Below are 230,686 nucleotides of genomic sequence, written 5' to 3' on the forward strand. Positions count from 1 at the left end.
TGTAATTTCAACTAAAAAAAGGAAGGGAGAGTGAGAAAATGGATATTAGAGTAGCAACTGCATTAGACTACCCTAATTTAAGAAGGATATATTTAGAGTCACGGCGTGAAAGTTTTCATTGGCTAGATAGAAATGAAATGACTGTAGAAGATTTTGATAAACATACTGAAGGAGAACATATAATACTAGCAGAGGAAGATAATCATATCCTCGGATTTGCTTCTTTATATTTACCTGAAAACTTTATACACAATTTATTTGTACATCCTGAGTTCTTTGGTAAGGGGGCTGGAAGACAGTTGCTTCATGCCTCCATAGAAAAGATGAATACACCATTAAGATTAAAGTGTGTTTCTAAAAATCAAAAAGCACTAAAATTTTATGAGAATATGGGCTGGAAAAAAGTTATTGAAGAAGGTGAGATAGAAGAAAAATATTGGGTAATGATATATGAATAAAATATATTTTTTAAAAGGACTCTTGTGTACATCAGGAGTCCTTTTTATTAATCTTATTATATATTACTTATAAAGGTAACATATAAATTAATCTAATACTTTCCACTCTAACAAAACACAGCAAAGACCGTGCGAGCTTCGTCGATGAATTATTAAAGGTATCGGCCCAGGAAGAAAAAGCAGCACCAAAATAGGAATCTTGGTGGGGATTTTGTTTTATTAGCTTGATAGCGATGGGGTACCGCCACATCACTATCAACTTAAGAAATTGATTGTCCCCAGAACGAAAAAATGAGTCGATTTTCATAAATAACTGTAAAAAGATAGATTTCTCGTAATGGAGATGTCTCAAAATATTAGCTTGATGAGCATGTGATGTTGCCACAATATGAGCAATTGAGGAATATTACTTGCATCATGCAAGTAATATAAAATATAATACGTATTGTACAAAATTCAAATTGTTCACTTGTTAATTTGTAAGGGGTGAAGGATGAAATGGGCAAAAAAGAGAAAGATAGCATTGAGATTATTGAGCATGAAATCGTCACGCTTATGCGTAGAGCTGATTTTAAAAGAACTTTGGATGGACATCAAGACAGCTTGGATCGTTCTGGTTATTTAATATTAAAACTTTTGGCGGCTGAGGGTCCGCTTTCAATAAGAGTGATCGCTGAGATTTTCCATTTAAATATGTCTACTGTAAGCCGACAGGTACGAACACTGGAATCAGGCGGACTAGTAAATCGAAAGCCTGAAGAATCTGATGCAAGAGTTAGTATCATCAGTATAACTGATGTTGGAAAAAATAAATTAGAAGCATCGAGTAAGTACAGATGGGAAAGTTATATGGAAGTATTGGCAGATTGGTCAGAGGATGAAAAAAATATTTTCGCAAGCTTATTAACTCGTTTAAATCGATCAATTGAAAAAAGAAGGAAATTACAATAGTGATTAAACAGGAGGGCTAAATATGACATCATCATTAAATATTAACTTCGATAAAACAGCTTTAGTATTAATTGATTTACAAAAAGGAATTGTAGCTATGCCTGGAGGAGATGAAGTAGTAGAAAAATCGGTAAAGCTTGTTGAACGTTTTCGCAAAAAAGGTGGATTTATCACTTTTGTTAAGGTTGATTTTCATGATGGAAAAGATTCGCTAAAGCCTGTAATAGATAACCAAACAAGTGGTAGTACGATGGAAAAACCTAAAGACTGGGCAGTGTTGGATCCAAGATTAAATGTCATGGACAATGATTATGTGGTGACGAAGCGTCAGTGGGGAGCATTTTTTGGAACAGATTTAGATATTCAGCTTAGACGACGTGGGATAGATGCCATTGTACTTTGTGGTATCGCAACAAATATCGGTGTGGAAAGTACGGCACGTGAGGCCTTTCAACATGGATACAACCAAATCTTTATTACAGATGCAATGACAACCTTTAGTCCGGAAGAGCATGATATGTCGGTGCGCTATATTTTTCCTAGGATAGGTCAGCTTCGTACAACAGAGCAATTTTTAGATCAGGTGAATGAATGAAAAATTGGCAAAACAAGCGGGGCCTGTTTTTAACTGCTATAGCAACTGGTACGATGCTAAACCCGTTGAATTCTTCTATGATATCACTTGCTCTCCATAGTATACAAAAGGATTTTCAGCTTTCTTTTACAACTGTTTCATGGCTTATTTCTTCCTTTTACTTAGCTAGTGCAATCGGGCAGCCAGTTACAGGAAAGCTAGGAGACCTTATCGGAAGAAAACGAATGTTTCTAATTGGTTTGGTCTTAGTAGCTGTGTCAGCATTTGGTGCACCACTAGCTCCTACTTTTTCAATATTATTGATTATGCGACTAATTCAATCAGTTGGAAGTAGTGCAGTTTATCCATCTGGTATTGGTCTAGTTCGAACGCATATTCAAGAAAAACAAGCATCTGCTCTGGCTGTTCTTTCAATCTTTTCATCTGCAATGGCTGCACTTGGACCGACAGTCGGTGGTTTTTTAATCGTTTGGGGAGGCTGGCCATCCATCTTCTTAGTGAATTTTCCATTTATTTTTCTGAGCTTCGTACTTGGATGGTATGTCTTACCGAAGGATTCTAAAGAAAGTAAAATGAAGCTGAAAGTACTAATTAAACAAATGGATGTTATGGGAATCTTGCTGTTTGCTGTAGGAATGATATTATTGTTATGGTTTTTATTGTCTTTTAAAACCACCCCTCATTATGTATCAGGTATTTTCGGATTGTTATTCTTCGGTGCTTTTGTATGGAGAGAGCTAAAGGCGAGTACACCGTTTATTGATATACGACTTTTTAAATCACATCCGAATTTAACATGGGTGTATTTGCAATTTATCCTGCTTAATTTATTTAATTATTGCTTGTTCTTTGGCTTGCCAACCTATTTTCAGGATGAAATGCACTTTAGTGTAAAAGAAACCGGAATAATTATGCTATTTATGTCAGGCATCAGCATTGTTTTTTCTCCGATTTCAGCGAAATGGGTGGATAAATTTGGAACAAGACAGCCGATTGTATTTGGATCTTTTCTTATGCTTATTGGAGCTGTTTTGTTAACGATTTTCTTTATTCACGTTTCGCTAATCATTATGTGCCTAATTCTTATGCTAATTGGTATTAGCTATGGAATTGGAAATGTCGCCTTACAGGTAGCCATGCTTGATGCATCTCCAACTAATATAGTTGGAACGTCATCCGGACTTTTTCAAACATGCCGTTACCTCGGCTCTATATTATCTTCTGTCGTCCTTGGATTAGTTTTTGGGAAAGAAATTACCCCAGGACATTTTGAAATCCTTGGTTCAGTCATGATTGCTGTAAGTATCATAAGTGTCCTCATGAATATGAAATTCTCAAAAGCGGCTTCACTTAAAGAGTAGACCTATAAAGGTCACTCAACTTTTGGAGAAAGGTATACTTTTTTCTTCACAAGCTTTTTTATTTAGTCTTATTTCTTTTTTCACGATTAGAATTTCTTAATAAAAAATTGAATAAAACAGATCGCTTTCCTTTATCCTAGCCTCGCTAGGTGGGGTGCGATCTTTTTTCATATTTTGACATGCTGCAGTGAGTAGCACTTACTCACTCGCATTGTGTAATCCCCGTAACCTGCAATAGCGAAGCTCATCTGCGAAGCTTCGCTCGAATTTTTCTTTTCTAAATTTATAGAGCATTTTTTCCAGAAACGGATAGTCTGTTAATATGCACATTAAGTATGTAAATACCCCTTCACTATCAAGCTAACAAGAACAAGTTATCCCAAAACAATAAATAATAGCAACCTGCACAAAATTTTCGTTCTGGGGTAATTCTGAATTCTTAAGTTGATAGGCATGGGGTACGGCCAGCATTTTTGAAAAAACACGCTAAGAGTATACAAAGTTTTATGCAAAAAATAGGGGGACATCGGGAACCATAGGGAAGCCAAAAGGCGCTCTAGAAAAGAAATGTATAAAAAGATGCATAGAGTCATAGAAAAAGGCGAATCCCTTCTGAGATTAAGGGGGCACTTTTTTCTTCGCTACCGATAATTTTATGTTATGTTAATTAGCTTTGTATACAATATACATTACATGACAATGTAAACTAATGCTGCAATAAGATTTGGAATAGCCATTATTAAAAAACCTTTTGATTGATCGATACGACCAATTTTACGTGTTTCCTTTTTTGAAAATAGAGTTCCTTTATTACCTAAAATTAAGCTATCAATGAAGTAAGCTAAAGCTAACCCAATACTAATTAATCCGAAAGTACCACATATATAATAAATGTAGCTCCAATCCCGACTAAAATAAGCTATTACAAATACGATAAGTAATAGGAGTATTCCCGAAATGAGTCCTCTCTTTATCATTATAATCCCTCTTTCAAAAGATTTAATATCCATATTATACCATATTGTTGAGTGTATATTTTTTAAACAAATTCCGATAATAGGACATTATGTTAACCTGACATGAATAGAATATGCAACAAATATTACACAACATATCACTTCTTTCAAATGGTACAATTAGGAAAAAGGGGGAGAAGTAATGCAAAATCTAGAAATAAAAGAGATTGAACTACTTGATAAAGATATTGAAGAGCTTTCTGAACTTTTGAAAACCGTAGTAGATGATGGAGCGTCAATAGGTTTTTTACCTCCACTGGAACAAGAAGAATCGACAAAGTATTGGCAAACTGTCTTAGCACCAGAGGTGATATTGTTTATTGCCAAAATAAACAATAAAGTGGCAGGTAGTGTTCAATTGCATTTAATTACAAAGCCAAATGGAATCCACAGAGCTGAAATTTGCAAGTTAATGACTCATCCAAACTTTAGACGTAACGGTATTGGACGTTCACTTATGCAAAAAGCAGAAGAAAGAGCAAAACAAGAAAGTAGGTCTCTTTTAGTATTAGATACTAGAGAAGGAGATCCTTCCAATAGATTGTACAAGTCATTAGACTATCAAGAATCCGGCAAAATACCGGGGTATGCAATTTCTCCGAATGGTGAATTAGATGCAACGGTTATTTATTATAAATTTATTTAGTTTTTTATTTAAAAAGAGAGATAGTTTTTAAACAACATTATTAATATTTATTTCTGTGATGAATATTTGTAAGTAAGTTCCGTAAATAAATATTTAATATAGGAGATGAGAAAATGTTATTTTTCGAAGGGGAAAACGTAAAAAATATTTTACTTCAATCTTGGTCGATACAATCAAGTTCTAAGTGGTCTTTAAACAATCCTGCAATGGGACAATGTGGTGTAACAGCACTAGTGATAAATGATTTGTATGGAGGGAAAATATTAAAGACAGAACTTGAAGAAGGATGGCATTTTTATAATGAAATCAATGAAAAACGTTATGATTTTACAGAAAGTCAATTTCCTAGTTCTATCGAATATATGGATGTTCCTTCTAATAGAGAAGAAGCTTTTGCAGATACAAATGACAAACAATATAATTATTTAAAGCAAAGAGTAAACGAAAAAATAACAAATGAATAGTAATTACCTTCCTTCGAATATTTTTATTCGTATTCCAATTCTTTTTTTAGTTTAGCTGTTTTTTCTTTCAAAACATTGAGTTAAATATTTAACTTCCGCTTTCGATAATTATGTAAATACGAAACCCCTTCAACAAGTAAACTGAAGGGGTTTTTTCAGTGATGTTATGGTAACTAAGTCTTTGTAAGTATTGTTACTATGGTATAATATGGTTAATTATGTTTGTAAAAAGGAGAAATGTTTAATGGGAGTTTTTACAGCATTGTTAGCAACTAGCTCAATTTTATTAGTAGCTTGGGTTGTAGGTGAAAGAGAAAAACAAAATCAATAATATTTTATATTTATGGATGAATTAATTATAAAATTAAGAGGGGTTTGGGTATGGGAGACGTATATAGGGGACTAAAATATTTTGGTTTTTTACTTGTATTAGTATTTAGTGTGGGATTTATTATACGTTGGATTTTTCGTGATGTAATTTCGTTAGATCAATTACTTGGTTTAGGTATAGGAATTATTACGTTAATAATGGCGTTTTTTATAAAGAAATACAGTAAAGAGCTAAATACTAATAGTTAATTTATGTTTTCTTTGGATGAGTATCTCGATAGTGAGGAGATACTCATCTTTTCTTATGAGGGATTTAACTTCTTTGTTTATAATACTTCAAATGTATACTTTTATTTTATATTTTGTGAGTATCAGAAGATTTGGTGTGAACTCAATGTTTAAGGTAATTTGAAAGTAAACTAATAATAAAACGTTTACTTTCAAAAAATGATAATAACAGTTTGATTATTTAAGGTAAATTTAAGATTGTTTTTGTAGATATTCTTAATTTACATATTATAATTACGATATTGATTTGTATTTATGGAGGATGTTATAGAATGAACTACAAAAAGGGTATTATGATAGGTCTATTATGTGTATTTGTGTTTTCATTAGGTGGCTGTGATTTTTGGGACGGATTTAAAAGTGGATTCAATACTAAAATTGAAAAAGTAGAAAATCAGGAGAAAAAATAAAATTTTTATAGATGTTTTAAAGAAAAAAGACGACTTATTTAATGTCGTCTTTTGTTTTTATTGAAAGTAAACTTCTATTCAAAAGTTTACATTTGAGAATAAGAAAAAGGTTTGAGTATCTAAAATTGTGATTAAGTAGGAATTTAATAAAGAAGACAGCGATCAGATAGTGTTGAGCCGTCCGATTGCTGTCTTCTTTATTTTTAAGGTTTAATTGAAAAATTTCTTCTTGTTATTTTTGATGTAGTTAACGACAATTACAAAGTAAATAACAGCTATGAGATTAATTATGGTTAATGTTAGACCTGATGGATTAGACCAAGGAAGTACAAAAAGCCAAAATACTACTAAAATTGAACTTAATACATATAACCATTTGAATGGATCTGTCATTCTTAATTCCCCCAATTTTCCTTCTTTGATGATTTTATCTTTCAAAAAATCATCTCCTTTAATTAATTCATCAATGCTAATGTTGAATAATTCACTTAATGTAATAAGTGTTTCAATATTTGGATAGCCTTTTTCAAGCTCCCATTTAGAAATCGATTGTCTGCTTATGTTTAATTTAAGTGCTAATTCTTCTTGTGATAAGTTATGCTTTAATCGTTCTTCTTTTAGCTTTTTATAAAACTCCATGATTTCAACTCCTATAATTTTATTATTATTACAGCTTATACAAATTGGTAAGAATCGCAAAGTAGAATGATGTAACTTAAGAGTAGCAAAGGTTTGGAACAGGTGGTTGCATGATTGATTTAGAGGGCTTTTGATAATTATTCATTGAAAGTAAACTTAATATATATATTAAGTTTACTTTCATTTTTTCTTGAAAATATTTTAATCAAAAAACTGAAAATTTAAATATTAAAATGTATAATAAAGGAAATAAGATATTGAAGACATAAATAGAGAAGAGGGGATATCGTATGACTATGACTAGTTTAAAAAATGTTCTTGAGCTTGATTTTGCATATCTTGAAACCTTTACTAGCCGAATAGAGAAATCATGGGGGGCTATATTTTGTAATGAAAGCAACCCACATTATTATGATGCAAATCATGCACATGTAAGTGTAGTAAGTTTAAATCCACAAATAATAGTAGATGAAGTAGTGGATTTCTATAAAACTAAAAATATTGTACCTAGATTTTATATATACAACTTAGATATGCAAGAAAAACTGATTTCTGAATTACAAATAAAGAATTTTGGATTTGAAGAATTAATAAGTCCAGTCCAATTATGGAACAAGAAATTAACTAAAAAAGATAAAAATGAAAAAGTTACTATTGAAAAGGTATCTGGGTTAAATTTTGAAGAAGCTTTAGATATTGAATGTAGTATAAAAGAAATAGGGGGCGAAGTTAGAAAAAAAGTTTTTCAAGATGAATTCAAACATCCAGCATTCACTCACTATCTACTTAGATACAATGGAGTAGCATGTGCCATCGCTTGTATTTTTGAACATGAAAAACAAGCCCGAATGGAAAGTGTAGCTACAATTGAAAAGTTTAGAGGTAAAGGGTTAATAGGTGAACTTATTCACTTTATTCAAAGTGAAGTAATGAATAGAGGACTAGATAATCTCTGGGTGATCCCTATTAACGAAAAAGTAGAAAAAGTGTATGAAAAGTATGGATTTGAAACAGTAGAAAAAATTAAAACGGGACATGCGTTTTTAGAAGGAAAAAGTATTAAAGAAATTCATGAGGGGTAGAAAAAATCAATTTATTTTGCTAAAAAATATTTAGTTAACAAGTGTATTGGAAATAAACTAATATTTAAAAGTTTACATTCGAAGATACATAATAAAAAACAGTAGTGATTTTATACACTACTGTTTTTTTATTGTTTCTTGCAAGTGAATCATTTATATTCCTGTCTATATAATTTAAACGAATAAATAGCTCCAATGAAGAATACAAAGGCTTCAAATAATATAAAGATTTGACGGGAATTCTCAATATCTTTACCAACTAAAGAAATAAATATAGCATTCATTAGAATTTGAGTAGTAAACATACGAGAAGTAATTTTTAAATAAATAGCATTTGTTCTTTCATCTGGTTTACCAATTTTTTTGTAAATAATAATAAGTGCAATTACTGAACCTAAAAATAGAAGTGCTGTAAGTCCTACAACGATATTGAAATTGCCTGTACTTTCTAACTTCCATTTATTTAATAGATCAATCATTATTATCTTCCTTTCCTACATAAGAGAATATTTCGTCCTTCTTTTTCACTATAATAAAAAAAGAAAAAGGAAAACATCGAACTTTCTTACAAACATTCGTGTATTCTTACAGTTTTGTCATTTTGTAAATGTATTCATCGCCTTGCCTTTCACTATTTTCTTTGGAAAACATAGTAAATTACGAGAAAGAGCGCTACAAGATCAACTTCCAAGAAGTAGTGCACTAAAACTCTTAATTAATGCAATTAGTTTGTTTTAAAGTAGTAAGTGGACAATACTTCTTAGTTGTAGAAAGTATCGAGATCCCTGTGCCAATTCCAGCGTTTGCTGCAGCTCTATTAATTAGTTTAGGAATAATCCCGCTTTGTTCTTAATTTAAGGAACTCCAAACAGCCCTACCTTTCAATTGATAAACCCTCAAGTGTATGAATGCTTGGAGGTTTCTTATAAAAAAAAGACGCCATAAGGCGCCCCCACAATTGGGTAGATAAGACTTTAGTTTTCCAATCTAAAGAAGTTTTGTATCAGCTTTTTGAGAGTATATCATAATATTCGGCTCATTTATTATGTATTTTTACATACCTATTAAAAACCCTTTATTTTCCATTCGATAAAATAAATTAACAATATTAATAAGATTCAAATAAAAATTTCTACAAATTCAAAATATTTACAAAAGATACAAAAGTGATACATTTAAGGTGCAAGTTATAAAAAATATTAAGGGGGATTTATTATGTTCAAGAAATTAGTAGTAGGAGCATTAGCAACTGGTATTATGTTATCTGGGGGAATTGGAGCTTCAGCAGCAAGTATGGACAATACGGAAAGCTCAGTAAGGTCTTTGCAAACGGCCGCATGTGAACTACCTTCTGGCGTCAAAAAGCTTTCTAATGGTAAGTATGAAAGATACAATCCACCGTATAATGGGAATTTTTCAAATTATTATACTGAAAAGATTTGTGGTGGTACAATGCACTGGTACTTTAAAGGTACTACTCCCGATAAATCATTGGGACGATATGAAGGACATCTATTTCTCTAGAAGGGGCAACACCCATATTTTAACGAAAATATACTCTAAACAAAAAACTATAATAAGCTGTCCATATGGGCAGCTTATTTACATAAAAAAGACACTCAAAGGTGCCTTTCTCCAACTTGAATCACTTTAATTCTAAGAATATGTATTGGACTTCCATTCAAGTATCATTTTTCTCAATTAATAATTGGTATATTTTAGGGTGTTTTTTACTGTTTCTATGTTAAGATATTTTGGTTGATATTCATCTTATTTTAGGAGGTTGGAAGATCTGTTACATGCTTTTCATATGGATTTTAGTTTCTATACAGAAAATATAAAAGTTTTAGGGTTATTAGGGAATTCTACTCGATTATCAATTGTTTGTAAATTGATTACATATGGATCGTTGTCAGTTTCTGATTTAAGTAAGCAAACAAGAATTACAGAGGATTTGATTGTACAACATTTGCGTAAATTAGCCTTTGGAAATATTGTAATTAGTGAACGTATAGGGAAAAGGCTTTATTTTAAAATAAAAGATAATAGAACAATTGAAATTATTAAGGTATTAGGATTACAAAGTTAAATTTAATTACTTTCTCTACAATTAATTTTGCTATAACTTAATTGTGCAAGATCATTTGTAGCTCAACTACGGAAATGGGTGTCCCTTTTGGAGATACACCAAAATCCCTGTATCAACTTTCACTTAAAAACACAGGAATACGCTTTCAATTTTCTTGCAATTCTGTATAAATATTTATAATAATGGAAATAGTTTGAAAAACATGGATTGATATGTAAAGATTAGAGAGGTAATTTACAAAATCGAAAGGGGATTTGATATGAATACAAAGTATGTTATTAATCCAAAATGTTTTCGGTTTAAAGTATTAAGTTTAGTTGCAGTTTTAATGATTACTATTTGTACATTTTTTGTAAGTGGAAATACAACCACTTTAGCTGCTACATCTGTACCTGTATATTTAAGTGACACGTTGACTCCAATTTCTGTTGTAGGAGATATAGAGAAAATAAATCCTAATTATTCTTCGTATAATAAAAACCAATCATTTTATAAAACGAAGTTATCTATTAATGGTGTGCAATATGACAAAGGAATTGGCTCACATTCAAATAGTACAATTAAGTACAATTTGAATGGACAGTATTCTAAATTTACAGTAGATGTAGGAATAGATGATCAAGTAGCAGCTGGTCATGGTTCTGTGAATTTTGTGATAATCGCTGATGGTAAAATTCTGTATATAAGTCCGGTTAAAAAATCTCACGATCCAGCTGAACATGTAGAAGTAACTATTGCAGGAAAAAATACACTTGAGTTAGTTTCGTATAATGCTAATGATAATATTGACAATGATCATGCTGACTGGGCGGATGCAAAATTGTTTACTCAATGAGTACAATATATTACTAAACTATAATTTAATAAAACCCCCCCTTAGTTATTTGAGGGAATTTCAATTGGAATATATCAATCTAAAAAAGCCGAGTTCCTAGCGTACAGGAAATCGGCTTTTTCTTTATGAAATTTTGCTTAGCGTACAAAATTCGCGAAATGTTGTTGCTAACCCTAATAAAGCAAATCCTCCAACAAAACCACAGCCTTCGCCACAACTACCACCAAAGCCCATAATAATTCCTCTTTTAAATAATAGGAGAAAAATAAGGAGTCACTCATGTATTTTAATGGATTCAAATTACTTTATGTTTTTATGGATTAAATGAGCAGGTCCTTTTGAAAATAAGGGAAAGATGATCTAAGGCGCTTCACCTGAAGAGGGGTACCGCCACATGTCCATCAACCTAATCAGAATAGCTTTCCCCAAAACGAAAAAAATGTGCTGATTTCTCATAAATAACCGTAGAGATATCAAATTTTTCGTTTTGGGTTATTTCAAAATCTTAGGTTGATGGGATATACGTTGAGACCCCTTGAAAGGATTTTGAGGGCATTTATTAATTTGGTATCGCGAACCCGAGTAAGAAATCTGCATATATTATCTAGGTAATTTATCTATTTCAAAAAACAATGGAGGAATACCATGTTAACTTATTACCATCGTCAAATGGCTGCTCACCCGATACTTCTTGAGGCTAGACAAGTTTCTTCTAATCAAATTTTAATGACTTATGATAAACCAACTGATTTGGCATCTGCAACAAATGTCTCGAATTATTGGATTAGAAGTAATATGGGTCCCGTTGGTATTGCTAGTGTAGGAATGAAAGAGGCACTTACGGCAGAAAACGCTATACGTCCAGATATGGGAATGATAGCACCTGTTGATAATTCAAAAATGAGATTTGTTATAGCTTTTAGAGCTAATGCAATGCAGGGGGTAATGTATACTGTGCTTCCGTGTTTCGTTAACTTAGAGGGAATGTCAGGTTTTATGGGAGAAAATTGGGGTCCTAATAGTAAAAATATGTTTATTGGTATGTAGATGAGAAAAAAATTGGTGCTACTCTTAGACCAAAAAGTAAAATCATAAAAAAATGATGAATAGATATTCATGTAAGGTTAACATAACACCATATTATCAATAGCAAAATAAATCTCAATTTTTATCTATGACTCCTAAACAAAAGTAATCGTTTCCGTACCCGATAAACGAAATTATAGGTAGTTACAACATGCTTACTCGTTGCATACAATATGTATTGGTTAGATGACTACTCTTTTATAAAAGGAGGTGTAGCAAATGATGCCTTATTCTGGTATGCCATCTCAAATGTATTCAGGGCAAATGATGCCTTATTCTGGTATGCCATCTCAAATGTATTCAGGGCAAATGATGCCTTATTCTGGTATGCCATCTCAAATGTATTCAGGGCAAATGATGCCTTATTCTGGTATGCCATCTCAAATGTATTCAGGACATATGATGCCTTATTCTGGTATGCCATCTCAAATGTATTCAGGACATATGATGCCTTATTCTGGTATGCCATCTCAAATGTATTCAGGACATATGATGCCTTATTCTGGTATGCCGTATTAGGTGTATTCGGGACAGATTATACTACAGACAGTCAAACACCTCAAATGATACCTCACCCAGTTCTTGTTGTTGCAAGGTAAGCAGCACGTAATCAAATTAAAATAACTTAACAACCTACATTAGCAACAAAACATCAAGAAAAGGCATTCCAAATATGGAACGCCTTCTTTTATTTTATAAAATCATCAACTTAAACCTATTTTTCAAATATATTCTTCAACAATCTGAAATGTTCTAATTAACATAATCTATCATTATCTGTAGCAAGAAAAAGGAGGTTCCCTTACACTAACAAGGGAACCTCCTTTTTTGTTCTATGGATCTATGCATTTTTTTATACACTCCTATCCTGACGTGGTTTTAGGGTTCTTGTTTGTTACTGGATTAGCCAAAAAACTGTATAAAATCTTGGATGCTCTTAGCGTGTTTTTTTCCGAAATGCTGACGGTACCCCCTCAAGTGTATGAATGCTTGGGGGTTTTTATAATAAAAAAAGACACCCTAAGGTGCCTTTTTCTTACTTTATTAGGGGCTTATTAGTCAATGAGCCCTTCAACCTTCATAGCTTCTTCTACATCAAGTTTACGATGTGAAATCACATCTTCTGATCCTTCATGGGAAACTATTTCAAACACATCGCCTTTGGCTATATAACTGTATTCTTTATTATCCCAAAAGAGTTCATCTGAGGTATCAAATTCAAGGTCGTGTTTTCCATTATGTTCGATGCATTTAGCATAAACGTAGTTACGTCCTACCTCTGTTACTTTATAATTTTCTGTTGTTGGTTCTTCTGATTTACACCCTGTTAATAGTATTGTAAATAATCCTGCTGTTAAAATGACTCTCTTCAATATGCTGCCTCCTAGTAATTGTATTATTGTAAAAAATTTCTTTAGATGTCTAAGGAGGTTACTCCAAGTCTATATGTTAATAAAAATTTTCTTTTTATGTATGCTAGGCCTTGTATTTGTCAGTAAGTTCCTTTACTTTTTCAATTTGCTTTTCTAACGTTTTTCTTTGTGTTTCCCTCGTTTGGCTACTAAAAGAATCGTTAGTATATACACTTTGTAAAGTATCAGCTGAAGAATAAACCCAGAAAATAGCATCCTCATACTCTCTCGGCAACTTCAATTGTTTTACTTCCAAAAAGGCATTTTTTATCTCCATTAGAATGATATCCGCCGTCATTTCATCATAAAGAGGATTTTTAGCCTCGTTTACCATTTTTTCCGCATGATATAAGAACTTATTAATATTCTTACTGTCCCATTTAGTAGCGGCCGTACCGCCTTCTGTTCTATTTAACTTGTTGTACTCGTCTACTAAATTGTTATAGTCATTTGCTACCTTATCCCAGGTATAAACCATAAATCCGGAGAATAGCAGAGAAGCCGCCAATGTTCCATATAGTGCTTTTTGTTTGATTTTTTTCTTGTTGCTTGTCATGTTGTTATTTCCTCCCTAACATATCCATTTTTTTTTTGAACCTTTCCGTTTCGTGCGATTCTTCCACTTCGTTACAGATTCACTCGAATACTCAAGAATACATGTCCTCCTAATTTGAAATAATAAAAGCACTCTTTCGAGTGCCTAATTACGACTAACACCTAATTTTGATTCTACTTCAGTTAAGTTGGCTACAGCATTGATTAACTTTTTATCAGAAAGTTGGATTGATTTTTGAGCTTCTTCCATTCTTCCTTTAAATGGAGCGACTCCTTTAATCCCTTGAGTTACAGCTCTTCCAGCATTACTTCTATAGTTAGTTGCTAGTCCAAACTCCACTCTAAATTTCTCAATCTTTTCTTTTAATGCAGGATCAGTTAACTTTGAGCTGCTTTTAAATTCTGTATTTTTCTTGGAAAGTGCATCATATCGATTTGTAATTGATTCCATTTTCTCTTTTAAAGCGTTCTTGTCAAGAGATTCAGGGTCTTTGCTTGCTTCTCCCCAAATAGGTCTCCAATCTTGATTCCAAATTTCATCATATTCCTTTATCATTTCATCAATAGTAGGCTTAACTTCATTTTCGTATGTAGATTTATCAGTATTTACAACTGATTTTGGTTCTTCTTTTTTCTTAGATTCCTCTTGTTGTTTCGTTTGTTCTTCTTTCTGTTTTTGTTCCTCTTCTTTTTTACGATTTTCTTCTATTTTTTTTTGCTCATCAGCTTTCTGTTGTTCTTCTTTTTTCATTTCTGTGTTAGCGGTTTTAGCTTCATTTTTACTAATTTCTTCTTTTGGAGAAAGCGAGTAAAAAATCATCATTAGTACAAAGCATGCTACTCCTGAAATGAAATACTTCTTTTTACTTTGGTTTTTCTTAGAAGCTTTAGCCATTAATACAAAAGAAACGACTGTAGCTATAAAGAACAGGGCCATTAATATTTGCATGTAATTACCTCTTTCGATTATTAAAATGTAAGATTTCTCTTCTCATATTAGCAAACAGATTATTTGTATATTGTCATATTTTGTCGAAAGAAAGTAAAAAAGCACTCATAAGAGTGCTTTTTCATAAATCTAAGGTTTTTTACTAGATTTTTAATCTCCTTTATTTCGTTCACAAGCTACACCAGCGCCATCACGATCTAAATGCGAAGCATAAGCTGGGCTATCTAGAGTTAGAGCATAGTAACCTGCAGTATTTGCATCTGTGTAGTTTGCAAAGTGAACCTTCTCTTGTTTAGGTGCAGCTTGTTGCTGAGATGCTGTGTTAGCTGCAGCTTTTTAGGAAGAGATGATGGGCTTCCCAATCAGATGGACAGAATTAGAAGCTTAGGTAATGCAGTTGTACCTCAGCAAATTTATCCGATATTTGCAGCAATAGCAAAGATAGAAAGGGGAAATTGAAATGTGCGTATGTGAAGGAACGGGAGTAAATAAGAACGATATGGGGAATGGCTGCTATCAATTTGCACCATGTATTTGCGAAACAGGGAGCCGCAGCCCTGAAGAAGTGGATAGAAGACGTCATGCCCTTATGGCGGAGTTAAGAGAAATTCATCAATTACAACTGGAGGGGAAATGGGATGCCACGACTTGGAACGGATTTGGAAAAGGAGATTTACACAATGGCGTTGCAGCAAGGAAAGTACATGAAGAAGTCGCGTCGTAACTTATATATTGCTTTAGAAGAGTTGGACTTAGTGTTTGATGAAAGCGAAGTGATTCGATTAAGAGAAATGTGGGATGAGGATAAAGATATTCTTGAAATAGCAAAAGAGTTAGGAAGGCATCAACTAGAAATTGCTGCATTAATTATGGATCAGGCAGATAAGAACAAAATCAAATCGCGTCCAATGGGGTAAGGGGCATGAAACAACTAACACTGGAGGATGTAGTCGGAAGTTTTGATTATACTGCAACAAGTACCGTGGATAAATTCTTGAAGCGTAATAGCGTTATGACGTACTCAGTAGAGTTTTACGATAAAGATGAGAAGTGGAAGCTTCGTTGGTTGAGGCAAAGTCCGAAGGCGAAGCGATAGAAATGGCTAAAAAGAAATACGGAAAGATACAGATTATAACCACGTATATTTCCGATAGAACCTTAGAAGAGATAATGAATTTGGATTAGGAGACATAGCGTTATGACGTATCTAAAGGTCAGAAACTCATTTGATTGAACGAGGCAACTGTAGGCGTCATAGCGTCAGTAGAAACATTGGGACTTTCGGAATCAGAAAGGAGAAATATGGGATTCGGATTTACTGGCTATGGGTACTAAATAAAAAAGCTAGGGTTTCCCCTAGCAAAGAGTTATGTCGTACAGAAAGGTACAAACTTAATGTTTGCAATTTCATTATATAACGTTTCTGGGGTGGAAGGATTGACTCATAGCAATCTTTACGTAACTTTTACATGCGCTTGAAGTATTTGATAACACAGACATGGATTTATTAGAAATTGAAATTATTAAAGGAATTTATGGATATGTAAATTTTAAAAAATACTTATTGGAATAAAAAAATAGTCCTTACTATTACGTAAGAACCCCATAACCGAAGAAAAAAAGTCGTATGTGAAACCAAGTGGGAATCACAATAATATTTTAAAATCTAAATATATAGTTGTCTATACATCAAAACAAACAACATAGTTATTTAAACGAAGGAGCCCTAGATTTAGGGATCTAGGGCTTCTTGTGTTGGTATAACTCACACAATGTTATGAAAAGAAAAGAACTTACTGAAGATAACATATGAATGTTTCGTAAATGTATCAAAAAAGTGAACAAAATAGTTATTTTAATCGGAAATAGCAGGTAATTGACCAAATCACCTGCCATGTGTCTAAACAGTCCGGAGGGGTAAAGCTCCGATTTAAAAGAGTGTAGTCATGGGAAGTTGACTTGAGGATAGTATGTGTAATGTAAAAAAGGTTATTCGTAAAGAGGCATGAAAAAAAGGGGACCCCTATAAGCGATGAAACATAATACTAAAACATATGCTTGCCTCATTTAAGGGTGTGAGGAATATAACAAAATAGTTATTTTATGATGGATAAATAAAAGAATCCGTTTGTTATAAACGGATTCTTCCCACAAGGTTTGCAAAAAATTCAAGGTAACTAGACCGGAGCACTTATTGAATTTCTTGTGATAATACTGTATGCAAAGGAATCAATAAGGTTAAAGAAATTTAAACAAAATCCTTATTTAACAACAAATAAAAAGAGCGCTAATCGAGAGCGCTCCTTATACCTAATTATAACGAAAGTGACGAACTCACATTATACAGAAAGGCACTATTATTGTATGTCAAAGTATGAGATAAGTGAATGGATTTAGATAAAATCGTTATCTAAATAAAAGAAACCCCGATTATCCACAGGGCTTCTAAGGGTATGTGTCAAGTAATGACGTACTCGACTAATTAACCATATCATGAATTTTTTGGTAAAAATACTGGTAAATGTGTCCAAATAAGCAGGGCATCAATTTGAATAAAAAACGCTATTTTAGTAGAAAACGTTGAAAAAGGACCCGGAAAAGGGGTAGGGGTCCTTTTTAATGGAACAATAGAATTTTATAGGATTACCAATATGTTACCATAAGAGGAAAATTATTTCCAGGATGTAGATATTGAGAAAACTTTATATAAAAACTTCATTTTAATAGAAAACGGGGGTGATTAATTGAGAGTTGATAAAACTTTTTCAGAACTATGGCATTTACATTTGAGAGGAAATTTAAACACCGAATTAATGACCACAGAAGAATATGAAGAAAACGAAAAAGAAGTTAAAGATATATCTTTGATGGCTATAAACACAATTAAAAAGCTACAAAGAAGAATAAGTGAACTTGAATTAGAAAACAATCAACTAAAAGGTATAAATAAGTTTTCTTAATAAAAATTTCATTTTGTTTTATTTTAAAACCAAAAAAGAGCACTTAGTAAAGTGCTCTCGTGACGAACCTCATTTTATAACGACTATTTTATAAAGAAAGGAACTCAGAATATTATATGTGAGTCCAGTTAATTGAGTGCTTCTTACAAATAAAGAGCAGCTAGCAAAAGCTAACTGCTAGGTTCTCCAAGGGGGAACAAGGAGAAAATCTGATGTCATATACAGTATTGACGGAATATTGAATTTTATTCACGAGAGATTATATTCTGAAATTTGAATTATGATAGTTGATATTCTCCATATTGACCAGAAAAGAACTAAAAGTTCTAGTGAAATTCCAAGGGTTCTTTTCTTAGTTTTTTGAGATTCTTTTATCAAATAGCCAACAGCACTAATTGCTATAAGAATGAAAAGAATAAGTTCGAGTGTAACTGGCATTCTATCTACTCCTTAAAATAAGTTTGTATATAACGATTATAAGATATTTTTGATGATTGGTAGTAGAAAATTCAACAAAATAATTCTTTTAAGAGAAAGTGAAGAATAACATTGGGACAAGGTAACCGTGGAAGGGCATTTGAAATGCTTATCAATTTAGCGAATGAAATGTATCAAAGAGGGGGAGTGGCGCTTATTAACAAACGTCCGACTCCTGTGAAGGTGTTAAAGAGCAAAGGCGGCCGTGTACTAAATGGATTCTATGAAGCAAAGAGCACAGTAGACTATGACGGTGTATATAAGGGGAGAGCTGTAGCATTTGAAGCGAAGTCTACAGAGAAAGATACACGTTTTGATTTAAAGAACATTGCGCAGCATCAATTGGATTACCTGGAGAAAGCGGAGAAGATGGGAGCGATATGTTTTTTTCTTATTGAGTTTAGTAAGGATAAGTCAGTATTCGCAGTGCCACTATCAGTTATTCAATCTTATGTAAAGATGTCTCATCAACCAAAGGGCAAGAAGTCTATACCGAGAGCAGACTTTGATATTTATTATCATTTTAGCCAAGAAGACTCCTTCCTCAAGGAATGCGAAGTGAGTAGGTGGGAGATGAATTGGCTTCGGACAAGAGATGGCAGGAAGCCATCTTAATTGTTCGATATACATAAAGTGTTACTTCACTATCTATCGAATGTATGTTTGTTGTATAATAGACACATGCCGAAATGGAGGTGAAATGAATGATGATTAATAAAGCATATAAATTTCGTATCTATCCAAATAAAACACAAGCAACCCTAATTAATAAAACAATTGGCTGTTCTCGTTTTGTATTCAATCATTTCCTATCTCTATGGGATAACGCATACAAAGAGACGGGGAAAGGTTTGACATATGGTACATGCTCTGCCAAACTCCCTGCCATAAAAAAAGAATTTGTTTGGCTCAAAGAAGTGGATAGTATTGCGATTCAGTCGTCTGTTCGCAACCTTGCGGATGCTTATACACGCTTTTTCAAAAAACAAACTAGTGCCCCGCGTTTCAAATCTAAGAAAAACAACGTACAATCTTACACCACAAAACAAACAAATGAAAACATTGCTGTCGTAGGAAACAAAATAAAATTGCCAAAACTAGGTCTTGTTCGATTTGCCAAAAGTCGTGAAGTACAAGGACGTATTTTAAATGCTACGGTTAGACGCAACCCTTCTGGTAGATACTTTGTGTCATTGTTAGTTGAAACAGAAGTGCAAGAACTTCCGAAAACACATTCTTACATTGGGATAGATGTAGGACTAAAAGATTTCGCCATTTTGTCAGATGGAACACCCTATGAAAATCCGAAGTTTTTCCGATCATTAGAAGATAAGTTGGCGAAAGCACAGCGTGTTCTTTCTAGAAGAATGAAAGGATCTTCTCGCTGGAATAAACAACGAGTAAAAGTAGCTAGAATTCATGAATACATATCAAATGCTAGAAAAGATTACTTAGACAAAATCTCAACTGAAATCATCAAAAGCCACGATGTTATCGGTATAGAGGATTTGCAAGTATCGAATATGTTAAAGAATCATAAGTTAGCAAAAGCAATTAGTGAAGTATCTTGGTCACAGTTTCGAACCATGTTGGAATATAAAGCAAAATGGTATGGCAAACAAGTCATTGTCGTATCGAAAACATTTGCTTCTAGCCAATTATGTTCTTGTTGTGGATATCAAAACAAAGACGTTAAAAATCTGAACCTACGTAAATGGGATTGCCCTTCTTGCCGTACACACCATGATAGGGATATTAACGCAAGTATCAATCTAAAGAATGAAGCGATAAGGCTTCTAACCGCAAGGACTGCGGGGTTAGCCTAATCAATTAGAGTTCGATAGAACTCTTTACTTAGGAATCCCTCACTTCTAAACGAAGTGAAAGTGGGGGTAGTTCAAAAGTTTTGTGAGAGTTGAAAAATAGTATAATATCTCTTTCAATGTACATATTAAGAAAAGTTTTTAATATCATACATAAAAGGCGGGATAATATGAGTGAAAATAAGAAAAATGAAGAGTTGAATAAGATAAAGAAGTATTACTTTAATGAGGACAATCAACCAGTAGCTGGTATAGAGTTAATTTTGCCACCGGATATAGGAATCATGTTAGACCCGAAATCAGTTAATGATGAAAGTAGAGATATTGATAATGAATAAGTTTAATTTAAGCATCCATTCGGGTGCTTTTTTCTTTGTTGTATAGAAATTACACATTAAGTCCCTTTAATACATGACTTAGGCATAGTCGGGAATGAGTATCATATTATATAATGACACTGAACGGTTTCCAACATGTTCCCCTATATTTTTTCAAGAGAGAGCACTTATTGGGGGAGTGCTCTCTTTCGTTTGCACATAAGGAGGCTTTCATCATACAATATCGAATCAATGCCAACCAACTTATTCCTTTTCCGAGAGCTATATATATTCCGCTATAAAGCTCTTTTAGGTTGCGCCATTAGAAATGGCAAGGCATTGTCGTATATTTTATACTCAGAAGCTTAGGACACTTTATAGTGTTCTTTTTTTATTGAACAAAATGTACATTTGGATTAAAGGATTCTATATAAATAGGTAGAATCTAATTATTTGGTTTACATTTTAATCTGAGGGGTACAAATTCGATGCGACGTGAAAAGGATTTGTTGAAGCAATGGAAGGCGGATTTGCAAGCTGTTCAAGAAGAGAAAAGGCTGAAGAAGAAGGCTAAGAAAAAGAAAAAGAATAAGAAATATAACATTCCGGGTAAGACAGCTGACTTCATGGATGGCAAGAATATTTATCGTAAAGAGAATGGGGTATGGAAGCAAAGAAATAAATAATGTGAGGATAAATGATTTTGATTAAGTGTATAGCAATTATCGTAGGCGCTGCTGTGATCTGGGTGGCGTCTTGTTTGCTGTTAAGGAAAGATAAGGCGTGAGATAGACTTGCAAATTGAAATATTATCAGTTTGAAACATAGGCTAGTAAACAAACTATTTCTACCTTTTAATCATAGAATATGATGAATTCTATTTTTAGAGGAGGGAATCATATCTATGGGATGGGATAATAATTTTGGACATTCTCGAGATTGTAATAGATTTTGGGATGATTTAGTCTTTTGCGGTTGCGGCCGTAGACGAAGAAGAAACGATTTTAACGACTGTCATTGTAGACGTGACTGCGATTGTGATGAGTGTCGTCGTAGACGTAATCATGAACGCGATCGTGATCATGATGATCATCGAGATTGGTAAAGTCTTTTGAAAGAGTGCATGTCTTAATCGCACTCTTTTTTTATTATGTTTTTATTAGGACTTATTAAACCTAAGGATACAGTTTCAATTTGATTGAACATCTACCAAAACAAACGAAAAGGTGCATCAATTTTGTGAAAGAGAACCTGCAAACCTGCAGATTCTCTTGATAATGATTTATGAAGTAAGACCCGAAAATATAATACAATAATTCAAAAATGAGTTCAAGAGTATTTGGTGATTTAAGCCGCTTTATAATCTTTGTTTTTAAGCTTTTTTCTAATATCCATAAATCCTATAATCATTATCGCCATGCATATTAACTTAAGCCAACGAACCTCCTGGTGGTACATTAGCCCAGAAAAAAATTCATAGGCATATAACAAACCGACAATTGGAAATAGCCAAGTCATAAATTTCAAATCTTTTAGATGAAACTTATAATTATTAATCTTTTTCCACATATGTATCAACTCCTATTATTATGAGGTCCTGTAGTTTTTCTTGATGATATCTTTTATGTTGATAATTAAGGATATAAGGAATCCAACAGCTAGGATACCGTTTAACCAATAATATGTATTTCCTGATGAAAACTTATTATAAAAGGAGATGACATTATAATATACTAGGAGCACTGAAAAGACAGTAGAGAGTACTAACATACCAAAACTTTTCATGATGTTCATCTCGATTCAAAATTTTAGAACTTATTTACAATTTTACATTCAAATAATCGGATTTACAAGAAGAGGAATAAAAAAACCCGTTGGAGTACGGGTTCTTTCAGAAGTGATGATGTATTCTCGGCTAGGGAACTGAGAAAAACACAAAAATATAATACATCGAGATTTAGAGAATTTCAATATTAAATTCAATATTATCGAGGAGGGAATTATATCATTTGATGAAGAAACCAAGGTAGCGTTAAAGCGTATGAATTTTTTAAAAAAAGAGCTGGATATTTTAAGGACACATAAAATTATTGAAATTTTTGTATGAATTCATTAATATGGAATTATATTTATTGTTTATTTGATTCCGTTTATTCCCACACTTTATGTGTTGTGGTTGAGTTGTAGAAGCAAGTTGCGTCTTGTTTCAATTGTGAAAGGGCTTCTTTGAGCCGATTAGTGTATATATAGCTTATTTTGCTATGTACATTTTTAATCGACTTGAAGAAGCCCTTTTTGTGTTGTTTTCAAGTCAGTTTGATTGGTAGAACCCATTATTACACGGGGCAAAAATTATTATTTAGGGGGATTTTTTTATGAATATCAGTTATGAAGTATCTTTATTTTGTTCTGCGCATCCAGATGAACTTATTCCAAGTTTACGTGCATTACGAATGAGAGTTACAAAAGAAGGAGCATTTTGGGAACGAGATTGTTATCAGTTTTCCGTTAAACCATCAAACTTGTCACAGCGAAAAGCAAAACAAGCAGGGGAAATCTATTTGTATCATGTTCATTTTAATGGATGTGTACGGGATTTCCTTTTTTTATTGGAAAGATGTTTTAGAGGGACGAGTTTTCGCTTTACTGCTATCCGTGGCTTTTTAGATGTAGAAGGTTATTCACTTAAGAAATGGAAACCAATTCTACGTAACCAACATATAAACTCTGCAGATGTAGATTGTATTTTCAAGAAAGATGATCTTGTAATGATTGTGCATCACCATGGAGGTTTAGAAGTGGCTAAGCGTGCGGAGAAAGGTGAACAATTAAAAAAAGTAAACTTTCTAGAGGTAGATAGCTGGTTACAAGCACTAAATCCGACAAAAGAGGATCTATTCTCTTTAACAGGTGTGAGTGTATCGTAATGAGTGATTTACATAACTATATGGAAGTGTACAAACAGAGGGAATGACAGAAATCCGTAGTGCAAAATGACTATGAATTTCTGTCTTTTATTTTATTCAGGAGGATTTTAGTATGAATTTATTTGAACTTTTTGGTTTAGAGGTAGGAGAAGACATAATGGTACAAGATGTGAGAACAGATAAACAAGTTCGTAATCGATACAGTTATGATGTAGGTGAGAAATTAGTGGGAGCAAAGAAAGAGATACGAGCTTTAAAAGAATCATTTTTAGTATCATTTTCTTTAGAAATTTTAGCTGAAATTGAAAAAGAATCTCCAGTAGAGGCGCTAAATGCATTGGATCGAAATACATTGATTCCATTCTCTTTTGAACATGAAAAAGAAAATGATGTCCCGCCACATGTTGCAAAGTTAAAGCAGTTGCTAGTGGGCAGAATTAATAAGAAGCCAATTGTAGATACACCGACTGCAAGGAAACTATATGTTCAAGCATGTAGAAGAATATGGCATGATATCCAGTCGGTACATACCTCAGAACAATGGGTAGATCTTGTGGTCTCTTATGGAATGGAAATGAACAATGGTTGGTCTGCATTTAGAAAAAATAAGAATGTAACATTCACATTTAAAAGAATGGTAGAGGAATATTTTGATGAGTTTGTTGATGCAGATGGTATGGAATTATTAATATTAGGTAAGAAATTCATATCACTTTGCACAAATTCAAAAAGTATTAATTCTACGTACCTTCGTGTATCACATGAACTAACATGGAATGATTTACTTACGAAAAAGGTTACGACTCGTAAGAAATCCGCAGCTGCTTGGAGTAGGAAACTGCCGGATACCCTGCAAAGAAAAGGGCCAGAAGTAGAAATTGCTACCAAACCTGAAGACGTAGTTGCTATGTTTGGGTTGAAGGGGATGCAATTTGGTCATTATTGCACAGAACAATATGCAAAAGAGCATATTGGGCATGTATCTGAAGCATTGCATGATTTAGCTCGCATATTAGGGATTCCACCTGAGTATATAGGGTTAAGAGGACGCTTAGGACTTGCGATCGGTGCGAGAGGAAGCGGCAATGCATTAGCACATTATGAACCTTCTACCAAAGTCATTAATTTAACTCGCGATAATGGAGTCGGGGCATTGTGTCATGAATGGGGACATGCATTGGATCATTTCTTATATGATTGTAGTCATGATTTTCAAAATGGCAGTCTTGCTTTCTTATCAAGTGGGAAGAGTATTGGGAATATCTTGCCTGCTATTATCAAGGAAAAGATGCAAGCTGTGTTAGATACTTGTAAACAAGGGAAAGTGGCCAGAGTAATCAACGTGGAAAATGCCTACAGTAGAAAGTGGTATTTCTTTGGTGGTGTTATCGATAGTTATGATGTGTTTAAAGGAAATATTTCAAATATTTTAGAATCACATCATGCTAGTTTGTGTAGGAAGCTTGATATTTTATCAGGAGCACCAAAGGCGCGTATGGAGCGTAAAATTGAAAAAGAATTTGAGAAAACCGCACAAATGTTAGCTGCATATCATTATAAAAAAACAGGCGAAAAACTTAGTGAAATACCCTATCAAGTGAAAGGGTCTGTATACTTTGATACAGCCATTAAGTTAGATAAGAAGAGAACTAAAAAGTATTGGTCTACAAATCATGAGATGTTTGCTAGAGCATTTGAAGCATATGTAGAATCAGCTTTGCTAAATCAAGAACATAGAAACGATTATTTAGTTTGTGATACATATTCTTTTGTATATCCGTTAGGAGAACAAAGAGAACATCTAAATAGAGGTATAAAGAGTTTAATGGAAGTAGCTGTTCCATATATAATAAATAGTATATAAGGAGTGGGAAATGATGAATTATAACATACAAAAAGGACAATTTCGTTTAACAACTGCACATCCAAGAGGAAGTTGGTGGGAATTTTATCGTGTTCCATGCCCAATCTGTAATGGTATTGGAAACTGTATGCTGCATGTTTCACAGGAGAAAGTAGCATGTACCCGTGTGGAAAGTAAGTGGGTATACGGTAAAAATTCAAGTAATCCAAGTTACATCCATTATCTAAATGGTAAGAAGCAATACAAATTACCAGCTGTAGATGTGGTAAAGGGACATAGTAAGCGTAGTAATGAAGAATTAGATGTATTTAATCGTAATTTAATCGAATTTTTGCCGTTAGAGGAGAATCACCATATACATTTACTGCAAGAGAGAAAAATGACTGAAGAAGAAGTACAGGTACGTCAATATCGTTCTTTTTTAAAGCAACAAATTGTTTTGGAAGATGATAATACGTACACAACCATTTGGGAAAAGTTATTTAAACAAATTGGCAAAAAAGATTGTTGGAAGGGGATACCTGGCTTTTATGAAATGCAGAAAGGACAACTTTCTCTTCGTTTAATGGCAGGTTTTCCAGGAGTTATGATTCCGTTCCGAAACCAATATAATCAAATTGTTGGTTGGCAAGTACGTGTAGATGAAGTAAAGAACTCTGTTCATGTGAAATCTGGACCTACAGGTATACAAGCTGAACTAGTCCAACAGCCTAATGTTGTGAAAATAACGAAAAATGGTGATTGTATCTATGAAGGAAAACTAGAAATAGGGAAAAATAAAGAGTTATTAATCGGCGGGGAAAAAGTTGTTGTAAAGATACATAAAGGTCAAAAATACTTATGGATCTCTTCAGCAAACAAAAATGAAGGAACCGGTGCGGGAGGTAGTGAAAATCCACTCCCTGTACATGTAGCGGTACCAAGCTCACATTTGAAACATTGGAAGTCTGGTACGCTGCACAAAACAAAATCAGTAATGATTACAGAAGGGCCGATGAAGGCAGATTTGATTGCCGATTTACTTCCTCAAAGACTAAATAGAGAAGAACTAGCTAAAGTAGGGTCATCAGTTCTTGCGATTCCAGGTGTAAATGCATGGAGAATCGTTATGCCAGTATTAAAAGATATGGGCGTAGAAAATGTATATTTAGCATTTGATGCCGACTTAGTAGAGAATGAAAAAGTAAGAGCTGCTTTAATTGCTTTTGCAACAGAGTTAAAGAAAGTGGGCTATAACGTAATTATTGCAGCATGGAACCCAGCACAAGGGAAAGGTCTGGATGATGCGATGCAAGCTTCTTTCAAACCAGTTTTCCGCACAATATAATAAATCGTAACAATTTAACTAGGGGATTTTATATAAAAGAAAGGTGTGTGTTAAGTATATGGATATTATGCAACAATTAATGGACGTAGATAAAAAAGCTAGGGAACAAGAAAGACTGGAACTCATTCAACGATTTTACAATGAAGGAGTTTCTATCACGACAATTGCAAATGCGACAAATATGTGTGAAGAGGATATTTCTTATATAGTAAGTAACTAGTATCCATATTTGATGAGATGAATAGAGGAGAAAAAGATAGAATATAATTCTATCTTTTTTTATGCTCTTAAATACAATTTTAAAACGAGAAAGGTAGAGGGAGAATATGAGTGTATATGTAAAAAAGAATCTAGTAAATTTACGAGTTGATTATGCTTTTAAACGTTTGTTTGGAGTAGAAGGAAATGAAGATATATTAATTGGGTTTCTTAACGCGGTACTACAATCATCTATTGATGAAGAAATTACATCTTTGCACTTAGATGATCCGCATCTTCCAAGAGAGCAGAAGGATGATAAACTGTCTATTTTAGATTTGCGAGCTACGCTAAATAGTGGTATAAAAATTAATATAGAGATTCAAGTTCGAGACAAAAAAGATATGATAGAGCGTTCTTTGTTCTATTGGTCAGGTATGTATTATTCTCAAATGACTCAAGGGATGAAATATACAGAATTAAGACCAACCATTTGTATTAATATAGTGGATTTCATTCTATTTCCAGAGGAGCAGGAGTTTCATAATGTTAATACAGTGATGAATAAAAAATCTAAACGTATCATTACCGAAAATATGCAGTTGCATTTTCTTGAAATCCCAAAAGTGATTCAAGAATGGCAGGGAAAACGAATGGATCCGTGGGAAGATTCTTTAGCGCGTTGGTTACTATTATTTCCTGCGCATGAGGATGAGAGATTAACAACAATCCTGGAGGCGATAGCAATGGAAAAAGATCCAGTTTTTAAAAAAGCGATAGAGGATTGGGAGCGTTTAAGTAGCGATAAGGATTTTTTACGCTTATATTGGGCTAGAGAAAAAGAAATAAAAGATAGAATATCTGAAATAGAAACAGCAGAAGAAAAAGGTGCAAAAGAAGCCAAAATACAACTAATTCAAAACATGATTAAAGTAGGTGTACCTTTAGAGAAAGTTGCAGAGGCTGCTGAATTAAGTGTCGAAGAGGTTAATGAGATTTTAAGAAATAAAAAATAGATATAAATGAAAAAAACAGGTAATTGTGATTAAACATGATTACCTGTTTTTTGATTTAATGAAAGTAAGTGAATATATGTTAAGGTAGGGGGAATAGTTATGAAAGTGACAAGAGAGAATATTAAATGAAGTGTGTAATTTTTACACACTTATTTATAATGTTATTAAAAAAATATAAAGAATATAAGGGGAAGTTATTTGTATTATGAAAAAGAAAAAAGAAGCATATTATGTACATGTGTATACGCTTAGAGACAAAAGTACAAAATCGATAAAAATAGAACCATGGCGCTCATTGAAAGAAGAAATGCAAGTTTATCAAGACCTAAATCCAAAAAATACTTAAAATATCACGATCCTAACATATTGTATATGACTAATATGTTAGGATCATTTATTTTGGGTAATGAGTTTTGAAACTAAATTTGAATAGTATTTTTCTCAATCTGGATAGAAATAAGTAAAATACCATAAACGGTCGTTTTTGGTACTATTATTTATGCATCCGGCGAGAAAATTCGTATCATACAATTAATTCAGAATTTAAATAAAATATAATAAAATGTTAAACTGAAAAGGTAGAATAATTATTAGAGAGGTGTTTATTTTGAAGCTAAAAGAAATAGCAAATCTATTTTTGGTTAAAAAGACCGTTGGGGACATGGATACAGAAATTACAGGTTTACAAATGGATTCTAGAAAGATAGAAAAAGGAAATTTATTTATATGTGTATCAAGTATTAAAGGGTTTCTTGAGGATAGGCATCATTTTGCGGAAGATGCAGTGAAAAACGGAGCGGTAGCATTAATTGTAGAAAGAGACGTAAACATCGATGTTCCTAAAATATTTGTTAAGAATGCACGATATGCTATGGCTGTTGTTGCCTCGCACTTTTATGGATACCCATCTGATGAAATGAAACTAATTGGAATTACAGGAACAAACGGTAAGACAACAACTTCGTATTTGCTTGAGAAAATTTTGACTGACTATGGACTTCAAACAGGTCTCATGGGGAATAACGGAATAAAAATTGGTACAGAATTGTATCCCACTGATATAAACACTCAAGAGCCGCCAATTCTTCAGCGAAATTTACGAGCAATGAAAGATCATCAGACAGAGTATTGTGTTATGGAAGTTACATCACAAGGTTTAGATATGGGTAGAGTTATGGGGTGCAATTTTAAAACTGCTGTTTTTACAAACTTAACTCAAGATCATTTAGATTATCACGGAACATTTGAAGAGTATAAGTATACAAAAGGTCTTTTTTTCTCAAGACTTGGGAATGAATTTTCTCCCATAGATAAAAAATTTGCTGTTCTTAATGCAGATGATCAGTCAGTAGATTATTTTCAAAAGTTAACTTCCGCTGAAGTTATTACATACGGAATAAATAATGTAGCTGATGTTAAAGCAAAGAATATAGCTTTAAGTCCAAAAGGTATTCGATTTTTAGTTTCTTCTTTTAATGGGGAATTAGAAATTAATCTCAACTTAGTTGGACGATTTAATGTTTATAATGCGTTGGCAGCAATAACAACTTCATTGATTGAAGGCATTCCACTTGAGGATATTAGCAATAGCCTATCTAGTATAAAAAGCGTCGAAGGTAGAATGGAGATCGTGGATGAGGGCCAGGATTTTCTCTTATTAGTTGATTATGCTCATACACCTGATGCATTAGAAAATGTACTTTCTACAATAAGTGAATTTTCAAAAGGAAAAATTATCACTGTTTTTGGCTGTGGAGGAGATAGAGACTCAAAAAAACGACCTGTAATGGGGGAAATTGCTTGTAGATACAGTGATTTTGTATTTGTAACCTCTGATAATCCGCGTTCTGAAGATCCTTTGACAATTATTAAAGATATTGAAAAAGGTATGTTGAAATTTAACAATTCAAAGTATAAATTAGAGGTTAATCGTGAAGAGGCTATAAATAAAGCTATACAAATGGCTTCATCCAATGACATTGTTCTCATTGCAGGTAAAGGTCATGAAACTTATCAAATTTTAAAGGATAAAACAATACATTTTGATGATAAAGAAAAAGCCCAAAAAGCTATTTTAAATAACAAATAATTCATGAACATAATTTAACTAACAATATATAAAGTTTAATATATACTATAACAAAGCTGATTATTCCTTTGATACAGGAAAACAGCTTTTTTCCTGTGAAAAATCGCTTAGCGTACGAAATTCGCGTTTTGTTGGTGCTACCCCATCGCTATCAAGCTAAAATTTTATAGTACCCCCAGAACGAAATTTTGTACTAACTTGCAACAAAAAAGCTTATTTTTTTGTTTTGGGTTATTTGCTTTTCTCAGCTTGATGGTGATGTATGGTGACCCCTAGTATGGTGATTTTTATTAACGCTAAAATAACTTTTAAAATACGTAAATATGTTTATGTGAGTCAATAAATTTAATAAAATCTTAAAAAATTTTTTAGATAAAATTTCTTTTTTCTTTCTATATTTATTCTATAATTTATGCATAAATATGAAAAATGCTTTTAAAAGATCCACAATTTTCTGTAGTGTTTATATCGGAAGTTTAAAGAAAAGTAAACAAAATATATTTACTTCACTCACTACACTAGTATAGTCATCTATATTAATAACAAAAGCTATAATTTACAAGGAAAACACCTTATGAGTAAGAGAATAAACGAATTAGAATCATATGAGGACTAGCGGCTATAACAGTTGTATTTGGACATTTTTGTTTAATGGTACCATAATTTGGAGATGCAAATTTTCTTGTTTTGGGTATTTGCTTTTCTTGGCTTGATTGTGATGGGGTCTTACCCCTTTTTAGTAGACAAAAAGAAAAAGACTAAGTTATCAGTGTGTTTTGATATTCAATTGAGGCACACTGGTTTAATTTTTTTGTAACTATGGAACAAATTTATTACTTAGATTGTCTATTAATTGTAATCCTAAAAATATAGTCGAACAGTAATAATGGGGTGATTTCTGCTAAAAGTAATGTGATAAGAACAATATTTAAAGTTAGATTACCTAAAAAAAAAGAGTTCAAAAATTTAAAGTTTACCCTACTTTTTATTTTAATAGTTCCTTCTACCCTATGCGTATATATGTACAATTCTCCCACTACACTAGTATAGTGGCCTTTATTAACAGTAAAATCTACAATTTACAAGGAGAAGACTTTATGAGTAAGAGAATAAAAGAGTTAGATTCTATACGGGGATTAGCAGCTATTACAGTGGTAATCGGACATTTTTGTTTGATGCTACCATCATTGCCTAATTCTATAAAACTATCGCCTCTTAGGTTTTTATGGGCTGGTGGAGAAGCTGTAATCATTTTTTATGTACTCAGTGGTTTTGTGCTATCTATGGCACTCTATCATTCAAAAACAAATTATTGGGGATATTTAATTAAGAGATTTGTACGAATCTATATCCCTTATTATTTCTGGATATTTATCACCTTTGCTTTATTTATTTTATTTTCATCATATGAAGTTACAGGACTTCGAGATTGGTTCTATGATAAGTGGCAAGGGCCAATAACAAAATTAGATATTATCAATCACTTTGTACTTCTTAATAACTTTTTTACGGATAATTATAATCCGGTTATCTGGTCATTAGCTCAAGAAATGCGTATATCTATCGTGTTTCCCTTGTTATTCCTTCTATTTTATAAACAGAGTTGGAAGAAAACGATACTGTTTGCTATGAGCTTTTCTTTAATTGGTATTTTCCTTAATATGTTGCATATTGGGAAAGCTGAGGGATTTTATAATGGTTATGCCGATACACTGCATTTCACATCTATGTTTATGGTCGGAATGTTACTTTTTAAGCATCAGGAAAAACTTACCCACTTATATAGAAATATGAAAAATTTAAAAAGAAATCTTCTTATCACACTAGGAAGCTTTTTATATGTATACTCTACTGGAATTTTGCTGATTTCTCGTAGTGATACTGCTTTCCTATTAAAGGATTGGGGTGTCGTAATTGGTGTTAGTATACTGATTATAATGGCCATGAATAATCTAAAGGTAAAAGAAATTTTAAATAAGAGTGTATTTGTATACTTAGGAGAAATTTCATATAGTATCTATTTATGTCATTTTCCAATCATGATGGTACTATTTAAACTTTTGTATACAAAAATACCTATCCTTTTCCTTCTTATCTTATGTATTACAATGACAATACTTTGTTCTATAGTATCGTATCATTTAATTGAAAAGAAATGTATCAATTGGGCAAAACAAAGAACAAAAAATTTCAAAAAAAAAGTGTAATACTTGTAGGAGGAAGGAAACGATTCAAAAAATAAGCCGCCTTGAAAAATCCACAATTCAGGCGGTTGTTTTTTCTTTAAATTCCTATATTAAACTTTACACCTAAAAAAATAATTTTGAGTCCAAAAAGGTACGGATTTTTTATAGGAGGAGGAGTAATGTATGAAGCATACGATTAAAACACGATTTATTATATTATTCTTTATTAGTATTTTAGGTTTAGGAACCATGTCTGTAATATTTTATGTTAAGCATAAAACCAATATTCAAAGAAATAAAGCGATTGCTACCGAACAACGTTTATTGCAATATGAGCTAACCGTGAAAAGAGAATTAGAAAAATATAATTTAGAAGGTAAAACAGCAGTTTTATTAGGAATTATGTACCAAGAGAGTAGAGGTGAGGGAAACGACCCTATGCAGTCTTCTGAATCACTGGGATTAAAGCCAAATGAAATTCAAGAGACAAGCTTGAGCATTAGACAAGGGGTCAAACACTTTGCTCAAATGTACAAATATGGAACGGAAAAAGATGTTAGCATGGAGACAATTATTCAAAGCTATAATATGGGACCAGGGTATATTGATTTTATTGCGAGTCAAGAAGTTAAACAACACTCGGAAGATTCGGCCAAAAATTTTTCTAAGATGAAAGTTGATCAAAATCCAGAGATGTACACTTGTGGTGGAAATAAAAAAAATTTTAGGTATCCATATTGTTATGGTGATTTCACATATGCAACAAGGGTGAATGAAAAAGCAAAGCTTATTGAAGAACTTCTCCGAAAAAATCCAAAGAGTAATTCAGAAAAATTATAATGTAAGAATTTTAAGATTCGTGTGAGGTATTTATTAAACCAGGTCATAGTGATACCCGTATTCTAAAAATGGTCTGACTACATGCCTGGTTCAGATGAGTTTGGAGTGACTCATGCAAAGTAGGCAAGACTTAAAAAGCACTCCACCAAGTCACGAGAATTTAGGTTTTACCGTAGGTACCATTTCACGTTCAACAAAATAATATTAGGCTCATAATGTCTCCATTTAAATAAACTTTCCTTATCCACACTAATCAGTCACCTTTTAAAGTAGCCTCATAAGTATGGATAATTTTGAGAATGTTCAATATCTCCTTATTATTGTAAAATTATATTAATAAATGTTAATGTACACATAAAAAACAGGATAGTTCCTATAAAAAGTGAATACCACAATGTCTAGGGGGTTGAAATGGTGGGGAAAATAGTTTTTTTAAAAAAATTAGATAAGAAACTAATATTCATTTTATTCATATTATGTATCACCAGTATTGTTGCAATATACAGCAGTCAGCAAACCGGGCAATATGGTAACCAAAATTTTGCTATGAAACAAATGGTAAATTACGCCATAGGTTTTGTTCTATTATTAATTGTTGCCAATATCGATTTAGATCAATTACAAAAATTAGCTTGGCCGATTTATATTGTGGGGTTCATCTCAATTATCATTTTAAAGGTATTACCAGTGTCAAGTTTTACACCTGAAATATTAGGGGCAAAAAGATGGTTTAGATTTCCAATTATTGGTGCTATTCAACCAGCTGAATTTTTTAAGCTTGCCTTAATTCTTCTGGCCGCAAGTTTAGTCGTAAAACATAATGCACAATATATGGCACGGACATTTCAAACTGATTTACTTTTGATTGGTAAAATATGTTTGATAACTATTCCACCTGCGTTACTTGTATATAGTCAACCCGATACGGGAATGGTGTTCCTATATATAGCAGCCATTGCATGTATTATATTTATGTCAGGAATTCAAAAAAAGTTAATCATACTATGTGCAGGAATTCCGATGACTGTATTGTCTGCTTTAATATTTATATACGTAAAATATCCAGATATTTTCTTCAATAACCTAGTTACTTTATTAAAGCCTCACCAACAATCGCGAATTTTAGGCTGGTTAGATCCATTTCAGCATACAGATCAGGGATATCAAACTCAACAATCACTTTTAGCTGTTGGTAGTGGAGGGGTAGAAGGAAAAGGCTTCGGTTCTGGAAATGTTTATATTCCAGAAAAACATACTGATTTCATTTTTGCCACAATTGCTGAAGAGGGCGGTTTTATAGTTGCCACTTTTATAATATGCATATTCTTCTTACTACTTTCCCGAATACTTATAATTGGTAATTCCGCAGGTAATTTATTCGGCACCTTACTATGTGCAGGAATTGTAGGCGTTCTAATGTTACAATTTTTTCAAAATATCGGTATGATTGTGGGATTAATGCCTGTCAAAGGTATTGCACTTCCATTTTTATCATATGGCGGAAGCTCTTTATTTTCGAACATGCTAATGATGGGGCTTATTCTATCCACACGAAAAACATACAAAGAATATATGTTTTCAGTGAATCAGCACTAAATATCAAATAAGAAGTATTTATATCTTAAACTATTCGTAGAATAACACGAGATGAATAAAAAAGTTTACAGAGCTATAATCAAGTATTGTTAATAGACAGAGGGAGGAGAATAATAAACATTCTTCTCCCTTTGTCTATAATTAGGGTTTGCGTTATCAATATATATACATTGTAAGGAATTACTGGAGTGAGTTTTAAGATTATAAAAGGGGGAACATGCACATTTTAACGTTTTTATACGTTAAGAGATTCTCAAAATGTGAATTTTATTTGTCTTAAATACCCTCGTTTTTGAAAATGAATAAGTTGCTTAGAGTAGTAAAATCATCGCTTTTTTATGTCAAAATTTGCTTAGCGTATATTTTCGTTAAAATGTTGGTGGTACGCCAAGTGATATTCTAGTCATTCTAATTTTGCAGAATTACAATGGTGAATACGAAAAAATGATTTCCAAATTTTAAAGATAAGTTCAACTTGCCATCGTAAGGAATAAAAATCGTATATTTGTTCTTTTGGTAGATATTCCAAAGGAATATTTGTAATGTAAAAGTTAATTGCACTAATCGCTTACTGCGTTCTTTATATGTAATTTGCTTCTTATGTTCTTTAGATGTTAAATCCTTTTGTCTACATTGCATTTGCGTTTGTTCAGCTACTTTTTGTTGTAACAGTAAAGAGAAAATATGTTGTAAAAACAAAACTTCTTTAGCATTTGAACGTTTATTTAAGCCTTCGAGGCTAAGCAAAGTACCAGTAGCTGCATGAAGCCTACTACATAATCGGACTATGGGCTCACTTGCCACCTGTGGACCGACCCAAATACACACAGTAGCTAAGTCCGACTCAGAAAACTTACGTTTGCGTTTTATAAATTCTATTTCTCTTGCAAGCTCTTCCAAGAATACAGGTGTAACATATCGTTGTAATTCTTCCGCAAATAATTGTAATTCATCTTGAAACGAGAGAATCATAAAAAAACGTTATTCTTTCTCATCTAGCTTGTTTAGAAAGAATAACGTTTTTTTGTACTTGGGATTATTGAAAATTCTTAAGTTGATGGATGTGTGGTGCTACCCCATGTCCATCAACTTAAGATTTTGAAATTCCCCCAAAACGAAAATTTTGTGCATTATGCTCGTTTTTATTGTTTTGAAGTAACCTGTTCTTGATAGCGATGTGGGCGGTACCCAATAAAGTGAAAGTCAATATTATAAAAACAGTACCTCATTTTTCCAATCAAGGTATAATAGATGTAGGAATTTTCACTCAACTAAAGAATAAAAATGAGAGGAAGTGAATTTAGTGTTTGTACCATCTAAATTAAAAAAAGGTGATGAAATACGAATTATTGCACCGAGTAGAAATGTAAAAATCTTATCTGAAGAAGGTATTCTACAAGCCGAAGTTAAGGTAATTGGGAAATGTTGGTGAGCCCCCTTTAAGGAAATAAAGTCTTAGACTGACCGGGAGGCATTAAGCTAACGGACAGGTATGTGCGATCTAGAAAGGAAGCTTTCCTTTTGTCAAAATGATAGCAAGCATCTAATTATTACGCTCTTCTCCGCAGAAAGTGAGGTTCTGACCATGACGAGACGTTCAGAAGTTGAACATTGGAACGAGGTGTTTGCCGATGTGAATCTCGGCAAGCCGCAAGTAGATTTTTGGCTGGAAAAATACGAGCCGATGCTAGAATTGGCCCAAGATGGACCGGTCATTGATCTTGGCTGCGGATATGGCAGCGACTCTTTGTTTTTAACAGAACGAGGTTATCGGGTCATCGCCTGCGACTTCTCCTCTGAGTCGTTGGCGATTATACGCAAATATGTGCCAGACGTTGAAACAAATCTATTCGATATGACAGGAGGATTGCCGTTTCCGGATGGTAGCGCGAGGGCGGTTGTCGCGGATTTGTCCCTGCATTATTTTCACTGGGACGATACTGTTTCTATCGTTAGCGAAATTGCGAGAGTTGTCGGCACTGGCGGAATGCTGCTAGCCCGCTTGAATTCCACGCACGATGTTCATTACGGTGCCGGCCAGGGCATCGAATTGGAACCCCGTTATTACGAGCATGAGGGGCGGCGGAAACGTTTTTTTGACGAAGCAGATATGCGTCGGTTGTTTGACGGATGGGCGATCAACGTGTTGACGGAAACGGACATGCACCGCTACCGGAAGCCGAAAATTTGCTGGGAGATGGCAGCTTGCGTCCGCTGATGGCAGCCTCGGGAGGGGGCTGTGTGTGCCGACGAACTTGCCGATGTGAATCCGACCGTCGGGACAGCTGGTCGAAAGCAGCCGGACAAAGAGACTCAAACCTTTTTGTTCCGCTCACGGGGATCGATAATGCAATAAACCAAAAACTAGTCAATAACACTTTATTTTCGTGTTATTGACTAGTTTTTGGTTTATAAAGCCGGATTAGTATAAATTTTCCTCGAACAGAGTTAATTAAACAACTTAAAACTACATTGAATACATGTAAACAAAGTGACAACCATTGATTTAACAATGATTGTCACTTTGGAGTTAAGATAATTAACGAATGCTGGCGGTACCCCATGCCCATCAACTTAAGAAATTGGTAGTTCCCCAAAACGAAGAAATTTTCGTTCTGGGGATATTATAAAATTTAGCTTGATGGCGATGTGGCGGTACCCCTAAATACAACACTATAATTTATTTGAGCTTGTTATTAAACGGTTCTTCTTCGTTAACCGAAGAAAGAAAGGAACATGGTTCCCTCAAATCTTTCTATAAACTTCTGCATAAGCAACCTTCAATTGCTCACGCAGTTGTTTTTTCTCTTCTTCTAACCTCTTAATCTTACGTTTCAAAGAGGCGATAACTGCATCTTTATTGTTTTCATCTATTTCACGCTTGATTTGTTTTGGTGTAGGAGCTTCCGCTTGTTGCTGGCGCAGGCTCTCAATTCGTTCACGCAGCTCACGGTTGTTGTATAGCGTCGCTTTTGCTACGCTAGCCTCGCTTGCCACACTATTAAAATTGATAGGACCATTGGCTCGCACGAGCCTTTGGATGGCTTTATCCACCTTTTGCGAAGTAGTCGCTTTTCTTGATGCATGAATTGCTTTTAAATGTTCTTTACGATCGTAGTTAGCCATTTTCTACACCCTGCTTTCGCTTTATTCGTTCTATTCTGCCGAAGATAACATTCCCTTCCTGGAGCTTGCTTAAAATCTCTTCATAACGCTTCAAATTTCTAGAACCTTTCTCCACAATGTCTTCACGTCCATGCTGTTTTGCTAATTCCATATTTCTAGAGGTTCTTTTGATATGATCCTCATATTTTCCGATATCGAAATCGGAAAAGCCAATTGCTAGGTCCTTACAAGGGGTACCTCCCTTACCACACGTTAAACAAGGCGCCTCCTCCATATAAGGACAATCGCCACTTAAACGAGCGTGACACGTTCCATAGTTATTTTCCATCGCGTTTAATTTGTGATTTTGCCAAAGAGCTTGCAGGATGTCCTCTGGGATATCTTCGCCTGCCTTAATTTCTTGCACCTTACCATTTGAATTGAAACGGTGTAGACTTTTATTTCTAAAGGCTGCTTCAAATGACTTTCTCTTTGTGTCATCCAACAGTTTGGCATACCGCAAGGTCATTTCAGGCGAGGCATGCGCCATTAGTTCCTGTACAGTTAGTATATCTGCGCCGCCATTTAACATTTTGACAGCATAGGTGTGGCGAAATTGATGAGTTTTGAAGTGAAAGAGTTTTCCATTCTCATCTACAATATTCTTTTGTTTTGCTAGTGTATTTAATTGTTCTCGAATCCATCGTTGATAATAAGGCCTACCTTTCCGTACACCTCGGTAACGAACAAAAATAAACCCTTCGGGGTTATTCTCTTGGTTGCTATTCTCTTGGGATTGTTGAATAAGAACCGCGAGGATATTTGCTAAATCTTCGTCAATTGGGATTCTATGTCCTTGCACATATGTCTTCTCAATATCCGTGACAATAGAGTAGTTACTGTTAATTCGCTCCAAACAATTCGAGGTTAACCTAATACATCCGAAATGCGAAGCCCTGTTTTAAAAGCCACCCATACCACTGGAATGACCTCTTTGTGTAAGTCATCGATGTGCGCGAAAAGTTGCTCCAATACAAATTCAGGAATGTAATCAATTTGATCAATCGATTTCTTTTTTAACTTTGGCTTGTCCTCTGGAAAGAGTAACAATCGTACAGGAGTTTCAGGAGCAATATCGTATTCATATCGCTGGATGTCTTCCAAGCATTTTCCCGTGTAGGTCAGTGCATGTGATATATAGCGTTCAGGGTTCGCATTTTTTTGGGTCAAATTATTTCTTGCGTATTCATGTAACCATTGAATATACAGTCCCATATGCGATCGTTTCAATCCTTTTAAACTTGTCCATGTAGGTTCTAAGGAAAATATAAATGACAAGAACCTTGGTAAATATATTAAATATATTGAAGCTGTATCCCATGAAAAATGATTCTTACTAAGTAAGCGTTGTTTGAAATACTTTTTAAAATACTGGCGCATTTCCACTTGTTCAATTTTGGTGAAATCAAGATAATAATTAGTCTGGGTCTTGTTATAGTTAATTCCATATTTGCCATGTAACACCCGCACATCCCATCGATCTTTCTCCCATTCTTCACGCGTATCAGTCAGCGTGAGAAATTTGGAATGGATAACTCGTAAAAAGGTTGCGGTGGGTGTTTTATTAATAAGTTCACCATACGTCATGTGCTGTATTGTCTGTTGTGTTAGAACACCTTGCTGTTCTAACCAAAACAACCACTCCCGTTCCACTTGATCGATGTTCAAATCAAGGAGAGAAGGGAGGTTAGAGTATTTTTCATTGAGAAATGCTGTTAACCTTCGTAAGCTCGTTGCTTGCCCGCCAAACACGGTGCCAATTGCCCATTCGTCTTTAAATAATTTCTGATACCAAACATATTTCACTTCCAAGTTGACAGTCGCGCTATTGATTTCAAAACGCATATTCCGTCTTCTTCTTTTACTATGATTCTTCGCCATCTCTTGAAATTGTGGAATGTTTTTCAAAAAGTCGACATTCCAAATGTCGTTAACCAAGAAGTAGGGATCTTTGACGTGATGGATGGCAACGGAGCCATCTTTCTCTATGGCCTTCACAGAATAACTCGACAGCTCGCGCTGCAATCGTTCATGAAATCCAAGTTGCTCTGTATCACTCTGATAAGTTTGCTTCATTCTTTCCCGCCATTCTGTTGTTTGATTTGAAATGCTCCCTGTGCCTTTTCCCAAACCTTACGGGTATCTTCGTCCGAAGGATGAAGGTACAGGTTCATGGTCGTTTGGATTTGTGAATGGCCCAGTCGCTCTTGCACCTGTTTAATATCCTTCGTTTCTTGATAGTACATCGTCGCGTGCGTATGACGGAACAGGTGAGGGTGGATGTTCAGCCCTATTTTCTGACGTAACCGCTTGAATAGAGCTTCCACGTCACCATAGGTCATCGGTTTACCCCTGTTCTTACCGCGCAGTTTGACGAACACAAAATTGGTTTCGAAGTCCAATTCGTCAACGACATCATACATGTAGTCATCATATAAGTCCATGAGCTCCTGTGAAACAAAGATTTCGCGTTCCCCTGTTTTTAGTTTCGCACTGTTCTCTAATTCCCCGCGATCCGTCAGACGAATACGATGTCCTTTTTGATGACTAAACTTGAAATCCTCCAAAAATAAAGAAAGAGCCTCTCCAATTCTTAACCCCGTCTCAAACAAGAGTCGGATGAGGAAGGTATCCCGTATATTCGTTGTTGCCGCTAAGACTTGCTCCACCTGTTCTATTGTAAGTGTCTGCACCCTCTTGCGAGGTTCTTTTATCTTCAACACATTCCGCATGGATGGCTTGTCCTTGTTGACATGATGAAGGAAACTCTTATACCGCGTTCTCCCGCCTGTAAAGACCTGACGTATCAATTTCTCTTCCATATCACGTGGCAACTCCTCATTTCGGTATAAATAGTCATAGAAGTTTGTGATAGCAGTGACCGTAAGGTTCACTGTCCTTTCTGTTTTCTTTGTCTGCACAGGTCGAAGGGACATTACCTTGGTGCTCTCATACGGATTCCGAAGCCATCCCACAAACTCCACCAAGTCCTCTAATCTTATATGCTTGTAATCTTTCTCTGTTTCCTGTAAGTACAGGAAATACTGTTTGAGTGCATAACAATAAGTCTTCTGTGTGTTGCTGCTTTTCCCTGTAACATCCAAATACTTGAGGTACTTCACCACAGGAATCACAGGAACCCCATCTGAATCTACTAATATGTATCTCTTTCCATTCTCTAGGATCACCTCTTGTACACGCATAGTTCTTCACCTCTTAACTCCTTTGTACGGTCGGTCTCTCGACTTTGCTACGCCTCACGTTGTGGGATATATTCCCTAATACAAAATCGAACGTAAGTTCCTGTATTATTGTATACATAATAGACCATACTTTTAATCTCTAATTATGGAATATATCATGTAAGAAAAAAGCGGATTTATGCCCTAATATTGGACATAGTATCCGCTTCTAATTATAGTCTGTTTAAGAATGTTTTGGGTCTTAAGGACAGTGATATTTTTCAAATTCAAATGGTATGGTACGATCCAAACAATGAGGATAAAAAGAAATGAAGTAAAACGGAACACGAAAAGTCCAATTTTAATTTTTAGATGTAAATAAGGGCTTGTATTTTAAAAATCGTATTGCTATAATATAAATGTAATAAGATTTAACAATGAAATATAAAATTAATCAGTTCGCATATAAGAGAAGACCTCAATATGCGCCATGTCCTAAGGGGACGTGTGCGTGTATTGGGGTCTTTTTGCGTTTTGCGAGCAAAAACACCCGGAGGTGCAGGAATTATGTTGAATTGGTTGTCTGCAAAACTTATGACAACATCGGTAGGAGATTTTCTACTAGCAAAAAATAGTTTTTCGAAGGGTATTCAAGGGCACACCAGTGGGGCAGATGCTAACACTGTACAAAAAAGCATGAATACCCTTGTAACAACACTAATTGGTTTTGGGGGGATTTGGGTAGCAGCTTGCGTTGTATTTGCGGCTATTAAACTATCTGGTGCACAAGGTAAAAACCCTGAAAACCGTACACAAGCCATGATTGGTTTAGCTTGTGCGGCAATTGGAGGCTTTGTCATGATCAAAGCATACGACATCGCTTCTTGGGTTACAAAAATTTAACATAAGAGTTTGTAAAAGCTCTCCTCTATTTGGGGAGAGCTTCTCTTATATAAGGGAGGAAACAAAATGAGAAAAGTAACCGTTCCTGTTGATATGACTTCGGAACAAAAAACACTATTAGGTGTGCTGAGCAAACGCCAATTGATTTATCTATTGGGTGGCGGAGCATCCCTTTATTTATATGTACCATTCTTATGGCGGCTATTTGCACCTTTTAATGCGGCGGTAGCATTTTTTATTTGCTTAATTTTAGCAATACCAACAGTTGTAGTTGTAATAACGTTTGCCTTTATTTATAAAGAAAAACAACACATGTATTTAGATAAATATTTACTTATCAAGATGCGTAGCCGTTCTGAAAAAGGCAAGTGGAGAAAAGGATACGAGCCAATTACATGGGTAAAGGAGAATTTATAGATGTTAGAAATGATATATTTTGCGGTGGTAGCCATTGTAGGTTTTTTCTTTTATCGGAAAATGAATGGAAAACCAATGTTTGGTTCTAAGAAAAAGGGGAAAAGTCAGGGCGGCGTAGAGAAACGTACTGCTGAAAAAAATGGAAAGAAAAATAAAAAGAATACGCCTGCTACAGAGGAAATTGATGAAGATAATGTGGATTTCTTTAGTGCCTTTGTAGAAGACATTAAGGAAGTTGAAAATCATATGATTCGTTATCATGATGATACGTTTGTCCTAATCGCTGAGGCACACCCAGTAAACTATTACCTGCTTTCTAATGCGGAACAAGAAGCGATTGATATCAAAATTGAATCATGGCTAACCACATTAGAGTTTAATACGAAGGTATATATCCAAAGTAAGTTTGTAGATTTAACAGATCCTGTACGAAAAATGACAGAAACAATGAAAGGTGCGAAGGACCTTACACCAGAGACAGTACTTTATGGGCAAGAAGTTATCGATAACTTAGAGTACTGGCAACGTTCGCAGCCTCGATATGAACAAAAGCGATATTTAATTTATCCATACAAAGTGGATATTAGTACGATTACAGCTGATACAGAGGAAGAATTGGAAGAAAAGATTGTAGATAAAGCGTTTAACGAATTATATCGTCGCTATAATGCTTCCCGAAATCTACTATCGAAAGCAAAGATTAGTGTAGAAATATTAACGAAAGATAAATTAATAGAACTCTTATACGTAGCATTTAACCGTCGTAAAGCGGTGAAAGCACGTTTCCAAGATTTAATTGAAAATGAGAACTTCTCTCTGTATTCAACAGGTGAAACAAATGAGAGAAAACTAGAGTTAATGAAGAAAGTTCTAGCGGAAGAAAAAGCTGAAAAATCAAATAATGGGGTGGCATAAGTATGAAATTGTTCGGAAAGAAGAAAAAAGAAAAAAAGAAATTAGAAGCTGAAAAGAATGATGAATTGGAACTAGAGGAGGAAGAGTACGAACAAGAAGAAGTTCCGCCTCAATTAGACAATCAAACAACTGTATTTGATGTCATTGCCCCAGAAGGAATGAAAATTGATGCAGAAGACTATGGGGTAATTAAGCAGTCATTAGGAAGTAATACTTTCTTCCGTCCATTTTATATTCCACGTGATGGATACCCTCGTATGATGCAGACCAATTGGCTGAACATGTTAACTTCAGCTGGAGAGGTTGATGTCATGATAGATATTCATAAAGAGCCAAAAGCAAAAGCGATGCGATCGTTAGATATGCAGCTGACGATGTTACGATCGAACCTTTCTTTCCAACGTACACGCGGAAATATTGACCAAGAAAAAGACTTAGATGCAAAAATTCAGGATACTAACAATTTAATGGATGAAATTCAATTTAATGAGAATGACTCCTATATGGTAAGTACGATGGCGGTTGCGTATGCTGACTCAAAGAAAGAATTAGATGTTTTATGTGAGTATATCGAAGATGAAATGCAAGCATCTCACTTTAAGATAGCGAGTACTTGGAATCGTGTGAAGAGTGGCTTGAAAGCGGTTATGCCACTAGGTGCACCAAATACTCTGCAAGATACCTATCGAAATATCGATAGACGTGCTCTATGTACATTTGCCCCCTTTGTATCAGGATCCGGAAGATTTAACGGTGGTATACCAATAGGAAAGAACAAAATTACTGGACAAGTAGAATTTTTAAATTCATTTGGTAACGCAGATTATCGTCCACCAAACTATAACATTGGTGTGACAGGGATTTCAGGTTCCGGGAAAAGTTTACTTTTAAAAATGAAGCTAGCTCGTGAAACATCACTTGCAGATACACATGCAATGATCATAGATCCAGAGGGGGAATTCGTAAAAATCACCAAACGATTAGGTGGTATTAACTTAAATATTTCACCTGAAAGTAATATCATTATTAATCCTTGTGCAATTGCAGTAACAGAACTTCAGATTACGGATAAAGATGAAGAGCTAGAAGCGCTTGAACAATATGATAAGAAAGAACTCGTAGAGCGTGATGGCGTGAAGTATGTAAGATTTGTACCTATTTTAGAGAAAATCAATGAAATACTAGGATTCTTTGACATTATTATTCGCGGACAAGATTTTGATCAACCAGGATTAAATGTATTCCAGCGCACAATGTTAGAAGATGCGATTCGTGAAGTATTCGATAAACATGGTATTACCTCCCACCCTTCATCTTTATATACAGATGAAGTGAAAAAGGTAGATGGACAATTAATTCAGTCTCAAGTGAGAAAGCCGGAGCCAGAGTTAAAAGAAATTTATGATGTGATAGTGGAAAACCATGGAGACGATGTGAAAGCAGAAGAGTTAATTGCTGCGATTCGTCCGTTTTTACGTGATGGCTCAAAACCATTATTTGATGGACAAAGTAATTTTGGACGCGGTGTAGAAACACAGTTAAATGAATCACGTGTTGTTAACTTTAATATTAGTCATTTAGAAGAGGGTTTCTTAAAGCCAATCGCCTTCCACGTTATCCTGAACTATATTTGGGAGCATTGGATTAAGAGCCCAGAACACGCTATCAAACGAAAAGTGTTATATGTGGATGAGATGTGGCAGTTTATCGACTATGAACAAACTGTTAACTTCTTAGAAAAAGTAGCACGTCGTTCACGTAAAAGAAATGCCGGTATGTGTTGGGCAAGTCAGGACTTTGTTCGTATTTTAGAAAATGTGAAAGCACGTGGTATCTTGCAATCTACTTTCTCTTATTTCTTCTTAGAGCAAAATAAGATTGATAAGAAAAAAATCCAAGAGAACTTTAACTTAACTGCTGGAGAGCTTGACATTATTCTCAACAATCCAGGGAAAGGTGAAGGGATTTTCCGCATAGGAGATAGTTCGGTTTGGATTCAAACAGATCCATCAGATAAAGAAATGATGTTCATTGAATCGAATGAAGCGGTACTACAAGAGCTTTTAAATAACATGAAGAAAGTACAAGGGTACGCAGGATAATAGCGTACCTTTGAAAAGGAAGGTGAAATTATGCTTGATAAGATAATAGGATGGGTTGGTGGTTTAATTGTTTCTATGGTCAAGACTTTTCTTTCTCCAATCTATAAATTAATTGATACTATCCCCGATTTAATTTTTGGTGGGGATAGTGCAAAATTAAATTTTTTATTTAAAGATGACACAGCTGGGAATGTTTTAAATACGGGATTACCAGTCATGTTTAAATTTGCAGCTTTTTTAGTCTTAGTCAGTGCTGTAATTGCTGGTGCAAAGTATTCAGCTGCTGCCATTAATCCAACAAATCGAACATATATCATTGAATATGCGAAGGATTTAATGATCGTTTCTATTTGTATATGGCATTTAGATTTCTTCTATAACATTATATTTGATATGAATACTTGGGTAGCATCGGAGTTTAAAAGAGCAATAGGAGAACAATCGCTAGATGTTTTTAAACCAGGTCAGACAATTGCCCAATTGTCTATGGATAAAAATAAGGATGATTATTTATTTCAAATTTTTGCGATGTTGATTGAAGTAGGATTATCACTTTGGGCCAACTTCTTCTATTTAATGCGAGCGGTATCTCTTTATATTTTGATGTTAATGGGACCGGTTATGGTTGGTATGTGGCTATTTCCGCAAAAAAAACAACAAACTCTATATTGGATGCGTGAATTTGTTGGTACAGTACTCATCCAAGGTATCCATGCGATTACTATATGGTTGATTTTTGTACTAGTAGGCAAATCAGATAATACCATTATTAAATTAATCTTATTTGCTATGTTTATTCCTATAGGCGAAATTGTAAAAGGATTCATTGGTTTAAGTACAAATACGGTGGGAGCAGTAAATAGAGCAGGTACGATGCTTGGAATGGGTGCCTTAGCAAGTATGGCGGGCATCATTAAAGGAATACGTGATGACCATCGTAGTAATAAAGAGAAGACAAAAGCTAGAAAAGAAGGCGAGGAAGATAAAAAAGAAGATGCTGATAATCCTAAAAATGCGTTAGGAGCCAATTTAGGAACAGATATAGGTACAACATCTCGTGCAGCTCGTATGTTAAAAGCAGGTCAAATTGGAAGCATGGTTGGAAAAGCAACGGGTGGACTCGCAGGATTAGCAATGGGCGCAGGACTTGGACCAGAAGGAATGGCAGTAGGAACATTTGCTGGAAGTAAAGCAGGTGGAGTTCCTGGTGCAGTAACAGGAAGAACATTGGCAGCCGGACTTGAAGGAGTTACTAGTGCTGGGAAGCATATTGGTTCTAGTGTGAAGAAAGGTCTAGATACGTATAAAGGGTTAAATGGAGAACAATACCCAGAGTTAACAGATGAAGATATTGCACAAGACTTAGCTACGAAAGATTTTGAAAATTGGAAAGCGGATAATCCTGATTCTGCAGTTGCGAGTCGTTTAAAACAAGCATTCCCTGGTGCATCCGATGCAGAGATTGCAAAAAAAGTAGCAAAAACAAATAGTGATCAAATGTCTCATTTCAAAAATCAGCGAAAACAAGATTTACAAAATATGAAGAAAAATGCTACACCATATGGAAACGCTAGAGATTTAGTTAACGCTGCAACTAACGCATTCCAAAAAGGATATGAGGCAGACCATAAAGATGCGTTTATGAGTCAATTACCAGAAAACATGTCAGCGGAAGAGAAAGAGAAAAAATGGAATGACCATATAAACTCAAAAGTTCAAGGATTTAGAAATCATGCAGAACAAGCGGCAATAAAAGCTGGAGCAATGCTAGTTGATACGAAAGATAAGCAAGGCAACAACCTGTTTGATAAGTCCTATGTAAATAAAGATGCCTTTGCTTCTCAACTTGCACTTGGAAAAGTTGGGAAAGCAGTTGAAGGAGTAAAAGGAGAAACACTAGAGAATGGCCATCAAAATATGGGACAAGTAGACTCACTTGTGGGGGCATCCACTGCTGCATTTAAAAAGGCATATACAGCAGATCATAAGGCTGGATTCATGAAGCAATTACCTGCAGATGTACCACAACAAGAAAAAGAGGCTGCATGGAACAAACACTTGAGTCAAAAAGTGCAAGGATTTAAAAATCATGCACAGAAAGCTGCCGAACAAGCAGGGATTGTGCAACAAAAAGATGGGACTAGCTATGCTAATAAGGAAGCTTTTGCTTCTCAGCTATCGCAACAATTACAAAACAATCCAAATATAAATGCAATGGGTGTATCTAGTGTATCTGGCATTCAAAAAGCGGTAAATGGTGTAAAAACACATAGTTTAGCAAATGGATATGGAAACCAGAAACAAAAAGGTGTAAGTAATGTCGGGAATTTAGTACAAGCATCTACAGAATCCTTTAAACAAGGATATGCAGCAGAGAACAAAGCAAACTTTATGAAGAACTTGTCTCCAACTATGTCTCAAACGCAAAAAGTAGAAGCTTGGCAATCTCATTTAAATGATAAAGGTAATGAATTTAAAGCAGTCGCTCAGCAAGCAGCGGTACAAGCGGGTGCGATGCCCATACAGGCAAAAGATACGAGTGGTAAGAGTCTACATAATCAATCGTATATTAATAAAGATGCCTTTGCTACGCAATTGACGAAAGGTTTACAAAGTCATGCTAGTCTTGGAACAGTGAGTCAACAAGTAGGTTCTGGAATTACTAGTGCGATTCAAGGTGTTCGTTCACACGGTGTTGCGACAGGTGGTGCAATCAACAAAGCTGTGTTTGCAGCTACGCAAACGCAAGCGAGTATGGCACGTGCAGGAAATCTGTCTGTTTCTGAAATTGAGCGCTCGTATGCGGATGCATCAGCTAGTGTAGCAAATATTTCGCAAAGTGCTGGGAAAATGGCGATTCCAACTTCAGCAGTGGGACGTATGACACAGCAAAGTAAGATGGTTGGTGTAAGTATGATGGAAGGTGCCAAACATCTCGTGCATACAAAAGGTATGGAAAATGTATCACAAGCATACTTTAATGCGTCTAGTGCTGTTCAGCAGGCTGGTGGAAATGCAGTACAAAGAGTGATGAGTGGAACTGTAGCTGCCGTTCATACTTCATTAGGAGGTAATGCAGCAGAACGCCATTACAATGTGACAAAAGGATTAAGCTATGCAGCAGGTGTAATTGGTGGTGCAGGTGCTTACCAAGCTACTGCACGTATGGTAAGTAAACATAATCCTTATAATAAAGCAGTTCAAACAGAAGCAAAAGAAATTCAAGAAATTCAGGGAATGGTACCAACAACAGATGCTACTGGAAGACAATCAGTTGCTCAAGGTGCAGTACGTCTTGTTACGACAAATAATAAATCATGGATTGAAGCGAAAGATTCCAGTGGAATGACACAAGTTGTATCTCGTTATGGTAGCGGAGATAGTAGCATTCGTTCAGGACAAGTGGTATATCAAGATTTAAATATTTCAGACGGTCAATTAACGCAGTACCGTAATGGTATGAAAGCAACGCCAGCATATATTCAAGATTCTAGTGGTGGGAAAATTAGTATCAATCGTTCTATCAATATTAATCCAAACCAATTAGTAGGAAATCAAAATCAAAGACCTTTACAACAGAAACCAGTATTTAGTGAACCGCCACTTACAGTAAGTCATAAGGTAGACAATGGTCATTTCTATATGTCTGATTTAGACCAAGGGGGATACCAAAATGTGCAAATGGTGGTAGAAAGAGATCGTAGTTATATGGTTGCTACCACAACAGATGGTACAGTATCGCGTATTTCTCCGTTCGGCAAAGGAGATACGAGATTACAAGCAAACCAAAGGATTGAAAGAGTTTGTGAAGTGCAAGATAGCAGTATTAAACCGAGAGAAGAAATCCTAGTAACTCATACACAGGACGAAGTTGTACGTACAGAGACACATTTGAATTTATCAGAACATGACCCACAAAACCTGATTCCATTTGCGCCAAACCCACGCTTAGCACAGCGAAGAAGCAGAAATAATGAAAATGGAAAGTATGGAGTGACAAGTCTATGAGTCAAAATCCTAACGATCCAAATAACCAGAAGAAAAGTAACCCTTTAAAAGATGCGACATCTCACTTTATTAAGAAAAAGGGGATGCAGGCAAGTGGGAAAATGGCAAAAATGGCAGGAAAAGCAGGAAGAGCGGCAGCGAAAGCTGCTGCCAAACTGCTAAGAGCTGGTGTAGTAAAAATTGTCGGAGCTATTGTGGGAGCAGTGGGATTACCTGTTGCCCTCATTATGGCTCTTATTATTACTGTATGTGTTATTTTAGCGTCTTTTGTACCATTTACCGATGATGAAAGTAAAACAGAAGAACAAGTGAAAAAGTATATGGAAATTTCAATGGCGCTAAACGTAGACTGGAAAGAGGTTGTCGCTTTTGATATGGCGCGGTATGATAACGATTTGACTGGAAAAGATCCGCATGATGCTATATCATATTTCTTGGATATCCATTATGAAGAATATACGGAAAAAGAGGTATGCGAGGCTGGGCCAAATGGTCCCTGTGAAAAAAAGAAAAAGGAGATGCAAAAAACTAAATCAGAAAGTTATTCCGGACCAGATGTAAAGAAGATATTGGGAGATACAGATTTTAAGAAAAAAATAGATGAAATTAATGCAAGCGGAAGTAAAAAGGTAACAGTATTTTCTCACGGTATAGAGAAAGCGATGGAACTCGCAAAATTTAGTGAGAGTCAAAAAGATCGTGCTCGTGAGATATTAGCCGCAGGGATGTTAGAAGGGCTATATGGACATCTTGCTCCTACTACTGGTGGATTTATTGGTGGTATGTGTGTAGGTAATGTGAGTCCTGGTGGAGAGCCTGTTAACCTTAATGCAAAAGTTACAGGATACCTTCCTAAAATTAAAGAAATGGCAGAAAAGCATGGTGTTGCTCAATATGTTGGTATTTTGGCTGCCCAAATGATGCAGGAATCAGGTGGAGCAGGAAATGACCCGATGCAGGCTTCAGAGGGGCATTATGGAGACATGAGCCCATCTTGTATAGGTGTAAAAGGGAATGCACGTGTAGGGTGTATTAAAGATCCAAATATTTCTATTGAAGCAGGCGTACAAGAATTTAAAGATGTTTTAGGGCAGTCGAATGGAGATATAGCCCTAGCCTTGCAATCGTATAACTTCGGGTCAGGATTCATTAGCTATGCATTAGCGAAGGGTGGTTATTCAGAAGAAACAGCCATTGAGTTCTCAAGAAGTAAGAATCATTTAAACCCAGCTGGTTGCTCCGATCCGAATAACTTCAGGACAAAGGTTAATGCGTGCTACGGGGATTTTACATATGTTTCCAAAGTTTTAAAATATTACAAAGACTTAGGGTGTGTGGCAGATGCATCTGGCGAATGGATTTCTGATAAAGGTTGGAAATGGCCAACGAAATCAGGTCGTATTACAGATACGTTTGATGCAGTTCGTAAGGGAATACAACATAATGCTGTAGATATTGGGGCCATGACCACCGGAAAAGCTGGAGACCATGTATGGTCAATGGAAGCAGGTATTGTAACAGCCCAAACAGGAAATGTAAATGGTGGTGGTCTAGGTGTTTATGTAGACCATGGAAATGGTATTGTATCTCGTTACTTACACTTAAGTAAAATATTAGTTGCACCAGGAACCATGGTAACAAAAGGACAAATAATCGGGGAGATGGGCGGTTCTAACTTTGATAGAGATACAGGTTTCCTTAATATGAATGGATACGCCGTCCATTTAGATTTCCAAATTCGTATTAATGACCAACCAACCGATCCAATGAAATTCTTTAAGAAAAATGATGATCCAGGTCTATCATCTGGTGGTGCTCCTACAATGGCAAATGCTAAACGACAAAAGGTATTGGAAGAAGCAAAAAAGTGGGTTGGACAAGGGAAAGTGAGCTATGTATCCGGTGCTAGAAATCCAGCTACAGGTAGTGCCGATTGTTCTGGATTCACACAATATGTGTTTAAAACCAGTATAGGTGTCCAGCTAGGAGATTGGACAGGTGCTCAAATAGGACAAGGAAAACAGGTGCCAGATATCGGTCGGGCACAACCAGGAGATTTAATTTTCTATGAAAATCCTAACCATGTATCTATTTATTTAGGGAATCAGAAAATGATTCATATTGGTGATAATAAGGGTGTACAAATTACAGGTCTAAACTATACGGCAAGAGGGCAACATATGTCGCAAATCCGTAATGTAATAGACTGATAAAGGATGCGAGTAGATGAAGAAAATAATCAACATTTTATCCAATATGCCTCGTAAGTACTTGGTCATATTTGGGATTATCGTACTAGTGGCAGCTGTTGCCGCCTATAATACCATTCATGATTATATGCTGAAACCACAATCGCAAGAGGAAGAACAAGTAAATCAAGATGAAATCGAGATATTAGGAGATAAACCAAAGGGGTTTGAGACAAAAGAAGAAGAATATATCGCGAAAACAAAAACAGTTGAGGATTTACTACGAAAGATTTCTAATGGTAGTTATGATGTACCGTATTTATTTACAAAGGCTGGATTTGGTATTGAGCCAATGAAAATGACAAGTAATGAACGTATGCTGGCTGCAGAAGCTGTACAACGATATTTCTTAAATGGGGATCAGTTTTACAATGCGCGAATTACCAAAATTGACCGTGGAAAAAAAGTAGATACATTTCATATTGAGGTTTTAATACAGCAAGTAAATTTCTTGGAACCACGGCAATTTAAAGTGCAAGTAAATCAGTATGCACAAATTGTAACACCAATTGAACAAATTCCACATGGACAAGAAGAAGTACCCGTGGATTAAGAAGAAAGTGAGGGTTGTGTAGAAAAACACAACCCTTTTAAAAAAAATAAAGAGTACCTAAAATTATTAATTGAATATTCATAATTTTCTGATATAATAAAACCATGGTTAAAAGAAATTTGCATATATCGCTAAAATGAGATAGATATGGAGGAATACAAATGAGAATGTTAATTGGAACGGCAGCAAACTATTTTGCAGGATATTCTTCAGGAAGAGGTTCAGGATTATTAGGGACATGATTTGGATGGGCTTTATTAGTAGGTAGTGGATACCTGCTGATTACAAATTGGGATAGCATCACAGCATGGATGCATAGTTTGAATATTGTACAAGGGCTAGATGGTTACGAAGACATGAGCAATGGCTTCATTTTCATCTGTTTGGTAGTAAGTGGCTTTATTTTTATCTTGTTGTCCCCGATTTTCATTATTTTAATAATAGTTTGTTTCGTTTTAATGAATATTGTAGCTTGTACACTTGTGTTATTAACATCACCAAGTACATACATAAAGAAGAAAGATAAGGAGAGTGAATGGGAATGAGTACAATTCTAGTTTTAGGTGGATCAAATGGAAGAACGTTAGAGAAGTTGGCCAAAAAAAGAGACTGCCAGGTTATTTTCCATGATGGGAAAAATCACGGAGGCGTAAAGAAAACCTTTCGAAGTGTTATAAAAAAATGCGATGTTATTGTCATTCAAAAAGGTGCATGTGGCCATGTATCTATTGATGTAGCAAAAGAGTACGCAAAGAAGTATGATGTCCCACTATTATTTAATCAGGGGTTTGGTGGAACTGGTGCACTTGAAATGGGATTAAAGCATTTGCAGGCTGCATGAGGTTTGATACATATGAATGGAATTATAATTGTTAAATCAATATATAACATTTAAAAGGGAGTAGAGAAAGATAGTGTTTAAAGATATATATGTGTTATTTCCACCAGAAGGGAAAGAAAGCATCGAATTTCAATTCTTTTTAGATATAGAGGGAGAGAAGTTTTACGAATTTTATAAGAGAAAATATAAAGACCCTATGTCCGATGTATCTGTTTATTTTCCAATGTTTCAAGATACGTATGAATCCTATTTAGAAGGATTTTTGTACCCGTATGTAAGCAGCTTTAAAGAAATTCGATTAAGACGGGATACATGGAACAATGAAGGGGTTTGGTTTGGTATTCATCAAGACGGAAGGGAACTGGGGGTTCTTTTGCCCAGAGTTGACTTTACGTATTATAAAGGAGCTTTATCCTACAAAAATTGGCGAACAAAATAACTGAATAAAGTCTTTATTTACATACATAAAAGGAGAAATGAGAATGACACAAGCTGCAGTATATCGTTATACAGTTCCGTCAGTAGATGGAGAAGGCTGGGGGGTATTTTTATACGATGAATCCGGAGTATTTACAGCCGTTACAGACTTCGGTAACTTTGCTCATTGGTTTTCATTAGGAAGAAACGAAAGCATAGAAGAATGCTTAATTAGCCGAAGACCGGATCAGATACTTTGCAAAATCGCAAAAGAAGATGTAGTTGATATTGAAGGAACCATTACTTATATCAAAAAGAATTTGCTATATGATCGTAGAGAAGGGCGCTTTACAGAAGATGATGCAAGGACAGAATGGACACTTATTGAGGAATTACGGGTAGATTTGGAAGAGTACTCAAATGAAGTAGCATTTCAATATTGGTACGACAAAACAAAGATACAATTTGACGACGATTTTTTTCAGTACAACTATCCAAGTGCAGCTGTTCGATTTTCAAATGAAACATTTGTGAGATTTCAAGAGAAATTGAAGATGGAATCAAAAGAGACACAAGCATAAGACGGGGGTGAGCTTATGAAAGAAGGTCTTTATTACGAAGATATCAGAAACGGTGAGATTTTAAAATGTAAGACGTTTACAAGATCTTGTTATCTATTTGAAACGTGTAATGGTGAACTAATTGAACGTGTAAAAACAAACCACTATAAGAGAATAACAAGTAAGAAGAAAATTGCTATATTTGAAGGTGAAAACAGTGAAAAGAAATTAAAAAAGCCGAGAAATAGGAAGGAAAGGGTAGAGTTTCTTATCAAAAAAATGGGTTTTGATGTCATCGGTAGCTCATTGGTATCTATGACAGACAGGGATGTTAAATATCTATTTGAAGGAGCATATCTAACATACAAAGATAAGAAAGACTATCAAACCCCTGAATATAGACTTCCTAAATGCCTTGTTTGCGGATGTGAAACGGTCATTCATTGGGATTGTAGTTGTGGCCATGCAATTATTGATGAAAACGATACATCATTACAAGCATTAAAAGATAGTGGAGAGTATGTTGAAATACGAAATAGTCTCTGCACTAAATAAAAAAAGTAAAATATAAACACTAGATTTTTAACAAAAGCGTTATTGGGATACAAAAGGAGGAGCCAGAAATGAATAGTTACAAATTGTGGTTAGATAGTGACGAGGAATTTAAACATACAGAATTAGCAGAAACGCCAGGTAAAGCAAAGTATCAATTTTATAAGTACCTACAAGATGGGGTTTGGGAAACGGATTTTAAAACATTTGTGAAATATGTGAGATGTAGAAAAGTAAGAACTGCTGATATTACATGTATGTTTGGTGATAAAAAGCAATTTGAACGTATGTGTGAGTTAAGAGGGATCAAGTTTGCTTATCAAGGCATGAAAGTTGAAGTATGTGGACAAGCGGGAATTATTGTTGGAAGTACATCGGGATTAAATTTACAGGTCGCTTATTATAGTGATCCGTGGGCTTCATATAATTGTCATCCGTATTATGAAACAGTTTATTACGACAAAAATGGAAATATAGTAGCTGATAATCGCAAAGAAATAGCAACAGTTTAATCAAAAAGAGGAATAAGATGGAAGAAGAGCGCTATTGAAGAACGCTCTTTCTTGGAGTATGTAGAGTTGACCGAATAATGTAGGTTTTATGTGTATATTATGATCCCGCCCAGTATAGATTATGAAATTTTAAAAAAAGTTATAAAAAACACAAAAACCCTTATAAAAGTAATTTTTTACTTATTGATACTGCAATCAGCATTATCAATAACATAATGAAAGTGAAGGATGGAAATAAGAATATGAGTAGTAGTATTAGATATAAATCGGGTTTCGTCATTTTGATTTATTTTGTTATGACACAATTTGTGGGGATAATAGGTGTACTATTGCTAGCGAAGACAGGTTGGTATGATATTCAGGGAAACCAACAGCAAGCAATTCAACAACTTCTTGTGCATTGGGAACTAATTGGGTTTTCACTTATGTTGATAATCATTTTTCTTATATATAGTAAAGAATTAATAAATGATCCAAAGTTATCGATTAAATTATCAAGAAATTCATTCATATGGATTTTAGTTGGGATCATATTCGTATTTCTTGCGCAGATGGTTGGTAGTGTGTTAGATAAGAGTGTATTCCAGCTAACTACGCAATCAGCAAATACGTCTAGTACAGTCGCTGCAGCAGCAATATCTCCTGTGGCACATATTTCAATTGTTCTTCTTGCACCGTTAGTAGAAGAGTTTGTTTTTCGTTATGCGACCATAAACATTTTAATATCTAAGTTTAAGCACACTTGGAGCATACTAATCAGTTCATTGTTTTTTTCTATCATGCATTTTGATTTTCCATTTATATTTGGATATTTTTTAATTGGAGTTATACTGGCTTTAGTATATGTGCGTACCAATAGGTTACTAGTATCATTTGTTGTTCATGCTAGTATGAACTTAATTGTTGTTATACTCCAGATTTATTGATGAAAAAGCAGCGGATTCGCGCATCTTACTAGTGATTTAGTTTTTGTATGTTTATGGATTTAAAATTATGGTAAGATTAATAAGACTACATTTGAAAATGTGGGTTCAAGTTGCTGTATTGACTGAATTGCACCAAAAAAACCAATTCCATTACACGGGAATTGGTTTTTTGGTGTGTGTTGTTAGCATAATTATTGACGGCCTAAAGGGGATTTGTTTCTTTGTAGTTTAGTATAACTTAAATAAAAAGAAAATTCAAAAACAAAATGATGAATCTTTACATATTTTTAAATTACAACACAAAAATGTAAAGATATGGTTTATGATAGATGGTGAAACACTCTCCTATGTTTCTAGTGATTGTATCTTTTATCTGTTTTTGGTGCGAAATCTGTTGATAGATTTTGCACTTTTTTATTTAATGTTTAATAGGATCAGAATGATATAGTGCCCCTATTGGGGTCACACGACCAAAAAAAGAAAATTGTACGTTAAGGAATATTTTTAAATTAACAAACGTTAGATGAACCAAAATACGGATTATATCCACTGATTGTTTTTACAAACCTTATAGTTATTGCTATTAAAATTGACTAACCAGAACCAATTGGTCCTCTGTCTTTTCCTCTGTTTTTCTTTTTTAATTTTTAATTTTGATAAGTTTTATTGATAGTCTACAAACGCTTAATTACCAAGGAGACAAAAAATTATCAATAGAGTGTACTCTATTGATAATTTACAACTAATAAAAATGAAAAATATCAAGCTATTCATATAACCCAAAACTTAATTAATTAGAAAACGAGTATTTCTACCCATCCTCTCGAAAATTAAAAGTTTGATTCACTTGAAAATAAGTTTAAATAAAAGTATTACAGGTATTGAAATGAAATACAGAATTACGATAACTAAAAGAATCTTTTTTTTGTAAGTCTTATCAGTAGAATCTATCGTGAAAATAGCTCCTAAAATCGAAAATAACATAACAGCTAATAGAACAATTGGTTGAAGCTTAACCAGACTATTTAGAAGGTATAAAATAAAACAAGAAAAAGAAATGACCACTAAAAATAAAGAAACATTATTTGATTTAAACATGCTATTAAACCCCTTTCTCAAAAAAATAATTGTGTTTTTTTCTGATAATTGTTATTATTTGTATTGTTATAAAAATTACAATTATTGGAGGATGCACTATGAAAATTAGAAAAAATAAAATTATTGTTTCAGCTATTACTTTAGGTTTATTAACATCTATTACCCCAACAGGTGCTTTTGCAGAAACAAATGATTCGGTTATTTCAGCTTCGTCTAGTAAAAATATACAACAAGTAGAACAACCTATTATAAAAATTTTAAAAGAAGATGACAATGAAAAGATAGTAGAGTCTAAAGACAGTAATATAGTTGTCACGTCTACATATGATAAAAAAAATAAGGTATTAAATATAACAACAAAAAAGATCGCAGATAATTCTGTAACAACAGAAACTATCAATATACCAAATGCTAATGAATTTTATGCAAACGCAAATAAAAAAGCTAATTATGCAATGGAAGTTATAGACCGTGCTGTTTCTTTAGATGGAGCTTTTGAATATACCTATTATAAAGGAAATGTATGGGTAATTAAAATTCCATCTGTAGATTATGCTAAAAATCCACTTCAAACTAGTGAAAACAAAGCTGATTTAAACGGATTTAGAACCGCAGTTAATAACTTAATGACAAATGAAGTTTCGTTTTTATCTAAAGTTGGTGGAGAAATAGGGATAGCTTGTTTAACTTTATTAAGAACTCCAAATCCATGGACTGTAATTGCAGGAGCAGCAGGTGCAATAGGTCTTGCCGCTTGGGCTGTTCCTGACCTATACAAAGTATTTGTAGAAGCTGATAACGCTACTTATTACTTCCATCAAGTTAATTAAAATAAAAGACAGCTGTTTTTAGGCGCAACCAATCAAAGAAACCTGTAAAAACACAGAGTTGACAAATCTCTGTGTTTTTACTTTCCGATCCATGACAACAATCCTGTTATTACCTTAATTTGGAACATTTATCTTAATCCTTCTTTTCGAGGGATGAGCAAAAAACATCCAAAAAACATCCAAAAAACTCCTTAACGTACAATTTTCTTTTTTCGGTCGTGTGACCCCCTATTTCTTGTAAACTCCTTTTCTCCATACCCACTCAATAGGACCATAACGGAAATATTTACTCCAAATCTTGCTGAATATAATTTGTACAAAAATAATTAAAAGCCCAAAGATACATAGTTGCCAGTAATATACGTGTGAGACATCTTTAAAGCACCACGAAAGAATGACAAGCGTAAGTATGCTTTGAGTGATGTAATTCGTTAAAGCATACTGGCCAACGTTCATAAAGGGGTGCAGGCATTCTATATATTTTTTATTCTCACAAACTCTCAGTAGAGTACAAATATAGAATATAGCTAGCATTTTCCCTCCAAATAGAATCCATAGTTGTACATCCTGAGAGTAATAGACATCTGTTTTTATAAAGTAGTAGATAATAGGATAAGAGAAAAGGCATGAGATACATAACGAACTCCACTGTAAAAATCTAATTTTCTTTATTAATTCCGGTACCCTTTTAAAAATATTTTTCTTACCAGCCCATAACCCTATTAAAAATAAGCCTATATATTCCGGAATTCCTATTAGTAGTTGCTGGAATTCCTGAGTCATTAGAAAGAAAAGACGTGCTTTTACTTGATGAGAATAATGTATAAATAGATTTACAGTGTGATTGGTAGTGTTACCTGTGAACATATATTGATAGTAATTTGGTACTTCAGGAATAGAAGAATTTGCTCGTAAAAATACAATAATATGTAATACATAACTAACCGTTAGGAAACTACTACTAGCTATAAAAATAAGCTTAGTAGATCGCTTATAAAAGAACAATAGAATAAATCCAGCTATAGCATACGCATGTAGAATATCTCCATACCATAGAAAGGTGAAGTGGAGTAAACCGAAGACTAGTAAAATACATAGTCTCCGGGTAAATAGCTTATACATATGATATCCTTTTGCTTCTGTATTTTTCATAAAGATATAAAATCCTACTCCAAATAAGAACGCAAAAATAGTATAGAATTTTGCCTGTATAAACAAATCTATTAAAAAGCGAATCACTTTATCTGTACCGGAGTAACCCGCTTGATTAAAGGGATCTAGTCCCGTCATAGTAGGTAGATTAGCAAATAGGATACATAGTATGGCAATCCCCCTTATTATGTCTAAAGAATAAATACGGGCGTTTTGTTGCATGTAAATTCCCCTTTCTTACAAAGAAAAACGAGCACTATATTAACTAGCGCTCGAATTACGTCTCGCAAAGAATCCGTCATATGTAGCAGCTGACACTGCACCTTCTAGTCGTTCAATTTCTTCGCCTCTGTTATAAGCTACAACAACTGGAGTACCAGGAATGTCGAACTCTTGAAAGGTACTTTGATTTTCTGGCGTAGAGATATCAATACGATAGATGGTTCTATCATGCTTTTTTGACATACTATTGATATCTGGTGCTGCCTTTTTACAATAATGACAAGTTGGTTGATAGTAATACGCAATAAACTCTTCATGGGATTGTATTTTTTGCTTTAATTCTTCTTTTGAAATATCTTTAATATTTTCGGGTGATCCTTTTGTTTCTGCAGCTGACACAATTGTTTTGTTTGGTGTTACAGTCTCTGGGTTAACAGATTCATTTTTAGTTAAAGTAAAGATAGCGATACAAGCAACGCATAATGTAGTAACAATTGCTCCAATTTTGTAGATTTTATTCATAGTAAATTCCTCCTTAAAGTAAAAAAAAGGACAAACCTCGCCCGAGTTAACTGGGCGTAAGGTTTGTCCTTCACGCTACGTACAATAGAGTATAAACAATGGAAACAAATTTTCTATTTATATAATAACACAAAATTTATATAGAATGCTATAAGAATTTTCAAAAGAAAAACAAAGAAACACCTTAGTGCATATAATTTCACGTACCAAAATATATTTAAAAATTAATAAAAATTTCAACAAGGGCATTCTTTGTGTTACCTACAACTGTTAGATACAATGTACCTCTCCATAAAACATTAAACTATGCAACAATCTACGTCTTAAAAGACTAAATGATATAATAGGGGTCCCGCCACATGCCCATCAACTTAAGATTTTTAGGTACCCCCAAAACGAAAATTCCACATGAATATCCATAATTGCATCTCTTTTTTCATCTAATTTGAAAATAAGCTTTCTATTTTTAAAAACCATCAACTCCAGTTCAAATTATATGAATGAAATTCGTACATCCTACTTTATATCACACTTTTTCAATCAAATTAAATTTCCCTTTAATTACTTGGGAAAGCCATATCAATCCGCAGAGCATGGATATTACGCCACCAATTGCTCCCACAACAGGGATACTGTATTTTTCGAAGGCATATCCACTTCCAAAATAAGAGACTTGCATGACACCCATATAGGTTGAGTTGTACAATGCAAAAACTCTCCCACGAATCTCATCAGCCGTACCTAATTGCACAAAATAATTACTTAAAGGAATAATGATTCCACCACAAACTCTCATTAAAAATAAGAACAAACCTCCAAAATAAAACACTGTGGATTGCGTTAACAATACAAATAACAATGATTGAACAACATAACTTATTCCAAACATAATTAATGAACGCCTGAAATTGTTTTTTATAAATGCTTTTACAAAGTAAGTCCCTAACAAGATACCCAATCCATCTATGGCATATAATGCCCCAATGCCTACAGCACCTAAATGGTAAACATTATTACCAAAAAAAGGAATTAAAATATAATATCCGCCACCAACTAACCCCCATGTCAATCCGATTAAGATAACATAGCGAATTAGGGTGTTCTGATTTGTTTCTACTAGCCCTTCTTTCAGTAACTGAATATAAGATTGTTTTTGTGTATCAAGCTTTTTATTTTCCTTATACTTTATCTTATACACGTAAAAGGCTGACCAAAGAAATGATAAGGAGTTTACAAGAAAACAAGTTATCGGACTAAACACTGTGGATACAATTCCACCTAAAACCGCTCCAATAATATTGACTATCGCATCTGTACTGGACATAAAAGCGTTTGCCTCAGGTAAATCCTTACGATTAACAATTAGAGGCAACAATGCTTGTTTTGTCGGATTAAATAAAACACTTATCACACCAAATATAAAAGAGTTAACATACAAAATATGTACATTATTATAAACAATAGCTAATATAAAACTTAAAACAAGTAAGGCTCTAATGATATCAGTAGCCATCAAAATTACCTTTTTGGGCCACTTATCAACTAGGGGACTTAAGATTGGTCCTAAAAATACATAGGGTAACGAGCGACAAAGTAACAAGGTACCTACTGCTGTAAGAGAATTGGTCAACATTAATACTGTTTGTGTTATAGCTACCTGATTGAACCAATCCCCTAAAGTACTTCCCGATTGAGCAAACCAAATATAACGGAAATTTAGATTTTTTTTCAATAATCCCTGATTCATAATTTTTTACCCACACCCTTACTTTCTCTTAGATATATAACTTGTAACTTTCCCACTGGATTTAGAGTTCTCTCTTCAATATAATCATGTGATATGATTTCAAGTATATTCCCATCACCATCTTTAAAATATAACGATTTACTTTGTTTAGTATTATGAATGATATAATCTCCATTTCTATTTTTTAAAATTTGTATAACGATTGAAGTAACCAAGGAACAATATTTTGAAAAAGAGACATTGGAACTTGTAAAACAAAATGGCTGGTGTGATTGGTTCTAACACCTCTCGAAAACTAATTGTTGTATAAGGGGTTATTCGGAATTGAACAAATGATTTAGTCTCACTTTTTATTGGAAAACATAGTATACCTCGATAGACCTGCTGTACCCTCTCTAAAGAAAGTGTCTATAATTCTAAATCTAAAATATGTGTAATCATTGTAATGTACCTCCATGTTCTTTATATCTATTTACCATTATATAGAATTCCAAATATAACAAATCAAACTGAGGTAGCAAATTCAAATGAAAATTCTACTACTTTTGTAGGGGGTTCTCGATGGTTCTGGTGTAAAAATGTTAGTTAGGGGTACCGTCTCCTCACCATCAAGTTAAGATAAATTTGTATCCATATAGCGAAAGAATCGCTATTCTTTTTGTAGAAATATGCAGAAAGGATGGCATTTTTTATGAATCTTTCGATTCAAGATGAACTCCAATTATTTGTTGAGGAATTATATCAATATTTTACTCCTTCATTTTTAGAAGAGCTTGCTAGAGAGTTAGATCTTGTTCAACGAAATCGCAAATTTTCAGGACATGACTTAGCCACTATCTGTATTTGGATGAGTCAACGGATAGCGAGTGATTCTTTAGTTAGACTGTGTAGTCAACTACATGCAGCTACAGGGACTCTTATTAGTCCAGAAGGACTAAATAAACGGTTCAATAAAAAAGCTGTTTGTTTTTTAAAACATGTTTTCTCTGCATTATTAAAAAATAAAGTTTATGAAACTTCAGTGATTCCAAGTTCTTCACTAACCCATTTTCAACGAATTCGCATTTTAGATGCAACGATTTTTCAAGTACCAAAACACTTAGCTAGTGTGTATCCCGGTTCGGGTGGTTGTGCACAAACAGCAGGTATAAAGATTCAATTGGAATATGATTTACATAGTGGGCAGTTTTAAACTTTCAAGTTGAACCAGGGAAGAATAATGATAAAACCTTTGGAACAGAATGTTTAGCGACATTACGACCTGGAGACCTCTGTATTCGAGATTTGGGTTATTATTCACTGGACGATTTAGATCAAATGGATCAACGCGGGGTATATTATATATCGCGGCTGAAATTAAATAATATGGTGTATATCAAAAATGATTTTCCTGAATACTTTCGAAATGGGACAGTAAAAAAACAGTCTCAGTACATCAAAGTTGATTTAGAACACATTATGAATACCTTAAAACCAGGACAGGTCTATGAAATAACAGGTGCTTATATTGGAAAGGATAAAAAACTATTTACACGCGTTATTATATATCGATTAACTGAAAAACAACTTCGAGAACGTAAGAAAAAACAAGTGTATACCGAAAGTAAAAAGGGTATTACGTACTCAGAGAAAAGCAAACGATTAGCTGGTATGAACATTTATGTTACCAATACACCTTTGGAATGGGTTCCGATGGAACAAATACATGATTTTTATTCCCTCCGCTGGCAGATTGAAATTATCTTTAAAACTTGGAAATCCTTATTTCAAATTCATGATTGGCACAATGTCAAACGAGAGCGATTAGAATGCCACATTTATGGAAAACTCATCGCTATTTTTCTATGTTCTTCTACTATGTTTAAGATGCGACAATTAATTTTACAAAAGAAGAAAAGAGAATTAAGCGAATATAAAGCCATTGGAATGATTCAAGACCATCTATACATTCTTTATCAAGCTATACAGCAAAACACCCGAGAAATAACAAAGATTTTAATCCGCCTGTTCCATCTTCTACAGAAGAATGGACGAAAATCTCACAGATATGAGAAGAAGACTGTCTTTGATATTATGGGTGTTGTCTATGAATATAATGGATTGAGAAAACAAAAGAAAATTGCATAATTAAAAAAGTGAAACCCGTTAGGGTTTATTTGGTATGCGCATTTTTAAGAATATACTGCTATTTTAAGAATGTTTTAACCCGGCTGAACAAAAGTTCAGTCTGGTTACACTCTTAAGTTGATGGGCATGTATAGTGCCTCCTAATACATAAAAATATATTTCACTTTACTCACCTCTTTATATTTTTGTTGCAAACACAACAATTAGGAAGAAAGTATGTTTAAGGTGAAGGATATACCTTCTGGATAGTGGATATGCGATTAAGCATATCCACTTTTTAATATTATATTAAAATACTTAAGCTGCTGTATATATCATGTTTATTATGATTTGAGCATGGATACCGCAAACATGTTACAAGTTAGAGGGAATAGGGAAAGGATAACGTAAACGTGTTGCAAGCCAGATGGAATGGAGTAAGGACTATAAACAAAAAATGTTACTGTTTGGTTGAAATAAAGTTTGATTATCAATGCTTTGAAAATCCTTAGTGAATGAGCACTAAAAAGAATCCAATTTGAAAAAGATTAATCAAAATGAAATGTTATTAAAATAAAAAATAATCAATTATAAAAGTGATTTTGAACGTAAGGAATTTGTAAGGAAGAGGTAAGAAAAAAGAGATTTTCATTGTGTATGATTAAAATGTAAAGAAGATTGAGAGGAGGAACAAATACCATATATTTATATAAAAAAACAAATCAATTAATAAGACTTGTTTGGAAGAAAAGAGACATTACAAAAGTTAACATACAACTGAAAAAAGGATAGGTTATTTTTTAGGTCAGAAAGTCGTTTGTGAAATAGTGGGTATAAGAATGATTACAAATTCAATATCGCCCTTTTGTCTTTAGTCAATATGAAAGCTGTATGATTGATTAGTTTAAAAACAGTAAAAAACCATATATACAATATGAATAGGGGAGAGAAATATTTTGATGAAAAAGCACTGTCGAATTACATGTACAGGTTTAGCCCTTTTGATAACTGGAGGTTCTCTGTTATATACAACTCCAACCTCAATTGTAAAAGCGGAGTCCACTCAAAATGTATCTAAATCGTTAGAAACAAGCACTCAAAGAGACCGTACTTCCGTCAAAGAGGCAATGCGGGGTACATTGCAACTTGGATATCCAGGGATACTTGCTAAAGTTTCTAAGAGCGGAAAAACATGGAGTTATGCTGCTGGTGTAGCTGATCTGAGTACCAAGCAACCAATGAAAACAGATTTTCGTTTCCGTATTGGCAGTGTGACAAAGACGTTCACTGCAACAGTTGTACTTCAATTAGCAGGAGAAAATCGCTTGAATTTAGACGATTCTATTGAAAAATGGTTGCCTGATGTCATTCAAGGAAATGGATATGATGATAAACAGATTACTATCAGGCAATTATTGAATCACACAAGTGGTATCGCTAATTACACAAGGTCAAAGGATTTTAATATGATGGATACAAAAAAATCCTATACTGCTGAAGAATTAGTAAAGATGGGAATATCCATGCCTCCAGATTTTGCTCCAGGAAAGAGCTGGTCGTATTCAAATACAGGATATGTATTACTAGGAATTCTTATTGAAAAAGTAACTGGGAACAGCTATGCGGAAGAGATTGAAAGTCGAATTATTGAACCACTTGAATTAACGAATACATTCTTACCTGGAAATTCAAGCGTCATTCCAGGAACCAAGCATGCCCGTGGATATATCCAATTAGACGGAGCAAGTGAGCCGAAAGATGTTACTTATTATAACCCAAGTATGGGGAGCTCGGCCGGAGATATGATTTCTACAGCTGATGATTTAAACAAATTCTTTTCTTATTTACTTGGGGGCAAATTATTGAAAGAACAGCAACTAAAGCAAATGCTTACAACAGTCCCTACAGGAATAGATGAACTTGGCGATTACGGGCTTGGAATTTCCAAAATAAAGCTTTCAAACGGTGTATCCATATGGGGGCATGGAGGAACCATTCCTGGTTTTTTAACTTTTGCTGGGGGCACACTTGGAGGCAAGCATACATTGGCCGTCAATTTAAACAGTATTAAAGCTGATAGTCCTGATCCTTTTAAAAATATTTTACTTGCTGAATTTAGCAAGTAGGTCAAAGGGGAGAACGGATAAATTTTATCATATTTTCATAGTGGAACAAACAAATGATGAAAACGGTCACTTATCTAAGGAGGTAATTCCGTGATGAAAAATAAGCTAACTGGTGTGTTAGCCACTGCATTAGCGGTAACTATGATTCTACCAACAGGAGCGAAAGCATTTTCTGAAAGTGAGACTACAGTTGTAACTGGTGAAGAAGTAGCTAGTCAGGAACTGAAGAAGATTGCAGCAGAGAAGGCTGAGCTACTTACAAAGTCTTATGAAGCGAATAGCGTGCAGTATGCGCTAATTGATAATGGAAAACTTATTTTGTCGGGTCAGGCTGGCAGGAATGATATGGAGGGGGAAAAGCTGCTAACCAAAGATACTCAATATGGGATTGGTTCAGTCAGTAAAATGTATGCAACAGCGGCTGTAATGAAATTGATCGATGAAGGGAAAGTCGATTTGGATGCTCCTGTTGTCCGCTATGTTCCTGATTTTAAGATGAAAGACGGTCGATATAAACGTATTACACCGCGTATGTTATTGAATCACTCCTCTGGATTGCAAGGTTCTACGTTAGGTAATGCATTTTTATTTGACGATAATGATACCTATGCCCATGATACCTTGTTACAGCAACTGTCAAATCAAAACTTGAAGGCGGACCCTGGCGCTTTCTCGGTATACTGTAACGATGGTTTTACGCTGGCCGAAATTTTGGTGGAAAGAGTTAGTGGTATGAGTTTTACTGAATTTTTACATCAAAGCTTTACAGGGCCTTTAAAGATGAATCATACGAAAACGCCGCGGGACAAATGGAGGGATGAAAATCGGGCTGGACTATATTTCCCGGCGTACCAAGGACAACTTCCAAATGAATCGGTGAATGTAATTGGTACGGGAGGCATATCTTCTACGGCAGAAGATATGGTGCAATTCTCACAATTATTTATGGGACAGGGAAAAGGGATCCTCTCTGATAAAGTGGTCAAGGCAATGGAGCAAGCGGAATATAAAAAAGGAATATGGCCAGGGGATGGAGATAATATTTTTAACTATGGCCTTGGCTGGGATAGTGTGAAACTATACCCATTTAGTGAATATGGGATCAAAGCTTTGGCTAAGGGCGGCGATACGGCACTGCAACATGCTATATTAGTCGTGCTACCAGAACAGAAAATAGCAGCGGCTGTATTGTCATCTGGTGGACGGAGCTCTACAAATCAACTAATGGCAACTGAATTGTTACTCGCCAGACTTAAAGAAAAAGGTACTATTAAGGACATCAAGCCAAACAAATCCTTTGGCAAGCCGGTAAAAGTCAAAATGCCTCAAGGTGTAGCAAAAAAAGCAGGATTTTATGGCAATAGCGAAACCCATTTTAAAATTGAAATTACGAACAACGGAGAACTGCTCTTACCATCTAATCGAGAAGAAAAATATGTATATACTGCTGATGGAAGTTTTATTAATGAGGAGGGTACCTCCAAGCTCAACTTTGTAACCGAGAAGAATGGAAGAACTTATTTGAAGGAGAGCGCATATAAATCGCATCCAGGTTTAGGGCAAAGTGTGATGACCCACTATTTAGCTGAGAAACTAGAAGATAACGTGCTATCGAAGAAAACCGCTGCTGCATGGGCAAAGAGGGAAGGTGTCAAGTTCTATCTTGTAAACGAGAAATTTAGTTCTATTCAATATCTCGTTCAACCGAAACTTCTTAGTACACAAATTACTCGCAAGGAAGGCCCAGCAGGCTATTGGGATGGCAGAAAAATTACAGGTCCGAACACCGCGGTGCATCAGATCCAAATTCCCGTAATGAATGGTCGTGATACGACGGAAACGCGTTTCTATACAGAAGGCGGAAATGAATATATGGAGATGGCTGGGTTGTTATACGTAAGTGAATCTAATGTAAAACCAATTGATGTAGGCCAATCATCCAAAGTTACGTTGGATACAAATGGGCATGCGAAATGGTTTACAATTCCACAAGCGGCAACAGACAAAAGGATGACCGTGACGTTGCCATCAAATGGTTCATTTGCGGTGTATGATGAGAAGGGAGTTTGCATCAACTTTAGCATCGTGAGTGGCAATAACAAGGTGAAACTGCCGAAGAACGGAACAATCGTATTCGCTGGGGCACCGAAATCGGAATTTGCAATCTCGGTGAACTAGCTACAATTTAAGATGATCTTAAACAAAACCAGTACGGCACAGAAAAAATGTATTACTGGTTTTGTTTGTATTTACGCATTCTCTACGAAAAAACTTGAATAATATCACGCTCAAGCACTATAAAACATCTATAATACATTATAAAGTTGTATAAAGAAAAGGCACCAAAGGTGCCTTCTTGCGATTTGAATCTTCTTAATATAGAATTGGATGCCAATCCAATTATTATTTTACTGCATTAAGTAGTTTCAGTTATTGAGAAATTATAAAAGCCCTCTTTCAAGTGCTTTTTTTTATGTGTTTACATCCTTAATTGATTGTAAATTGATTTGAATACGTGAATTCACCACGATATTTAATTGCAGCGACATAAGTACCGCTTGTATAGCTATCTGTGATAGGGGTTTGCCAAATTTCTGTTCCAGGAATAAACTCTGGTTCTATTGTTTGGAATCGTTCTAGGGTACCATTTGTGTGCACTTTAAAAATTTTCATTTGTGCACCAAAATGTTCCCTACCAAAGTGCTGTGTTAAGTAAAATGTATCACCAGTAATTAAATTCCTAATCTTCCAATCAGGTTGATATGTACTTTCATCTGAATTTTGTAAATCCATAATGGTTTTAAATCCCCAATCATCATTAAGTGAATCTGAGTAAGCTGCAGCTGCATGTAAGGTAGGCTTACTCATTTCTATTGCAGTAAAACCGCTGAAAGTTAACACACCAATTAATGCTAATTTTCCTAACTTCATTATTGTTTCCCCCTATTAATTTCAAAATTTTCAAAACTAGAAATCTTACACACATAATAATATAATCAACTGTATTATATTTCAAATATTTTCTAAAAAAATCCATAAAAGAAAATGGTAAGTATGTAAGAGAAGTGAGAAATCCTAACAAGGTTTTTGCTAATACTTTTACTGAAAAAACTTGTGGCGGGAGTTCAACACTCGTTTTCATGTTCTGTTTTGATAAAATGAAATATGATTAGGGCATTATAAATAAATAGAAAAATCATGAATACCAGCATAGGGAGTTTCATTATTAATTTTTGTTTCTAGATTTTGCATGGTGTACTCTTGCCATGCTTCTAAATGATACGTATCCCATGATTGTTTAAATAGTTGATATAAATAAATCTCTCTTAATTTCAAGAAGATTGGGATTTGCTTGATTGTAACCTTATGTAGACTATTTTCCATTTTATATCCCTTAAAGAAATTACGCATAAAACTATCACAAAAATTATGTGTATTGCCATTGTAGGAGTCGTGCTGCCAATAAGCATGATAGAAAGCTACTGCAAGATCCTGTGCGAACCAATTGTAAGAACAATCATCAAAATCAATAATGGTTATAAATCCTTTCTTGTTCATAATTAAGTTTCCCTGATGATAGTCATTATGGATAAGGCCGAAATTGTCAGGCGTTATGTTATAGGCTTTGAGACTGTTAAGTAACTTATCATATTTTTCGCCAATCCACGGAATTAGATTTTCTCTAATATTAAAGACATCAGGGTTATCATTACGCCAAGCAGGACGGTGTATGCTTTCAAATTTGTGAATTTTTGATATTGCATGCATTCTCCCTAAACTTTTACCAAATTGTTTAAAAGTTACTTCATTCCAGTGTGATTTATTTGTAACATCAATTGAATCGCCTGGAATATATTCGAAATTTGTCTTAACTCGTTCTCCTTCATACGCTAATGGGAGTATAGTCTTTGGAACAGGTACACCTTTATCATGTAGAAAACCCATCCACTCTATTTCTTGCATTACCATTTCTTTCGTTTTACCTTTTTTGGAAATCCTGACTACGCTGTTGTGCTCTTTGTCATGAAAAATATCGTTATGAAAACCTCCATTTAATCTAATCCAATTTTCATTCATTTTGTATTCCCCTTTAACTCTCAATTTACAAAGTTACATTTCTAAAATAGTTGGATTGTAAACATATTTAGGTCCTATTGATTAATTCATATTAGTCTTTCTTTCACTTTTTAGAAAAGGAAGATACTCTCACTGTATTTATTTTGCTACTACGAATATGTCGTTCTCCCTAAATAATAAAATTTTTGAGTTCTTTATGAAAATTCTGTTGTTTTTCTATCTTATAATATATATAATAAATGAGTTTGCTTCATAAGGTGTAATAAATGAAAAGAATCTACTTTTCCTAACTGTAACAGAAGTACATAATAGATGGTGCTATATAAGTACCAAATGGTTAGTTAAGCTGATTGGCAGAGTAAATTTACAATGATATACCTTATATATCAAAATATGATTATATATCCATATGAGGAATAACGATAACGCCAATACAGAAAACGGAGGAATTTATGAGTACATTACAGGCATCATGCCAACATATGCAGGAAATAGTTTACCTAGTACATAAATATTACAATGAACTGTATCAATATCAATCCATACTGGAGGCATTTCCTGATGTATCCATTCAGCGTATTTCTGATGAAGAACCAGTAGTATTAGACGGTGTATCGTTTTCTCATTATGTACAAACAACAGACCGTCTTGTTATTTTTGTATCAGATAAAGGAGAGCAACCAGCTTGTGCCGTGTATCATTTAGTTGGTGAGGATGAACTACTTCCTTGTTTAGTGGATAGTTCATATATAACGGATGAAACAAGAGAAGAATTCTATCTGTGGGCGAATATCTGGAATGATACATATTACCAGCTCCAAAAAATTGCGCAGGTTATGCAGCATAAAGTTTATCAGAAATTAGAAGAAAAACAAGTTGACCTTGATAAATTACAATCTGAATTAGAGAAAATGGAGAAAAGAAATCTCTCTCTCAATGCACAAAGTTATCGCGGAATGATACCAAGAAATTATAAGCAATCGCTAATCAATAAAGAATTGGTAACACATGAATAAGTGACTGGATATCAACAACGAGCAACAAGATATTGTTGTCTATGATGTAATGAAATATCTTTTATTTAAAAAGGGTATTTTTTTCGATCCATCATAGCTCAAATATTGAATCCGATATTCCGAGGAAATTGAAAGTACCACTCTCTAATTAAAAGTAGAAAATGGTAATAACATAAAAGTGGTTAGTAAAGATATGAGTATCCTTCAATATAAAAAAATCTTTATTTATAGTATACAGTGTCCTAGTGGAAGTTTTCTGAATGTGTAAGTTTAAATACATCACGCTCTGGAATGGGTTTGTATAGCATGTTTTCTTCTTTGACTAGAATATCAGAAGAATGATAGCCGTGTTCAATCGAACCGCCAAAATCTCTAATGTCAATGGTTCCAATGAGCATCTTATTTCCGAATTTAAACGATATTTTTTCGCCTAATTGAAATTTCATTGGTGGAGAAGCTCTATCTTTTTCCAAATTCATGTGGTTCACTCCTATCATTTTTTAAAAACCAAGATACCCAAATCAAATCAGCTGGTGGGACCCCGTAAAGAAATAATAAGGTTGTTATTTTCGATAAGCGAATCGTTAAACATAATCCAGCGATACTATCCCATATTATATTTCATATGCTTTTCAGTTCACTAGGACATCTGATTAACTGTAAAATAATTATACTCTTTTTCAAACCCCGTAAAAAGCATCACTTTTTACGGGGTTTTCTTTTTTAGATTACATCTGAAATAACCAAGTAAATATGTATAGCTAATAAAATTATCGATATGATCGGGACTTTTTCATGTAATTAATAATGTACCGCTATCATTTCTACTAAAAAAATTTCGTTCTGAGGGCACTATAAAGTGTTAGGTTGATTGGAATACGGTCAGACCTCATTAAGTTAGAAACACGCTGTAGTCATTAAACAGTGGCGAAATACGTGAATTGTATCTTTACATTAAAAGCTGAAATAAAAAAATGACTAATTTACTAGGGTAGTCAACTGGACATCTGATGTCTAGTCATGTAAAATTTCACATGTAACTAAATCATTATAAATAGATAATCGAGTAACTAGAGGGAGAGATTACAAATTATGAAATCAGAGAAATCTACAATTGCTGAGAAAGTACAATCTATTAAAGGAAAGACTGTTGCAAAGTATGGGGCAGTAGTTTTCCTATTCTTCGGTCTGACATCTTGTTATAACCAAAAAAACGATAGATTATCGTCACAAGTAGAGCTTTATCAAGAGGAGTCAGTAAAATTAGCCGAAAAGTATGATGACCTAGTAAGGGATTACGATAAGCTGCAGGCTAAGCTGTATGCGGTAGAGAATCCACCTGAGGAGGAACCTGTAGAAGTTGATCACGCTGAAGAAAATCCTGTTGAGAAAGAGGAAGAGACGCCGATTCAAGATACGGAGCCAGAGAAATCTGAAGAAGAAACACTCAAAGAGGAGCAATATGCAGCGCGAGAAAAGAAAGCATATGCGAATCTCAATTCTTTAGGAAGTTCAGAAGCGCAGGAGACATACAAAGAACTAATTAAGCCGAAACTTTCAAGATGGGCTAGTAAGGATATGTTACAAGTAGCTAAGGAAGGTGTAAACTTTCGTGAGATAGATGATAGTAACCTACCTTGGACAGATGTTACCGAGCCGAATGGAACGAGTACGAAGCATATCTATAAGAGTGGTTATAACCAATTAGAGATTACATACAACTTTGACGGGACCATTACAAAATCTGAATGGAAAACAGGAGTGAACAAATAAAGTGAAAAACTTACTGTCTACACTTACATCGTTAAATCTTGATAAAACTGTTATTGCATACTCGAACGGGGTTCAGGTCTTTAAAGGATCATTACAGGATTACTTATTTATGCCTCATCAAGAGAAGCAGGCACTGAAGGTAACAACATTCCGTATCTGTACCAATGATGGAACTAATATTTCTACATTTGAAAGATTACAAGAAGCGTAAAATCATAGCAGTAAGCGACATTGTGAATGTCGCTTGCATGATGAATACGAATAAGGCACGGAAAATAATACTAATGTATTATTTTTACGAATGAAATAGTGACTACAACAACGGAAGGCTGATAAACACTTATGAAAAAGATAGATGAGTTAAAAGATGAAGAGAAAGAAAATCACTTTAACTGGAAAATTGCACTTGTTACAGTAGGTATCTTTTTTATTTGGCGTTTTGAGGGTATAAAAAGAAGAAATTGATACATTTCTACAGCAATAACAATTTTACTTATTTTGGATTATTCTCTATTGGGGAACGGTCCTTTTTTATTTGAGGGGACCTTTCTCCTTAACATAATACTATAGAACAATTATTGACAATTTTTCATTGGAATATCATTCAATATTTAACATAGTAGGGGTACCACTACATCGCTATTAAGCTTAGATTATAAAACGACAAGTTTTTCTATGATTCTAAAGAAAGAATAACGTATTTTTTATTTTAGAGAAGATTTTATTACCTGTATAGTGATAGTTCTGTACCATAGAACAAGAGCATTGCTTCTTAATTAGGCAATGCTCTTGTTCTACTATGTTATTCATGTACTTTTGTTGTTTAAGTCGCATATCAACAGGTTACGGAAGCTCAAATTATACCATAGGTACCAAACTTACTATTAATTGGATTAATTCAGGCTGATAATATCTCCATTTAAACAAATTTTCCTTTTTTATACTAATTACGCACCTTTTTTAGAGTCATACATACCAGTGTTCAAGATTAGGATATTATTTGAAAGAGTCTTGTGATTTTTGCACCAGAATCGTTTTATACATTATAAATTATTCATGTTATTTAATTATATTTTTGCAATCGTGCTGTGTTATAATTCTGAAATACTGATATATCTAGTAGGACATAAAGATTTCGGTTTATTATACGAGGTGGAAAATTAATCCATTATCTTTGAGGGTCAGGCTATGATTATTTAAACTATTATTCACACTATTATTTAGACTAAAAGAAGTACAAGGAGGAAGGTATATCTATTAAAGTAGTGAGATATACCAAATTCAAAATGAATATTAAATTTAATAAAAAAGTAGTAGCATTCACGGCAGGATTAACGGTATTATCTTCACCATTGGTATCGTTTGCAGAGGAACAACAATCAGTAAACAATAAGCAATCTACAAGCCTTCAAGTGCAAGGTAACACAGACCAACTTCAAACAACAGATGAACAGGCTTTAAAAAGTATTGAAGCTAGTTTTGAAGAGGTAGACGGACGTGGTGGAGGTACTGTCGACAATAAGAAAGTAGATAGTCTTCAACGTTCAGAAGGTATTCATGAAGAAACAGGTACATTAACTGTTCCTAACAATTCAAACAGAACAAAACGTAGTCTGTCTCCCATATCACCTAGCACCTCTAGTACAATAAACGGTGTTCCATTCACTGAATGGATTGTTCCAGCAGGTAACGATAATATTCGTCCTCAAAACTACATGAGTCCAAAGTATATTACAATTCATGAGACTGATAATACTAGTATAGGAGCAGGTGCTAGAAACCACGCTCAATACCTATATAACCAAGCAGTAGGGAACACAGACCGAGCTGCATCGTGGCATTTTACAGTAGACGATAAAGAGATTTATCAACATCTACCATTAAACGAGAACGGATGGCACGCAGGAGACGGTGATGGTCCAGGTAATAGAGAATCTATTGCAATTGAAATCGCAGTTAATAGTGACGGAAACTACAGTAAAGCGGTAGATAACGCTAAGAAACTTGTAGCTTATTTAATGAAAGAAACTGGTGTACCGTTAAATAACATTGTAAAACATCAAAAATGGAGCGGTAAAATCTGCCCTGCTAACATGATTAATAATGGGCAATGGGATGTATTCGTAAATAGCGTTGAGGGGTATTATAATAATCTTTATCAACCAAAAGATGACATTACAGGAGGTTGGTATGAAGAAGCTATTCGAGAGTTAAATAGAAGGGGTATTATGATAGGGGAAGGAAACGGAGTTTTCGCACCCAATAGAGCGATAACAAGAGCCGAATTTGCTCAATTAATCTCTAAGTCTCTAAAACTGCCACCTGGAGATGCTTCATTTAAAGACCTAAACGATGCAAATTCAACTTTACGAGATGGTATTAAACGTACTGCAAGTGCAGGTATCATTCAAGGTAGAGGAGATGGTTATTTTGACCCAAACACACCTATTACAAGAGAAGAATCAGCAATTATTGTAAACAAGGCTTTACAGTATAAAGGTATATGGGGACCAGTTGTAAACCTACCATTCTCAGACAAAGACCAAATTATTTATAAAGAAGACGTACAAAGACTGTATGGCCTAGGTATTGTAAGAGGTAAGGGGGACAATCAATACGACCCTAAAGGAACAACAACTCGTGGTGAGACAGCAACATTCATTCTAAATATGCTACAAGTAATTGAAAATGGTAGTGTTCAAAAGGTAATTGGAACGGCTCAAATTAATGGTATTGGGGTAAATGTTCGAAGCGGATCAGGTACAAACTATTCTATTGTTAGAAAGACAAGTAAAGGCGAAAAAGTTACCGTATATGAAGAAAAGAACGGCTGGCTCAGAATTGGAACAGGTCAGTGGATTTACTATGACTCTAGTTATATCGACTATAACAGATTATAAAAGACTGAATAGTTAAAAGAACAGGTCATATTTGGATATATAACTTACTCTCAGGTTGTGAAGAAGACTTTCTCCACAACCTGTTTTTGTGACTAGCTTCCTCTTTACCTACCAATACTGATAAAAAGAGGAAATTCATTATGATGGGGTCATCAGAAAATCAACATAATTAGCGTGTATACAATTAAAAACTAATGTTTTTCTAATAATTAAGTAGAGGTCACCGTACATGACCATCCAGCTCATATTTTGAAATACCCCAAAACGAAAAAATGAGCTTTATTGTTACAAGTTAACATAAGATTTCGTTCTGGGGTTACTATAAAATTTTAGCATAATAGCGATGTGTTAGTTCTAAAAACTCAATAAAAGCTTTAAAATACTCTTATAGTTGGTCAAGCACATGAACTAGACATCTAATTATTTCAGAAGATTTCTCGATTTGATCTGCATTAAAATCTGAAAGGTTCGCACTAAGAATATGTTTTAGTTTTTTCTCTCTTTCTAAGTGACAATTTAAACCACTAGGCGTAAGTCGGATATTGACAACTCTCCGGTCGTTAATTGAACGAACACGCTCAACGTAACCGACCTGTTGTAATCCGTTGATTAATTGAGTAATACCAGCGGCGGTAGTTTCTGCTCGATCAGCTAATTCTTTGACTGACAATTCGCCTTCTTCAGCTAATACTTTAAGAGTTCGAGCGTGGACCATTGAAACGGCCCCTAATGTACGAGTAGCTCGCCCTCTTAAACGTCCATCGGCTGCAGTCAGACTATATATAGCCTGGCTAAGTTCGTCTATCGCAGTTAACTTGTTTGAAGAATTTGTCATAACATCACCATTTCCTCATTAACTAAGTACTTAATTATATGAAGTTAACATTAACATATGAATAAGAGTAGAGTCAAATTAAGTAGAGTCTGGCTATTCATTTTCTAAGCAATATTATATATGCTCACTTTAAATCATCAATAAAATAATAAAACGCCTTTATTTATAGTCTTGACAAAAGTACATCTTATACTTCAATATTTTAATTAAGTACTTAATTATTAAGTGCTTAATTAAAATGTAAAGGATGATTATTATGACTCAACGTTCACAATCACAAGGATGGGCTTTAGATATAGCCCTCGCACTTGGTGGGTTTGATGCTTTGCATCCTGAAGCAAAGGCAACAATGGAACAGTTAGGGCACGACCACACTGATTTTGATAAAGTTTTTTCTCAAGTAAAAAGTGGAGCAATGATACCAAAAGCCTGGGCCACAGTTGCTTCTCAGGCTCAAGAACGTGCAAAACATTATGAACAAAAGGGATTCACTGTTACTGCTCGTGATCTATATCAGCGAGCGGCTGTTATGTGGGGACGTGCACAATACTCATATTTTAATGACGATCCACGAAAATTGGCATTTCGAGAACGTTGTAACGAATGTGTGGCAGCTATTTCATCACTTGGAGGAGGAACAGTACAACGCATAGTACTAGAATTTGAAGGCAAACAGATATATGCACTACTTCATTTGCCCTCAGGTGAAGTTCAGAATGCACCAGCAGTAATATTAGGTCCAGGTATGGATATGATTAAGGAAGACTATATACAGATTGCACAACGTTATTATACGTCTCGTGGTATCGTAGCTCTATCAATTGAAGGACCGGGTCAAGGTGAATCTGTATCTGAAGGTCTAAAAGTTGATTTGACTAATTACGAACGCGCCGTTAGTTGTTATATCGATTTCCTATCAAAACGGCCTGAGGTGGATTCAAAGCGGATTGGATTTTTTGGTATCAGTATGAGCGGGTATTGGGGGATGCGAGCTGCTGCGAGTGATAATCGTATAAACGCTATAGCGACTTTTGAAGGTGTATATGGTGAATTTGATACCATCTTTAACAGAGCGCAGCCGAGTTTCAAAGCAAATTTTATGTACATGTCTGGTTACACTGATGAAGTTGCTTTTGAAAACGAATTGAGTAGCCAGATGAATTTGTGGAAATTAGCGCCAAAGATTACTTGTCCAGTCTTCATGGGAATAGGAGAATTTGATGAACTTACCCGTTTGGAAGAAGCATTAAGTCTTTATGAGTTTGTAGAGGCACCAAAGGAGATACGCGTCTATGAGAATGAATTTCACCCACTTGGTGGAGTAGCTGCAGAAATTTTTCGTTTTGGTGCAGAGTGGGTGGAACTTGCACTTGAAGGAAACTTTAAAGCTAACCATGATGAGCGTTATTACATGCATCGTGATGGGGGTGTTACTGAAGGGACTGCTTTTCCAACATATTGGCTTGGTGCCCAGCCGGCGGAAATTAAAGGACGAAAAAAGTGTAATACATTAAATGCTTGTAATAATTAACGAATTTTTACTGATTAAAAAAGAAAACAACAAAAATAGTATGTAGCTTTTAATTACACTATTTTTGTTGTTTTCTTCAAAATTTAGACTCCTCATCATTATGGTCATTGGTGAGGATATTCAAAGAGCGGAAGACTTCGAGTTGATGAAGAACATGGAAGAAAATGAAGGGAATGTTAAATGATTTATAAAGTAGGGACGACATACTATGTTTTTTCTTGAGCACAACTAGCATACATATATTCTCTAGGAATTAAGTCCAGAATTGTGGAGACAGACAATGAGATATCTACGTTTTGAGGAACATGACTTTCATAAAAGGTTAGGTATCATTGGATGGGATTGCAAGACAAATCAAAGTTCCTAATTTGAATTTTAGAGCTGATGGATGTGGGGTGCTACCCAAAAAAGGCGAATTAGGGATCTGCCTTTTTCTTTCTATCGATAATAATGCGTTATGTTGACGGGACATGTATAGGATATTCATTGCTATTCCTTCAAAATGTTGATTTTACATCATATTAAAATAACTCCTAAATTAAGTATTGAAATTCTCTAAATCTCAATGTATTATATTCTTGTATTTTCTCACTTTGCAAAGCTGAGGAAACATCATCACTGTTGAAAGAACCCGAACTCCAGCGGGTTCTTTTGATTTACTTGAACTTATTTTTGAATCATTGTATTATATTTTCAAGTCTTACTTATATAAATCATTATCAGGAGAACCTGCAGATTTGCAGGTTCTTTTTTTATTTTATCGAAAGTAAACTTTTAGCCAGTAGTTTATTTTCATACTATTGATTTTTATACTTGTTTAGTAAAAAATTAATGAGTTGCAAAAAAATCTCTATTTTTTAATTCAATTGCAAACTACAAAACTTCTCTTAATAGGGGTAGTACCACATTGCTATCAAGTTAAAAAATCTTTTGTTCCCCAAAACGATAAAAATAAACTTCGGTGCTATAAAAACACAAAATTTCCATTTAGGGGGTACTTTAAAATCTTAAGTTGATGGGCATGAGGTCACCTTATCAAAAAAAGAGAATTGTACGTTACGATACAATTTGGACAGATTTCAGCCGGTTCCCTATACGTTAAGGAACCGGCTACTTACTTTACTACCTTTTATGATTATGAAATTAAAAAAGATATAGTAGAAATCATGTATGAAATAAATGCAAGTAACACAAGGAAGAATATAAGCATGGTATTGGAAACACATCGTTCTATTCTTTTTTTCATTTGAACTTACTTTATTTTTTTAATTTGGTAGGGTCAATTTTAAGTTGTGTTTTCCAAGACCCAGATACTTTTCCAATTCTGTTTATGTGTACATCTAACGTGAGCGGTTGTTTGAAAGAATCTTTTCCTTTAAGACCTTCGATAAATGTGATGACGCCTTCAGGTCTATCCTTAAAACGAATACCAATCTCCTTTAATGCTACACCTGATGCCTTTAGTTCGAATGGCCCATCATTTGCTCCTTCAATAAATGCTAATTGTCCGAAGTACCCATTTTTCTTATACTCGGGGTTATTTTCTTGTTGACCGTTTACTTTTCCGTCATCTTCAAGTTCTAAACCTGTTGTATCAAATTCAAACGGTACTACATTTCCATCTTCTTTTTCAATTTTGTAATGAACGGATATACGTGCATCCGCTATATATAATTCTTTCAGATGTACTGTAACACCTTGATCTGTAATCTTTTCATCAATAGGAATAAATTGACCTTTTGTAACGTCTCTTCCTTCTTCAATAATCCTATCATTTGAAATTGCATTGGAAAAATAAGAGGCTACATCTGTAGCTGCAACTCGAACTTGTGGAATCATGGCTGTAGCAAAAAGCCCTGCTACCGCTACTGCAGTATACATGAAACGTTTTGATTTTTTATTCATATTTGTAAACAATCCCTTCTTCGGTTCCATTTTTTCATTGATATAAGAAACATTTTCTGATTTTGCGTGACTTTCAAATACTTTCCACGCTTGGTCAACATCAATCTCGATTTCTTTTGATGAATGTACTGTTGCTTCCTCTAACTTGACATCTTCCCATTGATTTAATTTGGTGATTTCCAGTAATAATTCTTGACATGCGCTACAAGTATCTATGTGTTTTGTGAATTCTTTTCTTGTCCTATCAGATAATTCACCGTCTATATATGCTTGAATAAATCCCATATCATAGCAATTCATTTATTACGCCTCCTCTAATTGTTGATAAATCTTACGGAATTTTTGCTTGGCTCGGACTAATAATGTTCCAATAGAAGATATGTCGATTTGAAGAATTTCGCCAATTTCTTTATATTGAAAACCAGAAAATTTCATTAATAAAATGGTTTGATCTTTCTCATTCATTTCACTAAGCGCCAATTGTACTTTTGTAATTTCTTCTTTTCTAATCCAGTCATCATCTAGGGAAGAAATATGCTGTACTTCATGATATTGTATGGTTTTATCTACTCTCGCCTGATGTCGTTTTTCAGATCGTAAATACTTATAAGCTACAAAAGTAGAAGATTTTAGTAGCCATCCAGATAGGTTATCAATCTCCTTCCAATTGTTGCGGTATAACTGTAAAAATACCTCTTGTGCCAATTCTTCAGCAATCGTCTGGTTTTTGACAATCCAAACAATCTGTTTCACCACGTACACATAGTTTTGTTTAAACAAATCTTCAAATGTCACATCCGAAACAGGCCTTTCTTCCTTTTTAATCTTAAACATATCGGTTAAACCCTCACTCTCATTTTGATGCCTGTATTATATAGAACCCGAATTAATGATTTTTGTGACAAAAATTCTTATTTTTTTTTATATGTACAAAAAAACATTCATCTTTCAATCAGATGAATGCAAAAATTAAAATCATTTTGGTTTCTTAGATTATTTGTATAGTTTAAACCAAAAAACAAATTTTAGTAATCTAAGACCATTACGAGAGAAAAATTATATAAAAAAGTAAGTAGCCGGTTTCTTAGCGTACATAGAGGAAACTCATTCAAAATGGAAGAATGGAGAAATAACTGCTGTTATATTTAAGGAAATGTTAGAACTAAAGAAAAACACCTTTTATAAAATTATAAAGGAATATGAAGTAGTAAATTAGGGATTTTCCTATAAAGCGTACTATCAACACTTTAACGAAACTCTAGCAAACCATCCGAATTTAAAATCTGTACGTATTTTGATTGGTAACAGAGAAACATCAAGACGTTTAAATTACAAATTAACTGGATTTGATAAAGACGGTAAAGAAAAAGAATTAGAATTCAATACTCAAAAACACCTTCGTAAAGAAGTATTCCTACGCGTCTACTACTCTGATAAAAAAGTTGAAGAAGATGTATCAGGGTGGGAAGAAGTGAAAGAAAAACTAGCTGCGAAATAATAAAAATAAAAATAAAAATAAAAATAAAAAGGGTTTGGCCTTAAAGGGCAAATCCTTTTCTGTTTTCAAAATCTTCTTCTGAAATGGCTATGAATCTATGTCTTTTAAATAGAGCTGTTGTTACGCCATAATCAGTTTGTTTATTTCCATTCATTACATAATTCTTATCGTTTTTTGCACTAGAACAGATATCCCTACATTTATTTGCCTCTTTGGTAAGGCATCGAATAATCCTTACTTATACCATCGCGATTTCTGATAACTTATATGTAGAGGTATCACTCAATATAACAAAAATGTAATGTTAATGAAATGTAATTCCATCGATACTATAAATGAAATTATTTAAAATTAGTTACATAAATGAATGAGAGTTAAAGAATTTTTATAATGAAAAAGGAGAATTATTAATGCGAAATATATTAAGTGTAGAAAAAATTGAAAAATATTATGGTAATAAAGATAATGTAACAAAGGCTATAGATAATATTAGTTTTAAGGTAGATGAGGGAGAATTTGTTGGGATAATGGGGCCTTCAGGAAGTGGTAAAACGACATTACTTAACTGTATATCAACTATAGATAATGTTACTACGGGAAAAATAATGATAAATAATAGTGACATTACTCGGTTAAAATCAAAGTCACTAGATAAGTTTAGACAAAATGAATTAGGGTTTATATTTCAGGACTTTAATTTATTAGATACCCTTACTGCTTATGAAAATATTGCCCTAGCGTTAACAATAAAAGGTGAGAAAAGTTCAAAAATCGATGGAAAAATACAAGCGGTTGCAAAGTATTTAGACATTGAACAAGTATTAAGCAAATACCCTTATCAAATGTCAGGCGGACAAAAACAAAGGGTTGGTTCGGCAAGAGCTATCGTAACAGATCCATCTTTAGTACTTGCAGATGAACCAACAGGATCGTTAGATTCTAAATCAGCTAGATTATTACTCGAAAGGTTTGAAAGTCTAAATAAGGATTTAAAAGCTACAATACTTATGGTTACTCATGATGCATTTACAGCAAGCTATGCTCGTAGAATTCTTTTTATTAAAGATGGAAAAATATTTATCGAGTTGGTAAGAGGGAATGATTCCAGAAAAGAATTCTTTACTAAAATTATCGAAGTTATAACTCTTCTTGGAGGTGACGATAATAATGTACTCTAAGATTGCTATTGGGAATGTAAAGAAAAGTTTTAAAGATTATGCAATATATTTCTTAACACTAACACTGGCTGTTTGTATATTTTATAGCTTTAACTCAATAGAATCACAAAAGGCACTTATGGAAATTAACGCTTCAGATAGAAAGTATGTGCCTACAGTAATGAACGCTATCTCAAATGTGTCAGTATTTGTATCTGTAATATTAGGTGGTTTAATATTGTATGCAAATAATTTTTTAATTAAAAAACGTAAAAAAGAATTAGGAATATACATGACTTTAGGTATGGGAAGAAGAAACATATCCAGAATATTAGTAACAGAGACATTTCTAGTTGGCGTTATATCTTTAGTGACTGGACTTATAATAGGTATTGGAGTATCGCAGGGGTTATCTACATTTGCATTAAAGCTATTTGACTTGCCCATCAATAAATATAAATTTGCAATTTCAACAGGTGCTATAGGTAAAAGTGTATTATACTTTGGAATCATGTTTTTACTTGTTATGTTATTTAATGTATATGTTGTTTCTAAATACAAAATAATTGATTTGTTAACAGCAGGTAGAAAAAACGAAGATGTAAAATTTAGAAATCCTCTTATCTATGTAATCACATTTATTATGTGTGTAGCATCACTTGGATATGCATATGTGACTGTACTAAAAATCGGATTGAATTTTACTAATCCTATGCTCATGGTATCAATCATTCTTGGCATATTAGGTACATTGCTGTTTTTCTTTAGTTTATCTGGATTTATATTATATGTTGTAAAGAAGAATAAAAAAGTCTATTTTAAAGGTTTAAATATATTTATCATCAAACAAATAAATAGTAAGGTTAATACAAATTTTATATCCATGTCTGTAATCTGTTTAATGTTATTCCTTACAATGGTGGCTTTATCTACAGGAATCAGCTTTAACAGAATGATGGACGTAACAACGAAAGAAATAACACCATTTGATGCCAGTATAACATTGGAGAATAAGGATGAAAGTTACACGATAGAAGATGTATTAAATAAAGCTAATTTTAAAATAAGTAATAACGAAAAATATGTATCTTATAATGTATATCGAACAGGAATGGAAGTGGTGGACTTTGTACCAGAACTTAAAGATTATAATAACAGTATAGATTTCATTAAAGTATCTGATTATAATAAAATTTTAAATCTTAAAGGTGAAAAGGAAATCACTTTAAATAACAATGAAATCTTACTTTTATCAAATGAAAGCCGGTTGATTAATTCGACAAATGAAAGATTAAAAAATAGCGATAAGATGAATATTAAAGAAAAAGAATATTCGGTAAAAAACGCTAAAGTTATACAAGAGAATCTTTACACTTATGATGTGCGAACTAATTACTTCACAATCGTTATAAATGATGAGTTTTTATCAGGCTACAAAATTACTGATTCCATACTTAATGTAAATTATTTAGATGGAAATAGAGAAGCATATAATAAAAAATATGATAACGTTGCACGGGGCTTTTATGACGAAAACGGCCCAAAATTAAATATTAATCGTATAGCAGGCAAATCAAAAGATGAAGTTTATGCAGGAAGTAAGGGATTGAAAACTATCGTACTGTTTATTGGGATATATATAGGTATTGTATTTTTAATAACGAGTATGGCTGTATTAGCTCTTCAACAATTATCAGAAGCCAGTGATAGCATAGATCGATATAAATCTTTGAAGAGAATTGGCTCAAACGGAACAATGATCGATAAAACGATTTTCATTCAAACTTTCGTATACTTTAGTCTTCCAGTTTTTCTTGCCCTAATTCATTCTATAGTTGGAATTTATGTAGTCAATTATTATATTAACACATTTCAACAAACAGACATTATTTTACCAGCATTGATGACGGGCTTAGTATTTCTTGTAGTTTATGTAGTATATTTCTACACGACATATGTCGGGTATAAAAATATTGTAAAAAGTAATACTTGATTTTATAATGCTTATTAGGGCTATTACACCTTGTTTCTCAAGATGTAATAGCCTTATATTCTGTATAGGGAGGGAAAAGTCATGAAAAAAATCATTCTGATTGAAGATGACGAAATCATCAGAGAAGAATTACAACATTTTTTTATAAAGTATGGATATGAAGTAAAGGCTCCCACAGATTTTAATCATATTATCAAATATATAGAAAGTGAGAATGCAGACCTTATATTACTAGACATAAATCTTCCTGTGTTCGATGGCTATTATATATGCAGAGAAATACGTAAAACTTCAGATGTTCCAATCTTTATGGTTACAAGTAGAGATAGTGATGTAGATGAACTGATAAGTATGAATTTAGGAGCAGATGATTTTATAACAAAGCCTTATAATACAGAAATACTATTAGCAAGAGTAACAAATATTTTAAGAAGAACATCTGGAGATTTCAAGATGAATCATATCTTAATGTATAGAGATTTTACTTTAAATCTTTCAAATGCAACAGTTACTTATCAAGACAAGTCTGTAGAGTTAACTAAAAATGAAGTTAAAATACTCTCATGCTTAATAAATAATCGCGGAAATATTGTAAAAAGAGATTCACTCATAGAAACTTTATGGAAATCTGATTATTTTGTGGATGATAGCACCTTAACTGTTAATATAAATAGATTAAGAAAAAAGCTTGAAGAGATAGGTATAGAAAATCCAATTGCAACAAGAAGAAGCTTAGGGTATATAATGCCATGAATATAGGTGAATTTATTAAAGATAAAATAGTAGTAATACTATCAAATGTACTAGTATATATCATACTAGCAGGTATATTGCTGACTGCGCACATTCCGTTCATTATCATATTTTTTGTCTTTTGTATTTGGTTTTTTCCATTAATTTCATATATGGCTATAGAATTTATAAGATGTAAAAATTATTATAATGAGATTAACAGCATATTAGAAAACTTGGAGAAAAAATACTTACTTCCAGAGGTAGTAAAGGAAGCAAACTTTATACATGGGGAAAAGCTTAATGCTATACTGAAAGAAGTAAGCAGAGATATGCATGAAAATGTAAAGTATTATAGAGATATGCAATTGGATTACAGAGAATATATAGAGACATGGGTGCATGAAATTAAGACACCAATAGCTTCTACAAAGCTTATAATTGAAAATAATCAAAATGAAGTAACGAATAAAATTGACTCTCAAATGAATCGGATTGAGGGGTTTGTTGAACAGGCTCTGTATTATTCTCGAAGCTCTAACGTGAATAAAGACTATATGATAAAGCCAATCAATCTTGATAATATAGTAAGGAATGTAATTAAAAGAAACTATAGGGATTTTATTCATAAGAGAATAAAATTAGATATACAGGATATTGATGAGATTGTATATAGTGATGGAAAATGGATTGAATTTATTATTAACCAAATATTAGGGAATTCTATAAAGTACTCAAATAACAAAGAACAAACGATACGTATATACACAATTAAGAAAGCTAACTCAGTAATACTAACCATAGAGGACAATGGAGTAGGGATAATACCTAAAGATATAAATAGAGTTTTTGAGAAAGGATTTACTGGAGAGAATGGCAGGAGATTTAGCAAAAGTACAGGCATGGGTTTGTATCTATGCGAAAAGCTGTGCTCAAAATTAGGGATGAAAATTAGCATTGAATCTGAAGTGAATAAAGGAACTAGAGTTACATTAATATTTCCGTTGTCAGGTATGGCAACTTTTGATCCTTGTTTATAAAAGAGATGCTGCCATCTTTCCACGAATTTGGTATGAACTTATAAACAAATTTAAAACGGTATGAAAAGAGTAGAAATTCTATTCATACCGTTTGTATTATTTAGCTATTTAACATAGTGGTATATGTAATTGTAAATTGGATGGATGTTAATCTGGATTAGTCATTACTATTTTTGATGTCCACTAATACTTAACGTAAGATTTGGTTCGGTTGCTACACAGACCTCGTAAGGGAGAAATTGCCCACTATATAAAACAGTAAAATAAATATCCGATCCTTTATCGTACAAGGAATCGGATATTTTGTGTCTAAATCGTGTCCAAACGTACAATTTTCTTTTTTGATATGGTGACCCATGCCCATCAACAAAAAAATATATAACCCCCAAAAAAGAAAAAAAGAGCTGAATTCTCAAAATAACTAATTATAGAGAAAGAAAATCTTCATTTAGGGGTTACATTAAAATCTTAGATTGGTGGATACGGGATGGTACTCAGTATTGTAAAAAATGCTCTAATAAGTTAGTATAAATTGGTCGGTTGACCAAATAAAAAATAAGATGGTGAAATACAATGTCTAGTCCAAAAAAAACAGCTACTCGAGATCAAATACTAATGGCTACGTTTGAATGCTTGGCTGAAAAGGGTACAACCGCTATTACATTACGGGATATTGCTACAAAAGCGGGAATTACTTTAAGTTTAATTCACTATTATTTTCCAACAAAGGAGGGTTTATTAGTTAACGCTACCTCTTATGTCATGCAAAAACAAATTAAAGAAATTCAGAAGGAACTCTCAAATGTACAAGATTTTTCAGAGAAATTGAAAAATCTTATATTTGTAGTACATCACCAATTCAAAAGTTCTGAATGGAGAAAGGTGTATTTTACTTTATTAGCAGCAGCGGCTTGGTCACCGAAAATTATGGAAGAAATTCGAGTTCTACAGAACCAATTGATAGACATAATTCAAGAATATATTCAAACTTCCAATGTAGAAATTATTGACTTAGAAGCATTTTCAAGGGCTTTATTGACTTCAGTGAATGGATTAGCGTTGCAAGTTATGCATGGGGCGTCAGAGGAACAAATTGCTCCGGCATATGCGATTATAGAAAAAACATTTATATCAGCATTTGCCCTCCCAAAAGACGCAATGAGTGATTACTAAACTCTATAATCCGAGATAATTCATGTGCCAATCCATTACTCCATTAGACAAAATGGAGTAATGGATTGTAGAACATTATAAAGTGAGGTTACAGCATTGACCGCATATGGATCATTTTATTTTTTCGCTATAGTGGGGATTTTTTTGATACCTACTATCGTAGCTGGATTAAGGGGCAAAATGTTGCGCAAATATAATGCTGTCCTAACGCTAATTATGCTTGCTATTATCTTCTCGGATAAACCAAATCAAGCATTAATGTTAGCAGTATTTATTATTTGGCAATATGTCCTTATTAAAGGTTATTTATTACTAAGAAAACAAAATAATAATACGTTCATGTTTTACATGGCTGTTATTTTGTCGATATTACCGTTGATTTTGGCAAAAATTGCACCATTTGTACCGGAATTAAAATTCATTGTTTTTACTGGTATATCTTATGTAACATTCAGGGCAGTACAAATGGTATTTGAAATTCGCGATGGCTTAATTAAAGAATGCTCATTCTTTAATTTCTGGGAATTCATCCTGTTCTTCCCTGCTATTTCGACCGGACCTATCGATCGGTATCGCAGGTTCCAAAAAGATATTCAAAAACCACCAAGTGCTGAAGAATACCTAAATCTACTATACATGGGTATTAACCGTATTTTTCAAGGTTTTCTGTATAAATTTATACTTGCTTACTTAATAAAAGAAAATATTATGGATGCAACAATAGCTCACCAAAACACAATTTTATCAAATATGATTTATATGTATAGCTATAGTTTATATCTATTTTTTGACTTCGCAGGTTATAGCTCATTCGTAATCGGTGTCAGTTATATGATGGGTATTAAAACACCGGAAAACTTTAATAAACCGTTTATCAGTCGTAATATTAAAGATTTCTGGAATCGTTGGCATATGAGCTTATCATTCTGGCTCCGTGATTTTATTTACATGCGATTTGTCTTTTTTGCCACAAAGAAAAAGCTCATAAAAAATCGCTATATGATTTCATATATTGGCGTCTTTTTGAACTTTTTTGTCATGGGAATTTGGCATATTACAGGTCATCATATTGCTCAATATATGATTTATGCTCTATATCATATTGCTCTGTTTATTTTATTTGATATTTTCGAACGAAAAAACAAGAAGTATAAATTTTGGCCCAACAATACGTTCATGCATGTCCTTGCAATTGTGATTACATTCCATTTCGTATGTTTCGGTTTCCTAATTTTCTCTGGTCACCTAAATCATTATTTTTAATAAGTAATTCTTTTTATTGTTTATATTTTGTTATCTCCTGTTGCAGAATCCTTAAGCTATTAAGGATTCCTTTTTTGTATCTAAAATTCAAAAATAAAAAGATAAGATCCGGGAACACGATCTTATCTTTAGTGCAAGGAGTAAACAAAAGAATGACCATCAAATTTTTATTATAATTTACTTTTTAAAATTTCGAATATTATAACCATATTTAACAAGTAAATCTATATTGAGAATTTCTTTACAAAATTAGTTATAAATGATTCAAAACTCCAAAGTAAACTTTTACCCAAAAGTTTACTTTGGTTTTATTTTAATCTCGAGATTAACAGAGCTACATTTAAATTAATAGGTGAGTTAATAATGAGGTCTCGCTAACTAAACGCGAACTTTGTACAAAATTCGTGAAATGTTGGTGTTAACCCATGCCCATCAACTTAAGCATTTGGGTTTAACCCATCGCTATCAAGCTAAGAAAATACAACTACCCCCAGAACGAGATTTTGTGCTAATTTGTAATAAAAAAGCTCATTTTCTCGTTTTGGGGCTGACTTGTTTTCTTAAGTTGATGGGCATAATAGACAAATTTTTTTAATAAAAATAAAATATGGAAATAAAAGTAAGGTTGTGACCTATTTTTACACGTATCTCGTCTGTACCTCTTTATTGCTACGCATGTCTGGACATTCAAACAAGGGAAAGGTATAAAGCTATAATTGATGGTAGGTCTGCTGAATAAGCAGACCTTTTCATTCATGGCACGTTTGATATCTTATTAGAAACTCCAAATGGTGATATATATTATGAATATTTATCGTCAGGTTTTAAATCTTGTTTATTTATCATACAAGGGTTAATAAAGGAAATAGAATTTCGCTTTAAAAATGAAAGTAAGATTTCCGTTGAAGATTTTTAGGGAATTGTATTAATCGATGAGTTGGATCTTCACTTACATCCTCATTGGCAAGCGAAATTAATCCGAACTTTAAAAAAGATTTTACCTAAAGCACAAATAATTACTACAACACATAATCCGCACATGATACAGAATGTCGCAATTGAAGAAATAATACCTTTAGCATTGGACCAAAATGAAAAGGTGATTTTACGGAATCTTCCAAGTAGTAAATATGGATATCAAGGATGGTCAGTAGAAGAAATTATGGTAGATGTAATGGGATTAGATAGTACACATTCATCTATCTATAAAGAAAATTTAAAAGCATTTGAGGAGGCAATAGAAAGTGAAAATATAGAGGAAGCGCAATTAAGATATAGGGAATTAGAGTCAATGTTGCATCCAAAGAATCCGTTACCTAAAATTTTGAGGTTGCAAATAGCAGATATCGGTGGTGCGATAGAGTGATACATATACAGCGTCCGGCTTGTCCGAAAAAGTTGACAGAAGAAGTGAAAAATAACCTAACTCATCAATTTATTATTTTAGCCAATTCATCTCCCACCTACTCACTGGGCTTGTGACTCTTCACGGCTCCTTGAGGAAGGAGTCTTCTTGGCTAAAATGATAAATTGATAAATATGTGTACCTTTACGTTCACTAATGATAACCTTGGTTTTGTACGTGTTGTAAAAGTTTATATTCTAAAATTTCAGCACTTCTTTCGTAATAACTATAGTCCATATTGAAATTACTAGTCATAATACGTAGCCTCCTAAGATTCTTATAAATATTAGTTAAAACATCTTAACAGAAATAAAAGAGGTATATTCCTAAAAATTTCTACAAAAACAAAATAAATTAAAAATATAAGAACAAACTTAACGTATATTTACTTTTCATCAATACCACTTATGTATGAATATGTTAAAATGGTATATGAAAGATTGAAGATATATTTGTGATTTTTAAAAGAGATGTTATTAAAAGTATGGTGGTTCAAGTCGGAGGAAGGCACCCTGGGGTGTCTTTTCTTTATACAAGAAGCATGAAGAGGAATATTTCACAATATATATTTGCTCGTGTGAATTTGATATAAAGTTACGATGTTTATAAAAAATATCCCTTTAGATGTGATCCTCTAAAGGGATATTTTTTATGTTTAAATTTGCAACTGATTGGTTTAAATGTAAGCACTTAGAGTGCTTCTAAAAATATTTGCGATTTGAAACTATTCAAAGCGAACATTTTCCGAGATTTCTTAAATCTTGTCCATATTTAAAATTTGAATTCCATTCTCTTCAAGTTTGATGATCCCGTTTTCCTTCCAGTCCTTTAGTATTCGATTTAGATGTCTTTTTGTAGTACCAATCAATGAGGCAACCTCATCTAAAGAATTTGTTTTTATATATTGATTTAAAAGTGATGGAGATTCAACCGTACATAAATAAGCAGCTAAACGGATACTAACTGGTGAGAGTGCATTTACTCTTGAGGAAATGGTGCAGGTTCGTAGCTTATAGGCTAGCTCTTTCAATAATAGTTGATTAAATTTACTATCAAATTTCAAATGTGCTTCGTACACTTCTAAGGGGATAAATAATACTTCACATGGCTCTACTGCAATACAGTTTGATTCAACTAAGCAATTTGTAAAGATTTCGATATCCCCCATAATCGCTGGTTGTTGACAATAGCGTAGAAGTAACTCTTTGCCGGTCACTTCTAGGTTAGAAACGATATACCTTCCTGAAAGTAAAAAATAGGGCCACCTATCTTGTCTCCTGCTTTTAAAATAAATTCATTAGGTTGAAAAGTGCTTACAGAAAGAAATGATATTAGATCTTTTGTAAAAGTATAGTGATAAATAGATCGAAATAGATTTTGATTCATTTTTTCCTCCGAGACATCTGTCCTTTATTAGTCTTGTTTATTTTAATATAGTTATAGCTAATTAATAAAGAGGAAGGGGATTTAAATGAACTTTGTATTCGATTTAGATGGAACACTTTGTTTTGATGGCAAGAGTATTGATACGGAAATAATTGAGGCACTTCAAAAATTAAAAGTAGAAGGGCATCAAGTGGTTTTTGCCTCAGCTAGGCCAATTCGTGATTTAGTACCTGTCATACCAAAAAGCTTTCATGAAGGTCTATTGGTTGGAGGAAACGGTACATTTACTTATAATTATGGGCAAATTCAAGTAACACATTTTGAACAACAAATTTCAGATAAACTCAATGCAGTTATTCATCAACATCAATTAAAATATTTAGCAGATGGTCAGTGGGATTACGCCTTTACAGGTGATATTGCACATCTCATTTATCGAAATATCGATAAAACTAATTCAAAGAACATATCGTTGGAACAATTATTTCCAGTCTGTAAATTAGTCATATTCCAACCAAATGAAGAAGTGCTAGAAGCACTTGAAGTATTTCCAGTCACAGTCACACACTATAAAACTGAGCATGCCATCGACATTAGCCCTTTAGGGATTAATAAAGTCAACGGATTCCACAGGTTGAACATACAAGAGTTTATTGCTTTTGGGAACGATAGTAATGATCAATGCTTGTTTGAACATGCAGTACATAGCGTATGTGTTGGGAATAATAACGTGAAGGGTTACACAAAAGAAAACATTGAACGAGCAGATGTAGCAGGGAAAATCCGAGGATTAATGGGAAAGTATCATGTAGGTGAAGGAGCTATATCTAAGCTTGTTAAATAGTAATGAACCTTTCGAAATGCTTTAAAATTTTATAGATACAGTTAGATAAACTTAATTAACTATCGAAAACCTCATTATTTTAATAGCTCTTATTTATAAAAACTAAATCCAACGCAAAATCTAATCCACCCATTTTGATTAACCTTTTTTTAGTGAGTGAGTTTTCTTCTATTACAAAATCAACGTTTGCAGTATACCTTTAATCAAAAATTGATCTAGGGCTTTTATTATTTTTAAAAGGACCAACTCAATTAATTCTTAAAAACATAAAGTAAGGGGAACCCATTAAATCAAAAATTGATCCATTATTGAGACTCCTAATTAAAGGGGGGAAAATATGAGTTACGGCGGCTCTTGCCGTGACTTTGGTGGCGGATTCGGATACTAAAAAAGGGCACTCATAAGAGTGCTTTTTTTCTTATATTAATATTTTCACCTGTATTAATTCACGTTTGTTTAAAAGGAGAGTGTTGAAAAATGAAAGCAGAATAAATTGGTGAGAATACTAGTAAAGATGGAATATGGAATAAGGGTGTTTTTAAGATGAAAGAGGATTTATATTATTATATATTTGAGAATCGTAAGGTTGAAGTAAATAATCCTGAGTTTTTAAATAGAAGTATAGTAGAAGAAACAAACCAGGAAGATAATCATAATTTGTTCTTTGTAAAGCGTTATTTTTTTAATCTATACCATCCTCCAATACAAAATGAGTAGTATATGGAGTTTACATTGAGTTTACATACAAAACATATATTAGTACTCAAGCTAGTATTTCTAGTTATTAAATAAAAAGGAGCTACCATTATGTACAACTCAAAAAAACGAATTGCCATTATTGGAGCTGGTCCAGGTGGATTAACGCTTGCTCGTATTTTACAGCAAGCAGGATTTGAACCTTTGATTTATGAACGTGAATCTTCGCCTACTGAACGGTCTCAAGGGGGAACACTTGATTTGGAAACACATACAGGCCAAAAGGCTCTACAAGTGGCCGGACTGATGAAAGAATTTGAAAAGGTTTGTCGTTATGAAGGGCAAGCATTAAAAATTATGAATAAGCATGGACACCTACGTTATAAAAATGATTTTCAAAATAATGAGGAATACTCCAGACCCGAAATTGATCGAGCTGATTTGAGAAATTTGTTGTTAAATTCTCTACACCCAAATTCGGTTCAATGGGGCTATAGGTTAATTGAGGCTGTCCCTATGGCAAAAAATCAATATGAACTTCAATTCGAACACGGAGAAAAAATTACTGTGGACTTGGTCATTGCAGCTGATGGTGCTTTCTCAAAAATTAGACCTCTAGTTAGTCAAGCAAGTGCTAAATACTCAGGTATTAGTATGATTGAATTAAGTATAAAGAATGTCGCTGACCAGCATCCAGACATTTTAACATTTAATGGCAGTGGCTCCATGTTTGCAATGGGTGACAATAAGACACTTATGGCTCAAGTAAACGGTGACAATAGAATTCGTGTCTATTTAGGATTCAAAACGAGTTACAATTTCTTAGATGAATGTGACATTGCCTTTCATGAACCGGAGAATGCTAAGAGGGAATTATTGAAATACTTTGATGATTGGTCAGATGATTTGAAAAAGTATATTTTAGATGCAAATGGAGAAATAATTCCTAGGAGAATCTATATGCTCCCTGTACATCATCGATGGGAGCATAAACCTGGAGTCACGCTTATCGGGGATGCAGCACATTTAATGTCGCCTTTTGCAGGTGCTGGCGCGAATTTGGCTATGCTGGATGGTGCTGAACTAGCACTTTCTATTATTAATCATTCTAATTTGGAGGATGCAATTAGAATCTATGAAGAAAAAATGTTTGCATATGCCGGAGAAATGGCAGCTATAACTCAAGCTAACTTAGATTTGTTTTTTTCTGACCGTGCAGATGAGAAATTAGAGGAGTTCTTTAATAATATCCAGCATTAATACCAAAAAAGGAGGTGTGCCTATTCATTATTTTGAATTTTTGAAAAGTGATTAATAGGCAATCAGAATGATAAATAAAACATCTATTATTCCCTTAGATTTGACTTTACTTGTACCCGAATTTCCAGGTGGAAAATGGGATCTTACACTTACTTTGATATCAAGTGGCAAAGAACTTATTCTAGTAGATACTGGGATGCCTAACATGTATTCTGATATTGAAATACAAATGAAAAATTTAGGGTTTCCAATTGAAAAATTAACAGGTATTGTCCTTACCCATCAAGACATCGATCATATTGGCAGTTTATCTGATTTGCTAGAAAAAATTCCAAGCATCACAGTATACGCCCACAAGGAAGATAAAGATTACATTACAGGAAAGCACACTCTTATAAAGGGTCTTCCTGCTATGCTGCACTCTTTCGTTGAAGATTTTTCTACAACGGAAAATCGTATTGATTGCCTAGTGGAAGATGGTGCAAAATTAGAGAACGCTGGTGGAATGATAGTAATTCATACGCCAGGTCATACACCTGGGCATATATCACTATATCATCCCCAAACAAAAACGTTGATTGCAGGTGATGCTATGGTAATTCGGGGTGGGAAACTTATGGGTCCAAATGAAATGAACACACCAAATATTAAAATGGCGTATCGTTCTCTAATCAAATTAACTAATTTTGATATTCAAAAAGTTATCTGTTATCATGGTGGTGTTTTTGAACAAGATGTGAATAAGCAGATTATTGAAATTACCAAAACGTACTTTACTGATTAAAAATTTATTGGAGATTTCAAAACGGTGTTTTACAATATGGGCTCCCTCAAATTGTTAGAAACAATCTACTAATTTGAGGGAGCTTTTTTATAGGAAAAATAAAACAAAGAAAGTTATACGAGGGTCTCTATCTCTAAGGTTATTATTTAGTGACCTAACCCTTAACACTGAAGTTGATAATGGAGAATGTTATTTTTATAGAAATGTTATGGCTAATTACCCGGTTTTAAAATAATATAAATTTTAATCTAAGATGATAACTAGAAATCTACTCTAACTAAAATATATAGTAACGGAGAGATTTTTCATGTCAAAAGCAGTAGTTATAAATTTTCCAGCGGAAAGCCATATTAATCCTACAATTGAAGTTGTTAAAGAATTAGTAAATAAGGCAGAAGATGTTGTTTATTATTGTGAAGAAGAATACCGATTTAAATTACAAAACGTGGATGTTCAATTTCGTAATTATGGGGGAATGTTAGAAGAAATTAATTTGAAAAATAGAATGAAAGATATAATTTATGCTGTGAAATATTTATCAGGAGTACTCGTGATACGGATTGTCACTGTGCTCTTGGATAAAATAATAAAATTAAAAACCTTTCATTCAAGAAAGCGAATTTCATTAGGTGTTGTTTTATACCCTAAAGCACCACACGGTACATCTTGCGACACAGAAAAATTGATTCTGCTTTTGGGAGGGGAAAAAGCAGCCAAGAAGAAAATTTCCATCATTTCGATTGAAAATGGTATTTATTATCAATAATAACTATTGTTAAAGGTGACCATGATTTGGTTACCTACAAAAAATTAAAATTCTTCTGGCACAAATGTTTTACAATCTGTTTCTTTACTATCTGATGCTTGTTTACCTGTATGACTAATTACATAAATAGCATCTGCATTGCATTTGTTTCCAGAATTCCAATACTTACAGTTATTTACCTCACAAAGAACATCTCTAGCCATTACACTACACCTCCTTCGCCAATTATTATTTACAGTGTTAACACAATTAATACTTTTTGTGCATGAAAAGCTACACCTAACTGGGGTTTTTGGTTTGCAAGCATTGAAAGGTTCTATAGAAGAAGGCTAGTAATTATACAGTTCCTTCTTGTAATAAACCATTTTTTGTATTACTATACTTATAAATGATAATGATTATCAATATCAGAAGGAGGATTTTATGAAAGTATTAATTTCTGGTGGTGGTATTGCGGGACTAACTTTAGCAAATTGTCTTTTATCTAATGGTTTTTCTCCAACTATTGTTGAAAAGGCTCAATCATTTCGTTCGATTGGATCCGTAATTAGCTTAAGAGGAGATGCGATATTTGTTCTAGATAAATTAGGATTATTAGAACAGGTTAAAAAACACGGAGTCACAGTAGAAATGAGACAATTTGTTGATACAGAAGGACAAGAACTACGCAAAATCGATTTTAGAAAATTTCATATACAACAGGGTGGTTCAATAAGTATACATCGTTTTATATTGCATCAAATTCTTTATGAGTCTATACGAGATTCTATTGATGTGAATTTTAATACAACAATTCGTTCATTCCATCAAAATATTGATAACGTAGAGGTCACCTTCCATGATGGAAGGAAAGAATCTTTTGATTTAGTCATCGGAGCAGATGGGATTCATTCAGTTACACGTAATTTACTAATGAAAGACGAATATATGAAGCAGCTTGATATAGGTTTTTCCGTATTTACTATACCAAAGCCAGTTCTTATTCCTGAGAAATTGAAGCAAAATCAAACTTTAGAGACTCTGTTACCAGGATGCTATATTCATTGCGGGATGGATGATACTTATATCTGGGGAATGTTTATATATAAGAATAAGTATCGAGAACTGTTCCATGATAAAAATAATAAAGAATTCTTATTAGAGTTGTGTAAAGGCATTGAGTGGGGGATATGCGAAGTTATCGAAAATATAAATAACGTAAAGCTCATCTTTCAAGATCGAATGACACTTGTCCAGTTACCACAATGGAGTGATGGACGTATAGCGTTATTAGGTGATGCGGCTCATGCTATGACCTTTATGTCCGGAACTGGCGGTGGAAAATCTATGTTAGGGGCATACAAATTGACTCAAGAGTTAATACATTGTCCTTCTCACAAAGAAGCTTTCTATAACTATGAATCTTACTTAAAATATGAAATTGAAAAAATACAAAAAAAGTCTATCAAAGCAGCGAATTTCTCTTCATCTGACAGTCATATAATGAAATATTTCAAAGTTGCAATGTTAAAACATTTTCCAACCGTACTTATGAATAGCATATTGAAAAAATTATTTATTGTAAAACCACAAAATTACTAAGATTTATGACGGATCAAACAAATTTCCGAATTAAAGTTTAGTAACGTTTAAAGCACTTAATCTATACTTTTTTAAGAAAATCACCTACTATTAAGTTAACTATCTTTTGAATTTAATCTAATTTTAGATATATCCTCAATTGAATAATGTTTCCTGAAATTTAATTGGCTATCCCGCTCCAAATAAAAGAAAAAACCTTGCAGTATGAAGTTGAAGTGCCCCCGAAAACGGGACACATATCAAAACACCTAAACCATCTGTTCCCTAAATTCTTTAGGGGATAGGTGGTTTGATTTTTCTTGAATTCGCACACAATTGTAGTAATGAATGTATTCTAGCACAATCTTTCACACAGTTGTGTTGGATACTTTTGTTATCTTTTGTGAATAGAAAGCTTCACTTTTTAAATGGCCAAAGAAGCTTTCCATGACGGCATTATCATGGCAATTTCCTTTCCGGGACATGCTGGTGATGATGCCGTTTTGTTTGGCATACGCTTGAAATTCCTTCGCAGTATAATACTTCCTTGATCTGAGTGAAGGATGATAACTTTTACTTTTCGTTCTCTCATCGCTTGTTTTACTGTATTCATCGCTAAGGCTAGATTTTGTGATTCACTGACGACATAACTTATAATTTCACGATTAAAGGTATCCATAATCGTTGATAAATACAAACTACTTATCTAATACTCCTACATGTAAGACATGATAGTAGTCACAAATTGTATGAAGCTAGGTGAAGTCGGCTGAACAAAACCTAAGTGAGAAATCATAAGGTGATAGATAGGTCGGGATGCTACAAAATATCTATGGTGAGAATGTCCAAACGGACTGGCGAACTTGCGAATGTACGGGTCTAAACGCTTAATACATCAGAAATGTGTATGTCGTTAATGACGACGTTATCTACCGAAAAGTAAGAGTAAGTGATATGAAATTCGGAACATCTAACGATGAGGATGTAAAGATAACAGGCTTAAAGTAAGCACCTAAGGATATATTATAGCCAAGTCAATTGGAACGTGGTAAGCAAGAAACTGTCACCAACGCCTACTAGCGGACAGATGCATATAAAGTTCTAGCGAACCGAAATTGCTTTATTCTTGTGAAGGTGGGGACACAGTACCGACGAAGCATGTAACGAATGTCGAGGGATAGTCCCTAGTCTTGTTCTTTGAAAACTAAATCAATTAGATGTAACCCACAGAATCGAGTAAGATGATGTGACCTTTCGTAAGAAAGGGAAATTAATACGTTGGTGAGTACAACACTAAGTTTATAATCTGGTTGCTTTAGTATAAAAGGATAAGATGGGGCGCTGTATGTGATGAAAGTCGCACGTACAGTGCTAAGCGGGGGAAAAGATGGAGATAACATCAAAATCTTACCTATCGCAACTGTTGAAAAGTAATGCGGAGATAAATAAGACCGCTCCTTTTATCGGAACGGCCGTACAAATAACCTGTTCTGGAGATCGTATCAAATGGCATAAGATGTTTTCTCTAAACAGTATAGACAAGGATTTTTACGATTATACGTAAAAACGGCAGTCAACTGATTAGGTTACCTGCCACGTTCCTGCATGACACGGAGGAGCGCTTTCCGTTTTGAAAGAGTGAAGCGGGGGAGAGATCGGCTTAGAGGTAGTATGTGTAATAAAAAAGATTATTCGTTAAGGAATATGTGTGATTTTTTAATAAAAGTGTTAATTGTATCTCATTCAAAAATGATAGTTTCAATTTCGCTATAGAATCTCGAAACAGATTTTAACTGATGAAATATGTGATTCGTTCCATGAGCTATCCGTCGGGTAGCTGTAAAGTAGGGAAGAGCTAGGCGATGAGCATCACTTCGTTCCGTTTTATGAATCCGTAAGGAATCACATTGTAGTTTTGCTTCCAAGGGATTTAATAGGCAATAAGTATACTGGTTATCTTGCATAAACCTTTCTAGCTGTCTAGAATAAATTTCTATTGCTTCAAATACAATTTCAGGTAGCTTACCAGTTTGATTGGTAAGTTCTTGGATCTTATTTTGTAGCTTTTCAAACTCAAGTTTGGAATGTTTAATTTCTTTTTCAAAGATGCATTGTTTTTGTGCATTATAAATTACCATATAACTTTTACCCATACTGATATCAAATGCAATTACGTGTCTCATAAGGTTCCTCCTGATGGAAAATTGAAGTGTTCATCTTACATTTATCGATTCCCATTTCTTATACACGATCTCGAGGACCAACATACTAAAAACTGATTCAAATAAGGTAAGTGAAGGAGGTCAGTTTTTTTACGTATTTAAAATCCCAAAGCACCCACGACTCTTTCTTCACTTCTAATATATAAAAATTAGTGGTGCGAGGAACCAATGACTTGGTCTGCACTACTAATCTTAGTATGTTTTCTTTGTTATATAGAAATTATACATTAAACGTATTTAAAGACTGTTTTAGGTATAAAGGGAATTGATAATCCATAAAATGATACAGAACGGATTTCCAACTATTTACCCCATGAGTTTTACGAGAGAGCACTTAACTTGGGGGAGTGCTCTCTTTCGTTTGCACATAAGGAGGTTCTCGGCATACAATATCAGGTCAACATAAATTTACCATTACTCACTTAAAGAGCTCTATAAATTGGGATAGAGCTCTTTTTTATTTTACAATCATGCATATTGGATAATTTCAAGTATAGAATGATCAGGGAAATTTTGTTCTGTATATTGAGTTTGCTCCTCGCATTTCGAGAAGGCACCTCTTGAAAAGGATAGATGAGCATATATTGGAGTGTGGGAAAAGTTCCATCGTGTCCTATTCAATGCTCATAGAAAATTCATTATCATATTAAGAGCATCCAATAGCGCGGGTGCTCTTTTAAATTTGTACAAGGAAATCTTACTCATATCGAAATTGCTTTAGCATAGAATAAAGTGAGAGTAGGCAAAAGAGTCAACGATACTCTAATAATTCGAAAGAGCGTCCATTGCAGGCGCTCTTTTATTTTGTACAAAATGGATACTAAAAAGTTGTAGTTTCACAAGAACAATAAGGAAAGCGCCAATATGCCACCTAGAATGAAACCAACACATAGTGATGTGTATTTAAGGGAAATCATTACGAACAATCCTTTTAGGTAAAGTATGAGCTAGTAATGAAGAATTTATTAAAAAAACATTTAATTAAGTGCTTTTTATTTTGGAGGAGGATGAATGATGGACTTCGGTTCTGCTTTAGAATTATTAAAACAAGGTAAAAATATGATGTATACGTTGTTGAAGATGATTACTTAGCAGAATTAGAAGTTGATTCTAAAGCAGACCCTTTGCTTATGTAAGAACCTAATGAAAGAATTATATATATCAAAAGCTTTTCAAAGATATTTTTGCCAGGATTACGAATTGCTACGATTGTACTTCCTGAAACAATGATCAATTCCTTTTTGAATTACAAATTTAGCACTGATTTTAATACATCGGCACTTTCACAAGGTGCATTAGAAATCTATTTGAAAAGTGGTATGTTTCAATATCATTTAGAAAACGTAAAACAATTGTATACAAACAAAATGAAGATGCTAATAAACAGTTGTTCAATATATCTACCGAAATATATCATTTACAAAACCAAAGGGCGGTTTTGTAAATGAGCATTTTCTTACCTCCATATATAGATGTGAATAAAGTTATCTATTGCAAGATAGGTATATCTATGTCGATAATGCTTCTAGAATGTATTCAGATAGAAATAAACAGAAAGCAATTCGATTAAGTATTTCATAAATAGACGAAAAGAAAATAGAGCTCGGTATCCAACAAATAGCAGCTTGTATAATGGAATTGTACGAGAAAAATAATTATATTTCAGTATCATTTAAGCCGTATCTTTAAACTAACATCTTTATAAAGCGCCCCCCATAGATGTTAGAAACTCCTAACTACTATGGGGGGTTATAGCCAAGCTTTTTTTAAAAGGTTTACACCAATCTGAATTTCATTGTAAGAAAGATTACCAAAGCCCATTTTAATAATTGGTTTATAGGATGTGTTTTTTATAAAGTAGAGCGAGGTTGGATACACTTTAACACCATAAAAATGGGCTTGTTGAATTAACCATTCTTCTGAACGGTTCAAATGGACTTTAATTAATATATACAAACCCGATTGTTCACCAATAATAGATATATTCTCATTGAAAAGTTCTTTTAAAACTGATACTAAGTGGTGCATCTTCTTTTTATAAACAAGTCGCATTCGTTTGATATGGCTGTTCCATTCTCCTTCTTCCATAAAATTAGCCATTGTAAGCTGGCTAAGAAGAGAAGTGGTACTTTCGAAATGAAGAAATTGATTTTTGTAACGATTTAAAATTGGCTGTGGCAATACCATATAACTCATGCGTATACCTGGAAGAAATGACTTCGAGAAATTCCCTAGATAAATAACCCTAGTAGAATCAATAGAAGCAAGAGCTGGAAATGGTTGTTGCGTATAACGAAATTCACTATCATAATCGTCTTCAATAATATATCCTTGCGTTTTTTTTGCCCAATAAATTAATGAATGTCTTTGCTGAATAGGCATACTTACCCCATAGGGGCTATGATGAGAAGGCGCTACATAAATTAATCGTGATTTCGTATGTTCTAATTGTGAAAAATCAGCACCTGTTTCATAAACTGGCAAAGTTTCAAGAGTAAAACGATTTAAATTAAAAGCTTCTCTAGCACCATCATATCCTGGGTCCTCAACTATAACGCTTTGAAAATCATCCTTAAGTATTTGCCCAAGATATATAAGCATTTGCTGGGTACTTCCCCCAATAATAATGGCATTCGGTTCAGCTATTACACCACGTGATTGGAATAAGTATGTGGCTATTTGTTCACGCAGACATGTCTCCCCAAAGGGTTCCCCGTATTGAAAACTCTCCTTTAAAGTTAACACTTTATTAGAAATTCTGCGCCATGTTTTTAATGGGAAGTTTTCTTGATCTACTGCACCAGCCTTAAAGTCAACAAAAGAAGATAGTGACGGCTCTTTTTTCTTTTTATTATTATGGATTAACGTTTTTTGAGATATAAAAGGTTCAATTTCACTTGCAAAATAACCTTTTCTTCCTTCTCCACGAATGTAGCCTTCCGCTACAAGTTGATCATAAGCCATTAAAGTCGTATTACGGCTCACTTGAAGAGATTCTGCAAGTTGCCGTATCGAAGGCAATTGCTCCCCAGCCGATATATTCCCTCGTTCAATAAACAACTTAAATTGCTCGTAAATTTGTATATATTTTGGAGAATCATCTTTAAAAGCAAATATAAAATTTTTCATTTTCCATCTCCTCTGACATGTACATTTATTAAAAATTGTACCTTTTTATATGTCAGTTTGTATATTAATATCTTTATCAGATGATGCACATTAATTATTGAAGTTCTCCTTTGATAAGATTACTTACTAAAGGTTGCTATAATTATGAGCCACTTGTCTGCTGTACTAAAAAATTCATATACAAATTGAAAGGAGATTTTTTATGTACATTCCTAAAATATTTGAAATGAAAGAATTAGCAGTTGCTTACGATGTAATACAGAAAAACAGTTTTGCAACAGTAATTTCGATGCATGAAGCTACACTTTTTGCTACACATTTACCACTACTTTTAAATAAAGAGAAAACTCATTTATATGGTCATTTTGCTCTTCAGAATCCTCAGTGGCAAGATATTAAACACAAAACGGTTTTAATTATTTTTCATGGGCCACATTGTTATATTTCTCCCTCTTGGTACGAAATCAACCAGGCGGTACCAACATGGAATTATGTGACTGTTCATGTCTATGGAGAAGTCGAATTTATTGAAAATGAATATGAATTGATGGAATCCTTACATGACATGGTAGTAAAGTATGAAGCCCCTAATAGTTCATATAAGTTACAAGATATAGACGCTACGTATCTCTCTGGGATGAACAAGGGCCTTCAAGGATTCAAAATAAAAATTAACAAAATTGAGGGACAAGCAAAGTTAAGTCAAAATCAACCATTACACAGACAGGAGTTAATAGTTAATCAGCTAGAAAAAATATCAAATGAAGATGAACAAAATATTTCCTTTTTAATGAAAGAGAACTTAAAAAAGAGACTTTAATATTATTAATTTGATTTTCAATCCTTTCAGCTTGGGGAAATTTTATTAAGCAAAGAAAAGACACTCTTATACGAGTGTCTTTCAGGTATACTTCTCTATTTACCTATGTATACATTTTCATTAATTTATTATGATATCAAAGTTGATTTAAAATGGTTTATATAAAATCAATAAATGAGATTTTTAGAGGAAGGATGGACCTTTATTTATTAATTCACATGATTTCCAAAATTTAAAACTCAGGATTTTAATATTTGTTATATAATGGAATTAACCCGTAATCAATATGGTTTCCCCGTTATGAATAAAGAGATAGTTTATGTGTCCCGTGTATTCGCTTTAAAGCAAAAAGAAATTGTAGTGATTTCTACAAGTTCTTTTTTTTTCTTATTGTATTAGAAAAAAGCCCTTTAAATATAGCAGAAATAATAATGAAGTGTTTATTTCTCGTTTACTAACTAAAATTTTGTATTTTAACAGGTTTCATTAATAAAAATATTTTAGACTGTAGAATGAATCATTAGACAGTTAAAAAATAAGGAAAAAGGGAAGAACCACCAATATTCTTTCCTTTTTCCTGCAATTAGGGTCTCTATATTAATGAATATAGAAGATTATAAAATGTTGGATGCAACAGTTTACTCTCAAAATTATAGCAGGAGTAACAGGTATTTTTTATGCAATATTGCATGAAAAATGTGATTTATCAAATATACATGTCTAATGAGGAACACAAAAACTCTATATAGGATGAATTTAATCCTTACAGTTTCTTTATAGTGAATTAAAAGCGGCAAAAACAAAAATATTAATTTTATCAATACGAGTTTTTTCTTTTACATATTAAAATGGAAGTACCCTTTCAATGTATACTGACCCCTTCACAAATCGTGAAGGGATTTTTTTATTTAATAAATGAGTTTTACAAAATACACAAAATGTTAAACTCATGAGAATCAGTAATATATTATAAATATTGGGGTAAGTTCTTATGTCTGTGGTGATAAGGACTTATTTGCATGGTTACCGCTCTATTTTGTACAATAAAAGAAAAACATCGTATGAGGTGGGGAGAGAAAACCCCATGTTTAACCAACAGTTAGTGAATTTACGCATTGATTTTGCTTTTAAACAATTATTTGGTACAAGTGGAAAAGAAGATATTTTGAATGTTTTTTTAAACGTGATATTACAGGATTCTTTAGAATCACCCATTGTTTCGTTACAACTAGAAGATCCACATTTGCACCGAGGACATGAAGAGGATAAATTATCGATTTTAGATATTTTCGCAACATTAGATACAGGAACAAAGGTAAATGTAGAAATACAGCTGAATAACAATCATGACATGATTAAGAGAAGTTTGTATTACTGTGGAAGGCTATATACATCCCAACTAAAAAAGGGAATGCCATATAGCTCTCTTCATAAAACAATTACGATCAATTTGTTAAATTTTGTTATGTTTTCTGAATACGAGGGATTCCATACAACAGGAATCGTATGGAATCAACAGCACCAAAAGAAGTTAAGTGATGATATTGAAGTTCATATTGTGGAAATTCCAAAACTCATGCAACAGTGGCGGAATGAACAAGTAAATCCCTGAGAAGATTCGTTTGTTCGTTGGTTATTATTACTTCCAGCGAATGAAGATGAACACTTAACCCAAACATTGGAAGATATTGCGATGAATCAAGACCCTATTTTACAAAAAGCCATGAATAATTGGGAACGTATGAGTCAAGATTCTTCTTTCCGACAAGCGTATGAAGCAAGGGAAAAAGCGTTGATGGATGAGGCCGCAAAGTTTGCTTATGCAGAACAAAAGGGCATTGAAAAAGGGAAAATACAGCTTATTCGTGGTATGCACAAAAACGGAATGTCAATCGAAGATATTGCAAAGTTAACAAATTTAAGTATAGAAGAAATACGAAATATTTTACAAGCCTAAATGATAAAAAATAACACCTGCAAATATTGTAGGTGTTATTTTTTAGTGGTCACCGCCAATTTGGCGGTAGCGGTTATCTAAAGGAGAACGCATATTGGTAGCATGTTGCTCTCTTTTTGTGCTTATAATACAACATTTACAAGAGGATTCGCAATTTCACATACGTTTTTTAATCAGTTGGATTTGAAAAATATCATTATCCGTAATATCAAGCACTTTCATTTCCTCTTTAAAAGAGCGCCAGGGCTCAAATCTAATTGATTTTGTACTTCTATCCCTTAATGTGTATTCGCTTATGTAATATGATTTTATTTGTTATGTTCTTTCATTGTGGTGCCTCCATTATGATAATAAGAAGGAGAGGAAAGCACTTTAAGTAAGTGCTTTCCTCTTTTGAAGTGTACCTATGTGACCTACAGATTGCTCTTCAATAATAATTATATATCCATTCAATGATATTTGGCTTCAAATCTTGATCTTTAATTGGATTTACTTTGTTGCTGATCTTAATTAGCATAAAGTTTCTAAGGGTAAAGCATAAAAGGATTTTGATGAGGGACCACAAACCGCAAGCTTGTTGCTATGAGGTAAATCAAGTATCTAACTAAAAAATATGAATTTTTATCTAAATATTTGATTTACTATCACTGGAATTTTAAGGATAATATATTTGAACTAATATTTGTCTAATGTATTAGTAACTAAAAGTGAGGTGAAGTTAGTTGTTTAATAATTTGGGTATTTCTTTTTTATGGTTGTTACTTGCTTATGGTGTTGCAACATTAACAGTTTTTATACATATGCTAATCTCTAATAAATATTTTGGTGTGCAAAACGCGAAACAGGCAGGAACAACTTTTTTGAAATCACCAGTTTATGTTAAATCTAGACCCTATCAGGTTCTTTACAACGTTACGATTTTTCCCGTTTTTCTATGGCTATATAGCAAAGGGATAGATACAGATAATGTAAAAGAATTTATGCTTAATACCGTTATTCAATGGACAGCATTGTCGATAATTATCGACTACCTTAGTTGGGTTTTAATTCCTCATAAATTTAGGTTAACACATAAAGAATTTTACATTGATTATCAACCATATATCACTTTGATTTATGTAGCAATTTTTATTAGTCATTATATAGTTGGTTTTTTTATCATTTAACCGAGAAGACCCCTCCTCTAAACGGAGTGAAGATGGGGGATGAATCGGTTTTTTCCTTTTTTGGGGAAAATCGCATTGCCATCAACTTAAGAAATTAAATGTTCCCCAAAACGAAAAAAATGAACTAAATTCTCATGGACACCTATGAAAAGATGAAATTTTCGTTTTGGGGGCACTTCAAAATGTTAGCTTGATGGGCATGGGGCGGTACCCCACATCCATCAACTTAACAAATGTGAATACCCCCAGAACAAAAATTCCGTACGTTTTGAAAGAAACCTTCTTATTTTTCGTTCTGGAGAATATCGGTTTCTTAAGTTAATGGTTTTGAAGCGTTTCTTTTTCTTAAACTGTTGGATATGAGTACCCTCTAGTATAAATTTTACCATTGGAACAAGTAATTTTAACAATGTTAGGAGTGTTTCCTACAGCACAATGTAATTTGTGTTATATAGCAAGAAAAATAATCAAAATTTAAAGTGTGAAAAAGAAGCACCAAAGCAAATAACATTGGTGTTTCTTTTTTTCGTTTTCGGGCACAGAGGTTCCTGCAGCACTATTATAAAAGCGTAAGGGATTTGTAAGGAATAGGTAAGAAAAAAGAGATTTTCATTGTATATGATAAAAATATAAAGTGGCACGATGGGGGAAAGAGGTACGACTTATATATGAAAAACAAACCAGTAGCAAGAGTGTTTTAAAGAAAAGAAGTAATTTCTAGAGTTAACATACATGTGGAAAAAGAGAAAGAAGGCATTGTATATTGAAGTTTGTTTATAATAGCTTTTTAACCTGCTAGAAGGGATCGTAAAGTAAATTGTTAATCGCCTTGAAAACTTCTATTTCCGTATAATACTATGCATGCCGTATTAAAAATTTTAATTGTGAAGGGAGAATTAATAAATATGAGCACGAGAAAAAGAATAGTGAGTAAGTTACTACTTGTCAGTGCAATTTGTGCCATAACTATTCCTTCGGTTTCATATGCGGAGGAAGTAATTTTATCTAAAAATCTCGAGGATTATTCAAACTTGTTTGAGGGACGGAATAAGGATGTATTGAAAAGAAGTTTATATCCAAATACATTTAATAATCCGTTTAGTCACCAAATTAAATCGACATTAAAGGAAACAAACACAAATATAAAAAAAATAGACAATATTGAAGAGGGAAATCCTGTTATATCTACTGCTTTTTCATTTGTCCGTTCTATGCATACTGAAGATTATAAATTTGCATTTGATTTAACTTCTCGATCATTACAGAAAATAATATCTGAAAAATGGTTGAAGAATTATTGGGAAGAACTTCCTACGCAATTACAAAAAGGTTCTTTTATAGAAATTGGAGAGGTCACACAAAAAGAGACAAATTCTATTCATACAAATGTAGAGATTAAATTAGTTTTTGAACAAATTACTGTACCTTTACTAATAAAACTAGATCCATCCGGAAAAATAGATGATTTTCAACTTAGTATGCCGTTTAGTCCTGTTGCAGATCGGCCAACGTATAGTAAGCCGGAATCATTTGTTGATAAAGAAGTAGTAGTTGGAAGTGGTGCATTTCCATTACCAGGAACATTATCTGTTCCAAAGGGAAAGGGCCCTTTTCCAGCGGTTATTCTTGTTCATGGAGCTGGAGCAGCCGATCAGGATTCAGCAACGTATGCTTTAAAACCATTTCGTGATTTAGCTGAAGGTCTTGCCTCGAAAGGAATTGCTGTCCTTCGCTATAATAAACGAACCTATGAACATGGATTGAAAACAGAGCTTAGTCCTTTTTATACAGTTGATAAAGAGACAACAGATGATGCACTTCTTGTGACTCATTTTCTTCAAAATGAACCTATGATAGATAAGAATCAAATTTATATTCTTGGTCATAGTCAAGGTGGAATGATGATTCCGAGGATAATTGAAAAAAATCAAAATATTGCTGGGGCAATTGTGATGGGAGGAGCGGGCAAGGCATTCGCAGACAATGTTTTAGATCAACTGGAGTATCGTCATTCTATTGGAGAAATGAAACCAGAAGAATATAAATTTTACAAATCGCAATTTGAATTATTAAAGGATCCTAATTTCTCTAGTCAGAATCCTCCAAAGAATTTTTCTTTAGGACCACCAGTATATTGGGATTCTATCCGTAAAATTAAAGCAGCAGAAATGTCAAAAAAACAAAAAACACCGCTTCTTATTCTTCAAGGAGAAAGAGACTATCAAATTCTATCAAAAATTGAAATTCCTTATTGGAAAGAACAATTAAAAGAAAGAGATAACATTAATTATCGACTATATCCAAAGTTAAATCACTTCTTTACAGAAGGAGATGGAGAATTAAGTAAACCGGATGAATATTATAGTCCTGCTAATATCCCTGAGTATGTTATAAATGATATTGCTACTTGGGTGCAAGGAAGATCGAACTGAAATTAGCAACCATATTTTAAATCGCTATTTTCAGTTCTTAAGATAGAAATATTTATAATAAGATATATATAATTATATTATGATGCAAATAACTATAACGGACGGAGTAAAGTTTCTTATTCAAACACTTTAGATTCTCATACCTGGGGGCATCACCCATGCCTAGCGTCTTAACATTTGGTTTACCAAATAAATTATATATTTGTTTCAAGAAACAACTCTTAATAGACTATTTAAAAATGGAAAAAAACGCTATTCTTTCTATAGAATCATAGGAAAGGATGGTGTATTTTTAAATTTTATGAAGAACTAATTATTTATTTTTTTATAATAAGTAAAGAAATTTACTATCATATTATTTAAACATATAAAGGTGAATGATTACTTATAAATATCTTAATATATTTATAAATTTACACTAACGTTGTCTTTCTTTTTCCTCTCTAAATTATATAAAAATATTTGAAACATCTTGAATGAGTGCTGAAATATAGGGCTTTGGATAAAAGTATACAGAAATGTCACAATAAAAATGGGACCGCCTAGAATATAACCAATTACTAATACAATGCTTTCCACAATAATTCTAGCCCGGCTTACAGATAATCCTGTTTTATCAGAAATAGCAAGCATGAATCCATCCCTTGGTCCTGCACCAATTCCAGCAGCAACATACATACCACCGCCAACACCCGTAATTGTAATTCCAGAAAGTAATATAAGAAGATTTATCCACAACAAATGTGTGGCATGAGGAAGAATATCCAATTTTAAGAAAAGATCCATAATAGGACCGATTAGCAATGCGTTTAAGAATGTACCTATATTTATATATTTCCGATCTACTACTAACGACACGAGAACAAGAAATAAGCCACATATAACACTCCATGTACCAATGGTCCATCCAAATCGCTGATAGAGTGCCATATTCAGGACTTCCCATGGATGGAGTCCTAGAAATTTAACATTTACTGCAATCGCATTGCCCAACCCAAAGAAAGTTAATCCTAAGAAAAAAAGAAAATACCGAAAAAGTGCTTTCCACATTTGTAATCCCCCTAATATTATGTATTATTACATATATTACATGTAAAAATCTATTTATGCCAATATCTTGAATTTGTTGTGGAAATAAATATTATTTTGCTTTTATACTTTCAACGAAGAGAGAGAACTAGTTTTTTAATGGGAGTGAAATGCTAAACGTAATAGGGGCTCGCTCTCATGCGTATTAACTTAAGAATTTTATAACACCCAGAACAAAAAAGGCTCATTTTCTCCTTGAAATGTCAATTTTTTCTTTTGGGGGTATTTGCTTTTCTTAGCTTGATGGCAATGGGGTCCCGCCAACAAAACGCGAATTTCGTACGCTAAGGATTTACTAAGTTAAAAAACTTGAGTTTACCGTACGTTAAGAGGGTTCCTTAAACGATATTTAATGTTTGTTATGGTACTTTGTTTTGGGTAATGAGTTTTGGAACTGATTTTTGAACATATTTCTGTTAGTTTCGTTAGAACTCAATAAGGTTCCTTAAACGACCGTTTTTGGTTCTGTTTTATTGAAAATAAAAAAGAGTCTGGATGCAAGACTCTTTTTTTTAACATAGTTTATTAATAGATTGCTTTCGTATTAAAACTACTATTACTCCACCGCATATACATACTCCATAAATAATGCTTGCGATATTTCCGAAGATTTCTAATCCAAAAGGGAGTAAAAATGTAGCAATTCCTACTACATAAGCAAATATACCGAATAATTTAGCTAATTTATTTTTATCACCAACAAAAGTTTCTTCCTGATATCCTGCAATAAGAGATAAGCGTTTTTTTATATGAATTTGGTAACCACTTATCATAATAATTAAACTAAGAATCGTGCAAATCCCTAATCCCACCAACATTTTCACTGTCCTCACCATCCTTTTCATTATTTTACCATATTCAGGTTAGTGTTTTATATGCTTAACGTACGAATTTCGCGTTATGTTGGTGGAACCCCATGAAGTGATGAATCAAATACAGGAACGTGAAATTTGGATTCCTAATGGGGAAGTAAAAAGATATTATCTAAACAAAATAGGAAAATGGTTTAGAAAAATAGAAAGTGAATGGGAAGCACAAATATTCAACAGTGAAAAGCAGCAGGTATTAGAAGAAAAGTAAATCCAAACAAACCAGGGGGCGTATTTCATGTTTAATTTACAAGAAGATATGTATGAACAATTGAAAGAGAAAAAAGGGGAAGTTACTGTATTTTTAAAGAATGGTGTTCCAGTGCGTGGGCAGATCCTTGCAACAGATAAATTTACCATCCTAATGATGATTCGTGGTAAACAACAATTAATCTACAAACAAGCAATCTCTACACTTGCTATATAAAAAATGATTGTATGCTATAAAAGTTGTCCCGCCAGCATTTCGGAAAAAACCCACGCTAAGAGTATGCAAGATTTTATGCGAAAAATAGGGAGATATAGGGAAGTGAGAAGGCGCCCCAGAATAGGAATGTATAAAAAGATGCATATAGTCATAGAAAAAGAAAAAGACAAATCCCTTGTTAGAGTAAGAGGACGTCTTTCTCTTTGCTACCGATAATTTTATGTTATGTTAATTAGCTTTGTATACAATATACATTACATGACAATGTAAACTAATGCTGCTATAAGATTTGGAATAGCCATTATTAAAAAACCTTTTGATTGATCAATACGACCAATTTTACGCGTTTCCTTTTTTGAAAATAGAGTTCCTTTATTACCTAAAATTAAGCTATCAATGAAGTAAGCTAAAGCTAACCCAATACTAATTAATCCGAAAGTACCACATATATAATAAATGTAGCTCCAATCCCGACTAAAATAAGCTATTGCAGATACGATAAGTAATAGAAGTATTCCCGAAATGAGTCCTCTCTTTATCATTATGATCCCTCTTTCAAAAGATTTGATATCCATATTATACCATATCGTTGAGTGTATATTTTTCAAACAAATTCCGATAATAGGACGTTATGTTAACCGATCATGTATGCAATATACATAATGTTATACAGTATTTCTTTTGATAATATAGGATTAAAAGGAAGTGAGTTTCATGACTAGGATATTATTGGCTATTAGTTCTTTCATTACTATCGGTTTTTGTATTTATAGTTACAATGATCCTACTCAATCAAATGCAGCTATAACTCAATTATTATTAGCAATCACTATCTTTTTGTTAGGTATATTATTTATTTTTCAAAAGAGGGGAAATAAGAAAGCAAATAAGATCATGGCTATTTCCTTTTTTATTGTTTCTGGAATCAATTTGTTTGTTTATTTTAAAATCATGTTTTGACAAGAGAATTAACTTTTGGTGACACAAATTATGTGAAGAAAAAATCCCTTCAGATCTTCTGAAGGGATTTTTTCTAAGTTTCTAGATAGATTCATTGCTGATAATGAGACGTTATGTTAACCGGGCATGAATAGAATATTCATTAATCAAAACAAGTGTAATCTTGAAATAACAGCAGCATATAAAAAGATTATTTACGTGGTTTATTAAAAAATATTGCGATAACTAATAACAATACTCCTATTATTGAAATTAAAGATGAAAAGTTATTCATTCCCTTTTCCCCCTTTTATTACGATGATAACAAAAAGGTGGTTAAATTTGTAAAATATATTCCATTTACTTCTGATAACGAAAATTATGTAAATAAGCTGTCCATATGGACAGCTTATTATATTTTTTTGCTTAGCGTGGGTTTTTTCCGATTAACTATACTAAATAAAGTATAACTATATTGATTTTTCAAAGTATTTAAAGTATTTTAAGGTGGGATGTGGTATTGGTGAATTGTACTAGGTACAGATACCAATTATAAGCACATTGTTATATGAAGGTGTTGATTTAAAATAAAGTTTGATAATTTAGAATAAAATTCGATGAAAATCTAACTTTAAGATTTTTCATTAAACAATGGGATAGGTTATTTGAAGAAAGTGGAGAATATTGTTAATGGTTTTACATAGGGGGGATAAAATGAGCGATACAAAGATGATAACTCAAACAGTGAAAGAAACTTTTGTTCAACTTAATGGTTTTAAGTTATTTGCAAAATTTTATGGAGATAAGAAGAATAAACCAACTGTTATAATGGATGCTGGATATGGAGATTATTCTAAAGCGTGGAAGTCTATTGTATCTGAAATTTCTACACTTACAGAGGTCCTCGTTTATGATAGGGCTGGATTAGGAAAAAGCGAAAAAAGCCCGAATCCTAGAACAAGTATATATATGATAAAAGAGTTGAAAGAAGTCCTTATTCAATTGAATATTAAGCCTCCTTACATCTTAGTAGGGCATTCTTTTGGTGGGGTAAATGCACGTATGTATACCTCTGAATATCCTCAAGAGGTCGCAGGGATATTGCTAGTTGACTCTACACCTGAAGCTTATAGAGAGAGGTTCTTGCCAACAATGTCCAAGGAGTTTCAAGATGCTTATAATAAACAATTTGTTTGTGAAGGGACATATGAGGAATTTATGGAAAGTCTGAAACAGCTAAAAGATTCAAGAAGGAAAATGAACGTCCCTTTAATTGTTATATCAGCAGGAAAAAAAGCTCATTATTCAGAAGAATCACAAGGGTTATGGAATGAAATGCAGAAAGAGATTCTTCAAATATCCCCAAATGGTGAATTTATAATAGCTAAAAATAGTGCCCACTATATACAAAATGATGAACCAGAAGTCGTAGTTAATGCAGTAAAAAGGTTAATTGACAACATTTAAAAATTAGATTGTGAAGTAATCAAACTTTTTTATAAAAAAATGATTCAATTGAATATAATAAGAGCGTGTTTTGATTAATTTTTTTTCAAAACACGCTCTTTCTTTTTGTTAGTTTATCAAAGGTTAATAGTATTAATTTAATCAAACATTATTCTCAAGCAACAGAAGGATAATTGGTTTTTACGTAGAGTATATGTATTCAACGTAAGGACCCTTTTAAATTCGTATTTTAATTTTCTTGGTGAAGATAACGTGTAAATGCTGGCGGTACCCCATATAGCATTAATGAAACCGTGAAATGAAGTTACGATATTTTGAAGGAGAGTCAGTAATAAAACATAGAATACTTAATAAAGAGGTGTTGGTTCATGATAATAAAACTTTTATATGGTATCTTGTTAAGTAGTTTTTTTATATTTTTAGGAATAAGAATTTGGAAAAAAGAGAAGGTAACATTTTTCGCAGGAGTTTCTGAAAATATGTTAAAAAATGAAAAGAAGTTGGCTGAACGAATTGGTAAATTAATAATCTTATTTGGTATCGAAACAGCATTACTTATCTTCACCAGCCTTTTCATAATGAATTTTCAAGCTTATTACTACGGAATACTAGCTATACTACATGTTTTAGTCATACTGTTATTTTTAGTAATAGATCAGTTGGAATATTAAACCACCACCCACTAAAGCAGATGGTGGTTTAATATTCCAATAACGATAATTATTCACCGATATAAAACAGACTTTGTGCAATACTCGTAAAAAATTCTGGTTCTTGTATAGGAGAATCTTTTTCTATCTCTAAGTATGTTTTAAACCATTCTGATGTTTTCATTTTCCACCTTGCTACTTCTTTACCCTGATAATAAAATTTTGCCCAATCCATTGGTACTTTTTTACTATGAGTTCACAAGACTCAGATTTAATAAGAAGCTCAGGGGATACAACTTGCCATGAAATATAGCTTACTTCATATTCTTGACCTGTCAGATAGTTAATAACTTTATACGTAGGCTTTCCTAACCATTTGGTATTTTTTATGCACTGATAAACTATATCTCTATCATTGGAATAGACATCAATTTGAACGTTCCAATCAATATTCCATATATAGGTTGCCATTTTTGTTAATATATTTTTGTAATTTCTTTTAAATGTAAATGCTTTATTTCCAGCTTCATCTATAACATCGACTGATTTAGTAGAGTCTTTTACCTTAGGGGGTAAGTATGTATATTTCTTCATTCTAATACTTCTCCTTTATTTTTTTAAATGGGTAGCAAAGAAAAAGGCGTCTCTTTACTCTTTCTCATAAGAGATTCGCCTTTTTTCTTTTTATCAATTTATGCAATTTTTTATGCATTCCTATCATGGTGTGGGTTTTCCAGTTCTCGTTTTTAACTGGATTAACCAAAAAACTGTATAAAATCTCGCATACTCTTCGCATGTTTATTTTCCGAAATGCTGGTGACATACCAACAAGTAGGTTATTAATAAATTTATACTTGTTTTGCTTTACTATGTTGCTTATTAAAAAACATTGAAACCATTAATAATAATACTCCTATTGCAAATAAAATTAGGTTATTTGAAGAAATTACTTCATCTTTCCAATATGCTAAAAATATTAATAAACTGTGTCTAACTGAAAAAAACAATCCTAATACAAATATTGAAAGTAAATATGGAGATTTATTCATTTCCTTTTTTCTCCTTTTTATCACTATATTAACACATTTAATATTAACTTGTTAAATTTATACTTATTAAAACTTATTTTCTTTATTTCGTATGTAAACCAAAAATCCACAAATAAAAAGATAAGATCCGGGAACACGATCTTATCTTCAGCACAAGGAGTAAACAAAAGGATAACCATCATATTTTTATTGTAATTTATTTTTTGTTAATTTTGAATATTAAAACCAAAATTAACAAGTATATTAATATTGAGAAATTTATTGCAGAATTAGCTATAAATGATTCAAAACTCCAAAGTAAACTTTTACCCATTAATTTACTTTGAAATTTATTAAAAGAAAAAAAGACGACTTTACATTAGTCGCCTTTTTTCTAAAGAATTATATTAAACCAATCAAGTTATTAAGCATTTATTTTATTTAAAATTGAAACTTTATTAGTAGTAAATAATACATAATCTTGCTTTTTAGTTTTAATTAAGATGCGATCAGTTGTAGCATAAGGCGTCCCAATTCGAATTGCATCATTTTTTTCAACGCCAGCATAAGTATCATCTTCCGTAACTTCAATAATTTCATTTAATGGAATATTAACTTTTACCAATTGCCATTTAATAATTAATTCCTCTGTTGTTTTTATAACATCAATACCCAACATATTACCAAGACCTTTCTATTCTGTTTTCTAAATATAATTATAAATCAAATAATTGTATTTGTAATTAAATATCTATATTGGATATTTATGTTTGCTAATGATATAAATAAAAAATTTTTCATCTATTTCCCAATGTAAACTTTCATCCATTAGTTTACTTTCATTTCCTCTTAAACATTAACTTTATCCCGATCCCCCTGATATCCTCAAAAACAGAAACAAAAGTATACATTGGAAATACTAATAATAAAGAGGTTGTAATACCTGTAAACAAAAAACAAGCTAGAGTTAATCTAACTTGTTTGAATAAATTACATCAGCGTAAGCAGTACTCTCTTAGATACAAAAAAATAATTACAAATCCCTTATATGCTTTCTAATGTCCGAAGCTACTTTAGTAGGGTCATTGATTTCAAAATAAACATATTTATATTTTTCATGTCCTTCTAATTCAATCATTACGAGTGGTACTCTATTTTCATAAGAAAGAAAATACCATTCATCAGCATATTTAAAACTACCTTCAAAAATGTTAAGTGCAGAAATTGAGGTTCCAGGCATACGGAGCATCCATTGTGGAGCATCAAAATAATTCACATATACATTCTTAATAGTATTATAAGGAATTTCTAATTTTAATTTTAAAGCAAAGAACCCTGTTACCCCACTTAACTTTAAAATTACACTTTGATTATCAAATAATACTTCTCTTCCCATGAACTCCCTCCTAACTTTGATTAATATATATTTTCTAAATTATACAATACCTACTTAATTACCATAACACCACTTATCAGTAGTCCATGTAATTAAAAGTAGTAAAGACACTAGCAAATAATAGACCTAATAAAAATTAGGTCTATTATTTTTATTTAATTCAAACTCTTCTTCATGTATTACTATACTTGTAATTCTCACTTTTTTTTAGTATGTGACTTAATTTAAGAATTCAAATTATAAATGGAGTGTACAGTGCGAAAATTCTACCCCTGAAAAAACGTTAATTTTCTTGTTTACAAATAAGAGGGCATAGGAGTAATATATTGTACATAAATTCATATCACTATTCGCTGAATCTATATGGAGCGGGGGAACCAAATTTTGTGCGATTGCACTCGGGGTGAATCCTTCTTAAATGAAGGTAGGGCTACTCTCAAGGCCCGAATCCGACAGCTAACCTCGTAAGCGTTTCGAGAGGGGATACTATGGTGACTTTTAAAAACACTGGGTGAACTTTGGTGTCTTTTTTTATACTCTTTTTCTGAAAAATAATTCAAAAAGGATGAGACACTTGAAAGAGACACCCATAAAAACGAAAAATCCACTTTTTTCTTTCCCTTCTAATTCCCAACCTTCTAAATTAAGAAGAGAATTAGGGATGAGACATTTAACAATGATTTCTATAGGCGGATGCATTGGGACTGGGTTATTTATAGCAAGCGGAAATACGATTCATACAGCAGGACCTGGTGGATCAATTATAGCTTATTTGTTGATGGGGTGTATTGTTTACCTGTTGATGACCAGCTTGGGAGAGATGGCAGCATATATGCCTACATCGGGTTCTTTTAGTACGTATGCTTCTAAATTTGTAGATCCTGCATTTGGTTTTGCAATTGGTTGGAATTACTGGTTTAGCTGGACTATTACTCTTGCAGTTGAAATTTCATCAGGAGCTATTCTTATGAAATATTGGTTTCCATACAGTCCATCTATTCTTTGGAGTGCGTTATTCATACTGTTTATGTTTGGAATTAATATTCTTTCAGTGAAACATTATGGAGAAATGGAGTTTTGGCTTTCACTTGTAAAAGTTATTACTATAGTCGTGTTTATTATGTTAGGAATAGCCACAATATTTGGGATTTTCAAAGGGAATCCTATTGGATTTCACAATCTAACAATTGGAGACGCACCGTTTCATGGAGGTTTTCTTTCTATTCTTAGTGTGTTTATGATTGCTGGATTTTCCTTTCAAGGTACAGAAATGGTCGGAATTGTAGCTGGAGAAAGTAAAGATCCTGAAAAGCATATTCCAAAAGCTGTGCGGCAAATCTTTTGGAGAATTCTTTTATTTTACATACTTACCATTTGCGTAATTGGAGTCATAGTTCCCTACACAGATCCGAATCTAGTTAACAATGACATTAGTAATATTACAATGAGTCCCTTCACACTAGTATTTGAAAAAATTGGCTTCGCATTTGCAGCTTCTATTATGAATGCAGTTATCTTGGTATCTGTTCTATCAGCTGGTAATTCTGGAATGTATGTTGCAACCCGAATGTTATGGGTAATGGCAAAAGAAGGGAAAGCTCCGGATTTCTTGAAAAAAGTAAATAAACAAGGTGTTCCTATTAATGCTTTACTTATGACAACGACTGTGGCAATCGTAGCGTTTGCAGCTTCTTTATTTGGAGAAGCGCAGGCATTTATATGGCTTTTGAATGCTTCGGGACTTTGTGGATTTATTGCATGGTTAGGGATTGCTATAAGCCATTATCGTTTTCGTCAGGCTTTTTTACATCAACAAAAGAATTTAAATAAGCTCCCGTATCAAGCAAAGTGGTATCCTATCGGTCCTATTTTGGCATTTGTAATATGTACTATTATTATTTTAGGACAGAATTATTCAGTCATTATAGGATCACATGTCGATTGGTATGAAGTACTTGCTACTTATATTGGTTTACTGCTTTTTCTTGTATTTTGGTTCGGCTATAAAATTATAAAAAAAACAAAGGTGATTCCATTACAACAAGTCAATTTAGAGCATGATGATCATTAAGAATGGAAATTAAGGAGACAGAAATATGGAACTAGACATTCTACTCAGGTTACTTGTAGCAATACTTGTTGGAGCAATAATTGGATTAGAGCGTCAATGGCATAATTGCATTGCTGGATTACGTACAAATGTACTTGTTTCCGTTGGTGCTGCACTTTTTGTACTATTAAGTGTACTCACTCCAACTGATAATACCCCTACAAGAATAGCTTCTCAAATTGTAAGCGGGATTGGTTTTTTAGGTGCTGGAGTTATTATGAAAGATGGATTGACAGTTCGAGGACTGGATACAGCAGCAACCTTATGGTGTTCTGCTGCTGTAGGAACATTAGCAGGTAGTGGCTACTTACTTATAGCTATAACGGGAACCATTCTTATTGTCAGCATAAATAGTTTACTAAGACCTGTTTCAAAATGGGTTTCCGAAAAATCCGAAAAAGGTTTTAAATATTCCCAACAAGTTACCGCTCTCTCTTATAGAGTAAAACATAAACCATCAGAGAAAAAAGATTGCTAAAGAGAAGCTAATTTTAAGAACGTTATCAATAATAATAAAAGAGACCTATTCTAGATGGTCAAATAGAGAAATAATTAGTGTGCAATTTATTAAAATTCTAAATTCTCATAATTTTCAAGTATCAAAAGAGCATATGTTAGTATTTGGTTTATAATAAAATCAACCCATGGTTATAGTGTTTGCTCCGATTCAAATTATGAGATAGTTTGTTTTAACTTTTTTACATTATCTAAAAAAGAACTTGTAGGGATTCCTACAAGTTCTTTTTGTTCTTCGGATTGACGAATAGTAAGTGTTATTGGAGATACTGCTAACATTTTAAGGGTTGTCATAAATTCTTATGATAAAATGTTGTAGAAAGCTTAAGAATTCTTAAGAACTTTTGCCCCTTTTTCTTAAGGTTTGGACTCTAGAGTATGATTATGAGTTCAAACCTGTGGGATGACTAGGTATGAAAACAATTCGCTTTCTTATTTCTGTATATAATGTATTAAAAATCAGTTGATGCAGCTATTCCAATTTCAAGGTTTCTTGGAGACAAAATAATTGAAGGAATTGATTTGAAGAAAGTAAATTATATTGTCAAATATGGACTGAGTACAGGTGTATTCACAGAAAAATTAATTAAAAGAAAAAATCTCAAGACAATAATTTTATTAGTGGAAAATAATAAGAAATTTTTAATTTTACTAAAAGCAAAATTAAAAGAAAAAGGGAACTTATTAATTGTATATAGATCAGTAGAAAATATTGAACAATATATTAGGGAGAACGATATTACTACGTATATACATTATGTTATTTCTTGTCTTCCGTTTGCAAGTTTACAATAAAGAGAAGATAGAAATGTCTCACCTGCTTATGTCTTTAGCTGTTTAATACGAGAAAAAATATGGAGGAATCATATGGAGTCAAAAATTCTTATTGTCGATGATGATAAAGAGATTAGAAATCTTATCTCTGTTTATTTGGAAAATGAAGGTCTGAAAACTCAAAAGGCAGAAGATGCTATGGAAGCTTTACAACTGCTAGAAGAAAAGGAGTTTGATCTTATAATATTAGATATTATGATGCCTAATATGGATGGTATTGAAGCATGTATGAAGATCAGGGAAGACCGCAATATTCCTATCATTATGCTATCTGCAAAATCTGAGGATATAGACAAAATTCAGGGTCTAGCCTCTGGTGCAGACGATTATTTATCAAAACCATTTAATCCATTGGAATTAATCGCTAGGGTAAAATCCCAATTAAGAAGGTTTAAAAAATACAATACGTCAATAAATCATAATAAAAGCATCCTAGAAATTGGTGATTTAACCGTGAATACAGATACACGTCAAGTATGGGTAAGGGGAAAGGAAACAAGGCTAACTCCAAAAGAGTTTGATATACTCGAACTACTTGCCGGTAACAAAGGGATTGTCCTGAGTGTTGCAAAAATATATGAAGCCGTTTGGAAAGAGGTTTTTTATAAATCAGATAATACCGTCATGGTACATATTACAAAAATAAGAGACAAAATCGAAGAGGATTCTAAACATCCCATTTATATTAAAACTGTTTGGGGAATTGGGTATAAAATATGAAGAGGGTTAGTTTTAGAAATAAAATAATTATAAAACTTCTTGTTGCTGTTGCAGTTAGTTTTTTTGCTTCGTTTAGTTTAACAACCCTCAATTTTCTATACATCATAGTACCATTATTTATAAAATACGACCGTTTGGGTATGTTTGCATTCTATTTCGCAATATTCTTCTTAATTGCGTTCGCAATCTTTACTTTTATAATAATTTTTTTGATATTGGTTCGAAAGAAAATAGTATATTTGAAGCTCATTTCTGATAATGTGAATGATATTGCCAATGGAAAACTGGGTTTGACAATTGGGATTAAGGGGAAGGACGAATTGACCCAACTTGCTCAAAATATAAATTATATGTCTAAGGAATTGGAGCATACATTTGAACAGGAAAGGCGATTGGAACGTACAAAAAATGAACTTATAACCAATGTATCTCATGACTTACGCACACCGTTGACATCTATTATCGGCTATGTAGATTTATTAAAAAGAGGGCAATACGACAGTAAAACACAATTACAGGAGTATCTCGAAACCACATATTTAAAATCACAGAGATTGAAATATCTAATAGATGAACTATTTGAGTATACCCGTTTATCAGGCATCGATACTAAGTTAAACTGTAATGAAGTTGATTTATCAGGTTTGTTAGAGCAAATAGTTGGAGAATACATTCCTATATTTGAAAAGGAAAGTTTAATCGTTCAAAAATCAATCACGGAAGAAACAATACCTATCTTCATAGATATAGAAAAAATGGTACGTGTTTATGAAAATCTGTTTATGAATGCGATAAAGTACAGCATGAAACCATCTGAATTATCAATATGTCTTGAACTAATAGGTAACAAGGCAATTTTGAAAGTATCAAATAAAGTCGAGAAGCCACCTGTTAGCGATCCAAATAAATTGTTTGAAAGGTTTTTCAGGGGGGACAAGGCAAGAAAAGATGACCAAGGAAATGGTCTGGGGCTTGCTATCTCAAAAAGAATTGCTGAACTTCATAATGGTAATATATATGCAAAATATAAAGACGGCTGGATGTCCTTTATTGTTGAACATCCAATCAAATAGATTGGCTTATGGAATTACAGATTCCATAAGCTTTTTTTTATAAAACTTAAGAATTCTTAAGGATTTTACAGGGTGTTTCCTAATTTTCCTAGTTTATCATGTATGTATTCAAAGCGATGAGGAGAGAGGAGAAATTAAAGAGAAAATTTTCTTTACAGCTTTCAAGTGGATACATCGTGACAACCTCATGAAAAAGGTAGATGCAACATGACTATTTTGTTAGTAGCAAATAAGAATAGTAACTTATTTTAAAGAAATGAAAAAACAAACGTAGGAGGATATATATGACGAAACCAGTTGTAGACGTGAAAAACGTCCAAAAAGTGTACGGTAAAAAAGGTGAGAACCAATCATACGCGTTAAAAGGTGTATCATTCTCAATTCAAGAGGGTGAGTTTGTCGGAATTATGGGACCATCTGGTTCTGGTAAAACGACATTATTAAATGTAATTTCAACGTTAGATAAAGCAACGGGCGGCGTTGTTGAAATTGCAGGAATAGATATTACGAAAATGAAACAAGGTGAGCTTTCCGATTTCCGTTCACAAATGTTAGGATTCATTTTCCAAGACTTTAACTTATTGGAGAATTTATCTATTTACGAAAACATCGCTCTTCCACTTTCCCTTCAAGGTGTTTCATCACGAAATATCGGATCAAAAGTAGAAAAGGTAGCTGATATGTTAGGCATTTCAGCAATACTTCAAAAGTATCCATCTGAAGTATCTGGTGGACAGAAGCAACGTTCAGCAGCAGCACGTGCGTTAGTGCATGAACCAGCAATTATTTTAGGGGACGAGCCAACAGGATCGCTTGATTCTAAAAATGCAACGAGTTTACTGGATGCGATGACAAACTTAAATAAAGAGCAAGGGGTATCTATTATGATGGTTACGCATGATCCGTACAGTGCAAGTTACTGTCAGCGTATTTTATTCATTCAAGATGGTGAGCTATATAAAGAAATTCATCGCGGTGGTACACGTGATGAATTTTACAAAAAAATTTTAGACGTGCTTGCAGACTTAGGCACACAAAAAGCGTAAGGAAGGAAGTTCAATCATGTTATTTAAGCTTTCCATGTCAGGCCTAAAAAGTAAGTTGCAAGATTACATTGTCTTACTTGTTGGTCTTATTGTCTCTATTTCAACTTTTTATATGTTTCAAACATTAGCACTCAATAAGGCGTTCCTTGAATCTAACTCTTCTATTGGGGATATTGTGTCTGTATTTAAAATTGGGTCTTTTTTGTTAGCGTTTATCACATTTTTTTATATTTTATATGCAAACTCGTTCTTATCATCTCTTCGCCAAAAAGAATTTGGTATGTATATGATGTTAGGAGCAAAAAAGCATAAAGTTACCTTACTTATGTTTATCGAAACAATTATATTAGGTGCCGCATCTCTTGTGATTGGAATTACAGTTGGTGTAGGGCTCGCAGAAGGTATCGGTCAGCTATTAATGAAACAACTCGAGTTTGCTGGCGAAGGTTATAAAGCATTTTATCTGCCATCTATAGCTATTACTTGCGTCTTCTTCTTTGCACTATTTGTATTATCGGCAATTATAAATAGTATTAAATTATCTCGTATTTCTGTACTGCAACTTGTACATGCAGATGAACAAACAGAACGTGTCGCCATAAAAGGAAAAATGACAGTTGTAGTTGCAATCCTTGGTGTGATTTTATTGGGTATTGGTTATGCATCACTAATCTATATGAAATATGCAAACCCGCTAATGGGTCTGGGATTAATGGCCGTTGGATTAATCACAGCAACCGTTGGTACTTACATGTTATTTGGATCACTTCTCCCAGTTATGATTAATAAGTTAAAGAGTAATAAAAAACGTAGTGAAAAAGGTCTCAATGCTTTTACTTTTGCACAATTAAATTTCCGCATTAATGGCCTAACAAATGTGCTTGCCGCGGTAGCAATCTTAGTGGCTCTTGGCACTGGCGGAATTGCGTGTGGTATGGCATTTAAAAACAACGTAATAAAAATAGTTAATGGTAGTGAGATTTACGATTCAGTCGTTCATAATCCAACAGCTGAAGAAAAGAAAATTTTGAATACTATCTTATTTACAGAGAAGCTTGAATATCATTACAAAATAGAAGGTCAGTCGATTTATTATTTAAAAGAGGATTTAGAGAAAAATCGTCCTTTAGTATTGAAAAATAAAAATGAAAGAGCAGAGTTTGGGAAAACAAAGAGAGTTTCAGAAGAGTTGCCAATTGGTGCAAACGTGAAGAAGACACCGCAACAATGGAGCGACGCTTTCCAAACAATCCAGCCAAAGTATATATATCCTGATCATAAAATAAAAATTGTAGACAAAAACATGTACCATAGTATAAAGGGTCCAGAGAGTACTATGTTTATGGGGAAAACAGATGATTTTAAATCATATTTAAAAGAATGGAAACAACTTGACGAATTACAGTTAGCTAAATATACAAGTATGAAACCTGAAGAACTGAAGAGTAAATATCAAATGTATAATTTTCTTCATGGTATGCTCAGTGGATTGATGTTCATGGGCTTCTTCGTCGGAATTGCGTACTTAGCAATGATGGCAAGTTGCTTGATGTTTAAAGTTCTGTCTGGTGCATTCAAAGATTGTACACGTTATCAAATACTTCGTAAAATCGGTGTTCGCCAAGAGTTATTAGCACAATCAATTTATAAGGAGTTATTCTTTGTATTCTTAGTCCCAGCAATTGTGGGTATTGTTGACGTATTAGTTGGTATGAACATGTTCAGTGTTCTTTTGCCTGATCCGTACAATCGTATTTGGGTACCAATTATTATTTTTGTAGTAATTTACTTGATTTACTATTTTACTACAGTTCAATTGTATAAAAGAATTGTACTTCCAAAAGAAAATTAGTTTTACAAAACATACAAAATGTTAAACTCAAAAAAAACAGTGATATTATACACACGTACTGATATCACTGGTTTTTTATATGAATATTTGATGGTCAATTTTACAAATTATAAAAATTACAAGATCAGTTTTACATTTTCACAACAATATTTTTGTAAGATTATCTTTCTTTTCCCTCTGTTTGATTGGCTTGGAACTCCATTTTTAACGCAATACTATCCCCTTGGAACACGTTTTGATCTGTTCCGTTATCTTCAAATATAAACTTCATCCAAAACCAATCCATTTTTCCAGATTTTAATCCCCCTGTTTCAGCCCACTTGGAATGAAACACTTTCTTGGAAGCAATCTCTGGACTTTGTGATTTTAGTTCTGCAAGAGTTGTTTCGTATACAGGGCTTTTTGCTGGATCCCAATCCCAAAGAAATTGTATTTTAATATGTTCACCAAAATCTTCTGTATTATTATTTTGTTTTAAATCGTTAACAGAATAATCTATTTTCATCATGATATCTTTAATATCTAGTGTACCACTATTTGTCAAGTTGAATTTCTTTAATATTTTATCCCCGGGTTTCAAATTTTCTAGGTTAAGTGAAGTAGTTGGTTGCATAGCTAAATCCAATGTACCTGCAGCAAATGAATTATTTGTCACCACTTGATCGCTAAAATATGCATATGTTCCCCCACCAATTAAAGATAAGCCAAGAGCGGCTGAAACCACTCCAACACCTAATTTCTTCTTCAATGACATTTTTTGTTCCTCCCATATCATTTTTATAATCTTTCTCCCTAATCAACCGAAAAGGTCCCCTTAATACAGATATACCATGAATTGTTAAAAAATCATATTAAAAGAATAAAATCCCTTATTGAGAAAATTATGTTATTTTTATCTTCTATAAATGAAACGTCCCAAAAATAGAAACGTTGAATTTATAATTATCAAAAACTCTGCCAAAAACAAATTAATATTAACTCGCTTTTATGATTAGAATTATTTATTTCTTCAGGAGTATTCTAACGCTTCAAAAGGTACAAATTATAAAACATGTTTAATGTTCATTTAGTGAAAACGAGCTTTACAAATGAACATAGCAAACTAATAAAAACAAGTTGTAATATTGCCATTAACTCAAAAAGAGCATGCGGTAATTTCTACATATTCTTTTTTAATAAAACTGAAAGTAAACTTTTAAAAATTAGTCTACTTTCATTTCCACTTAATCATTGACTTTAATCAAAATCTCCTAAAATACACAACGAAAGTATACATTCAAAACACTGTAAATAAATATATCGAAAATCCATGAACAATTGTTGAGTGATACGCTGTTTTAGATTCCATACATAATCACCGATAAAAGTAATGTGTTGCTAACCTAACGGGTGAAAGATGTTTAAAGATAATTTAATAATTTTGGCTCTTAATGATAACTTAAAGCTTGAAAATCAACTTTGTTTCGCTATCTATGATTATTCCCGTGAAATCAACCGTCCATACCGAATTGTCCTTCAGCAATACAACATCACGTATCCCCAGTACCTGACGTTACTTGTACTTTGGAAGCATGATTGCCTTACAGTAAAGGAATTTGGATATAAAAAATAGCCGGTTTTCACCACGTTAAGGGTGAAAACCGGCTTGTTCATTTTAACCCCGAGTAACAGCATAATTAGCACTGTTTATAGGGCATGTATGGTGATCCCTAAAATAATAAGTTAACGGAAGACACCTTCCGTTAACTAAAAAAATTGCTATATGTATTTAGTTCTTTAATAAATGGAGATATATTCATTTGTTAAAAAAATAAGAATTGAAAGTTTTTTAATTTTTTTACAAATAACACACAAATACGACATACTTCTAGACTATTTTTATATACAGGAATTATTTTTTGAAATGGTTACTACATATAAAGGAGACTTCAAAATGGATATGGATTCATATTATTGGGAAATGGTTAAGAAGAATATTGGTGTGTATTCTGAACAGGAACAAGAATGTCTTCGAAATAAGAAGGTCATTATTTTTGGACTAGGGGGAGTAGGTGGATATGAAGCAATTCTGTTTTCGCGAATGGGGATAGGGCATATTACCGGTGTTGATCCCGATGAATTTGAGGTTTCTAATATTAACAGACAAATGTTAGCGCTTTCTAGTGTGGTAGGTGAACCAAAAGCAAAAGTTGCAGAACAGGTTGTAAAAGATATACATCCCTATATATCAACAAATTTTATACAAACAAGAGTAGATGAAGATAATGTAAGCGAGCTTATAAAAGGGCATGATATTGTAGTAGAAGCCGTAGATGATATGCCCTCAAGAGTTATTATACATAGAACAGCTAGAGAATTAGGTATACCAAGTGTGGGGATGTCAGGTAGCCCACCAACAAGAGGATTTGTTTCTACATTTTTTCCAACCGGAATTCCTTATGAAGAAGCATTAAATATCTCAAGTGTCGGATGCAAATTAACAAATCAAGAATTAAGACAACAGATTGCTGATATAAAGAAAAGTCGAGCTTGGTATTCTGTTGAGAAAGGTGCACCAAAACAGTGGGCGCAAGATTTTTGTGATGGAAAAGCAGGCTGGATTATCACACCAATGCGTGCTCATCTATTGTCATTATTTAGCTTTCATGAAGCAATACAAGTTTTAACTGGTCGTGAACCTCTAGCTAGAGCACCTAAAGGCATTGTAATGGATTTAGATAGTCATATCCCGGTTCAAGTAAAAGAAGTCCCAAAGGGTGGATGGGATTATAAAACACTATAAGGAGGAATATAATTTGTTAACAAAAAATAATGATATGCAAAATATATATGAAGAAAGTTTTACGCGAAATATTGGTGTTATCTCTGTAGCAGAGCAGGAGAAATTAAAAAATTCTAGAGTTACTGTAGTTGGAGCAGGGGGCGTAGGAGGAATTACACTCATCCAATTGGCGCGAATGGGTGTGGGTTCTTTACATGTTATTGATCAAGATGTATTTGAAGCAAGCAATATCAATCGACAAATGCTAAGTTCCAACAGTAAATTAGGACAGCCGAAGGCAGATGTTGCTTTAGAAGTTTTGCAAGACATTAATCCATTATTACAAATAGAGATAACGAAAGAATTTGTTACCGAGGACAATGCATTAGAATTTCTAACGAATACAGATGTCATTATAGATGCAACTGATAATTTAGTAGCGAGAGTAATTATCCATCGTACAGCTCAAAAATTAGGGATTCCTTCTATTTGGATTGCAGTTACACCTCCCTTTAGAGGTGGCGTCATGTCTTTAACTCCTGACTCTACGCCTTATGAAATCGCGTTAGGATATCCGTCTTATCAACAAGAGCTAACACCAGAAATGCAAAATAAAATTCATAAATTAAAAGATGGACGTGCTCTTCATTCCGTCAAACATGGTGCGGATGAGAAATGGGCAAATAATTATGTACAAGAAAATCGTCCATGGGCTGTGCTGTCTCCCGTTGCGAATATCGTAGGCATTCTAGCAAGCTTTGAAGCATTTAAATTTATAATAAATCGAGAAGACTTAAAACCTGTAATAAGTCCAAATTTAATACAAATTAACCTTGCAAGTCAAAATATGGTACATGTGTCTGTACCTAAAAATGATAGTTGGGATTATACAACATTATAGATGAGGTAAGAGAATATGCTTCCTTTTTTGTTACTGGGGATTATTGTTACACTCGCTCTACTTGTTAAGGATTATGTGCTAGCTGGTGCGGCTTGTTTATTAGGAGTTTTACTTGCTGTTGGACAAAAAACTTTATTACATCTTATTCAACAATATTCTTTTACAATTGGGATTTTCTTTCTGATGCTATTCCTTTTAGTACCAATTACATCTGGAAAGATTACAAGTGAAAACGTAATAAAATTAATTACCTCTCCTATCGGATTAGGATCCATTCTAGCAGGTTTTACTGTGTCATACCTAGGAGGAAAAGGTGTAGGAGTTCTACCTATGAATCCTACGATATTGTTAGGTGTCTTAATAGGCACTCTTATTGCCGTATTATTTACAAAAGGGTTACCAGCCGGATTAATTATTGCGGCTGGAATCATAGCTATCATTTCTATGAAATGAAAGGAATATTCTAAATGAAGATGAAATGGAAACATATTAGTTTAGTAGGGTTTTTTTTGATAATACTTATGTCTAGTTGTACTAATATCAAAGAAACTTCTCGAAATGATCAAACTCCTAAAGTGGTAAAACAAGAATTAGAAATTCAGCAAGGAGAAGAAAATTTATTTTTACTTCATAAAAACTTAAATAATAAAAAACAGTATACATCTGATGAAATCATCTTATTTTTAGAACCATTTAGTGTACCTACAGCTCAAGCATTTGATGTACCAAAATTTTCATGGATGGATGAGTATGCCAGAAAAGGGTATGATACTTGGGCTATGGATTTCAGAGGGTTTGGTCGTTCTTCTCGTCCTAAAGCAATGTCAGATCCTCCTGTCCAAAACCGTCCGGTTATTCATTTGAATGATGCAACTAAGGATCTAGAAACAATTGTAAATTGGATTAAAAAGAAGAGAAACGTAAAAAAAATTCATATTGTTGGATGGTCATATGGAGGTGTTGTGGCTGGGAATTATGCAATATCCCATTCTCAAGATATTAATAAACTTATTTTATATGGATATATGCATGGGTTCACACTTCCTATGATGACACAGCCTTTCGAAAACCCACTACAACCTAATCAGTTTAATCCTGAAGCACCAGCTTATCAAATGGTGGACTTTGATAAAGGAATGCATCATTGGCATATGATGATGGGAAATAAAAAAATTGTTACAAACGAAGCAATGGATGCCGTAAAACAAGTTTTTATTGATTCAGATCCTATGAGTAAGAAAAATAATCAAACGATTCGTCGACCAGTAGGTCCACTTGAAGATTTATTTTATATTTGGAAAAATCAGCCCCTATATGATGTATCTAAGATTACCACTCCATTACTTGTCATTTACGGGGAAGATGACATATTTGCAGACCGAAATATGATGTCAAAATTAACAAGTACAAAACAAAAAAAAGAAGTAGTAATCCCTGATGCTACACACTGGGCTGTTTATGAAAAGAATCGTAATATCCTATTCGAACAAACATTAAACTTTATAGAAGCGAAAGAAGGCAAACAGGAATGAAAAAGGGTTTAACAATATTAGATGCTACCTTGCGTGAGGGAGAACAACAATATGGTATTCGTTTCTCCAAGGAAGACAAAATTACATTACTTCACATGTTAGAGGATTTTGGAGTAAGTCTTATTGAAGTTGGGCACCCTGGCATCTCTGAAGAAGAAGAGGAGATTTGCCGAGAAGTTGCAGCATCTGCAAAAAACGCCGAAATACTTATGCATGCTCGGGCGAAAAAAGAAGAAGTTCATGCGGTTTATCGTGCTGGTGCCGATTGGATAGGAATCTGGGCGTCTATTAATCCTATTTCTTTACAAACAAAATACACCAATCGATCAAAAGATTATGTTATTAATCAGGTGAAGCAAGCTATTGAAGAAGCAAAATCTTTAGGAATGAAAATCCGTTTTACTATTGAAGATGCTTCACGAACGGAATGGGAAGATATCGCTTACATTGGACAGATTGCACATATAGCTGGAGCAGATCGAATCAGTTTAGCTGACACTGTAGGAATTTGGGATCCAGGTCAGTGTGCGACAATCGTGAAGAAATCTGTTGAGACATTCCCTTGTGAGATTGAAGTTCATCTTCATAATGATTTAGGATTAGCCCTGGCAAATGCTCTTGCTGCAATCGATTCGGGAGCAACTGTCATTGATGCTACATTGTGTGGAATAGGTGAACGCGCTGGGATTGTTGATTTGCTAAATTTATCAGTATTTTTATCTCAAAAGCGTAATCTACAGAGCTTTAAACTACAGATGATTCCTGAATTAACGCAGTCTCTCCAATTAGCTACTGGTTGTCAAGTAGATCATTGGAGACCGATTATTGGAAAGAATATATTTACTCATACTGCATCCTATCATGTAAAAGCTGTTCAGCAAAATTACTCAGCATACGAGGGTATTCAACCTGAAATGTTAGGAAGAGTAAGGAACATACAACAAAAACGTATAGAAAGAAAAGGGCCTCGGCTTTCAAAGTCTCTCCGAGTTAGTAAACCATTTGTAAAAGGAGCATCTGAGCTTTTATATCATCGTGATGGTCCAGGAGAGCGTTGGGTACAGATGGATTATAGAACTGATGAACGTGCTTCATTTTATGTAATACAGCGTGTATTTTACGACGCCCATATGGATGAGAACTTAGAAGGACATGTAGATACTCATGCACACCACTGTGATAGTGCCTTTATTTTTTGGGGGAATAGAATAGATGGTACTGGTCTCATTTGTGAAGTGGAAATTGAAGGAGAATTGCAAATAATTGAAAGTCCAGCATCTGTTTTTATTCCATCAGGGTTAAAACATAGGTACAAATACCTTTCGGGTACAGGAACATATACAAACATCGTACTAGCACCTAATTATAATTCCAGTTTATTAGAGGAAAACTCATCAAAAGTATTTGTATTTTAATTAAATAAAAAAAGTTTTTATTTTTGTTATTATTATGTTTTAGTAAACCATGTGACTTATAAGAGTATAAGCAGTCTTAATGTTCTTTATGTAAAAAAATAAAAAACAGATAGAATTCATTGTGTTTTTGGGATTCTATCTATTTTTCGGTTTGGGGAACTACCAATTTATTAAGTTGATGGATGTGTGGCGGTACCCCTATCTGATTTGAGTCCATACCTTACCTTTCATATAAATCGATTCGGGAAATATGGATTGGACGATAATCGTCAACCACCCGATATCCAATTTGATATGGCCATTTCACCTAATGGATTAAAAGCTGCAAATTAAACAAAAATAGCCACAGTCTATTTATAAATAGATTGTGGCTATTTTATTAAGTGGCCCCAAAAAGAAGGAATCGTTGCCGTGCCCCTTTTATAAATACCGAATCAAATTCTATTAATCTATATATAATAATTTTTGTTTGTTAAGAAAAAATTAAGAAATTTGATTAGTAATTATTAAGAAATGTTATTTATAATTCAAATTACTTTACAAAATAATTGTTACATATGATATCTAAATATTAATACTATTCGTAGTTGAAATAATTTGAAGGAGAGATTACATGTTAAAACGTATAGCATCTATTGGTATAACTGGAATTATATTTATGAGTGTATTAACAGGATGTAGCTATGTTGGAAAGTTTTTTTTCAGAAACTTATTATGTGAAAATAGCAGGACAAGGTGATAATATAAGAGGTGCATCTGAATATACTTTAAAAGGATTTAAAGAAAATGGGGAAGAAAAAACGATTCGGTTTAGTATAAATAATAATAAATCCATTGCAGAAGGAACATATGTAAAAATTACTGCCGACGAAGATAAAGAGGCAAACAAAAAAACACCAAATAAAATCACATTAATTAATAAATATGAAGTAGTTAAAAGTGAGGATGTACCTCAAAAAATAAAAGAAAAACTAAAATAACTTTTTAAGTTAACATGAAAGCCTATATGGAATGATTCATTCTATATAGGCTTTTTATCATTCACGTGACCGTAATTATGGACTAACAGGAAAGAATGGAAATTTTTTTATGGGGGCATTCTCAATTCTTAAGTTGATGGGCATGGGGTACCGCCACACATCCATCAACTTAAGGTATATGTTTATACAAAGGCGGATCTTTCCATGTAGTTTTTCATTATTTTTTATAGATATCCTAAAAGTAGGCATATCAAATAAACCCCGAAGGGTTACAATTTTTCCACTATAATTATGCTACCTGATGAATGGAAGTGGTATACTCATAGACAACACCCAAAATATCAAAGACTGTCTTTTTCTCGTATCGATGAGATTTTCGTCCGTTGTGCTGTAGGAGGTTAAACAGACGAAGGAGAACCTTTGATAATTCTTGGGTGTTTTTGTGTAATGCTTGGTAAAAAAGTGAAAAATAATCCTTAATTATGTACATCGCTTTATATTCACTTAGCTCTTTCTGTTTCTTACGTAATAGGAGTTCTCGCATTTTAAACATAGTAGAAGACTAATGAGTTGCCCATAAAGATGACATTCTAATCGCTCTTGTTTAATAGATTTACAACGATGAATTTGAAACCAAGATTTCCATATTTTAAATAACAGCTCAATTTGCCAACGTAATGAATATAAATCATAGATTTTCTCTTTTGGTACCCATTCCGTAGGAATGTTTGTCATATATACCGTAATACCTTGTAAAAGCTTCGTGCGCTCTGTATATGTAATTCCTTTTTTCTTTTCACGAATAGCTCGGTCATGTAGGCGTTTCTGTTTTTGCTCCTCGGTACACCTATAAACTACAATACGAGTAGGCAGTTTGTCTTTACTCCCTACATATACATCGTGTAATTCATACACTTGGCCAGGTTGTAATTGTTTCATAATGTCTTCCAAATGAATTTGTATATATACCGGTTTTAATTGAGAGGGTTTTGTTTTAAATACCACTGTTTCGAACTCTTTTCTATATATTTTAGTTGGTAACTTAAGACGAGATAAATAATACCCTTGCTTGTCTTGAATAGACTGAAAGTCTTGTAGACGAAAATATCCTAAGTCACGAATATACAGCTCATTCTTTTGTATCATGCCTGTTCGAGTCGCACCATATGCCTGATCACTTCGTTTTCCTGGTTCAATTTTCACATCAGAAAATTCTCCACTTAACAAGTCATACTCTAGTTGAATTTTCACACCAGCTTTATGACTACATCCTCCGGCACCAGGATAAGTGGATGCGAATCGATCTGGAACTTGAAAGGTTGTAGAATCAAGGATGCGAATGCGCTCAAAGTAGGAAGAAAGAGAATGAGAAATCTTAGATACGCCTCCAATTTTAGCTTGTAGAAGTGTAGTAAACACCGTTCGAAAGAAGGCTACAGAAGCCGAGTTAAATCGCCGATTAAGTCCTTCCGGACTTAATAAAACTCCTGTTGAAGTTTCTAATTGACTACATAGTTGAGTAAGAGAGGTAGTAGCGACTTGTTGATTAAGCCATACACACAAAGATAAGAAATGGTGCCCGTGGCACTTACGTTTTCGTTTCATCCCGCCTGCTTCTATGGCTAATTGATTAAGTGTAGCGGGAGACATATATCGATATAACTCTTCAGCGAATAAAGATAATTCTTGTTTTTGATTCATATTCATAAAAAGCACGTCACCCTTTCTCATTAACATAAGAAAATAGTAACGTGCTTTTAACTTCAAAAATGGTCTGAATCCTTAAGTTGATGGATGTGTGGTGCCACCCCATCGCTATCAAGCTAAGATTATGCAAAGTCAATTTTAGGCGAGATTGTTTCTTTTTTCTAAAGGGCAAGTGTAGGTGATTAAAAGATTTGCATACGAAATAAACCCTAACGGGTTTCATTTTTTGAATTAAGCGGCTTGATTATCAGACATGGTACAATTGTAAACGACACCTAATATATCAAAGACCGTTTTTTTCTCATATCGATGAGATTTCCGCCCGTTTTGCTGTAGGAGATTGAACAGGCGAAGTAACACCTTTGATAGCTCTTGGGTGTTTTTTTGTATAGTTTGGAATAAAAGAAGAAAATAGTCTTTGATCATATATATGGCTTTATACTCACTAAGCTCTCGTTTTTTTTTCATTAGGAGCAATTGTCGCATTTGAAACATGATAGAAGAACAGAGTAGAATGGCAATCAATTGACCATATAAATGGCACTCCAATCGTTCTGGTTTTATCTTTTTACAATGATGAATTTGAAAGAATGACTTCCACGTTTTAAATAAAATTTCGATTTGCCAACGTAAAGAATACCAATCATGTACTTGTCCCGTCGGGACAATATCTGTAGGGGTGTTTGTCATATATACATTGAGACCACTGAGTCGTTTACTACGAGGAGAATACTTCATTCCTTTCTTTTTTTCTCTTACAGTTTGATCTTGTAATCGTTTTTGTTGCTGTTGTTTTGTTAATCGATGAACAATTACACGAGCTGGCATTTTATCAATCATTCCTACATAAGCATCAGTTATTTCACATGTTTGCCCTGGTTGAAGGGAGTTCATTAACGTCTCCATATCTATCTGTATATACTCTGTACCTTTCTTAATTCTTCCATCTTGAAAATAATCAGGGGTAGGATTTTTTTGATAAATACGTGTATTCGACTTGATACGAGAGATATAGTAGGCCTCCATATCTTGTATATATTGAAGGTCTTTCAAATGAAAATAACCTAAATCTCGGATACATAAATCATTCACTTTCACAGTTGGGGCACACAGAGAGCCGTAAGTGCGATCATGTTGTTTACCTGGACCTGTATGAATATGTAGGAACTGTCCACTTAACAAATCATACTCAAGTTGAATTTTTATGCCAGCTGTATGGCTGCATCCCCCTGCACCTGGATAAACCGATGAAAATACATCTGGGAGAGTTGAAATGCAGTTGAATCTAAAATACGAATACGCTTGAAAACAGAAGTGTATGGCGAAGAAATCGGCATAGATGCGTCCATTTTTTTGTTTAGTAGTTCAGCTAGTAGGCGTTGTAAAAGTTGGACAGCCGCCTCATTAAACCGTTGATTCAGTCCTTCAGGACTGATGAGCACTTCTGTTGATGTTTCTAAACAGCTACATAACTGAGTTAAAGAGGTTTTAGCGACATTTTGACTAATCCATACACATAAAGCGACTAAGTCTTTTGCTTGGTACTTACTGGTTCGTTGTACAAAACCAACATCTCTAGCAAGATCTCGTAAGAAATTCGGAGATAAAAAGCTTTGAATTTCTTGAGCAAACAGTTGTAATTCGTCAGACACAGAAACAGACATAAAAAACGCCATCCTTTCCTATGATTCTACAGAAAGAATAGCGTATTTTATCATTTTAGGGTGGCATTTCTTTTTAATCACTTACAATCCATTAATTCACCAAGACTTTTCTCTTAAATCCATTCTTTTCCGTGTTCGCGAATGAATTGAAGTTCCTCTTGATAATGATCATAATGTCCTTCTTCGATCATTTTTTGAAACGCAATATCGCCTTCTTTGGCTTTCCTTTGTATGGTTTTACATAATCCTTCTACTCGTAGCAATACCATTTCTAAAAACCCTTTTTCTATTCCCTCCATACCATAGGAATCAAAAAACAATTTAACCCTTTGTTTGATTCGCTCGGCATCCTTTAACGAATCATAATAAATGGCTTGGCCTGCTTCTGTATGATAAAGCCTACTTAAAGGAACGCAAGTGTAAAGCGTATAGGCGATATCCCAAAGTCTTGGACCAGGAGCGGCCAAATCAAAATCAATCACACCTACTGGTCTTCCGCGATTAAAAATAATGTTATAGATGGCAAAATCATTATGGCACATCACCTCAAATGGCTGTGGAGTGTTATCAATTGGCTGCCAACGTTCTTCCATTGGAAAATCACTCACCGCATCATGATAGAGACGAAGCATTTTTGCGATATCTTTTAAAGCCTCATCCGACCACATGTATTTTTTTAACGGATAATTGCCAGCTTCTCCTTTAATAAAGGATAAAATCTCTCTTCCTTTTTCATCGATACCTAGAAACTTTGGCACACCTTTTAAGCCTTTGTTTTCAAGGTGTTTTAGCAATGTATGAATTTTAATACTATCAGGCTTTAATTCTCGTCGAACCGTATCCCCAAAACGATATACACTGGAGACATTCCCTCCTGTTAGTGCTTCTTCTTTTTCGTACTGATTTCTCATTAAAATTCCCCCAATTTAGGGACTCTATGATTGTGTGAATAGAGATGTATTTTTGCCCATAAATAAAAGCAGATATACAAAGGTATCTGCTCGGCAATGGGAATTTAATTGTCCACACCATGTATCCCTTGAATGATTTAAGATAGACAAATAAACGCATCCTTAATAACCAAGGACCGCCACTGTCTCTATCCAATTAAATAATCATTTCAAGATATTCCACATGTGTAATATAGATTCCCCTTTCTTTACATCTCTAAATTAAATATTACCAAAGATTACTAGATAAATAAAGAAAATTTAAAACAGTTTTTCAATTGCGTTATCCCATGCCCATTAACTTAAGAAAAGTACACACCCCAAAACAAAAAATGAGTCCATTTCTCAAAATAACTAAATACAGAGAAAAATTTTTTCATTTAGGGGGTACTTAAAACCCTTAGCTTGATGGGCATGTGGTGCCACCCCATATAGGATTAAAAGGAAGTGAGTTTCATGACTAGGATATTATTGGCTATTAGTTCTTTCATTACTATCGGTTTTTGTATTTATAGTTACAATGATCTTACTCAATCAAATGCAGCTATAACTCAATTATTATTAGCAATCACTATCTTTTTGTTAGGTATATTATTTATTTTTCAAAAGAGGGGAAATAAGAAAGCAAATAAGATTATGGCTATTTCCTTTTTTATTGTTTCTGGAATCAATTTGTTTGTTTATTTTAAAATCATGTTTTGACAAGAGAATTAACTTTTGGTGACACAAATTATGTGAAGAAAAAATCCCTTCAGATCTTCTGAAGGGATTTTTTCTAAGTTTCTAGATAGATTCATTGCTGATAATGGGACGTTATGTTAACCGAACATGAATATCTTATACATCAAAAATATAAAACAAATTGCTTATTCCAAATGATACAATTAGGTAAAAGGGGGAAATATATCATGTTTAAAGTGAAACCTAAGTGTGTAAGTTGCGGAAAAGACATTCAAGGCGGAGAACTTGTGTATGTAGAATTACGCTATCCAGAATATGCAGGCATGACTGAAATCAAGAAATGGCTTGATAATGAAGGGAAAATCAATTGCAAGGAATGTCACTCTAAACAGTAAACCACTTTCCTAATAGCAAGTGGTTTACTGTATTTCAATAAGAAATTAAAACCAAAATAACTGACTTCCGCTAACGGTAGTTAATGTATCTATAAGTCTACAGTTATTCGTTTCTGAAATCGTATGTATCCTCAGGAACATTTAACGTATGTCTGTTAATGATTACTGTATCATTGTCTTTCCATACAATCTTTGCCGTATCTTTTCGGTAATTCCAATACACATTCTTTATCTTGAAATATTTACGATGATTAAATACTAACTCTCCCCTAACAGCAAAACTTGTTGTTGCTCCGCCATTTGTTACATAAGCTTTAAATGTATATGTTCCGTCAGGAGATTGTTTTTCAGCAATCTTTTCACCTGTAGGTAGTCGATCCATACTGAAGAATGCCCAATACACTCCGTATACGAATAAACCAGCTATACAAAATAATATAATTAACACTTTTTGTTTGGTTTTCTTAATTTCTTTCTCTGCAAAATTCATGTTTTAGCTCCTATTAATGATTTTTATAGCAAATCACTCTTGTTTGGAGGGAAGGTCAATTTTTGTTTTGTTTTTCTAACAGTTGAATAACTCTATCTAACTTTTGCTCAATTGGATCTTGTTTTTTGTGATTATTGTTACGCAGAATTATACGTATAATCCCTCCCAGGGGTACAGCCGAGATACGTGTAAAAAAAGGTCATAGACTTACTTTTATTTCTAATATTATTTGAAATCGGATTTTTGTTTTTTGATAAAACTCCTTTATTCGTCTAAGGAGTACGGCAACGATTTGTACATTGACCCACCATATCTATAAAAAATAAAATTTCTCTATCTTTTTTACATTTATGAATTCGAAATACTCTATTTAAAATAATTTTTAACAGCATATATATTAAATTTATCCCAATAGAATGTATTATATTTTATATGAACGTTCAAAATTTACATTAATGTAAATTTTGAACGTTTTATTTTTTCTCAATTGTGGAATTTTTTTCTTTAATTATACTTAATATGTAAGTTAAGTATTCGTTGTAGGATTTTGAGATAAGACATTTATCTTAAATTCTTACTTAGAGGAGTGATTTATGTATGACTTAAGAATTAAATGGGGGGAATATGTATCTAGAAAAATTAGGAAAAGACTTGGAAGTTTTAGACTCTTATGTTTTTTAATCGTATTCATCAAAAAATATAAACAATATTGTTCAAAATAAATATTCATTTAATAAAACCTCTTGTGGAATTAGTCAAAAAATTGGTATTTCATTTGAACATTAGAACGAAAGGATTGACTTATATGAATAGAAGAAAGAATGGTAGATTACAAAAAACAAAGAAAGCATTTATAGCAGCTGCTATTTTGACAACGACATTATTCACACCTACCGCTATAAATAATTTGAATGTTCATGCTGATGCTATAACGCAACAAATTGATTTATCGTCTCCAACTTTTGACGTTTCTAGTTTAAAAACGATGTCGGCTAGTAATATTATTGCAATGACAAGTGATGCCACCAATTTGTCAAAAATACTACGAGCACAATTTATAACACAAAGTGGTGGAACAGCAAAACTGCAAGAATTCGCAAATAGGGGGCAAGCACATACAGATTTCCTAAACTGGCTGATGTCAAACAACGATGTGCTGAACACATATTTGCAAGGTGGTGTTCCTAGTGGTGATTCGATGAAATCACTTGAGATTTTACAAAAGTTATGGGCTGCGGATAAAGACATTTCCAATCAAACAAGCAAGGGTGTTTATCTAAGAATGGCTACGGCAGTAGCATTAGACTTTTCAAAGCCAATTACTACTTGGGAAGCAACAGGTAAAGCAGCCGATGGCAGTGGCATTCATTCAGAAATTGATCCTGTTTCTAGATATCAAAAATTCAAAACGATGCAACAGAACGGAAAGTTGTTCACTAGCTTCAACGGGTATGATGTAGTGCATATGCGTATGGTAGTGGACAGTGCTTTGACAGATGCTGATATTGATTATATTCAGGACTACGTTCGTTCAGGAATCGGATCTCAAAAGTTCAATTCTGCTAATATTCAATTAGATCAAAGTCATATTTCAAATGTTCTGTGGTTGTTAACTTATCAAGATAAAAATCCTAACAATAACAATGCCAGTGTTTATGATGGCAATGATAAATTCTTTGGGGTTCCTTGGGACATAAAAAATGTATTAAGAGACGGTGGTGTTTGTGGTATCATTTCAGGGTTTGGTAGTGAAGTTGCAAAGGTCTTTGGGGTTCCAACAAGCTTCTATGGACAACCTGGCCATGCAGTTATGTCGTATTTGGGAGCTCAAAGCGATGGGAAATTATACTGGCAACTCAATAATGATATTTTTGGTTGGGGAAAGTCAGTAAGTACATTCTATCAACCTTGGGGAACTGATTTTCTAATTTCTGGAGGACCAAACTATTACCCTTCTTACATTAATACGTATGAAAATGCAACCAATCATACAGGTACAATGACACCTATTTTAAGTACTCAAGAACAGTTGCGTTTCTTAGCTAATTACGTTGCAAGTCAAGATTCTATTGCGGCTAATAATATTCGTTCTGCTGCGTTGACCTTAGACCAAGCTGGACAGTCAGACTTTCCACTTTGGGTTGATTATATTAAAGGTCTAGTCAAGCAAGGGGCTACGACATCAGCACAATGGTCTACTATCAATAATCAAGTCATGAAACAATTTGCAAATGATCCTCGAGCACTTTATGACCTTGTACGTCTATATAAAGATCAGTTAATTAATAATAATGATACAAATAAGCAAAATTTAATGATCCAATTAAATAATACACTCGCCAACGTTAAAAGCACTCCTAATAATGCGGAACGACAAATGTTAACAACTGTACGTTCAGAGATAGAAAAAGACGGTCTTGCTTTGATTTCAATATACGCGGTATCCAGTCAAGAAAATGATAGTGATGAGGCTGCAATAAATGCAATTGATGGAGATCCATCAACATTCTGGCATAACAAATGGAATCTAAGTGATAAAAATCCTTATATCACTTTAAAACTCAATAAAGTTCAAACCATTTCTAGTTTGACTTATTTGCCAAGACAAGATAACGTTAGTAACGGAAATATAACTTCTTATAACATTTATACTAGTCTTGACGGTACCAATTTCACAAAAGTTGCAAGTGGAACTTGGGCAGATGATTCTACTCAGAAAACTGCTACATTTGCAAATACTAATGCACAGTATGTAAAATTGGAAGTAGTGACAAGCCACGGTGGTTATGCATCTGCAGCAGAGATAGGAGTCACTCCTGCTAAACCATCTGTATTGCCTAAAACTACAATGAAAGCAAGTGCAAATAGTGTGGAATCACAAGATTCAGCTAGTAAGGCAATTGATGGAAAATCAGATACATTTTGGCATAGTAGTTGGACAGCAAATCAATATCCATATAATTTAACGTTGGAGCTTGATAAAAATCAAACGATTTCACAAGTAGACTATCTTCCAAGGCAAGATGGATCGGAAAATGGCCGTATTTTAAACTACAATATTTACACGAGTGTGGATGGCGTTAATTATGAAAAAGTAACTTCAGGAACATGGGAAAATAATGCTGATAAAAAATCAGTAAAATTCAACCCGGTTACTGCAAAATATGTAAAAGTAGAAGTGACAAAAGGACAGAATGGATTTGCTTCAGCAGCAGAAGTAGATATTTGGGGATTTTAATCGTTTACACCTATGAATGACCACGTTATCGCGGGGGGATTTTCAAATGTTTTGAGAATCTACCCTGTGATAACTTTTTTGCGTATTTCATGTTCTGTTTTTACTTTGTAATTTCTGATATGAAATTACGTGAACAAATTACAGTTAGTACCAATAAAGTAGAAGTCTATAATGGTTTTTCAAAATGTTGTAGATATCACTATGATTTTATGACAACTAAAAAATGAAAGTTATCACTTTTCATGCTAAGATCTAGAAACGCTAAGTCCTTATATGACAATATATATAACGCTTTGGGGACTATGTGATTGATTTACAGAAGATCCCTCAACCAATAGAAGAAAAAATTCCTATATAAAACCCAATAGGTCGTAGGTTGGAAATAAAAGTAAGCGCATGACCTGTTTTTACACGTATCTCGGCTGTATCCCATTATGTTTCTCATGTATGGTGAAAGCCTGTTACAATAGTCAAGAATAGCTTGGGTACAAATTGATAATGAAATGGGGAAAGAGAATAGATGAAAGCAACTGGAGTAACTAGAAAAGTGGATGAATTAGGGCGTATAGTAATTCCAAAGGAACTTAGAAATACGCTTGGGATTAAAGAAAAATCACCATTAGAGATTTTTGTAGAAGGGGAAGACATTGTTTTACAGAAGTATAAGCCTGGTCGTGTTTGTGCATTAACAGGAGAAGTGTCAAATCGCAACATAGCATTAGCAAATGGTAAGATCACATTAAGTCCAGAAGGTGCAGAACTATTAATAAAAGAAATTGAACAGTATCTTGTAAAATAAGTGCTCCTTTTAATTAAGGGGCTTTTTTTATAAGAAGAATATAAAATTTCACGTACCGTATTGTTTAATAAAAAACAAAATACATACTCAATAGTCTACATTTAATTTTTATGCTTAATTAATTCGCTTAATCGATACTATATCGTTTGTTTTGGATAGATTTCTTGCGAAATATGTACCTAGAGCAGTATTTCAATTTAAATGTGTTACGATAGTTATATATTCGTTTTGCTAGTAAAAGGGGATGAGTGTCGATGAAAAACCACATAAAAGTAAATGGAAAAATCCTTCAAACAAATAAAAAATGGTCACATCTCAAGCAAAGACAAAGACAACATATTTCTAATTGGTTACGTAGAGAATATACACAGTTTGTAAAAACACATTATAGAAAACCTAGAAAGTATGAACATGATGAGATTCTTCATGAAGTGATGAATCAAATACAGGAACGTGAAATTTGGATTCCTAATGGGGAAGTAAAAAGATATTATCTAAGCAAAATAGGAAAATGGTTTAGAAAAATAGAAAGTGAATGGGAAGCACAAATATTCAACAGTGAAAAGCAGCAGGTATTAGAAGAAAAGTAAATCCAAACAAACCAGGGGTGTATTCCATGTTTAATTTACAAGAAGATATGTATGAACAATTGAAAGAGAAAAAAGGGGAAGTTACTGTATTTTTAAAGAATGGCGTTCCAGTGCGTGGGCAGATCCTTGCAACAGATAAATTTACCGTCCTAATGATGGTTCATGGTAAACAACAACTAATCTACAAACAAGCAATCTCTACACTTGCTATTTAATGGGTACCGCCAGCATTTCGGCTGATCTAGTAACAAACAAGAAATCTAAAACCTAAAACCTAAAACCGTACTATAATAGGAATGTATTAAAAATTGCATAGATTGATAGAACTAAAAAAGGAGGTTCCCTTGTAAGAGTAGGGTTTCTCCTTTTTCCTTGCTACCGATAATTTAGACGTTATGTCAACCTCACATGTATAGAATATACAAACAAAATCAAACAACATATCACTTTTTATAAATGGTAAAATAGGGGGAAAGGAGGTTCTAAATAATGCCTTTAGAAAACTCTATTTATTACATAGGAATTGCTATTATTTTAGTAATCCTCGGTGCACTGTTTGGGGGGATTATACGTATAATTCGGCATACCAACAATCGCAAAAAACAAGATCCAATTGAGCAAAAATTAGATAAGGTTATTCAACTGTTAGAAAAACAAAACAAAGATTGAATCTCTCCAATCAGAAGGCATTTAGAATAACTTCCAATAACAAGAATTATGTAAATGAGCTGTCCATATGGGCAGCTCGTTATTTTTTTGCTTAGGCCAAATGTTTTCCCTTACAACATTTATTGTATTAAAATCCGGTGTTGAGTTTCTTTGTCCATCTCCTCGAAATGGGGGAATAGCAAGCGAATTATTAAAAGATCCTTATAAACAAAGGATTTTAACGTCTTTTAAAAATGATTATGTCAAAATATATACATTTCAATTGAAATATTTCAAATAATTATAAGTTGTATTTTTGAAATAAAAAATTCTAAATTTATACCTAATTCCCCCATCTCAGGGATTTGGGCAAAAATACCTGAGTACAATGAAAAGAATCAAACCAAAAGCTAAAGGCTTATCATTTGATTTAATTTCTTGCCCCTTATCTTTCATCTCCATACTGCTACCACACCTTTTTTTATTTTACACTCCTACTTCTTTTTCCTTTTTAATAAACCTTATAATTAAGTCTTCACCTTTGTATCTAGGGTCTAACTTAATCTCACCTTTATATTCAATCACCTTCGCCTTATCCATGACAGTTATACTGTCATACAACTCCTGCTTTACCCATAACTTTTTAACTTTATCATCAACAATCAATTCTAAAGTAGGGTGTTCCAGAATAAGATACTCGGTCTCAACATGTCTCCCAAGAACAGGTGCTTCTAATGGCTTACCTTTCACAATTAGTTTATCGTTTTGATAACCCTCTATTACTGACAAGACTATATAAAACAATACAAAACAACCAAAGTATATCCAATTTTTCTTTCTTCTCTTTTTCTTATATGCTTCCAGTTCTACAATATACGCTTCCAATTCATACTCTGTGTACCCCTTAACGTCTGTAGTCAAATAATAGGTTTTTCCAAACTTTTTACTTGTAAATGCTACATAATCGTTTAAATACTCTGGGTCTTTCTCATAGTTTATAAATTTCTTTTCACCCATACTGCTACCCCTATCTATCTTCTTATTTACCTATCCCTATTTGACATTACCAAGATTACGTCTATTAAAAATAACTACAAATAATAATAAAAGCATCCCTATTCCGAACATAATACCATTGCTTTGAGCAATTTCTTGAGCTCTCCAATATGCTAAAAATATTAACAAACCATATCTAATTAAAAAAAGCGTACTAAGTCCAATCCCCAAAATTATATAAGGTGATTTTTTTCATATAATCGCTCCCATTCAAACCCCTTTTTATCCCATATTAACACATGAAAATATGGGATAAAAAGCGATATTCTCTATTTTCCCCTTGTTTTCGTGTTATAAAAATATAGAGTAAGAGCTTATTTTTGAACAGTAGATCTAGGCGGTTCGGCAGGTACAATTGCTAGTCCAAGTCGTACTACCTAAATCCTCGTTTTTGGTATGTTCGACTTGGCAACATGCCTATACCTGCCGAATTTCGAAATGCAAGGAGAAAGGAGGAAGTTTTTTTGAGTGGGGTTCTCAAAAAATACTCTCCATTCCTTGTATGGAGAAAAGCCCTTATAGGGGTCACTATACATACCCATCAACTTAAGAATTGTATAACACTCCAGGATGGAAATTCCGTGTGTTTTTGACAGAAGACGGCTTGTTTTTCGTTTTGGGGGAATTTGTTTTTCTTAGCTTGATAGTGATATGGTGCTTCCCTTAATAAGAGATTAGATGTATTAAAAAGTTTGGGGGATCCTCAGCTTTTTTACAATGAAATATTATTATATTTGTTTGAAAGAAGTATTTTATTCAAATTGTATCTGCTTGAAACTAAACTCTTTTGTTCTATCAAATATGAAAAGGTTTTGTTGATTTATTACATATAGTAATTAGAGATTGTAGTTTAAGCATTATAAAGCGTTAATATTAATGTCATTTAGTATTTTGAAATGTCATTAGAACAAAAGTAATAAGTAGAAACCCTGTGTCATATTTTGTTCCTTGGTGTATAAAAATGATTAAAATAACAAATACAATAACTTGAAATCTATATATATTTATAAAAAATATTTAATTAGACTTTGATTTATCAATAAAATTTAGACTTTTCAGTTATGTATAAAGCATACATATATTTCAAACTGTAATTTGAAGTAATATGAAAAATAGCTTGGATTTACTAATAAATAAATAAATAAATGCGAAAAAATACAAAATTATCGGAAAATGTAATAATTTGTAGTATTTTTTGCGTTCCAAAAAATAATTCCGGTGTATAAACTTTGGGTTGTAACATTGATTACATAATTTAGAAATTATGGGGTTGGATGTGATGAAAAATACTATATGTATTGCATAGTTTGATTAAATAAAAAGGAGAGGATCTTTAATTAATACTTTAATATTTTCAAAGTTAGAGGAAACGACTGATTTTATCCCCAGTTTAGAAAAACAAAAATGGCAACTAGAAAGAATTAATGAAGTTTTATCTTTAGCTAAAGAATATTCATCATTTTATAAAACATTTTATAAAGAAGTGAAAGTTAATCTTAATGGTTTGGATGAGTTCCAAAAAATTCCTATGATAAGTTCTAAAGATATTATTAAAACGACACCTCCCATACATATGCTGACAGGTTCACCTCGGAATTCGTATGTATTTACAAGTGGAGGGACAACTGGAGAACCTAAAATTATTTATTTGACCTCAGATGAATTGAAAGAGAATATTTTCTTTCATGGAAAAGGTTATGCAATGGCTGGGATTAATGAAGATGATGCAGTTGCTACATTTGGAGTGCCTGGATTTTTAACATCTGAATTTACTGTTTACCTAGGACTTGAAAGAACGGGATGTAAAATTGTTCCCATTGGTATTAGCTCAGACCTCGAAAGACTGTTTAATTATATAAAAATGTTTAATGTTACAACGCTATTAGTTATGCCATCTGATGTAATACCGTTAGCGCAATATATAGAGAAGTCAAACAAAACTCTTTCAATAAATCAGATTGTTTATGGTGGCGAAAAAATGTATTCTTCTACAAAGAATTATTTAGAGTCCATATTAGGAGTGAAAAGTTTTAAATCTGTATTTCAAAGCATGGATGTTGGTACTATAGGTTTTCAGTGTGATTACTGTGAGCCAGGTATGTATCATATACATGATCAGCTGCAATATACTGAAGTTTTAAATGAAAAAGGTCAACCTATACAAGATGGGAATATTGGTGAACTTGTTATTACGAATTTAAAAAGAAAGTTAATGCCAGTTATTAGATACCAAACTAACGATTTAGCAATGAAAATAGATACTCTATGTCCATGTGGTAGAACAAATCCTAAAATTAAATTAGTGGGGAGAAAAGGAGAGATAATTAAATTAGGTGGGGAACAAATATTCCCACAAATATTCGCCCAAGCATGTAGTCATTTAGAAGAGTTAACTGGGGAATTTCAATTGTTAATAACTAAACATCAAAATAGAGATAAAATTCAAGTGTCCTTTGAAGTTTCAGGAAAAAATCTGGATGAGAAAATTGAAGAACATTTGATAAGTATAATTAAAAATCGGATATTAAACTTTACACCTAAATTAAAACAAATGATTCAATTACAAGTTATTGAGCCATTGGAAGTTAGTTTAGTAGGAAGAGAAAAAATGAAAATTTCCGAAAGTTCTGGAAAAGTCGTTCGTGTAATTGATAAAAGAAAATAAAAGGAGGAGTTTTATATGCTATTTAAAAAAATTGAATCAGAATTTCATTCTTTAGCAACAAAAAATGAAGTGGGTTTAAAAGAAACATTAAGGAAAGTAGATCAAATAATTCAGGATGAGGGTTTGGTTTTTAAAGGAAAGGCACTCCCTTTTTCTGTGCAACCTTTAGCAATTACAGATGAAGAAAACGATTATTTTAAGAGAGCTTCTGAAATATTATCTGATTCTCTAGAAATAGTATTAGATGCTTATGAGAAAGATACAGAGATTAGGGAATACTTTTCATATTATAGTAAATATGAAAAGCTAATTAATATCAATCCAGGTTATGAGAGGAAGATACGCATTTCAAGGTTTGACTGCATATGGAATGGTGGATATGAATTTAAAGTAGTTGAACCGAATGCTTGTTGTCCTGGAGGCGTTGTTGTATTGGGAAAATTGAAAGAGAAATGGTTTGATTTACCTATAATTAAAGAAATCACTAATTCTTATGAAAAGAAACAATTTCTGTGTGATACACCTAATGGATTCCTTAATGAACTAGTCAGTGCTTATAGAGATATGGGAGGTAATGAGGAAGATCCTCAAATTGCGCTTGTGAATTATGCTGAAAAATACTCATATGAATTAGAGCATATTCAAAGATATGGGTGTGAAATGGGTTACAAAATTATTATTTGTGATTTGAGGGATTTAAAATTAGACTCACAAGGAAAACGGTTAATGTTTAATCAACAACCAATTGATATTATTTATAATAAAGTTGACCAATTAGAGTTGGGAAATGAAGATATGAAGGATGTAATTGAAGCATGTGAACGAGGATTGGTCTGTAATGTTAACTCGTATTCTTCTATGTTTATTGGAGAGAGTAAAATGACTTTAGCGTTACTTACAGATTCAAAATTCCAAGAAAAATATCTATCTAAAGAACAAATTGAAATGGTTAATAAGCATATTTTATGGACAAGGAAATTAGAAGAAACTTTTACCAGTTTCAAAGGAGAAGAAGTAAATTTAATTCAATATATTATTGAAAATAAAGATCTTTTTGTTTTAAAAGTAGACAATTCTACACGTGGAGAAAACGTATTTTTAGGTAAATATACAAATCATGAGACATGGTCCAAAATTATAAATGATAATAAAAATGAAAACTGGATAGTCCAAGAGTATAATGAAATTCCAAGTGTGCAGATATTGGAATGTAAAGGCGAAAATATTATAAAAGAAAATAAAAAGTTTGGCATTGATATATTTATGTTTGGAGGTAAATATGCTGGGATTGTATCGCGTATTTCAGATAAAGCTGTTATAAATTTGGGACAAGGTGGATACGAGCAGCCAGTAATAGCATTAAAAGCTATAAAAGAAAAGGTAGCGAGTATATGAGGGCACTTATTGATGATTTCAACTTAAAGGTTTTAGATATGCCCCACCTGGCAGTTGATTCATTTAATAAATTACAAAATAAAATGGTTGAAGACCGAATCCTGCAGTATTATTTGGATAAGGAAACAGAAATCATTCCAAAACCGGGAATTTTAGATGAATTACAATTAAACATTATTGGTGAAGATACTAAATCATTGTTAGATATTATTGTATCTTTACCCGAACGAATATTTAAGGGGAATATTTTAAATATGTGCACAGCTTTAGGGTTTTCAGAGAAACAATATGAATTAATGATGTCGACATATCAGAATGATAATTTAATAGCCCGTAGTGATTTATATTTCACTAAAATTGGACATAAATTTTTAGAATTAAATGTGGATAGTAGTGTCGGGGGAATCGATATAGGCCATTTAAATAAAATGATGACATCTTATGGGTTTTACAAATCATTAACAGGATCTGAAAGATGGAATTATATTGATCCGATGGATAAATTAATAAAGAGTATCCAGGATTTAGCTATAAAAATTGGAAAAGAAAATAGTGAAATAACAATTGCTGTTATGGATTGGGATGAATATTTGGATAGTTATTATGGGACTTTAAATTATATTAAATTAAGGTTAATAGAAGCTGGATATAAGGCAGTGATATGTTCTCAAAAAGATGTAGAATGTAATAATGATATGCTAGTAGTAGGAAATCATACAATTGATATTGTATATCGAGTATTTTTGTGTGATGATGCTCTTCATAATCCTGAAGAAGTAAAACCAATCGTTCAAGCTTACCAGGCTGGGAATTTGGAACTATTAACAGGATTTCATACAGAGCTTTATAGTAATAAAGGGAATTTTGCATTTCTTTCAGATCCAAAGTATAAACATTTATTTACAAAAAAAGAGTTGAATTTAATAGAAAGGTGTATCCCATGGACGCGATTTTTAAAAGACATTATAATTTCAGATAATAATTTGGACACTAATGGAATGGATTATATTATAAAAAACAAAGATAACCTTGTTATTAAACCTACAATTGGATATGGGGGAAATGAGGTACTATTAGGGTGGAAGTTTAATGAAAATGATTGGGAAAACAAAATTTTGAATTTATTAAAAACTGATGCCGTATATATTGTTCAAGAGAGAGTATATCCAATTGAAGAGGAGATTCCTTTTTTGATAAATAAATCAATCGAATTAAGGAAAGCCATTTTATGTTGGGGGCTTTATGTTATCAATGGAGAATTTGCAGGAGCAATGTTAAGAGGTTTACCATGTGAACAAAGCGATGTAGTAAATTTAGGAAATGGTGCAGCAGTGACATGTCTTTTTTATAGGAGTTGAAAATGAGTAAAAATAAGAAAATTTTAAAGATGACAATTCCTACCATAATCGAAATGAGTTCAACTAACTTTATGGGGGTAATAAACCTTATAATTATTGGTCATTTAGGCTATGAAGCCATTGCTGCAGTAGGCATTACAAATGTAATTATTTTAAATTTGTTTGCTCTATTCAGTGGTATTGGTTTTGCTGTAAATTTCTTAGTATCTCAATCTTATGGAGCTAGAGAATATAAAAAATGTAGTATATATACTTATACTGGAATCTATTCTGTTATTGCCCTGCTTCCATTCTTTATACTATTTGCACTCTTTGCGCCTAAATGGATCTTTGAAGTGATGGGAGTTTCATCTAGTATTGCAATGATAGGGATAGGATATTTAGGATTAAGAATAATCGCATTTTCTATAAATATGTTTCGTGTAGTATTAAATGGATTTTTTAGAGGTATTGGAAATACAAAAACTCCAATGTATTTTTCTATGCTGGGTAACACTTTAAATGTTTTAATAGCATTGTTACTAGTAAATGGCTATTTATATTTCCCTAAATTAGGTGTGCTAGGGGCAGGTTGGGCATTCATTGTTTCAGAAATTGTTCAGGTTACTTGTTTACTAGTATGTTATTTAAAAGAAAATAATTGGTATGCTACAAGGAAATTAATAAGTTTTAAAGAGACGAAATTCAAATTAGTAAATTTCGAAGGTTTAAAAATCGGTCTAGAAGAACTTGGGATGAGTGGGGCGATGCTTCTCTTTACTGTGTTCATTTCTAGAGTGGGTGATATAGAATTGGCTGCCACGGAGATTGTGTTGAATGTAATATCACTTGCATACTTACCTGGTATAGGATTTGGAGTAACAGCAACTATATTAATAGGTCAACAGATTGGAAAAGGAAGTCCATTGATTGCAAAAAAAATCGGTATTGATGTTGTAAAAATAGGGACATATTTTATAGTTCCTTTTACAATTATTTATTTTTTAGGTGCGGAATATATCGCAAAATTATTTACTACAGAAGAAATGGTACTGTCCTTAACTGTTGAGATATTACGGTTTGCTTCATTGTTTGTAATTTTTGACGGACTTCAGTTAATTTTGGCTGGGGGACTAAGAGGGATTGGAGATAATTATTATACAATGAAAGTCGCTTTGATTTTAGGATGGTTCGTGTTTATACCATTATCTTTTATATTTACCTTTTTATTAGATTTTGGGATTTACGGTCCTTGGGTAGGATTTTATATTTACATTGTGGGACTATTTGTTGCTTTTGGTTATAGATATTTGAAACTAGATTGGTCTAGTATAGCAATAAAAGATGCTGCTGCAAGTGGCTAATGATATTAGTAAATTACTTAAGAGAACTTTTGATTAACCGTTTTAAAATAGTGAAAGTAATAATGTATGTACCGTTATTTCCTTAATATGTTATAAAGAAGAAGCATTATATCGTCCGGGTTAGGGAATGAGCTTTAAGATTTATTAATTAATGAGCTGCATGTAAATTGTAAGGAATTATCAACAATTTACATGTAGCTTTTTGAAGTACATAATAATTCAATCTTGTTATCAGTTAACACTTGGTAGTTATTAAGTGGTTTAAGTCGGAGAAAGGGATATTAGGGTGTCTTTTCTTTAAAAAATATATAATGTTTTATAATGATAAATGGATTAATCACAATAGGTGTCTTTTCTTTAAAAATAATCAAATTGTGAGTTAGTTTTCATAACCATTTTTAAGCATTGATGGCATTTAGGGGGTACTTCAAAACTTTAGCTTGATGACGATCTGACGATATCCTATATAGTCAAATATCAGAACTTCGTATCTTAGTATTCTATGTGTAACATCGTGAAAGACGTTTTTATCTTATGTCTTATGATTTTATGAATATGTTTAAAAGTAAATAATTTATAATCACCGAATATTAAATTTAGCAATTTAAGAAGCCTAGAAAGATTTAATTTCTACGCTTCTTCTAATTGATCACAAATTTATTGTCGTTCTAGATTTGTTATATAAGATTTTACAGCTTGCAATAAGAATTCTTCTTGCCCAATACCAGCACCGGCTGCCATCTGAACTACTTTTTGCTTGAATTGATGATCCACATGAAAAGTTAATGGCACTACATTACTTTTAAAGTAAATACCTTCTACGTGTGGAAGTATCGTACCGGATTTCATATGAAAATGTAAGTATTTAATCTCCTCCTGAAACTGCAATGGATCAACTTGTAATACGAAAGGTTTAATTTCTAATTTAATAGTATCAGATGAAATACTCAATCGCATATTTGTGACACCTAGCTCTTTATAAAATAAATTTATTAGATTATAAGTGATGGAATGAAATAGCTGAGGTTTTTTAAATGAAAAAGATAAATACCCACGTTTCGTAATTACAGCTTGTTTATGGAAAGGCTCTAAGGTGTAATCACGTTCCTTATAAGTGGATAGAGGGAAAATTTCTTCGTCTTCTGTAAGAATCTTACCATCTGCTCCATTGATTTCTATTACCCTAGCTGTTTTTCCTTTATGTTGATGTGTTAATAATTGATATAAATATATATCTTCATCTTGAATCTTAGTAATAAATGTTTTTCGCTCTTTTGTTTTAGTTTTTTCATAATCAAGCATAAAAATCTCTAGCTCTTCCTCATCGATAATATATACTTGTTTTCCTCGTTTTTCTACCATTGTTGCGGGTAATTTTCCAGATTTGATGTATGTAAAGATAGTAGATGGTGCAACATTAAGAATTTCAGCTACTTCTTTCGTGCTAAGGCCTTTAACTTCATTTTTATTTTTTAAACGTTCAATATCCTCTAGATAGAAAATCTTACTACCGAATTGCTTCCAGTTATCTTTATATACACATTCTATTAATCCATCTTTTTCTTTCTTTAAAATTGTTTGTACCGTTACTCCTAATAAGTCGGCTGCCTCTTTTGTCGTTACAGTAGGCTTTGTAATGAACAATAAATCTTGTGTCATGAAAGGACACCTCCATAACTAGTGTTTACTAGTATTTTAGATATGTATATATCATATCAGAATATGAGATATATTTAAAATGAGAAATAGAATTTATTAAAGTTCTTATAAATTTTTATAGTTTAAAAACGTTTTAAATTTAATTTATCTCTTAATGTATTTTTAAATTTATTTTCTTTATAAAAGGTATTTAAATTCTAAGGTATTAACTATTAAATGATATCTATTTACTAATAAATTATAAAAAAATATAAGTATAAGTTAATAGAGAAGAATATAGTATTCTTACAGAAAGAAAATGAATTATCATTTGTATAATGTATAGAAGTGAAATAAAATATTAAATAAGGATAATAAAGAGTGTTATATTCATAATCATCAATAGGAAAGGTGAATTCGAAATATGGATAAACAAAATAAAAAAGAGAACTTACCTATAACAATGAATCAAAGTGAAGATATAGATACATATGTAGAAAATATAAGAGATATGGTTCCATTCCTGCATGATAGTCGTTATGTAGATAAGTTGGAAGAGAAGATGGAGGTTGCAGAAAAAGAGGGAAAGAGTAAATATACGTATTTAAGTGATCTGGAAGTCATTTATCATTTCGTACATTTACAAAAAGATATGGATGAGAAGAAGAATAGAAAAGAGGATACAAAAAAGAGTTATGTTTCCGAAATCTTATCATTTTGTCAGTGCATGGTGCAGCATGCAGAGGAATTCGAATTGAATGGGGAAGAGGTACAGCAAAATGACTCTTTACTAAAAACATTACAGCCCTGGCATATTCGTAAATATAATGTTTGGTTGAAGCAGGTTGAGAACGGTAGAAATGGGGATATGTACGCGATCGCAACACTTGCAAAAAAATCAGTACTTTTACGTTCTTTTTTAAAACACCTTCATGTATTTGCTTATATTGAAAGACCTCTTCACGAAGAACTGCAGCGCGCAAATGTAAATGAACAGGATCGGCCAAATCGGGACCTATCCTATGATGAGGTTATGAAGATTTTAGGGTTTTATAAAGAAAGAGGACATTTAGTAAACTATACAATTTTACTAGCTCTAGCAAGTACTGGTGCAAGAATTCAAGAATTGTGCACCGCGAGAGTGAAAGATTTACATTATGACGGAAAGTACTGGTTAAAAGTCACTGGAAAAGGGGATAAAGTGCGTGAACTTTTCATTTCGGAACATTTATACCAGTGTATTTGTGAAATGAGACGGAGAAGAGGATTACAAACGGTATTGGAAAAAGGGGATGAGAGTCCGTTATTTATAAATCAAAGGGGAAGTGCTTATAACTCTAAAACATTATCGAATCAGGTAACAGATATGATAAAAAAGACAAACTTAAAGTTTCTACTGTATCGTGAAAATCCAGTAACGGCGCATACATTCCGTCATGCTTTTGCAATCATGGCAGTTGAACAAGGAAATGCAGATTTATATCATTTAATGCAAACATTGGGGCATGAAAATATTCAAACGACAAAGATTTATTTAGAAAAGCACATGAAACGAGAAAATAATGTTGGTACCTCATTTGCAGATCTGTTAGTGTGAATTTGAAACAATCCAAATCTTATTTAATTGTGTACTTTTTATATAATTAAATAAGGTTTTATTCATGCGAAAATACAAATGGATAATTATTTGGTAAGGGAATGAAAATATAATTTCACCTGTTATTGGGTAGATAAGTATAAAGACAGTTAGTGAATTAGGAGATATTTGGGTTAGAGGAATTCTCACATGTAAATAGTTCTGTAGGTAGAGGTATTTATTTCGAATTAGAAAGGAATAATTATCAGATGAAAAGACCTGAAACTGTCATCCGTATAGCAATAATAAAAATTTTTAATTTCTAATAAGGGTAGCACCACATGAATATCAACTTAAGAATTTAGAATTACCCCAGAACAATAAAATTTCACACAAGGTGCTTAATTTTATTGTTTTGGGGTAGTTTATTTTTGTTAGGTTGCTAGCAATGTGGCAGTATTTCTATAAAGACACATAAAAAATCATTATACTTATCAAAAGAGGATTATGTTAATACTAAAATTTTATCATTTTAGCCAAGAAGACTCCTTCTTCAAGGAGCGTGAAGGGTCACAGCCCAGTGAGTGGTTGGGAGGTGAATTATAGAACTCTTTACTTAGGAATCCCTCACTTCTAAACGAAGTGAAAGTGGGGGTAGTTCAAAAAGTTAAATAGTTTGATATATAATACTTTTAAGAATTATACATGTTTTTATATTTTAAAAATTACTATCGTATATTTTAAGTTCTTAGTATACAATATATTACTTGAACTATATATAAGAATGGAGAGTTTTAATTGAAATTATTAGTAAACAGTAAGGTTGGTACAAAGCTAAACATATTAATAGCTATATCAAGTATAGCCTGTATAGTATTATCCCTAATCGGTGGTTGGGGACTAGAAAAAGCGAAGGGTGCCTCTGCTAAAATGTATGAAGATGATTTTAAATCAGTTGAGTGGATAGGAACAATAGAATCTAATTTTTATCATGTTAATATGAATTTCATGGAAATAATGGTATCCAAAGATGAAAAAAGAATGAACGATTTGATAAAAGAAATGGATGGAATTCGACAGGAAAACGATCAGTTGTTAAAGCAGTATGAGACTAAAGTTATTTCTAATAAAGAAAAAGAACTATATAGCAAATTTCATGAAGCGTTTAATGAATTAAGAACTCTGATGAAAAAAGCACAAGAATTAGGGAAATCTAATAATGAGGAAGCGTATGCCTATTATCTAAAAGAAATTGAACCTAATATGAAAAAAACAATTCAATCAATTCGTGAACTAATTATATATAACAGTAATAATGCAGAACAGTTACAAAAAGTTAATAATAATAGTGCTCAAAATACAATGACAATGTTTGTGGTTATTTCAATTTTAGCAATTGTCATAGTTATATTTATTGGATATATTATTAAAATTACTATACGAAAACCACTTGTTTTATTACAAAATGATATGGAAAAAGTAGCTGCAGGTGATTTAACAATACGTACTTCTTATAAAGCAAATAATGAGTTAGGAATCATTGTACAGTCTTTTAATAGTATGTTAGATAACCTACAACAATTAATTGCGAATGTTAAGGCGACAACACAAGAGGTGATTTCTTCTACGGAGGGGGTTTTACAAGATACAAAGCGAGCATCTAATATTTCAAATGAGGTTGTTTTGACCATTTCTGAAGTGAAAGAAAAAATAGCAGGACAGGTTACCAGCATGCAAGAGAGTTCATCCTCAATGGAAGAAATAACTATTGGTGTGCAAACAGTAGCTGAATCTTCAGCAGTAGTTGCTGAGGTAGCAGTAACAACCACTGAACAAATACATAGCGGTAGTGAAGTGATAAAGCACTCTATTCTTCAAATGAACAGTATTCATGATGTTGTGGAGGAAACGTCAAAAGTCATAGATAAACTTGTTACACGTACACAACAAATTGATACAGCACTGGATGCAATAACTAATATTGCCGAACAAACGAATCTTCTTGCTCTAAATGCTGCTATTGAAGCGGCACGTGCTGGAGAGAATGGGAAAGGGTTTGCAGTGGTTGCAGCAGAAGTGAGAGACCTAGCTGAAAAGTCTAAAGACTCCGCAAATGAAATTAATCACATAGTCAAATGTATTCAACAAGATACTCAAGATACAGTTCATGTTATGCAAAAAGGTCAACAAAAGGCCGCAGAAGGAAAAGAGGCTGCCTACAAAGCGGATCAAACATTTGCATCTATTATGAGGGATATTGATAAAATTACAAGTCAAATTCAAGAGGTATCGGCAGCAACAGAAGAGATGTCTGCTGGCACAGAGGAAGTAAATGCATCTCTGTCACTTGTATCTGATACAGCAACGCAAATAGAAAAAGAAGCGATTCATACAGTACAATCAATTCAATCACAGGCAGTTTCAATTCAAGAAATTTCAAATCAATCCAACAAGATGAAAGAAAAGGTAGAAGCATTAACAGAATTACTCTCAAGATTTATTATTACAGAACAAAAAATAAAATAGTAAATGAAAATATAATTTGGAACAAAAAAAAGGGAAATCCTTATATAATAATTCCAAAATAAATGAAAATGATATACAATATGTTAAAATGCAAAACACCTTTCATTCACTATTAATGAAAGGTGTTTTGCATTTATCTTTTCGTGAATTACTAGTATAAAAGTCTTTTTTTTCTGATGATTCAATGTTGATGCATAATATATAATTATTATGTGTGTGTGGTTTTATATTTCATTCACTTATTACCTTCCATCTACAATAATTATTTATTGCAACAGCATTCACGTCTAAAATAAGTTGTTATAAAAAAGGAAAATAAATATAGAAGGGGTTTGACCAAGGTACTTGTATACCCCATATAAATGAGAGAGTTATGACTGAACAAAATATGACTCTATCAACCTAAGTGGTTACCGGTATGAGTGGTTTTTTTGTATATGGTTACTATTTAGAAGAACCTAAATTTGGTCTTACCCCTGTCAAGTGGACATATTCAAAAAGCTTTGCAGTCTTTTCATGCGTCAAAACGTCGTGTGATTATAGTAGATAAAAAACCAACTTATTTAGTTGCTATCATAGGATTGAAGAAAGAATGAAGAAATAATTCTTAATTTATCCTTTAGAAATATCCCTTATATCATCATGATGAGACTGTATTTAATTAATAAATAGGATAAGTGAGGCATCCAGAGGGATGCTTTTTCTTTTGGCGTAGAAACCCCTTTGGTGAATATGTTTTAAATATAATTAATAAATAAAGTACGTGAAATTTTATAAAGTGTGTAGAGATAAGATTACATTTAATACACTTAGGAAAGAATGGCATATAAGATGATTGATTAAATACATTGACTTTTATACAAATGGAGGAGTGTTATGAAGGCAGTTTCTAAAGAGTTTAAGCAGACCACAAACGCATTAAGTGCTGCCAACACATATTTAGATTGCTTAGTACAAACTAAAACGTATCTGCAGTTTCTAATACTTATCATATTTTGTATTATTACTGTTTACATACCTTTTCCATCATTCGTGCTTAATTATATAAATGAATTAGATATACTGATGCAATACATAATTAAATCTGTTTATTTTTCTTTTCCTATTTCATTAGTTTTTCTATTTATAATGAGGGATCAAAGGTTTTTGTTTTCTAAAAAAATCACTTTCCAGCAACTAAAACTTTTTTTTCTGTGCTTTCATTATTTATGCTATTATGTTGTTATTTTTAGCCGTACTAATATCTTTTACAACATTCAAAGGAACATCTAATCCTATTGGGAATGAAGGAATTACTAATTTGCTTTACAAAACACCTGGGGTTGCAATTCAATTAATCGGAGAGAACATTATGTTTGTATCTATATGGTTCTTTTGGCATAAGATCATACGCTCCTTCATAATAAGCCCCATATCTTCAATTACAGCCTCTTTAATATTGTCTGGAAGCTCATTTGGGTTACTCCATCTCTCTACGTATAACTATAATTGGGTACAATGTTTAACTATCATTGGGATACCAGCTATCGCTCAAATGATTTTCTTTCTAATATTTAAAAATATTCATATGGGATACATACTTCACTTCAATTACAATTTAATCATTATACTTTTTAGCTATATAGCTTCTATTTAAAATAATTTAACACTGAAAATAAAAGAAAAGGTACCCCTGCTGCAAGGTACCTTTTCTAAGGGGTATAACTCATTAGCTAAGCGGCCGTTGGTCAAGTATACCGCCTAGACTATTACATGAGTTATATTTTTATTATACATTAATCATATCAAAAATATTATCATTAGTGTAATTAACATTCATTATTTTTAAATTTTAAAGCTACCAACATAATAATAATTTTACCAAGTTTCATAACAGCTACATATGATCCTGGTCTTGCAGCTGCTTCTGTATTTATATATATTTCTTTTTAGATTATTGGACTGTTAGTCTGTTCGCGAATATAAATTCATTAATTACTATATTTAAAATTATAATTCCTAGTCTTACAATTGGTGCATTACTATTTGCTGGATTTCATGGAGTAAAATTTACCAGTTATCAGGACTTTAATGTATCTAATTGATCAAATGTTTTAACTGCTATGGCAACTTCCGGTGTTATTTTTGCATTCAATGGTTTTCAAAGTCCGATTAATATGGCTGGTGAAGCAAAGAACCCCGGGAAATCCATTCCCCGGGCAGTTGCAGGATCCATTTTAATTTCAACTATAATATATGTATTATTACAAATTGCTTTTATGATTTCGGTAAATCCTAATATAATAATTAACGGGTGTTCGAATTTGAATTTCAATTCACCATTTGCTGATTTAGCGATAGCACTAAATATTAATTTGGTTAGGTATTGATTCGATTTTAGCTGCGCCTCTAATAATTGATCTGTCCCGTTTTATGGATCATGCACTTAGAGAGGGGAAAGTAGGAATAATGGAACACCTTTCACTCTTTTTTAAATCACCAATTGGAACAGAGAAGTGCGCCCTTGATCAACAATATCAAACATTATTGGAATATGTGAAGAATTTCGAAGGCATTGTTTAGTATATACGGTGACCTTAGATTTGAAAAAACATGAATCCTATTAAGCTAAAAAACAAAATTCCCCTAAAATGAAAAAAGCTATTCTTTCGGTATATTCTACAAAAAATAGCTTTTTTCGTTTTAGTTTGATGGGCGTAAGACAGTATTCCTAACTGTGTATATCATATAATATTAAAACAAACACCTTAAGATTGTATTGTTTCAACTTACTACAATTTTTTAATGAATTCTTCAGTTTTTAAAACTGTGGCAAACTCATTATCTAAAGTTGCTAGTGATATATTATGTATTTGTTCAGACACAAAAATAAGCTGTGGAGAAGACTTTCTCCACAGCCCGAGAAAACACTTCTCTTAAGATAGAGAAGTGTTTTTCCTTCATTATTGTTTAGAACTAAAAGATTGTGATTTTTTTGTAGCTGATTTTGCATTTTGTTTTTTAACTGCATGCACATCCGTTTCAGTTGCAAATTCTGTACCATAACTAGCATTCGCACTTTGTGCACCTGAAGCTTGTGCTTTCTTTGCCTCTGATTGTGCATTCTCTTGTTTTACTGCTTGTACATTAGTTTCAGTTGCGAATTCTGTACCATAGCTAGCATTTGTGCTTTGGATGCTAGCCCCAGAAGTTTCCTTATTATAACCTTGTTGTTTTTTGTTCATCTTTCTCACCTCCACAATCAATACTATAACCAACCTATTTAATAGCTATTCTTAATTTTATTTTTGGGATACCGCACATGCCCATTAACTTAAGAAAAACAAACGCTCTAAAACGAAAAAAAGAGGCGACTTTTCAAAGTAACTACCTGTTGAGAAAGAAAATTTTTGTTTAGGTGTACTTCGAAACCTTAGCTTGATGGTGATGGGATCACCATATCAAAAAAAGTAAATTGTACGTTAGATACATTTTTCAACCGCTTCCTGTACGTTAAGGGATTGGTTGTTTTTTATAATGAAATTCTAAATATCTAATGATAATAGGTGAAAAAGACGATCAATAGTTGGGGTAAGGAAATGATTCGAATTTACATTCTTTCTCAATATATATCATAAATAAATAAGGTAAAATATGGGATGAGGGTATGTTTCATGTTGTGTTCATCCTAACAATAACTAAGGATACATAATATGCTTTCATATCCTTAAATAATTTTGTTATAGAAGGGATGGAGATTTAAATGGCTCAAATTGTTGATATTGATAGATACCTTTCTACTGGGGCTTTAATCTATATGAGTGAGGGCCTTTTCCCTAAGCCTAGGAGCTAAGGAACATATACAATATGAGGAGAGGGATACCTTATGAAAATACGTAGTCAAATTACATTTGCAAGTCTGGCCCTTTTAATAGCTGGAAGTTCTCTGTTATACACAACACCAATCTCAATTGTAAAAGCAGAGCCCACTCAAAATGTATCTAGTGCATCACACACAAGCACTCAACGAGATCGTAATTCCGTCAAGCAAGCAATGCGGGATACATTGCAACTTGGATACCCGGGAATACTTGCTAAAACTTCTGAGGGTGGAAAAACGTGGGGGTATGCGGCTGGGATAGCGGATCTGAGAACCATGAAACCAATGAAAACAGATTTTCGCTTTCGTATTGGCAGTGTGACGAAGACGTTCACCGCAACAGTTGTACTTCAATTAGCTGGAGAGAACCGCCTGAATCTAGACGATTCCATCGAAAAATGGTTGCCTGGTACCATTCAAGGAAATGGATATGATGGTAACCAGATTACTATCCGGCATATATTGAACCATACAAGTGGTATCGCTGAATACTCAAGATCAAAAGACGCTGATTTTACGGATACAAAAAAATCGTATACGGCTGAAGAGTTAGTGAAGATGGGGATTTCTCTGCCCCCTGACTTTGCCCCAGGAAAGGGATGGTCTTATTCAAACACAGGATACGTATTACTTGGTATTCTTATTGAAAAAGTAACCAGAAACAGCTATGCGGAAGAGATTGAAAATCGGATTATTGAACCACTTGAATTGTCGAATACATTCCTACCTGGCAATTCAAGCGTTATTCCAGGCACCAACCATGCCCGTGGATATGACCAACCAGACGGAGCAAGTGAGCTAAAAGACGTTACTTATTATAACCCAAGTGCAGGTAGCTCTGCTGGAGATATGATTTCTACTGCTGACGACTTAAACAAATTCTTCTCTTACTTGCTCGGTGGAAAATTACTGAAAGAACCACAACTAAAACAAATGCTTACTACAGTTCCTACAGGAAGAGAAGGAATCGATGGATATGGTCTTGGAATCTATGAAACTAAGCTTCCGAACGATGTCTCGATATGGGGACACACAGGTGGCATTCTAGGGTTTACTACTCTTGTTGGAGGTACACTTGGAGGCAAGCATACGTTGGTCGTCAATTGGAACAGTTTGGGTAGAGCTGACAGTCCTAATCCTTTTAAAAATATTTTACTTGCTGAATTTAGCAAGTAGGCAAAAAGGAAAAGCGGATAAATTTTGTCGTAGTTTTTATAATTAAAAATAAATTTAGGGATTTTTGGAATTCAGGCGGCAACCCAACGCTATTAAGCTAATAAAACAAAATCCTCCCTAAAATGAAAAAAGCTATTCTTTCTGTATATTTCTACAAAAAGAATAGTGTTTTTTCGTTTAATAGATACATTTTTTTAGCTTGATTGCGGTGTGATGTGCCCCCTATAAATAATAATAAAAGATAAAATAACCCAATTAATTACCAATTTATTTTTTATGCATCACAATTATTAATTAAAGTTGTTTTAGATATATAACCACCTAATCAAGATATATATAACCATTTAGATGAATTATCATAATGTCCTTGGACATATTCTCCATTAACCCAAGTACCAGTTACATTAGTATTTTTACTAATGAAACCTACAACCTTAGCGCTAGCAGATGCTGTTTTTCGTACATTAGCGCCATATACGCCTACTTTTTCTCCATTTGTACAAAGACCTGATACATCATTTTTTTTGTAAAAGATTAATTGTTGAAAATAATGAAGTTATACAAGTGCAAACAGAAGTTATTTGTAAACAATGTAATAATGAATACAAACATTTAAAGCAATATGATAAAAGGTTTGTGGTCCTCCATGTCCATCAACCTTTTATTATGAAGTAACACCTGAACGTATTATATTATTGTTTTTTATTAACAGACATAAAAATGATTTATTTGTTTTATCAATATTTACCAAACACCATTGTAAAATGTTTGAATATGTATAAACTTAGTTAATTTTCGTTTGGTTATTTCTGAAAAAATAGTAAGTATTAATAATAATAAAACATTGGATATATCACCTACAAAGAGCCGCAAAAAGAATGGAACCAGTACGGAAAGGATACTTTCATAAAAAATTTTAAAAGATAAGAATTATTTGCTCTTGAAGAAAAGTGACTAGAAAAGTTACAACCATATGGAGAATAAGGTTATACAAAAAAATCTTAAAAAGGGGACAAAATTATGGAACAAAGAAAGTTTTCAGTAACACCTCAAGATCAAATGAATTATGTATTAGGTCTTTATTCTGCAGATCAACAAATTAATGCAGTTCTTTATTTTCCTGTAGGTATATCAAAGGAAATACTTGAAGAATCAGTAAGGATAACGTTGCAATTGCAACCAGTTTTGAACAGCCGGTTTGTAGAAAATGATATTCCTTACTGGGAGGAACATTCATCTGACACTAACTCATCTATTTGCTTTTTTGCAGAAGGAAATAATCAAGAACTTGAAATAATGGCAATAGATTTTATTAAGGAACCTGGTGATCGTATACAGGGGCCTATGGTTCAAATGAAATTATTACGGGGCACTACAACAGATATGTTAGTTGTGAAATTATCTCATCTATGTTCAGATGGTGCAGGAGTCAAGGAATATATTAAATTGCTTGGAACAATATATACGCACCTTTCATTGGGACGGTCTAAGAAGCAAATTATAAAGGAATTTGATGAGGGAAATGAGAGTTGTCGAGATCAATCACATGTATTCAAATACGCTGGAATATCGGACATAAAAAGTGCGTATCGTCCTAACCAAGAACAACAGGCATCGTTATGGTCTTTTCCATCTCAACCTAACAAAAATAAATTTCCCCAAATGTCCGTACGGCGATTGAGCCATGAGCAAACTCTACGTTTAACCCAATGGACAACAGCACAACAGGCTACCTTGAATGATGTATTCATGACTGCATACTTCCGAGCTTTATCAAATTTCACTGTGTATGCAGAACCTCGCACTGCAGAAAAAATGATTGGCTTGACAATTGATTTACGTCGATATCTGCCTAATAATACAACTGGTGCTATTTGCAACTTATCCGGTATGGAAATGCCAGTGATTAAAATGGAAGACGATGAAACATTTAAGCAGACTCTTGTTCGAGTTAAACAATCAATGGATAAAATAAAGTCTCAAAATCCAGGTCTTTCTTCAGCAGCAGGAATGGAGCTACTGGCAGAAATGAAGCTATCTACAGTGAAGGAAATGTATAATCAGCAATATGAACAGGCTGTACAGATGGGGATGGCGTTGCCATTACTGACAAATTTCGGGGTGATCGCTGATGAACCTATTCAGTTTGGTGAAGTTCAAGCTGAGGACGGGTATATGACATCACCCATTATGTATGCGCCATTCTTTTCAATGGGTGCAAGCTTTTATAATGGAAGACTTACATTTACGATTGGTTATCATACACCGGATACATCAAAAGAAAAGGTAGACAAATTTTTAGAAAGTGTTGTTAATCAACTATCATAAATAAAAGAGAATATAGAGCAAAAATTTCTAGCAGAATTGTATTTTAGGGGCTCGTCCCTATGTCCATCAGGCTAATATTTTGAAGCACCACCAAAACAAAAATTTTATTTCTCAACAGTTATATATGAGAATTAAGCTCATTTTTTCGTTTTGGGGTAGTTCTGAATTCTTAAGTTGATGGGCATGGGGTCCCGCCAACATTTCGCGAATTTCGTACGCTTAGGAATTTTTCATTTAAAAAACTTGGTTTTTCCGTACATTAAGAAGGTTTCATAAACGATATTTAATGTCTGTTACAGAACTTTGTTTTGGTAATGAGTTTTGGAACTGGATTTTAAACATATTTCAGTCAGTTTTGATAGATATAAATAAATTTCCTTAAACGACCGTTTATGGTGCCTCAATCACGGCTTAATGCATCGGATGGTCTTTTATTCTGTTCAATAATTGAATCAAAGTCAAATTTTCAACTAAATAAATTGTGCCAATAGTTGGTTAAATTTCTCGCGTTCTTCCCAGAAAAGGCCATGACCACTATATTGAAACGGAACAAGCTGTGAATTTCTTATCTTTTCATTTAGTTCCTGGGCTTGTGCAAATGGAATAACTTTGTCATGAATGCCGTGAACGATTAAAGTAGGAACATTAATTTTCGGAAGATCTGCATGTAGGTTCTCATCTCTTAATGTAGTTATAATAGCAGCTGTCGACCAACTTGCTGCTTGTAGCCCCATTTGTAAAAACCAGTCCGAAAATGGTTTAGTTATATACTGAAAGAAAAAGCCATCTGTTACGTCCTGCATCATTTTAGGCCGATCATTTAAGGTTTCTTTAATGTAGTTATTAGCAGTTTCTGCGGTAAATCCAGTTGGGGCGGCCGCATCAATAAGAATAAGCTTTGATACACTAAAACCATTGTGACGAGACATATATCGAATTGCGATAGCCCCACCGGTAGAGTGACCCACAAGAGTAAAATTGTTTATTTGAAGTGTACCAACTATTGTGCGGATATCATCTGCAAGTCTGTTAAAAGTATAGCCGCTCATTGGTTTATCCGAATTGCCAAATCCCCTCCAGTCTATACCAATACAGCGATAGCCCATAGCAGGAAGAACATTAAACTGATATTCAAACTGTTTATGGCTTAACGGCCAGCCATGTAAAAATACGATGGTCTTATTTCCCCCAGGGTTAATATCTTCTACATATAAATTCACACCTGACTCTACGGTAACAAAGTATCCCATGAAGATTCCTCCCTAGTTAATATAGTTTCAACAATAGATATTCATTTTGGTTAAAATAAATGAGTACCAATTCAAGTTATAGGCCAGAGAAGCGAAACAGGACGGGCTTTATTGAACTATCCTGCCCCTTTAGTTTAAGTACATTTATTCACAATCTCCTCTATACATTTAAACATAAATAATCAATTTATTTCGAAAATTAGTCACTCAACAATCTGACCCGATACATCAAGAAAAAACGCTCGATTGTTGAATAAAGTTATTAGTATTTATTAACAAGTTCACAATCTCTACACATTTTCTTTATAAAATTTTAGCTTAGCGTACGAAATTCGCGTTTTGTTGGTGGGACCCCATCGCTATCAAGCTAAGAAAAAGAAATGCCCCCTCAAATGAAAAAACGCGCTATTCTTTCTGTAGAATCATAGGAAAGGATAACGTTTTTTCGCTATAGATAGTGCAAAACCTTAGTGTAGCTTTAAAATAAAGTTTGATTATTCCTGGTTATATAACCATAGTATAGCAACGGACGAATCTTATAAGTTTTGTCCATTATTACTATATTTCCAATAAATTAATTCTGTATCTCTGTGATCCATTTGGAACCCTAATTTCACTAAAACATTTTTAGAATTGATATTATCAAGTTCACATCTGGCTGTGATATATTTGACCTCATCATGATTTGAGGCCCAGTTTAATAATTTTTGGGCAGCTTCAAAACAATAACCTTTGCGTCGTTGACTTTCATTAGTAGCAAAGCCAATCTCAATCATACCGTCTAAATCGGGATTACCAAAAAATCCAATGCCTCCAACTATTTCTTTGGTATCTTTCGCTACAATGATCCAGGAGTCAAATCCTTTAGTTCCATTATTTTTAATCAGAAGTTCCTGAAAGTAGGGTAAAGCTTCAAAAAAATCTGCACCTGGCCACTCACCGTTGGTTTTGTATCCCATTGCTTTGATTGCCTGTATATCACGCTGGGCCGCAGCCTCAATTAGATTAAGATCAAGGGTTTTTAAAATCAGTCTATTAGTTTCAAGCTTCATATTAAGTTCACCTTTCTTTTAGATACTAGTTTCATGGAAAATCCTATAGAGGGGAGATAACGTGCCAACTGTTTCTCATATAGCTGTCAATGTTGCAATGAATTATAAATCGAATAATCTACTTCACCTGAAATATTCTCCAGCCCATTTTCATACAACTCAATAGCCATTAAGTTTTCCACAGAAGGCGGAAGATTTTTCTTGGACGCATAGATACCGAATTCAGTTGATGTACTAAATCCAAAGCGTTGATAATATCGATAATCTCCCTCAACAATAATTCCCTTATACCCCATTTTAGTTGCAAATTTAATACCTTCCTGCAACATATACTTACCAATACCCTGGCGTTGTTTATTAATTGCCACTGAAACAGGTGATAACATTAGTATTTCATTTTCAAATCTATTACTAATGGGAAGTTTTGAAAGCATAAAGTGTCCTATAATAATCCCTTCTTCCTCAACAACTAAATCAAGTTCAGGAATATAAAATGGTTTTTCTCTGATTTCCCTCACCAAAGCTCTTTCAGCTATTCCGTTTGAATAGTTAGTATTTTTGAATATCTCGTATACAAAGTCATCAATAAAACTATATTCTTCTTTTTTAACGACTCTTAACTTCATTAATTCACCTCTCTTGATGCCTTTTTAAGGTTATTATTAATAATTCTTTAAAAGGTGGAGAATCCCTGTTTCAACCGCCCTATATTTAAATAAAAAGGGCGTATACCGTATACATATGCGCGTTTTGGGGTATTTTTTTCTTAACTTGATGGGCATGTATGGTGACCCCTTATACAAGTACTCTTAGTAAAGAGAGTTTATTATCTGATTTTAACGAGTTTCGTTTAATACTAGATTCGTATTTAAATTTATATGTGCATAAGACCAAAAAATGAAAAGAGCAGCTAGTAAAAGCTAACTGCCCCTTGCACTCAAGAACAATACATTTGCAAAGAAAAAAAGATATGCAACGTTAAGTTACAGTTATAGCTTAACCAGCATTAGGAATGTTATGCAGGATCAAAAAGGAGCACTGTATATAAGTGCTCTTAAGAGGTAGACGTAATTGTAATCATAACCAGTATTAATATACGCTTAGTCTAATTAAATTTTGAAAAAAAGCAGCTAGCTACTGAGCCCAAGGAAGGGAAAGGAGCGATTGATTAGGTCTTAGACCGAAATGGGGATTTTGGATATTTAGACCTAAATATAGTATGGATTTTGCTTTAGAAATTATGTACAAATGAAAAGAGCGCTTTTAATCATTCTTTGTTCCAAAACCATAGATAATTGGATTATCATCGGTATTAATGTCGCATTATAGATTAAAAAACAACTGGTAGATTTACGAGAGAACGAATTTTACTATGGCTATAAATCAGTTGATCCGGTTTGATTGCCAGGCGAAGATTAGGAAACCGCTGTAACAAAGTGCCTAATGCAATTTGTCCTTCTAGACGCGCCAGCGGAGCTCCCAAACAGTGATGTATACCAGTCCCAAAGGCTAAATGATTATTCTCCTCCCGTGAAATATTCAATGCCTCTGGATAAGTAAATTCCTTTGGATCAATATTCGCTGCAGTCAGAGAGAGCAGAATTAATTCGCCTTTACGAATCCTCTTTCCATGTATTGTCATATCTTCACCAGCAAACCGGCTACTAAACATAACTGGACCAGCAAAACGTAATAGCTCGTCGATAGCGGAAGGAAGCAGGGAAGGGGCCTGCCTTAGTAAATTCATTTGTTCGGGATGTTGAATTAACGCCAGTACGCCATTACCGATTAAATTGACTGTCGTTTCATGTCCAGCAATAATGAGCAACCAAATTGTCGAAAGAAGCTCGTTCTTACTCAACTTGTCTTCTTGCTCTTTTGATTGAACTAGAGCACTTATCAAATCGTCACCAGGATTTAGGCGCTTTTCGTTCAGCAATACTTCGATGTAATGAATAAACTTTTCAAGTGTTGCAGTAGCTGCAGTCCCCTGACTAGGGTCCACAGAGGCGTTCATGAGTTCTTGTGTCCATTTGCGAAACTGGTTTCGATCAGTGGCGGGAATTCCGAGCATTTCTGAAATGACAATAATGGGTAGTGGGTAAGCAAAGTCTGCAATAATTTCCATCTTTCCTTGTTTCTGCACAGCAGCTAATAATTCGTCAGAAATTTGCTGAATACGGGGACGAAGTTCTTCGATCATACGTGGTGTAAAGGATTTAGAGACTAGCCGACGTAGGCGCGTATGATCAGGAGGATCTACCGTAAGCATATTTGGCATATTCATTATCCATTCAAACAGTTTACTCACAGGTGTATTCTCCTCAATGGACTTCTGCTTATCATGGGGCGGTGTGAGTTTTCGTAAATCTTTGAGAAAACGTGGGTCTTTCAGTATAGAAACAACATCATCATATTGCAATACGACCCATGCTCCTCCCATTCCATAAAAGTCATCAATATGAAAGAAACGCTCTTGTTGATTGATAAGCTTTTTATAGAACATAATGGGATTGCGCATAGTTTCCTGTGAGTTCAAATCGTTAAAAGTGATCTTTTTCATTAGTTTCCTCCTTATCAGCGCATAACTATTGAATGCTCTGGTATTAATACTCCTCTTTACCGAATAATTCTATGACCTTCCATGTTATAAATATGTTTATTTGATTCTCATATCTAATCAAATGAGCATATTTCTCTTCAAGAGCAAAGAAAAGAATTCCTTCTTTTTTGACCCGATTAGGACAAGAAGTAAACACGTATCTAATGGTATAGGAAAATTCATGAATAATGAGAAAACTATTTTATAAAAAATAATAATCTAATAACAAGTTGAACTCCTATTTTGAAAATTTTATTAATATAAAATAAAAACTATTCACCATCCAATTCTTATCTAATATATGGGGAAGGCCTTTGCACCTTTGGGATAACACTTTCTATAGATTGGGGGTATAGATGCATTAGTTTCGAAATACATATAAGATACAGTATTACAATTAAATTATGAAACGATTGTAAAAGGGACGGGAACCGTATGCACACTTTACAAGGGTATATGGAGAAGCATCAGGAAAATGCGGATTTACAACTAAGTTATGAAGGTGGATAACAAGATGAATATAAATTCTAAATCTGTTTCCATTAAGCCTCTAACAAAGGGTAGACGAATTACTCTAACACTCGGGCTATTCTTCTTATCACCGCTCGTTGCAGAGTATTTGCTAGGAAACATTTCAATTAGCGCAATAGCAGCATTACCTTTTCTTGCTTTGATGTATGGCTGTGGGTCGATTCTCATTCGGGAGATTACCAGACGTAGAGGTTACGGATGGCCCACAATGATCTTAATGGGGTTAGCGTATGGAATCTTAGAAGAAGGATTAATCACACAATCTCTCTTTAATCCTTCGTATGCAAATGCCAATCTTCTGAGTAATGCACCTATCCCGGAACTAGGGATAAGCGCTTGGTGGACTTTGTTCGTCCTTACATTACACACAGTTTGGAGTACTAGCGTGCCCATTGCACTCATTGAATCCTTTATACCTAACCGGAAAACAACACCCTGGTTAGGAAAGATTGGAATATTCATAATTAGCCTGTTATTCGTAGCTGGAATGATCTTCACCTTTAATGGTTCGTATGCACAAGGACATTTTCTTGCTACTCCAACACAATTAATCAGTACACTCATTGCTATTTTCATAGTGATTATCATTGCTGTCAGCATTGGCCATGTTCCAAGCACTTTTGTAAGAGGAGATGCACCAAATCCTTGGGTAATCGGTGTAGTTTCTCTGATAGCCTCAAGTTTATTTATGATTGTCCGTGAGTACAATGCCTGGGGGATTGTCGTTTTCTGGATATTACTGTTCGCCGTGATGACGATCTTATTCTTGCATTGGTCACGGCGCAAAGGTTGGGGGAATATACACGAGTTAGCCCTAGCAGCAGGAGCACTCCTGACTTACGCATGGCACAGCTTCATCGAAGAACCAGTCATTGGGGCCACAGGGACCATAGACCAGATTGGTAATGTCGTTTTCTCACTTAGCGCAGTCATTATTCTGTTTCTCGCTATTAAAAGTTTAAAGAAATCTCAGTAAACCTATATTATGACAAATTATATTCTGTGTTTCTATTTTATTGAGGAACGAAAAAAGCCTAATTTCTCAATTTTAATGCTGTGGAATTAGGCTTTTTAATATAGAAGAAACTTATTCCAAATGGAAGAGTGGCGAAATAACACTGTTATGTTTATGGAAATGTTAGAACTAAAGAAAAACACGCTATATAAAATAATTAAGCAATATGAAGAAGCAAAGTAGCATCTATTCTATGGCAAATGCTACTTCGCCCTCAGTTGTGAAAACGCAGATACTCCACTTATTTAAAGTATGAAATTTATATATTGTTGTATTTTATTTATAGAATTAGAATTTAACTTCACTTTACATATTTTTGCTGTTTTTAAATAAACTATTTCTAAGCCGATTGAACTAGCGGCTTCACTCTTGGAAAACAATTAGTTTTCCAATCAAGCTCATGAAACCCACAGGCAGACAATCTAAAATATTGTCTGCCAAATCATTAACTTTTTATATAACAAATGATAGTCTCGTACATATCCTTTTTATGTTAACAATAATGGAATTCCGGAATTCTCCCCTATTATACAAGTGCTGTAATAGCAGGGAATTAAAGAAGTCACTTGCTCTTTTTTGTATAATTACATTGATCTTACACAAACTATTAATGATTCATTTTACCAATATGAGTCATTTGGACATTTTAAAAATCTTTATGAATTGCTCCTGATGGGACAAGCAATATAGCTTGTCCTGTTTTCATGTTTAGAATATACCCCTTTTATTAAAATTAGCTTAAATAGTGGAATAAATCCTTTTAAAATATACACAATAAAAATATTGAAAAGTCTTTTTGAGGGGAGTCAATGATGTGTTTCCTATTTTTAAATTTTTAAAACAAGGACGTTATTCTATAAATGATCAGGAGAATAGAAATTCAAATGTTCAGAAAGAAACTATAGGAAGTCATAACATCAGCTGTGACTTAATCCAAAATACAAATGATCTTCAAAAACTTTTTCAACAAGCTCCTGATTTGGTAATTCGTCAATTTCAACTAGTAAATGAATCAGAAGCTGCCTTGATATACTTATCTGGATTAACAGATAATCAATCTATTCATAATAATATACTGTCTCCTTTAATGCATAACTCATTTGATATTAGTAATGGTCTACCTGTCACAATAGGGGATATTCAAACAATTGATACTTGGAATCAAGTCGAAAATGCTATTTTTCAAGGGGATAGTATTTTATTAATTCACGGTCAAAACACAGGGTATCAACTAAATACAAAAGGATGGCCACAAAGAGATATAACAGAACCTAGAAATGAAATATCCTTAAAGGGGACACATCAAGGATTTGTAGAAACATCTAGTCAGAATATAGCTTTAATACGAAGATATATCCCTAATAAAGAGTTAATATTAAAAGAGGTTTTAATTGGAAGTAGAGGGAAAACTAAAGTATCTATTTTATATTTAAGGGATGTAGCCTCTCAAGATGTACTTAAGGAATTGGAAACTAGAATTCAACATATTAAGGTGGACTCGATTATTAATACTGGTGAAATAATTGAATTTATTGAAGATAATCCATATTCACCATTTCCACAGTTCATATTGACGGAAAGACCTGATTCAACTGTATCTCACATCCTTCAGGGAAGATTCGCCATTGTTGTGGATCGAAGTCCATATGTTTTGATTGCCCCCATAAATTTCATTTCCTTCTTTCAAGGGGTAGATGACTACAATACACGTTGGTTAGTATCTTCCTCTGTTCGATTATTACGTTTTATAAGTTTTTTTATAGCCTTATTGTTACCGGCAACTTATGTGGCTTTTATTTCATTTAATTTTGAAGTTATTCCTGTACAGCTCTACTTATCAATTGCAGAATCAAGAGAACGCGTTCCGTTTCTTCCGGTGATAGAAGCTTTACTTATGGAGATTACCTTAGAAATGATGCGAGAGGCTGCCCTTCGTTTGCCCACTCCCATTAGCCAGACCGTAGGAATTGTTGGAGGTATTGTGATTGGACAAGCCGCTGTTCAAGCGGGGATCGTGAGTAATATCATGATTATTATCGTTGCTATTACTACTATAGCTTCTTCTATTACTCCTAATTTTGAAATGGGTTTGGCAATAAGATTATTACGCTTTCCTATGATGTTATTAGCTGCTTTATTTGGAATTGTAGGAATTATTATCGGCTGGATGACTATACTTGCACATCTTATAAGTTTAGAGTCCTTAGGCACTCCATATGGTAGTCCTTTATCACCTTTTCGAATATCAGGTATGAAGGATACATTTGTTCGTTTTCCTTTGTGGTCAATGAAGAGAAAATCTAAAAATATTACGAAGAATCACAAAGAAACTAATCCTGATAAAGGGTGAAAATATGAAAAAATATGCATATAATGACATCACTGTCATGCAATATATTTTTATAATTAATGCCTCACAAGTAGGAACTGGAATTCTATCTCTTCCTAGGGTACTTGCAGAAAAAGCTGGAACGGATAGCTGGATAGCACTATTTATTGGTTGGTTTTGCTCTATGGCCGCCAGTATTTTACTAATTCAAACAGCAAAACATTATCCAAATGACACCTTACATGAAATTGTTATTCGATTGTTTGGGAAAATCATTGGTACCATGGTAATTATTCTTTATATGATATATTTTGCTTTTTACGCTTGGACAGTTCTAATTAATGGCATGCTTTATATTAAGGGCTGGCTTCTCCCCAAAACACCAGACTATATTATTTTGTTTCTGTTCTCTATTCCAACCTTTTTAGTAGCACGCAATGGTGTTCGGATAATAGGTCGATACTGCGAATTATGTTTTTATATGACAATGTGGATGCCAATTTTTTTCTTCATACCGATAAAAGATGGTAGCTGGTTACACTTTCTTCCATTATTTAAAGAGGGTTGGAAGCCTATTTTTTCAGCTGTTCCGTCTACTATCTTTTCCTTTATAGGATTTGAAATTGCATTTTTTCTTTATCCTTTTTTGCAAAAAAAGCAGTATGCAACGCAAGGCATTATTATAGCAAATACCTTAACGTTTGTATTTTATCTATTTACTATAGTTAGTTGCTTTTTATACTTCAGTCCAGATGCAATTCTAGAGTTTAATCAACCTGTATTAAACTTGCTTAAAGTTATTGAATTTCGTTTTCTAGAACGATTTGATATGATTTTATTATCTATTTACTTAATTGTCGTTTCTACTGCATGGATTCCTTGTGTATACGGTGCTGCATTTTGTTCTATTCAATTAATGGGAAAGCAAGATCATACTATTCCAGTAGCTATTTTTTTATTGGCAGTTATTATAGTAGCGTATTGGATTCATCCCTCATGGAATGAATCTGAACTATTTCAAAATGTTACATCGAAAGCTGGACTTGTATTAGCTTTCTTATTCCCAGTATTTTTATGGATATATAACTTAATCTACAAAAAATACTTTCGGAGGGAAACATATTGAAGCAGAAAATATTATTCAGTGTTTTAATTCCGTTACTATTGCTCACTGGGTGTTTAGACCAAATGAATGTAGAAGATGTTACACTTACGCTTATACTGGGTTTAGATCTGGACGAAAATGGTGATTTAAAAGTGTACTTATCCAGCCCTGTTTTCAATAAAGAAGCCAAGATTAAAGAGGAACAATATGGTGTAAAATCTGTTACCGTGCGAAACTCTCGTGAAAAATTTGATACCATGGCTATGGCTTTGACATCAGGAAGCAAGACACAACTTATCTTGATTGGTAAGCGACTTTTAAAACAAAAGAAGTGGGCGGATTATTTAGATCCTTTTTATCGAGATCCAAAAAACACGGTTACTACAAGGATTGTTGCTGTGGATGGACCTGTTTCAGACATAATTTATTATACTCCCAAAAATAAACCACGTCTTCCTATATACTTGACAAAATTAATTGAGACTGCACATAGAAGAAATGTGACGGCAAAAACGACTCTTCAAGATTTTCATAACCAAACAAAAGAAAAAGGAATGACAGCAAGTATTACCGCACTTAAAAAGAACAAGAATATAAAGTTGACAGGTACTGCATTACTTGATGAACAGAATAGATATAAGTTCACTATTACACCAAAAGAAAATTTATTATTAAGTATCTTACAGAATAACATAGAAGGAGAATTTCCATTTACTATTGCCGTACCGTTACAAACTGAAAGCAAAGAAAAACACTGGATAAGCTTTAGTACTCAAGGTACCAAAGTAAAAACAAGCGTACAATATAAAAATCATTTTATGTTTAATATAAATGTACATATGAGAATTACGATTTCAGAACGACTGTTTCCTTTTAATGTTAGAAATAATGGAGGGGAATTAGAAAAAAGCATTGAAAAGCAGTTGAAAAGTGATTTAGAAGGTTTAATAAAGAAAATACAAAAAGCAGAAATTGATCCTATAGGATTTGGGGTGTATGCAAGAGCGTATGCATATAAGGATTGGAAAGGAGTCCAAAAGCAATGGGGAGAAGCATTATCAAAGGCTGATGTTAAAGTTAATGTACATGTTAAAATTGGTGGAATGGGTACAATCAAGTAACAAGAACTCAGAATAAAAATTTTTTTAGACACTTTCTGGGTAGCACTGTATCTCCATCAACTTAAAAATTTATAGCACCCTTAGGACGAAATTTTGTGTTAACTTGCAGCAAAAAATTCATGTTTTTTCTTTTTGGGGGTGTTTACTTTTCTTAAGCTGATGAACATAGGATCACAACACATCGCTATCAAGCTAAGGTTTTGAAGTACCCCCAGAATAAAATTTTAAGTTAACTCTTAACAAGAGCTCATTTTTTCGTTTTCTGAGGTGATTTTGTTGTCTTTATGCCTATCGAGTTAAGGTAGATTTTTCACTTTAGAGAGATTTTGTTTTGGCACCTTGATAGTGATGCGGCAGCAAATCAGATAGACATGTTAAGGTTCAAAAAACATCTAATTCTTTTTCCCTGCCTAAAAAGGGTGGATGATGAGTAATTCAAGTGTTACTACGACTGTAAGTGAAGATAATTTAATTTCTAGTATCAATCAAGAAACTGATTATATTGGATTAAAACTGAGAGAATTGATATTAACAGAAAGGATGATAGCAATGGCCAATAACAATTATCGTAGGCCCTGCCGTGGTCTGGGTTGCGTATTGTTTGTTGTTAAGGAAAGGTAAGGGATAAATAAAAAAAGAGGACTAAAGTCCTCTTTTTAATAAATACCTAAGGGTTACGCACAAATTGGAATTCCTAACGCTATTAAAGTCAATGCTACTTGAAGAGAAATCTCTAATCTAGCAATTTCAATTCCAGCAACTGAGACTACTAAAAAAGGTTGTCCATTAACGAACAAAACACAACTGTCCACGCTCACGCCTCCTTTCTAGTAATCTACTACAGTATATGAATTAAATGATAATGTGTAATAGGCAAATTAACGCATTTGATAGAATTAATAAATTTACCTTGTTTTACAAAACAAACGAACACTACGAACGAAAAAATACCTGAGACTATTGCCCCAGGTAAGCTTGTACGATTACTTGTATAATTGATTGTAAAAGCGCTCTGTCCGATTAGTGAAAAACTTTTCTTCAATAAAAGATAATATATTTATTTATAGTTCGGATCGGAAGGTTTTAGCTAACTGGTTACCAAGACCAAAGTAATGACGAAAATTATATATAAGTGGGCTCCATTTATTTGGGTCAATATGATTTTCTTCAATAATGATTTCCTTGTGAGCATGCACATGTATAGCTTGTGTCTCAACAATTGCAAAATCAGAAGAATAATCAGGAATTCGAATGTGTTTCACCCTTGCCTCAATTTGAATTGGACACTCCATAATTCGAGTAGGTTTTACCGATTTAGACTTAGTAGGTGTTAATCTACTAATATCATATTTTTCTTTTTCATATGTAAATCCATTCTTTTTCTTATAATCTGGAACGGGATTTTTCCCTGTATAGGGGGCTAACTGTTCAACATTCTCCCATAATGAAGGACTCGGAACATTGATTACACATTCAGGATGTCGTTCTAAATTTTCAATCGCTTTCCCACCAAGTCCAATCCCTAATATAATACAATCTCCTAATGCCCATGATGATGACAGAGGGCTGATATTTACTGTTCCATCTTCATTTAGCGAATTTAGTAAAATCACAGGAGTTCCATAGTATAGAATTTTAGGTTTAATAATTTCTGTATTTGGAACCTGATCCATTTTTTTTATCTTTATTTCTCCTCCTATTCATATGTTCTTCCTTATTTATTGTAGAATATAAACATTTCGATTATCATCGAAATATGGATTACATTAGGGGGATTAAAATGAACGCAAATCCAAATGTAGCACTGATTGCTACTCTTGTCAGTGAATCTTCTCGTGCAGCAATATTAACAGTCTTATTAGATGGTAGATTCCATCCTGCAAGCGAATTAGCATATATGGCAGGAATCAAACCACAGACGGCTAGTTTCCATTTGACAAAAATGGTCGATGCGAATGTAGTTACAGTTGAAAAACAAGGAAGACACCGATATTATGGGATTCGAAATCAGGAAGTTGCTCAAGTTATGGAGTCATTTTTATCAATAGCTCCACCAATTGAAATTAAATCATTAAAACAAGCTTCGGAAGATAAAGCGATGCGTTTTGCAAGAACATGTTATGATCATCTTGCGGGGAATTTAGGCGTACAATTAACAGATTCTTTAATTAAAATAGGTGTTATTTATGAAGAAAAGGACGGGTTTACTGTTACTGAAAAAGGAGAGTCATTCTTTACAACTTTTCAAATTGATCTTGAAAGGGTTAAGAAAAAACGTCGTTCATTCACACACAAATGTTTAGATTGGAGTGAAAGACGTCACCACCTTGCGGGAGCATTAGGGAATGCACTTCTAGAAAGACTATTAGAATTAAATTGGGTTCAACGTTTACCTGAAACAAGAGCAATAAAAATTACTTCTGAAGGGAAAAAGGGACTAAAAGAAACATTTTCTTTTGATATTACAAACAACTAAGTTTTGAATATAAAACAGCCGATTTAACCTTAAAGGGGTTAAAGCCGGCTATTTTGTGTTGAAATTTGCTTAACGTGTTTTTTTTCGAAATGTTGGCGATACCCCATGCCCATCAACCTAAGAAAAGCTAATACCCCAAAACATTAAAATGTAGTTTATATATATAAATCAAAATAGTGTAAAAATGTGTGTTTTGGTCTATATCTCTGTTAATTAGATTTGACGTAAACAGAAATTGAAAAGAATGCTCTAGATACAAGGGAAAGAGATGGTTATAGACGAATATGTCCATAAAATTACAGTTTATGTAAGGAGGTAATATGAAAAGAAATACATTAAGAATTCAAATTGTTATTTGTTCTTCTCTCGTTTTTATGATTTGTATTTACGGAACATGGAGCAAGTATTTTAGAACAGTTCCCGTTAAAGAGAATGTAAAGGAGTTTACCCCACAAGATATAAAGCCAGGTAGCAAAAGCGCATATGATCTTCAGCTTGAAATGAATACAGATGGCCTTTTTAATGTAGAAGCTTCAATTTCAATCCAAAATCAATCTGACAAAGATTGGTCTAAACTCTTGTTTTATTTTATCCCTAATATTTTTACGAAGGAATATGCCCCTCAATTGGAAAAGCCTGCAACTGTTCGTATGAAGGAATTCTCTGTTAATGGAAAAAAAAATCCCTTCAACCTCACAGATGATACCCTGACTGTACCGTTAAATGAAAAGTTGTCACCTGGAAACGTCATAAATGTTAGAGTTTCCTATGATTTTCGTTTACCCGAAGAAGGGAACCGTTTTTCAAAAAAACGTGAAAATTATTACTTGGCTCAATGGTATCCAATGGTTCCAACATTCCGAGAGGACTGGAATAAACAAGCATATCGTGCCAAGGGTGAGTTTTATCATACCTCGTTTAGTGACTTCTCACTTAAATTAAAAGTGCCACCAGATTATACAATAGTTACTTCAAGTGAAAGTGATACATTTCCTATTAATAATACAAACGTAATGTATGTAAAGAATGTGAAGGAAATGTTTGTGGCAGTTTTGAAAGAACCACATATGATTGAAAAAGAAGAAAACGGCGTAAATATACGAGTGTTTAGTGTTGAAGATAAGCCAGAACTCCTTAGTGAAGCCAGCTTGCTCGCATCGAAAGCCGTAGCTTATTTTCAGCAAGTTATAGGGAAGTATCCGTCTAAACAGTTGGATATTATCTTGGATGAAAAAGGAATGGAGTATCCAGGAATTGTAACAGTTGGATCCGTTTCGCAACCGACTAAAGTATTAGAAAACTATATTGTACACGAAATAGCTCATCAATGGTTTTATGGAGTAATAAATAACGATCCTTACTATCATGCGTGGTTAGATGAAGGATTGGCGGTGTTGGCAACAAGTCTGTTTTTCTCAACGCAAGAAAACAGAAACATAAATGAAATGTTTCATCAAGATTTGTTGCCAAATATGAAAAGAAGACCATCTAATCTTCCCTTGGACAAATATCCGTTAGAAGAGCAAAATAATTACATCTACGGTCAGTCAGCAAGTGGATTGTGGAATGTTTTTAACAAAAATGGAGGACAGAAGACAGCTGAACACTTTTTAAAACAATATTATGAAACCTACCAATATAAAGAAGTTGATACACAAGAGTTTGTTGCATTTTTGAAGCATTATCTAAAACTAAAGGATAATCAACTATTTGACGATTGGCTGCAACTGGATAAAGATAAACTTAATGAAAGATAGAATACTGTATTCAATGGACGTGTTAGTACACAAAAATTTAGTAAGAATTGTAGCGGTATTAATTGAGTAACATGTAGATCAAAAACAGAGGAAATAAGGTAAATGCATATAATTAATTAACCGTAGGGAAGTAAAATTTCCGTTTTGTTGAAGGAACGCTATCAAGCTAAGATAATTTAGTATCTATATAATGAAAAGAACGCTATTCTATTTGTAGAAATATACAGAAAGGATGGCGTTTTTATTATGAATTTATCGATTTCTGATGAACTACAATTGTATTCTAAAGAATTACAACGGTATATGTCATCACATGCTTTAAATGAGTTAGCTAGAGAGATAGGATTTGTTCAACGAAAAAGTAAATATCGTGCACAAGATTTAGTAGCTCTTTGTGTTTGGCTAAGCGAAAACATAGCCCATACTTCATTGACACAATTATGTAGTCGATTAGAAGCTAATACAGGTATTTCTATGAGTTCAGAAGGACTCAATCAACGTTTCAATTCTCAGGCTGTTCAGTTTTTACAACAAATCTTAGCACATTTACTTCACCAACAATTTTGTTCTTCTAGCAAGATTCCAACTTTGTATACAAACTATTTTCGGCGTATTCGTGTATTGGATTCTACACATTTTCAGATTCCGAATAAATTCGTTTCTACATACAAAGGTTCAGGAGGGAGTGGTCAAAATGCTGGTGTGAAAATCCAACTAGAGTATGATTTACTAAGTGGCCAGTTTCTACATGTTCATGTAGGATCAGGAAAGCACAATGATAAAACGTATGGTTCTACTTGTTTAACGTCTCTGCAACCGAACGATGTATGTATACGTGATTTAGGATATTTCGACTTAAAAGACTTACATACCATAGACGAGCACAGTGCTTATTTCATCTCCCGACTTAAGCTCAATACACGTATATATCAAAAGAATAAAGAGCCTGAATACTTTCAAAATGGAACAATAAAAAAGCATTCTGAGTACATCCAATTAGATATGGAGCAATTCATTGACCAATTACAGTCAGGTGAAACATATGAAATTCCTAAGATTTATATTGGTATGTATCAAAAGCTTCCTGCAAGACTAATTCTGTATAAATTAACTGAAACGCAAATGAAACGTAGACAAAAGGATTTAGCATTAAAAGAACATAAAAAGCAAATCATCTATAAAGAACGCAGCAAGCGGCTTAGTGCAATTAACATTTACATTACAAATATTCCTTTGGAATATCTACCAAAAGAACAAGTATACGATTTTTACTCCTTACGATGGCAAATTGAACTTATCTTTAAAACATGGAAATCATTTTTTCGTATTCATCAATGTAATTCTGTAAAATTAGAACGACTAGAATGTCATTTATATGGACAATTAATTAGCATCCTTCTTTGTTCCTCTACCATGTTTCAAATGCGCCAATTACTCCTCATCAAGAAGAAACGAGAATTAAGTGAATATAAAGCGATTTATATCATCAAAGATTATTTTCTACTACTTTATCAAGCCTTACAAAAAGACACCCAAGAATTAACAAAGATATTATTTCGTCTGTTTAATCTCTTACAGAAAAACGGACGAAAATCCCATAGATATGAGAAGAAAACAGTCTTTGATATCTTAGGCGTCGTATATAACTTTTCTATGTCTCACAATCGTGTAGCGTAATTAAAAATTTGAAACCCGATAGGGTTTATTTAATATGCAAATTTTTAAAGAACTTACACTGGGGCTTTAGAAAAAAGAAAAACCTTAAGTGAAATTAAACTTATATAAGCTTAGCTTGATGGGCATGTGGCGATACCCCACATCCATCAACTTAAGGATTCGGGCTATTTTTGAAATTAAAAGCGCGTTACTATTTTCTTATATTAATGAGAAAGGGTGACGTGCTTTTTATGAATATGCATCAAAAGCAAGAGTTGTCTTTATTTGCCGAAGAGTTATATCGATATATGTCTCCCGCTACACTTAATCAATTAGCTATAGAAGCAGGCGGGATGAAACGAAAACGGAAGTGCCACGGGCATCATTTTTTATCTTTGTGTGTATGGCTAAATCAACAAGTCGCTACTACCTCTCTTACCCAACTATGTAGTCAATTAGAAACTTCAACAGGAGTTTTATTAAGTCCGGAAGGACTTAATCGGCGATTTAACTCGGCTTCTGTAGCCTTTTTTCGTACTGTATTTACTACGCTTCTACAGGCTAAGATTGGAGGCGTATCTAAGATTTCTCATTCTCTTTCTTCCTACTTTGAGCGCATTCGCATCCTTGATTCTACAACCTTTCAAGTTCCAGATCGATTCGCAGCTATGTATCCTGGTGCCGGAGGATGTAGTCATAAAGCTGGTGTGAAAATTCAACTAGAGTATGACTTGTTGAGTGGAGAGTTTTCTGATGTGAAAATTGAACCAGGAAAACGAAGTGATCAGGCGTATGGTGCGACTCGAACAGACATGATACAAAAGAATGAGCTGTATATCCGTGACTTAGGATATTTTCGTCTACAAGACTTTAAGTCTATTCAAGACAAGCAGGGGTATTATTTATCCCGTCTTAAGTTACCGACTAAAATATATAGAAAAGAGTTCGAAACAGTCGTATTTAAAACAAAACCTCCTCAATTGAAACCAGTATATATACAAATTCATTTGGAAGACATTATGAAACAATTAAAACCTGGCCAAGTTTATGAATTACACGATGTATATGTAGGGAGTAAAGACAAACTGCCTACTCGTATTGTAGTTTATAGATGTACCGAGGAGCAAAAACAGAAACGCTTACGTGACCGAGCTATTCGTGAAAAGAAAAAAGGGATTACATATACAGAGCGCACGAAGCTTTTACAAGGTATCACGGTATATATGACAAACATTCCTACGGAATGGGTACCAAAAGAGAAAATCTATGACCTATATTCATTACGTTGGCAAATTGAGCTGTTATTTAAAATATGGAAATCTTGGTTTCAAATTCATCGTTGTAAATCTATTAAACAAGAGCGATTAGAATGTCATCTTTATGGGCAACTCATTAGTATTCTATTATGTTCTTCTACTATGTTTAAAATGCGAGAACTCCTATTACGTAAAAAACAGAAAGAACTAAGTGAATATAAAGCAATGTATATAATTAAGGATTATTTTTCACTTTTTTACCAAGCATTACACAAAAACACCCAAGAATTATCAAAGGTTCTCCTTCGTCTGTTTAACCTCCTACAGCACAACGGACGAAAATCTCATCGGTACGAGAAAAAGACAGTCTTTGATATTTTGGGTGTTGTTTATGAGTATACCACTTCTAATCCTCAGGTAGCATAGTAAAAAATTGAAACCTGTCAGGGTTTATTTGATATGCCTACTTTTATAAAATCTATAAAAGATAATAAAAAATTATATAAAAAAACCACATTTTGTTTGAAAATATCCCTTAAGTTGATGGATGTGTGGCGATACCCCATTGCCATCAACCTATTATTACAGGGATCTCTTTTCTATTTACTTATATTTTCATCGTTACTAAACTTTACTCCATCAGAAGTTTGTTTATATCCCAGGTTGCCTCGTGTGAAAATAAGAATAAGCAAAGCAATAAACCCCAGCCCTATCACTACAAATGTATCTGTACTCTTTAAAACGGCGTTGGTGGAATGAGTTTGTACCAAGCTAAACGTATTTACACTTGAATGAACTAGCATGACAATAAATAAGTTACCGTGATTACAGTTATAGATCCAAGTGAGAATGATTGAGATCGGCAAACACAATAAAATAAAAATTGGCAAGTGAATATATAGGAGAGAAAGGTCAGAACCCGGTCCACCCCTTTGTGCAGCCGTTAAGAAATGTGGAAGATGCCAAAAAGTCCACAAAACACTAAGTAGTAATGTAGCTTTTAACGGTCCCAATTTTGATTGTAATCTAGGCAGAGCGAAACCACGCCATCCAATTTCCTCTGGTAAAGGTCCACCGAGAAAGAAAATTGCTACAAAAGAGATGAGATAGGTTATAAAAAATTCAAAATTAAGGTCGCGGAAAGTAGGTATCTCTCCATTTAATATCACCATACCTAGAAACATTGCAGCGGGGATAACGATGAGGGTAAACAAGTACCACTTCAAACCGACTTTAGTAGATAGGATGCTTTTTCTAACTTTTTTCCATGACTCTTTGCCTTCAAGGGTTCGAAACATGATATATGCTGCTAACATAGGGCCTACAAATGCATTGGCAAAAAAGAAAATATCAAATGCCTTTGTTTTAGGAAAAATACCCCATTTCGATAAGATAAATGGAATTAATACAACCCACGAGAATAAATATGCCATTACAAAAAATGAAGTTAACGGATAGGATTCCAAATACCCTCTCAGGCCTGTTGATGAGTTTTTTGATTTTGTTAAATGCTTCAACACAATCACCTCTCCATTTATAAAATACCGTATATGTGCTAATTCTACATATTTTCATAAAGAACCTTTTTAACGTAATAGAGTTGAGTTTTTTGTAAGAAAGGAGCGATACATTACCAAAGAAATGTAGAAATTTCTATAATAGTTTCCTTCATTTTCGTGTCTATCTTGAATGCATCTGGGGGAGCGTCTCATACCTATCAAATTTAGAACATAGACAAGATGAACTTCGTCTTTTAAAACTAAAATATTCTTAATGCAGAGGTACACTCAAAAAAATGTAGTTATTAGTGCTTCACTAACATGATTCGTTGAACCCTCAATATAGAGGCATACTAGATTATGATGTTTTTCCGAAACAAATATCGTTAAAAGTTTTTAGGTTTAGAGAGAGTTATAGAGGGTATACATACATTATAAAGAGTTGGTTAGAGATAAACTTTATAGTGAATCGGTCTATAAAACTTACATTCTTACTTTAAATAAAAAGGTGGGGAGTATATATGAGTAAAAGGTTAATGAATAAGAGGATTCTATTTATTTTGTGAACGAGGAGCGTGTGAAAAATGAAAAATATGAAACGTAAGCTAGGAACCTTTGCACTTACAATGATTGGGATTGGTTCGATTTTAGGGTCTGGCTGGTTATTTGGTGCATGGAAGGCCGCCAAAATATCAGGAGGGGCCGCTATCTTTTCTTGGGTCTTAGGAATGATTGTAATATTATTTATTGCCTTACCATATAGTGAGTTAGGAGCCATGATTCCAGAGGCTGGCGGAATGGTAAAATATACACAATATTCACATGGAGATTTCGTAGGATTTATTGCTGCATGGGCTAATTGGATAGCCATCGTCTCAGTTATCCCGGTTGAAGCGATAGCGTCAATACAATATATGAGTTCATGGCCTTGGGAGTGGGCAAGTTGGGCCAAGGATTTAGTAGACAATGGTATGTTGACTTCCAAAGGTCTTGCAGCTGCTTCTTTACTTATTTTAATCTATTTCTTTTTAAATTATTGGACTGTTAGTTTATTTGCGAAAGTAAACTCGTTAATTACTATATTTAAAATTGTAATTCCTGGTCTTACAATTGGTGCATTGCTATTTGTTGGATTTCATGGAGAAAACTTTACCAGTCATCAGGACTTTAATGTATCTAATTGGTCAAATGTATTAACTGCTATGGCAACATCCGGTGTCATTTTTGCATTCAATGGTTTTCAAAGTCCAATTAATATGGCTGGTGAAGCAAAGAACCCAGGGAAATCCATTCCTCGGGCAGTTGTAGGATCCATTTTAATTTCAACTATAATATATGTATTATTACAAATTGCTTTTATCGGCGCTGTAAATCCCAATATGTTAATTAATGGATGGTCAAATTTAAATTTAAATTCACCATTTGCTGATTTAGCGATAGCACTAAATATTAATTGGTTAGTTATTGTATTATATTTAGATGCTTTTGTATCTCCTTCTGGTACAGGTACTACTTATATGGCAACCACATCACGCATGCTATACGGAATGGAGAAGAATGGATATTTCCCTAAAGTTTTTGGGAAATTACATCCTATATATGGTGTGCCTAGATTTGCCATGATGTTTAATTTAATGATTTGTTTTGTTTTTTTATTTTTATTTAAAGGATGGGGTGTTTTAGCTGAAGTTATTTCAGTAGCTACATTAATTTCATATGTTACTGGACCTATAACAGTAATGACTCTAAGAAAAACTGCACCTAATTTTCATCGTCCTTTCTATATAAAGAGATTAAACATTATCGCGCCTTTAGGTTTCATTTTTGCATCATTAACATTATATTGGGCAAGATGGCCATTAACAGGAGAAGTAATGTTTATTATTCTTATGGGCTTACCTATATATTTTTATTATCAATTAAAAACAAAATGGGTTGGATTTAAGAAGAATTTTTTAGCTGGATTATGGATTGTGGGGTATTTATTATTTATGATTTGTATATCGTACATTGGAAGTGAAAGATTTGGTGGGTTAAATATTATAACTTACGGATGGGATATGGTACTCATTTCAATTGTTTCTTTTCTATTTTATAGATGGGCTATAAATAGCGGATTTAAAACTAAGGATCTAAAAGTAGCACAGAAGATTAATCGGACAATCAGTTAAATGCTATACATAAATTAGAAAAAATGAATTTCTAAGAGTTAACTTATGATATTTTGAAATTTTTAATTAAGAGTCACCTTACATGCTCATCACGCTAATATTTTAAAGTATCTCCAAAACGAAAAATTTATTATTTTATAGTTATTTATGAGAGTTTAACTCATTTTCTTCGTTTGTGGGAACTACCAATTCCTTCAGTTGATGGGTATGTGGTGCTAGCCCATCAAGGGTTACCAACTACAAAACGCGGATATCGTACGTTATCAAGACCTAAATTCAAAGAAACCTAAAATATAAGAGTCCTAACATATTATATATGACTAATATGTTAGGCTTTTTTACTTTTTTTACTGATTTTTGGATCTGAGTTTGCGTAATATTTTTCTTTATTTGGATGGTAAGAAAAAGAATCCAGTTTGAAAAATCCTTGATCAAAATTGATTCCACTTTTGAGATTGACTATTTATCTTTCATAAAAAAGTTTGATCATTTTTGTGATTTTCCCTCCATTAAAGCGCTCTATAATGGAATACCGAAAATAGAAATTCGAATGCAAATTAGCTTATTTTCCTTCAACTAACGCCATCCACCCATGGTAAAGTTAACACTTTTCCCCATAAGGAATAATGACTTTGTTTAATAATCAGTATCATTTTGCTAATGTAATGAACCTACTTTATTAATTTTCAACGGAAACCCTCTTCATTAATCGCTTTAATTTATTTTCAGTATCTGTTTCCCCTACTGGCGTGTAGATACTGCACCGTAAATCCATATCACCTTGAACTTGAAGAGAAGTTAAATTAAACAACATTTTTCCTGCTTTAGCATGTCTGAATTCAATTATCATGTCTGGAGCCTTACTCACTTGACTTTCTTTCCATAAATCCTGGAATTCTGGATGGGAATGACTCATTTCTTTAATAAACTGGCTGTACCATTCATCGTCTAAATAGCGTCCATAATAGGTACGGAAAATCGCAAGAAAACCTTTCACAAAATGGTCCCAATTGACGGCCAATGCTTTTAATTCTTTTCTAGTGAATACTAAACGAATCAAATTTCTTTGATCATTCGGTATTTGCTCAAAATCTAAAAAAACATAAGCTGCTGCAGGATTCCAGCCTACAATATGGCAATGTCGATCCGTAATGATAGTCGGACAATATGTTAACTCATCTAGTATTCGTATTAAAGAAGGGCTAATCTTTGATTGATCTTTTTTTTGACTTGTAATTTCTGAATTTGTTTCGAATGCCAGGTCATATAAGTAGTCGGTTTCATCAATATTTAATTGCAAAGCTTTAGAAATACAATCAAGTACGAGTGTAGAAACCTTTATATCTCTTCCTTGCTCTAGCCATGTATACCAAGTGGTGCTTACACCTGCTAACTGTGCAACCTCTTCTCTTCGTAATCCAGGTGTTCTTCTCCGGTTTCCGGCAGACAAACCAACAGACTCTGGAGTAATTTGGGCGCGCTTAGCTTTTAAGAATGCCGACAGAGCTTCAAGCCTTGTTTTATTATTCATTTTTAAAACCCCTTATCTTATCAATTTATCCTAGTAGTATTTATACTAGGATAAATCCCCCCTTGTAATAGGATAAATTGACTGTAAAATACAAGTATATTATTGATTGGAGGGAATGCAAAGTGGAAAGAGTTGTGATTACTGGTATGGGAGTAGTTTCTCCTATAGGAAACGACATCAAGACATTTTGGAACAATCTAATTAAAGGGGAATCTGGTATAGCTAATATCGATACTTTCGATGTTACCAATCATAAAACAAAAATTGCGGGTATCGTCCAAGATTTTGATGCAGATGAAGTTTTAGGAAAGAAAGAAGCAAGACGTTTAGATCGTTTTTCTCAATTTGCTTTGGCTGCAGCTGAACAAGCTTGGTCAGATTCTAAGTTAGACCTCGATCGTATAGATGTAGAAAGGTTAGGAGTATACGTAGGTTCAGGTATCGGAGGAATTGAAACCTTGATTGAAAATGTTGATGCGCTTAGGCAGAAGGGGCCAAGAAGGGTCAGCCCAACTCTAGTACCTGCCATAATGTCTAATGCCGCTGCAGCACAAATTAGTATCAAGTGGAATGCGATGGGACCTTCTATGTCACCTGTTTCTGCCTGTGCAATTGGAAATACATCTATCGGGGAAGCCTTTAGACTAATTCGTTCTGGAGAAGCTGACGTTATATTTGCGGGTGGAACAGAGTCAGCTATAACAGACTTATCAATAGCAAGCTTTGGTAACGCTACAGCATTATCAACAAGAAACGATAATCCCACGAAAGCTAGTCGTCCATTTGATGGAAATCGAGATGGATTTGTCATGTCAGAAGGAGCTGGAATTCTAATCTTAGAATCTTTATCTCATGCTTTACATAGAGAGGCAAAGATTTATGCAGAAGTCATTGGATATGGTGCAAGTTCAGACGCATACCATATCGTAGCTACACATCCGGAAGGTAAAGGTGCTTATCTTGCAATGAAATCAGCTTTAAAAAATGCCAATATATCGCCTGAAGAAGTTGATGTTATTAGTGCCCATGCAACAAGTACAAAAGTGGGAGACACCTCTGAAACGATGGCTATTAAGCAGCTGTTTGGAAAACAAGCTTATCAGATTCCGGTAACAGCTAATAAATCTATGCTTGGTCATATGTTAGGGGCAGCTGGTGGAGTTGAAGCAATTGCTCTAGCAATGAGCTTAAAGGAAGGGACAGTTCCTCCAACAATTAACTTAGAAAATCTTGATCCATTATGTGATCTGGATTATGTACCATCTGTTGCTCGCCAAGTGAAAATAAATATAGGTCTATCTAACTCATTTGGTTTCGGAGGTCATAATGCAGCCATTGTTTTAAAGAAATACGAGTGAATAAGCTTTCTAACCGTTTCTAGAGGAAACGGTTAGAATTATTCAATAAAATGGCCCGTTTGCTTAATAAGAAAAAATCCTACATTATCAAAAGTCCACATATAAAAGGTTTAACTTTTTTTAAAATCGACAATTAAAAGTACTTAAAATCTTTTGTGAGCTCATAATAGATGATTTTTGGTACCAAGGTTGAAGAATTCCTTCTTAGCTTTAATTCAAAAACATCAAAATTACTGGAAGCATAAGTTTACCATAAACAAAAAGAACCATAACCTTGCCAATCCGGAAAACTTATGGTTTATATCACACCAAAATCAAGTAAATACTTTTCAAGACGAGATAGGCCCGAATCCAAGACAACCCTCGTCTATTAAAGGTGGGAATCCATACGATACTACTAAAGAATATAATGAAGGCGAAGAGGAATTTAGATGGATGCAAGGAAAGAACGCATAAAATACGAGAAGATGTCAAGGAACTATGAACGTATTTATTTAATCTCATTTATCCTATTAATAGTACTTGTTTGTAGTAGTGTAATTATCATAGGAGCGGCAGTGGGAAAATATGGAGTGTTTTTGTTGTTAGCAATTTTATTTAGCGCACGTATTACTAAAGAATCTCAAAAAAAGTATAAGCAGTATTTTAATAAAGGGCGTATATAAAATGATACATATCTTGAAAAAACAACATAGATATACATTTAAAATATCCCTATTTCATCATCTATTAACTAGTAAAAATAACCTTATATAAATAATTTTTTAGGAATTTAGGAATAGAAAACGTATCTTATTAAAATGTTATTTCCGTTCATATAATGAATTATCTTTCTAGCATATTTATAAGATTTATATCATATTTTAGGAGAAAGAATGCAAGTTAGAAAGGAGCATTATAGAATGAGTTATTTGGAGGGAAATGACTTTAGTGAACAAAATATGGTAAGTGTACCTAATCCCTATGTATATCAGACATTACAATCAGTAATTGGTAAACATGTGGTTATTGAAAATGTAAGAGGAAAGTTAAAGGATGTGAAACCAGATCATTTGCTAATTGAAGATACGGTACCGTATATTGTACGAATTCAACAAATTGTATGGATTATGCCAAAACAATGATCAAATTGGTTTCATGGACGTCCGAAGAAAAACACAGGGTTTTATCTCTGTGTTTCTTCAAATTTTCTTTTTTGGATATATGCTTGAGCATGGATAATTTCTTTCTGAAGTTCTTTTAATTCTTCCGTAGATCCTGATTCAATCTTCATGTACGTAGTAACTAGACTAATCATCATATCCATCTTCTCTACTATATTTTGAATGACTTGTTCAGATTGTTCTTTTTTAGGATGTTGTATTGCTATTAATGCATTTTCTATATAATTATTCTTTCTTTGCTGGATATCATAAATAAACTGTTTTGTGTTTGAGTTCATTTGTTTTTCCTCCGTTTTAGATATATCACCATTCTATCATATTTGAATGGATAATATTAGATTCCCCTAAATTGACAACTGTCTCGCACATCTCCCTTAAATATAGAAACTAATTCCTTAAAGTATAGGGAACTAATCAAAATATATCAATTTTGTGTCTAAACGTACAATTTTCTTTTTTGATATGGTGAGCCCTAAGTATAGTGCCCAATCCGATGTAAACCCCTCATTAACAACGGATATTTCCATATCTCTAATGCCCTTATGGATTTTATACTTGAACATAGTATCAAATTTAAATGAGCAAATCTATTTCAAGTGAATAGAATCCACTCTATAAGAATGCATAAAATATATACATACAAGCTTAGTCTGATCACCACATCATTAGTGAAAGTAGGATTCTATAAATATTGATTGTAGATTCCTACCCAACTACTATATCAATTACTAGTGGATATTCGAAGCATGAACAAGAAACATAAGATCTATGAAAGCCCCTGAGAACATTGAGTAAGTTGGGCAAGTTACCGTTTTCACTTTATGCGGTCTCCAAAGGAATATTTATCTGTTGCAATGCTAAGTAACTATGATGGATTTGACTCTAAAAAATATGCTAACGACATAGCAAAAATTGCGTTAGGAAAAGTAACAAACAATAGAGCTTAGATTTGCAATGACAAATGCTTTTTTTCATTTGATAATTACTTTACCAATACTCGAGATGTTTGCGGATACATTTATTTTTGGGATACATAATTATATTTAGAGAATACCCAGTTGCAGTATTTGAATTTTTAATAAGAAGGGATGCGTAGGAATGAACTCACAGAGACAAGGCTATGAAGGCTGGTGGCAAGGTGGACACGGTGGTTGGCAAGGCGGACATGGTGGTTGGCCGGGTGGACATGGTGGTTGGCCGGGTGGACACGGTGGTTGGCAAGGCGGACATGGTGGTTGGCCGGGTGGACATGGTGGTTGGCAAGGCGGACACGGTGGTTGGCAAGGCGGACACGGTGGTTGGCAAGGTGGACATAGTGGTTGGCAAGGCGGACACGGTGGTTGGCAAGGTGGACATAGTGGTTGGCAAGGCGGACACGGTGGTTGGCAAGGTGGACATGGATATTAAAAAGATACTATAAAATCATTTTTTATACAAAGTTTGTACATTTAGTTTCTTATTAGATTATGTATTTTTTAAAAGTACTCTTGAAAAGGAGTGCTTTTTTATTTTCCGTTGATTTAATTAAATCAAAGAAGTATCTTGTACTCCTTTTTTAACTTTTTCTAAATAGAAGTTTTCTATAAGACAATGACCTTGCCTTCCAAACAAATCGTTATTGTAGCGCTTTTATCAAAGAAAAGTTCTCGTGACATCCCTTTGATATTTAAAAATATTAATAGTCTATTGTGTGGAATTTTTCGATAATTTAGGTTTAACACCTCTGATATAGGTGTATTACATATTACATAACAACTAAATAAAAAAATAAAAAATCTAAAGGAGGATTGATACCATGCATAAGAAGGAAAGAAAACCGGTGGTTCATGAATATCAAAATGAACAGGAAGTAGTTATGAAAGTAAAGGAGCTTGAATTGCAAGGGATTCACCAAGATGACATTTATGTCTTAGCACATGAAAAACAACGAACAGAAAGGATTTCGGATGGTACAAACACAAATACGATTGGAGTAAAAGAACAAGGATTGGGCACAAGTATTATCAACTTTTTCTCCAGAAAAGGGGACGAGCTCCGAAATCAAATGGAAGAGATGGGGCTATCGAGGGAGGAAGCTAACTTATATGAAGAAAAATTAGATCAAGGAAAAATTTTACTCCTAGTTACAGCTGAAACACCAATTGTGGGTGATAGACACCCACAAAGCTATCATTCTCTCTAATAAATTGCAACATCTGATAAATAGATAAGGTAATATTGAAAAAAATAAAATAGAGAAGGATGAGAAAAATGAAACATACAATACTAACTAAAATTAATGAATTTATATACCTACATTCAAATTAAAGATAGCTTTTCAAATATTTTATTAATATTTTTCATCATTCATATCCCAAACGAAGCGACAGATAAACTATGTATTTTTTACATAATAAAATTAAAATTACAATAAATAATAAAAGGTTCAGCAATCATAGGAGAGCTGAACCTTTTATTATTTTTCTTTCCCTATTCTGCCTAAACTATCTTTAATAGTTGTTTCCCCAAGTTGAGTGTATAACAACGCTGTATCTTGACTCGTATGCCCAAGTTGCTGCATCACTTGTAACGAGTCTTTTTCTTCCATATATAATTTATTTGCTAATGTATGTCTTAATTTATGAGGAGACATTCTTTTTCCATAGGCCTTAGTATATTTTTCTACTATATCTTGGATAGCCCTAACAGAAAGAGGCTGTGCAGTATGTTTATACTTCGATAAGAATACATTTTGTAATTCTTTCCCTGGAGCATATTTGCTATCCCTAATTTCCATATATTTTTCAAGATCATTCAATGCAATTGGGGTAATCCATACTGAATCTTCTTTATTTCCTTTGCGAATTACATCAATTAGTCTTTCTTTTAGGTTTATATCCTCCATACGGAGATCGGCCAATTCACTTACACGAATACCACTACCAAGAAAGAGGGAGAGGATGGCTACATCACGCTCTTTATCTCTTAGGAAATAGAATAACTGATGTTTTGTTAAAGATTTTTCATGTTCGTACTTAACATAATTCAGAAATTCTTGATCATCATCATTATGGAATATTTTAGATCTCATACGTTTTGCACGAGCATTTAATGTTTCTTTATCTTTATGTATTTCTATTTTAGCCATTACATTTCTATAAAAATAGCATTCTCCATCTTCATTCTCTGATAGGGAGGTGAGGTACTTAAATAAAGACTTTAAGGCCGAAATTTTTCTGTTAACAGAGGAATTCTGCATGTTTTGTTGTAGTTTTAGAAACCTCATAAAGTTCTCAATATCTTTTTTCTTTAAATTCTCCAAATCAGAGAAGGATATGTCTTTAATAGGCTTAAATTCAATAATTTGTTCAGATAATAGCCAATTAAAGAAGACTCTAAAATCATATACATAATTCAGTAGGGTGGAGGGAGAGGCATCATGCAATTCTTTGTACTCCACAAATTCTTCTATGTAAAAGGGCATTTCATTTAAATTCTCGTATAATTTCTTACGATGTACGGATTTTTGACGTTGTTTACTGTAATCCATAAAAATCACCTCATATATACTATAACAGAAAAGAGTAGCGAACACAAGTTCGCATTAAATTCAATTTTTACACAAACTTATTTACATAATTAAATTATGAAATACTAAAATATGCTCAAAACTGAATGGTACAGTGTAGTTAGTCAAATGAAAATTATAGCTAACTAAGTGATAAATTTGTATAAAACCATAAAAATTAGTGCAAAAACTACATATAAATGTATGTAAATTAAAACAATTTTTATATATAAATTCATACAAAAGTCAATATATGAAACGGTTTAAAATTCGTTATCTAACATGAATTGGTTAATTTAATCATGATTATGAGGAGTTAATTAGATCAACATAAGAAAAATCCTATATATTAAAAGGTAATTTACTATGTAATTTTTCAATGAATAGTTCAGCATTTAATGATTTCTATATAAAATATGAATTATATAGACACATACCAATATACAAAGATCCATGCAATTGAGCTCGAAATCCTTAAATACTGTATTAGATTTTTATTTATACATCTTATTGTTCGTAAAATTGGTATTTCGTGCGAATTTGTGAGTATTTATTTTTCCACCTCTTTATAAAGGTATCATATACCTTACCTTTCATCAGTCTAAATATCTTTTAGTTTCATATACATTCAGCTATACATTATTAATATTGATTAAATGGTCGCTTATAGGATATAGCCAGTGTATAACATTTTAATACAAATCAGTTAACTTTAACTCCTTAAGACTAAATAGATGGTGTATTTTACAAAATATAATTGTTGTGATGTCGAAATAGAGCATTTCCTTTAATTCTTTTTATTGTACTTGATTTAGCTGAGCATTCCGCTAAATATTATTTAAATGCAGATTTCAAAATATAACTACTAAATTTCTCTTTCTATCTCAATGACATAAGTATTCTTTTTATTTTGAGATTTATTCACTTGTTTTTTACAAATACCTATGAGATGTGTTATGTAAACTGATTATAAGTAAGTTATTGTAATGTATGCTTTTGGCTTCATGTAAGTGCGAATCTGTACATCCGCATTCGCACTTACATGATATATGCCAATTTGACTTATATAACTGTGCTCCAGTATATATCGTTTAATCTTTTGATTATCAACTGAGATTGTAATAGCGTTTGCGCCAGGTGCGTATATATCCTATCTTTTAACACTCTCACTACTAATACTAACTAGATCAATTCTTTATTTTTTCAGATTCATATATTCTTCTAAAGTTAGTTTTTCTTTATATATATTTTCAGCAATATCTCCTACGTAACGTACATGCCAAGGCTCATAAGCATATCCAGTAATATTCTCCTTACCTTTTGGGTAACGAATGATAAATCCTGCACGATGTGCGTTATCTTTTAGCCATTTGCCCTCCTTCGTATTTGCAAAGGATAGCTCTAGTTCATTGTTCGCGCTTTTTGATGAAACATCCATTGTTAGCCCTGTTTGATGTTCACTATGCCCTGGCTTTGCAGAGAAGCGATCCGTATGCTCTTGCCCATTCTTTTTAACATTGCTGGCATACAGGCCTTTTTGATACTCATAGGAACGAAATCCTGAAACAGCATTCAACTGTATACCATCTTGCTTAGCTAAAAGAAATAGTTTTTCTAACGCTTCCGCTGCTTCTTTACGAAGATGACTCTTTTCTACCGTTCCACTAAATGAGAACGGTACATTTGGTACAACTAAATCTTCTGGCTTATAGTCTTCGGGTAAACCATATTCCTTATTTACTACAGCCTGTATACTAGCAAAAGAGCTTGCTATCTTTCTTGAAGTCACATTTTGCTTTCTATTTTTTTCATTATTTATGGAGTTTTCACTAGTTTCATGGTTTGTCTTATATGGTTCTTTACCAATAGATACATTAGTGTAAACGATAAAGATACCTAATATTACTACTATACAAGTTAAGGTTCCTACTAATTTAAATCTCATCATTCATTTCCTTCCTGCAACGCCTACTGTTATTCATTCATCATACTGTAACCATGTCAAATCCATATTAATTCCCTGTGAACTTTTCTTCATAGCGTATTTCTTAATAGATTGATAGTATATCTTCCCGTACTTTTGACACCATTAAAATATCAGTTCTATTCATACGTGTAGAAAAATAATCTAAAAATTTGTATAATAAGATAAGAAGTGTAGCATTCTATTATAGAAAGGTCTTGGTATAATGCTAGGTATTGATGTAAAAAAAACAAAAGAAGAGTTAATAATTTCATGGCAATTGGCGGAGGTTACAATCCCATTACGTGAGGTGCTTGAGGTTACCGAAGATGCTACCTATGCGGGAGTTGAAGAACCAACTGCAATCCGTATTGGAACAGCATATGGGACAACTGACCGTATATTAATTAGAACTGTAAAACAAAATTATGTATTATTTACTACAAACAAAGCGTCGATTTTAAAAGCTATTCTCGCTTAAATATGGTCATATAAATAGACTCAAACAAAGTTCGAATAAAGCAAAGGAGAGAAGTCATAGAATAGACTCCTCTCCTTTATTTAATTGAAATGAATATTATAATCCATACTCATTTCAGTATAGCTTTTATAACTTAAGAACATCTTTCTTTTTGATTCTGATATTACTAATCAAATTAAGACCAAATCCACACATCATCATTATTTTGAGTGCTATTGTTTACCTCATGCACTTTTTCGATGTGATCAACTGTGTTGTAATTAATAGAAATGCCGCCCCAGCCTACATACTTCATATCAATTTTCACTTTCTCACCTGTTTTAAATATTTGTCCCTTTGTTAAGAACACGTCAATAACATCTTTCTCCCCATTTTGTGTTGGATACTCAACTACGACATATTTAGTAGCACTGTCTTCCATCGTACCTACTTCTGATACTTCACCAATTACATAATCAGGTGAGCCATTTTCTTTCAAATGCATACCTAATTTGTTTGTAGTATTCTCAACTTCAGTTGCAACCATATACTCCGTAAAGTTACGCATCATTGATCCAGTTGCTTTTACTTCGTCTCCTACTTTCACATTTGAAAGATTTTCTATATACACACTAACAGGTTCTTCGTATTGTTTAGATTTCACAACAATCACACCATGATCCACTTCTACTACGCGTCCTTCTAACGTCGAGAAATTCGTTTCAATAGAAGCTGCACTCGCTTTTGTTGCTTCTAATCCTGGTAGATTCGTTCCTGATAATGCTGCGAACCCTAAAGCACCTGCTAAGATTAATTTTTTCATACCCATTCGATAACATCTCCATTCATGATGATTGTATTTGTTTGATTGGTATCACCAAAATGTAACCATTATAGTTACATGTTGTGCGAAATTGCAACCGTTTTACACATGCAATCTTGCATATCATTATCCTAGAATATAAAATTGAGAGCTCGCGGTCTTTAAAATTAATTAATTTTAATAATAAATTGTGGGAGCTTTTCTACATTTGAAATTATCAAGACCTAACTTTAAAAAAGTTAATACATTAAAGGGCATAACATTTTAATCATATTAATATGTTATGCCCTTTATTATTCAACTAATGCACCCGTTAGCTTAATAAAATCACTACGTCTATTACTTTAAATCAGAGGATAACATTCCATATACAAGACTATCTGTCCATTCATTTTTACTCCAATAATCTTGTATGAAATGGGCTTCTTTTCTCATGCCTATTCGTTCACACAATTTTTGTGAAGTTATATTACGTGCATCAAGATTAGCTTGTATACGATGTACATTAAATTCATCAAATAATTTAAATACCAAACTACTTACTGCTTCAGTTGCCAAACCTTTCCCAGCTACTTCATTTGAAAAACAATAACCAATCTCAACAGTGTCTTTCATATCTGTGTACCATACAGATAGATTACCCACTACATTAGTCTTGTATATGACTGCCAAACTTAAATTTGATTCTGTAGTGAGTACATTGTTTACTAACTTCTTATCGAATCTTTTCTGCATATCTTCATGAGACCACTTATTATGTAATAGGTACTTACATGTATCATCACTATTATAAATAGCAAATACATCCTGTAAATCAGTATCCTTAAAGGGTCTGATTATTAATCTTTCTGTTGTGATTTCCAAGCTAGCTTTCCTCCCTTACATTCATTCTACAAAACATTTTTTATAGTATTGAAACCTCCTTCTCAGATTTCGCCTAGATTACATATTTCATCATAGTAAATTAAAATCCTTCTTCCACTAACTGCACCGTTAGCTGCATAAGAAAAAGAGCTACAATCGCAGCTCTTTAATTACTATTGCATCAATGTGCTTGTACGTAAAAATCAACAATAATGTTATTTAATTTGGACTCCATACCTTCTATCTATTAACTAATACTGTATTAGTCCTCATGTCTTTCATGCATCTCTATTTTTTTATGTAGTAAATCTTTACCCCAAACTTGCATTGCTTCTAATACAGGTATAAACTTTTCACCTTGCTCTGTTAGTGAATATTCTACTTTGGGTGTTACGATTGAATAAAACTTATTATTCCGTCAATAATAAAGATAGGCATTAGCCAAAACTCATTTAAAGTCCTTAGTCTTTCTCCTTTCCCCTTGGAGATTCCTTGACCTGGAGCTGTTAGCTTTACTAACTGCTCCTTTTTTGTATCTGTAAAAGCATGATTTAATTTGCATTTGTTTGAATTGTATACAGAATGCTTTCCTATAGTAATCGGTACATGAAATTCCATTCTATATGAAGATTACCTGCGTAATGCACCAGTAGCTTCTACTCGTGCATTTACTCTATTAAACTAGAACCTGTTTTCATTTCACCTTCTCTACGAAACTCATGCCAATTCTCTATACGTTCTGTTATATCAACGTAAACCAAAGAAAATGGTTTACTTTTTTCATTTATAGCTTAGAAAGAATATATTTTAATAGTGTACTAGAAGACTTCTGATACACTATTTATTAAATACAGTAAATTATGTGAGAACTATTGGTATCCCAATAGTTCTCACATCGAAGTTAAGATAAGAGCGAAATAACCACGTTAATTTTTTTAGTTTAAGTATAATTTTAATTAATGAAGCACCTTTTCTATAGCTTACGTATAGGACTGATAAGTGCAATAATAACTTCAATCATCTTTGTAGCTGATGCCAAAATAAATATTGCAACAGGATTAAAATCGGAAATGATACCACCTACTAGTGCTCCTAACGGCATAGCTAGACGGGTAAAATGGATTTTTTGAACAAGATAGATCCTTTCGTACGTCAACTTTTTCTTGTGCCAGTTTTCGTTATCGGACTCGGCGTTTATGTTTCATACGTCACAAAACGCATATGGGTTGCGCCTGTTCTTACACTTCTGTTAAATACCCTATATAATACGTGGTATGCTCTTAGCAATTATCCCGTATCATATGTCAACTGAAGCATGATTACATCATGGTCCAGTTGACATTTTTCGTCATTTCATTTCTGATAAGTTATATCCTCGTGAAGGGATTCTATAAAAAAGTATAAAAGCTATTTCCGTAATATTTGTTGTTATGCGGAATTTTTCACCACTCCTTAAAAATCCATATAAAATCGTAGTGTAATCAATAAAAATTAGGAGTGAAGTAGAATGAAGAAAAAAGAGAAAACTCATACACTTGAACAGAAATTCGAGTAAAAATTGTTAAAAATATTAAGACACAAAGGTTGTCTGGCTGATGCTAATGATGACGAAGTTTTGAGGAGAATAAAAGTTGATTTTGAAGACGGAGTGATTCTTAAGATAGACGTTTGTAACGGTGTTCGTGACGATAACAGTTCGCCTTATATGAATGTAAACTGATATAAAGATAAAAGGTTTTTATATGCGTTTGGTACAGATCCAGAAGGTGAACTCATTGGAACGTATGACCGTCGATATGCTTCAGAATCTTAGCTTTGATGATTCTATTTTCATTTTGTTTCTTACTCAACCAGGTACAGGGTTCCTTGCCTGCTCGACCAATTCTGGATACTGCAGTTTACCCGTAAACTCTTCTTTTTTTACAGGTACGGGCGCTGCCTCATAACTATCCTCTTCTCTCTTATTTTGCTTTGTTTCGCTTCCTTTCTGCTGGTCTTTCTCCGCTAGATTTCTTGTAACGGAGATTCCATTGTCATCTTTGCTACTACCCCCTGTTACCAATCCTAAAATCATGCACAATGTAGAAATGAGCCATAAAAATTTCTTTATCGTATGCCTCCCTCTCTTCTTGTTTTTCTTCCCTTACATCATAACGAGATTGGAATCAGTGTTTGAAAAACTATTGATTTCTATGATTGGACAAAGATTTATGTATAAATCCATTGCTTAACTCCTCTATTCTTTCAAACGGACTTTTTATGATATGTATGCAGGATTCCCCCATACATGTACCGAAACCCCAATAGGGAAACATTCCACTAATTACCATTCTTATTTCATACCATTATACATTCGGAGGTTAAACAGGATGAAAAAAAAGAAGTTACAAAAATCAGCACTTTCTTTTACCTTACTCTTTTCTTTAGGTGTTTCTTCTTTTCCGCTTACAACAACGATTCATGCGGATACACAAAGGGCACAAACTGCAGAAAAGAAACAAGTCTCTTTAACGGAGCGTACGACTTTATTTTTTGACTATCTCCAGCAAGGTAAATATGCAGAGGCACTTCAGTTAACGTCTGCTGCTTTTCAATCCAAGTTTACGGCAAACATATTACAAAACTGGTGGACACAAAGTGGCGGGAGCAGGATTACAAGCATGGGAATACCAGTTATTAAAGAACGAAACTTAGTCCATCAAACGGTTGAAATTCCAGGAGCTATCGAAGGAACTACTATTCCACTACTCCTTAAATTCACGCCTGGCGGCAAAATTGATGAAGTTGGCGTAAGGACGACGCCACAGAAATCTTATACCATCCCACATCCTAGTTATGACCAACCTGATTCCTACCAAGAACGTGAAATCGTAATTGGAAATACTACATACCCGTTACCAGCCACATTAACGATTCCAAAACATAAACCTGGCGAAAAAGTACCTGTTGTTGTTCTTGTTCACGGTTCTGGTCCACAAGATCGTGACAGTACAATTATGGGAGCTAAAATCTTTAGAGACCTTGCAGCTGGGCTTTCATCAAGCGGTATCGCAGTGTTACGTTACGAGAAACGTTCCTTAGAACACGGTTTTAAAATGAGTGCAGAACCTGCTACATTAGACCAAGATACTACAGATGATGCCATATATGCAGCGAAATCAGCAGCGCAGCAGGAAGGTATTGACCCAGGTAACATTTTCATTCTCGGACATAGCCAAGGAGCTGGCACCATGCCGCGTATACTAAGCAAAGCACCTTCATCACTTGTAAGAGGAAGTATTTTAATGGCACCTCCTGCACGTCCTTTTACTGACATGCTCCTTGATCAGTATCAGTACCTCGGGGCACCTAAGGAATTTATTGATGAACTAAAAAAACAATTCGCTTATATTAAGGATCCTACTTTTGATCCAGATCACCCACCAGCTGGTTATAATTATCCTTCTCCACATTTCATGTATGATGTGACTCGTTGGCGTCCAGTTGAGGAAGCGAAATCACGAAAAGAGCCATTACTGATTCTGCAAGGCGCACGTGATTATCAAGTAACTGTAAAAGACGAGTTTACGAGATGGCAAGAAGGGCTTTCAAGCCGCAGTAATGTTCAGTTCAAAGAATATCCGAAATTGAATCACATCTTCACGGAGGGCGACGGGGAATTCAGTCACCCTAGTGAATACGAAGTCCCTTCCAATGTTCCTGCGTATGTCATCCAGGACATCGTTACATGGGTCAATGAGACAAAGAAATAAGAAAACAACAAAAGCCATCATGCAATCATCATTTCGTGATGGCTTTTGTGATATTAAAACATGTTATATCAGAAATTAATCGCTTCTATGAATTGATATTTTTACAGCACTTATTTGCTTCATATCTTGCTATTCCTGGTCCGTCAGTGCAAGAATACAAAATTTATTTCGATATGTAATAATGCATATTATTTCTCTTGGATGTTATGATATACTCTCTTTGTGAGCTGATACAATATTTCTTTAGATTGGAAAACTAAAACCTCATTAACCCAAGTTGGGGGCGCCATTTGGCGTCTTTTTTTAGTTTTGCTCCATAGGCATTTAGTTTAGATATTGAAGTAACCCCAAAACAAAAAATAAGCTGCCCATTTGGAAAACTTATGTACATCATTTTCGAATGCAGGAGTTCCATCTTTCAAAACTAACCTATTAAATAGAGTTAGATGTATAAACTATATTAGTATCGGAATATTCTCGACTTGGGGTTACCGTAAATGCTTTCTCCTAATCATCCATATCGATAAATGACTTACTTCTGATCAATTTGCCTTTGTTGTTCTTCGTTTAAAAGGAGCTAGTTTTACATACGATAAAGCACTAAAAAACTGTGCACAAAAACCTGCATGGTAACAAGTTTTTGGCACAGTTCTATTATTTAATCCCTTTCATCAGTACCTGAATCTTTGGAGCCATGAAATATAAAATAACACTTAAAACAATGGATACTCCGCCAATTACACCGAAATAAATAATCTCTGTTTCAGGATTATATAATCGCACAAGCTGCGCATTGATAGCTTGTGCAGATGCACTCGTTAAAAACCATAGACTCATTGTTTGAGCAGAGAACGCTGCTGGTGCTAGTTTTGTAGTAATAGATAAACCTACAGGTGATAAACAAAGTTCCCCGATTACGACTAGAAGGAAACTAATGACTAACCAAATTGGGCTAACAAGGGATTCGGTACCATGGATATATGCAGGAATAATCATCACTAAGAATGATAAACCAGCAAATAATAAACCGATAGCAAATTTATTTGCTGTACTTGGTTGGCGTGAATTCAGCTTTACCCAAAGCCAAGCAAATACTGGTGCTAGTAAAACAATATAAATAGGGTTTAAAGATTGGAACCATGAAGATTGAACCTCCAATCCTGCAAAGTTTAACTGCGTACGTTGATCAGCATAACTAGCTAAGATGATTGCTCCCTGCTCTTGAATCGCCCAAAACATTGTAGCAGCAATAAATAGTGGTATGTAAGCAATTAAGCGAGATTTTTCAACTTCTGTGGTCTTTGGACTACGGTACATAAAGACAAAGTAGCCTGTTGGAATTAGAATACCTAAGATACTTACAAGTAAAGTAAATCGATCAATCGTTAAAATACCTGTTGGAATTGTTAACACACAAACTAGTGCAATTGCGATAGTACCAAAACTAAACTGTATAAGAACCTTTTTTCTTTCCTTGTCTGTTAAAGGATTTGGTACTTGCGTTCCTGCTAATCCTAGATTTTTCTTTTTCGTAAGAACATACATAATTAATCCAAATAGCATACCAATTGCTGCCACACCAAAACCTAAGTGAAAGTTATACTTTTGACCGAGTGTTCCAATCACAAACGGAGATAATAGTGCTCCTAAATTAATACCCATATAGAAAATACTGAAACCTGAATCACGACGAGTATCCGTTTCGCTATATAAATCACCAACAATACTAGATACATTCGGTTTTAATAACCCTGTTCCAAGTACTAAAAATACCATTGAGATAAATAATGTACTAACCGTTCCTGGTAGAGCTAAGATGAGATGACCAATCATTATTAAAACGCCACCCCAAAATATTGTTCTACTTGAACCTAATAGGCGGTCAGCAATCCACCCACCAATAATGCCAGACATGTAAACTAACGAACCATAGATAGCCATAATGGATGCAGCTGTGGCGTGATCCATCCCTAAGCCACCTTTAGAAATGGAATAGTACATATAGTAAAGTAATATTGCTCTCATTCCGTAGTAAGAAAATCGCTCCCAAAATTCTGTAAAGAATAAAGTAAATAGTCCTTTGGGATGTCCAAAGAAACCATTTTGCGGAACGGTGCGAATAATATCGCTTTTGTTAAGCTTCTCCATAAAAATACACTCCTAATATACTGATATAATGATTCTAATTAAGTATATAATAAAAAATAGAAAATTTAAACAAATATTAATTCTTTAAATGATTGGATTTTTTAGAAAAAATAAATTATATATTGTTTTTAATGATGTTTTCATTTAAATTATATAATATAGATATAATAATTAGAATGTTAATACTGTATAAATATAAATACAAATGTAGGAGGATTTATATATTGTCAATGAAAGTCGTTGCGATTGAAGATATTTATCAAGAAATATTGGATGGAAAAAGGAAACGATTCCCTCCGAATACTTGGAAAGAAGATATGGATAATAAGCTCGCCCGCAGGGTAATCACATATTTATTACACATTATCTTAAAATGGGATAAGGAAGACATCAGAAAAAAATGGAACACTCAATTACTTGTAAAATATAAATTGCGAGGATTACTCAAACATAGATACGAAAACAGTCCTTTTAAAGCAATAAATGATTTATACCCAAGTGAGTTTAAAGAGTGGGAGTTTGGTATGACTCCTTTAAATTTTTGGACGAAAGAAAAGGCATTAACGATTTTGAGATGGATGATTGAAGAAAAAAAAGGTTTATCGAACGAAAAGCTCTTACGTGTATACGGCAAAAAATGGTTGGAGAAAAACAAACTTAGTGCCCCTCTGGCTATGTACTGGAATAGTAGTCCGTTTGCAATGATTAACGATTTGTACCCTAGTCGTTTTAAAGAATGGGAATTTCTCATGACGCCCAATAACTTCTGGACAAAAGAAAAAGCATTAGAAGCATTGAAATGGACCATTGAAGAAAAAGAAAAATTAACGCCCGAACAAATACTGGATGTATACAGTATAAAGTGGCTAAAGACTCACAGATTAGCGTCTCCATGCCAATTAATGTGGGGAAATAGTCCATTTAAAATGATAAACGACTTATATCCAGGTCGCTTTAAAGAATGGGAATTTAAAGTTACACCCGTTGGCTTTTGGTCCAAATGTAAAGCACTAGAAGCATTAAGATGGACCATTGAAGAGAAAGAAAAACTGGATGAAAAACAGCTATTAAACGTATTTAATCAACGATGGCTCATAAAACAAAAATTACGAACACCCTTACAACGCTATTGGAAAGGAAGCCCCTACGGGATGCTTATTGCTTTATATCCAAATCGTTTTTCTAAAGGTATGTTAAAAGGGTATTGTAATAATTAAAGTGGAAATGTAAGTATGCAGAGACGCCCTTTGGTGTCTCTTTTTGAAATCCTATGTATGTACATTCTTATGTACCTATCGCTTTATTTATTGAAGAAAGTGAACCTGTTATATTATTTCCCAATCCATCTCGTCAAAGCCATACCAAGAAACCCAGCGCCCATCCCTATCAGCCAACCAGTTTGGACGCTCCCAAACATAGATCCCACTCCCGCGCCAAGAAACGTACAGCCCACGAATACTACCCCCCCGATGCCCCAGTTCGGTCGTTCCATACTTCATCCCCACCCTTTCTTTACAACATATGCTATATGCAAGCTAAACTTTCTAGCTTATGAACTGTTCATTTTTTCGACTATAACTATATGTTTCATATCCATTACTTACAGGTCCAAATGTCCTTTTTACATCAATTCGTCACTTAACTTCATTGGTTACTTTTTTCATCTCATAGGAGGTTATTTCTCAACACATAACACATGGAATAAAATTACCATTAATGGTAATATAAAGGTACCTTCAGTTGTTAACTGTTGTTCCCTTTTTGAAAGTCCTGTCAAAATACAGGACTTTTTAAATTTACTTCCTACTAAATTGGCTTTTTCGTTAATATCCTTTCACCTTTACATTGGACAATTAAACAATATTGGTGGAGATTCATCAGATTTTAAGTTCCTCTTTCCTTATTGAACTACATGCTTAAATATGCGGTTTTCAACTTACATTCGAATAACAAAATCTTCACTTTTTTGATACATTTATGAAACATTCACATGTTATCTTCAATATGTTCTATTCTTTTTGAAAAACCATGTGAGAATACCAAAACAAGAAGCCCTAGAGCTCTAACTCTAAGGCTTCTTGTTTTCAAATAAGGATTTTTTATTAAATCTGCACCAAGATTAAGAAGCATACATACCATATCTTGTGCACCTTTTTTATATAAATCTTGGTCATTGGGCGCCTTTAAAAGCGCTCTTTATATTTGTTTATAAACAAATAATTTACTTAAAAATACTCACAGTTTGTATAAACCAAACATATATTTACATAGACAAGACATAGCTTTTTATTAAACATGCACAATTTTTGTGCATGTTTTTTTATTTAACAAAAATTACATATTTTTTCAGTTCAGATTATGTTAAGATTTACTTCGTAGTCTAATTATGGTTTCGTATCTAATTCAGCAATATGTGAACTGTTTACCTAAAGAAAAATATTTTTCTTTTCAGTAAGATCCAATTATCCCTCTAATCTAAACCTCATATTTAGAAGGAATTTAATCAAGGTATTCAAGAGTTTTCACTTATTTCAATATGCCTATAGTTTAATTTCAAATCACATTTCCAGCACTATATTTGCTTTCTTACAGATTTTCTATCTTGTTCTTAATTCTGTCAAAATCCTCATGTAGCTATACAAAGAATATATGCTATTATAATTCTAAGAAACTATGCGTTCCCTTAACCCTGTATTTTTACAGGGTCTTTGTTTATTTTATTTTATTTACTTTTATTGGATTATAAGAGTTAATACACAACCATTTTCAATTAAAACCGTTTAAATGTTAGTTAGAATTTGAAAAAATATATCTATTAACTTTTTTAACAAATGTAATCTAATATTAAATTTCTAAATCTATACTGTACTATACACCAGTTAACACTATATAAATAGTATTAACTATCTTAATTGAATATTAGTAATAGTAAGTATAAACATTATCGATTTACTATATCTTACATTTATGTAAAAATAGATGTATGTTAAGCTTATTCAAAATCTTTCCCCTAATAAAGATTTGAAGTAGCATTTCATGATTCTCCTTACTGTTAATATGCCTTGAAAAAGAACCCTATAGGGTTCTTTTTCTTTTCATTATAACCTCAGTAAGTCCTTTTTTAACATGCAAAAAGGACTGCTAATTACCTGCAGCCCTTTACACTTTAATATACACTTGTATTAAATACTTAACACTTTATTGTATTAGGCATTCATACATACTAAACATGCCATTATCATTTAGACATATAACACTTCAAAGTTTAGAGATATACAATAACAAATCTTTCCCAGCTTCCAGCTGCATAACTAGTAGCTGTTAATTCTCTACCACCTTTTGCTGATATATATCTACCATTGCTTAGTGCTTGTAATACATACATCCTATTGTCTCCACTATTATATAAGATAAACCTTTCCTATGCCCCAATTGATATACGATCTGCTACTATTCTACTATTTGACTCAAACGAAACATACTTTTACGTATGTTTAACCTACAGCCCTAAAATTTCTACAATCTGACGAGCTTTAGTATTATCAATATAATAATGCATCTCTAATCCTTTTCTTTCTGCACGGATTACAATTCCTCTTAACTTTGCTAAATGTTGTGGAACAGTGGATTGTGGAAGTTTTAATATTTCTGTTAACTGTGTAACATTGTGCATTTTATGATGCATTAACTCACTTATAATTTTTAAGCGAACCGGATGTGCCATTACCCTTATTACATCTACATCTTCTTCGCGTATTTTAGCTAGGTCATTATTAGATATTACTGTTAACATTTCGCATTCTCCTTTATTATTAATTTCTATTTTCCTATTATCCTTATAAATAATACTTATAGATAATTACAATTTATCCTGTTGAGAAAATATATTATACTTAATACAAAAAAGACACCTATTCCGAAAACAGTTTTTACCGTTCCAATGAATTGGTGTCTTAAAATTTTTTATCCACACTAAATTTATTCATATTATAATCTATACATAATTTTGAATGATGCTTAATATACGTTGCAAAGCAAAAAGAATAATTCCATTCCTTTTTAAACATAACTTTAAATTCAATATTTGCTTTCCTTATTATAAAATTTACAAAGATTCTCTCCTCATCCCGCCTGCTTCTATAGCTAATTGATTAAGTGTAGCGGGAGACATATATCGATATAACTCTTCAGCGAATAAAGATAATTCTTGTTTTTGATTCATATTCATAAAAAGCACGTCACCCTTTCTCATTAACATAAGAAAATAGTAACGTGCTTTTAACTTCAAAAATAATCTAAAACCTTAAGTTGATAGCCAGGGGGAAGATAAAGTAACTTTTATCTAAGAACTGCATATAGTTAAAATAGTGCAACCACATTGACAAGAAAACTCTTCCCAAAATACAGTTAAGTTCATCCGTTAGTTATTTACCAGATTTCCACTTCGAAACATCTACTAATAATGAACTACTTGCTAATTAGGTATGCTTGAAGCAGAAAACTATTTCTGAAAAGCCAAACATTTCTTCTTAAGGAGCTGGTTTTATATTAGAAATACTTCTATTTTTAACTTGTGTTTCTTTTCTATTGATAATAGGCGGATTCGTCCTTTTATTAAAACAATACAAAGAAATCAAAAATATAATGACGGTATTAAATGCTAAGCAAGAAGAAGGAAAAAGCTCAACGGGTAACTCTATTCCTATAAAACTTGATCTTGGTGCCCTAAATAATTTAATTGCTTCAGGGATAGCAAAAAATTCAAATTCATCCAATACCAATCAAGAATCCGAAAAAAATAAGTAACTGTTCAATTACTCAAAAGGTGTAGCACACAAATGCAAAAATAAACAATCCCTTTCTCCCTATTTTATTTGTAATCTCCATCCAGAGTTACCTCATTTTAAAAAGGAGAATCGTCATTCACAAAAAGTCTATTTCGATTATTATTCCTATCCATAATGAAGTGAAAACACTAGCAAGCATTTTACAATCGTGCCTACAGCTTGAACCTTTAGAGATTATCATTGTGATAAACGGATATATTGATAGTTCTTTTGAAATTGCAAAGTCTTACGGTTGTAGTTAATGGAGCAACAGATCATACAGAAGAAATCGCGAAAAAGTGCGGAGTGACTGTTATCACCTACCAAGAGGCGCTTGGGAATGATACCGGACGTGCTATTGGTGCATATTTTGCAAAAGGTGATATTTTATTGTTTATTGACGGTGATTTTTTGATTTCTAGAACCGATTTATTACCGTTCGTTAATTCCGTTCAAAATAGTGTAGATCTAGCTTTAAACAAATTAGAACATTATTATATGTATCGTTTTCCCTATTCTATTGTGACAGCTTGCAAATATGCTGTTAATTTAGCATGTAATCGTAAAGATTTAGGCATGGGTTCAACAATTGCAGTCCCTCATGCTTTTAGTCGGAACTGTATTAACAAAATTGGTTTTGACGCACTAACCTCGCCAGTATTAAGCCAGGTTAGAACAATTATAGAAGGTTTTAAAGTTAAAAATGTTCATTTAGTTGGGATAGATACAATGAATCGTGTTCGTCCAGAAAAACATTTTTCTAAAAACGGAGAGCTTCCGTTATCGACACAACAAATTATTGGCGATCATATAGAAGGAATTTCTTATCTCATCAATCAAAAAGGAAAAAGGGGATTTTTTTAATTTTATAATTCCCCCAAATTTATAGGGTTAATACAAATAAAAATAGGAAAAAAAGACGGATTAACACCGTCTTTTTTTTCCTATTTTTATACATCTTACTATTCATTAGTAGTAAATAAAGGAGAAATTTTTTTTATTTACTACATTTCTAAGAATTTGCTAATTTAAAAAGTTTGAAAAGAAAGACTTGTTAATAGAGATGAAACACTTAAGTCATCATTTAATGTGATTGAGAAACATGCCACTAATGGTAATGTAATAACAATTGCTCCACTAGGTTCTATTACAATAGTAGGACTTGTCCCACATGTTCCACCACAATTTACGTCTACCGTCACTCCGCCTCCAGGAGTAATGGTAATCACAAGACATACATCAAAACAAACATTATTTGTAGTACACGCCATAACTGTCCCTCCTTTCTGTTAACATCTACTTATAGAATATGCACTTAACAAATTAAGGTAACGGTATATTTCATTAGTTAAATAAAATAAGAAATACGCTTAATAGTAACTATCTAACTATCTAACTATCTTTTTGTAAGACTAAACAGTTCAGATGAAAAACTCAAATCATCATTTAATGTAATATCAATACATGCAATAAACGGTATTACTTTAAAATTAGACGAACACTCATCATTGCATCTTACAACTATTTCTGCGCCGCCATTTGGATTAATCTTAGTTTCTAAACAAATATTAAAGCAGTTCCTACTTGTACAAGCCATTAATTTTCCTCCATTCTATTTATATTTTCATTACTAAATTATGTGGAATAACAAAGAAAGGCACGGCTATATATACATATCTACTAACTAGTAAAATCAAAACTATTAACTAGTGGCAATAAACATACCTAGGCGAAATAATCTCTAGTAATATATTTGCACTAAAATCTTTTAGGAACTTACAGTAAAAAAGAGTCTCTAGTAATTCAGGACTCTTTTTTGTTTACTTTATAACTCACTAAACAATAACTTATTTATTTTTGGTACCACGAAACCAAGCTATAGTTTCGTTTAAACCTTTTTCCCATGACGTACTTGGCTGAAACTGTAAAATTTCTTTTAGTTTGGTTACGTCAGGCCGACGATTTGGAATTTCTTCAAATCCATGCGGATATACTTCTTCAAAGGGAACATGAACAATTTTTGAGGATGAATGGGTTAGTTGATGAATGTTTTCTGCTACTTCTTGTACACTTTTTTCATTTTCAGAACCAATATTCAGTATTTCTCCATTTGCTTTTGTATCCATTGCGCTAATTGTTGCCTCTACCGCATCACTTACATACGTAAAGCAACGGGTTTGCGTTCCATCTCCATATACAAGAATGTCTTCACCTTGTAAGGCTGCATGAATAAAACGTGGAATTACCCCAGCATACGGACCATCTTTTGCTCTTGGTCCATATATATTAAAATAACGAACAATTGTTACTGGTAATCCCTTCAATGCATATCCCAGACAAAGGGTTTCTTCTAATGTTTTACATAATGCATAGCTCCAACGAATTTTTGAAGTTGGTCCATAGAGACGATCCCCTTCTTCTTTGAAAGGTGGTTTCGCTTTTCCATATACTTCAGAAGTAGATGCAAAAATAACTTTCTTCTTTCCAGCCAGTGCCGCTTGTAAAATATTTCTCGTTCCATCAAAGTTTGTTTCAATCAGTTCGATACTCTTTTCCATCGTGGTCTTTACACCTAAGATTGCCGCTAAATGAAACACAACATCATGTTGTTGAACCAATTCATATATTGTACCTTTTTCTAAGACACTTACTGGAATGATAGGGATAGAATCCACTAAATTGGTATGATAACTACTTTTTCCTTTATAAAAGTTATCGACAATTGTTACTTGATAACCCCTTCTAACCAGTTCTTCTGCCAAATGTGATCCAATAAATCCAGCCCCACCTGTAATTAAACAACGCTTGCTCATGCACTCACCTTCTTTATGACACCACGTGTGTCTACAATATGATTTGCTTGCTTAATAAGCTGCCAGTCAATGTTTGAATGGTCTGTTAAAATAAGTGTACATCCCACCTGTTTCAATATGGATTCTTCTAAAACAATTGATTCATAGACTGTATCTCCAATTTTTGCAGAAGAAATAAACGGATCATAATATTGCACTACATATCCAGCATCTACCAATAACTGTATAATAGGAATAGCTGGTGATTCACGCATGTCATTTACATCCTTCTTATAGGCAATACCAATAACCAAAATACTTGCAGGAGACTGTACAACTTCCTTCACTTGATTTACTACTTCTTGTGGCATTCTTGCATTAATTTGATGAGCTACTTCTATTAATTCACTAGTCAGACCATATTCATTTACTTTCCACTGAAAATATAAAGGGTCTACTGGAATACAATGTCCACCGATTCCTGGTCCTGGCCAATATGGCATAAAACCAAAAGGCTTAGTGGCTGCTGCTTCTATTGCTTCACGAAAATCTATGTTTAATCTTTTACACAAAGTATTTAATTCATTGACAAGAGAAATATTAACTAAACGCTGAATATTTTCAAAGAGCTTACACATTTCCGCTACTTTTGGTGAACTAACTGGTACAACTTTATCAAATACAGATGCATAAAATGCTAAAGCTTTTTGTTTACATTTCTCTGTTTGACCGCTTACTACTTTTGGAATAGACTGCACCGTATATTGATTATTTGAGGGATCAATGCGCTCTGGAGAATACCCAATATAGTAATCTACCCCCGCTTTCTTTCCAAATCTCGATATAATAGGAATCACTATTTCTTCTAATGTTCCTGGATAAGTGGAGCTTTCAAAAATGAAGGTTTGTCCTGTTTGGAGATTCTGCTGAATATAGTTTGATGCAGAAATAAGTGCACTTAAATCGGGTTCTTTTTTTTGATTGATGGGGGTTGGGACGGTGACAATAACATAATTGCTTTTCTTAAACTCTTTAACACCATTCGTAGGTGTATACACAATTAATTTGTTATCTTGTAATAGTTTTCGTAAAACTTCTGAAGAAACATCTGGAATATAACTCTCACCTTTAGAAATCATTTTTATTTTTTCCTCATCTTGATCTAGTCCAATTACTTTATAGCCCTGTTTAGCAAAATGAACTGCTAAAGGAAGACCTACATAACCTAAACCAATAACTGTTACGATACAATTTCTCATTTTATTCTATCCTTCCTTTCTGAGCTGTTATATTATTATCTTTTTTCTTTCTCTATGATAAGACCATCATTTTTACGCTTTAGTAAGTTTATATAATACATAATTTTATTTTTCTCTAATGGAATATGTCCTAAATGTTTATCAAAATATAGATCTACTTTAACTTGGTTTATGATGCAATTTTCATTTATCTGTTGCAGCCCTGTGATAAAGGGCTCTAAATGATTTTGCATATCAAACTCGGCGGCTATATTTTGCAAATAATAAATATGAGGTACATATTTTATTTTGTTATAAAATGCAATAACATTAATTCTCTCTACAAACAATTTTTCTATCTCTTCAATAGATAGATTGGGGTATGAGAGATTAAAAGCTTGATTAATAGACTCTGTATACCAATTTGTTAAAATCGTTTGAGGATTATTAACTAAAGCTAAGGATCCTTTTATATATCCAGCTAATATTAGAGACATAAAGCCCCCACCTGAACTCCCATAAAATAATACATTTTCTTTTGTTACATGTATCTTATTTATTATTTTTTCTAAAATTATAGCTATCTCATTTAAATAATATCTATCTACCGTTCCTTGCCCCCAGCCTAAATTGATTTCGCCTAAATAAAGAGTGGGGTCATTATAGAAAATTAAAGTATCTTCAAAGTCCTTCATCCAGGTATATCTTTGGAAAATGGGAGGCTGTTGATTTTCACTTGCGCCTGAACCTAAGATAATGACATTTGGTGATTCTGGCTTGATACGAATAATAAATTCATAGTTTACTGCATTCCATTCAATATTTAGTAGAAAAGGTTCTGTCATAATAAAATGAATTTCTTTAAGCTGCTCATACAGAATATTTACCTTTTTCAACTGATTAATCGACTTAATCACCTCCTTACCGTTTCGTTATTTTTATAAAAAGACGAAGTGAGGTATAATTCTTTCCTACTCATTTATTCCTCATCTGTTTTCACTTTGATGTTAGGAAAAACACCTTTAAATTCACTCTGTTTTAATAAATATGAAAGACCTTCTAAGTGATCACCTGTAATTCGTAATACGGCCGGCGGGTGTCCTATTGATGCGAAATGTTCACTTGGCCGAATACGGTTTGGTTTCATCACATCTACATAATGAACACATTCTACTTTATAACCTTGTAATATTGCCTTTACTTGTGCAAGGCATGATGTGAAAAGTGTATCCCAGCCAATTCCATCTAAACACTTTCTACTAATAGCATGAGGAACGGCAACGAGAGATCCAACACCTAAGTCTCTACGATTACAAGCTATGTTTAACATATATTTATATACATTTACAATGTACAGAGGGAATCTGAGGTTTAAATTCAAATCATTTAAGGCAATGTCGGTTCCATCAGCAACAGCTTGCGTTAGCGGATGAAGGTCTTTCGCCGGAATTGAAAAATCAGCATCAATAAACAGAAGAATATCACCAGTGGCCTCTAAAGCACCAATTGCACGTCCAACATCGTGTCCTAACGCTTCTTCATAGACAATAACCGTAGCTCCTAATTTTTTAGCCATCATTTCTGTACAATCAGTTGAACCGTTAATAACTACAATGATTTCCCTAGGCTCAATTTTTCTAGCTTCACGAATGACTTGTTCAATCGTTGATTCTTCGTTTTGTGCTGGGATAATGACTGATAACTGTTTTCCATTATAGATAGAAGAATGCATCCCCCATCCTTTTTGAAAAAGAGAAAATTTTTTTTCTTTTTTCAACCGCTCTATAATTTCTCTTTTTCTTCCTCCATCTGTATATCCACCCCTCCTCCCTTTTTTCTGCAGCCATTCTGACATTACTTGTAAGTGGTTTTCAATGTCATATATTTCTCTTTTTGTTAGTTTATTTTTATAGAAAGTTTGTTTGTTTGAGGGGACATGATTTAAAGATTTCATGATTATGGAGGAAGAACTACTAATACGCCAATCTTTTTCTACGAGTCTTATTTGAGCAAGAATAGGATTCATAAGGGTCTCATACCCTATATCTTCTATTGCTTCCTTTGTAATTGCATTTGGCATAGATAACAGAGAATCAATCTTTAAGTCCGTACGTTCTATCACATCATTTAACACTTGTCTATATAATCCAGATACATCTGGCCAGTTCATTTTCATACTTTCAAAAAGTGAGGAATCCATATTGTTTACAATTACGTCCGTTTCATTATTCAGTATAGGTTTTAGAAATTGTTCCAGCTGTATTGAAAAAATAACAGCATTTCCTTGCAGAAATAACAAAACATCCCCCTTGGCAGCTTTCGCTCCAGTAACACGTGCTTTATTGTTGTCTTTTTCTTCTAAAACAATTACATTACGTCCAGCCACTTTTGTAAAACTTTTGTCTATCTCTTCCTTATCATTTGTCACGATAATTATCTCAAGCGGCTGCAAATAACTAACTTTTTCTAATACACGATTTAATGTTTCTCCCCCTTCTTCAAGTGGAATAATAACTGATAATTTCATCTCTTCCTGCACTCCTCTCGTGTTTTTATTAGGTTTTACTTGATTGATATAATAAATGGTTTCATTTTTTCCAACGGCTGCATGTCCTGCTTTTTTGTCATAATATAAATCTATTTTAATTTGATTCACATCATAATCCGCATCTATCTTTTCTAATCCAGAAATGAATGGTAATAAATGATTTTGCACATCAAATTCACATGCAACATTTTGTAAAAAGTAAATGTTCGGTATATATTTTATGCTATTATAAAACTCTAAAACGTTAATTCGATCACCAAACTTTTTTTCAATATCTTCTCTTAATAAGCCTGGATAGGACAGATTAAATACTTGGTTTACTGGTACAGGGATCCACTTTGTTAGAATTGTTTGTGGGTTATTAACCAGAGCTGTGGAACCTTTCACAAAACCTGCCAATATTAAAGACATAAACCCTCCCCCAGAACTGCCATAAAATAATACATTTTTATGGTCAACATGTAACTTCGCGAGGATTTTCATTAAAATCATTGAAATGTCTTTTAAATAAAATCTGTCCTGCGTCCCTTGTCCCCAACCTAGAGATATTTCTCCAAGATACAAGGTAGGATCATTATAATAAATAACGGTATCTTCAAATTCTCCCATCCAAGAATGTCTATGAAAGATAGGGGGACCAATTGGCTGTTCTTGAAATCCGCCTGCCCCAGAACCAAAAATAAGAACATTAGAAGCATTTGTCTTGATTCAAATTAAAAACTCATAGTGTACTTCATCCCACTCAACATCAAGTATAAAAGGATCTAACATATTAAATTGTATTTGATCCAATTGTTTATAGAAGATTTTTATTTTCTTATACTGATCGAGCAATTTAATCAACCTTTCCAAATGATATTTAATATACAAATTTCTTTTGCTACACAATATTTTTTGTTTTCATTTATTAAATATATTGGAGATGTATCTTCACGAATCATTTGCCATTCAACTTACATCCTTACTCTCCTCTGGATTGAAATAAATATGAAAAACCTTCTAGGTGATCACCTAAAATAAGTGATGTAGTTGGCGAATATCCTTTTGCTACAACATTTTGGTTTGGACGAATTCGATTCGTTTTTATTACATCTGCATAATGAACACAACTTATTTTATGACCATTTAACGCAGCTTTCACTTGTACAACACTTGGGCATATTAACGCATCCCAGCCAACATCATTGAGAAATTCTCTACTTATTGCATGCGGAATCGCTGTAAATGAACCTATACCTAAATCTTTTCTATCACATGCTAGATTTAAAGCATATTTGAATAAAGTAACAATATGAAGGGGGACATAGCGGGATAAATAAGGGGTTAAATCATTCAAAGCAACGTCGAATCCATCTGCAATTGCTTGAGAGAATGGATGTAAGTCTTTTGCAGGAAGCATAATATCTCCATCCAAAAATAAAAGAATATCACCTTTTGCACTCATTGCACCGATTGCTCTCCCCACATCATGCCCCAACGCGTCTTTATACACAATAACTGTAGCACCCAGTTTCTTAGCAATATTTGCAGTATTATCGGTGGAACCATTTACAATTACAATAATCTCTAAAGGCTCAATTTTTCTGACTTCACGAATAACTTGTTCAATTGTTGCTTCTTCATTTTGTGCTGGTATAATGACAGACAACTGTTTTCCATTGTATATTAGCGATTTCATCCCCCACCCTTTTTGAGAAAAGGGAATGTGTTTATTTTCTTTGAGTATTTTTATATACTCTCGATTTCTTATACCATCTGTATACATACCTCTTGTCCCGTTTTTATTTAACCATTCTGCCAACGCATCCAAATGCTTGTTCATAATTTGGCTTTCATAAACTGACAATGATTTTTTATTGAGATCTTGATCTTTTAGACAAAATTCTTTAGATAATGTTGTATCTATAGAATAATGAAAGCTAAAACGCTGATTTTTTTCAATGAGCCTCATATGAGCTAGAACAGGATTTACTAGACTTTCTAAATTGATTTTTTTCAAAGCATCTTTGGTAATCGCATGAGGTAAAGAAAGAATTGAATTGATATGAAACTCTTTTTTTCCTAATATCTCGTTTACCATTTGTCTCCAAACCGTATTTGAGTCTGGCCATTGCTTTTGTTGCCTTTCAAGGAAAAAAGATTGTAAATTATTCAGGACCACATCGGATGTATCTTCTAAAGTAGGTTGAACGAATTTTTTTAGTTCTAAAGGCGGAATAACTGTATTTGCATCTAAGAACAATAAGACGTCTCCTTTTGCTTCTTTTGCTCCTACGACACGTGCTGCATAATAATCTTCTTGATTGTATAAAATATATTTGCACCCAAATTCATTTGCAACATTTTGATTTTTCTCCAGATTCTCGTTGATTACAACAAGAATCTCATAAGGAAATAGATTAGCAATGGATCGAATAACATCCGCTAACAAATTCATTTCCTGTTCAACTAATATAATGGCAGAAAGTAATTTCTTCATATTTTTATTTCCCCTTACTCCCTCATATCTAGGTCACCATGCAAGTCCAAATATTTTATTAAGTAAGACAATGCCTCAAGATGATCACCCATTATTCGTAATACTGCTGGTGGATGGCCTTTATGATTGATATGCTCATTTGAACGAATCCGATTTGGTTTTACAACATCTACATAATGTATACACTCTACTCTGTATCCTTGTATTATAGCTTTGACTTGTGCAAGACTAGGGCATAATAAACTTTCCCATCCTATTCCTTCTATGCAAGACCTACTAATAGCATGTGGAATAGCTACTAAAGATCCATTACTTAATTCAGGACGATTATAAGCCAAATTCAACATGTACTTTACGATATCAACAATGTAAAAAGGAGGATTTAGACTTGGGCTTAAATTATTTAGTGCTATATCCATTCCATCAGCAACGGCCTGCGTATATCGATGTAAATCACTAGCCGGAATGCTGAAATCACCATCTACAAATAAGAGAATATCCCCTGTAGCTTCATGGGCACCGATCGCACGACCAACATTATGACCAAGACGCTCAGCGTATTCAATAACAGTTGCCCCAAGACTAGAAGCAATAGCTGCTGTTTGATCATCCGAACCGTTCACTACAACTAAGATTTCATATGGTTCAATTTTTCTGGCTTCACGAATAACTTGTTCAATTGTTGCTTCTTCATTTTGTGCTGGTATAATGACGGAGAGCTGTTTCCCATCGTATATAGAAGATTTCATTCCCCATCCTTTTTGATACGAGGGGAAATGTTTATATTGACTTAATTGCTCAATGATATCTCTTCTCTTACCCCAATCCGTAAAACCGCCCCTTGTACCATACTTTTTTAACCATTTAGATAATACAACCAAATAATTTTTTATTTTAAGCTTCTCTGCATCAGTTAATTTCTCTTTAAATAGATACCTGTCCTCTTGCAGCAATTCATCATTAGATAACATATTTATTGAATAACGATGACTAATACGCCACCCTTGGTCCACTAGCATCGCATGTGAAAGAATTGGTTTTTTGAGGACCTCATAACCAATACCAACCACAACCTCTTTTGTAAGTGCGTATGGCATTGAGAGCAGCGAGTTTCCCTTTAAATCAGGTCGATGTAAAATTTCATTTAACATTTTTCTCCATACTATATCTAAATTATGACATTTATCCATATCAATAATTCCATTTAAATTATTTAAAATAACATCTGTTTGATTTATAAGAATCGGTTCAAGAAATTCTCTTATTTGAGTTGCAGGAACAGAAAAATTCCCGTCTAAAAATAATAGGACATCTCCTCTTGCTGCTTTTAATGCCGCCACATATCCAGAGTGATTTTCAATATGTCTATCTTCGAAAAAAATACGACATTTATGTTTCTTTGCTATTGTGTATAATCCACTTTTAGAATTGCGCATTAAAATGATAATTTCTATCGGATCAAGCTGCCAAGCAGATATGATCAATTCTTCTAGTATATTTTCCTGAGTGCTATATGGAATAATAATAGTCAAAGATTTCATTAAAGTTCACCTTCTTTACATATTATTCAATTTTCAATATAAACATCTAGATTTTATATTAAAATTTCGTAACCTACTTTTGTAATACACAATAAACATACATAATATGATGTACGGAGTTATATACATGTATTAATTAAAATTAGAAAAGGATATTTTTCCTATTTAATATATACACTTAAGAGTTGCATTGTGTAAAAATTGACGTCCATTTTAAAAAACAAACGCAATAGACAGATTTAAAAAATATAAATACATATAGAGTTTAGTATCACATCATCATCTGAATAAGAAAGCTATATGCCCCGAACAATAATATCCTTTCAAGTAAATAATTCTGTCTTTTTCATTTTAAAATCCAAAAACAAAAAGAGTCCTAATTACTTAGGACTCTTTTTGTTTATATATATTTCACTGTATAAGAAATCTAATATAGGATTTTAGTCGGTCTTTAAGCATCGGATGAAAGTATTAGTTTTGCTTAGCAAAGCATGTTATGATTTCATCATAACCAAATACAAGATGCTAAAACACATAAAACCCTTAACCAATGAGATACTTGATAACAGAATAGTTTCCACAGGAACTATATACCTGTTGATTAGTAACGATATACCCCAACCTTGCACCTTAATAATAATAGAAATAGCCTATCGCTTTTAGTGGCAAGAATCTTATTAGCATCAGCCAGCTTGTCCCTTTAGATACAAGAATATCGATGATAATATCTTCCGTATTTAGTTTATATTTTATCAAAATTATTAATTTTATAAGGTACCCTTTTCCACGTAATTCCACCATCTACCGTATTAAAAATTTCCTTTTTATTACACAACCAACCATTTTGTGGATCAAAGAAATGGAGACAAAATACATTTTTGAGAAAAGGATTAATTGATACCATTTCCCATTCTAATCCTTTCTTCTTTATTCTATATGTTTTTCCTGTTTCACCATCTATAACCCAGCCAAATTGTGAATTAAAAAAAGAAATAGCTACATGTCCTGTATTTAAGATTCGGTTTGAAATACTCCATGTTTTTCCTTTATCAAATGAAAAATTCATGTAGAAAACATTGTTGTTATTTAAAATTTTAATAGGTATTACTAATAGATGATTTTTATAAATTGGTTTATATGAGACAACAACCCCAATACCAATATTTGGATGACGGGTGATATTTTCTATCGTTTTCCAAACTTCACCTCCATCTATTGTTTTATATATTATTGAATTATTATTAGAATTTTGAGTAGTTATAAAGCCAGTTAGAGAATTGATAAATGTTAGACCTGTAATACCGCCAGTAATTTTTATTCCTCTAGTTATTTTCCAATTATTTCCTCTATTTTTAGTATAATAAAGATTGTACTCAAATTTATTTCGTTTTGAATTTTCAGTCAAAATAATCCATATGCTATCTGTATTTGTAGCATGCATGTGAACGTGAACATCTACAGTTGCTTCTCATTCTTCTTTAATTGGTAAAATAAGTTCATTCCATTTATTTCCTCTGTCATTTGTATAAAATATGGTTGGTATTAATTTATGATTTACTTTTGTTAATCCATATAGCCAACAGCTTTTGCTATCAATTGGGTATATAGATAAGATAATTGTATTAAGAGGATTAACAATATCCCAGGTTAATCCCGAATCTTCAGTGTACAAAATAGCTTGTTTCTCTTTATTAGAATATTGAATACCAGCCCATCCAAACTTATCAGTTCTCATTTGTAAGGTAGTAAATTTAATATCCATAGAATTCAATATCTCACCCCATTATTGTTTTAAGCTTATATAATTATATATTAAATTAAGAGAAAAGTTCTTTTATACTAATAAATAATTACGTTTGAAAGATCTATTGATTATTGAACAGGATCATAGGCATGTAAAGAGACGTTTTTCCAGATCGGCAGGATTTCAAAATCTTCATCATGCTTCACGTACGATAAAAGGTATTGAGACCATTCATGCCCTATATAAACAAAGGCGAAGTCTTCAAAGAGACTCCGCCTTTTCAACGTACAATAAACTTCAACAATTACTAGCTACTTCCTAAACATTATTACTTATTTACCAAACTGTTTATGTTTTTTCAAACTTTGCAACAGAACCAATCATTTTACTATTCTGTGGTTATTTATCAATTAAATTGTGAATGTAGATATAATTTTTGTACTTTTTGATAGTGTTATAGTTAAATCAAGTAGAGGCTCCCAGTTATGTTTAAATTCAATTCGAAAAGCAAAAAGTTGAAACAAACTATCTCATTATTTGTAACGGGGAAACGATATTGATTACGGATTTATTCCATTATAGGGGTCACCATACATGCCCACACAATCAATGACCACATCCACTCCCCCATGTGATATTTCCTTTAAATATTCCCCTGTATCCAAATATTTCGTAAACTCAAATACCTCAACATTGTTAATCTTTTTTGCAAAATTGATTCGATAATCTAAGTAATCAACAATAATTACACGCTTAGCGCCTTTCATCCAAGCAAATTTTTGTGTCATCAATCCAACAGGTCCACAACCAAGCACGGTAACAGTATCCCCTGACTTTACACCTTCATTTATTACACTCCAATAGGCGGTCGGTAAAACATCTGATAAGAGACTTCCGGTAAAATCGTTAAAACTGTGCAATCTCATTATCTAAAGTTGCTGGTGATACATTATGTATTTGTTCAAACACAAAAACAGGCAGTGGAGAAGACTTTCTTCACTGCCTGAAAAAACACTTCTCTATCTTAAGAGAAGTGTTTTTTCTTCATTACTGATTAGAGCTAAAAGATTATGATTTTCTTGCAGCTGATTGTGCATTTTGTTTTTTTACTGCATGCACATCCGTTTCAGTTGCAAATTCTGTACCATAACTAGCATTTGTACTTTGTGCACCTGAAGTTTGTGCTTTCTTTGCCCCTGCTTGTGCATTTGCTTGTTTTACTGCTTGTACATTTGTTTCAGTTGCAAATTCTGTACCATAGCTAGCATTTGTGCTTTGTGTACCTGAAGTTTGTGCTTTCTTTGCCTCTGCTTGTGCATTTGCTTGTTTTACTGCTTGTACATTTGTTTCAGTTGCAAATTCTGTGCCATAGCTAGCATTTGTATTTTGAATGCTAGCACCAGAAGTTTCCTTATTGTAACCTTGTTGTTTTTTGTCCATCTTTCTCACCTCCACAATCAATAATGTAACCAACCTATTTAAAAGCTATTCTTAATTATATTTTTAAACTTCTGTATATTTATTCATTAAAACTACATATTATAAAGATGAACGTATGTACATAGGACGAGATATGACTGAACTGACTACGCTTTTAAAAAAAGAATGGAAAGAAAAAGAAATATTAATTATATATTATGAAGACGGTTATTTATTTTCTATTTATATGAATGTCGTTGATATTGATCCACAAAATAGTGCTTTTATATATTCCGATGCTTTTTATAACAAGATGACACTACAATTTTCTAACATAACAGACGTAAAATAGAATAGATTTAAGTAATCACGTTTGGATTGTTATAAAGGAGTGTATAAAATGCAAGGGAATCAGATAAGAAAAAATACAGCAAGAACAGTTATTCATAATGAAGTAAATAACTATCCCTATTTAATTATACCTAAAATTATCAATGGGGAAGATGAAAAGATATACGACGTTTTAAGCACCGGTTTTCATACTAATGATGCAGTAGCAATGATAAAAACGGACGGTTTTGCTACAATCAGGGCAAATACACCGATCGCAACAGTAAAAAACACTGATGGTAGTATTCAAGTATTCCGCTTGCCTTTAGAATTGGAATATTGGGTACTTTCTTGTATGCGTGATGCTTCAACTGAAAAAAATCCTTTCCCATGTAAAGTTGCTTTTGGAATCATTGACACTAAATTTCATGTGGAATTCAAATAAAAAAAGGGATACTCAATTTGAGCCCCTTCTTCCTTAAGTTATATAAACATCACTTCTCTATATTTTTTATAGGAACAAATGCATTCATTGCTTTCACTGTTAGAAACTGTTCTCCCCTTTGTTTATCTTCAGGCTTATAAATTTAGCGCAGTCTAAGTGCAATATAAGGCTTCATTCCCCAAGTAGTAGATACTGTATTTCCACAAGCCATATTTCTACCAGAATATCTTATTGCCCCAGCTTTAAAATCAAATGTATCAAATCGTTTAAAGATCTCTAATGGATTTTTCCCTTGAATTGCTCGTCTAATAACATCTGCAGCTATTTCATTAGCTATTCTCCTCATCTCAGCCGTAAACTTGTGTTGTACATCAGTTTGTATAGATAAAATAGTACGATTTACTAATTCATTTATCCAATACAAAAAAGCAGTTGGATTAGCGCTAAATACAGATACCCCTGCAGCCACTACCCCTTGTACTACATCAGTTTCTGCAATGTCATCAGACCAAGCTGTAACCCAACCACCCTTTTCGATTTTGAGTTCTAATTCAAACTTATTTGTCAGATATCCAGTATGACCTTGACAAACAGGAGGTATTACAGAAGAAGGATGATGCACTGCATGATCTATCTCATACCCTAAATGATCTAACCCACTGCTCACCCAACTCATTCGTTCCGATTCAGAATAATGAATATCATGTATTGACGTTCCATTGTATTCATTATTCCATCCTCCATTATCCCAATTACCATAACAATTATAATAATATTCTGGATAATATAATGAATACAAAAGAGTTAATCTAGATAAATATTGTGGAGAGTAATTACTAAATTGACCACATTGAATTATATATAATCCATATGGATTAATTAACATCATAATTCCTCCTATAATCCTTTACTTGAAAGCAATATATGTTAAACAAGGTCTGTTAGGTACTTGTCTAAATTTAAATGGGTATAAATTGGAAGACTTACTAAAAGAAGAATTTGATAATAATGAACAAAATTTCGAATATGAGACAGTTTTCTATTTTTTACGTCAAAAATAGACTAGCCCATCTGGTTTCAGCATACACATTTCTCTAACGAATTTAATCTAGGAAGGAGATGAACGAGTTTTTCTTTTGGATAACGTAACGCAGTAAGGACAAGAAATGAATTTAGGGGAAATTATGGCTAGAATACGCAAAAAGTCTTGGAAAACCAGCATTTGACGAGGAACTCCCTACACACATAGCGCCACAGCTAGATACAGAAACACGTTTATAGGAGTAGCGTCAAAGGGAAATAAAACCGAAATATTTGACTTTGATCAGAAATAAAAAATCAAAACTTATATATTAAACTTTTTGTTTTTTATCGTTTTCCGACAGAAGACTCCTTCCTCAAAAATTTGAAGGTGTGAAACACCAATTTTAGGTGGGAGATGAATGTCGGTTGGCTACCATATACTTGTACAGATTGCTCTTTGAAAACTGAAGATATAAAGTTGGTTGCAGAAAAAAGAAAAACGTTTCAACCGTAAAATCTTCAACGTTCTTTCGCCCTACATAAAAAGACCACTTTAGGTGGTCTTTTTGGTTTTGGTCCAAAAATCATTTAATAACATGCCTATCAGGTTAAGAATACAAATCACCCCATGCCCATTGACTTAAAAATCCCCACTACCCCCAAGTGTGAAAAAGGGTTATTCTTTCTAAATGGCTAATTAGAAAAGATGACATTTTTATGAATCTTTCCATTCAAAATAAATTACAATTATTTTTCTTACCCAAAGTATATATTGAATAACGGTGACTTTAACTTTTTTCAAAAGTATAAAAACAATTCATTATCACATAATAAGATTGCTATGTTTGCTGTTAATTATTTAATAGTAATACAATATAACAAATTAATAATATTAAAAGTAATGAAAGTAAGGTGCGAAAAAAAATGAACAAAAATCTGGTTAGAGTTCAGGTAGTAAACGTACTGCCCTTCCTAACGCCCAAAAAGTGGCTCCAGCTGATCCGAATGAAAAGTTGTTAGTAACTATCGTAGTTCGACGTCCTTCAACTACTGCAAAGTTGACTTCAATGATTGAAAAAGCAACTAATGGCCCACTTTCAGAACGTGTTCACCTTAGCCATGAAGAATTTGCATCCAACCATGGTGCTAATCTTAATGATTTGAAAAAAGTAGAAGAATTTGCGAAAAAACAAGGAGTTGAAGTAAAAGACATTAATATTGCTGCTGGAACAGTTGTATTAGTAGGTACAGTAAATAAATTCAGTACAGCATTTGGTGTTGAACTTGCCCACTATGAGCATCCTGATTTTACATACCGTGGACACACAGGCCATGAACATGTCCCAGAAGAACTTGCTGATATTGTTGAAGCAGTTTTAGGATTAGACAACAGACCCCAATTGTCTCCACATATTTGTATGTTGGAAGAAGATGGAGTTGTAAGTGCAGCTGCAGGAAAAACATTTACACCACCGGAAGTAGCGAAACTTTATAATTTTCCATCCTTAAATTGTAAAGATCAATGCATTGCAATCGTTGAGTTTGGGGGCGGGTACAAAACTAGCGATATGGTGCAATACTTTAATCAGCTAGGAGTTTCTCAGCCAGAATTAGTTGATATACTTGTGGATGGAGCACATAATCAAACAGGGGTTGGGCAGATAGTAAAGTGCAGTTAGACATTGAGGTAGCGGCTGCTGTCGCTCCTGGTGTACGAATTGCTGTGTATTTTGCAGCAAATACAGACGACGGATTTCTTCATGCTATTAACAAGGCTATCCATGATCAGATTAACCAGCCTTCTATAATTTCTATAAGTTGGGGGCTTGCTGAGAATTTATGGTCAGACCAAACTAAACAAGTTTTAAATCGCGCCTTTCAAGATGCTACAACATTAGGGACTTGTATCGCTTTCGCTTTTTTCTCTAATTCTACTTTTTCACTTTTCTTGTTTTTTCTTATTTCTCCTGAATTATCTTGAGCACTTAGTATTCCTCATTTGTAAACTTTTTCTACATTGCCTTACCAACTAATGGATTATCCATCACCATCCCCCACTTATAAAAATCATAAAAATATATTTTGATACGCAACCATTCATCATTATATATGTTTTATAATAATAAAAAAGACGTTGTCTGTTTATCAAAGAGAATGCTTTTTTAGTTTTACACTACTACTTTTGATAAAATCGGTTCGTATCCCCCAACACTAAAAAGCATTTAGTTATTTCCCTCTAGAAAAATGAAAAAGCCCATTAGGAGGATTCAGGCCTTCAGACAAGTTTAAAAATTCTGGGGTTTTCCGGCATAGATTCCATTGCTACCCATACCATACGTAAAACCTTCGAACATTGATTCTTTAATCAAAAGAGACACCCATGATACAAGAAATACTTACTCATAGTACACTACAAATCAAACTGGAACATATTGGATAAGCGAAGAGAAAAAAGATGGTATTATTAAACAATTTTCATATTTACATAAAAAATCCACACTTAACTAGACCAATATACTTACACCATTCTTTCTAGACGAGCATAAAATGTACTAACGAACGAAAGGGGGTAATTTTATGGGTTTTGGTTTTGGTGGATGTTGTGATTTCAATAGATGTGATGATCGGAGAGATCATCATAGAGAACATCACAGAAAAGAAGAAAACAATAGACAGGTGAATAATAATCCAGAATTATTGCCATTCTTACAAACATTAACTCCTGGTACTTGTATTGTTCTTCAATATGATTGCCAACCACCTACAAGTGCAACATTCCAAGGTTTTCAGGGAAACAACGTAATTATTTTATCTGACTTTGATTGTTTCCCAGGATTAGCACGTATTGCAATTAACAAAATTAACGTAATCTCTATAAATTCACCTGATTGTAATCGTTTCTGTTGCAAGCGTAAGCATTGTAGAGAACGTGATGAGCATGAGCATAAACATGAGCATGATCGTAGAGATGATTATTAAAAATGAATGAATAGAAATACCTTTCCTTTAATTTTATAAGCCAATTTGCAGAAAAACACCTATTAAAAAATAGGTGTTTTTTCTTTCCTAAATTTACTGAACTAAACATAAATAACAAACCATTTCATATAGCGGACATATACTATTGTAAGGTCAGCATCCAAATGACCCAAATAAATACCCACGCCAAGAAATAAAACTACAAAGTATTTCTTGGCACCTTTTACATAAAACAAATAAATCTTTTAAAATGTACAAGTTAATCATCAAATTATTCATATTATAGGTTAAAAGATCCTATACCACCAATCCATAAAGGTAATTGAAAGTGATTCGTTTTGAAACAACCCATTCATGTGCTAATTCTCCCACAGCAAATTTTCTCATTCGATTAACCATCATAATCATTTCATATAATCTTTTTGCCCTAGACATCGAATCTCCTACATAACCATGACATAATTGAGGCCCGTTATAATATATAATCATGTACATAAATTTATCTGTGTTTTTTTGTTTTATCTAGATCTCTTTAAACTATTTCTAATTGTACTTCGCAAAAGAACTTTCCTTAATCAAGCTTGTGCCAGGTGATAGTCCAAACGGTAAGTGAAAGATGAATTATGGTTAGTGTAAACCAACATATTTGCTACCATATACTTTTGTACAGATTGTTTTTATCATTTTTTTAAAATGTGTTATAAACCTGTTCGCAAGTTGCGGCTGTTGGTTGAAAAAAACAGTGTTTCTTATAACGTCCGACCAAAGGCTGATTATACCATTGTTGAGGACAATCACCTGGTGGCCTAAAATACCATAAACTAAATTTTCCAGGCCAATACCTCTCTCCATTTATTACTCGACGAGCTAAGCGTTTTTCACTTTCTCTTGCTCTTTGATAGAAATAACCATGAGTAACAGCTTCAAATGCGTGTTCTTGGAAAATCATTTGTCTAATGGTACGAAGATTTTTAAAGTCGGAACAATTGGCTCTTATTCGGTTAATTCCTACATTACCGACTAGCAGCATACCCTGAGTCCCTTCTCCTTCAGCTTCTGCTCTCAGTAATCTTGCTAAAAGTGCAATATCTGCGGCTGTAGCATTAACAACCCCCATGACTCCACCTCCATTATATTTTCTTCTTATAGTATTGCTTATAAGTTTGGATAATGACTTTTCACATCATATAGATTATTATGTCTACGAAATATGAAAGATAATTTCTCTTGAATATGAAGAATAATGATAAATAAATATAGATTGTTTCATGGAAGGATTTGTATTGTCTTTGTAATGGATCTTAAAGATGGAATGACAGGTGAAGAAGAATTGCTAAATAAATTCATGAATAGAGGTATTTATAAGTATTATATAATTTCAATAGTTGGGGTTACTTATTTATATTTACTTTTAAAAAATATGATTCAATTTAGTATTTTATCTTTTTCCGACATACGTCTTCTCAAAATAAATAGAGAGACATACGTCTCTCTTCAAAAAGTACTTTTGGGAATTTTAAATTGTCCCTCTTAGTATCAAACCTAGAACGGCTATAATTATCGTACTAATAATTATCCGTAAAATCCAAGAGGTATTCGTGCTGATTTTTTCTAATTCCTTATTAATTGTAGTAATGTCTTTCTCGTTCATTATTATCCGAGTTTCTAAGTTACGAATATCACGCATGATTTCTTTTTGTTCTGATTTTAGACTGTCAATTTTTACATTTACGTCTTCCATATACTCACGCCCTTATAATATCTTAATAAAACAGTCTTCATATATTATGAGACAACCTTTTCCGATGTGAATGCATATGAATTATTTCTATGTCGAATCCTTATTTTATACATCTTTCCCACTCGTATTTATAATTACTAAACTAGTAAAAACACTTTTTAACTGACTAATAGTTGTACTAATTAATCATATTCAGCTGTCTTTTTAGAATCCAAAATGAGTATCAACTACACTCTTCATATTTTTAGTATTATCAATTAAAGAACGAGTGTTGAGAAAAAATGCTCTTTCAAAGGATTTTACCAGTTGCGATGGTCATTAATGTCCCTGTGTCTACACCTACAGAACATTAAATGGCTATTTTGTTCAATAAAAAAGAGAGCATCCTGGGTGGAGATGCTCTTAATGTATGAGGAAGTTCTAACTGAAAATTGGAATCGAGGAGGGGCGGTTAAGCTTGTCCTATACTTTAATATATGCCGGTTCCTCTCAAAAGGTGAAGAGTAAAAAGACACCTTAATTAGATGTCTTTTTAGTGTATAAGAGGTAGCTACCTACCTTGTAAAAGACCTTTCTGTACCAGTATATGATTATCAATTCTCAATATACATAAAATAGATTTTAAATACGTTTATTGTGTATTCTAATAGCAGCTACAGTAGGTCATAAAAATGACAGGACAACAAAAGAAAACTCCCTAAAATAAAGTTTAACGAAAGATAACGATAATAGTCATCAAAAAAATCAAGTAAGATGAATTATAATTCCGTTCAAATTAAGATTAATTATTCAATTTATATACAACAAGGGATGAGAACCTGTTATGGACACTTTTTTATACGAACAAGAATATCAAATTAAATTTAATTGGTGATGTATGCGTTGATATAAATCCTAGTAGGCTTAATTATTACATCATTGATACGAAAAAACTTGTTTTTTAATTATTTCCCATATATTTAAATAAGTTCTATTAAATTTTTAAAACGTACATTAAGATTATACTCTTTCCCACCGGTCATAGATACTTTTACTCCACTCCTATATTGTTAATTTTTTGCACAATTCATTTCAAATTTACATATACTACTTATGCACATGTATTTAGATCGCATTTGGGCGTGTGATCTGAAACCTACTTTTCAAAAAGCGCTTTATAAGCGCTTTTTTTGATATGTAAATAAGCTCTACAATATGGTGTTTTTATACAAAAGACTCACGGTTAAAAAAATAATTTCATATATTATATTGGCA

192 protein-coding genes, 39 pseudogenes and 1 riboswitch are annotated in these 230,686 nt (G+C 33.3%); of the genes and pseudogenes, 147 read left to right on the forward strand and 84 right to left on the reverse strand.

Annotated elements, in window-relative coordinates; all coding sequences use genetic code 11:
• Positions 1-38: 38 nt before the first annotated feature.
• The 4 genes from B9A45_RS28850 (at position 39) to B9A45_RS28865 (ending at position 3,365) form a co-directional block, all read left to right on the forward strand.
• Positions 39-458, forward strand: coding sequence for a GNAT family N-acetyltransferase (locus B9A45_RS28850; protein ID WP_084065626.1), 420 nt, complete (start codon positions 39-41; stop codon positions 456-458).
• 498 nt (positions 459-956) lie between these two features.
• Positions 957-1,409: a MarR family winged helix-turn-helix transcriptional regulator gene (locus B9A45_RS28855; protein WP_084065627.1), complete on the forward strand. Its 453-nt coding sequence runs from the start codon at positions 957-959 to the stop codon at positions 1,407-1,409.
• 22 nt (positions 1,410-1,431) lie between these two features.
• The gene (locus B9A45_RS28860; RefSeq protein WP_084065628.1) at positions 1,432-2,004 is read left to right on the forward strand and encodes an isochorismatase family protein; all 573 of its coding nucleotides are present in this window, start codon (positions 1,432-1,434) and stop codon (positions 2,002-2,004) included.
• Positions 2,001-3,365: an MFS transporter gene (locus B9A45_RS28865; RefSeq protein ID WP_084065629.1), complete on the forward strand. Its 1,365-nt coding sequence runs from the start codon at positions 2,001-2,003 to the stop codon at positions 3,363-3,365. The genes B9A45_RS28860 and B9A45_RS28865 overlap by 4 nt, the downstream gene beginning before the upstream one ends.
• A gap of 689 nt (positions 3,366-4,054) precedes the next feature.
• Here B9A45_RS28865 and B9A45_RS28875 read toward each other — a convergent pair.
• Positions 4,055-4,342 (reverse strand): DUF5316 family protein, encoded by a 288-nt coding sequence (locus B9A45_RS28875; RefSeq protein ID WP_084065630.1) that lies wholly within the window; start codon positions 4,340-4,342, stop codon positions 4,055-4,057.
• Between the two features lie 181 nt (positions 4,343-4,523).
• Here B9A45_RS28875 and B9A45_RS28880 point away from each other — a divergent pair, with 181 nt between their 5' ends.
• From B9A45_RS28880 to B9A45_RS32395, 4 genes are all read left to right on the forward strand, one after another.
• A complete protein-coding gene (locus B9A45_RS28880) occupies positions 4,524-5,027 on the forward strand; it encodes a GNAT family N-acetyltransferase (RefSeq protein ID WP_084065631.1) in 504 nt (167 codons plus the stop codon).
• A gap of 113 nt (positions 5,028-5,140) precedes the next feature.
• Positions 5,141-5,491 carry a YunG family protein gene (locus tag B9A45_RS28885; protein ID WP_084065632.1) on the forward strand — a complete coding sequence of 117 codons (351 nt, stop codon included), beginning with the start codon at positions 5,141-5,143 and terminating at the stop codon, positions 5,489-5,491.
• 381 nt (positions 5,492-5,872) lie between these two features.
• Entirely contained in the window at positions 5,873-6,070 is a 198-nt protein-coding gene (locus tag B9A45_RS28890; RefSeq protein ID WP_084065633.1) for a hypothetical protein, read from the forward strand.
• Positions 6,071-6,381: 311 nt separating this feature from the next.
• A complete protein-coding gene (locus tag B9A45_RS32395) occupies positions 6,382-6,519 on the forward strand; it encodes a hypothetical protein (protein ID WP_166695583.1) in 138 nt (45 codons plus the stop codon).
• Positions 6,520-6,729: 210 nt separating this feature from the next.
• On the opposite strand, the gene B9A45_RS28895 is transcribed toward B9A45_RS32395, so the two are convergent.
• Positions 6,730-7,158, reverse strand: coding sequence for a helix-turn-helix domain-containing protein (locus B9A45_RS28895; RefSeq protein WP_084065634.1), 429 nt, complete (start codon positions 7,156-7,158; stop codon positions 6,730-6,732).
• A 296-nt stretch (positions 7,159-7,454) separates the two neighbouring features.
• On the opposite strand from B9A45_RS28895, the gene B9A45_RS28900 reads away from it, so the two are divergent.
• Positions 7,455-8,240 (forward strand): GNAT family N-acetyltransferase, encoded by a 786-nt coding sequence (locus tag B9A45_RS28900; protein ID WP_084065979.1) that lies wholly within the window; start codon positions 7,455-7,457, stop codon positions 8,238-8,240.
• A 149-nt stretch (positions 8,241-8,389) separates the two neighbouring features.
• On the opposite strand, the gene B9A45_RS28905 is transcribed toward B9A45_RS28900, so the two are convergent.
• Positions 8,390-8,719 (reverse strand): 6-aminohexanoate hydrolase, encoded by a 330-nt coding sequence (locus B9A45_RS28905; protein ID WP_084065635.1) that lies wholly within the window; start codon positions 8,717-8,719, stop codon positions 8,390-8,392.
• Between the two features lie 736 nt (positions 8,720-9,455).
• On the opposite strand from B9A45_RS28905, the gene B9A45_RS28915 reads away from it, so the two are divergent.
• From B9A45_RS28915 to B9A45_RS28935, 5 genes are all read left to right on the forward strand, one after another.
• Positions 9,456-9,764: a hypothetical protein gene (locus B9A45_RS28915; RefSeq protein WP_084065636.1), complete on the forward strand. Its 309-nt coding sequence runs from the start codon at positions 9,456-9,458 to the stop codon at positions 9,762-9,764.
• Positions 9,765-10,050: 286 nt separating this feature from the next.
• The gene (locus B9A45_RS28920; RefSeq protein WP_071729389.1) at positions 10,051-10,329 is read left to right on the forward strand and encodes an ArsR/SmtB family transcription factor; all 279 of its coding nucleotides are present in this window, start codon (positions 10,051-10,053) and stop codon (positions 10,327-10,329) included.
• Positions 10,330-10,588: 259 nt separating this feature from the next.
• Positions 10,589-11,164 carry an NPCBM/NEW2 domain-containing protein gene (locus B9A45_RS28925; RefSeq protein ID WP_084065637.1) on the forward strand — a complete coding sequence of 192 codons (576 nt, stop codon included), beginning with the start codon at positions 10,589-10,591 and terminating at the stop codon, positions 11,162-11,164.
• Between the two features lie 645 nt (positions 11,165-11,809).
• Positions 11,810-12,211 carry a hypothetical protein gene (locus B9A45_RS28930; protein ID WP_084065638.1) on the forward strand — a complete coding sequence of 134 codons (402 nt, stop codon included), beginning with the start codon at positions 11,810-11,812 and terminating at the stop codon, positions 12,209-12,211.
• A gap of 258 nt (positions 12,212-12,469) precedes the next feature.
• On the forward strand, positions 12,470-12,769 hold the full coding sequence (locus B9A45_RS28935) for a hypothetical protein (RefSeq protein WP_084065639.1): 300 nt from the start codon (positions 12,470-12,472) through the stop codon (positions 12,767-12,769).
• A gap of 536 nt (positions 12,770-13,305) precedes the next feature.
• Here B9A45_RS28935 and B9A45_RS28945 read toward each other — a convergent pair.
• The 4 genes and pseudogenes from B9A45_RS28945 to B9A45_RS28960 all read right to left on the reverse strand — a co-directional run.
• Entirely contained in the window at positions 13,306-13,623 is a 318-nt protein-coding gene (locus B9A45_RS28945; RefSeq protein ID WP_084065641.1) for a hypothetical protein, read from the reverse strand.
• Positions 13,624-13,726: 103 nt separating this feature from the next.
• Complete coding sequence (locus tag B9A45_RS28950; RefSeq protein WP_084065642.1) at positions 13,727-14,218, reverse strand: hypothetical protein; 492 nt, start codon at positions 14,216-14,218, stop codon at positions 13,727-13,729.
• Positions 14,219-14,362: 144 nt separating this feature from the next.
• A complete protein-coding gene (locus B9A45_RS28955; RefSeq protein ID WP_256891744.1) occupies positions 14,363-14,968 on the reverse strand; it encodes a ribonuclease in 606 nt (201 codons plus the stop codon).
• A gap of 348 nt (positions 14,969-15,316) precedes the next feature.
• Positions 15,317-15,502: pseudogene (locus B9A45_RS28960) on the reverse strand (excalibur calcium-binding domain-containing protein); the annotation flags it as partial.
• A gap of 3 nt (positions 15,503-15,505) precedes the next feature.
• Here B9A45_RS28960 and B9A45_RS32980 point away from each other — a divergent pair.
• From B9A45_RS32980 to B9A45_RS28990, 5 genes and pseudogenes are all read left to right on the forward strand, one after another.
• Positions 15,506-15,625, forward strand: a pseudogene (locus tag B9A45_RS32980) (DNA (cytosine-5-)-methyltransferase); the annotation flags it as partial.
• Position 15,626: 1 nt separating this feature from the next.
• Positions 15,627-15,890, forward strand: coding sequence for a hypothetical protein (locus B9A45_RS28970; RefSeq protein WP_084065644.1), 264 nt, complete (start codon positions 15,627-15,629; stop codon positions 15,888-15,890).
• Positions 15,805-16,083 carry a helix-turn-helix domain containing protein gene (locus B9A45_RS28975; protein WP_084065645.1) on the forward strand — a complete coding sequence of 93 codons (279 nt, stop codon included), beginning with the start codon at positions 15,805-15,807 and terminating at the stop codon, positions 16,081-16,083. Before B9A45_RS28970 ends, B9A45_RS28975 begins: the two co-directional genes overlap by 86 nt.
• 5 nt (positions 16,084-16,088) lie before the next feature.
• Positions 16,089-16,351: pseudogene (locus tag B9A45_RS28980) on the forward strand (hypothetical protein).
• Positions 16,352-17,910: 1,559 nt separating this feature from the next.
• The gene (locus B9A45_RS28990) at positions 17,911-18,126 is read left to right on the forward strand and encodes a hypothetical protein (protein ID WP_061139907.1); all 216 of its coding nucleotides are present in this window, start codon (positions 17,911-17,913) and stop codon (positions 18,124-18,126) included.
• Positions 18,127-18,375: 249 nt separating this feature from the next.
• Here the strand turns inward: B9A45_RS28990 and B9A45_RS28995 are convergent, their stop codons facing one another.
• Positions 18,376-18,564 carry a hypothetical protein gene (locus B9A45_RS28995; protein WP_001145518.1) on the reverse strand — a complete coding sequence of 63 codons (189 nt, stop codon included), beginning with the start codon at positions 18,562-18,564 and terminating at the stop codon, positions 18,376-18,378.
• A gap of 111 nt (positions 18,565-18,675) precedes the next feature.
• Here B9A45_RS28995 and B9A45_RS29000 point away from each other — a divergent pair.
• From B9A45_RS29000 to B9A45_RS29020, 5 genes and pseudogenes are all read left to right on the forward strand, one after another.
• Positions 18,676-19,119, forward strand: a pseudogene (locus tag B9A45_RS29000) (Holliday junction resolvase RecU); the annotation flags it as partial.
• 188 nt (positions 19,120-19,307) lie between these two features.
• The gene (tnpB, locus tag B9A45_RS29005) at positions 19,308-20,429 is read left to right on the forward strand and encodes an IS200/IS605 family element RNA-guided endonuclease TnpB (protein WP_084065647.1); all 1,122 of its coding nucleotides are present in this window, start codon (positions 19,308-19,310) and stop codon (positions 20,427-20,429) included.
• 167 nt (positions 20,430-20,596) lie between these two features.
• Positions 20,597-20,764 carry a hypothetical protein gene (locus B9A45_RS32400; RefSeq protein WP_001293569.1) on the forward strand — a complete coding sequence of 56 codons (168 nt, stop codon included), beginning with the start codon at positions 20,597-20,599 and terminating at the stop codon, positions 20,762-20,764.
• Between the two features lie 467 nt (positions 20,765-21,231).
• A complete protein-coding gene (locus B9A45_RS29015; protein WP_061654772.1) occupies positions 21,232-21,429 on the forward strand; it encodes a hypothetical protein in 198 nt (65 codons plus the stop codon).
• 218 nt (positions 21,430-21,647) lie between these two features.
• Positions 21,648-21,848 (forward strand): hypothetical protein, encoded by a 201-nt coding sequence (locus tag B9A45_RS29020; protein WP_080450850.1) that lies wholly within the window; start codon positions 21,648-21,650, stop codon positions 21,846-21,848.
• 242 nt (positions 21,849-22,090) lie between these two features.
• Here the strand turns inward: B9A45_RS29020 and B9A45_RS29025 are convergent, their stop codons facing one another.
• Positions 22,091-22,312, reverse strand: coding sequence for a hypothetical protein (locus B9A45_RS29025; RefSeq protein WP_071741337.1), 222 nt, complete (start codon positions 22,310-22,312; stop codon positions 22,091-22,093).
• Positions 22,313-22,330: 18 nt separating this feature from the next.
• The gene (locus tag B9A45_RS29030; RefSeq protein ID WP_071741338.1) at positions 22,331-22,528 is read right to left on the reverse strand and encodes a hypothetical protein; all 198 of its coding nucleotides are present in this window, start codon (positions 22,526-22,528) and stop codon (positions 22,331-22,333) included.
• 590 nt (positions 22,529-23,118) lie between these two features.
• Here B9A45_RS29030 and B9A45_RS29035 point away from each other — a divergent pair.
• The 10 genes and pseudogenes from B9A45_RS29035 to B9A45_RS29065 all read left to right on the forward strand — a co-directional run bounded on the left by B9A45_RS29035 (position 23,119) and on the right by B9A45_RS29065 (position 33,190).
• On the forward strand, positions 23,119-23,670 hold the full coding sequence (locus tag B9A45_RS29035) for a hypothetical protein (RefSeq protein ID WP_084065648.1): 552 nt from the start codon (positions 23,119-23,121) through the stop codon (positions 23,668-23,670).
• 112 nt (positions 23,671-23,782) lie between these two features.
• A complete protein-coding gene (locus B9A45_RS29040; RefSeq protein WP_084065649.1) occupies positions 23,783-25,534 on the forward strand; it encodes an LPD1 domain-containing protein in 1,752 nt (583 codons plus the stop codon).
• 13 nt (positions 25,535-25,547) lie between these two features.
• Entirely contained in the window at positions 25,548-26,861 is a 1,314-nt protein-coding gene (locus B9A45_RS29045; RefSeq protein ID WP_084065650.1) for a DUF3854 domain-containing protein, read from the forward strand.
• Between the two features lie 58 nt (positions 26,862-26,919).
• Positions 26,920-27,081: a hypothetical protein gene (locus tag B9A45_RS32405; RefSeq protein ID WP_179135416.1), complete on the forward strand. Its 162-nt coding sequence runs from the start codon at positions 26,920-26,922 to the stop codon at positions 27,079-27,081.
• A 106-nt stretch (positions 27,082-27,187) separates the two neighbouring features.
• Complete coding sequence (locus B9A45_RS29050; RefSeq protein ID WP_084065651.1) at positions 27,188-28,075, forward strand: Rpn family recombination-promoting nuclease/putative transposase; 888 nt, start codon at positions 27,188-27,190, stop codon at positions 28,073-28,075.
• Positions 28,076-28,280: 205 nt separating this feature from the next.
• Positions 28,281-28,421, forward strand: coding sequence for a hypothetical protein (locus B9A45_RS32410; RefSeq protein ID WP_179135417.1), 141 nt, complete (start codon positions 28,281-28,283; stop codon positions 28,419-28,421).
• Between the two features lie 261 nt (positions 28,422-28,682).
• Positions 28,683-30,164 (forward strand): UDP-N-acetylmuramoyl-L-alanyl-D-glutamate--2,6-diaminopimelate ligase, encoded by a 1,482-nt coding sequence (locus tag B9A45_RS29055; protein WP_084065652.1) that lies wholly within the window; start codon positions 28,683-28,685, stop codon positions 30,162-30,164.
• A gap of 535 nt (positions 30,165-30,699) precedes the next feature.
• Positions 30,700-30,824: pseudogene (locus B9A45_RS32985) on the forward strand (acyltransferase); the annotation flags it as partial.
• 437 nt (positions 30,825-31,261) lie between these two features.
• Positions 31,262-32,371, forward strand: coding sequence for an acyltransferase family protein (locus B9A45_RS29060; protein ID WP_142263106.1), 1,110 nt, complete (start codon positions 31,262-31,264; stop codon positions 32,369-32,371).
• Between the two features lie 162 nt (positions 32,372-32,533).
• On the forward strand, positions 32,534-33,190 hold the full coding sequence (locus B9A45_RS29065; protein WP_084065653.1) for a lysozyme family protein: 657 nt from the start codon (positions 32,534-32,536) through the stop codon (positions 33,188-33,190).
• A gap of 170 nt (positions 33,191-33,360) precedes the next feature.
• On the opposite strand, the pseudogene B9A45_RS31910 reads toward B9A45_RS29065, so the two are convergent.
• Positions 33,361-33,438 (reverse strand): annotated as a pseudogene (locus B9A45_RS31910) (IS6 family transposase); the annotation flags it as partial.
• Positions 33,439-33,601: 163 nt separating this feature from the next.
• Here B9A45_RS31910 and B9A45_RS29070 point away from each other — a divergent pair.
• The gene (locus B9A45_RS29070) at positions 33,602-34,786 is read left to right on the forward strand and encodes an FtsW/RodA/SpoVE family cell cycle protein (protein ID WP_084065654.1); all 1,185 of its coding nucleotides are present in this window, start codon (positions 33,602-33,604) and stop codon (positions 34,784-34,786) included.
• A gap of 406 nt (positions 34,787-35,192) precedes the next feature.
• Here B9A45_RS29070 and B9A45_RS31915 read toward each other — a convergent pair.
• Positions 35,193-35,758 (reverse strand): annotated as a pseudogene (locus B9A45_RS31915) (transposase); the annotation flags it as partial.
• Positions 35,759-36,089: 331 nt separating this feature from the next.
• Between B9A45_RS31915 and B9A45_RS32990 the strand changes: the two are divergent.
• The gene (locus tag B9A45_RS32990) at positions 36,090-36,218 is read left to right on the forward strand and encodes a hypothetical protein (protein WP_256891725.1); all 129 of its coding nucleotides are present in this window, start codon (positions 36,090-36,092) and stop codon (positions 36,216-36,218) included.
• Positions 36,219-36,371: 153 nt separating this feature from the next.
• Complete coding sequence (locus tag B9A45_RS29080) at positions 36,372-37,004, forward strand: class I SAM-dependent methyltransferase (protein ID WP_084065983.1); 633 nt, start codon at positions 36,372-36,374, stop codon at positions 37,002-37,004.
• Between the two features lie 527 nt (positions 37,005-37,531).
• Here the strand turns inward: B9A45_RS29080 and B9A45_RS29085 are convergent.
• From B9A45_RS29085 to B9A45_RS29095, 3 genes and pseudogenes are all read right to left on the reverse strand, one after another.
• Complete coding sequence (locus B9A45_RS29085; RefSeq protein WP_084065655.1) at positions 37,532-37,912, reverse strand: DUF6262 family protein; 381 nt, start codon at positions 37,910-37,912, stop codon at positions 37,532-37,534.
• A pseudogene (locus tag B9A45_RS29090) lies at positions 37,905-40,027 on the reverse strand (tyrosine-type recombinase/integrase). Before B9A45_RS29090 ends, B9A45_RS29085 begins: the two are co-directional and overlap by 8 nt.
• Positions 40,024-41,154 carry a tyrosine-type recombinase/integrase gene (locus tag B9A45_RS29095; RefSeq protein WP_084065656.1) on the reverse strand — a complete coding sequence of 377 codons (1,131 nt, stop codon included), beginning with the start codon at positions 41,152-41,154 and terminating at the stop codon, positions 40,024-40,026. Before B9A45_RS29095 ends, B9A45_RS29090 begins: the two are co-directional and overlap by 4 nt.
• Before the next feature lie 462 nt (positions 41,155-41,616).
• Here B9A45_RS29095 and B9A45_RS29100 point away from each other — a divergent pair, with 462 nt between their 5' ends.
• The 15 genes and pseudogenes from B9A45_RS29100 to B9A45_RS29175 all read left to right on the forward strand — a co-directional run bounded on the left by B9A45_RS29100 (position 41,617) and on the right by B9A45_RS29175 (position 58,016).
• Complete coding sequence (locus B9A45_RS29100; protein ID WP_084065657.1) at positions 41,617-42,036, forward strand: hypothetical protein; 420 nt, start codon at positions 41,617-41,619, stop codon at positions 42,034-42,036.
• Between the two features lie 66 nt (positions 42,037-42,102).
• Entirely contained in the window at positions 42,103-42,453 is a 351-nt protein-coding gene (locus B9A45_RS29105; RefSeq protein ID WP_001233525.1) for a PrgI family protein, read from the forward strand.
• On the forward strand, positions 42,454-43,368 hold the full coding sequence (locus B9A45_RS29110) for a hypothetical protein (RefSeq protein WP_084065658.1): 915 nt from the start codon (positions 42,454-42,456) through the stop codon (positions 43,366-43,368).
• 2 nt (positions 43,369-43,370) lie between these two features.
• On the forward strand, positions 43,371-45,470 hold the full coding sequence (locus B9A45_RS29115; RefSeq protein WP_084065659.1) for a VirB4 family type IV secretion system protein: 2,100 nt from the start codon (positions 43,371-43,373) through the stop codon (positions 45,468-45,470).
• 30 nt (positions 45,471-45,500) lie between these two features.
• Entirely contained in the window at positions 45,501-49,478 is a 3,978-nt protein-coding gene (locus B9A45_RS29120; protein ID WP_084065660.1) for a TrbL/VirB6 family protein, read from the forward strand.
• A complete protein-coding gene (locus tag B9A45_RS29125) occupies positions 49,475-51,688 on the forward strand; it encodes a lysozyme family protein (protein WP_084065661.1) in 2,214 nt (737 codons plus the stop codon). Before B9A45_RS29120 ends, B9A45_RS29125 begins: the two co-directional genes overlap by 4 nt.
• Before the next feature lie 16 nt (positions 51,689-51,704).
• Positions 51,705-52,280, forward strand: coding sequence for a hypothetical protein (locus tag B9A45_RS29130; protein ID WP_084065662.1), 576 nt, complete (start codon positions 51,705-51,707; stop codon positions 52,278-52,280).
• Between the two features lie 161 nt (positions 52,281-52,441).
• Positions 52,442-52,825 (forward strand): annotated as a pseudogene (locus B9A45_RS29135) (hypothetical protein).
• A complete protein-coding gene (locus tag B9A45_RS29140) occupies positions 52,816-53,121 on the forward strand; it encodes a DUF2325 domain-containing protein (protein ID WP_033703472.1) in 306 nt (101 codons plus the stop codon). Before B9A45_RS29135 ends, B9A45_RS29140 begins: the two are co-directional and overlap by 10 nt.
• 73 nt (positions 53,122-53,194) lie before the next feature.
• Positions 53,195-53,560, forward strand: a complete 366-nt coding sequence (locus tag B9A45_RS29145; protein ID WP_084065663.1) for a hypothetical protein — start codon at positions 53,195-53,197, stop codon at positions 53,558-53,560.
• A gap of 43 nt (positions 53,561-53,603) precedes the next feature.
• Positions 53,604-54,119 (forward strand): hypothetical protein, encoded by a 516-nt coding sequence (locus B9A45_RS29150; protein ID WP_084065664.1) that lies wholly within the window; start codon positions 53,604-53,606, stop codon positions 54,117-54,119.
• 15 nt (positions 54,120-54,134) lie between these two features.
• Entirely contained in the window at positions 54,135-54,653 is a 519-nt protein-coding gene (locus B9A45_RS29155) for a hypothetical protein (protein WP_084065665.1), read from the forward strand.
• A gap of 68 nt (positions 54,654-54,721) precedes the next feature.
• Positions 54,722-55,162: a hypothetical protein gene (locus tag B9A45_RS29160; RefSeq protein WP_084065666.1), complete on the forward strand. Its 441-nt coding sequence runs from the start codon at positions 54,722-54,724 to the stop codon at positions 55,160-55,162.
• Between the two features lie 242 nt (positions 55,163-55,404).
• Positions 55,405-56,088 (forward strand): CPBP family intramembrane glutamic endopeptidase, encoded by a 684-nt coding sequence (locus B9A45_RS29165; protein WP_084065667.1) that lies wholly within the window; start codon positions 55,405-55,407, stop codon positions 56,086-56,088.
• A 1,196-nt stretch (positions 56,089-57,284) separates the two neighbouring features.
• The gene (locus tag B9A45_RS29175) at positions 57,285-58,016 is read left to right on the forward strand and encodes a geobacillin-26 family protein (RefSeq protein WP_084065668.1); all 732 of its coding nucleotides are present in this window, start codon (positions 57,285-57,287) and stop codon (positions 58,014-58,016) included.
• A gap of 228 nt (positions 58,017-58,244) precedes the next feature.
• Here the strand turns inward: B9A45_RS29175 and B9A45_RS29180 are convergent, their stop codons facing one another.
• The 4 genes and pseudogenes from B9A45_RS29180 to B9A45_RS33285 form a co-directional block, all read right to left on the reverse strand.
• Positions 58,245-59,390 (reverse strand): DUF418 domain-containing protein, encoded by a 1,146-nt coding sequence (locus B9A45_RS29180; RefSeq protein WP_084065669.1) that lies wholly within the window; start codon positions 59,388-59,390, stop codon positions 58,245-58,247.
• Positions 59,391-59,429: 39 nt separating this feature from the next.
• Entirely contained in the window at positions 59,430-59,912 is a 483-nt protein-coding gene (locus tag B9A45_RS29185; RefSeq protein ID WP_084065670.1) for a thioredoxin family protein, read from the reverse strand.
• A 526-nt stretch (positions 59,913-60,438) separates the two neighbouring features.
• On the reverse strand, positions 60,439-61,659 hold the full coding sequence (locus tag B9A45_RS29190; protein ID WP_084065671.1) for an MFS transporter: 1,221 nt from the start codon (positions 61,657-61,659) through the stop codon (positions 60,439-60,441).
• A 229-nt stretch (positions 61,660-61,888) separates the two neighbouring features.
• Positions 61,889-62,100 (reverse strand): annotated as a pseudogene (locus B9A45_RS33285) (glyoxalase/bleomycin resistance/dioxygenase family protein); the annotation flags it as partial.
• Positions 62,101-62,350: 250 nt separating this feature from the next.
• Here B9A45_RS33285 and B9A45_RS29200 point away from each other — a divergent pair.
• The 3 genes and pseudogenes from B9A45_RS29200 to B9A45_RS29210 all read left to right on the forward strand — a co-directional run bounded on the left by B9A45_RS29200 (position 62,351) and on the right by B9A45_RS29210 (position 68,069).
• Positions 62,351-63,786, forward strand: a pseudogene (locus B9A45_RS29200) (IS4 family transposase).
• A 938-nt stretch (positions 63,787-64,724) separates the two neighbouring features.
• Positions 64,725-65,891: a serine hydrolase domain-containing protein gene (locus B9A45_RS29205; RefSeq protein ID WP_061655259.1), complete on the forward strand. Its 1,167-nt coding sequence runs from the start codon at positions 64,725-64,727 to the stop codon at positions 65,889-65,891.
• Between the two features lie 93 nt (positions 65,892-65,984).
• The gene (locus tag B9A45_RS29210; protein WP_084065984.1) at positions 65,985-68,069 is read left to right on the forward strand and encodes a serine hydrolase domain-containing protein; all 2,085 of its coding nucleotides are present in this window, start codon (positions 65,985-65,987) and stop codon (positions 68,067-68,069) included.
• Positions 68,070-68,378: 309 nt separating this feature from the next.
• Here B9A45_RS29210 and B9A45_RS29215 read toward each other — a convergent pair whose 3' ends face one another.
• Together B9A45_RS29215 and B9A45_RS29220 are read right to left on the reverse strand one after the other, a co-directional pair.
• Entirely contained in the window at positions 68,379-68,822 is a 444-nt protein-coding gene (locus B9A45_RS29215) for a DUF5065 family protein (RefSeq protein WP_084065673.1), read from the reverse strand.
• Between the two features lie 246 nt (positions 68,823-69,068).
• Entirely contained in the window at positions 69,069-69,968 is a 900-nt protein-coding gene (locus B9A45_RS29220) for a phosphotransferase enzyme family protein (protein WP_084065674.1), read from the reverse strand.
• Positions 69,969-70,420: 452 nt separating this feature from the next.
• Between B9A45_RS29220 and B9A45_RS31925 the strand changes: the two genes are divergently transcribed.
• Positions 70,421-70,984 (forward strand): hypothetical protein, encoded by a 564-nt coding sequence (locus B9A45_RS31925; protein WP_142263108.1) that lies wholly within the window; start codon positions 70,421-70,423, stop codon positions 70,982-70,984.
• A gap of 242 nt (positions 70,985-71,226) precedes the next feature.
• On the opposite strand, the gene B9A45_RS29235 is transcribed toward B9A45_RS31925, so the two are convergent.
• On the reverse strand, positions 71,227-71,463 hold the full coding sequence (locus B9A45_RS29235) for a hypothetical protein (RefSeq protein WP_084065676.1): 237 nt from the start codon (positions 71,461-71,463) through the stop codon (positions 71,227-71,229).
• A 613-nt stretch (positions 71,464-72,076) separates the two neighbouring features.
• Between B9A45_RS29235 and B9A45_RS29240 the strand changes: the two genes are divergently transcribed.
• From B9A45_RS29240 to B9A45_RS32995, 3 genes are all read left to right on the forward strand, one after another.
• The gene (locus B9A45_RS29240) at positions 72,077-72,757 is read left to right on the forward strand and encodes a hypothetical protein (protein ID WP_084065677.1); all 681 of its coding nucleotides are present in this window, start codon (positions 72,077-72,079) and stop codon (positions 72,755-72,757) included.
• A gap of 1 nt (position 72,758) precedes the next feature.
• On the forward strand, positions 72,759-72,968 hold the full coding sequence (locus B9A45_RS29245) for a hypothetical protein (RefSeq protein WP_084065678.1): 210 nt from the start codon (positions 72,759-72,761) through the stop codon (positions 72,966-72,968).
• A 131-nt stretch (positions 72,969-73,099) separates the two neighbouring features.
• Positions 73,100-73,222 (forward strand): hypothetical protein, encoded by a 123-nt coding sequence (locus B9A45_RS32995; protein WP_256891726.1) that lies wholly within the window; start codon positions 73,100-73,102, stop codon positions 73,220-73,222.
• Positions 73,223-73,596: 374 nt separating this feature from the next.
• On the opposite strand, the pseudogene B9A45_RS31930 reads toward B9A45_RS32995, so the two are convergent.
• Positions 73,597-73,699 (reverse strand): annotated as a pseudogene (locus B9A45_RS31930) (IS6 family transposase); the annotation flags it as partial.
• A gap of 344 nt (positions 73,700-74,043) precedes the next feature.
• Between B9A45_RS31930 and B9A45_RS29250 the strand changes: the two are divergent.
• A complete protein-coding gene (locus B9A45_RS29250) occupies positions 74,044-75,657 on the forward strand; it encodes an S-layer homology domain-containing protein (protein ID WP_084065985.1) in 1,614 nt (537 codons plus the stop codon).
• Between the two features lie 385 nt (positions 75,658-76,042).
• Here B9A45_RS29250 and B9A45_RS29255 read toward each other — a convergent pair whose 3' ends face one another.
• On the reverse strand, positions 76,043-76,492 hold the full coding sequence (locus B9A45_RS29255; RefSeq protein ID WP_084065679.1) for a MarR family winged helix-turn-helix transcriptional regulator: 450 nt from the start codon (positions 76,490-76,492) through the stop codon (positions 76,043-76,045).
• 256 nt (positions 76,493-76,748) lie between these two features.
• Here B9A45_RS29255 and B9A45_RS29260 point away from each other — a divergent pair, with 256 nt between their 5' ends.
• Positions 76,749-78,023 carry an alpha/beta hydrolase gene (locus B9A45_RS29260; RefSeq protein WP_050845347.1) on the forward strand — a complete coding sequence of 425 codons (1,275 nt, stop codon included), beginning with the start codon at positions 76,749-76,751 and terminating at the stop codon, positions 78,021-78,023.
• Between the two features lie 1,257 nt (positions 78,024-79,280).
• Here the strand turns inward: B9A45_RS29260 and B9A45_RS29270 are convergent.
• The gene (locus tag B9A45_RS29270) at positions 79,281-80,228 is read right to left on the reverse strand and encodes a DUF4179 domain-containing protein (RefSeq protein ID WP_000995924.1); all 948 of its coding nucleotides are present in this window, start codon (positions 80,226-80,228) and stop codon (positions 79,281-79,283) included.
• 3 nt (positions 80,229-80,231) lie between these two features.
• Complete coding sequence (locus tag B9A45_RS29275; RefSeq protein ID WP_061655272.1) at positions 80,232-80,762, reverse strand: RNA polymerase sigma factor SigX; 531 nt, start codon at positions 80,760-80,762, stop codon at positions 80,232-80,234.
• Positions 80,763-81,237: 475 nt separating this feature from the next.
• Between B9A45_RS29275 and B9A45_RS29285 the strand changes: the two are divergent.
• The 8 genes and pseudogenes from B9A45_RS29285 to B9A45_RS29330 all read left to right on the forward strand — a co-directional run.
• Positions 81,238-81,426 (forward strand): annotated as a pseudogene (locus tag B9A45_RS29285) (YxeA family protein); the annotation flags it as partial.
• 410 nt (positions 81,427-81,836) lie between these two features.
• Positions 81,837-82,604 carry an ABC transporter ATP-binding protein gene (locus tag B9A45_RS29290; protein ID WP_001244401.1) on the forward strand — a complete coding sequence of 256 codons (768 nt, stop codon included), beginning with the start codon at positions 81,837-81,839 and terminating at the stop codon, positions 82,602-82,604.
• Positions 82,594-84,576 (forward strand): FtsX-like permease family protein, encoded by a 1,983-nt coding sequence (locus tag B9A45_RS29295; RefSeq protein WP_084065680.1) that lies wholly within the window; start codon positions 82,594-82,596, stop codon positions 84,574-84,576. The genes B9A45_RS29290 and B9A45_RS29295 overlap by 11 nt, the downstream gene beginning before the upstream one ends.
• 81 nt (positions 84,577-84,657) lie before the next feature.
• A complete protein-coding gene (locus tag B9A45_RS29300; protein ID WP_084065681.1) occupies positions 84,658-85,329 on the forward strand; it encodes a response regulator transcription factor in 672 nt (223 codons plus the stop codon).
• Positions 85,326-86,348, forward strand: coding sequence for a sensor histidine kinase (locus tag B9A45_RS29305; protein WP_084065682.1), 1,023 nt, complete (start codon positions 85,326-85,328; stop codon positions 86,346-86,348). The genes B9A45_RS29300 and B9A45_RS29305 overlap by 4 nt, the downstream gene beginning before the upstream one ends.
• A 573-nt stretch (positions 86,349-86,921) precedes the next feature.
• Positions 86,922-87,521 (forward strand): TetR/AcrR family transcriptional regulator, encoded by a 600-nt coding sequence (locus B9A45_RS29315; RefSeq protein WP_084065684.1) that lies wholly within the window; start codon positions 86,922-86,924, stop codon positions 87,519-87,521.
• A 96-nt stretch (positions 87,522-87,617) separates the two neighbouring features.
• Entirely contained in the window at positions 87,618-88,784 is a 1,167-nt protein-coding gene (gene dltB, locus B9A45_RS29320; protein ID WP_033668127.1) for a D-alanyl-lipoteichoic acid biosynthesis protein DltB, read from the forward strand.
• Positions 88,785-89,712: 928 nt separating this feature from the next.
• Positions 89,713-90,150 (forward strand): AAA family ATPase, encoded by a 438-nt coding sequence (locus tag B9A45_RS29330; protein WP_256891745.1) that lies wholly within the window; start codon positions 89,713-89,715, stop codon positions 90,148-90,150.
• A gap of 793 nt (positions 90,151-90,943) precedes the next feature.
• Here the strand turns inward: B9A45_RS29330 and B9A45_RS29335 are convergent.
• Positions 90,944-91,405: a Crp/Fnr family transcriptional regulator gene (locus B9A45_RS29335; protein WP_256891727.1), complete on the reverse strand. Its 462-nt coding sequence runs from the start codon at positions 91,403-91,405 to the stop codon at positions 90,944-90,946.
• Between the two features lie 255 nt (positions 91,406-91,660).
• Between B9A45_RS29335 and B9A45_RS29340 the strand changes: the two genes are divergently transcribed.
• The 6 genes and pseudogenes from B9A45_RS29340 to B9A45_RS33005 all read left to right on the forward strand — a co-directional run bounded on the left by B9A45_RS29340 (position 91,661) and on the right by B9A45_RS33005 (position 95,925).
• Positions 91,661-92,419, forward strand: a complete 759-nt coding sequence (locus tag B9A45_RS29340) for an HAD-IIB family hydrolase (RefSeq protein ID WP_084065686.1) — start codon at positions 91,661-91,663, stop codon at positions 92,417-92,419.
• Positions 92,420-92,962: 543 nt separating this feature from the next.
• A complete protein-coding gene (locus B9A45_RS32415; protein WP_176519913.1) occupies positions 92,963-93,136 on the forward strand; it encodes a hypothetical protein in 174 nt (57 codons plus the stop codon).
• Between the two features lie 90 nt (positions 93,137-93,226).
• Positions 93,227-94,375: an FAD-dependent oxidoreductase gene (locus B9A45_RS29345; protein WP_084065687.1), complete on the forward strand. Its 1,149-nt coding sequence runs from the start codon at positions 93,227-93,229 to the stop codon at positions 94,373-94,375.
• Positions 94,376-94,442: 67 nt separating this feature from the next.
• Entirely contained in the window at positions 94,443-95,159 is a 717-nt protein-coding gene (locus tag B9A45_RS29350; RefSeq protein WP_084065688.1) for an MBL fold metallo-hydrolase, read from the forward strand.
• Positions 95,160-95,250: 91 nt separating this feature from the next.
• A pseudogene (locus B9A45_RS33000) lies at positions 95,251-95,373 on the forward strand (tyrosine recombinase XerS); the annotation flags it as partial.
• A gap of 93 nt (positions 95,374-95,466) precedes the next feature.
• The gene (locus tag B9A45_RS33005; RefSeq protein ID WP_084065689.1) at positions 95,467-95,925 is read left to right on the forward strand and encodes a hypothetical protein; all 459 of its coding nucleotides are present in this window, start codon (positions 95,467-95,469) and stop codon (positions 95,923-95,925) included.
• A gap of 44 nt (positions 95,926-95,969) precedes the next feature.
• On the opposite strand, the gene B9A45_RS29360 is transcribed toward B9A45_RS33005, so the two are convergent.
• Positions 95,970-96,128 (reverse strand): DUF1540 domain-containing protein, encoded by a 159-nt coding sequence (locus B9A45_RS29360; protein ID WP_084065690.1) that lies wholly within the window; start codon positions 96,126-96,128, stop codon positions 95,970-95,972.
• Positions 96,129-96,348: 220 nt separating this feature from the next.
• Here B9A45_RS29360 and B9A45_RS29365 point away from each other — a divergent pair, with 220 nt between their 5' ends.
• Positions 96,349-97,506, forward strand: coding sequence for an FAD-dependent monooxygenase (locus B9A45_RS29365; RefSeq protein WP_084065691.1), 1,158 nt, complete (start codon positions 96,349-96,351; stop codon positions 97,504-97,506).
• 248 nt (positions 97,507-97,754) lie between these two features.
• Here the strand turns inward: B9A45_RS29365 and B9A45_RS29370 are convergent.
• The 3 genes and pseudogenes from B9A45_RS29370 to B9A45_RS29385 form a co-directional block, all read right to left on the reverse strand.
• Positions 97,755-98,221, reverse strand: a pseudogene (locus B9A45_RS29370) (IS3 family transposase); the annotation flags it as partial.
• Positions 98,222-99,242: 1,021 nt separating this feature from the next.
• Positions 99,243-99,668, reverse strand: a pseudogene (locus B9A45_RS29375) (transposase); the annotation flags it as partial.
• A 1,788-nt stretch (positions 99,669-101,456) separates the two neighbouring features.
• Positions 101,457-102,836: a MocR-like pyridoxine biosynthesis transcription factor PdxR gene (locus B9A45_RS29385; RefSeq protein WP_084065692.1), complete on the reverse strand. Its 1,380-nt coding sequence runs from the start codon at positions 102,834-102,836 to the stop codon at positions 101,457-101,459.
• Positions 102,837-103,038: 202 nt separating this feature from the next.
• Between B9A45_RS29385 and B9A45_RS29390 the strand changes: the two genes are divergently transcribed.
• The 4 genes and pseudogenes from B9A45_RS29390 to B9A45_RS29405 all read left to right on the forward strand — a co-directional run bounded on the left by B9A45_RS29390 (position 103,039) and on the right by B9A45_RS29405 (position 109,211).
• Entirely contained in the window at positions 103,039-103,656 is a 618-nt protein-coding gene (locus B9A45_RS29390; RefSeq protein WP_000275777.1) for an FMN-binding negative transcriptional regulator, read from the forward strand.
• Between the two features lie 1,084 nt (positions 103,657-104,740).
• Positions 104,741-105,613: pseudogene (locus B9A45_RS29395) on the forward strand (Rpn family recombination-promoting nuclease/putative transposase).
• A gap of 722 nt (positions 105,614-106,335) precedes the next feature.
• Positions 106,336-106,779, forward strand: coding sequence for a hypothetical protein (locus tag B9A45_RS29400; RefSeq protein WP_084065693.1), 444 nt, complete (start codon positions 106,336-106,338; stop codon positions 106,777-106,779).
• 905 nt (positions 106,780-107,684) lie between these two features.
• A complete protein-coding gene (locus B9A45_RS29405; RefSeq protein WP_141529262.1) occupies positions 107,685-109,211 on the forward strand; it encodes an alpha/beta hydrolase in 1,527 nt (508 codons plus the stop codon).
• Between the two features lie 405 nt (positions 109,212-109,616).
• On the opposite strand, the gene B9A45_RS29410 is transcribed toward B9A45_RS29405, so the two are convergent.
• Positions 109,617-110,261 (reverse strand): YczE/YyaS/YitT family protein, encoded by a 645-nt coding sequence (locus B9A45_RS29410; RefSeq protein ID WP_000265303.1) that lies wholly within the window; start codon positions 110,259-110,261, stop codon positions 109,617-109,619.
• 551 nt (positions 110,262-110,812) lie between these two features.
• Positions 110,813-111,118 carry a DUF3784 domain-containing protein gene (locus tag B9A45_RS29415; protein WP_084065987.1) on the reverse strand — a complete coding sequence of 102 codons (306 nt, stop codon included), beginning with the start codon at positions 111,116-111,118 and terminating at the stop codon, positions 110,813-110,815.
• Between the two features lie 97 nt (positions 111,119-111,215).
• On the opposite strand from B9A45_RS29415, the pseudogene B9A45_RS29420 reads away from it, so the two are divergent.
• A pseudogene (locus tag B9A45_RS29420) lies at positions 111,216-111,380 on the forward strand (transposase); the annotation flags it as partial.
• 27 nt (positions 111,381-111,407) lie between these two features.
• Positions 111,408-111,596 carry an RNA chaperone Hfq gene (gene hfq / locus B9A45_RS29425; RefSeq protein ID WP_084065694.1) on the forward strand — a complete coding sequence of 63 codons (189 nt, stop codon included), beginning with the start codon at positions 111,408-111,410 and terminating at the stop codon, positions 111,594-111,596.
• A 254-nt stretch (positions 111,597-111,850) separates the two neighbouring features.
• On the opposite strand, the gene B9A45_RS29430 is transcribed toward hfq (B9A45_RS29425), so the two are convergent.
• Entirely contained in the window at positions 111,851-112,138 is a 288-nt protein-coding gene (locus B9A45_RS29430; RefSeq protein ID WP_084065695.1) for a DUF5316 family protein, read from the reverse strand.
• A 172-nt stretch (positions 112,139-112,310) separates the two neighbouring features.
• On the opposite strand from B9A45_RS29430, the gene B9A45_RS29435 reads away from it, so the two are divergent.
• The 3 genes from B9A45_RS29435 (at position 112,311) to B9A45_RS29445 (ending at position 114,673) form a co-directional block, all read left to right on the forward strand.
• The gene (locus B9A45_RS29435) at positions 112,311-112,556 is read left to right on the forward strand and encodes a hypothetical protein (protein ID WP_084065696.1); all 246 of its coding nucleotides are present in this window, start codon (positions 112,311-112,313) and stop codon (positions 112,554-112,556) included.
• Positions 112,557-113,249: 693 nt separating this feature from the next.
• Positions 113,250-114,002: an alpha/beta fold hydrolase gene (locus B9A45_RS29440; RefSeq protein ID WP_084065697.1), complete on the forward strand. Its 753-nt coding sequence runs from the start codon at positions 113,250-113,252 to the stop codon at positions 114,000-114,002.
• Between the two features lie 368 nt (positions 114,003-114,370).
• On the forward strand, positions 114,371-114,673 hold the full coding sequence (locus B9A45_RS29445; RefSeq protein WP_084065698.1) for a hypothetical protein: 303 nt from the start codon (positions 114,371-114,373) through the stop codon (positions 114,671-114,673).
• A gap of 49 nt (positions 114,674-114,722) precedes the next feature.
• On the opposite strand, the pseudogene B9A45_RS29450 reads toward B9A45_RS29445, so the two are convergent.
• The 4 genes and pseudogenes from B9A45_RS29450 to B9A45_RS29465 all read right to left on the reverse strand — a co-directional run bounded on the left by B9A45_RS29450 (position 114,723) and on the right by B9A45_RS29465 (position 117,076).
• Positions 114,723-115,246: pseudogene (locus B9A45_RS29450) on the reverse strand (hypothetical protein).
• 254 nt (positions 115,247-115,500) lie between these two features.
• A complete protein-coding gene (locus B9A45_RS29455; RefSeq protein ID WP_084065699.1) occupies positions 115,501-115,701 on the reverse strand; it encodes a hypothetical protein in 201 nt (66 codons plus the stop codon).
• A gap of 403 nt (positions 115,702-116,104) precedes the next feature.
• Positions 116,105-116,359, reverse strand: coding sequence for a SunI/YnzG family protein (locus tag B9A45_RS29460; RefSeq protein ID WP_084065700.1), 255 nt, complete (start codon positions 116,357-116,359; stop codon positions 116,105-116,107).
• A 354-nt stretch (positions 116,360-116,713) separates the two neighbouring features.
• On the reverse strand, positions 116,714-117,076 hold the full coding sequence (locus tag B9A45_RS29465) for a hypothetical protein (RefSeq protein WP_084065701.1): 363 nt from the start codon (positions 117,074-117,076) through the stop codon (positions 116,714-116,716).
• Between the two features lie 341 nt (positions 117,077-117,417).
• A riboswitch (cyclic di-AMP (ydaO/yuaA leader) is annotated at positions 117,418-117,563 on the forward strand.
• 87 nt (positions 117,564-117,650) lie between these two features.
• Here B9A45_RS29465 and B9A45_RS29470 point away from each other — a divergent pair.
• The 7 genes from B9A45_RS29470 to B9A45_RS29500 all read left to right on the forward strand — a co-directional run bounded on the left by B9A45_RS29470 (position 117,651) and on the right by B9A45_RS29500 (position 125,227).
• Positions 117,651-119,147 carry an amino acid permease gene (locus B9A45_RS29470; protein WP_084065702.1) on the forward strand — a complete coding sequence of 499 codons (1,497 nt, stop codon included), beginning with the start codon at positions 117,651-117,653 and terminating at the stop codon, positions 119,145-119,147.
• A gap of 25 nt (positions 119,148-119,172) precedes the next feature.
• Positions 119,173-119,664 carry an MgtC/SapB family protein gene (locus B9A45_RS29475; RefSeq protein ID WP_000417877.1) on the forward strand — a complete coding sequence of 164 codons (492 nt, stop codon included), beginning with the start codon at positions 119,173-119,175 and terminating at the stop codon, positions 119,662-119,664.
• Positions 119,665-120,224: 560 nt separating this feature from the next.
• Complete coding sequence (locus B9A45_RS33010) at positions 120,225-120,497, forward strand: hypothetical protein (RefSeq protein WP_256891728.1); 273 nt, start codon at positions 120,225-120,227, stop codon at positions 120,495-120,497.
• A gap of 72 nt (positions 120,498-120,569) precedes the next feature.
• Positions 120,570-121,256, forward strand: coding sequence for a response regulator transcription factor (locus tag B9A45_RS29485; protein WP_084065703.1), 687 nt, complete (start codon positions 120,570-120,572; stop codon positions 121,254-121,256).
• Entirely contained in the window at positions 121,253-122,329 is a 1,077-nt protein-coding gene (locus B9A45_RS29490; protein ID WP_084065704.1) for a HAMP domain-containing sensor histidine kinase, read from the forward strand. The genes B9A45_RS29485 and B9A45_RS29490 overlap by 4 nt, the downstream gene beginning before the upstream one ends.
• Positions 122,330-122,613: 284 nt before the next feature.
• Entirely contained in the window at positions 122,614-123,375 is a 762-nt protein-coding gene (locus B9A45_RS29495) for an ABC transporter ATP-binding protein (protein ID WP_078214731.1), read from the forward strand.
• A gap of 16 nt (positions 123,376-123,391) precedes the next feature.
• A complete protein-coding gene (locus tag B9A45_RS29500) occupies positions 123,392-125,227 on the forward strand; it encodes an FtsX-like permease family protein (protein WP_084065705.1) in 1,836 nt (611 codons plus the stop codon).
• 160 nt (positions 125,228-125,387) lie between these two features.
• On the opposite strand, the gene B9A45_RS29505 is transcribed toward B9A45_RS29500, so the two are convergent.
• Positions 125,388-125,981: a TasA family protein gene (locus B9A45_RS29505; protein ID WP_000053756.1), complete on the reverse strand. Its 594-nt coding sequence runs from the start codon at positions 125,979-125,981 to the stop codon at positions 125,388-125,390.
• Positions 125,982-126,623: 642 nt separating this feature from the next.
• Between B9A45_RS29505 and B9A45_RS33015 the strand changes: the two are divergent.
• The 7 genes and pseudogenes from B9A45_RS33015 to B9A45_RS29535 form a co-directional block, all read left to right on the forward strand.
• Positions 126,624-126,833: pseudogene (locus B9A45_RS33015) on the forward strand (hypothetical protein); the annotation flags it as partial.
• A 327-nt stretch (positions 126,834-127,160) separates the two neighbouring features.
• Positions 127,161-128,009: a HesA/MoeB/ThiF family protein gene (locus B9A45_RS29510; RefSeq protein ID WP_084065706.1), complete on the forward strand. Its 849-nt coding sequence runs from the start codon at positions 127,161-127,163 to the stop codon at positions 128,007-128,009.
• A 13-nt stretch (positions 128,010-128,022) separates the two neighbouring features.
• Positions 128,023-128,889 (forward strand): HesA/MoeB/ThiF family protein, encoded by an 867-nt coding sequence (locus B9A45_RS29515; RefSeq protein WP_000956414.1) that lies wholly within the window; start codon positions 128,023-128,025, stop codon positions 128,887-128,889.
• 15 nt (positions 128,890-128,904) lie between these two features.
• Positions 128,905-129,342 (forward strand): DUF441 family protein, encoded by a 438-nt coding sequence (locus tag B9A45_RS29520; protein WP_084065707.1) that lies wholly within the window; start codon positions 128,905-128,907, stop codon positions 129,340-129,342.
• Between the two features lie 14 nt (positions 129,343-129,356).
• Complete coding sequence (locus tag B9A45_RS29525) at positions 129,357-130,421, forward strand: alpha/beta hydrolase (protein ID WP_084065708.1); 1,065 nt, start codon at positions 129,357-129,359, stop codon at positions 130,419-130,421.
• On the forward strand, positions 130,418-131,836 hold the full coding sequence (locus B9A45_RS29530) for a homocitrate synthase/isopropylmalate synthase family protein (RefSeq protein WP_084065709.1): 1,419 nt from the start codon (positions 130,418-130,420) through the stop codon (positions 131,834-131,836). The genes B9A45_RS29525 and B9A45_RS29530 overlap by 4 nt, the downstream gene beginning before the upstream one ends.
• A 683-nt stretch (positions 131,837-132,519) precedes the next feature.
• Entirely contained in the window at positions 132,520-132,816 is a 297-nt protein-coding gene (locus B9A45_RS29535) for a DUF1093 domain-containing protein (protein WP_256891729.1), read from the forward strand.
• A 289-nt stretch (positions 132,817-133,105) separates the two neighbouring features.
• On the opposite strand, the pseudogene B9A45_RS29540 reads toward B9A45_RS29535, so the two are convergent.
• The 3 genes and pseudogenes from B9A45_RS29540 to B9A45_RS29555 all read right to left on the reverse strand — a co-directional run bounded on the left by B9A45_RS29540 (position 133,106) and on the right by B9A45_RS29555 (position 137,098).
• Positions 133,106-134,523 (reverse strand): annotated as a pseudogene (locus tag B9A45_RS29540) (IS4 family transposase).
• Between the two features lie 231 nt (positions 134,524-134,754).
• A pseudogene (locus B9A45_RS29550) lies at positions 134,755-136,187 on the reverse strand (IS4 family transposase).
• Positions 136,188-136,300: 113 nt separating this feature from the next.
• The gene (locus tag B9A45_RS29555; RefSeq protein ID WP_072941681.1) at positions 136,301-137,098 is read right to left on the reverse strand and encodes a phosphotransferase; all 798 of its coding nucleotides are present in this window, start codon (positions 137,096-137,098) and stop codon (positions 136,301-136,303) included.
• Positions 137,099-137,593: 495 nt separating this feature from the next.
• Between B9A45_RS29555 and B9A45_RS29560 the strand changes: the two genes are divergently transcribed.
• The gene (locus tag B9A45_RS29560; RefSeq protein WP_084065711.1) at positions 137,594-137,839 is read left to right on the forward strand and encodes a hypothetical protein; all 246 of its coding nucleotides are present in this window, start codon (positions 137,594-137,596) and stop codon (positions 137,837-137,839) included.
• A gap of 206 nt (positions 137,840-138,045) precedes the next feature.
• Positions 138,046-138,213, forward strand: coding sequence for a hypothetical protein (locus B9A45_RS29565; RefSeq protein ID WP_026593253.1), 168 nt, complete (start codon positions 138,046-138,048; stop codon positions 138,211-138,213).
• A 103-nt stretch (positions 138,214-138,316) separates the two neighbouring features.
• Here the strand turns inward: B9A45_RS29565 and B9A45_RS29570 are convergent, their stop codons facing one another.
• Both B9A45_RS29570 and B9A45_RS29575 read right to left on the reverse strand, forming a co-directional pair.
• Positions 138,317-138,703, reverse strand: a complete 387-nt coding sequence (locus B9A45_RS29570; protein ID WP_084065712.1) for a DUF5412 domain-containing protein — start codon at positions 138,701-138,703, stop codon at positions 138,317-138,319.
• A 55-nt stretch (positions 138,704-138,758) separates the two neighbouring features.
• The gene (locus B9A45_RS29575) at positions 138,759-138,887 is read right to left on the reverse strand and encodes a DUF4083 family protein (protein ID WP_084065988.1); all 129 of its coding nucleotides are present in this window, start codon (positions 138,885-138,887) and stop codon (positions 138,759-138,761) included.
• A gap of 621 nt (positions 138,888-139,508) precedes the next feature.
• Here B9A45_RS29575 and B9A45_RS29580 point away from each other — a divergent pair.
• From B9A45_RS29580 to B9A45_RS29605, 6 genes and pseudogenes are all read left to right on the forward strand, one after another.
• Positions 139,509-141,941 carry a discoidin domain-containing protein gene (locus B9A45_RS29580; protein WP_084065713.1) on the forward strand — a complete coding sequence of 811 codons (2,433 nt, stop codon included), beginning with the start codon at positions 139,509-139,511 and terminating at the stop codon, positions 141,939-141,941.
• Between the two features lie 110 nt (positions 141,942-142,051).
• Positions 142,052-142,299, forward strand: a pseudogene (locus tag B9A45_RS33290) (hypothetical protein); the annotation flags it as partial.
• Between the two features lie 162 nt (positions 142,300-142,461).
• Complete coding sequence (locus tag B9A45_RS29590; RefSeq protein WP_084065714.1) at positions 142,462-142,740, forward strand: AbrB/MazE/SpoVT family DNA-binding domain-containing protein; 279 nt, start codon at positions 142,462-142,464, stop codon at positions 142,738-142,740.
• Positions 142,741-142,994: 254 nt separating this feature from the next.
• A complete protein-coding gene (locus B9A45_RS29595) occupies positions 142,995-143,330 on the forward strand; it encodes a transposase (protein ID WP_084065715.1) in 336 nt (111 codons plus the stop codon).
• A 26-nt stretch (positions 143,331-143,356) separates the two neighbouring features.
• Complete coding sequence (hfq, locus tag B9A45_RS29600) at positions 143,357-143,545, forward strand: RNA chaperone Hfq (protein ID WP_016119219.1); 189 nt, start codon at positions 143,357-143,359, stop codon at positions 143,543-143,545.
• 274 nt (positions 143,546-143,819) lie between these two features.
• Positions 143,820-143,999, forward strand: a complete 180-nt coding sequence (locus B9A45_RS29605; RefSeq protein WP_084065716.1) for a DUF4083 family protein — start codon at positions 143,820-143,822, stop codon at positions 143,997-143,999.
• 465 nt (positions 144,000-144,464) lie between these two features.
• Here the strand turns inward: B9A45_RS29605 and B9A45_RS29615 are convergent, their stop codons facing one another.
• Positions 144,465-144,995, reverse strand: coding sequence for a hypothetical protein (locus B9A45_RS29615; RefSeq protein WP_084065718.1), 531 nt, complete (start codon positions 144,993-144,995; stop codon positions 144,465-144,467).
• 1,567 nt (positions 144,996-146,562) lie between these two features.
• Here B9A45_RS29615 and B9A45_RS29630 point away from each other — a divergent pair.
• The 4 genes from B9A45_RS29630 to B9A45_RS29645 are packed head-to-tail and all read left to right on the forward strand — an operon-like array spanning position 146,563 to position 151,795.
• Positions 146,563-147,699 carry a phenylacetate--CoA ligase family protein gene (locus B9A45_RS29630; protein WP_000625799.1) on the forward strand — a complete coding sequence of 379 codons (1,137 nt, stop codon included), beginning with the start codon at positions 146,563-146,565 and terminating at the stop codon, positions 147,697-147,699.
• A gap of 15 nt (positions 147,700-147,714) precedes the next feature.
• Positions 147,715-149,094, forward strand: coding sequence for an ATP-grasp domain-containing protein (locus B9A45_RS29635; protein WP_084065721.1), 1,380 nt, complete (start codon positions 147,715-147,717; stop codon positions 149,092-149,094).
• Positions 149,091-150,452, forward strand: coding sequence for a hypothetical protein (locus tag B9A45_RS29640; RefSeq protein WP_084065722.1), 1,362 nt, complete (start codon positions 149,091-149,093; stop codon positions 150,450-150,452). The genes B9A45_RS29635 and B9A45_RS29640 overlap by 4 nt, the downstream gene beginning before the upstream one ends.
• A gap of 2 nt (positions 150,453-150,454) precedes the next feature.
• Complete coding sequence (locus B9A45_RS29645; RefSeq protein ID WP_084065723.1) at positions 150,455-151,795, forward strand: MATE family efflux transporter; 1,341 nt, start codon at positions 150,455-150,457, stop codon at positions 151,793-151,795.
• A 657-nt stretch (positions 151,796-152,452) separates the two neighbouring features.
• Here the strand turns inward: B9A45_RS29645 and B9A45_RS29650 are convergent.
• On the reverse strand, positions 152,453-153,454 hold the full coding sequence (locus B9A45_RS29650; protein ID WP_084065724.1) for a helix-turn-helix domain-containing protein: 1,002 nt from the start codon (positions 153,452-153,454) through the stop codon (positions 152,453-152,455).
• Positions 153,455-153,857: 403 nt separating this feature from the next.
• Here B9A45_RS29650 and B9A45_RS29655 point away from each other — a divergent pair, with 403 nt between their 5' ends.
• The 6 genes and pseudogenes from B9A45_RS29655 (at position 153,858) to B9A45_RS29675 (ending at position 160,097) form a co-directional block, all read left to right on the forward strand.
• The gene (locus B9A45_RS29655; protein ID WP_000360823.1) at positions 153,858-155,030 is read left to right on the forward strand and encodes a tyrosine-type recombinase/integrase; all 1,173 of its coding nucleotides are present in this window, start codon (positions 153,858-153,860) and stop codon (positions 155,028-155,030) included.
• A gap of 777 nt (positions 155,031-155,807) precedes the next feature.
• A complete protein-coding gene (locus tag B9A45_RS29660; protein WP_084065725.1) occupies positions 155,808-157,535 on the forward strand; it encodes a methyl-accepting chemotaxis protein in 1,728 nt (575 codons plus the stop codon).
• A gap of 488 nt (positions 157,536-158,023) precedes the next feature.
• Positions 158,024-158,128: pseudogene (locus B9A45_RS33020) on the forward strand (IS6 family transposase); the annotation flags it as partial.
• A gap of 283 nt (positions 158,129-158,411) precedes the next feature.
• Positions 158,412-159,171, forward strand: a pseudogene (locus B9A45_RS33295) (hypothetical protein).
• 274 nt (positions 159,172-159,445) lie between these two features.
• Positions 159,446-159,889: pseudogene (locus tag B9A45_RS29670) on the forward strand (amino acid permease); the annotation flags it as partial.
• Between the two features lie 19 nt (positions 159,890-159,908).
• Positions 159,909-160,097 (forward strand): inositol-3-phosphate synthase, encoded by a 189-nt coding sequence (locus B9A45_RS29675; RefSeq protein ID WP_223272793.1) that lies wholly within the window; start codon positions 159,909-159,911, stop codon positions 160,095-160,097.
• Positions 160,098-160,477: 380 nt separating this feature from the next.
• Here the strand turns inward: B9A45_RS29675 and B9A45_RS29685 are convergent, their stop codons facing one another.
• Entirely contained in the window at positions 160,478-160,759 is a 282-nt protein-coding gene (locus B9A45_RS29685) for a gamma-type small acid-soluble spore protein (protein ID WP_001036083.1), read from the reverse strand.
• A gap of 641 nt (positions 160,760-161,400) precedes the next feature.
• Between B9A45_RS29685 and B9A45_RS29690 the strand changes: the two genes are divergently transcribed.
• Together B9A45_RS29690 and B9A45_RS29695 are read left to right on the forward strand one after the other, a co-directional pair.
• Positions 161,401-162,570 carry a serine hydrolase domain-containing protein gene (locus B9A45_RS29690; RefSeq protein WP_084065726.1) on the forward strand — a complete coding sequence of 390 codons (1,170 nt, stop codon included), beginning with the start codon at positions 161,401-161,403 and terminating at the stop codon, positions 162,568-162,570.
• Between the two features lie 1,020 nt (positions 162,571-163,590).
• On the forward strand, positions 163,591-164,898 hold the full coding sequence (locus tag B9A45_RS29695) for a condensation domain-containing protein (RefSeq protein WP_084065727.1): 1,308 nt from the start codon (positions 163,591-163,593) through the stop codon (positions 164,896-164,898).
• Positions 164,899-165,368: 470 nt separating this feature from the next.
• On the opposite strand, the gene B9A45_RS29700 is transcribed toward B9A45_RS29695, so the two are convergent.
• From B9A45_RS29700 to B9A45_RS29715, 4 genes are all read right to left on the reverse strand, one after another.
• Positions 165,369-166,148 carry an alpha/beta fold hydrolase gene (locus B9A45_RS29700; protein WP_084065728.1) on the reverse strand — a complete coding sequence of 260 codons (780 nt, stop codon included), beginning with the start codon at positions 166,146-166,148 and terminating at the stop codon, positions 165,369-165,371.
• 536 nt (positions 166,149-166,684) lie between these two features.
• Positions 166,685-167,200 carry a GNAT family N-acetyltransferase gene (locus tag B9A45_RS29705; RefSeq protein WP_084065729.1) on the reverse strand — a complete coding sequence of 172 codons (516 nt, stop codon included), beginning with the start codon at positions 167,198-167,200 and terminating at the stop codon, positions 166,685-166,687.
• A gap of 86 nt (positions 167,201-167,286) precedes the next feature.
• A complete protein-coding gene (locus B9A45_RS29710; RefSeq protein ID WP_084065730.1) occupies positions 167,287-167,826 on the reverse strand; it encodes a GNAT family N-acetyltransferase in 540 nt (179 codons plus the stop codon).
• Positions 167,827-168,530: 704 nt separating this feature from the next.
• Positions 168,531-169,763, reverse strand: a complete 1,233-nt coding sequence (locus B9A45_RS29715) for a cytochrome P450 family protein (protein ID WP_098296069.1) — start codon at positions 169,761-169,763, stop codon at positions 168,531-168,533.
• Between the two features lie 553 nt (positions 169,764-170,316).
• On the opposite strand from B9A45_RS29715, the gene B9A45_RS29720 reads away from it, so the two are divergent.
• The 5 genes and pseudogenes from B9A45_RS29720 to B9A45_RS29735 all read left to right on the forward strand — a co-directional run bounded on the left by B9A45_RS29720 (position 170,317) and on the right by B9A45_RS29735 (position 175,903).
• A complete protein-coding gene (locus B9A45_RS29720; RefSeq protein ID WP_084065731.1) occupies positions 170,317-171,309 on the forward strand; it encodes a hypothetical protein in 993 nt (330 codons plus the stop codon).
• A 100-nt stretch (positions 171,310-171,409) separates the two neighbouring features.
• Positions 171,410-171,531: pseudogene (locus tag B9A45_RS33025) on the forward strand (recombinase family protein); the annotation flags it as partial.
• Between the two features lie 631 nt (positions 171,532-172,162).
• Positions 172,163-173,698 (forward strand): spore germination protein, encoded by a 1,536-nt coding sequence (locus tag B9A45_RS29725; protein ID WP_084065732.1) that lies wholly within the window; start codon positions 172,163-172,165, stop codon positions 173,696-173,698.
• A 4-nt stretch (positions 173,699-173,702) separates the two neighbouring features.
• Entirely contained in the window at positions 173,703-174,803 is a 1,101-nt protein-coding gene (locus B9A45_RS29730; protein WP_084065733.1) for a GerAB/ArcD/ProY family transporter, read from the forward strand.
• Complete coding sequence (locus B9A45_RS29735) at positions 174,800-175,903, forward strand: Ger(x)C family spore germination protein (protein ID WP_084065734.1); 1,104 nt, start codon at positions 174,800-174,802, stop codon at positions 175,901-175,903. The genes B9A45_RS29730 and B9A45_RS29735 overlap by 4 nt, the downstream gene beginning before the upstream one ends.
• A gap of 674 nt (positions 175,904-176,577) precedes the next feature.
• Here the strand turns inward: B9A45_RS29735 and B9A45_RS29740 are convergent.
• A complete protein-coding gene (locus B9A45_RS29740) occupies positions 176,578-176,715 on the reverse strand; it encodes a DUF3956 domain-containing protein (protein WP_000376550.1) in 138 nt (45 codons plus the stop codon).
• A 249-nt stretch (positions 176,716-176,964) separates the two neighbouring features.
• Entirely contained in the window at positions 176,965-177,585 is a 621-nt protein-coding gene (locus B9A45_RS29745; protein WP_084065735.1) for a flavin reductase, read from the reverse strand.
• A 98-nt stretch (positions 177,586-177,683) separates the two neighbouring features.
• Here B9A45_RS29745 and B9A45_RS29750 point away from each other — a divergent pair, with 98 nt between their 5' ends.
• The 4 genes from B9A45_RS29750 to B9A45_RS29765 all read left to right on the forward strand — a co-directional run bounded on the left by B9A45_RS29750 (position 177,684) and on the right by B9A45_RS29765 (position 183,474).
• A complete protein-coding gene (locus tag B9A45_RS29750; protein ID WP_084065736.1) occupies positions 177,684-178,379 on the forward strand; it encodes an ArsR/SmtB family transcription factor in 696 nt (231 codons plus the stop codon).
• 320 nt (positions 178,380-178,699) lie between these two features.
• Positions 178,700-180,136, forward strand: coding sequence for a M1 family metallopeptidase (locus B9A45_RS29755; RefSeq protein ID WP_084065737.1), 1,437 nt, complete (start codon positions 178,700-178,702; stop codon positions 180,134-180,136).
• A 246-nt stretch (positions 180,137-180,382) separates the two neighbouring features.
• Positions 180,383-181,813 (forward strand): IS4 family transposase, encoded by a 1,431-nt coding sequence (locus B9A45_RS29760; protein WP_084065738.1) that lies wholly within the window; start codon positions 180,383-180,385, stop codon positions 181,811-181,813.
• A gap of 230 nt (positions 181,814-182,043) precedes the next feature.
• The gene (locus tag B9A45_RS29765) at positions 182,044-183,474 is read left to right on the forward strand and encodes an IS4 family transposase (protein WP_001055922.1); all 1,431 of its coding nucleotides are present in this window, start codon (positions 182,044-182,046) and stop codon (positions 183,472-183,474) included.
• Positions 183,475-183,647: 173 nt separating this feature from the next.
• On the opposite strand, the gene B9A45_RS29770 is transcribed toward B9A45_RS29765, so the two are convergent.
• On the reverse strand, positions 183,648-184,568 hold the full coding sequence (locus B9A45_RS29770; RefSeq protein ID WP_084065739.1) for a CPBP family intramembrane glutamic endopeptidase: 921 nt from the start codon (positions 184,566-184,568) through the stop codon (positions 183,648-183,650).
• A gap of 563 nt (positions 184,569-185,131) precedes the next feature.
• On the opposite strand from B9A45_RS29770, the gene B9A45_RS29780 reads away from it, so the two are divergent.
• Positions 185,132-186,718, forward strand: coding sequence for an APC family permease (locus tag B9A45_RS29780; RefSeq protein ID WP_084065741.1), 1,587 nt, complete (start codon positions 185,132-185,134; stop codon positions 186,716-186,718).
• 679 nt (positions 186,719-187,397) lie between these two features.
• Here B9A45_RS29780 and B9A45_RS29785 read toward each other — a convergent pair.
• Positions 187,398-188,249 carry a helix-turn-helix transcriptional regulator gene (locus B9A45_RS29785; protein ID WP_084065742.1) on the reverse strand — a complete coding sequence of 284 codons (852 nt, stop codon included), beginning with the start codon at positions 188,247-188,249 and terminating at the stop codon, positions 187,398-187,400.
• A 122-nt stretch (positions 188,250-188,371) separates the two neighbouring features.
• Here B9A45_RS29785 and fabF point away from each other — a divergent pair, with 122 nt between their 5' ends.
• From fabF to B9A45_RS29805, 3 genes are all read left to right on the forward strand, one after another.
• A complete protein-coding gene (gene fabF, locus B9A45_RS29790; protein WP_084065743.1) occupies positions 188,372-189,607 on the forward strand; it encodes a beta-ketoacyl-ACP synthase II in 1,236 nt (411 codons plus the stop codon).
• A gap of 431 nt (positions 189,608-190,038) precedes the next feature.
• Positions 190,039-190,272: a hypothetical protein gene (locus B9A45_RS29800; RefSeq protein WP_084065744.1), complete on the forward strand. Its 234-nt coding sequence runs from the start codon at positions 190,039-190,041 to the stop codon at positions 190,270-190,272.
• A 237-nt stretch (positions 190,273-190,509) separates the two neighbouring features.
• Entirely contained in the window at positions 190,510-190,731 is a 222-nt protein-coding gene (locus tag B9A45_RS29805; protein WP_084065991.1) for a DUF2642 domain-containing protein, read from the forward strand.
• Positions 190,732-190,772: 41 nt separating this feature from the next.
• Here the strand turns inward: B9A45_RS29805 and B9A45_RS29810 are convergent, their stop codons facing one another.
• Entirely contained in the window at positions 190,773-191,048 is a 276-nt protein-coding gene (locus tag B9A45_RS29810; protein WP_001087710.1) for a hypothetical protein, read from the reverse strand.
• 416 nt (positions 191,049-191,464) lie between these two features.
• Between B9A45_RS29810 and B9A45_RS33030 the strand changes: the two are divergent.
• Positions 191,465-191,717, forward strand: a pseudogene (locus tag B9A45_RS33030) (hypothetical protein); the annotation flags it as partial.
• Between the two features lie 151 nt (positions 191,718-191,868).
• Entirely contained in the window at positions 191,869-192,177 is a 309-nt protein-coding gene (locus B9A45_RS29820) for a hypothetical protein (protein ID WP_084065745.1), read from the forward strand.
• 117 nt (positions 192,178-192,294) lie between these two features.
• Here B9A45_RS29820 and B9A45_RS33035 read toward each other — a convergent pair.
• A pseudogene (locus B9A45_RS33035) lies at positions 192,295-192,446 on the reverse strand (acyl dehydratase).
• A 119-nt stretch (positions 192,447-192,565) separates the two neighbouring features.
• Here B9A45_RS33035 and B9A45_RS29830 point away from each other — a divergent pair.
• Positions 192,566-192,952: a YflT domain-containing protein gene (locus B9A45_RS29830; protein ID WP_084065746.1), complete on the forward strand. Its 387-nt coding sequence runs from the start codon at positions 192,566-192,568 to the stop codon at positions 192,950-192,952.
• Positions 192,953-193,225: 273 nt separating this feature from the next.
• Here the strand turns inward: B9A45_RS29830 and xerS are convergent, their stop codons facing one another.
• Together xerS and B9A45_RS29840 are read right to left on the reverse strand one after the other, a co-directional pair.
• Positions 193,226-194,299 carry a tyrosine recombinase XerS gene (xerS, locus tag B9A45_RS29835; RefSeq protein WP_084065747.1) on the reverse strand — a complete coding sequence of 358 codons (1,074 nt, stop codon included), beginning with the start codon at positions 194,297-194,299 and terminating at the stop codon, positions 193,226-193,228.
• 1,213 nt (positions 194,300-195,512) lie between these two features.
• Positions 195,513-196,262: a M15 family metallopeptidase gene (locus B9A45_RS29840; protein WP_033657586.1), complete on the reverse strand. Its 750-nt coding sequence runs from the start codon at positions 196,260-196,262 to the stop codon at positions 195,513-195,515.
• Positions 196,263-196,506: 244 nt separating this feature from the next.
• Here B9A45_RS29840 and B9A45_RS29845 point away from each other — a divergent pair, with 244 nt between their 5' ends.
• Positions 196,507-196,761 carry a SunI/YnzG family protein gene (locus B9A45_RS29845; RefSeq protein WP_084065748.1) on the forward strand — a complete coding sequence of 85 codons (255 nt, stop codon included), beginning with the start codon at positions 196,507-196,509 and terminating at the stop codon, positions 196,759-196,761.
• 175 nt (positions 196,762-196,936) lie between these two features.
• Here the strand turns inward: B9A45_RS29845 and B9A45_RS29850 are convergent, their stop codons facing one another.
• The 5 genes and pseudogenes from B9A45_RS29850 to B9A45_RS33040 all read right to left on the reverse strand — a co-directional run bounded on the left by B9A45_RS29850 (position 196,937) and on the right by B9A45_RS33040 (position 200,489).
• Positions 196,937-197,569 carry an ATP F0F1 synthase subunit alpha gene (locus B9A45_RS29850; RefSeq protein WP_084065749.1) on the reverse strand — a complete coding sequence of 211 codons (633 nt, stop codon included), beginning with the start codon at positions 197,567-197,569 and terminating at the stop codon, positions 196,937-196,939.
• Between the two features lie 333 nt (positions 197,570-197,902).
• Positions 197,903-198,427, reverse strand: a complete 525-nt coding sequence (locus B9A45_RS29855; protein WP_084065750.1) for a GNAT family N-acetyltransferase — start codon at positions 198,425-198,427, stop codon at positions 197,903-197,905.
• Positions 198,428-198,689: 262 nt separating this feature from the next.
• Positions 198,690-198,842 (reverse strand): annotated as a pseudogene (locus B9A45_RS31980) (winged helix-turn-helix transcriptional regulator); the annotation flags it as partial.
• Between the two features lie 558 nt (positions 198,843-199,400).
• Positions 199,401-199,541: pseudogene (locus B9A45_RS29865) on the reverse strand (MFS transporter); the annotation flags it as partial.
• Between the two features lie 732 nt (positions 199,542-200,273).
• The gene (locus tag B9A45_RS33040) at positions 200,274-200,489 is read right to left on the reverse strand and encodes a hypothetical protein (RefSeq protein ID WP_256891730.1); all 216 of its coding nucleotides are present in this window, start codon (positions 200,487-200,489) and stop codon (positions 200,274-200,276) included.
• A 307-nt stretch (positions 200,490-200,796) separates the two neighbouring features.
• Between B9A45_RS33040 and B9A45_RS29875 the strand changes: the two genes are divergently transcribed.
• On the forward strand, positions 200,797-202,179 hold the full coding sequence (locus B9A45_RS29875; protein WP_141403640.1) for an alpha/beta hydrolase family protein: 1,383 nt from the start codon (positions 200,797-200,799) through the stop codon (positions 202,177-202,179).
• A 654-nt stretch (positions 202,180-202,833) separates the two neighbouring features.
• Here B9A45_RS29875 and B9A45_RS29880 read toward each other — a convergent pair.
• A complete protein-coding gene (locus tag B9A45_RS29880; RefSeq protein ID WP_084065752.1) occupies positions 202,834-204,327 on the reverse strand; it encodes a peptide MFS transporter in 1,494 nt (497 codons plus the stop codon).
• A gap of 224 nt (positions 204,328-204,551) precedes the next feature.
• On the opposite strand from B9A45_RS29880, the gene B9A45_RS29885 reads away from it, so the two are divergent.
• Entirely contained in the window at positions 204,552-205,544 is a 993-nt protein-coding gene (locus B9A45_RS29885) for a DUF4046 domain-containing protein (protein WP_080480421.1), read from the forward strand.
• Between the two features lie 113 nt (positions 205,545-205,657).
• Here the strand turns inward: B9A45_RS29885 and B9A45_RS33045 are convergent, their stop codons facing one another.
• The 4 genes and pseudogenes from B9A45_RS33045 to B9A45_RS29905 all read right to left on the reverse strand — a co-directional run.
• Entirely contained in the window at positions 205,658-205,780 is a 123-nt protein-coding gene (locus B9A45_RS33045; RefSeq protein ID WP_256891749.1) for a hypothetical protein, read from the reverse strand.
• A gap of 1,812 nt (positions 205,781-207,592) precedes the next feature.
• Positions 207,593-207,811: pseudogene (locus B9A45_RS29895) on the reverse strand (peroxidase); the annotation flags it as partial.
• A 15-nt stretch (positions 207,812-207,826) separates the two neighbouring features.
• Complete coding sequence (locus B9A45_RS29900) at positions 207,827-208,120, reverse strand: ArsR/SmtB family transcription factor (RefSeq protein WP_084065753.1); 294 nt, start codon at positions 208,118-208,120, stop codon at positions 207,827-207,829.
• Between the two features lie 321 nt (positions 208,121-208,441).
• Positions 208,442-208,615, reverse strand: a pseudogene (locus B9A45_RS29905) (IS4 family transposase); the annotation flags it as partial.
• A gap of 257 nt (positions 208,616-208,872) precedes the next feature.
• Here B9A45_RS29905 and B9A45_RS29910 point away from each other — a divergent pair.
• Both B9A45_RS29910 and B9A45_RS29915 read left to right on the forward strand, forming a co-directional pair.
• Positions 208,873-209,133, forward strand: coding sequence for a hypothetical protein (locus tag B9A45_RS29910; protein WP_084065755.1), 261 nt, complete (start codon positions 208,873-208,875; stop codon positions 209,131-209,133).
• Positions 209,134-209,257: 124 nt separating this feature from the next.
• Positions 209,258-210,017, forward strand: a pseudogene (locus B9A45_RS29915) (glycosyltransferase family A protein); the annotation flags it as partial.
• 164 nt (positions 210,018-210,181) lie between these two features.
• Here the strand turns inward: B9A45_RS29915 and B9A45_RS29920 are convergent.
• From B9A45_RS29920 to B9A45_RS29960, 9 genes and pseudogenes are all read right to left on the reverse strand, one after another.
• Positions 210,182-210,424 (reverse strand): hypothetical protein, encoded by a 243-nt coding sequence (locus B9A45_RS29920; protein WP_084065756.1) that lies wholly within the window; start codon positions 210,422-210,424, stop codon positions 210,182-210,184.
• A gap of 125 nt (positions 210,425-210,549) precedes the next feature.
• Positions 210,550-210,750 carry a hypothetical protein gene (locus tag B9A45_RS29925; protein ID WP_000752444.1) on the reverse strand — a complete coding sequence of 67 codons (201 nt, stop codon included), beginning with the start codon at positions 210,748-210,750 and terminating at the stop codon, positions 210,550-210,552.
• Between the two features lie 250 nt (positions 210,751-211,000).
• On the reverse strand, positions 211,001-211,966 hold the full coding sequence (locus B9A45_RS29930) for an NAD-dependent epimerase/dehydratase family protein (RefSeq protein WP_084065757.1): 966 nt from the start codon (positions 211,964-211,966) through the stop codon (positions 211,001-211,003).
• Positions 211,963-213,204, reverse strand: coding sequence for a nucleotide sugar dehydrogenase (locus B9A45_RS29935; RefSeq protein ID WP_084065758.1), 1,242 nt, complete (start codon positions 213,202-213,204; stop codon positions 211,963-211,965). Before B9A45_RS29935 ends, B9A45_RS29930 begins: the two co-directional genes overlap by 4 nt.
• A gap of 35 nt (positions 213,205-213,239) precedes the next feature.
• Entirely contained in the window at positions 213,240-214,100 is an 861-nt protein-coding gene (locus B9A45_RS29940; RefSeq protein WP_084065759.1) for a glycosyl transferase family 2, read from the reverse strand.
• Positions 214,101-214,162: 62 nt separating this feature from the next.
• Positions 214,163-216,514: pseudogene (locus B9A45_RS29945) on the reverse strand (glycosyltransferase).
• 178 nt (positions 216,515-216,692) lie between these two features.
• Positions 216,693-218,210, reverse strand: a complete 1,518-nt coding sequence (locus B9A45_RS29950) for a glycosyltransferase family 2 protein (protein WP_084065760.1) — start codon at positions 218,208-218,210, stop codon at positions 216,693-216,695.
• A 14-nt stretch (positions 218,211-218,224) separates the two neighbouring features.
• Positions 218,225-219,751, reverse strand: coding sequence for a glycosyltransferase family 2 protein (locus tag B9A45_RS29955; protein WP_084065761.1), 1,527 nt, complete (start codon positions 219,749-219,751; stop codon positions 218,225-218,227).
• A gap of 742 nt (positions 219,752-220,493) precedes the next feature.
• A pseudogene (locus B9A45_RS29960) lies at positions 220,494-221,522 on the reverse strand (hypothetical protein).
• Positions 221,523-221,625: 103 nt separating this feature from the next.
• Between B9A45_RS29960 and B9A45_RS29965 the strand changes: the two are divergent.
• Positions 221,626-221,817: pseudogene (locus B9A45_RS29965) on the forward strand (DDE-type integrase/transposase/recombinase); the annotation flags it as partial.
• Positions 221,818-222,088: 271 nt separating this feature from the next.
• On the opposite strand, the pseudogene B9A45_RS29970 reads toward B9A45_RS29965, so the two are convergent.
• Positions 222,089-222,382 (reverse strand): annotated as a pseudogene (locus B9A45_RS29970) (zinc-binding dehydrogenase); the annotation flags it as partial.
• 181 nt (positions 222,383-222,563) lie between these two features.
• Complete coding sequence (locus B9A45_RS29975; protein ID WP_142263122.1) at positions 222,564-222,950, reverse strand: gamma-type small acid-soluble spore protein; 387 nt, start codon at positions 222,948-222,950, stop codon at positions 222,564-222,566.
• Between the two features lie 118 nt (positions 222,951-223,068).
• Between B9A45_RS29975 and B9A45_RS29980 the strand changes: the two genes are divergently transcribed.
• Entirely contained in the window at positions 223,069-223,266 is a 198-nt protein-coding gene (locus B9A45_RS29980; protein WP_179135419.1) for a YolD-like family protein, read from the forward strand.
• A gap of 48 nt (positions 223,267-223,314) precedes the next feature.
• On the forward strand, positions 223,315-223,689 hold the full coding sequence (locus B9A45_RS29985; RefSeq protein WP_084065764.1) for a hypothetical protein: 375 nt from the start codon (positions 223,315-223,317) through the stop codon (positions 223,687-223,689).
• Positions 223,690-223,831: 142 nt separating this feature from the next.
• On the opposite strand, the gene B9A45_RS29990 is transcribed toward B9A45_RS29985, so the two are convergent.
• The gene (locus tag B9A45_RS29990; protein ID WP_084065765.1) at positions 223,832-224,575 is read right to left on the reverse strand and encodes a hypothetical protein; all 744 of its coding nucleotides are present in this window, start codon (positions 224,573-224,575) and stop codon (positions 223,832-223,834) included.
• Between the two features lie 1,123 nt (positions 224,576-225,698).
• Between B9A45_RS29990 and B9A45_RS29995 the strand changes: the two genes are divergently transcribed.
• From B9A45_RS29995 to B9A45_RS30000, 3 genes are all read left to right on the forward strand, one after another.
• Complete coding sequence (locus B9A45_RS29995) at positions 225,699-226,391, forward strand: protease pro-enzyme activation domain-containing protein (RefSeq protein ID WP_084065766.1); 693 nt, start codon at positions 225,699-225,701, stop codon at positions 226,389-226,391.
• Positions 226,382-226,693 carry a hypothetical protein gene (locus B9A45_RS32520; RefSeq protein ID WP_218673385.1) on the forward strand — a complete coding sequence of 104 codons (312 nt, stop codon included), beginning with the start codon at positions 226,382-226,384 and terminating at the stop codon, positions 226,691-226,693. The genes B9A45_RS29995 and B9A45_RS32520 overlap by 10 nt, the downstream gene beginning before the upstream one ends.
• A 596-nt stretch (positions 226,694-227,289) precedes the next feature.
• Positions 227,290-227,691 (forward strand): hypothetical protein, encoded by a 402-nt coding sequence (locus tag B9A45_RS30000; RefSeq protein ID WP_084065767.1) that lies wholly within the window; start codon positions 227,290-227,292, stop codon positions 227,689-227,691.
• Positions 227,692-227,988: 297 nt separating this feature from the next.
• Here B9A45_RS30000 and B9A45_RS32420 read toward each other — a convergent pair whose 3' ends face one another.
• The 3 genes from B9A45_RS32420 to B9A45_RS30015 form a co-directional block, all read right to left on the reverse strand.
• Positions 227,989-228,126, reverse strand: a complete 138-nt coding sequence (locus tag B9A45_RS32420) for a hypothetical protein (RefSeq protein WP_167319528.1) — start codon at positions 228,124-228,126, stop codon at positions 227,989-227,991.
• A gap of 253 nt (positions 228,127-228,379) precedes the next feature.
• The gene (locus tag B9A45_RS30005; RefSeq protein ID WP_084065768.1) at positions 228,380-228,808 is read right to left on the reverse strand and encodes a cell wall hydrolase; all 429 of its coding nucleotides are present in this window, start codon (positions 228,806-228,808) and stop codon (positions 228,380-228,382) included.
• 399 nt (positions 228,809-229,207) lie between these two features.
• On the reverse strand, positions 229,208-229,432 hold the full coding sequence (locus tag B9A45_RS30015) for a hypothetical protein (protein WP_084065770.1): 225 nt from the start codon (positions 229,430-229,432) through the stop codon (positions 229,208-229,210).
• A 643-nt stretch (positions 229,433-230,075) separates the two neighbouring features.
• Between B9A45_RS30015 and B9A45_RS32000 the strand changes: the two are divergent.
• Positions 230,076-230,138, forward strand: a pseudogene (locus B9A45_RS32000) (site-specific integrase); the annotation flags it as partial.
• Between the last annotated feature and the right edge of the window lie 548 nt (positions 230,139-230,686).

The sequence above is a fragment of the Bacillus sp. JKS001846 genome (assembly GCF_900176455.1).
GTDB lineage: Bacteria > Bacillota > Bacilli > Bacillales > Bacillaceae_G > Bacillus_A > Bacillus_A cereus.

Excerpts from the sequence above, each read along its gene's own strand:
- B9A45_RS30005 (WP_084065768.1), bottom strand. The coding sequence starts at position 228,808 with ATGGGGGTTGTTAATGCTACAGCCGCAGATATTGCACTTTTAGCAAGA.
- hfq (WP_016119219.1), top strand. The coding sequence starts at position 143,357 with ATGTTTAATTTACAAGAAGATATGTATGAACAATTGAAAGAGAAAAAA.
- B9A45_RS29080 (WP_084065983.1), top strand. The coding sequence starts at position 36,372 with ATGACGAGACGTTCAGAAGTTGAACATTGGAACGAGGTGTTTGCCGAT.
- B9A45_RS29210 (WP_084065984.1), top strand. The coding sequence starts at position 65,985 with ATGAAAAATAAGCTAACTGGTGTGTTAGCCACTGCATTAGCGGTAACT.
- B9A45_RS29830 (WP_084065746.1), top strand. The coding sequence starts at position 192,566 with ATGCATAAGAAGGAAAGAAAACCGGTGGTTCATGAATATCAAAATGAA.
- B9A45_RS28925 (WP_084065637.1), top strand. The coding sequence starts at position 10,589 with ATGAATACAAAGTATGTTATTAATCCAAAATGTTTTCGGTTTAAAGTA.
- B9A45_RS29800 (WP_084065744.1), top strand. The coding sequence starts at position 190,039 with ATGGATGCAAGGAAAGAACGCATAAAATACGAGAAGATGTCAAGGAAC.
- B9A45_RS29160 (WP_084065666.1), top strand. The coding sequence starts at position 54,722 with ATGAATAGTTACAAATTGTGGTTAGATAGTGACGAGGAATTTAAACAT.
- B9A45_RS29710 (WP_084065730.1), bottom strand. The coding sequence starts at position 167,826 with ATGAAGTTAAGAGTCGTTAAAAAAGAAGAATATAGTTTTATTGATGAC.
- B9A45_RS29840 (WP_033657586.1), bottom strand. The coding sequence starts at position 196,262 with ATGAGATTTAAATTAGTAGGAACCTTAACTTGTATAGTAGTAATATTA.
- B9A45_RS29120 (WP_084065660.1), top strand. The coding sequence starts at position 45,501 with ATGCTTGATAAGATAATAGGATGGGTTGGTGGTTTAATTGTTTCTATG.
- B9A45_RS29590 (WP_084065714.1), top strand. The coding sequence starts at position 142,462 with ATGAAAGCAACTGGAGTAACTAGAAAAGTGGATGAATTAGGGCGTATA.
- B9A45_RS29475 (WP_000417877.1), top strand. The coding sequence starts at position 119,173 with ATGGAACTAGACATTCTACTCAGGTTACTTGTAGCAATACTTGTTGGA.
- B9A45_RS29495 (WP_078214731.1), top strand. The coding sequence starts at position 122,614 with ATGACGAAACCAGTTGTAGACGTGAAAAACGTCCAAAAAGTGTACGGT.
- B9A45_RS29500 (WP_084065705.1), top strand. The coding sequence starts at position 123,392 with ATGTTATTTAAGCTTTCCATGTCAGGCCTAAAAAGTAAGTTGCAAGAT.
- B9A45_RS29760 (WP_084065738.1), top strand. The coding sequence starts at position 180,383 with ATGAATTTATCGATTTCTGATGAACTACAATTGTATTCTAAAGAATTA.
- B9A45_RS29110 (WP_084065658.1), top strand. The coding sequence starts at position 42,454 with ATGTTAGAAATGATATATTTTGCGGTGGTAGCCATTGTAGGTTTTTTC.
- B9A45_RS29700 (WP_084065728.1), bottom strand. The coding sequence starts at position 166,148 with ATGGGATACTTTGTTACCGTAGAGTCAGGTGTGAATTTATATGTAGAA.
- B9A45_RS29525 (WP_084065708.1), top strand. The coding sequence starts at position 129,357 with ATGAAGATGAAATGGAAACATATTAGTTTAGTAGGGTTTTTTTTGATA.
- B9A45_RS29615 (WP_084065718.1), bottom strand. The coding sequence starts at position 144,995 with ATGGGTGAAAAGAAATTTATAAACTATGAGAAAGACCCAGAGTATTTA.
- B9A45_RS29235 (WP_084065676.1), bottom strand. The coding sequence starts at position 71,463 with ATGAATTTGGAAAAAGATAGAGCTTCTCCACCAATGAAATTTCAATTA.
- B9A45_RS29505 (WP_000053756.1), bottom strand. The coding sequence starts at position 125,981 with ATGTCATTGAAGAAGAAATTAGGTGTTGGAGTGGTTTCAGCCGCTCTT.
- B9A45_RS29295 (WP_084065680.1), top strand. The coding sequence starts at position 82,594 with ATGTACTCTAAGATTGCTATTGGGAATGTAAAGAAAAGTTTTAAAGAT.
- B9A45_RS29455 (WP_084065699.1), bottom strand. The coding sequence starts at position 115,701 with ATGAATAAATCTCCATATTTACTTTCAATATTTGTATTAGGATTGTTT.
- B9A45_RS29390 (WP_000275777.1), top strand. The coding sequence starts at position 103,039 with ATGTACATTCCTAAAATATTTGAAATGAAAGAATTAGCAGTTGCTTAC.
- B9A45_RS29690 (WP_084065726.1), top strand. The coding sequence starts at position 161,401 with ATGAAAATACGTAGTCAAATTACATTTGCAAGTCTGGCCCTTTTAATA.
- B9A45_RS29050 (WP_084065651.1), top strand. The coding sequence starts at position 27,188 with ATGAGTGTATATGTAAAAAAGAATCTAGTAAATTTACGAGTTGATTAT.
- B9A45_RS29720 (WP_084065731.1), top strand. The coding sequence starts at position 170,317 with ATGAATATAAATTCTAAATCTGTTTCCATTAAGCCTCTAACAAAGGGT.
- B9A45_RS29630 (WP_000625799.1), top strand. The coding sequence starts at position 146,563 with ATGATAAGTTCTAAAGATATTATTAAAACGACACCTCCCATACATATG.
- B9A45_RS30000 (WP_084065767.1), top strand. The coding sequence starts at position 227,290 with ATGGGTTTTGGTTTTGGTGGATGTTGTGATTTCAATAGATGTGATGAT.
- B9A45_RS29685 (WP_001036083.1), bottom strand. The coding sequence starts at position 160,759 with ATGAACAAAAAACAACAAGGTTATAATAAGGAAACTTCTGGGGCTAGC.
- B9A45_RS28915 (WP_084065636.1), top strand. The coding sequence starts at position 9,456 with ATGTTCAAGAAATTAGTAGTAGGAGCATTAGCAACTGGTATTATGTTA.
- B9A45_RS29340 (WP_084065686.1), top strand. The coding sequence starts at position 91,661 with ATGAACTTTGTATTCGATTTAGATGGAACACTTTGTTTTGATGGCAAG.
- B9A45_RS29465 (WP_084065701.1), bottom strand. The coding sequence starts at position 117,076 with ATGGGAAGAGAAGTATTATTTGATAATCAAAGTGTAATTTTAAAGTTA.
- B9A45_RS33005 (WP_084065689.1), top strand. The coding sequence starts at position 95,467 with ATGTCAAAAGCAGTAGTTATAAATTTTCCAGCGGAAAGCCATATTAAT.
- B9A45_RS29095 (WP_084065656.1), bottom strand. The coding sequence starts at position 41,154 with ATGCGTGTACAAGAGGTGATCCTAGAGAATGGAAAGAGATACATATTA.
- B9A45_RS28975 (WP_084065645.1), top strand. The coding sequence starts at position 15,805 with ATGCCACGACTTGGAACGGATTTGGAAAAGGAGATTTACACAATGGCG.
- B9A45_RS29785 (WP_084065742.1), bottom strand. The coding sequence starts at position 188,249 with ATGAATAATAAAACAAGGCTTGAAGCTCTGTCGGCATTCTTAAAAGCT.
- B9A45_RS29360 (WP_084065690.1), bottom strand. The coding sequence starts at position 96,128 with ATGGCTAGAGATGTTCTTTGTGAGGTAAATAACTGTAAGTATTGGAAT.
- B9A45_RS29405 (WP_141529262.1), top strand. The coding sequence starts at position 107,685 with ATGAGCACGAGAAAAAGAATAGTGAGTAAGTTACTACTTGTCAGTGCA.
- B9A45_RS29595 (WP_084065715.1), top strand. The coding sequence starts at position 142,995 with ATGAAAAACCACATAAAAGTAAATGGAAAAATCCTTCAAACAAATAAA.
- B9A45_RS29445 (WP_084065698.1), top strand. The coding sequence starts at position 114,371 with ATGATAATAAAACTTTTATATGGTATCTTGTTAAGTAGTTTTTTTATA.
- B9A45_RS29715 (WP_098296069.1), bottom strand. The coding sequence starts at position 169,763 with ATGAAAAAGATCACTTTTAACGATTTGAACTCACAGGAAACTATGCGC.
- B9A45_RS29115 (WP_084065659.1), top strand. The coding sequence starts at position 43,371 with ATGAAATTGTTCGGAAAGAAGAAAAAAGAAAAAAAGAAATTAGAAGCT.
- B9A45_RS28905 (WP_084065635.1), bottom strand. The coding sequence starts at position 8,719 with ATGATTGATCTATTAAATAAATGGAAGTTAGAAAGTACAGGCAATTTC.
- B9A45_RS29190 (WP_084065671.1), bottom strand. The coding sequence starts at position 61,659 with ATGAATCAGGGATTATTGAAAAAAAATCTAAATTTCCGTTATATTTGG.
- B9A45_RS29980 (WP_179135419.1), top strand. The coding sequence starts at position 223,069 with ATGACTGAACTGACTACGCTTTTAAAAAAAGAATGGAAAGAAAAAGAA.
- B9A45_RS29275 (WP_061655272.1), bottom strand. The coding sequence starts at position 80,762 with ATGTTTAAGATTAAAAAGGAAGAAAGGCCTGTTTCGGATGTGACATTT.
- B9A45_RS29180 (WP_084065669.1), bottom strand. The coding sequence starts at position 59,390 with ATGCAACAAAACGCCCGTATTTATTCTTTAGACATAATAAGGGGGATT.
- B9A45_RS29560 (WP_084065711.1), top strand. The coding sequence starts at position 137,594 with ATGACTAGGATATTATTGGCTATTAGTTCTTTCATTACTATCGGTTTT.
- B9A45_RS29350 (WP_084065688.1), top strand. The coding sequence starts at position 94,443 with ATGATAAATAAAACATCTATTATTCCCTTAGATTTGACTTTACTTGTA.
- B9A45_RS29730 (WP_084065733.1), top strand. The coding sequence starts at position 173,703 with ATGAAAAAATATGCATATAATGACATCACTGTCATGCAATATATTTTT.
- tnpB (WP_084065647.1), top strand. The coding sequence starts at position 19,308 with ATGATGATTAATAAAGCATATAAATTTCGTATCTATCCAAATAAAACA.
- B9A45_RS28885 (WP_084065632.1), top strand. The coding sequence starts at position 5,141 with ATGTTATTTTTCGAAGGGGAAAACGTAAAAAATATTTTACTTCAATCT.
- B9A45_RS29270 (WP_000995924.1), bottom strand. The coding sequence starts at position 80,228 with ATGAATTGCTATGATATGGGATTTATTCAAGCATATATAGACGGTGAA.
- B9A45_RS29125 (WP_084065661.1), top strand. The coding sequence starts at position 49,475 with ATGAGTCAAAATCCTAACGATCCAAATAACCAGAAGAAAAGTAACCCT.
- B9A45_RS29935 (WP_084065758.1), bottom strand. The coding sequence starts at position 213,204 with ATGAGAAATTGTATCGTAACAGTTATTGGTTTAGGTTATGTAGGTCTT.
- B9A45_RS29990 (WP_084065765.1), bottom strand. The coding sequence starts at position 224,575 with ATGTTAATTAATCCATATGGATTATATATAATTCAATGTGGTCAATTT.
- B9A45_RS28850 (WP_084065626.1), top strand. The coding sequence starts at position 39 with ATGGATATTAGAGTAGCAACTGCATTAGACTACCCTAATTTAAGAAGG.
- B9A45_RS30015 (WP_084065770.1), bottom strand. The coding sequence starts at position 229,432 with ATGGAAGACGTAAATGTAAAAATTGACAGTCTAAAATCAGAACAAAAA.
- B9A45_RS29440 (WP_084065697.1), top strand. The coding sequence starts at position 113,250 with ATGAGCGATACAAAGATGATAACTCAAACAGTGAAAGAAACTTTTGTT.
- B9A45_RS29930 (WP_084065757.1), bottom strand. The coding sequence starts at position 211,966 with ATGAGCAAGCGTTGTTTAATTACAGGTGGGGCTGGATTTATTGGATCA.
- B9A45_RS29205 (WP_061655259.1), top strand. The coding sequence starts at position 64,725 with ATGAAAAAGCACTGTCGAATTACATGTACAGGTTTAGCCCTTTTGATA.
- B9A45_RS29015 (WP_061654772.1), top strand. The coding sequence starts at position 21,232 with ATGCGACGTGAAAAGGATTTGTTGAAGCAATGGAAGGCGGATTTGCAA.
- B9A45_RS32410 (WP_179135417.1), top strand. The coding sequence starts at position 28,281 with ATGAAAAAGAAAAAAGAAGCATATTATGTACATGTGTATACGCTTAGA.
- B9A45_RS29410 (WP_000265303.1), bottom strand. The coding sequence starts at position 110,261 with ATGTGGAAAGCACTTTTTCGGTATTTTCTTTTTTTCTTAGGATTAACT.
- B9A45_RS29820 (WP_084065745.1), top strand. The coding sequence starts at position 191,869 with ATGAACTCACAGAGACAAGGCTATGAAGGCTGGTGGCAAGGTGGACAC.
- B9A45_RS29755 (WP_084065737.1), top strand. The coding sequence starts at position 178,700 with ATGAAAAGAAATACATTAAGAATTCAAATTGTTATTTGTTCTTCTCTC.
- B9A45_RS32400 (WP_001293569.1), top strand. The coding sequence starts at position 20,597 with ATGAGTGAAAATAAGAAAAATGAAGAGTTGAATAAGATAAAGAAGTAT.
- B9A45_RS29060 (WP_142263106.1), top strand. The coding sequence starts at position 31,262 with ATGAGTAAGAGAATAAAAGAGTTAGATTCTATACGGGGATTAGCAGCT.
- B9A45_RS29845 (WP_084065748.1), top strand. The coding sequence starts at position 196,507 with ATGCTAGGTATTGATGTAAAAAAAACAAAAGAAGAGTTAATAATTTCA.
- B9A45_RS29020 (WP_080450850.1), top strand. The coding sequence starts at position 21,648 with ATGGGATGGGATAATAATTTTGGACATTCTCGAGATTGTAATAGATTT.
- B9A45_RS28890 (WP_084065633.1), top strand. The coding sequence starts at position 5,873 with ATGGGAGACGTATATAGGGGACTAAAATATTTTGGTTTTTTACTTGTA.
- B9A45_RS28855 (WP_084065627.1), top strand. The coding sequence starts at position 957 with ATGGGCAAAAAAGAGAAAGATAGCATTGAGATTATTGAGCATGAAATC.
- B9A45_RS28900 (WP_084065979.1), top strand. The coding sequence starts at position 7,455 with ATGACTAGTTTAAAAAATGTTCTTGAGCTTGATTTTGCATATCTTGAA.
- B9A45_RS28950 (WP_084065642.1), bottom strand. The coding sequence starts at position 14,218 with ATGACAAGCAACAAGAAAAAAATCAAACAAAAAGCACTATATGGAACA.
- B9A45_RS29900 (WP_084065753.1), bottom strand. The coding sequence starts at position 208,120 with ATGTTAACAGTAATATCTAATAATGACCTAGCTAAAATACGCGAAGAA.
- B9A45_RS29140 (WP_033703472.1), top strand. The coding sequence starts at position 52,816 with ATGGGAATGAGTACAATTCTAGTTTTAGGTGGATCAAATGGAAGAACG.
- B9A45_RS29875 (WP_141403640.1), top strand. The coding sequence starts at position 200,797 with ATGAAAAAAAAGAAGTTACAAAAATCAGCACTTTCTTTTACCTTACTC.
- B9A45_RS29240 (WP_084065677.1), top strand. The coding sequence starts at position 72,077 with ATGAAATCAGAGAAATCTACAATTGCTGAGAAAGTACAATCTATTAAA.
- B9A45_RS29250 (WP_084065985.1), top strand. The coding sequence starts at position 74,044 with ATGAATATTAAATTTAATAAAAAAGTAGTAGCATTCACGGCAGGATTA.
- B9A45_RS29925 (WP_000752444.1), bottom strand. The coding sequence starts at position 210,750 with ATGGCTTGTACAAGTAGGAACTGCTTTAATATTTGTTTAGAAACTAAG.
- B9A45_RS29530 (WP_084065709.1), top strand. The coding sequence starts at position 130,418 with ATGAAAAAGGGTTTAACAATATTAGATGCTACCTTGCGTGAGGGAGAA.
- B9A45_RS29850 (WP_084065749.1), bottom strand. The coding sequence starts at position 197,569 with ATGGGTATGAAAAAATTAATCTTAGCAGGTGCTTTAGGGTTCGCAGCA.
- B9A45_RS29640 (WP_084065722.1), top strand. The coding sequence starts at position 149,091 with ATGAGGGCACTTATTGATGATTTCAACTTAAAGGTTTTAGATATGCCC.
- B9A45_RS29805 (WP_084065991.1), top strand. The coding sequence starts at position 190,510 with ATGAGTTATTTGGAGGGAAATGACTTTAGTGAACAAAATATGGTAAGT.
- B9A45_RS29070 (WP_084065654.1), top strand. The coding sequence starts at position 33,602 with ATGGTGGGGAAAATAGTTTTTTTAAAAAAATTAGATAAGAAACTAATA.
- B9A45_RS29460 (WP_084065700.1), bottom strand. The coding sequence starts at position 116,359 with ATGTTGGGTATTGATGTTATAAAAACAACAGAGGAATTAATTATTAAA.
- B9A45_RS29345 (WP_084065687.1), top strand. The coding sequence starts at position 93,227 with ATGTACAACTCAAAAAAACGAATTGCCATTATTGGAGCTGGTCCAGGT.
- B9A45_RS29950 (WP_084065760.1), bottom strand. The coding sequence starts at position 218,210 with ATGAAGAAATTACTTTCTGCCATTATATTAGTTGAACAGGAAATGAAT.
- B9A45_RS28920 (WP_071729389.1), top strand. The coding sequence starts at position 10,051 with ATGGATTTTAGTTTCTATACAGAAAATATAAAAGTTTTAGGGTTATTA.
- B9A45_RS29155 (WP_084065665.1), top strand. The coding sequence starts at position 54,135 with ATGAAAGAAGGTCTTTATTACGAAGATATCAGAAACGGTGAGATTTTA.
- xerS (WP_084065747.1), bottom strand. The coding sequence starts at position 194,299 with ATGGATTACAGTAAACAACGTCAAAAATCCGTACATCGTAAGAAATTA.
- B9A45_RS32995 (WP_256891726.1), top strand. The coding sequence starts at position 73,100 with ATGAAAAAGATAGATGAGTTAAAAGATGAAGAGAAAGAAAATCACTTT.
- B9A45_RS29290 (WP_001244401.1), top strand. The coding sequence starts at position 81,837 with ATGCGAAATATATTAAGTGTAGAAAAAATTGAAAAATATTATGGTAAT.
- B9A45_RS29880 (WP_084065752.1), bottom strand. The coding sequence starts at position 204,327 with ATGGAGAAGCTTAACAAAAGCGATATTATTCGCACCGTTCCGCAAAAT.
- B9A45_RS29645 (WP_084065723.1), top strand. The coding sequence starts at position 150,455 with ATGAGTAAAAATAAGAAAATTTTAAAGATGACAATTCCTACCATAATC.
- B9A45_RS29780 (WP_084065741.1), top strand. The coding sequence starts at position 185,132 with ATGAAAAATATGAAACGTAAGCTAGGAACCTTTGCACTTACAATGATT.
- B9A45_RS29165 (WP_084065667.1), top strand. The coding sequence starts at position 55,405 with ATGAGTAGTAGTATTAGATATAAATCGGGTTTCGTCATTTTGATTTAT.
- B9A45_RS29765 (WP_001055922.1), top strand. The coding sequence starts at position 182,044 with ATGAATATGCATCAAAAGCAAGAGTTGTCTTTATTTGCCGAAGAGTTA.
- B9A45_RS29430 (WP_084065695.1), bottom strand. The coding sequence starts at position 112,138 with ATGATAAAGAGAGGACTCATTTCGGGAATACTTCTATTACTTATCGTA.
- B9A45_RS29315 (WP_084065684.1), top strand. The coding sequence starts at position 86,922 with ATGTCTAGTCCAAAAAAAACAGCTACTCGAGATCAAATACTAATGGCT.
- B9A45_RS29045 (WP_084065650.1), top strand. The coding sequence starts at position 25,548 with ATGAATTATAACATACAAAAAGGACAATTTCGTTTAACAACTGCACAT.
- B9A45_RS29150 (WP_084065664.1), top strand. The coding sequence starts at position 53,604 with ATGACACAAGCTGCAGTATATCGTTATACAGTTCCGTCAGTAGATGGA.
- B9A45_RS29520 (WP_084065707.1), top strand. The coding sequence starts at position 128,905 with ATGCTTCCTTTTTTGTTACTGGGGATTATTGTTACACTCGCTCTACTT.
- B9A45_RS31925 (WP_142263108.1), top strand. The coding sequence starts at position 70,421 with ATGAGTACATTACAGGCATCATGCCAACATATGCAGGAAATAGTTTAC.
- B9A45_RS29635 (WP_084065721.1), top strand. The coding sequence starts at position 147,715 with ATGCTATTTAAAAAAATTGAATCAGAATTTCATTCTTTAGCAACAAAA.
- B9A45_RS29605 (WP_084065716.1), top strand. The coding sequence starts at position 143,820 with ATGCCTTTAGAAAACTCTATTTATTACATAGGAATTGCTATTATTTTA.
- B9A45_RS28930 (WP_084065638.1), top strand. The coding sequence starts at position 11,810 with ATGTTAACTTATTACCATCGTCAAATGGCTGCTCACCCGATACTTCTT.
- B9A45_RS29490 (WP_084065704.1), top strand. The coding sequence starts at position 121,253 with ATGAAGAGGGTTAGTTTTAGAAATAAAATAATTATAAAACTTCTTGTT.
- B9A45_RS29215 (WP_084065673.1), bottom strand. The coding sequence starts at position 68,822 with ATGAAGTTAGGAAAATTAGCATTAATTGGTGTGTTAACTTTCAGCGGT.
- B9A45_RS29415 (WP_084065987.1), bottom strand. The coding sequence starts at position 111,118 with ATGTTGGTGGGATTAGGGATTTGCACGATTCTTAGTTTAATTATTATG.
- B9A45_RS29365 (WP_084065691.1), top strand. The coding sequence starts at position 96,349 with ATGAAAGTATTAATTTCTGGTGGTGGTATTGCGGGACTAACTTTAGCA.
- B9A45_RS28860 (WP_084065628.1), top strand. The coding sequence starts at position 1,432 with ATGACATCATCATTAAATATTAACTTCGATAAAACAGCTTTAGTATTA.
- B9A45_RS28955 (WP_256891744.1), bottom strand. The coding sequence starts at position 14,968 with ATGAAAAAAGAAGAACAACAGAAAGCTGATGAGCAAAAAAAAATAGAA.
- B9A45_RS29220 (WP_084065674.1), bottom strand. The coding sequence starts at position 69,968 with ATGAATGAAAATTGGATTAGATTAAATGGAGGTTTTCATAACGATATT.
- B9A45_RS29260 (WP_050845347.1), top strand. The coding sequence starts at position 76,749 with ATGACTCAACGTTCACAATCACAAGGATGGGCTTTAGATATAGCCCTC.
- B9A45_RS29305 (WP_084065682.1), top strand. The coding sequence starts at position 85,326 with ATGAATATAGGTGAATTTATTAAAGATAAAATAGTAGTAATACTATCA.
- B9A45_RS29065 (WP_084065653.1), top strand. The coding sequence starts at position 32,534 with ATGAAGCATACGATTAAAACACGATTTATTATATTATTCTTTATTAGT.
- B9A45_RS32415 (WP_176519913.1), top strand. The coding sequence starts at position 92,963 with ATGAAAGAGGATTTATATTATTATATATTTGAGAATCGTAAGGTTGAA.
- B9A45_RS29535 (WP_256891729.1), top strand. The coding sequence starts at position 132,520 with ATGTTGGAAAGTTTTTTTTCAGAAACTTATTATGTGAAAATAGCAGGA.
- B9A45_RS29565 (WP_026593253.1), top strand. The coding sequence starts at position 138,046 with ATGTTTAAAGTGAAACCTAAGTGTGTAAGTTGCGGAAAAGACATTCAA.
- B9A45_RS32395 (WP_166695583.1), top strand. The coding sequence starts at position 6,382 with ATGAACTACAAAAAGGGTATTATGATAGGTCTATTATGTGTATTTGTG.
- B9A45_RS29955 (WP_084065761.1), bottom strand. The coding sequence starts at position 219,751 with ATGAAATCTTTGACTATTATTATTCCATATAGCACTCAGGAAAATATA.
- B9A45_RS28880 (WP_084065631.1), top strand. The coding sequence starts at position 4,524 with ATGCAAAATCTAGAAATAAAAGAGATTGAACTACTTGATAAAGATATT.
- B9A45_RS29810 (WP_001087710.1), bottom strand. The coding sequence starts at position 191,048 with ATGAACTCAAACACAAAACAGTTTATTTATGATATCCAGCAAAGAAAG.
- B9A45_RS29650 (WP_084065724.1), bottom strand. The coding sequence starts at position 153,454 with ATGACACAAGATTTATTGTTCATTACAAAGCCTACTGTAACGACAAAA.
- B9A45_RS29100 (WP_084065657.1), top strand. The coding sequence starts at position 41,617 with ATGCGCCATGTCCTAAGGGGACGTGTGCGTGTATTGGGGTCTTTTTGC.
- B9A45_RS29580 (WP_084065713.1), top strand. The coding sequence starts at position 139,509 with ATGAATAGAAGAAAGAATGGTAGATTACAAAAAACAAAGAAAGCATTT.
- B9A45_RS32420 (WP_167319528.1), bottom strand. The coding sequence starts at position 228,126 with ATGTCTAGGGCAAAAAGATTATATGAAATGATTATGATGGTTAATCGA.
- B9A45_RS29025 (WP_071741337.1), bottom strand. The coding sequence starts at position 22,312 with ATGTGGAAAAAGATTAATAATTATAAGTTTCATCTAAAAGATTTGAAA.
- B9A45_RS28875 (WP_084065630.1), bottom strand. The coding sequence starts at position 4,342 with ATGATAAAGAGAGGACTCATTTCGGGAATACTCCTATTACTTATCGTA.
- B9A45_RS29435 (WP_084065696.1), top strand. The coding sequence starts at position 112,311 with ATGACTAGGATATTATTGGCTATTAGTTCTTTCATTACTATCGGTTTT.
- B9A45_RS29255 (WP_084065679.1), bottom strand. The coding sequence starts at position 76,492 with ATGACAAATTCTTCAAACAAGTTAACTGCGATAGACGAACTTAGCCAG.
- B9A45_RS28865 (WP_084065629.1), top strand. The coding sequence starts at position 2,001 with ATGAAAAATTGGCAAAACAAGCGGGGCCTGTTTTTAACTGCTATAGCA.
- B9A45_RS29985 (WP_084065764.1), top strand. The coding sequence starts at position 223,315 with ATGCAAGGGAATCAGATAAGAAAAAATACAGCAAGAACAGTTATTCAT.
- B9A45_RS29705 (WP_084065729.1), bottom strand. The coding sequence starts at position 167,200 with ATGAAGCTTGAAACTAATAGACTGATTTTAAAAACCCTTGATCTTAAT.
- B9A45_RS28970 (WP_084065644.1), top strand. The coding sequence starts at position 15,627 with ATGTGCGTATGTGAAGGAACGGGAGTAAATAAGAACGATATGGGGAAT.
- B9A45_RS29485 (WP_084065703.1), top strand. The coding sequence starts at position 120,570 with ATGGAGTCAAAAATTCTTATTGTCGATGATGATAAAGAGATTAGAAAT.
- B9A45_RS29130 (WP_084065662.1), top strand. The coding sequence starts at position 51,705 with ATGAAGAAAATAATCAACATTTTATCCAATATGCCTCGTAAGTACTTG.
- B9A45_RS29085 (WP_084065655.1), bottom strand. The coding sequence starts at position 37,912 with ATGGCTAACTACGATCGTAAAGAACATTTAAAAGCAATTCATGCATCA.
- B9A45_RS29300 (WP_084065681.1), top strand. The coding sequence starts at position 84,658 with ATGAAAAAAATCATTCTGATTGAAGATGACGAAATCATCAGAGAAGAA.
- B9A45_RS29555 (WP_072941681.1), bottom strand. The coding sequence starts at position 137,098 with ATGAGAAATCAGTACGAAAAAGAAGAAGCACTAACAGGAGGGAATGTC.
- B9A45_RS28895 (WP_084065634.1), bottom strand. The coding sequence starts at position 7,158 with ATGGAGTTTTATAAAAAGCTAAAAGAAGAACGATTAAAGCATAACTTA.
- B9A45_RS29570 (WP_084065712.1), bottom strand. The coding sequence starts at position 138,703 with ATGAATTTTGCAGAGAAAGAAATTAAGAAAACCAAACAAAAAGTGTTA.
- B9A45_RS29035 (WP_084065648.1), top strand. The coding sequence starts at position 23,119 with ATGAATATCAGTTATGAAGTATCTTTATTTTGTTCTGCGCATCCAGAT.
- B9A45_RS29920 (WP_084065756.1), bottom strand. The coding sequence starts at position 210,424 with ATGGCGTGTACTACAAATAATGTTTGTTTTGATGTATGTCTTGTGATT.
- B9A45_RS29510 (WP_084065706.1), top strand. The coding sequence starts at position 127,161 with ATGGATATGGATTCATATTATTGGGAAATGGTTAAGAAGAATATTGGT.
- B9A45_RS29175 (WP_084065668.1), top strand. The coding sequence starts at position 57,285 with ATGAAAATTAGAAAAAATAAAATTATTGTTTCAGCTATTACTTTAGGT.
- B9A45_RS28995 (WP_001145518.1), bottom strand. The coding sequence starts at position 18,564 with ATGCCAGTTACACTCGAACTTATTCTTTTCATTCTTATAGCAATTAGT.
- hfq (WP_084065694.1), top strand. The coding sequence starts at position 111,408 with ATGTTTAATTTACAAGAAGATATGTATGAACAATTGAAAGAGAAAAAA.
- B9A45_RS29750 (WP_084065736.1), top strand. The coding sequence starts at position 177,684 with ATGAACGCAAATCCAAATGTAGCACTGATTGCTACTCTTGTCAGTGAA.
- B9A45_RS29655 (WP_000360823.1), top strand. The coding sequence starts at position 153,858 with ATGGATAAACAAAATAAAAAAGAGAACTTACCTATAACAATGAATCAA.
- B9A45_RS28935 (WP_084065639.1), top strand. The coding sequence starts at position 12,470 with ATGATGCCTTATTCTGGTATGCCATCTCAAATGTATTCAGGGCAAATG.
- B9A45_RS29185 (WP_084065670.1), bottom strand. The coding sequence starts at position 59,912 with ATGAATAAAATCTACAAAATTGGAGCAATTGTTACTACATTATGCGTT.
- B9A45_RS29695 (WP_084065727.1), top strand. The coding sequence starts at position 163,591 with ATGGAACAAAGAAAGTTTTCAGTAACACCTCAAGATCAAATGAATTAT.
- B9A45_RS29030 (WP_071741338.1), bottom strand. The coding sequence starts at position 22,528 with ATGAAAAGTTTTGGTATGTTAGTACTCTCTACTGTCTTTTCAGTGCTC.
- B9A45_RS29105 (WP_001233525.1), top strand. The coding sequence starts at position 42,103 with ATGAGAAAAGTAACCGTTCCTGTTGATATGACTTCGGAACAAAAAACA.
- B9A45_RS29040 (WP_084065649.1), top strand. The coding sequence starts at position 23,783 with ATGAATTTATTTGAACTTTTTGGTTTAGAGGTAGGAGAAGACATAATG.
- B9A45_RS29385 (WP_084065692.1), bottom strand. The coding sequence starts at position 102,836 with ATGAAAAATTTTATATTTGCTTTTAAAGATGATTCTCCAAAATATATA.
- B9A45_RS32405 (WP_179135416.1), top strand. The coding sequence starts at position 26,920 with ATGGATATTATGCAACAATTAATGGACGTAGATAAAAAAGCTAGGGAA.